We start from the raw sequence: 230,686 nt of genomic DNA, 5'->3' as shown, positions 1-230,686 counted from the left end.
GAGATAGACGGAGTTGTTGCCGATGGCGAAAATGCTGGCCAGCTCGTGGGTGACCACCACGAAGGTGGCCTTGAGACTCTCGCGCAGCTCCAAGATAAGTTCGTCCAAAAGATGGGCGCTCACCGGGTCCAGCCCGGCCGAGGGTTCGTCGAAAAACAGAATGTCCGGGTCCAGGGCCATGGCCCGGGCCAACCCGGCCCGCTTACACATGCCGCCGCTGATTTCCGAGGGATAGAAGTCCTCGAAGCCGGCCAGGCCCACCAGGGCGAGCTTGAGCGAGCAGACCTCGCGGATCTGCTTGCGGGTAAGCGCCGTGTACTGCGACAACGGCAGGGCGATGTTCTCGGCCAGAGTCATGGAGCTGAAAAGCGCCCCGGACTGGTAAAGGATGCCGGTGCGTCGGGAAATGGCCGCCCGGGTGGCCGGGGCCGCGTCCCACAGGCTTCCCTCGCGGTAGTACACCTTGCCCGCGGCCGGTTCCTTAAGGCCCACCAGCACCCGCAGCAGGGTCGATTTGCCGCAGCCGCTGCCGCCCATGATGATGAAGATGTCGCCCTTTTGGACCACGAAATTGAGGTCGCGCATGATGACGAAATCGCCGTAGGCCATGGTCAGGCCCTCGACCCGGATGGCCGGATCGTCCGTTGCGGCGGCGCTCGCCTGGGCGGCGGTGTCGTAAACGGGCTTCACGCGGGCCTCACACGCCGATGATGTTGCAGCACACGGTCAGGATGGCCGTGGCGATGACGATGGCCAAAATGCTCGTGACCACGGCGGCCGTGGTGGCCTGGCCCACGCCCAGGGCGCTGCGGCCGCAGCGCATCCCCCGGTAGCAGCCGGCCATGGCCACCAGCACCCCGAACACCGTGCTGTGCACGAGGCCTATCCAGAAGTTGGCCAGGGGCACCGACTGCCAGGTGTGGGTCAGGTACTGGATGGGGTTGATCTTGAGCATAAAAACGCCCACCACGAAGCCGCCCATGATGCCCATGATGTCGGCGTAGATGCACAAAAGCGGCATCATGAGGACCAGGGCGATCATGCGCGGCAACACGAGAAACTGGGTCGGCGAGAAGCCAAACGTGCGCAGGGCGTCGATTTCCTCGTTGACCTGCATGGTGCCCAGTTCGGCGGCATAGGCCGCGCCAGTGCGGCCGGCCATGATGATGCCGGTCATGATCGCGCCCATGACCCGCACCATGGCGATGCCGACGATGGTGGAGACGTAGATCTGCGCCCCGAACTGCGACAGCTGGATGGCTCCGACAAAGGCCAGGATGAGGCCGACCAGGAAGCTTATAAGCGACACGATGCCCAGGGCGTCGATGCTGGCCTGGTAAATGAGCGTCGTCAGCTGGGAGCGCTGGAACACCGCCCGTCCCGTCACCAGGGCCCAGGCGGCCAGGGTCACGTCGCCGGTGAAATCAAGCAGATTTCTGACCCCTTCCGCCGCGCCGTAGCCCATGTCGGCCATGCGCTCCAGAAAGGGCGTACGCTTGACCGCGCGGGCCGCGCCCTGGCGTTCGGGCACCTTGGCGGCCAGGGCCAGCAGGCTCTCCACGCCCGGGGGCAGGGAACCGGCGTCCACGGCCACCCCGCGTTCCCGGGCCAGGGCGATGATCGCCCGGCACTGGGTGAGAAACAGGCTGTCCCAGCCGGTCACGCCCTCCCCGGTAAGCACGAGCTTTTGGGGCGCGGGAGAAGCGGCCAGGGCCTGACGCACCGCCTCAATGTCGGGCAGGGTCTGGTCCATGCGCCAGGAACCGGAAAAGGTCAGGGTCACGACGCCGGCCGCGGCGGTGATGTCGCGGCGCGGGGCGTCGGCCCGGAGCGGAGCGGCCGGACGTGTCATGACGGGAAAAGAGTATGGCGCATGGGCGGTCCGAAAGTGACGAGTTTATCCCGGCCATGGGCCGGACGGGGCACACCATGCCCCTGGCCGGCCCGAATGCCAAGCGTCATTTTTGCTTCGGGTACAGGCGGTTGCACTGCTGTTCGCACAGGGAGCCGCCGTGGTCGAGCATGTAGAAGCAGTTGCGGCCCAGGTATTTGTTGTTCTGGTCGATGAAAATCTTGTTGCAGGCCGCCCGGCAGGCCTCGACGTTGGGATAATCCGTCTTGAACACGTCCTGGAAGGTCTGGCAGATTTCCATGTCCGAATCGCAGGGGTCCGGCCCAAAGGGCATGATGCAATTACCGTAGAACATGGAATCGGAATAGGGCTTGACCTGCACCGGCGTGCAGGCCGTCATCAGGCCCAAAACCGCAGCGGCGGCAAGGCAGGCGAAACGGCGCGTCATGGCGTCCTCCGTCGGGATGGCGGTACGGCCCGTGGGCCTGTCGGTTCTCTAGCACGAAGCATCGGCCCCAGGCCAGCCCAAGCCCGGCGTTGCCGTCAGCGGCCAGCCAAGAGCGCAAAAATCTCCTGGCCGTAAAGCATCTGGGCCATGCCGCCCAGGCACAAAAACGGGCCGAAAGGAATGGGCATCTGCCGGTCCTTGCCCCGGCCCAGGACATAGTAGGGGCTGGCAACCAGGGCGGCCAGACTGCCCATGAGCACGGCATAGGGCAGCCCCAAGCCCCCTACGGCCCCGCCGATAGAGAGCATGAGCTTGACGTCGCCCCCGCCCAGGCCGTCCACGCCCTTGGCCGTGCGGTAGGCGGCGGCCAAAAGCCAAAAAACGCCAAAGCCCAGGGCCGCGCCGACGCCGGCCAGGACCGGCCCGATGGCCGGGTCCAAGGCTCCCAGGGCGAGGCCGAGCACGGCCGCCGGATAGGTGAGATAATTGGGCAGCAGATAGACCGCGAAATCGATGCCCGAAGCGATGATGAAAAGCCCGCCCAGGGCGAGGTAGCCCAGGAAAAACCAGCTCGGCCCGAAATGCAGGGCGCAAAGCGTCGCCCAGGCCGCCGAGGCCAGTTCAATGAGCGGATACAGCGGCGAAATGGGTTTGCGGCAGGCCGCGCAGCGCCCCCGCAGCAGCAGATAGCTCACCACCGGCACAAGCTCCCAAGGCCGCAGCCGATGCCCGCACTCTGGGCAATGCGACGGCGGCGACACGATGGAGGTCTCGCGGATGCCCCGGGAGACGCACACCGAATAAAAACTCCCCAGCACCAGTCCCAAGAGGGCGGCGGCGGCCGGAAACGCATACGGGAAAAGGGCAATGTCGATGGCGGCGGTCATCGGCCCTTTGTGTCCGCCCGGCCGCCCCACGTCAAGGAAAAGCCCGCCGGCCATGGACAGAACGCCGCCCCATACGTACAAAGTCGCCATGCAACTCTTCGCCAAAACCGCCGTGCCCGAGGTGCGGGCAGCCCGGCTGTCCCTGGCCGTGGCCGTGGTCCTGCTGGCCGTCAAGATGTGGGCCTACGTACTCACCGACTCCGCCGCCATCCTGTCCGACGCCCTGGAGTCCATCATCAACGTGGTGGCCGCCGCCTTCGCGGTTTTAAGCGTCTCCGTGGCCGCCAAACCGGCCGACGCGCGCCATCCCTACGGCCACGGCAACATCGAATACTACGCCGCCTGGTTCGAAGGGATGCTCATTCTCTTCGCTGCTGCGGCTATCTTTTGGGAATGTTTCGACAAGATCGCCAATCCCCAGCCCCTGCCGCGCCTGGGCGCGGGCATCGGGCTTTTGACGGCGGCAAGCGGCGTCAACCTGTGGCTGGGACTCAAGCTCCTGCGCCAGGGCAAACGCTCGGGGTCGCTGACCCTGGAAGCCGACGGCCGCCACGTGCTCACCGACGTCTACACCTCCGTGGGCGTGCTCCTGGGCCTGGGGCTTGTCTGGGCCACCGGCTGGCTGTGGCTCGACGGGCTGGTCGCCTGCCTGGTCGGGGCCAACATCGCCTGGACCGGCATCGCCCTGGTGCGCCAGTCCGTGGCCGGCTTCATGAACGAATCCGACCCGGCCCTTTTGGCCGGCATCTGCGACCTGCTGCGGGAGCGCCGCCACCCGTCCTGGATCGACATCCACCGGCTGCGGGCCATCAAGTCCGGCCGTGCCGTCCACGTGGACCTGCACCTGATCCTGCCCCGCGACATGACCCTGGCCGAAGCCCACGAACAGGTGGACGCCATGGAAAAACTCCTCTTGGCGCACCTCGGCCCCGACGCCGACGTCATGATCCACGCCGACCCCTGCGACCCGCCCTGCTGCCCGGTCTGCGACGCCAACCCCTGCGAACTGCGCCAAAGTGCCTGCACCGAAACACCCCTATGGTCGCCCGACAACACCGGCGACCCCGTACGGGGGGATTAGTTATGTGAAGAGAAAGAGGCCTCCGGCGGCCGGGGGCCTGAGGCCCCCGGACCCCCCAACGGGGAAAAGGGGGTTCGGCGCTGTCGGCTGGGGAGTCAGAGGCTGACGCGGCGCTGGCTGGACAGGGGATGGCGGCGGGGCTAAATACGGGCATGGGCATCCGCGCGCTTATCGTTGACGATGAAAAACCGGCCCGCGACGAGCTGGCCTATCTGCTGGGCGAACACCCCGACGTCGAGGCCAGCCAGGCCGACGGGGCCGAGGCCGCCCTGGCCGCCATGGCCGTCTCTCGTCCCGATCTCGTTTTCCTCGACATCCGCATGCCCGGCCGCGACGGCTTCGACGTCCTGGCCGAGGCGGCCAGCCTGCCCCATGTGCCGCTGTTCGTTTTCGTCACCGCCTTCGACCAGTACGCCGTGGCCGCCTTCGAGCAAAACGCCGTGGATTATCTGCTAAAGCCCGTGGCCGCCGAACGCCTGGCCGTGAGCCTGGACCGGGTGCGCCGCCGGCTGGCCCAGGGCCGGGCCGGCCTCACCGACGCCCTGGGGTCGCTTCTGGCCGGCCTTGGCCGGGCCGGCGGAGGGCTGGCCCGGGTGGCCGTGCTGCGCCATGGCCGCATCGCGCTGTTGCCCGCCGCCGAAGTGGTGCTCATCGAGGCCGACGACCGCGACGTGGGCGCGCTCACCGACCAGGGCCGCTACCCCTGCCACGGCTTCCCCACCCTGACCCGGGCCGAGGAACGGCTGGCCGGCCAGCCCTTTTTCCGGGCCAACCGGGCCGTGCTGGTCAACCTGGAGCGCATAGCCGAGCTCTCGCCCTGGGTCGGCGGCAAATACCTGCTGGTCATGAACGACCCGGCCCGCACCGAAGTGACGGTCAGCCGCAACCGGGTACGCGACTTCAAGGAACGCCTGGGACTGTGACGGAGGCCCCATGAACCTCGACATCCTCACGCCCGAAGTCCCGGGGCTTTTTGTCCACCTCTCCCAGCGCTTCGGCCTGCTGTTGGCCGGCGGCTTCGCCATCATGACCCTGGCCCCCTTCGAGCGCATGGGCCTGGGACAGAAACGCCCGGCCTGGGCCACGGCCGCCGTCACCGTGCTGTTTGGCGTTTTCGGGATTCTTGGCACCTACACCGGCAACGCCGTGTTCCACTCCTACGCCAACCTGCGGGCCATGGGCGTCATCACCGCCGGGCTTTTCGGCGGCCCGGTGGTCGGCATCGGAGCCGGGCTCATCGCCGGCGGCCACCGCTATTTGATCGACGTGGGGGGGTTCAGCGCCCTGCCCTGCGCCCTGGCGACATTCCTGGAGGGTGCTGCGGCTGGCCTTATCGCCCGGCGTTATCCGGGCCAGGCCCTGGACTGGGGCTGGGCCATGGCCCTGGGGCTGGTGGGCGAGAGCGTCCACATGGGGCTGGTGCTGGCCCTGTCGCGGCCCTTTGACGAGGCCCTGGAGCTGGTCAAGGTCATCGGCGCGCCCATGATCGTCATAAACGCCATGGGCGCGGCCATTTTTACCCGAGCACTCAAGCTCCAGCGCAGCCTGCGCGAGCGCCAGGACTCCACCGAGGCCCGGCGCATCCTGTCCATCGCCAGCCAGACCGTGCCCCACCTACGCGGCGGCCTGACCCCGGAATCGGCCCAGGCCACCGCCGCCATCATCCGCCAGGAAACCGGCGTGGCCGCCGTGGCCATCACCGGCGACAGCACCATCCTGGCCCATGTCGGGGCCGGACAGGACCACCATCTGGCCGGTGAACCCTGGCGCACCCGGGCCACGCGGCTCTCCTACGAATCCGGCGCGGCCCTTTTTTTACGCGACCAGGAAAGCATCGGCTGCGCCCTGCCCGACTGTCCGCTGCGCGAGGCCATCATCGTGCCCCTGCGCAAGGGCGCGGCCATACGCGGTTGCCTGAAAATCTACGGGACCAAAGCGCGCCCCCTGGACCAGCCCCTGTTCGAGCTGGCCAAGGGTCTGGCCGATCTGTTTTCCACCCAGCTCGAACTGGAAGACATCGGCATCAAAAACCAGCTCCTGGCCCATGCCGAGATCAGCCGCCTCCAGGCCCAGATCAACCCGCATTTCCTGTTTAATTCCCTCAACACCATTGCCTCGTTTTGCCGCACCGCCCCGGGGCAGGCCCGGGAACTGCTGCTTGACCTGGCCCGCTACATGCGCCGCAACCTCGACAGCTCCCGGGGGCTCATCCGCCTGTCCGAGGAGATGGAGCAGGTGCGCTCCTATCTCGCCATTGAGCAGGCCCGCTTCGGCGACCGCATTGTCTCGGAAATCGACCTCGAACCCGGTTGCGAGGATTGGCTGCTGCCGCCGCTCCTCATCCAGCCCCTGGTGGAAAACAGCGTGCGCCACGGCCTGCAAGGCCGCCCTGAAGGCGGCCGGGTGACGGTGACGGCCCGTCGCCGGGACGGCCATCTGTGGGTGGAAGTGGCCGACGAGGGCCTGGGGATGTCGCCCGAGACCCGCGCGCGCATCCTCTCGCCCGACGCCGCCGGGTCGCTCACCGAAGGCGTTGGCGCGCGCAACACCAACCAACGGCTGGTGCAGCTTTTCGGCCACGATTACGCCCTGCGCATCGAAAGCGCTCCGGGCGAGGGCACGCGCATCGTTTTTCGTGCCCCGCCGGCCGCGCCGCCGGCCTTCCCGGTCCGTCCCGGCCGGGACGCCCTTAACGCCGGAGTCGCCGCCGAGCCTGCCGGGCCTGCCGGGCTGACGCCGTCCCGGCCCGCGAACCCGGCCGACCTGTCAACCGCCCCGTAAAACCGCCCTTTCGCCCCCGACAATCGCCTTTTGGCGCGCGGCGTCTTGTTGTCGCCGACCCGGGATGTCATTTCGGGGCCGAACATCGGCAACGGCCCGCCCGATCCCCGGGCGGCCCAAACACGGGAGGCAGGCATGAACGCCATGACCCTGGTCTTCGCCGCCCTGTGCGTCTTCGCCATCGGCTACCGCTTCTACGGGTTGTTTTTCACCCGCAAGGTGCTGGGAGCCAAGATCGACCGGCTCACCCCGGCGGTCAAAATGGCGGACGGACATGACTACGTAAAGACCAACAAGTACGTCCTTTTCGGCCACCACTTCGCGGCCATCGCCGCGGCCGGCCCCCTGCTCGGGCCGGTGCTCGCGGCCCAGTTCGGCTACCTGCCGGGCGCGCTGTGGATCCTCGTCGGCTGCGTCATGGCCGGCTGCGTCCACGACACCGTGGTGCTTTTCGCCTCGGTGCGCCACAAGGGCCGGTCCCTGGCCTACATCGCTACCCAGGAAATCGGCAAGGGCACCGGCTCCGTGGCCGGTTTTGCCGTGCTGTTCATCCTCGTTTTGACCCTGGCCGGCCTGTCGATTGCCGTGGTCAACGCCATGCACGACAGCGCCTGGGGCACGTTCACCGTCTTCGCCACCATCCCCATTGCGCTCATCATGGGCGTTTATCTCCACAAGTGGCGCGACGGCGACGTGCTTGGGGCCTCCATCATCGGCGTGGGTCTGCTCTTTGTCGCCATCCTCATCGGCCCCTACGTGGCCGCCAGCCCCACCTGGGGACCGCTGTTCAACATGCCCCGGCCGGCCATCGCGCTGACCATCCCCATCTACGGCTTCGTAGCCTCGGTGCTGCCGGTCTGGCTGCTGCTATGCCCGCGCGACTATCTTTCGACCTATTTGAAGATCGGCACCATCGCCATGCTGGCCATCGGCATCTTCTACGTCCGCCCCGACCTGCAGATGCCGGCGCTCACCAAGTTCGTCAGCGGCGGCGGCCCGATCATTCCGGGCGCGGTCTTCCCGTTCCTGTTTATTACCATCGCCTGCGGCGCGCTGTCCGGTTTCCACGCCATCATCGGCACCGGCACCACGCCCAAGATGCTCGATAACGAGAACAACCTGCTCTTCGTCGGCTTCGGGGCCATGCTCATGGAAGGCTTCGTGGCCATCATGGCCCTTATCGCCGCCTGCGTGCTGGTGCCGGCCGACTATTTCGCGATAAACACCAAGCCCGAGGTGTTCGCGACGCTCGGCATGGCCACCGTCGATCTGGCCCAGCTCTCCGCCGCCGTAGGCGAGAACATCACCGGCCGCCCCGGCGGCGCGGTGTCCCTGGCCGTGGGCATGGCCCACATCTTCTCGTCGATTCCCATCATGAACCACCTCATGGACTACTGGTACCACTTCGCCATCATGTTCGAGGCCGTGTTCATCCTCACGGCCGTGGACACGGGCACCCGGGTGGGCCGGTTCTTCCTCCAGGAAATGATCGGCCAGGTGATCCCCAAGTTCCAGGAAAAGCACTGGATGCCGGGCATCCTGTCCACCTCGGCCATCTTCACCTTCATGTGGGGCTACCTCGTCTACACCGGCGACATCTCCACCATCTGGCCGCTGTTCGGCATGTCCAACCAGCTGCTGGCCGCGGTGGGACTACTCATCGGCACCACCATGATCATCCGCATGGGCAAGGCGCGCTATGCCTGGATGACGGCCGTGCCGGGCCTGTCCATGGTGGTCATCACCATGTGGGCCGGCTATCTGCAGGTGTTTAACAACTACATTCCCAAGGGCCTCTACCTGCTGGCCACCCTGGCCATCATCGTGGTCGCCCTCATGGCCGTGGTCATCGTCGGCACGGTGCGGCGCTGGATAGAACTCTTGAATATCAAGAAGACCGTGGTCGATCCCTACGGCGATCCGGTCCTCGAAGTCGTGCCCGAATAACTTCTGGACATCCGCAAACGAAACGGCCGGGGCATGGCAGTGCCCCGGCCGTTTTATTGTGGCGGAAGACCTGGCTGACGTCGATTGCACTTCTCGCGTGGAATCCAATACAAACGTCGTAGCGTGCTTTATGGGCTTGTTGTTCCAACATGACGGACATCATGTGGGAACGCGGGCATCACTCCGCCAGACGCCAGCCGAACAGTTCGCCCAGATACTCCAGCAGCCGGGCCTTGCGGATGGGCTTGGTCAAAAACGCGTCGCAGCCGGCCTCGCGGCCCCTGCTCTCGAACTCGTACAGGGCATGGGCGGTCAAAAGCGCCACCGGCGTGCGACAGCTGCCCCGGTCGGCTTCCAGCCGGCGGATGTGCCGGGTGGCCTCCAGCCCGTCCATGACCGGCATCTCCACATCCATGAGCACCGCGTCAAAGGGTTCCCGCGCCTCGGTGATGGCGGCCACGGCCTCATAGCCGTTTCGCGCCCACACGAGATCCACCGGCTCGTTCTCCAAAAACAACGCAATGAGTTCCCGGTTCGATTCGGAATCCTCGGCCAACAACACTCTCCGCCTTGTTTCTGTTGCACCATGCCCCATTGTCGTCTCCCGACGCGCCGGGTTGGACAGACCTAAAGCGACCGGTCGTTCCGGCACGCCCTGCCTGCCGGCTCGCAACGCCGGCAGGGTGAAGGAAAAGCACGACCCTGCGCCGGGGGCGCTTTCCGCCACGACGTCGCCGCCCATGAGCCGGGCCAATGCCCGACTGATGGAAAGCCCAAGCCCGGCCCCGCCCTGGCGGCGATGGGCCGCGGCGTCGGCCTGGGAGAAGGGATCAAAAATGCGGGCCATGGCCTCAGGCGTGATGCCCGGGCCGCTGTCGCGCACCGAAAAAAGGACAAAGCCCTGGCCGGCAGGGTCGGACAAAGGCGTGGCCGAAACCGTGATACGGCCGGCTTGGGTGTATTTGACGGCGTTCCAGACGAGGTTGAGCAGCACCTGGCGCACCCGCAACGGATCGGCCACCAGCCGGTCGGGCAGGGACGGGGCCGTATGCACCTGCAAGTCAAGTCCCTTGGCGGCGGCCGCCTCGGCGGCCAGACCGCACACGTCCCGGGCCAGGGCCGCCGGATCAAAGACCTCGGGAAATAGCGCCACCCGGTCGGCCTCGATCTGGGAAAAATCCAGGATGTCGCTTAAAAGCTGCGACAGCATCCGGCCGGAACCGGCGATGGCCTCCAGATAGCGCCGCTGGGACGAGGAAATCGGCGTCTCGGCCAGCAGCTCGGCCATGCCGAGAATCACGTTCATGGGCGTGCGGATCTCGTGGCTCATGCTGGCTAGAAAGGCGCTCTTGGCCCGGGACGCGGCCATGGCCGCGTCCCGGGCCTGGGCCAGGGCCAGCTCGGTCTCCTTGCGCCGGGTGATGTCCGTGGTCGCGCCGGTAAGCAGCGTGAGCCGCCCAACCCCGTCGCGCACCGGCGCGCCCCGGCCGTGAAGCCAACGGTAGGAGCCGTCCTTGGCCATCAGCCGGTATTCCAGGGAAAACGAAGCCCGCTCGCCCCGCACGCAGGCGTCAAGCACCTCCAAGACCCGGTCGCGGTCGTCGGGATGCAGCAAGGCGTTGCAGTCCTCGCTGGTGGTCGCGATATCCCCAGGCTCGTAGCCGAGCAGGCGCAACCATTGCCGTGACAGGTAAATTTCGTCAGTGACCGGATTCCAGCTCCAGGCCCCGTCGTCGATATGCGGCAACGCCTGGGCGAAGTAGGCTTCGCTGTCCTGCAGGCCGCTGCCGATGAGTCCCCGCAGGGCCGGGCTTGAATAGATGCAGCAGGCCAACCGACATGCGCCCCGGCCCAGCATGACCACGGCCAAGCGGCAAGAAGCGCGTACGCCGTCCCGACGGACAAGCGTCATGGGCGAACTATGACTTGGCTTTCCGGCATCGCCTGCGGTGACGCAGGCCTTGAACCAATCGCGGCAGGCGTCATGTTCCTCTGCAGGATGCAGCTCAGGGAGCGGATGGCCAACGACAAGCTCATGACTTAAGCCTAAAAATTCGCAGCCTGCACGACTTCCTTTGACGATGCACCCGGATTCAGGATCAACGATAAAAACGATGTCACTGCCATTTTCTAAAAAATAGCACATTCCGTCATCAGGCACAACAAACCCTGTTTCTTCAAAATTCATAGAAGAGCAGCGTGTTGCCAGATCCTCACCCGAATCAGAATTTTTGCCCAAGATGTTACGCCGACTATCACTCGAAATATCAGTTATCTTGTCAACCATTGTTTATTTCATCCTCAAGCAATGCAATCTCTTGCTCGGCACAATTTCTAGCATACATCGACAATACCGCAAGGAAAAGGCTAAGCCATACAAAAACAATTCCACCTGCATCCTTTACCAGACTGCGGTTCTCGCGGACGGACACCTCAGGGCCGCCCCCGGCCGCGACCATGCAAACAATGCTTGCTTCCGGCAATGACTTCAGGCATGTTTAAAACGCTGCCGCGCCGGGGCCGTCTTGGTCCTGACGCGAAGGCAACGACACCATACCGCGATCTGACGGCAAGGGGACGCCTCCCTGCGCCGAAGGGGGACGCCATGAACCAGCCTAATTCCGACGCCTTTGTTTTCCCATGGAAAACAAAGGCGTTTTTTATTGCCCCAAAGGAGACCCCATGAACAGGCGCATCGGCGTGGTCGGCATCGTCATCGAGGACCCCAAACACGTCTCGGACAAGGTCAACGCCGTCATCAGCGACCACGGCCACATCGTGCTCGGCCGCATGGGCATCCCCAAGCCGGATTATCAGGCCGGCGTGGTTTCGCTCATTATCGAAGGAACAACCGATGAGATCGGTTCGCTTACCGGCAGACTCGGGAATATTCCCGGCGTAACCGTGAAATCCGCCCTGACGAGCAAAACGCTTGGCAAGGAGGCCCAAAATGATTGACGAATCCCAGCGCTCTTCGGACGCCTTTATTGACGACGACCGCATCCACGCGGCCCTTGCCAACGCCAAGACCCTGGCCGCCGCCCCCGACGCCGTGGCCGCCATCATCGACAAGGCCCTGGACTACAAGGGACTTAACGCCGAGGAAGTGGCCGTGCTCCTCGAAGTCTCCGACCCGGCCCTGCTCGACCGGATGTTCCGGGCCGCCAAACAGGTCAAGGAAGCCATCTACGGCAAGCGCATCGTGCTTTTTGCGCCGCTCTACATCTCCAGCCACTGCATCAACAACTGCGTCTACTGCGGGTACAAGCGCAGCAACAAGGAACAGCTGCGCAAGCGCCTGACCATGGACGAAATCCGGCGCGAGGTGGAGATTCTCGAATCCCTTGGCCACAAGCGCCTGGCCGTGGAAGCCGGCGAAGACCCGATTCACTGTCCCATCGAGTACGTTACCGACGCGATAAAGGCCATCTACAGCATCAAGGACGGCAACGGCTCCATCCGCCGCGTCAACATCAACATCGCCGCCACCACCGTCGAGGACTACAAAAAGCTCAAGGACGCCGAAATCGGCACCTATATCCTCTTCCAGGAAACCTACAACCGCGAGCGCTACGCGGCCCTGCACCCCACCGGCCCCAAGCACGACTACAACTGGCACACCACGGCCATGGACCGGGCCATGCAAGGCGGCATCGACGACGTGGGCATCGGCGTGCTCTACGGCCTCTATGACTGGAAATACGAGACCGTGGCCATGTTCCTGCACGCCGAGCATCTGGAAAAAACCTTCGGCGTCGGCCCCCATACCATCTCCGTGCCCCGTATGCGCCCGGCCGGAGCCGTCAACCTCGACACCTTCCCTTACCTGGTGCCCGACGAGGCCTTCAAAAAGATCATCGCCGTCATCCGCCTGGCCGTGCCCTACACCGGCATGATCCTGTCCACCCGCGAGGACCCGGATTTCCGCGACGAACTGATCAACTACGGCGTCTCCCAGATCAGCGCCGGCTCCTGCACGGGCGTTGGCGGCTACCAGAAGGTCCACGAGGACCACGAACCCACCAACAACACCAACAACGGCCAGCAGTTCGAGCCTAGCGACCAGCGTTCGCCGGCCGAGGTCATCCGGATGCTGTGCGAGCGCGGATTTATCCCCAGTTACTGCACCGCCTGCTACCGCCAGGGCCGCACCGGCGACCGGTTCATGAGCCTGGCCAAGGACGGGACCATCCAGCACGTCTGCCTGCCCAACGCCCTGCTCACCTTCAAGGAATATCTCATCGACTACGCCGACCCAGAGACCCGGGCCATCGGCGAACAGCGCATCCAGGAAGCGCTGTCCACCATCAGCAAGGACGGCATCCGCGACCTGACCATCGAGCGTCTGCAAGACATCGAACACGGCAAGCGCGACATGTTTTTCTAGCGCCGTCGTAGAGGGATGCCGGCGGCCGGGGGGGATGATCCCCCCCGGACCCCCTCGATGGGAAAAGGGATAAAGGGTGATTCGCCTTTGACCCAAAGCACCGCTGTTCCGGCTTCCAAAGGGCTGTGTGAAAAGCGCCCACACCTGTTTCGAGGAAACGACGCCGGGCCAAGCCTCGCTGGCCAAAAGCAAACGCCGGCCCGGGACATGCTGTCCCGGGCCGGCGTTTTGTCATTGGCCGAGGCAAAAACGGCCGGCTATTTGTCGGTTCCCGGCAGGGGCGTGCACTTGTGCTTGTAGTCCACGGCCCGGCGGATAAAAATCGTGGATTCGGCGATATTGGCGCACTGGTCGCACACGCGCTTTAAGCTGTGGGCCACGAACGCCTGCTGCACCGCCCGCTCCACCGGCCGCGATTCCTTGATCATCTCGGTGGTCACGTCGCGAAAAATGCGGACGTTGAGTTCCAGCGCCGCCGCGTTCTGTTCAATGATGCGCAGGGCGGCCGCGTCGTCAAGGTCCATGTAGCAGGCGATGGAGGCGGCCATGAGTTCCCGGGCCAGATCGGCCAGTTGGCGCAGGTTGCCGTGGACGGGCAGGCGGGTTTCGCTGGTCAGCACCAGCACCCGCTCGGCGATGTTCACGGCCTCGTCACCGAGGCGCTCAATATTGACGAGCATCCGCATGGACCCCACGATAAACCGCAGATCCTTGGCCACGGGATGGTGCAGGGCCAGAATCTTGAGGCTCTCCGAATCCACCCGGCATTCGTAGTCGTTGATTTCGCGGTCGGCGTCGATGACTTCGCGGGCCTGGGCGGCGTTGTGGTCAAGGAGGCTGGCCACGGCTTTTTGCACGGCGTCCTGGGCCAGATGCATCATGTGCAGCACATCGACCTTGAGCTTGTGGATGGCCTGATCGAGCGGGGTTTCCAAGGGGCGGCTCCTGGTTTGGCGACAGGGCGGGTCGGCCCGGCGGCGTCGTTGGCGTTACCCTTTGTCACGAACGGTTTTCGGTTACGACGCCATGCCGGATATGTGACAATTTGAACAAACCCTGTCAATGCACTCCTGACCAGCCGTCCGACGTGGCGAGCCGGTTACGACAGCGTGTCGCGATCGCGAACGCCCACCAGATACAGGATGCTGTCCAGGCCCAGGGTGGAGATGGAATGGCCGGCCCCTTTTTTCACCACCGGCTTGGCGTGGTAGGCGATGCCAAGGCCGGCGATGCCCAGCATGGGCAGGTCGTTGGCCCCGTCGCCCACGGCGATGACCTGCTCCAGGGACAACCCTTCCTTGTCGGCGATAAGGCGCAGCAGCTCGGCCTTCTTGGCCGCGTCCACGATCTCGCCCACCACCCCGCCGGTGAGCTCGCCGTTTTCGATCTCCAGCTCGTTGGCAAAGACGTAATCGATGCCAAGCCGCTCCTTGAGCCGGTTGCCGAAGTAGGTGAAGCCGCCGGAAATGATGGCGATCTTGTAGCCGAAGCGCTTGAGGTTGGTGATGAGCCGCTCGGCCCCGTCGTTGAGCGGAATGCGCCCCGCCACCTCGGCCAGGGTGGCCTCGGGCAGGCCTTTTAACTGGCGCAGCCGGCGGCGCAGGCTCTCCTGGAAATCGATCTCGCCGCGCATGGCCGATTCGGTGATGGCCGACACCTGCTCGCCCACGCCGGCCGCCTTGGCCAGTTCGTCGATGACCTCGGCGGCAATGAGCGTCGAGTCCATGTCAAAGGCCACCAGCCGCCGGTTGCGGCGAAAGGCGTTGTCTTCCTGGATGGCGATGTCCACGCCCATGTCGCCGGAAATGGCCAGAAATTCGCTTTTCATGGCCGTCAGGTCGGTGGGCGTGCCGCGCACGGAAAATTCCACGCAGGCCATGCGCGGGGCGTTCTTGCCGTCCAGGGACGTGCGGCCCGACAAACGGTTGACAATGTCGATATTGAGGCCATTGCGGGCAATGACGCCGGTGACGGCGGCGATATGCTCGGCATTGAGGCTGCGGGCCAACAGGGTGACGATGCGCCGGGGCTTGCCCTGGGCCTCGACCCAGCTTTCGTAATTGGCCGGGTCCACGGGCGTGAAGCTGAGATTCACGCCGAGCTTGTGGGCGCAAAAGAGCAAGTCCTTCAGAAACGGCGTGGACTCGGCCGTGGTGGGCACGCGCACCAGGATGCCCAGCGTCAGGCTGTCGTGGATGACCGACTGGCCGATGTCGAGGATGTCGGCCCCGAATTTGGCCAGTTCGGCGGTGATGGCGGCGGTGAGGCCGGGCTTGTCGTCGCCGGCCACGCGAATGAGGATGATTTCGGGCTGCTGCATGGGGAAGGCTATAGCGCCGGGCGCGGCCGGGGGCAAGACGGACGCTTTTCATGAAACGGAATTGACGCTACCACGGCCCCATGCGACGCCGTTTCCTGTCCCTGGCCGTGGCCTGCTGGCTCCTGCAACTCGCCTGCGCCGTAACCCTCGGCGCGGGCCGCCAGCTCGTCCTGGCCCCGCTTATAGGCGACATGGCCGCCCGGGCCGCGGGGACCCTGACCCTGTGCCTGGCCATCATCCTGCTTGCCCGACGCTTTGTCGACCGCCACCGCCCCTCGCCCGCCGCCCGGCTGGGCGTGGGCGTCCTGTGGTGCGCCCTCACCCTGGCCTTCGAATTTCTAGCCGGCCACTACCTCTTCGGCACGTCCTGGGAAGTCCTCTGGGCCGATTGGAACATGGCCCAGGGGCATTTGTGGCCGCTGGTCCCGGCCGCAACGCTCCTGGCCCCGCTGCCCGCCCCGCCAGCGCCCCGAGCCGCCGCCGGCCGGCCCTGACCTTTCCCCTTCCCCAAGCCGCCACTTTCGGTTATAGTCGGTGCCGAGACGCCATCGTCTCGCTTCGTCCCCGGGGCCCCGCGCCCCCTGTCGGCCGGTCCCCGGCCCCTGCCGAGAACAAACCTTCCCCAGGAGGAACAGTGGCCAAAAACGCCTATACCTTTGCGAAACGTTCCAAGGAATTGGCCAAGAAGAAGAAAAAAGAAGAAAAACTGCAGCGCAAAGGGGATCGCCCCGACGTCGAGGAAGGCCCCTACTTCGACGAGGCCACCGGCGAGATCGTCTATCCCCAGGCGGCCACGGAAGACGGCGAGGCCGAAACGCCCCCCGCCGACCAGCCGGCCACCGACCATCCCTGATGGCGCGCCCACGCAATGCGCCTGGGGCGTCGCCCGGCCAGCCCACGAGACGCCAGGCTCTTGCGTAAAAAATAGTCCCGTATTTTCAAGGACGCGACACGAGGCCGGCCCCGGCCAGCCCAACGCCCACCCCGGCCACGCGCCGCTGCACCACGCCCCAGGCAAACGCCCCCCGCGACCGACGCGGGGAGCGTTCCTGCCCGGTCATGGCAGCAAAAACGACGGCGTTCTCTGCCGGAAACTGCGAAAATCCTGCCGCCCCTGCATCTGGGTCAGGCAGTCGTCATTGTCCCGGTTGTACAGCCGGGCAAACTCCCCGTTGGCCATGGGCGCGCAGGAAGCGGCGCAAAGCGCCAGGATCACAAGCACCAAACGATAAGGCATAGGCATCCTCCCCGGCCACTTTTGCCGGCCTGGCCTCCCTCATTGCAGCATCCATGCCCGGCCCGCCCTTGCCCACCAGGGCCTTTTTCCGTAAATTTCGCCGCTCACCCCAACAGGGAGCACCACCATGGCCCAAGCGCCCTTTCCGGAACTGACCCTTTTCATCACCGGCCCCACCTACATCCGCCCCGAAGTGCGCGACGCCGGCTCCTGGCCCGAATACGGCCACCGCGACGCCGAAAACGCCAAACGCTTCGAGCCGATATTCCGTAACCTCGGCATTATCGCCGGACTGCCGGCCGATTACCGCACCATCCTGTTTCTCGGCTCCGGCTCCACCGCCATGGAAGCCTCCATCCGCTCGCTAGTGGCGCAGGGCGAAACCATCCTCCACGCCACCTGCGGCGCGTTCGGCGACCTGTGGCACAAAATGAGCCTGGCCAACGGCAAAAACGCCGTGCGCCTGGCCGCCGAACCCGGCCAGCCCATCACCCCCGAAGCCCTGGACGCCGCCATGGCCCAGCACAAACCCGCCGTGGTCGCCGTCACCCACAACGAGACCTCCACTGGCGTAACCAACGACGTGCCCGCCCTGTGCCGCGTCATCAAAGCCCACAACGCCCTGGCCCTGGTCGATGGTGTGAGCATCTTCGGCGGCGCGCCCTGCCCCATCGCCGCCTCGGGCTGCGACTTCTACGCCACCGCCACCCAGAAATCGCTCGGGCTCCACGCCGGCTTCGGCATCGGCTTCGTCAGCCCCGCCGCCATCGAAAAAGCCCGCCACGTCACCGCCCGAGGCCACGCCACCGATATCCTGAGCCACCTCGGCCGGGCCGAAAAATTCCAGACCCAGTCCACCCCCAACGGGGCGCTCGGCAACCAGATGTACCTGCAACTGCGCTACATCGTGGAACAAGAAGGCCTCGAAGCCCGCTACGCCCGACACGCGGCCATGCGCGACACGACCATCGCCTTCGTGGAAAACCTGCCCGGCTACGCCCCCTTCGCCGCCCCCGGCTTCCGCTCGCCCACCGTCACCGCCGTGGCCGCCAAACCCGGCATGACCAGCGCCGACCTGCGCGCCATAAAAGAAACCCTGCGCGCCAAAGGCTACCTGTTCGATCCCGGCTACGCCAAACTCAACGAAGACCTGGAAGCCGCCGGCAAACAACCCATCTTCCGCATCGGCCACATGGGCGACATCACCCCGGCCATGCTTGATGCCTATCTGGCGGTTCTTGGCGAGGTGTTGACGCGGTAGGGTGGAGTAAAGACTAGAAAGACAGGAAGATGCCTCCGGCGGCCAAAGGGGCTGAGCCCCTTTGGAAACCCCACTTGGGGAACAATAATGGCGCATGTCGGCGCGCGTTGCGCGCCGACATGCGCCATTATTGTTCCCAGGTCAGGGGTCCGGGGGGCTGACCCCCCCGGCCGCCGGAGGCATCTTTTCTTTCCCTATACCCCCACCCTACGGCTTGCCCTTGCCGTCATCCTTCTTGCCACGGCCGCGCTGGTACTTGTTCACGGCATTGATGTGTTCGTCCAACGTCTTGCTGAACTTGTGTTCGCCTTCGCCGGTGGCGACGAAGTAGTAGAACTCGTGGTTTTCGGGGTTGGCCACGGCCTGCAGGGATTTGAGGCCGGGCGAGCAGATGGGGCCTGGGGGCAGTCCGGGGCGGGTGTAGGTGTTGTAGGGATTGGCGGCGTCTTCGAGGTGGGCGCGGGTGAGGTTGCCGGTGAATTTTTCCCCCAGGCCATAGATGATGGTGGGATCGGTTTGCAGCAACATGCCTTTGGCCAGGCGGTTGGCGAACACCCCGGCCACGCGGGTGCGTTCGGCGTCGACGCCGGTTTCTTTTTCCACGATGGAGGCCATGGTGACAAAGGCCAGGAGTTTTTGGCCGGCCGGTTTTTCGCCGGGCCAGAGGGCTTCGGCCTGTTTCCAGAATTCCTTGAGCATGGCTTCAACGACGTAGGTTCCGTCGTCGCCGCGTTTGCGGGTGAAGAGGTAGGTGTTGGGGAACAGGAACCCTTCGGCGGATTCGGCCGGGATGTTGTATTTCTTGAGAAGTTCGGGATCGCGGGCGGCGCGCAGGAAGGCGGCGGCCGAGCACAGGCCGGCGTCTTCGGCCAGTCTGGCGATCTGGCGCATGGTCAGGCCTTCGGGGGCGGCGAGCTTGTGTTGCACACCCTTGGCCGTGGTCAGGTAGTCGAGGAGTTTTTGCGGCGTCCAGCCGGTGGAGACTTCAAATTCGCCGGCTTTGACGCGCCCGCCCTTGTCCAGGAACTTGGCCAGCAGCTTGAAGCCGTCGGCGTCGCGCAGCACGCCTTCGGCCACGAGCATGTTCGCCACGGCGTCGAGGTTCTGGCCGGGCTCGATGAGCACGATTTTGTTCTGGCCGGGCGTTTGGGGCGGCACGGCCAGGAATTCGTAGGCCTTGTAGCCGATGGTTCCGCCCAGGACGACAAGGACGATCAGGAACCCAAGGAGGATGGCTCGAAACATAGTTCTCCGCCGCGCAGGTAGCGTTCGAGGATGACGGCCGCGGCCATGGCGTCCACCTTGGCCAAAAGCTCCCGGCCGGACAGGCCGGCTTCGCGCAGGCGCTCGGCGGCTTCCTCGGTGGAGTGGGCCTCGTCGGCGTAGGCCAGGGGCACGGCGGTGCGCCGGGCCAGCCGGGCGGCGAAGTTGCGGACTTGCCGGCCGGTGAGGCCTTCGTCGCCGCCGGCCCGGGCCGGGTAGCCGATGACGATGCGGCCTGGGTTTTGTTCTTCGATAACCGCAAGCAGCCTGGCAAACAAGTCGTCTCGCGTCTCCCAGGCGATGGTGGAATGGGGAAAGGCGACGGTTCCCCCTGGAGCGCAAACGGCCAGGCCCACCCGGGCCTGGCCGTAATCGATGGCGAGTATCTTCTCCACCCTACCCTCGCACCCGGGCCGCCTTGGCCGCTTTGGCGAGCAGTTTTTTCCATTTGGGGCCGTCCAGGGCTTCGGCCAGGTATTCCAGGGTGTGCAGGACCGTATGTTTGTCGCGCATCTCGGACAGGATGCGGCTGATGCCCATTTTGCAGGAGGGACAGCCGACCAGGATAGGCATGGATTCCTGCGCTTCGGCTAGGTTTTCGGCCAGGGTCTCGCGCTTGCGGTCGCGCAGGCGGTTGTAGATGGCCGGCGTGGTCATGGCTCCTGTGCCGGATTCGCCGCAGCAATTGGGCGACAGCGCCACGGGCCGGCCGGTGATCTTGCCCAGGGCGGTCTTGTACATGTCGGCCGCCTTGGTCTTGGGCACATCGGCCCATTCGGCGTGGCAGGCGGCGTGGTAGAGGATGGGCGAGGCGTCCTGCGCGGGCGGGAAATCCAACCGGCCCATGAGGAACTGGGTCACGTCCATGTGCTTGAGATTGGGACGCAGGGTTTTGAGCTCATGCTCTTCCAGGGATTCCCGGCAGGTGCCGCAGCTGGTCAGGCAGTAGGTCGGGCGCAGGCCCAGGCTTTCGGCTTCGTCCAGAAGCGCGGCCAGGGCGGCCCGGTTGCGCTCGCGGTTTTGGCGGTAAGCCTCGCCCATGCCGGCGGCCAGGAGCGGATAGCCGCAGCACAGATGGGTGTGCGGCATGAGCACGGCCACTTCGGCCCGCAGCAACAGATGCACCGCCGCCAGGCCGATGGCGCTGGAGAAGACCGACGCGCCGCAGCCCGGGAAATAGAGCACCGTCTCGGGCGCTTCCCGGCCTTCCTGGGGGATAAAAATGGAGCCTTTGTCCAGGTCCAGGCGCTCGGCCAGATTGCGCAGGCCAAGGGAGGGATTGGGGCCGCGAAGGCCCGGGTTTTCGATGCGGTTTCGCCAGAACTTCGGCAAAAGCGGCATGAGCTTGCCGTGGAACTGCTGGCCGTAGGCCATGAGCTTGGCCGCCTTGGGCACACGGCCGGCCGGGTCCTCGGCCAGATAGTTGAGGATCTTGTGTTTGATGGGATGGCCGCCGTGGCCTTGCTGGTCCAGGAAGCCGCGAAGGCCCAGGGCCACCTGGCCGGACTGGATTTTCACCGAACATACGCCGGTGCACTTGCCGCAGGCGGTGCAGTGGTCGGTGATGCCGCGAAGCCGTTCCAGCAGCGCGGCGTCGGGTTCGCCGTGGGTGATCTGGGAATAGTAGATGGCTTCAATGAGCGCGCCGAAGCTGATGTTCTTGTTGCGTGGATGGTAGAGCATCCCGCGTTCCGGGGCGAACATGGGGCAGACCTGCTTGCACTTGCCGCAGCGGTTGCAGAACTGGATGCCGCTTAAAATGGAGATGAGCAGGTCCTTGTCGGGCAGCGCGGTCTTCTTGATGTCCCGGATGAGGCGGTTGAAGGAAAAGGTGTAGGGTTCCACGGCCAGCTCGCGGGTGGTGAGCTTGCCGGGGTTGATGATGTTCTTGGGGTCCACGCGCTTTTTGTAGGCGCGAAGCGCGTCGATCTTGTCCTGGGCCAGGAAGGCGATCTTGGTGATGCCGATGCCGTGCTCGCCGGAAACCGCGCCGCCGAGCTTGGTGACGGTCTCGAAGACGGCTTCGGCCGCTTCCCAGGCTTGGCGCATCATCTCGGGATCATTGGAGTTGACCGGGATGTTGACGTGGCAGTTGCCGTCGCCGGCGTGCATGTGGCTGGCCACCTCGATGCGGGTGGCGGTCATTTCGGCGTGGATGGCCGCCAGCCGGTCCTTGAGGCGCGGGTAGCGCGAGGCCAGATCGGTAAAGAAATAGTGGGTCTGGACCTCGACTTCCGAGTCGGACAGGTCGCGGGCGGAAATGCGGCCGCGCAGCACCCGGTCGCAGAATTCCAGCTCCATGGCGATGAATTCGTCGGAAGCCGGAATGCCGGGCAGCCGGCCGGCGTTTTGCAGGGCGGTGCGGTAGGCCCGGGCGATGCACTTGAGGTTGAGGTCTTCCAGGAATTCGGCGAATTCCGGCACCACGGACAGGGGGATGACCACGTCCTCATTGATCTTGAAGCCCGAGGTGCGCTTGGAGATGGCCGAGAGCTTGTGGCGGTCTTCCCAGTAGAGTTCGGCGGTCTTGGCGTCCTTGGCCTCGAACACGTCCACGTTGTCGTAGGGATCGACGATGTCCACGATGTCGGCGGCGGCGCGCAGCATGGCGTCTTCGTCGTCGGAGTCGAGCTGCAGCAGCAGCACTGATATGGGATCGCCCTCGTAGAGGCCGGATTTCTTGGCGTAGCTGATCGCCCGCACGTATTTGGAGTTGAACTCCTCCAGGGCGGAAATCTTGACCGCGTCGCCTTCCTCGCGGATGCGGTTGCGCAGTCCCACCACGTCGCGGATGACGCACATGGCGTTTTTCATGGAGCGGCCGAAAAACTCCAGACACAAGGTGCGGGAATATTTCGGGATGTCGTACAGGGCGAAGCAGGCTTCGGTGATGACGCCGTCCACGCCCTCTTTCTGGACGCCGGGCAAGCCGCCCAGGTACTTGTTGGAGACGTCCTTGCCGAGGTTTTTGCCGCGTATCTCGTTGCCCGGCAGTTTCACCACGTCGCGCACCACGCCGTCCTCGTCGAGGATCTCGAAGACGGCCGTTTCCTCGGGCTGGATCTTGTGGCGCGGATGATCGACCCGGCGGATCTCGATGATCTCGCCCGTGGCTTCGACCATGCGGTAGCTGATGATGTTGTCCAGCGTGGTGCCGTACTCGAAAGCAAAGGGGCCGCCGGCGTTTTCGGCGATGTTGCCGCCCAGCGACGAGGCCGCCTTGGAGGCCGGGTCCACGGTGAAAAGCAAGCCCTTGGCCTCGGCCGCCTTGATGGCGGTCAGGGTGATGACGCCGGTCTGGGCGCACAGGGTCTTGGCATCGAGGTCGATGCTGAGGATCTTCTTGAATTTGGACAGGCTCAAGATCGCGGCCCGGCTGTGGGTGGGGACCGCGCCGCCGGTCAGGCCCGAGCCGCCGCCGCGCGGGATGATGGCGAATTCGAGTTCATTGGCCAGGCGCAGGATGTCGCGGATCTGCCCTTCGGTCTCGGGCAGGAGCATGCACAGGGGCAGCTCCATGCGCAGGTCGGTGGCGTCGGTGGAACACTCGACCAGGGAATTGGGCGCGGTGACCACGGCCTCGTCGGGCAGAAACTGGCGCAGGCGCTCGACGAGGTTGTCGCGAAAGCGGCTGTCCGCCTCATAGACGTCCCAGAAAGCCTTGTACGCCTTCTTGATGGTGCGGGGATAATCGCCCCAGGCCTTGGGGTTGGCCTCGGCCAGGCGCTTTTCCACCGACGCCTTGACGTCGCCGGGATTGATAAACGGATTGGAGCGCACCAAAAACAGCTCGGCGGCCACGGCCACGGCGAGGTTTTTGGCGTCCTCGGGCCAGGAATCCAGCTCATCGGCGGTGATGTCCAGGACCCGGGGCACGAGACGCTCAAGAGGCAGGGAAATATGGGGTGTTCGCTCCGACATGATAAGGCGCTTCCGGCGAGGGTTGAGGAAAGGAGGGAGTCAGATAATGCCGATGTCCGGGAAAGGCAAGGCCGGTTGCCCCGTCCGGCCCCGACCGCCGGGCACCTCGGGTCATTCCCACGAAAAGCGCCTCAGGCGCCTGGCAGGCAACAGACTAAGACCATATATCTTCCTTAAAAAATACTGGCGTATTGTTTAAGGTACGCGGGGCCGAAGCCTTGGCCGGCGTCATGGGGCCGGCGGCCTCAGCCCTCCTCGTCGGACTTATCGGCCTTGGCCGCCGGCCGTTCGGCGTCCTGGCCCACGGCGGCGGCGGCAGCGGCGGCGGCGGCGGCAGCGGCCAGGGGCGGCAGGCCGGCCGGCTGCTCGGCCGGCTGTTCGCCGCCAGCCAGTCCGCGCATCTCGGGCGGGAAGTACACCGTGACGTTGCGGTGGGCAAACTCGATGCCGTTTTTGCGAAACGCCTCCTGCACCCGGCGGTAAAGCTCCTTTTGCACCACGAACTGGCGGCCGGGCACGGTCTTGAACTTGATGCGCAGGATCATGGCCGAATCTTCCATCTTGCGCACGCCCATGGACTTGATGTCGCTGAGCATGCCTTGGCTGAGTTCCTCGTCGGCCAGGAACTCCTTGTTGATGCGCTTGATGATCTTGCGGATCTTGTCGATGTCGGCGTCGTAGCGCACCCGGAAGTCGAGCTTGGAGATGATGTAGTCGCGGCTGAAGTTTTGCAGGATTTTGAGTCCCCCGTAGGGGATGGTGAAGACCATGCCGCGCGGGTGGCGCAGTTTCATGGAGCGCAGGGAAATCTGCTCCACCGTGCCCTTGGCCGTGCCGGCCTCCACGTAGTCGCCCACGCGAAAGGCGTCGTCGATGAGGAAAAAGACGCCGGAAATGATGTCCTTGACCAGGGTCTGGGCGCCGAAGCCGATGGCCAGGCCGATGACGCCCGCGCCGGCTATAAGCGGCGCGATGTCCACGCCCAGGGCGGACAGGGCAATGAGCGTCCCCATGACCACGATGACGCTCAAGATGAACTTGCGCAGCAGCATAAGCAGCGTGGCGCTGCGCGAACCGCCCGCGCCGCCGCCCTCCTCCATCTCCTCGCCCGGCAGGGACGTTTCTTCGCTGAGCCGTCGGTCGATGCGGATGCGCACCACCTCCCAGGCAAGCAGGCCGCCCACGACAACTAAAAGGACGCTCAACACGTTGCGGGCAAAAAGCCAGCCCAAGGCAATCTCCACCCCCCACATCTTGAGCATGGCAAAGGCGGCAAAGGCGGCCAGCACCAGGCGCAGGGCTTTGCGGATCAGCGGAATGTAATAGCGCAGGGTGCGCTTGTCCGGCTCGGCCTTGGCCTCGGCCTGCTCGGCGGCGACGGCGGCGGCGCTCCCCGCATCCAGGGGAATGATCTCCCGGTCCTCCCCGGAGGCGACGAGCAGGAGCTTTCGCACCCACAGGTCCACGCCGATGCAGGCCGGTATGGCGAAAAGGCCCATGACCAGATGCAGGATGGTGGCGTCGCCGACCAGGGACTGGCTGCTCCAATACAGGCCAATGGCCAGGACATAGGCCATGGCCACGACATGGCCGTAGCGGGCGGCAAAGGCGCGCTTCCCGGCCGGTTCGCCCTCGCCGGCGATGGCGGCGGCCACCCGCTCCCGGTTGGCGTAGAGCATGGCCGCCAGCATGATGCCGACCACCGGGCCGGCCTGGGCGTAGAGGATGTCGCCAAAGGCCTCGGCCTGGCCCACCTTTTCCAGGGCGATGCTGACCACGCCCACCACCAGGCAAACCAGGGCGATGGCCACCATGCCGCGATACAGGGTGGCCGCGTCGGCGTCGGCCAGGGGAATGGGCCGGGCGGCCTCGAAGTCCGGCGCGAGCAGCACCCGGGCGGCGGCCTGGATGCACAGATAATTGGTCAGGCCGACGACGCACAGCAAACCCAGTTCGCGCAGCGCGCCCGAGGCCGGGACCAGGACCAGGTAGAGCAGGGAAGCGACCACGAAAAAGGCCGCCACCTCCAGCAGTTGCAGCCCGAGGTTGGCCAGGATGGCCAGCCACCGGCCAAGGCGCGGCCCGGGGCCGGCCGTGTCCAGACGCCGCTTGAAGCCCTGGCGTAGCCGGCCGGTCCACAGGAAAGCCGCCACCCCTCCGGCCATGATGGCGGCCAGCACGGCCAGATAGCGCAGTAAGACGGACGCGCCGCCGCCGTCGCTCAAGTTGGCCAGAATCTTGTGCCGGCCCAGCTCCTGGCCGGCCTCGTGGAAAAAGGCGGCGTTTCGGGCCTGGATGGTGCGGATGTTGGATTCCAGCCCTTCAAAAACATCCTGGATCAGGCCGCTGGACTGGCCGGAGCCTTCGCCTTCGCTGGCCTTGGCCTTGGCCGCCAGTTTTGCGTGAAGCAGTTGGCGGGCCTGGGCGTCGGTCAGGGTGGCCATGAAGGCATCGACCTGGGCCGGATCGGTGGGTTCTTGGGGCATGGCGGCCGGCGCGGCCTTGGCCGCCTTGGGCATGGCCGGATTAATGCCGGCCTGGGCCGGGCCGACGCCCCAGGCCAGGGTCATGACCAGGGCCAGGGCCAGATAGACCGCACGTTGCCGCACTGTCGCCGTCATGCTCGCTCCTTGGGGAATGGACCGCCCCTGCACGGGCAAGGCGGCGGAAGCTTGCGAATGGTATGCCAGGCGTCGCGCCAAGACAATGGCGGTTTCGGTTTCTGGCTGATGCTGTCGCGCCAAATGCAAACGGGCGGCCCCGAAGGACCGCCCGTTAATAATCACAAGGGTTGCCGGCCGCCTCAGGCCGCCGCGACGGCCTGTCCAGCCAGGACCACCGGGCAGGGCGCGGCACGGACCAGCGCCTTCGTGCCGCCGCGACGCTGGGACAGGCCGCGCGTGAGCGGATCGGCGCACACGATGTGGCCGTAGCCGCCTTCCCGGGCCTCGCGGAGGACCGCGTCGGTCAGATGCTCCAGATCGTCGCAGCAAATGGCCTCGAAGCGGGCGTCCACGCCGGCCGCCTGGGCCTCGGCCAGGAATCGGGCCTTGAGCTCGGCCTCGGCCGCCTTTTCGTGCTCCTCGATGTAGCCCAGGAACGTGGCCCGGGCGTTGGAGCCGAGCAGCCAATCATGGCCGATGTAGACGTTCCAGCCGCGCTCGTAGACGAAAAGGCCGACAGCGGTCTGGCCAAGTTGCCGGGCCAGGGCCAGGCCTTGGCCGATGGCCTGGCCGGACTCGTCGAGGACGACCAGCACCCCGGTCACGGCAAGGTCCCCTTCTCATGCTCCAGGACCACGATGGGCTTGCCCTTCTTGAGTTCGTCGCCGGGCTTGGCCACGACCTTGATCACCTTGCCGCCGGCGGCGGACTTGATCTCGCGCACCACCAGCTTTTCCTCGACCTTGCCCTGGGTCCACTTCTTTTCCTTCACTTCAAAGGAATACAGCGGCTCGCCCTTTTTCACCATGCCCGACTCGACGGCGCTAATGGCCACGATCTTGCCGTCCATGGGCGCGCCGACAGTGACCGTGGGCACGATAAAGGCCATGTAGCACAGCACGAACACCACCAGACAGCCGACCAGCACGATGGCCGCCACATCCTCGTGGCGGTCGGACCGGAACACCGTCATCTTGCCGCTTTTTTTCACTTCTCCGGCCATATCATAAACTCCTTAGAAGGACGATTCCTTGCTGACGAAAAACATGATGACAAGCAGGGCCACGACATACTTGAGACAGCCGGCGGCCAGACCCACCTTGAGCGGCTTGCCGCCGGCGGTCTTGATCTCGCGGATGTCGATGTAGGCGCCCTGGCCGACCAGGCCGATGCCGAAGATCCAGGACATGACGTCGCGCATCATGTGCAGGGTGTTGGAACCCTCGGCCCCAAGCGCCCCAACCGACGACAGGAAGGTCATGCCGAAAAAGCCGATGACGAAAATGGGGAACTTGTCCTTGAGGATGCCGACCAGGGACAGATGCTCGGCCTGAGCCTCGGCGCGCCAGAACCACATGGTGATGAAAAAGACCACGAACGGGATGGAGATGACGCGCACCACGTTCCATATCTCGCCATAAGCCACGGCCGTGCCCGGGGCGATGGTCGGGTTGAAGGCCAGGCAGGTGGCCAGCACCTGGCCGGAGTTGAGAATACCCGTGCCGACCCAGGCCCCGAACTGGTAGTCGGACATTTGCAGGGCCTTGCCGACAAAGGGCGACACGAACATGGTCATGATGCCGAAACCGAGGATGGTGGCGATGACCAGGGCCACGTCGGAGGGCTTGGCCTTGACCGCCGGCGAGGTGGCCACGGCGGCCGAAACGCCGCACACGCCGCAGGCCGCGGCCATGACGCCGATCAGCGAGCGGTCCATGCCCATGAGCCGGCCCAGGAACATCACGAAGAAGATGGTGCCGAAAACAAAGGTCATGATGAGCAGGATGGCGATGCCGCCGACCTTGGCCAGGCTCTGGATGGTGTAGAGCGAACCCAGCATGATGACGCCGGACTTGATGAACAGGCGCGTGGTGCGAAAGCCCTCTTCAGCCCAGGCCGGAATCTTGCCGCCAAAAAGCAGGTTGCGGTAGAGCATGCCGACGATGATGGCCAAAAGGATGTAGTTGAGGCTCAGCACCTTGACCAGCCAGCCTTTCTGGCCAAACAGCACGGTATTGGCCATCCACGGCTCGACCCAGGTGCGCAGCACCCACAGCGTGCCGACCATCAGGGCCAGGCCCGGAAGGATGGCGGCGATTTTCCCGAAAATACCCTTGTCTTCCATGATAAACCCCTCTGCTTATTTCACGATGAACACGCTGCGCGTGGAGTATTCCGCCACCCGGGACGACACGCTGCCCATAAGCATCCGCAGCGCCCCGTGTTTGCCGGTGGAACCGATAACAATAAGATCGGCGTCAACTTCGTCGGCCGCGTCGAGAATGGCATCGGCTGGACGGCCGTCCTTGATGACCAGCTCGGCAGCAATGCCCATGGCGGCCAAGCGGGCCGTGACCTTGCGCATGGCCCCGCCGGCCTCCTCGGAAAGCGACCGGGAGACCAGTTCGCAGCCTTCCGCGCCGATCTCCTCGCTCGACAGGCACAGGTCAGGCACCACATTGACGATGACCACTGTTCCGCCGCTTTTCCCGGCAATGCCGGCCGCGACATCAAGCGCCTTGTCCGCTTTCTCCGAACCGTCATGAGCCACCAAAATTTTCATCCTTCTCCTCCTTTGTCATTGGGAGCACCCGGCCACTGCAAAGCAGAGGCCAAAGGAATTCCTTATTTTAACCTATTAAAACAATTATAAAATTATTTCAACCCCCAATCTTATCGCAAACTCCAGTTAGCACCCTGAAGCCGCCGGGCCGCATTGCCTTTTTCCCAAACCGGCCCCACATTTGGCCAAGGAGCGGACATGAAGACTCTCAAACATCGTTTCCTCGTCGGCCTGTCGGTCAGCATGGCCGCCCTGGGCGTCTTTTTCGCCGTGCTGTTGTCCATGAACCTGCGCGACCAGCTCGTCAGCGACACCGAGCACAAGGCTTCCCTGGTGCTGTCCCAGGTCGAGGCCGTCCAGGCCTACGTGCGAGAAGTCTTGCGCCCCTCCATGTACGACCTGCTGCCGCCCGACGCCTTTATCCTGGAGGCCATGTCCACCTCGTTCGTCACCCGCAAGGTCATGAGCGACCACAACGCCCTGGGCGACCAGTTCCGTTACCGCCGGGTGGCCGTGGGGGCGCGCAACCCCGACTACGAAGCCGACGCCTTTGAGCGCGGCGTCATGGCCCGCTTTGCCGCCGATCCGGAAGTGACGCGCATTGAGGAAATCACCGAGCGAAACGGGGAGGAAGTGTTCGTGGCTGCCCGGCCGGTGCGTTTTGAACCGTCGTGCCTGCGCTGCCATGGCGACCCGACCGACGCGCCAAAAGCCCTGCTGGAGCGCTACGGCGACACGCGCGGGTTCTGGCGGCATTCCGGGGAACTCTTCGGCCTGGACATGGTCACCGTGCCCGTGGCCGGGGCGCTGGGGCAGATCAAGGGCACGACCATCAGCTTCCTGTCGCTTTTCGCCCTGGGGCTGGCCGCCTTCTATCTGACGCTGCAGGTCTTTTTCGACCGGCTGGTGGTGGTCAACCTGCGCCGGGCAACCGACGTGCTGCGCCGGTATTTTCCCAAGGAAGCCGGCGAAGCCCCCAAGGCCGCCGCCCCGGCCGCCGTGGAAGACGAGATCGAGGAAATCTACGCCGGCATCGACGCCATGGCCTCGCGCCTCAAAGAAGCCCGGGAGAACATCGAGGACCACGCCCAGAACCTGGAGCGCAAGGTGGCCGACCGCACCCTGGAGCTGGCCCGGGAAGCCGACGAACGCCGCTCGGACGTGTCGCTTTTCGTGGAGCTTTTAAGCATCCTCAACTTTTCCCAGACCCGCTCCGAACTCTTAAGCGCCGCCCTGGCCCGGGTGGCCGGCCGGTTCGGCGCGTCCGGGGCCGCCTATGAGTGCGAATTTTCCGGCGGCGGCTCGGCCACCTGGCCCCCGGGCGCGGCCATCCCGCCACCGCCCGACAACTGGCGCGCCTTGCTGGCCGTGGGCGAACTGGTCCTGACCGACCAGGCCGCGTTTATTCCCGTGCGCACCACCGACGTCAGCCGGGGCCTGCTCCGCCTCTATTTCCCCGAAGATGGCCCCGGCCCCGATCCCCAGGCCGAGGACCTCTACCGGGCCATCGGCCACCAGCTCGGCATCGCGCTGGAAAATCTCGACGCCATCAATTCCCTGCTCGCCCAAAACACCCTGCTCGCCTCCATCTTCGACGGCATCTCCGATCCGTTGGCCCTTATCGACAGCGCCTCGGGTATCATTCTGGCCAACGAACCGGCCCGGGAGCTGGCCCGGGCCTTGGAAGACCGGCCGGCCCTGCCCGGCGAGACGCCACGTCTGCCGGCCCGGCTGGTGGGCGATCCCATCCACGCCGCCGACGCCGGCCCGGACGCGCCCGTGGCCACTACCGTGGCCCTGGACGGCGGCCGGTCCTTTGCCGTGGCCCGCTATCCCCTGGCCTCGCCCTCGGGCCACTCCCGGCGCTTCGTGGTCTACGCCCGGGAAAACACCGCCGAACGGCGGATGCTTGAGCAGCTGCGCCAGACCGAAAAGCTCGTGGCCGTGGGCAAGCTGGCCGCCGGCCTGGCCCACGAGATCAACAATCCGCTGGGGGTCATCGCCTGCTACGCCGAACTGCTGCGCCAATCCCTGGCCGATCCCCAGGCCCTGGACGATCTGGCCGTCATCGAACGCCACGCCGTCATGGCCAAGAAGGTGCTGCGCGATCTTCTCGACTTCGCCCGGCCCCGGCCGGCCAAGCCCGGCCCTTGCGATCTCGGGGCGCTGCTTTCCGGCTTGGCCCGCATCTTCGAGGTCCAGGCCCAGTCGCGCCATTCCAGCCTCTGCCTGGACGTGCCCGAGGGCATCCCCCTGGCCAAGGCCGATGCCGGCGCTTTGGAGCAGGTGCTCTCCAACCTCCTTTTAAACGCCCTGGACGCCGTGGAGCCGGGCCAGGGACGCATCACCCTGTCCGCCGCCGCATCCCCAGACGGCGAGCAGGTCAGCCTCACCGTGGCCGACAACGGCCCCGGCATCCCGGCCGTCGACCTGCCCCACATCTTCGATCCGTTTTTCACCACCAAGGAAGCCGGACGCGGCACGGGCCTGGGACTGGCCGTGGCGTTTGGACTGATGCGCGACATGGGCGGAACCATCGAAGCCCGAAACGACGGCGGCGCGGTCTTCACCCTGACCCTGCCCGCCTGCCACGGCCCCTGCCAGGAGGACGCTTCGTGAACGACACTCCCCGCGTGCTCATCGTTGACGACCAGCCCGACTTCGCCAAGGGACTGGTGCGGCTGCTTACGCCCAAGCTCCCCAAGACCGCCCTGTCCTGCGTGCTCTCGGCCGAGGCCGCCCTGGACGATCTGGCCGGCGCGCCCTGCGACGTCATGGTCACGGATCTGCGGATGCCGGGCTTGTCCGGCCTGGAGCTTTTGCCCCGCGCCCTGGCCCTGCAACCGTCTCTTGGCGTGGTGCTGCTGACCGCCCACGGCGACATTGATTCGGCCGTGCTGGCGCTCAAGGCCGGGGCTTACGACTTCCTCACCAAGCCGGTGGATTCCGACCATCTGGCCCGGGTCATCGCCAAGGGGTTGGAGCGCGCCGAACTGTTGCGCGAGAACCGGCGGCTGCGGGCCGCCGTGTCCGCCTGTGGCGCCCAGGCCGGAATGCTTGGGGAATCGGCGGCCATGCGCCAGGTGAAGCAGACCATCGCGGCGGTTGCCGCCTCGGACTATACCGTGCTCATCCGGGGCGAATCCGGCACAGGCAAGGAGCTGGCCGCCCGGGCCGTCCACGCCCTGTCGCGACGGGCCGGCGGGGCGTTTTTGTCGGTCAACTGCCCGGCCATCCCGGATCAGATTCTGGAAAGCGAACTGTTCGGCCACGTGCGCGGCGCGTTCACCGGGGCCGAGCGCGACCGGCGCGGCCTTTTCGTGGCCGCAAGCGGCGGCGTGTTGGTGCTGGATGAAATCGGCGACATCCCCATGAGCGTACAGACCAAGCTCTTGCGTGTGCTCCAGGAGCGCGAGGTGCGGCCGGTCGGGTCCAGCAAGTCGGTCCCGGTGGACGTGCGCATCCTGGCCTCCACCAACCAGGACCTGGAAGCCAAGATCGTTGACAAGACCTTTCGCGAGGACCTGTACTACCGCTTAAACGTCCTGACCGTGCGCCTGCCGCCACTGCGCGAGCGGCGCGACGACATCGCGCTTTTGGCCACGGCGTTTCTGGAACGCGCCTGCCGGGAAATGGGGATTGGCGACAAGGAGTTCTCCCCCGAGGCCCTGGCCGCCCTGGCCGGGCGCGACTGGCCGGGCAACGTCCGGGAGCTTTTTAATTTCGTGCGGCGGCTGACGGTGTTCTCGCCCGGCGACGTCATCAGCGCCGGGGCCGTCACAGAGGCCGATCCGGGCGCTCTCGACCAGCCCCAGGCCGAGGGTCTCGCCGAGAGCGCCTCGGCCGGGCCGTATCTGGAAGCCAAGGGGCAAGTGGTGGACGCGTTTACGCGGCGCTACGTCGAGCGGCTGCTCAAGCAGACGCGCGGCAACATCTCGGAAGCGGCCCGGGTGTCGGGGCTGGAGCGGGTGTCGCTGCAGAAGATCCTGAAACGGCTGGGCATCGCTGCGGACGCCTTTCGCTAACTGCCAAAGCCCACGTCCCCCATGTGGGGTTTCCAAAGGGGGTCACCCCCTTTGGCCGCCGGAGGCACTCTTCCTCTTCCCTTCTCTCCCCCTCACCTCCCCACTCTCTCCCTACTGCCGGGCCGCCGCCGTCAGCAGGCCCGCGCCGACCATGACGCCGCCGCCGGCGAGCTTGAGGCGGTGCATGAAGCGCGGGTTCTGGATGCGGCTGCCGGCCGTGCCGGCGAGGTAGCTGAAAAGGCTCACGTTTATGGCCGAGAGCAGGCAGAAGGTCGCGCCCAGGAGCAGCAGTTGCGGGCCGGCCGGGGCGTCGTGGCTGATGAACTGGGGCAGGAAGGCAACGAAAAAGAGGATGGGCTTGGGATTGACCGAGGTGACGGCCAGGGCGTGGAGGAATTTCTTGCGGCTGCTGACGATATTGAGCTTGGGCGTTGCCGTGGCCCCGGAGCGGATCATGCCGACGCCGAGGTAGATGAGATAGAGCGCGCCGCAGTATTTGAGGATGGTAAAGGCTTGGGACGAGGCGGCCAGCACCGCGCCGAGCCCGGCCACGGAGCAGGTCAGCGCCACGGCGTCGCCCAGCACCACGCCGGCGACCAGCGGCCAGTTCTTGCGGCGGCCTTCGGCCAGGCCGTAGCCCACGACCATAAGCACGGTGGGGCCGGGGATGACGAGCAGCACCGAGGCGGCGGCGATGAAGGCAAGGTAGAGCGGCCAGGTCATGGAGGACTCCTTTGGCCGCCTTTTTACGCTTCTCCCAGGGTGTCGTAAACACCGCAACGTTTGCAGCCGCCGCAGCCGGCCGGCGGGCATTTGGCCGTGGGCGCGGCCTGCTGGTAGCGCTGCCATTCGCGCCAGAGGAAGTCGCGGGAAACGCCGTTGTCGATGAAATCCCAGGGGAAGGCCTCGGCTTCGGGGCGCTCCCGGTCGAGGAAGGCGGCCGGATCGCCGTCCCAGCGCTTGAGCGCCCGGCGGAAGCTGCCGGCTTCGACGGCGGCGACGATGAGGGAAAAAAGCGTCTGGTCGCCCCGGGCCAAAAGCCCTTGGAGCCGGGCCTGGGACGGGGTTTCGGTTTCCACCCGAAAACCCTTGAGCCCTTTGACGGCGGCCCGCACCCGGGCATAGCCGGCCTCGATGGCCGCCTCGGAAGCCATGGGGGCCCACTGCATGGGGGTGAAGGGCTTGGGCACCAGCGGATTCACCGACAACGTGGCGTGGGCCACGCCGCGCTTGCCGACGCCAATGGAGGCGGCGGCGGCCACCTTGTCGAGCAGCGGGCGCAAAGCGTCGTAGTCGGCCTCGGTCTCGCCGGGCCAGCCAATGATGCAATAGAATTTGAGGTGGTTGACGCCGTGCTTGCCGGCCAGGGCGACAGCATTAAGCAGCGCTTCCTCGGAGAGCTGCTTGTTGGCGGCGGCGCGAAGGCGCGGGCTTGGGGCTTCCAGGGCCAGCGTCAAGGTGCGCAGCCCGGCGGCGCGCAGGATGGTGAGCAGCTCGGGGGTCAAGCCATCGGCCCGCACCGAGGACAGGGAGAACTTCGTGCCGCGCTCCCGAAGCCAGGTCAGAAACGGGATGAGTTCGGGCCAGTCGGTGAGCGCCGTGCCGACCAGGCCGATCTTTCGCGGCGACACGGTCTCGATGAGCGACTGGAGGTCGGCCAGGCGCGACTGGCGCGGCGGGCGGTAGACATAGCCGGCGGCGCAGAAGCGGCAGCCGTAGGGACAGCCGCGATTGATCTCGACCAGAAACATGTCGCGGAATTCGGCATGGCCCGACACGAAGCAGGAATGGGCCGGAACGGCAAGGAGCGTTGGCGCGCCGCCGGCCAGGGCCGTGGCCCGGGTGACGGGGCCGGTGGTGCGGCCGGGCAGATAGACGCCTGGGAGATGCGCCACGGCGTCCAAACAGGCGGCCTTGTCGCCGCCGGAAAGGGCCACGCGGGCCAGGGCGGCGCAGACCTCGGCCAGCCCGGCCTCGGCCTCCCCAACGAACAGAAGATCAAGAGCCGGCAGAAATGGCGCGGGATTGAGAAAGGCCAACGGGCCGCCGGCCATGACGATGGGAAAATCGGGGCGCTCTTCGCGGCGCAGGGGAATATCCGCGGCCACCAGGGCCTTGGCCGCGTCCAGGTATTCCTCTTCGTAGCACAGGGAAAAGGCGATGACCGGAAAATCGGCCAGGGCGCGGCCGGAATCCTCGGCCTGGGGCGGGGTTGCGGCGCGGGTGAAGACGCGCTCCACGGCCAGGGTGGGAGCATCGGCCAAAAGCCGCCAGGCGGCCTGCCAGCCCAGGGCCGACAGGGCCATGGCGGCGTCGCCGGGCACGGCCAGGGCCACGGGCAGCCGTCCGCCCCATTCGGGCGCGGCAGGCCTGTCCAGGCCGAAATAGACCTTGGTGGAATCGTTCAAGATGTGTCCCGGCCTCCTTTAGAGGGGGCCGGGGGGAGCGAAGACTCCCCCCGGCAGGGAGATCGGGGGAGAAGCGGGGAGGCTAGTCCGCCTGCATCCGGATGAAGGAGGGGATTTCGAACTCCTCCTCGTCGAAGATGAATTCTTCCTCGCCCACGGGCTGGGTCTTGATCGGCGGCTGGGACAGGGCCGCTTCGGGGCCGCCTTTCTTGGTGCCTTTGCGCAGGTAGGCGGGGATGTTGTAGTCGTTGCCCTGGCTGTTGAGCACCCGCATGCTGCGCGGGCTTTGCACGCCGCCGGAGGAGCCGCCGTGGTGGTGATGGGCGGCGGCCGGCGCGGCGGCCGGGGCCATGGCTTTCTGGCGGGCCAGGGAGGTGATGACCTCCATGGGCTTTTGCTCGACCACGGCCTTTTGCTGCACGGGCATGCCGCGCTGGGAGGCGGACTCGATGCCGGTGGCGATGACGGTGATGCGCATCTCGTCGGTGGCGTCGGGGTCGAAGACCGTGCCGAAGAACACCTTGGCGTCTTCGTGGACGGCCTCGGTGATGGTGGAGGCGGCTTCGTCCACTTCCTCGATGGTGAGGTCCGGGCCACAGGTGATGTTCATGAGCACGCCCTTGGCGCCGTCAATGGTGACGTCTTCCAAAAGCGGGCTGGTGATGGCCTTAAGCGCCGCCTCGCGGGCGCGGGATTCGCCGCGGGCGGTGCCAAAGCCCATCATGGCCAGTCCCATCTCGCTCATGACGGCCTTGACGTCGGCAAAGTCGAGGTTGATCAGGCCCGGCACCATGATGAGGTCGGAAATGCCCTTGACGGCATAATACAGGACCTCGTCGGCCTTTTTGAGCATCTCGATGAAGGTGGCCTTTTTGGAGGCCAGGGACAGCAGGCGGTCGTTGGGGATGGTGATGATGGAGTCCACCACGTCCCGCAGGGCCTGGACGCCCTTCTCGGCCGAGAGCAGGCGTTTTTTGCCTTCGAAATAAAACGGCTTGGTGACCACGGCCACGGTGAGCGCGCCGGCTTCCTTGGCCACCTGGGCGACCACGGGAGCGGCTCCGGTGCCGGTGCCGCCGCCCATGCCGGCGGTGACGAAGACCATGTCGCAGTCGCCGATGGCGGCGCGGATGGCGTCGATGCTCTCCAGGGCGGCGTCACGGCCGACGTCGGGATTGGCCCCGGCCCCGAGGCCCTTGGTGAGCTTGTCGCCAAGCTGGATGCGGTATTCGGCCTGGGAGCGCTGCAAGGCCTGAATATCGGTGTTGGCGGTGATAAAGGTCACCCCGGACATGGATGAGGTGATCATATTTTCCACGGCGTTGCCGCCGCCGCCGCCGCATCCGACCACTTTGATGCGGGCGTTCGAGCCTTGATCGAGTTCCAAGTATTCCATCTGTTCCCCCTAGCGAACTCCCTGTTTTCCCCCAACAAACGACAACTTACGCGGACGCTATTTCACGTCCACGAACCATTTCCGCATCCTCCCCAGAATGCGGTTGAACACGTTCTCATCCCGGATGCGGAAGCGCTGTTCCACGCCTTCTTTTTCCGCGCCGTACATGAGAAGCCCCACGGCGGTGGCGTACATGGGGCTGTTGACCACGTCTTTTAAGCCCCCGACTTTGTCGGGATAGCCGATGCGCGTGGGCAGGTTGAAAATCTGCTCGCCCAGTTCCTGGATGCCCTCGATCAGCGCGGTGCCGCCGGTGAGCACCACGCCCGCCCCGATCTGGTTTTTCATGCCGGAGCGGATGAGTTCCTGATCCACCAGGGCCAGCATTTCCTCCACGCGCGGCTCGCAGATCTCGGCCAGCACCTGGCGCGACAGGCGGCGCGGCTCGCGCCCGCCCACGCTCATCACCTCGATGACTTCGTCCTTCGGGACCATTTCCGCCAGGGCGCAGCCGTACTTGACCTTGATCTTTTCGGCCGAGGCCATGGGGGTGCGCAACCCGAAGGCGATGTCGTTGGTGAGGTTGGTGCCGCCAAGGGCGAGCACGGCGGTGTGCTTGATGGAGTCGTTGGCGAAGATGGCAAGGTCGGTGGTCCCTCCCCCGAGGTCCACCAGGGCCACGCCGATTTCGCGTTCTTCCCCGGTCAGCACGGCCTTGGACGAAGCCAAGGATTCCAGAACAATGTCGGAAACGTCGAGCCCGGCCCGGTGACAGGAGCGGATGATGTTCTGGGCGCTGGTGACGGCTCCGGTGACGATGTGCACGCGCACTTCCAGACGCACCCCGGCCATGCCGAGGGGGTCGGCGATGCCGCGCTGGTCATCGACGATAAATTCCTGGGGCAGGATGTGGATAACCTCCCGGTCCAGCGGAATGGCCACGGCCTTGGCCGCGTCAATGACCCGCTCAATGTCCCGGGGGCCGACCTCGCCGCCCTTGACGGCGATGACCCCGTGGCTGTTGAAGCCCTTGATGTGGCTGCCGGCAATGCCGGCGTAGACCGAGCGGATTTCGCACCCGGCCATGAGTTCGGCTTCTTCCAGCGCTTTTTTGATCGATTGCACGGTCTGTTCGATATTGACGACCACGCCCTTGCGCAGGCCCGTGGAGGGGCTGGTGCCAATGCCCACCACGTCCACGCCCTCGGGCGAAAGTTCGCCGACGACCACGCAAATCTTGGTGGTGCCGATATCGAGACCGACGATAAGTTCCGACCTGGCCATACGAATCCGCTCCCTGAACGTTTCGGCGTCGTGGGGTTGGCCGCGCCCACAGGCGGGTTGTACGTCAAACCCGCGCGAATTTCATTGGTAAAATGGCGCGTCCCGGGTTTTTTGTCACGCCTCCCACAGGCGCTTCGCCAACCCCGAAAGCACGCGGCGCGGCCCGGCGCTTCCCATTTTCCTGCAAAGGGCGTCAACCCCTTTGATTCCTTGTTAAATATAACCCATCTATGAGCTTTGCGGCGCGTCCCCCGCGCCCCGCTTCTCGACCCAAACCTTGTCGCCCTCGGCGGTGATGAGCCCCACTTTGTCAAGCTCGCCGCGCCGGCGCAAGTCCATCCAGACCATGTTCATCCGCGACAGGTTGCGCCGCCAGTTCTGGGACCCCAGGCACAAGACGATGCCCGGTTCCATGAGCCGGATTTCCAGCCCACGGCCCCAACTCAGGCGCAGCCAGGCGATCTGTCCGAAATCGAAGGGAACCTGATGTTCGGCCACGGCCCGGCGCAGATCGGCCAGAATGGGCAGATGCTTTTCCATCCCGGCCTCGACCTCGATCTGGGGCAGGGACACGAACTGCCCGGGCTCGACCTTGTCGATGATGCGCCCGACCTCGTCGGCGTAATAGAGGGTTCCCTGATACTGCACAAGATAGGAAGGGGCCTTTTCCCGCACTTCGATCTGAATTGTCCCGGGCAGCACCCGTTTGACCGACACCGAATCGACCCACGGCTCCCGGGAAAGCTCGGCCCGCATCCGGTCCATGGACAACGACAGCACGTTGACCCCGGGGGTCAGGCCGGCCACCTGGCGGATATGCTCTTCGGAAAGGCGCGAAAAACCGCTGACTTCGGCCTGCTGCAGGGCAAAGTAGTTGACCGTGGTCAGCCAGCGGTAGCCGGCCAACAGGGCCACGCTGACGGCCAACACGATGGCCCCCATGAAAGCCATGGACACGGCCCGGGTGAACACCTTGCCAAGGCCGCCGAAGCTCACCGACGGCAGCTTGACGCCGCCAGAGCCGCCGCCGGAGCGGGCATTGCGGTTCTTGTTGCCCCGCGACGAAACGGTGCGGCTTTTGACCGTGATGCGCGGCCCGCTGTACCCGTTGCGCTTTTTTTTGGCCGAGATTCCCCCGAATCCCGACAATGTTCCCGCCCTGACGTTCATGGAACCACCCTCACTTCCAGTTCGAGTTGGCGACCGAATCGCTCCCGCACCGCCTCCCGCGCCAAAGCCAGAAGCTCAAGCGCCTCCCCGCTCGTCCCGCCGCCCAGGTTAACCAGAAAATTGGCGTGCAACGAAGAAAACGCCATCTTTCCAACCGCCCTTCCGGCGAATCCCGATTCCGCCAGCAGCCGCCAGGCCGCTTCCCCGGGCGGATTTTTAAACACGCAGCCGGCCGTGGCCGCCGTGATCGGCTGGCTGGCCCGCTTTTTCTTGAGGTTGGCGATCATCTCCTGGCGAATCTCGATGGGTTCGCGCACCTCGCAGTCGAATTCCGCTTCCAGGACCAGAAAAAACCCGGTCAGGCCCGGCACGACGAAACGGCGGTAACCGATGTCGAGTTTCTCCCGACCAGCCCAAAAAAGTCCCCGCTCGGGCGTCCACAGCTGGACCCGGGCCAAAATCGCGCCCACCTCGTCGCCATAGGAGCCGGCATTGCCGGCCACGGCCCCGCCCACGCTGCCCGGCACGCCAATGAGCCCCCCAAGCCCGGACAACCCCTGGGTGGCCAGCCAGGCCACCAATCGCTGGAGCTTGACCCCGGCCCCGCAGCGTACCCGGACTTTTCCCTCGGGGCGGTCCGGCAACACGCGAGGTTCATCGCGCAGCCTGGGCCGCACCAGCACCAACGGCAGTTCGCCGTCTCGGGCCAGGAGATTGCTCCCGCCGCCCAGGGCCAGGGGCGCGCCGCCAAGCCGCTCCAGGGTTTCGCCAAGGCCCAGGGCGTCGTCAGCCTGATCAAAGACCACCTCGGCCAGGGCGCGACCGCCGAGCTGTAGCGTGGTGCGGGCCGACAACAGCGGCCCGGCTTCGACCTTAAGCGCCACGCTCCGACTCCAGATAATGCGCGCCCACCTGCCAGATGCTGCCGGCCCCAAGGGTCACGAACAGGTCCCCCGGCCGCAGGATGCCCGGCAGGGCCGCTTCCATGGCGGCGAAATCCGGGTAGTAGGCGACTTTCGTCTTGGTCACCTGGCGGATGCCTTGGCCCAGGCTTTCGCCGCTCACGCCGGGAATGGGCGCTTCCGAGGCCGGATAGATTTCGGTCAAGAGCAACTCGTCGGCGGCTTCGAAACAGGTGCAGAAATCGCCAAAAAGGGCCTTGGTGCGGGAGAACCGGTGGGGCTGGAAAGCCACCACCAGCCGGCGTTCGGGATACACGGCCCGGGCCGTGGCCAGGGTGGCCTTGATTTCGGCTGGATGGTGGCCGTAGTCGTCGATGACGACCACGCCGTCCTTCTCGCCCTTGCGCTCGAAGCGCCGGCCCACGCCAGCGAACTTGGCCAAGGCCTCGGCAATGGTTCCCAGGGGAATGCCGACCTCCAGGGAAACGCCGATGGCCCCCAGGGCGTTTAAGACATTGTGGCGGCCGGGGTGATTGAGGCGCATCTCGCCCAGGCGCTTGCCGTCGAGGGAGACCTCGAAGCAGCTCATGGCCCCGGAGTCGATGACGCGGCCGCGAAGACGGGCCTTGTCGGAAAAGCCGTAGGTCAGGATGGGCCGGTTGACGCGGGGCAGGATGCGGGCCACGCCGGGATCGTCCAGACAGACCACGCTGACCCCGTAAAAGGGGATGTTGTTCAAAAAATTCACGAAGGCGTCGTCGATGGCCTCAATGCCGTCGTAGTGATCGAGATGGTCGGCGTCCACGTTGGTGACCACCGAGGCGATGGGCGACAGACACAGAAACGAGCCGTCGGATTCGTCGGCCTCGGCTATAAGGTATTCGCCCTGGCCCAGGCGCGCCCCGGCCCCGTAGGCATTCAACCGCCCGCCGATGATGACGGTGGGGTCGTAGCCGGCCTCGGTGAAGATGGTGGCCAGAAGCGAGGTGGTGGTGGTCTTGCCGTGGGTGCCGGCCACGGCGATGCCGGTGCGCAAGCGCATGAGCTCGGCCAGCATCTCGGCCCGGGGGATGACCGGGATGCCGCGCTCCCGGGCCACCACCACTTCCGGGTTGTCGCTGGTCACGGCCGTGGATTTGACCACCACGTCGGCGTCGCCGAGATTTTCCCGGCCATGGCCGATGGCGATGGACGCGCCAAGGCTGCCCAGGCGACGCACGGTCTGGCTCATGGACAGGTCCGAGCCGGAGACCTCGTAGCCGAGGTTTAAAAGCACTTCGGCGATGCCGCTCATGCCCGAGCCGCCAATGCCGATCATGTGGATCTTGCGAACCTTGTTGCGCATCCCCGAGGGCGCGCCGTGATTTTTCTGAGCCGTCATCTAGCGTTCTCCCTTGTGCGCGGCCATGGCCAGCAGGGCCCGGGCAATGTCGTCGGCGGCGTGGGGCAGGGCCTGGCCCAGGGCGGCCCGGCTCATGGCCTCAAGGCGCGCCGGATCGCCCAGAAGCCCGATGACGGTCCCGGCCAGATCGATGCCGGGCAGTTGGTTTTGGGCCACGCTCTGCGCCGCGCCGGCCTTGGCCAGAAAGGCGGCGTTGACGGTCTGGTGGTCGTGGGTGGCGAACGGAAACGGAATGAGCAGCGACGGTTTGCCGGCGGCCGTGACCTCGGCCAGGGTGGTGGCTCCGGCCCGGGCCAGGACCAGATCGGCCCAGGCATAGGCCGCGGCCATGTCGTCGATGAAATTCTCGATGACCACCTCAGGCTCGTCGCCTTTGGCCTCGCGGCCGGCCAGCACGGCATGGGCCTGGGTGGTGACGCGCTCGAAATCGGCCCGGCCGGCTTGCAGACGCACCTTGACCCCGGCGTCGAGTAAGGTCGGCAGGATGGCCATGACCGCGTCATTGATGGCCTTGGCCCCCTGGCTGCCGCCAAGGACGAGAAGCCGCTTGGTTCCGGGATGGGGCGCGGCCGTGGCCGCGCGGGCAATGTCGGCCCGGATGGGGTTGCCCAGGCGCGTTGTCCGCCCGGCCGGGAAGACGCCGGCCTCGTCGGGATAGGTCGTAAAGACGCGGTCCACGAACCGGCCGAGCACCTTGTTGGTGACGCCGGGGACGCTGTTTTGCTCGTGGATGGCCGTGGGCACGCCCATGAGCCGGGCGGCGGCCACGGGAATGAACCCGGCGTAGCCGCCAAAGCCGCAGACCACGTCCGGGGAGAATTCGCGGATGCGCGCCCCGGCCAGACCAAAGGCCCGCAACATCCAAAACGGCGCGGCCAGGGCTTTTATGCCCCGTCCGAAAACGCCCTTGGCCGGCAGGGCCACAAAGGGCAGCCCGGCCTTGGCCGCCAGCTCCCCTTCCGGGCCGGCGCCGCCGATGAAAAGGACATCGAGGCCCGGCGCAAGGCGCATGGCCGCCTCGGCCACGGCCAGGGCCGGGAAGATGTGGCCTCCCGTGCCGCCGGTGGTGACGATGAGCCGGGTCATGTCCTGGCGCTCCTGGAAAGATTGAGCAGGATGCCGACGCACAGGAAGCAGGCCAGCAGATTGGAACCGCCATAGCTTAAAAACGGCATGGCCACGCCCTTGGGCGGCACGCAGCCAAGGACAACGGCCAGGTTGAGGAGAAACCCCAGTCCCAGCACCAGCCCCATGCCGTAGGCCGTGAAGCGGTCGCGCAGATCGTCCTGGGCCAGAGCGACCTTGAAAGCGCGGTAGAGCAGGATGCCGATGCAGACAAAGACGATGGACACGCCGATAAAGCCCAGTTCCTCGCCGACAACGGCCATGATGAAGTCATTGTGGGCTTCGGGCAGGTAGAAGAGCTTTTGCTTGCCCGCGCCGAACCCGGCCCCGGCCACGCCGCCGGACCCGAAGGCGTAAAACGACTGCACGAGCTGGTAGCCGACATTTTGCGGGTCCTTGAAGGGATCGAGAAAGGCAAACCAGCGTTTGAATCGGTAGGGCGAGGAGGCGATGAGCAGTCCCATGGCCCCGATGCCGAAGAACATGGACACGGCAAGATAGGTCAGCCGGGTGCCGCCGACCAGGCTCATGAGGAAAAAGAGCATTCCCAGAAACACCGCGCCGCCAAAATCCGGCTGAAGCAACAAAATCAGTCCCAAAAACCCGGTGACCACGACCGGCGGGATAAAGCCCACCGAGAAGGAGCGCACGAGTTGCTGCTTCTGGCTGAAAAAATAGGCCAGATACATGACCAGCACCACCTTGGCCAGCTCCATGGGCTGCAAGGACATAAAACCCAGGCGCATCCAGCGCCGCGCTCCGCCGGCCTTGACGGAAAACGGCGGCACAAGGGTGAGCACCAAAAGGCCAATGATGAGAAACAGCCACAGATAGACCGGACCGTGCAGGATCTTTCGGGGCATCCAGGCGCAGATGGTCATCAGCACAAGGCTTATCATGGCGAAAAGCCCTTGCCGCTGGATGAAGAAATAACGGTTGCCGTTAAACCGCTCAGCCATGACGCCGCTGGAGGAAAAGACCATGACGAGTCCCAGGCCGGCCAGCACCAGAGCCGCGCCCAGGAGCCAGTAGTCGATGGAGCCGTTGGCCTTGGCCTCGGCCGACTGCACGGTGATCCTGCTCATGCGCCCTGCCCTGCCCCGCCGGCCGGTTGGGCCGGCAACGCCGCGAACGCCTGCTGGAAATCGCGTCCCCGGGCCTTGTAGTTGGGATACTGGTCAAAGCTCGACGTGCCGGGGGAAAGCAGCACCGCGTCGCCCGGCGCGGCGTCGGCGTAGATACGGGCCACGGCCTCGGCCAGGGTCGGGTCGTAATGGACGGGAACCACCCCGGCAAAAGCCGTCTCGAAGACCTCCCGGCTGCCGCCGAAAAGGCCCACGGCCACGACGTTCTCTTTGAGCAGCGGCAGCAGGGCTTCCAGGTCGCCGCCCTTCCAGACGCCGCCGCACAACAGCCGCACCGGCCGGTCGAAGCTGCGAATGGCCGCTTCCATGGCCGTGACGGTGGTGGCCTTGGAGTCATCGACGAAAAGCACCCCGCCCTTCTCGCCGATGATCTGGATGCGATGGGGCGCGGGCACGAAATCGGCGAACACCTGCCGGGCCAGCTCGATATCCACGCCAAAGGCGCGGCAGGCCAGGTAGGCGGCCTCCATGTTGGCCTGGTTGTGGACGCCGGCCAGACGCGGGCACAAAAAGCCCGAGGCGGCGGCGTACCAGGTGACTCCGGCCCGGGTGAAGGGCCGGCCGGACAGCAGCGGGCGCAGCTCCTCGGCCACGATGGCGTCGTCACCGGGACGCTGGGCCGCGAAAATCTTGAGCTTGGCGTCGAGGTATTCGTCCAGGTCGGCGTGCCAGTCCAGGTGGTTGGCGGCGAAATTGAGCAGAACCGCCACCTTGGGCCGAAACGTCTTGGTGAGCTGCAGCTGGAAGCTCGACACTTCGAGCACCACCACGTCGGCCGGCTCCTCGGAGAGCACATGGTCGGACAGCGGCGTGCCGATGTTGCCGCCGGTGAACACCCGGCGGCCGGCGGCTTCGAGCAGCGCGCTTATGAGCATGACCGTGGTGGTCTTGCCGTTGGAGCCGGTGACGGCCACGATGGGTTCCGGGGTGAACCAGCTGGCCAGTTCGAGTTCGGAGACGACCTGGGCGCCCGGGCAGGCAGCCAGGGCCGGGGCCAGGTTGGCGGCCCGGATGCCGGGCGAGAGCACGACCAGATCGGCCCCGGCGAAATCGGCCGGTCCATGTTCGCCGGTGCGCAGATCGTAGCCGAGCGATACGGCCTCGGCGCGCAATTCGTCGGAAACGGCGGCCGGGTTTTTCTCCAGAAAGCGCACGGACGCGCCCAGGCGCGACAACAGCCGGGCCGCCGAGCGGCCCGACGCGCCAGCCCCGGCCACAACGGCCTGATGGCCGCGCAGTTGATCGGTATGGAGCATTTCACGCATGGCCGGCCTACCGCAGTTTGAGGGTGGACAGTCCCACCAGGGCCAAAAGGATGGAGAGAATCCAGAACCGGATAATGATTTTGGATTCCGGCACGCCCATGAGTTCGAAATGGTGGTGCAGCGGAGCCATGCGGAAGATCCGCTTGCCGCCGGTCATCTTGAAGTAGCCGACCTGCAGGATGACCGAAACGGTCTCGGCCACGTAAAGCCCGCCGACCACCACGAGCAGCAGCTCCTGCTTGCACAATACGGCCAGGAAGCCCAAGGCTCCGCCCAGGGACAGCGAGCCCACGTCGCCCATGAAAATCTGGGCCGGGTAGGCGTTGAACCACAAAAATCCCAGGCCCGCGCCCACCAGCGCGCCGCAGAAAACCGTCACCTCGCCCACGCCGGACACCGGCATGACCTGGAGATAGCGGGCCATCTGGGCATGGCCGGCCACGTAGATGAAAAGCCCGAACATGGCGGCGTTGACGATCATGGGGCCGATGGCCAGGCCGTCCAGGCCGTCGGTGAGGTTGACGGCGTTGGACGCGCCGATCATGACCAGCATGGCAAAGGGCAGGTACCACAGACCAAGATCGGGCGTTAAGTGCTTGAAAAACGGCACGGCCAGCCGGGTGGAATACTCCGGGTCCAGAACCAGCAGCGCGGCGGCCACGCCCGAGACGACGACCTGGCCCAGGAGCTTTTGCTTGGGCGTCAGGCCTTTATTTTGCTTGCGCACTACCTTGGCGTGGTCGTCCACATAGCCCAGCGCCCCGAATCCCAGGAAGACGAACAGGGTCATCCAGACGTATTCGTTGGCCAGATCGCCCCAGAGCAGCACGCTGACCACGATGCAAAAGGCGATGAGCAGGCCGCCCATGGTAGGGGTGCCGGCCTTTTGCTTGTGGGCGGCCACGTCCTCGTGGATGTACTGGCCAAACTTCAGCCGGCGCAGCCAATCGATGAACTTTGGGCCAAAGACAATGGACAGAACAAGCGCCGTCAGCAGTGCCGCGATCGACCGGAAGGTGATGTAGCGGAAGACGTTTAAGGCGCTGAAATGCGCCACAAGCGGCACCAGCAAATAATAGATCATGCCGTGGCGTCCTTTTGGATGCTGTGGGTCAAGGCCGCCAGATACTCTTCCATACGCATGGAGCGGGAGCCTTTAAAGAGGTAGACGCCGCCTCTCAGTCCAGCCGAGGCGACGGTTTGGGTGAACATTCCCGGGGTATCGACCACGGCGAACAGGCCGGCGTAGCCTTTGCGGGCCAGTCCCTCGCCCACGGCCTGGGCATGGCCGCCATGATAAAACACGGCCTTGGCCCCGCTGGCGGCAGCTTCTTCGCCAAGCTTGCGGTGCTCGTCCTCGGCCTGGACGCCCATCTCGCGCATTTCACCAAGAACGAGCACCAGGGGCTTGCCCTGGGCGGCCTCGGCGGCGGCGGCGATGGCCCGGCGCATGGACAGCGGATTGGCGTTGTAGGTGTCGTCAATGAGCGTGTAGCAGCCGTGGCGGCGGCAAAAAAAGCGTTGTTCGGGCATGACGGCGGATTCCAGGCCCGTGGCGATCTGCTCTTCGGTAGCGCCGAGCAGGCGGGCCGAGGCGGCGGCGGCCAGGATGTTCTCGGCGAAGTGCCCGCCGGTCAGCGGGGTGACGACTTCGAGTTCCAGGCCGTCCAGGCGCAGGAAAAACCGGCCCCGGCCCTCGGACAGCGCGCCCTGGTACTTGGCCCGGTACGGGGCCGATCCGCCCTTGACCGACATGCCGCGCACGTCGGGGCGCACGGCCTTGGCCGCCGCCCACAGCTCGGGATAGTCCATGGAGGCCAGGGCCGTGCCGCCCGGACGCAGGGCGGCGAAAAGCCGCGACTTCTCGGCGGCCACGCCGGCCACGTCGATAAGCGCTTCCAGATGGGCCGGGCCGACGTTGTGGATCACGGCCACGTCGGGCTCGGCAATGGCGGCCAGGGGGGCCATCTCGCCCGGGGCCGAGATGCCAAGCTCCATGACCCACAGCCGGTCGGTTTCGCCGGCTTCCAACATGGACAGGGGCAGGCCGATCTTATTGTTGAAATTCTTGTAGTTTTTTGCCGTCGGCCCGACCTTGGCCAGGATGGCGGCGGTCAGTTCCTTGACCGTGGTCTTGCCGGCCGAGCCGGACACGGCCACGAGTCTGGCCTGGGCGCGCTCGCGCCAGGCCTTGGCCAGCTTGCCCAGGGCGGCCACGGTGTCGCGCACGAGCAGCACCGGCGTGCCTTCGGGCAGCCCGGCCAGGGGCCGGTCGGCCAGCACGGCGGCCGCGCCCTTGGACACGGCCTCGACGGCGAAATTGTGGCCGTCCAGGCGTTCGCCCGGGATGCACACGAAAAGGCTCCCCGGGGAAACGGCCCGGCTGTCGATGCGCACGGCCTCGATGTCGGGGTTGCCCCGCTCGCCCACGTCGCCCACGGCCCCGGTAGCGGCCAGGATTTCGGAGAGGGTCAGGCGCATCCGGTCAGCTCCCTCACGACGACGGCATCGGAAAACGGATGTTTGACGTCGCCGATCTGCTGATAGGTTTCGTGTCCCTTGCCGGCAACGACCAGCACGTCCTCGGGCCGCATTTCCGAAAGGGCCAGCTCGATGGCCCGACGACGGTCGGGTTCGAGGATGGCCCGACGAGCTTTTTTGAGGCCCGGCTTGACGTCCTCAATGATGGCCAGGGGATCTTCGTGGCGCGGATTGTCGGAGGTGAGCACAGCCACGTCGGCCAGCCGGGCCACGGCCGCGCCCATGAGCGGACGCTTGGCCCGGTCGCGGTTGCCGCCGCAGCCAAAGACCACGAACAGCCGGCCGGCGGTGAACTCCCGGGCGGCGGACAGCACGTTTTCCAGGGCGTCGGGGGTGTGGGCGTAGTCCACGAAAACCGCGCGGCCGGAAGGATTGGAGATGCGCTCCAGCCGGCCCGGCGCGCCGTGGCAGTCGGCCAGGGCGGCGAAGGTCTCCACCGGCCAGCCCAGGGCCAGGGCCAGGCCGCAGGCGGCCAGGACGTTTTGGGCGTTGTGGCGGCCGGGCAAGGGCGTGGCCACGGCGTAGCTGTCGTCGCCATAAGCGGCCACCAGCTCCTGGCCCTCCCGGCCGTGGTGCTGGATGTGGCCGGAGAGCAGCCGGGCAAAGCCCGTGGGCGGCACGGTGAGGCCGTAGCCGATGGCCTGGGGGAACTCGCGCAGGAGTTTCAGGCCCCAGGCGTCGTCAAAATTGAGGACCGCCGTCTCGGGCCGGGCCAGATAGCGACGGAAGAGCTTGGCCTTGGCCTCGAAATAGACGGCCATGTCCTTGTGGTAGTCCAGATGGTCCTGGGTAAGATTGGTGAAGGCGGCGGCGGCAAAGGACAGGCCGGCCAGCCGGTCCTGGTCCAGGGCGTGGGAGGAAGCCTCCATGACGGCCAGGGTGCAGCCGGAGCGGGCCATGGCGGCGAGATTTTCGTGGATGGCCAGGCAGTCCGGGGTGGTGAGCGTGGCGTCGTGGACCACGCCGGGCCAGCGGTAGGCCACGGTGCCCAGGACCCCGACCGTATGTCCGGCGGCCTGGGCCAGACGCTCGATCAGATAGCTCACGGTGGTCTTGCCGTTGGTGCCGGTGACGGCGACCACGGGCATGGCCATGGTTTCCGTGCCGAAGCGGGCGGCAGCCAAGGCGCCCAGGGCGGCCTGGGGATCGTCCACGGCCACGAGTCGGGCCGTGGCCCCGGCCGGCAGATCCTGGCCCGGTGCGGCCACGACGAAGGCGACGCCTTTTTCCAGAGCATCGACCACGTAGCGCGCACCGTCATCCTTGGAGCCGGCCATGGCCACGAAGACCCCGCCAGGGGTCGCCTTGCGGGAGTCGGCGGCAACGTCGACGCCTCCCTGGCGCACAGCGTCAAGGAGGCCCTGGAATGCAGCATTGTCGTGCAACGTCATCATCATACGTTCCCCGTCACGACGGCCTGGACAGCCAGAGCACGAATTCCGACGGTTTATCCCCGGGCCAGGGCGCCCCCGGAGCCGGACTTTGCTTGTTGACCACCAGTCCCTGGCCTTCAAGCTTGGGCACAATGCCCTTTTGGGCCAGGATTTCGACCACGCGCCGCAGCGGCATTCCCGAAAAATCCGGCACGGCATGGACTTCCACGGCCTTGGCCGTAGCCGGCTTGGACTGGGCGATGGCCAGGATCTCCTGGTCCGCCCTGGACGGCCCGGTCTGGGCGGCCGGCGTCGCGGCCGGCATCCCGGCGGCGGACGCGGCCGGAGCCTTGGCCAGCTGCACGGTTTCGGGCATCCGGCCGAGGTAGGACAGCATCCGCAGGGTCACGTCCTTGACGGCGGGCGCGGCGACCACGCCGCCGTAGTGGCTTGGCTCGGGTTCGTCAACCAGCACCATGACGATATATTCCGGACCCACAGCCGGAACAAAGGAAACAAACGAACCCAGATACTTGTTGCCGTAGCCGCCGTGGGCGGCGGCTTTCTGGGCGGTGCCGGTCTTGCCGCCGATCTCCAGGCCCGGGATCAGCGCGTTGCGCCCCGTGCCGTGTTCCTCGTGGACGACCTCGCGCATCATCCGCTGGACGGCGCGGGCCACGTCGGCGTCGAAGACGCGGTAGGGCTGGCGCTGGGGATTGGCCTCGTCGGGATCGGCCACCAGACGCAGGGGCTTGTACACGCCGTCGTTGGCCAGGATCAGGAAGGCCTGGGCCATCTGGACCGGGGTGACGGCCACGCCCTGGCCGAAAGAGCAGGTGGCCAGATCAAGAACCGACCAGTTCTTGAGCGGCCGCAAAAGCCCCTTGCCCTCGCCGGAAATGGGCAGGCCCGTGGGCCGGCCGAAGCCGAGCTTCTCGAAATAGGCGTGCAGCCGAGGAGATCCCAGCTGCAAGCCGATCTTGGCCGCGCCGATGTTGCTCGACACCCGCAGGATCATGTTGACGGGCAGCACACCGTAGGAATGGGTGTCCTTGATGACCTTGCCGGCCAGGCCGAACTTGCCGTTCTCGCAGTTAAACGTCGAGGTCGGCTTAACCGTGCGTTCCTGGAGGGCAGCGGCCACCAGCAAAGGCTTCATGGTGGAGCCGGGCTCCCAGACGTCCAGGGCGGCGTGGTTGCGGGCCACCCGGGGGCTTATGCCGCGCCCGACGTTGGGATTGAAAAACGGATAGTTGGCCATGGCCAGGATGTCGCCTGTGGGCACATGGACCACCAGGCAGGTGCCGGACTTGGCGTTGTTGTTGACCACGGCCTTTTCCAGCTCTTCCTCGGCGAAAAACTGGATCTGGGAATCGATGGTGAGCCGCACGTCATGGCCGTTGATGTCGGCCAGTTCCCGACCTTGGGAATCGAAGAAAAAACGTCGGCCAGCGGCGTCGCGCTGGACCACGTATTTGGCCTGGCGGCCGGTCAGGCGGGCATCGAAGGATTTCTCCATGCCTTCCAGGCCCACGTCGCCGACGCCGACGAAGCCCATGACCTGGCTGGCGAGATGGCCGTTGGGATAAAACCGGCCGAACTCCTTGTTGAAATAAACGCCCGGGAGATTGGCCTCGCGGATCTTGGCGGCGGTGCGGTCGCCCACGCGCCAGGACAGGTAGGCCATGCTGGACGGGCTTTGGAGCTTTTTCTTGACCCGCTGCTCCTTCATGTGGAGCACCTTGGCCAGGAAGGCCGCCGTCTTATCGACGTCGACGATCTCCTTGGGCCGCACGAAAAGCGCCTCGATCTCCACGCTTTTAGCCAGTAGCCGGCCGGTGCGGTCGTAGATCTCGCCGCGCGCGCCCTTGTCCACTTCCGAGGCGACATGCTGGCGCACGGCCTGCTGGGCCAGCTCCGGCCCGGCCACGATCTGCAGATAGCCGGCCCGGCTCCACAGGGCCAGCCAGGCCAACGCGAAAAAGACGCCCACGCAGGTGAGCTTGACCCGGCTCCAGTCGCGCACGGTGGCGTGCTGGCGTTGATCTTTGGGAGTCCTGCGCATGACGCGGCCCTGCCCTTGGGTAGCCCGGCCCGGGCCGGCTACTGTTCTCCCGCCGGGGCGGGCTTGAAGGGTTTGGGCTTGGGCGCGGCGCTTGCGGCCTCGGCGGCTACGGGCTTGGGCGACGGCTTGGCGGCGTCAACAGCGGCGGGTTTGGCGGCCTTGGCGGCGTCCACGGCAACAGGCTTGGCCTGGGCCTTGGCCGGCTCCACGGCCGTGGCGACCAGGGGCGAGGCCTCGATTTCGCCGTTTACGGCCACGCGACGGATCTGGCCGGGACGAGCCGGCCCGAGGCCGTGCTCCTTGGCCAGCTCACGCAGCCGGGCCGGGGTAACCAGGGTGTTGCGCTCCACTTCGAGCTTGGCCGAGAGGGTCTCCATCTCGTCGATCTGGCGCTGGATCTTGTTGAGCTCGTAAGCCAGGTCCACGCGCTCAATGTTGACCCACACCAGCCCCAGGCCAAAGGCCAGCAGCAAGGCGAGGCTGAAGGCCATGGAAATGGCCCATTCCTTGGAAAGCGTACCCATGAAAGCCCCCCTCTCCTTTACCCGGCGACGTCCGCTCCTGCATTCGGCAGCCGCTCGGCAACCCGCAGTTTGGCGCTGCGCGCCCTGGAGTTGTCCCGCACTTCCTCTTCCCCGGCCATGACGGGCTTTTTGGTCAGGATGCGCAACCTGGCCCGGTGCCCGCACACGCACACCACCTGCTCCCTGGGACAAATGCAGTCCGTGGCCTCGGCGCGAAAGGCGCGCTTGACCAGCCGGTCCTCCAGGGAATGGAACGAAATGACGGCCACCCGGCCCCCAGGGGCCAGGTGGTCCGGAATGGCTTTGAGAAAAGCCTCCAGTTCCGCCAATTCCTCGTTGACGGCCATGCGCAGGGCCTGAAAGGTCCGCGTGGCCGGGTGCTGGCGGGCCGTGGCCCGCCATTTGGCCGGATAGGCCTGCCAGACCACCTCGGCCAGACGGGCCGTGGTGGTGATGGCATCCTTTTCCCGGGCGCTGACGATGGCTCGGGCTATACGCCCGGCCTGCGGATCCTCGCCGTATTCGCGGATGATCTCGCAAAGCCGGGCGTACGAGGCCAGATTGACCAGCCCTTCGGCGGTCTCGCCGCCGTCCTCGACCCCCATACGCATATCCAGGGGGCCGTCGTGCAAAAACCCGAAGCCGCGCTCCGGGTCGTCGAGCTGCAACGAGGACATCCCCGCGTCCAGCAGCGCAGCGTCGACCTTCTCCCACCCCGCCTCGGCCAGGACGGCCGGGAACCGGCTGGACCGGGTGCGCACAAGGCGCACCCGGTCGCCGTAGGGGGCAAGCCGTCGCCCGGCTTCCGACAGGGCCTCCCTGTCCCTGTCGAGGCCAAGCACCTGCCCCTCTCCCCCGGCGGCTTCGAGCATCCCCCTAGAATGCCCACCTAGCCCGACCGTGGCGTCCAGAATTTTCATCCCCGGCCGAATGCCGAGGAGTTCGATGACTTCCCGTAAAAGGACCGGTTTGTGAATCGGCTGCCCTTCCATCGCCGCCTCCTAGAACCGCAACGAAACGCCGGAAGCGGCCATGGCTTCCATATGCGCGTTGAAGTTGGCGGCGGTCTGGCGCAAGCGCTCCTCGAAGCGGCCCTGGTCCCAGATTTCGAACTTCGTTCCCACCCCGGCCAGCACCATTTCCTTGTCCAGCCCCGCGTAAGTCCGCAGGTAGGGCGGGATGAGGATGCGCCCCTGCTTGTCCACGGTCACTTCCGTGGCCCCGGCGATGAAAAACCGTTCGATGTCCCGAAAGCCGGGCATCAGCGTGTTGCCAGCCCGAAAGCTCGCTTCCACGGCCTCCCACTCGGGCATGGGGTAGCCGGAGATGGCCCCGTCGAAGTTGTTGGTGAGCATCACGCGGCCATCGGGGACAAGACGAAAAATCTCCTCCCGAAATTCGGGCGGGAGCATCAGGCGACCCTTGGGGTCGAGGCTGCGATTGGAATGTCCCCGGAACACGGCCCCTCACTGGGGTGGCTCACCACTTCTTACCACCATTTCCCACATTCCATCCACCAATCACCCCCCAGTGTCAAGGACAAACCACCCTTTGACGGACACAAGCCCGGACGCCAGGCCATTTTTCGGCCTTTGGTGGGAAATGTTTTGTGATATCGGCCAGATTGCGAAAACGATGTGGGATATATGGATTTTTCGGCAAACACCGATCCTCGGGCGGGAGACGGCGCCGCAGGACGTCATGCCGTATTGCGAAGCAAGCCTTGCCAGAACGCAGCGGAACCCGTTAAGGGTCGCAAGTCACGGCATATTCTTCCCCCTTGCCGCATCGGGGGCATCAGCGACGGATTTTGACCCATGGAAGGGCATCATGCGCGACAGGGCGACCTTGGAAATTCCGGCGGGGCTTGAGGAAGAGTATTATCAAATCAATCCCGATATCCTGCAAAGCTTCAACAAGCTGCGGCCGCCGCTGAACATTTACCGTTTCCTGGAAAACGTGTCCCGCATTACGCCCTATTACAAGGTCGGCGACCGTCTTTCCAAGGAACAGGCCCAAGAGTTGGCCGATCTGGTGGCCGAAGGCGTCATCTTCGTGTCCCGGGCCGACCACGCGGTCTACGTCAAGCACATCAGCTACCAGCTCGATCTGGTGCTGCTGGATAAGCATCTCACCGAATCGGAGATCGCCGACATCTTCCAGATCGCCCTGACCCGGCGCATGGAAGCCTTTTTCGACCAGCCGGTGCGGCTGGTCTACGACAAGGTGCGCGAGGACGTGCTGGTGCTCACCGAGTACGTCTGGGAGGATTTCCACCGCACCCGCGCCCTGGCCAAGCGGCTGCACACGACCCACTGCCTGGCCAACCACGCCGTCAACTGCGGGCTGCTGGGCCTGCATCTCTTCCTGGCCGGCCAGTCGGACGGCTTTCGGGACCAGAAAAACGCCCGCCACATCCTTGACCGCTCCCTGCTCGGCATCTTTCTCCACGACCTGGGCATGACCCGGGTGCCGGCCATGATCCGGGACAAGACCAAGCCGCTTTTGCCTGACGAGATGCAAAAAATTAAAGGCCACACCATGGCCGGCTACGAGATGCTTACCCGCATCGACATCAAGTTTCCGGAAATGGAGCGGTGCGTGTCGGAACACCACGAGCGGCTGGACTGCTCGGGCTACCCGCAAAAGATCGGGGTGGGAACAATTTCGGAACTGGGGCTGTTGACCGGGGTGGTGGATTCGTTTTGCGCCATGATCGTCAAGCGGCCCTACGCCCCGGCCATGGAGCAGCTGGCCGCCGCCAAAAAGCTGTACGAAGACGCCAAGCGCTATCCGGCCGACGTGGTCAAACGGCTCATCGCCTTCCTGGCCGGCGGCAAATAGGGACGATTTCCCACTCGAGACGCTTTGTGACCGACGGCCCCGGCGCGCCTGGGGCAACGACGGCCCGACGCCAATACGCTTTTTCGCTTGAGGCCCCTCTTCCCGCCGGAAGAGGGGCCTGCGTTTTTTGAGGTCTGAAGGCGGATTGTCGGCTTGCCCGGGCCACCTGTGCCGGGAAGCCGCGACAAAACAGCAGCCCGGCGTCAGTAGGTCAGCACCGCGTCCGGGAAGGCGAGCGCCTCCCAGGGACGGCCGGCATGGCCGGCCGCGCGCTCCAGAAGATAGACGCCGCGCTGGAACAGCTCCCGGGCAAAGGACGCCTTCATCTCGAACCGGGCCGAGGTGGCCAGGGCCCGGGCCACGGCAAAGGTCAGGCGGGCCTCGAAGGTCTCGTCCCCCTGCTCGGCGGCAAATCCCCGGGCGAATTCCAGGAAACGCCGCATGGCCAGCTCCAACTGGCCGCGCGATTTGCGGTCGAAAAAGGGCAGCCGGAAATTGGAGGCCAGAAACACCGCCGTGTCCTGGGCGTAGTCGCCCTCACGGGAGCGGTGCAGATCAATATAGTGGATGCGCTGGGCGGTGTGGTCGTAGACGATGTTGTTGAGGTTGAAATCGCCGTGGAGCAGCACGGCAAACGGCGCGGCCAGGGTCTTCTCGGCCGCCTGGGCCGCCCCGAGCAGGGCGTCCAGGCCGGCGACGGCCTGACCGCCGATGTCCATGGGGCCGAAGGCGAGGTGGGGGTGCAGCCCGAACACGTCGTCCAGGCGGGCGCGCAACTGGGCCATGGCGTCGGCCGCGACGGGCCGGCGGACAAGGGTTTGCTCCCACAGTCCCCCCACCGTCTGGGTGACCAGGAAGCAGGCGTTTTCCACGATCTCCCGGTCGGCTGTCAGCACCACTTCCTGGACGTTGCAGCCGCCCAGGTACTCCAGGAGCATGGAGGCCGAATCGCCGTCGGTCTGAAATGCCTGGATGCTCGGGGCAAGACCAGGCGACAGGCGCTGCCAGCGCTCGATGTTCTCTTTTTCCTTGGCCAGCTTGTCGGCATTGCCTTCCTTAAAAAGCACGCCCTTGGAACGCGCCCCGTGGCCCTCCTGGACCCGGCCGATGCGGCAGCCTGACCGGGTGCCCCAGATGGAATGGAAATCCCCTGGGGTGATCGGCGTTTCCTCGCCCAGCTCCAGGGTATCCTGCAGGGCCTGGTACTGGTGGATCTTGAGTTTCTCGCCCAGGGCCGCGAAAATGACGGCCTCGCCGATGTTGAGCAGGGCGTCGCCCATGCGTTCGAGATAGCGGAAAATATTGAAGCAAGAGATGGCGTTTTCCGGGGACTCGCCCTGGCGCAGATCCCCCAAAATGGCGTCGAAGGCTTTCTTGAAATGGTCATCCAGGGCGAACTCAGCCCGGCAGATGCGCAGGGCCAGCTTCACGTCCTGGCGGGTGAGCGCCTGAAAGACCAGCCCCAGGGCCTTGTCCACGTCCACGAAGGGGGCGCGGTAGTCGTAGCGTTTGATAAACGCTGGTTCGGTCAAATACTGCATCTGCGAGACGATGTTGACGGCGTAGTCCGCGATGCGCTCCAGATTGATGTTGATGATGTTGGCGGCGCGAACGAGATCGAGCGTGCGCTTGTTGCGGTCGGTGGAACCGTGGATGCGACCCCAGCAGGCGTTCTCGATGACGCTCTTGAGATTGTCGATATAGTCGTCACGACTTTCGATACGCTTGATGCACTCCTGGTCCGGCCGCTCCACCACATTGAGCGTGCTGGCCACCTGTTTGGAGACCTCCAGGACCATGAAGCGAAAATTCTCTTCAATGCCTTCCAGAATGCGCATGACCGCTCCCAGGGGATTGTTCCAAGGTCCGCGTCCCGAGTGTTCTCGAAACCGGCCTGAAACAGAGCATACGGATAGATCTTTTCACGACGCCTGACGCTACGCAGTCAACGCCGCGTCAGGACTGACCGCCCGGGGCGATGGTCAGGGCGTCGTCCTCGGCGTCCTCGGCCGAGGTTTCGCGCCAGGAAAACTTGAGGTGCAGCTTCATGCGCCCGCCCGTGGACTTGGCCTCGACCAGAAAGCCGAGCATGCCCGAGGGATGCAGCACCACCTCGCCTTCGCGGCTGCCCAGGCGCAGTTCGCCGGCGGCGAATCCGGCGGTGATGGCTTCGAGATAGCGCCGCAGGGTGTCGGCGTCCTGGGTGGATTCGTATTTGAAATGCGTTTCCTTATCCACGTCGTGATCCTTTGGCGCGGCGCGCCGGGCAAAGGCCGCATCCGGGGCAGGCCGGCAGACGGTCTGGCGCGCCTACTGGCCGTCAGCGTTTATGGCTTTTTCCATCAAGAGAAAGGGCATCGAGGGTGCGCCAAGCTAGCCGGAGAGCCGGTCACGGTATTCGGCGATGACCTTGCGCCGGCTCATGCCGTTGATGATGAGGCTCTTGCGGATGCTGAAGTCGTGCCAAGCCGGCTGGAGGCCGATTTCCCGGGCGGCTTTTTCCGGGTCCTGCTCGGCCAGGGGCCGGGTCTTTTCGCTCATGTGGCAGTCGTCGCCCATAAAGACGAGGATGGGGCGCTTGCCGTGCCAACCCATGTGGTTGCGGCGATTGACCACGTTTATCAGAAACTCGGTGTACTGCTGGGACTGGGGGTTCCAGACCTCGATGCCGTCCACGTCGTAGTCGGCCAGGAGAATGGGCCAGAACTGCTCGGGGTGGGGGATGACGATGCCGGCCCCAAGGGACCGGGCTTCTTCGATGACTTCGGTGGCGCGGTAGAAATAGGACAGGGAGAATTCTTCCTTAACCAGATCCTTGACCGCCTTGGCGTAGACCTGGGCGCGATTTATGAGCCGGTCGCCGTAGCGGGCGCGCTTGGCGTCGAGGAAGTTGCGCACGAGCTTGTTCTTGTAGACGTCGTCGGGCAGCTCGGCCTCGTGGGCCAGGATCAGACTTTTGATCTTGGCGGCCTGGACGCGCACGAAGGCGACGAGTTCTTCTTCGGCGTTGGTGCGGCCGGCGGCGCGCTGGCGGCGATCCTCGAAGGCCGGTTCGACCAGGGCGTCGAGGTATTCGAAGAGCTGGGAGGCCCGGTAGCGGTGGGTGTGGCGCAGCATGGACTTGAGCACGTCGGCCCGCTCCATGTCGAGGCCGTGAAAATGGAGCAGCAGCTGGACCTTGCGATTAAATCCGCTGGAATAGCAGTCCACCTCCACGCCCTGGAAGCCGTCGTAGTCCATGAGCACGTTGTGCTGGGTGGGCACGATGAGTTCGTCCACGCGGTTGGGATAGAGCGTGTCGATACGTTTTTTGAGCAGTTCCATGGGCACGTGTTCGGGGTGCCAGTGGACGGCCAGGACGTATTCCTGGCGCGGATAGGCCCGGACCGGCGAGACGATGCGCTCAATCTGCTCGGGGGAGAGGCTCACGTCGTTTATGCGCAGAAAATCGCTTTCGTCCTCCTCGCCCACGGCCGGGTCCAGGGCGGCGGGGTCGATCTCCAGGCAGCGGGCTTCAGGCTGGATCGGGGAATCAGGCATGGCGGCTGTGACACTCCTTTTTCAGGCGATCAAGGGCGGCGGCCGAGGCGGTCAGGGCGGCGACGTCGCCGGCGGCCTGGGCCTGCTCGAAGCGGTCCACCTCGGCGTCATAGGCGGCGTAGTAGGCGTCGCCCTTGCCGGGATAGCGGGTCATGAGGCGCGAGTCGGCGACGAACGAAGCGGCCACGCCCGCATCCGGGGCCGCGCCGGCCAGCAAGGCGTCGCGGATGGCCCGGAAGGTGGACTTCATGCGTTTTTTGAGGCCCTTGTAGCGCGGCAGGCCGTGCGGGACGGGCTCATCCGGGCGGTCCTTGGCCGGCGAGTCGCCGCCCAGGAGGCCCGGGGCCTCGGGATAGCGCAGGGTCACCTTGAGTTGGGAGGTAGGGCCGCCGTGGCGGACGGAAATCTTGAAGCTGGCGCAGTCGGCCAGTTCGACGGCTTCCCCGTCGATGACGAGCAAGCCTTCTCCGGCCCGGGCCACGACTTCGGCCAGGGCGCGCGGGACCTCGTCTCGGGGCAGGGTCTTTTCGATTCGGCGTTTGCGCGATCCGTGCATCGTGTCCTCCTGCGGCCGGCGACCGTTGAGCGGCCGGCGATTTGCGGCAACTCTACGATAGGACGATGACGGTTTGATGGCAAGGCGGACCGCAACTTTCCCGGCTCCCCCCCTTTCCCTGACCTCTCCACGCCCAATGCCCTCCTGAGGCCGAGGGAATTATCCCTCGTTTCCGCGCCTACCCCGCCCGCTTGTGGCTCCCCCGCCCGCCACGGACGGCCAGGGGGTCCGGGGGGATTATCCCCCCGGCGGGTGCAGGGCAGCGCCCTGCCGGGTCACGGGCAGCGCCCGTGCGGGTGCAGGGCAGCGCCCTGCCGGGTCCAGGGCAGCGCCCTGGCCGGGCTAGCCCTTGGAGCGGCTGCCGGGGGTGGACATCATATAGATCTCGTGGGGATCAAGGATGAGCACCACCGAGCCGTCGCCCATGATGGTGGCTCCGGAGATGCCGCGCATGTCGAACTCCGAGAGATACGTGCCAAGGGGCTTGATGACGATCTCCTGGCGTTCCAGGAGGCGGTCGACGATGAGCCCCAGGCGGCGTTCGTTGTCCTGGAGGATGACGATGGGCACGATCTCCTGGGATTCCTCGGCGCGGGGCAGCTCCAGGATCTCGGCCAGCTCGACGATGCCGAGCACCTCGCCACGCAGGGTCACGGCCTTGCGCTTGTTGACCTCGGTCATGCGCTTGACTTCGATCTTGGTGGTCTCGGAGACGGAATCCAGCGGCAAGGCGTAGGTCTGGCCGGCGACGACGACCATGAGGGCGTCGATAATGGCCAGCGTCAGCGGCAGGGCCAGGGTGAACTTGGTGCCCTTGCCCACTTCGCTGGTGACGTTGACGGTGCCTTTCAAGTTTTTGATGTTGGTGCGCACCACGTCCATGCCCACACCCCGGCCGGAGATGTCGGTGATGGTCTCGGCCGAGGAGAAGCCGGGCATGAAGATGATGTCGATGGCGTCGCGGTCGTCGAGGGCCTTGGCTTCCTCGGGGCTCATGAGATTCTTGCGCACGGCCACTTCGCGCATCTTGGCCGGGTCGATGCCCTTGCCGTCGTCCTCGATCTCGATGGCCACGGAGTTGCCGCGGTGGTAGGCGCGCAGCCAGACCCGCCCGACGGGCGGCTTGCCGGCGGCGATGCGTTCGGCCTCGGTTTCGATGCCGTGGTCCACGGAGTTTCGGATGAGGTGGACCAGCGGATCGCCGATGACCTCGACCACGGACTTGTCGAGCTCGGTTTCCTCGCCTTCGGTGACGAGGTTCACTTCCTTGCCGGACTTGCGCGACAGGTCGCGCACCAGGCGCGGGAAGCGGGAAAATACGGTGGACACCGGCACCATGCGCACCTTCATGATGGTGTCCTGCAAATCGTCGGAAATGCGGGCCATGGCGTAGGTGGTTTCGGTGAGCTGCTGGCCGATGTGGGCCCCTTCGGTCTTGCCCTCTTCCAGGGCGCGGGCGAGCATGGCGAAGCGGTTGCGGTTGATGATGAGTTCGCCGATGAGGTTCATGAGGTGGTCAAGCTTTTCGTGGTCCACGCGGATGGTGGAGGACACCTTGGGCTTGCCGGCCTCGCCCTGGGCGGCCTGGGCTTCGGGCTTGGGCGCGGGCGCGGGTTTGGGGGCCGGGGCCGGCTTGGGCGCGGGCTTGGGCGCGGGCGTCGGCGCGGGCGTTGGCTTCGGCGCGGGAGCCGGTTCGGGCTTGGGCGCAAGCGCAGGTTCGGGCACGGGTTCCGGCTCGGGCTGGGGCGCGGCAACGATATCGGGTTCGGGCTGGGCCGCGGGCTCGGGGGCCTCTGCCGGCTGCGCCTGGGCGGCCGGTTCGGCGACCGGGGCGGCGGGAGCCGGGGCGGCGGGCGCGGCCCGCAGTTTCGGCAGGGCGGCGGCGATCATGTCGGCCAGGATGGAGCATTCCTGGCGCAGCATGTCGAGGAGCAGATCAAAAGGCAGGTCCTGTTTGCGCCCCTGGTCCACCAGCCCGGCAGTGCGCTCGGCCAGGGTCTTGAGGTCGGAAAGGCCCATGTAGCCGGAAGAATTCTGGATGGTGACCAAGGCCCGGTAGAGGCCGTCGATCATCTCCTTGGACTGAGGATCGTCGGCCAGTCCGGCCAGGGCCTGAGTCATGTAGGTGATCTGCTGTTCGATGGTCGACTCGAAGACGGCCACATCCTCGGGATCATAGGCCGTGTTCGAGGCCGGCGCGTCCTTGGCCGGTTGGGGAACCGGCGCGGGCGCGGGTTCCGGTTCCGGCGCGGGTTCCGGCTCCGGCTCGGGTTCCAGCTCCTCGGGCTGGGCCGGGGCGTCGGGATCGGCCACATAGCCGTCTTCGCTGGCCTGCTTGAGACGAGCGACCAGGGGCCGGATGTCCAGTGGCGTGGCCACGGAGGTGCCCACATCAATGGCGGAGATGAGGGCCTCGACCTGATCGACCACGGCGAGCAGGAGATCGACCATGGCCGGGGTGGCGATCATCTCGCCCTTGCGCACACGGTTGAGCAGGGTCTCGGCTTCGTGGGTCAGGCCGTTTAATTCCTTGTGCCCGATGATGCCGCTGTTGCCCTTGAGGTTATGGAAATAGCGGAAAATGTCGTTGATGCTTTCATTGGGTCCGTCGCCAGTGGCTTCGAGTTCAAGCAGGGCGGCGTTTAAGCGCTCAATGATTTCCCGGGCTTCCTCCATGAAATCGGCCATATGGCCTTCGCCTATGGAGGTGAGCTGATAGGCGTCGGGCACGAAGGGGGGCAGATCTTCGATGCGGATGACGGTCTTGGCCGGCATGGCGGCCGGCGGCGCGGGCGCGGCTTCGGACTCGGGCTCAAGCGCCGGCTCAGGCTCGGGTGCGGGGGGCGCGGCGACCCCGCCGGGCGCGGGCGCGTCCTCGGCCGGAAAGTCGCCGGCGGGGACGGACGGCGTCTCGGGCGTCGGCAGGGGACCGCCTTCGAGGAGGGCGGCGATGCGGGCGATGGTGGGCGCGGTTTCCACGTCGCCTTCGGCCCCGGTCTGTTCGAGATTCTCGATCATGGTGCGCAGGATGTCCGTGGCCGAAAGGATGACATCCATGATTTCGGGAGTGACCGGGATGTTGCCCTTGCGCAGTTCGTCGAGAATGTTCTCGGCTTTGTGGGCCAGACCGTTGATGGCGTTTAGGCCCAGAAAGCCCGAGGCCCCCTTGAGGGAGTGCATGGGCCGGAAGATGTCGTTTAAAAGGCTCAAGTTGCCGGGATTTCGTTCCAGCTCAAGGAGATTGGGCTCGATGGTTTCGAGGTGCTCCCGGGCTTCGACGATGAAGTCGGCAAACAATTCCGGATCCATGAAATCCTGGCTCATCAAGGCACCTCGCGGCGTTTTTTCGGTCTGGTCGCCGTCTTAACCCAAAAGCATCTTGACGTTGCGCACCATGATCTCAGGCTGGGCGGGCTTGACCATATAGAGGTTGGCCCCGATGGACAGCCCGACATGGATGTCGCGTTCCTCGCCTTCGGTGGACAACACCACGATGGGGATGTCGCGGTAGAGGTCCTGCTCACGGACGGTCTTGATAAAAGTGATGCCATCCATGCGCGGCATATTGATGTCGGTAATGATGAGATCGACCTGCTGGTCGGTGTAGAGCTTCTCCAGGCCGTCGAGACCGTCCTCGGCCGCCGTGACCTTGAAGCCCTCCTTGCGCATGATAAAGGCCACAAGGTTGCGCACGGTCTTGGAATCGTCCACGATCAGAATATGCTTCGGCATCTCTGCCCTCCTCAACTCTTCAAAACCTTTTGGAACAGGCTGTCAACGGAGAGGATTTTCACCAGGCGCTCGCCGACCTTCAGCAAACCGAGCACCATGTCCGAGGCCACGCCCACACGGGCCTCGATACCCCACTCCACATCATCCCCCGAGGCCTGATGCATGGTGCTGATGGCTTCCACCAACAGTCCCACGAGCATTCCCCGGCAGCGGCAGACGATGACGAACCGCTGCTCGGCGCAATCGCCGCACAGATCCATGATGCGCGCCAGATCGACCATGGGAGCCACCCGGCCCCGCAGGTTGGTCACGCCGGCAATGTGGGCCGGCGCGGCCGGCAGGCGGGTCAGCGGCATGGCCCGCAGCACCTCCTGGACCTGGGCGATGGGCACGGCCAGTTCCTGGCCGGCCACGGTGAAGCCCACGAGCTTGAGTTCCCGGGCCTCGGCCAGGGCGGCTTCCAGGGCGGCGGCGTCCTCGACGTCGGCCGACTCTCTGCCGTCGCCCGGCGCGGGGTCCGGCGCGGGTTCCCCGCTGACCGTCACCACCGCCGCCGGCCGGGACAGCCCGGACCGGGCCAGGGCGGCCTCGAAATCATCTCCCATGTAGCGGGAGAGAAAGGCCCGTTCGGCCTCGGAAAACGTGCCCCCGCCCTGCTCCGGCAACAGCACGGACTGCTCGAAATACTGCTCCAGGCTCGGACTCACAGGGCCGCGACCTCCTCGGCAAGACGGGCATATTCGCCCGCGCCCCGGCAATCCGGGGCCAGTTCCTGAACCACCTTGCCGGCGGCGCTGGCCTCCCGGAACTTGGTGTCGAGGCCGATGACCGTTTGAAACATGCGTTCTCCGAATTTGTCGCGAAGTAGCGCCAGCACCCGCAGGCAGGCCTTGGCCCGCCGGTCGAACATGGTGGCCAGGGCCCGGTAGGCGATGGGCCTGGGCAGCACCCGGTTGAGGGCCCGCATGGTGTCAAACAGGTGGCGCACGCCGTGCAGGGCCAAAAAATCCGTCTGAATCGGGATGATAAGCAAATCGGCCGCCACCAGGGCGTTGACCAGCACCACCCCGGTATGCGGCGGACAGTCCAGCAACACGTGGTCGTAGCCCGGTCCCGATTCCAGCGCCTGTCGCAGCACGATGCCCTTGCCCTTGCGGTCCTTGAGGTCCAGGTCCAGGTCCGCCAGCCGGGGGCAGCTCGGGGCCAGATCGAACAGGCCGCTGCCCGGTTGCCGGATCACCTTGTCCCAGGGGGCCTGCCCGGCCTCCTGGGCCAAAAACAGGTCCGCCGCCGAAGCGGCCAGGCCCTCGGGAAACACGCCCAGATGGGCCGAGGCGCAGCCATGCGGGTCCAGGTCCATGACCAGCACCCGCCGGCCGGCCAAGGCCAGGGCCCCGGCCAGGGACAAGGCCGTGGTGGTCTTGCCGACCCCGCCCTTCTGGTTGGCTACCGCCAGTATCCGGGCCACCGCGACTCCCGCGACCGCGCGGCCGCCCAAAACGTCATGTGCCCACTACTCCTCTTTGCTGTAGATGATGGCCCCGGGGTAATGCTTGGGACGAAAAGCCCGGGAAATGTTGTGCAGCGACTCGGAATGGCCGATGAGCAGCTGGCCGCCGGGCAGCAGATTGTCGTAAAAGGCGGTAATGACGTTTTTTTTCATCTCGTCATCAAAATAAATGATGACGTTGCGGCAAAACACGATGTGGGAACGCTCCACGCGCTTGAGCTGCATCCGGTCGCTCAAGTTGATCTGCCCGAAGCTCACCAGCCGCTTGACCTCGGGCTTGAGCTTGAAGTTCGCGCCGTCCGGGGTGAAATAGCGGGCCACGATCTCTTTTGGCGTGGTGCGCAGGCTGTAGTCGCTGTAGACGGCCTCCCGGGCCTGGGCCAGCACGGCCTCCGAAAGGTCGTTGGCCGTGATGCGTATATCCCAGGCGGGCAGCTCGGCGCGCAGCACCTCGTGGAGGATGATGGCGATGGTGTAGGGCTCCTCGCCGGTGGAGCAGCCGGCCGACCAGATGCGCAGGCGCTTTTGGCGCTGGGCCTTGAGCTTGTCCAGCACGTCCTTGAGCACCATGTCCTGGAAGACCTTGAGCTGGGGCGGGTTGCGGTAGAAGCTCGTCTCGTTGGTGGTGATCACCTCAAAAAGCCGATTGAGCTCCTGACGCCGCCCGGCGTCGTACTGGAGAAAAGCATGGTACTCGGCGAAGCTCTTGAGGTTGAGCTCCTTGATCCGGGTGGCCAGGCGGTTTTCCACCAGGTACTTGCGGTTGTCGGCCACATAAATACCGGACTGGGCGTAGATGAAATCCCGCAATTGCGCGAACTCCGCGTCGGAGATCTTGAGTTCCTTGCGCAGGGAAATCGTCTTGGAAAAAAGCGAGGTCATGGACTAGCGCTCCCCTTGCTCGTCCTGGAGGCGGGCTATGGCCGCTTCCGCCGCCCCGGCCAGTTCCGGGTCGTCGCCGCCGACAAGGCCGAGCAAGGCCTGAAAGGCCTCGGGGCCGCCGATCTCACCGAGGGTTTCCACGGCTTTGATGGCTACAAGCTTGCTTGGCTCTCCGGCCAGTTCCAGCAGGCGCGGCACGGCCTCGCGCTCGCCCCGCGCTCCCAGGGCTTCCACGGCCCGGATGCGCACCCAGTCGTCCTCGTCGTTTAAGGCCTGCTCCAGATACGTGTAAACCTTGTCGCTGTCGCAGCCGCCGAGCACTTCCACCACGGCCAGCCGCACATCCCGGCTTTCGTCAGTCAGACGGCTGACGATAAGCGACAGGCTGCCCTCTTCGTGGCCGCAGGAATCGGCCAGGGCCTCCAGGGCGATCTTGCGGATGTCGGGAATCTCGTCGATCAGGGCCTCGCGGATGATGTCCATGTGTTCGCCCACGCCCATGCGGCCCAGGGCATAGACGGCCATGAGCCGGTCCATGGGCTCGTCGCCGCGGGAAAGCTCCCGGAAGCGGGCGTCGAGTTCGGCCCCGCCGATGGCCACGCAGGCGTCCAGGGCGGCTTCCTTGACGGCGTCGGAAGGATGGCCGAGCAAGGCGAAAAGGGCCGGACCGGCCGAAGCCACCCGCATCCCGCCGCCCAGGAAGGCCACGGCCTCCAGCAGCACGGCCTCGTTGTCGGCATCAAGCTGACCCAGGAAAAATTCCACCGCCGTCTCGCCGCCGATGGCGGCCAGGGCCTTGGCCGCCGCCGGCTGAAACGAGGCCGGCAGCTCGGCGAAGGCGTCCATGAGCAGGGCCGGGCACTGGGGACAGGGCAAGGCGGCCAGCACGTCCAGGGCCACGGCCCGCTGGGCCTCTTCGCCCTGGCGCAGGGCGTCGCCCAGGGCTTGGGTGAGGCCCATGTCCCGAAGGGCTGTGATCGCGTGTTCGTAGCGCTCGGGCAAATGGTCGCGGTCCAGGCGGGCGGCATGGGCCAGCACGGCCCGGGCCGCTTCCTCGCCGCTGACGGACCCCAGACCCGACACGGCCGCGTCCTGGACATCGTCCTCGTCGTCGGACAACGCCCCCAGCAGATAGCCGCGAAAACGGTCACGCTCGGCCGGGGACAAAAGCGACAGGGCCTTGCCGCCCAGGATGCGCACCACCGCCTTGACGATCTTGTTGCGCAGCACCTCGGGCGAGGCGTCCATGCGCTTGAGCAGCATGGTCACGGCCTTGATGTTGCCGATCTCGCCCAGGGCGTCGACGATCATGGAAGCCACCAGATCGGTGCTCCGGTCCAGGGCCTTGACCAGGGCTCCGACCGAGGAGGCGTCGCGGATCTTGGACAGGGCCTCGATGACCGCGAACTGCACCCATTCGTCGTCGCCCAGGGCCTGGCCAAGGCTCGGCGCGGCCTCGGCAAAGGCCAGTTCGCCAAGGCTCACCGCCGCCTGATAGCGCACGTTGACCTCGGGGTCCTTGAGCAGGGCCTCGCACAGCGGCCCCACGGCCAGCCGGCTGTCGGTGGAGCCCAGGATATCCGAAGCGAAAATACGGATGTCGGGGTCGCCGTCATGGAGCAGTTCGAGCAGGGTCGGAAAATCCTGGCCGCCCACGTCGCGCAGGATGTCCATGGCGGCGTTTCTGGCCGGGGCGTCGTCGGAGCGCAAAAGCGGCTTGACCGCGGCCACCACGTCCTTGCCGCCCAGACGCCGCAGCGCCCGGTCGGCCGCTTCCTGCACACCGAGGTTGTGCGAGCACAGCAAATGGGCCAGAAGCGGAACGGCCGCCAGGCACCCGCTCTCGCCGGCATCATAGGCGGCGTCCCGAAGCACGTCGGGATCGTCGCCGCCAAGCCGCTGGCAAAGCTCGTTGCAGTCCACCATGCCGGTTCCTTGCCCGCCCCGCGCCGGGACGGTCATTTGTAAAGGTTTTGCAGAATCGCTTCGCCCATATCGTCGATATCCACGATCTCGTCGGCCAACCCCGCATCGACAATGGCTTTGGGCATCCCATAGACCACGCAGGTGGAGTCGGACTGGGCCAGGGCGCGACCGCCCTTGGCCTTGAGCACCTTCATGCCGTCCAGGCCGTCGGACCCCATGCCGGTCAGAACCACCCCAAGCCCGCGCCGGCCGACCCCGGCCGCTACGGAATCGAAAAGCACCGTGGCCGAGGGTTTGTACAGGGCCTCGCGCGGCTCTTCCACCACCCGCACGTCGATGCGGCTCACCTTCTGGTCCAGGCGCAGGTGCTTGCCGCCCGGGGCCACGTAGGCCACGCCGTGCTGGAGGCGTTCGCCGTCCTCGGCTTCCTTGACCGTAATCTGGCACACGCTGTCCAGCCGTTTGGCAAAGGGACCGGTAAAGGCGGCCGGCATGTGCTGGGCGATCAAAATGCCGGCCGGAAAATCCTTGGGCAACACCGACAGCACCTTCTGCACCGCCGGAGGCCCGCCCGTGGACACGCCGATGGCCACCAGATCGCGGGTCTGGGCGCCGCCGGGCCGGGTCGCCCGGGACGGCCGTTCGGCCGGGGCCGCCGAGGCCGCTCCCGCCTGGGCCGCGCCCGCCGCGCCGGCCGCCCGCACCCGGGCGGTCAGGGACGAACGGGATAAATGGCTCATGCGCCGTTTGGCGATAAGCTTGACCTTGGCCCGCAAATCGTCCTCGATCTTGACGATGTCCAGCGACACCTTGGACAGCTGTTTGGGGATGAAATCCACGGCCCCAAGTTCCATGGCCTTGAGCGTGGCCTCGGCCCCCTCGGTGGTCAGCGAACTCACCATCAGCACGGGCCGGGGCATTTCCATCATAATATGGCGCAGGGCGGTCAGTCCGTCCATGCGGGGCATTTCAATATCCAGGGTGACCACGTCGGGCTGGTGCCGACGGATCATCTCCAGGCCTTCCTCGCCGTCGCGGGCCGCGCCCACGACCTCGATCTCGGGGTCCTTGGACAGCATGGCGGCCAGCGCCTTGCGCATGAAAGCCGAATCGTCAATGACCACTACCTTGATCACGCATCTCTCCTGAGGGCGGCATATCGGGGCTTTCGCCCGGGGCCGGCCGGCCCGAAAACCGGACGGCGCGTCCCCTTGAACATGATTAGATGACTCTTCGCGATATGACAACAAACTTTGTGCTTGCCAAACCCCGCGGGATGCTCTAAAAGCCTTCTTCTCACGACGGGATGTGGCTCAGTCTGGCTAGAGCGCTGCGTTCGGGACGCAGAAGCCGGAGGTTCGAATCCTCTCATCCCGACCAGACAGTCCAAGGGGTTGCGGCAAAGTTGCCGTAACCCCTTTTTCTTGTGACATTCCGCCGCGCCGGCAACGCGCCCGTTTCTTCACGCCTCTTCCCGCCGGCCGCATTGGCCCGAGGCCAGTTCCCGGGCCCGCTGCTCGGCCAGGGCGGCCACGGCCCGAGACAAGATATCCAGCAACGCGCCCATATGATTGGCGCAGCTGCGCTCCGCCGCTTCCCCGGCGTCGGCCTGGCTGTCCCCAAGCCAGTCCGGTTCGGGAAACAGCGCCCCGGCTTCGTCCAGACGTTGCTCCAACTGCTCGATGAGTTCGTCCACCCCGGTCGGGGCCAGGCCCGGCATGTCCAGGACGAGCCGCAGTTTTTCATAAATATCGCGCAACCGGTCCCACCGGTCGGGTTCGCGATGCTGGCCGTCCCAGCCGGGGGTCAGGGGATCTCCCTGCATGTCCTGGACTCCTTTGGCGTGTGATCCCTTCCTATAGCCCGGCCCGGCGGCAATTGCCAGTGTTGGGAACCATCTTTCAAGACGTTCACACTTGCACTTTCCGGCTCGGGCTTTACTATGGGGCATGACGCAATCACCCCGCAAAACAGTGACGCTCCCGGTCGGCGGCATGCACTGCGCCGCCTGTTCCTCGCGCATCGAACGCGTTCTGGGCGGCCAGTCCGGCATTGAAGAAGCCTCGGTCAATCTGGCCGACGCCTCCTTGCGCCTGACCTATGATCCCGGGATCGTCAACCTGGACGCCATCGCCGCCCGGGTGGCCGATCTGGGCTTTTCGCTGGGGTCGCCACCGCCGGAGCACGCCGTCTACGACACGACCATCACCGGCATGCACTGCGCCGCCTGTTCCTCGCGCATCGAACGGGTGGTGGGCAAGCTGCCGGGCATCGTCGAAGCGTCGGTCAACCTGGCCGAGGGCACGGGCCGCTTCGCCTTCGACCCGGCCACGCTCACCCGGCGTCAGATCCGTCAGGCCATCGCCGACCTCGGCTTCGCCGCCGTCCCCCTGGCCGCCGGGCCGGACCGGCTGGCCCAGCGCCAGGCCAAGGCCCAGGAGGAGCTGGCCGCCAAGCGCCGCGAACTCGTCCCGGCCCTGGGCCTGGCCGGGGCGCTGCTGGTCCTCTCCATGGGCCACATGCTCGGGCTGCCCCTGCCGCATTTCCTGCATCCCGACGCCTCGCCCGCCGCCTTTGCCCTGGCCCAGCTGGCCCTTTGCGCCCCCATCGTCTGGATCGGCCGGCGCTTTTACGCCGACGGCCTGCCAGCGCTTATGCGCGGCGGCCCCAACATGGACAGTCTGGTGGCCATCGGCACCGGCGCGGCCCTGGCCTACAGCCTGGCCGGCACGGCCCTGATCCTTCTCGGTTCGGACCCGGCCGCCCGGGCCATGGACCTCTACTACGAATCGGCCGGGGTGCTTTTGGCCATGATCAGCCTGGGCAAATACCTCGAAGCCTCGGCCAAGTTCAAAACCTCCGGAGCCATCGCGGCGCTTTTGCGCCTGGCCCCGGACACGGCCACCCTGATGCGCGACGGCCGGGAAGAAGTCGTGCCCCTGGCCGAGGTCGAACCCGGCGACGTGGTCCTGGTGCGGCCCGGCGAACGCATCCCGGTGGACGGTCTGGTCACCGACGGGGCCACCCGGGTGGACGAGTCCATGCTGACCGGCGAACCCATGCCCGTGGCCAAGACTCTCGGCGACGCCGTCTCGGCCGGCACCCAGAACACCGCCGGCGCGGTGCTCGTCCGGGCCACCCGGGTGGGCCAGGACACCACGCTGTCGCGCATCGTGGAACTCGTGCGCCGCGCCCAGGGTTCCAAGGCCCCCATCGCCAATCTGGCCGACACGGTGAGTTTTTATTTCGTGCCCACGGTCATGGCCGTGGCCCTGGTTTCCGGGCTGGCCTGGTTTTTTATCGGCGGGGCCGATCTGTCCTTTTCGCTGCGGATTTTCGTCGCGGTCATGGTCATCGCCTGCCCCTGCGCCATGGGGCTGGCCGTGCCCACCTCCATCATGGTGGGCACGGGGCGCGGGGCGCGCCTGGGCATCCTGGTCAAATCCGGGGCGGCCTTGCAGGCGGCAGGAACCGTGGACACGGTGGTGTTCGACAAGACCGGGACGCTGACCGTGGGCGCGCCGCGCCTGACCGATCTGGTCCCGTCCGCCGGCCAGGACCCGGCCGCCTTGCTGGCCCTGGCCGGGGCGGCCGAGGCCCGCTCGGAACATCCCCTGGCCAAGGCCGTGGCCGAGGCCGCCCGGGAACAAACGCCCGCCCTGCCCGATCCCGAGGCTTTCGAGGCCGTGCCCGGCCGGGGCGTGGCCGCCCGCATTGGCGGCCGGGAGGTGCTGGTCGGCACGGCCGCTTTTTTGGCCGAACGCGGGATTGCGGCCGATCCGGCCCTGGAAGCGGCCGACGCGGGCCTGGCCGGAGCCGGCAAGACCCCGGTGCGGCTGGCCGTGGACGGGGTGGCGGCGGCCGTCTTGGCCGTGGCCGACGCCCCGCGCCCGGAAGCGGCCGCCGTGGCGGCGGCGCTCAAAAAGCGGGGCCTTGGCGTGGTCATGCTCACCGGCGACCATGAGGCCACGGCTCGGGCCGTGGCCGCGAGCCTGGGCATTGAGCACGTGGTCGCCCGGGTGCTGCCCGAGCGCAAAGAGGCCGAGGTCGCGGCCTTGCAGGCGGCCGGGCACAAGGTGGCCATGGTCGGCGACGGCATCAACGACGCCCCGGCCCTGGCCCGGGCCGATCTCGGCGTGGCCATGGGTTCGGGCATCGACGTGGCCGTGGAATCCTGCGACGTGGTGCTCATGCGAAACGACCTCTCCGGCGTGCCGGCCGCCCTGGAGCTGTCCCGGGCCGTTATCGCCAACATCAAGCAAAACCTCTTCTGGGCCTTTGCCTTCAACGTCATCGGCATCCCGGTGGCGGCCGGCGCGCTGCATGTTTTCGGCGGTCCGACCCTCAATCCCATGATCGCCGGCACGGCCATGGCGCTGAGTTCCTTTACCGTGGTGACCAACGCCCTGCGCCTGCGCTTTTTCGCCCCCTCGCCCATTGGCTCTTGACCGAGGCCGGTTTTCGAGGGAAGGGGACGTGGTCCCCGGGACCGCCGGTCCCGGGGACCAAGCGTTTCGCTCCTTTTGGACAGCCCATGCCGCGCCCCAGCAAAACAACACTTCTCGACCACGGCCGCCGCACGGTCATCGACTACGAGTCCGACACCGTGCGCCGCATCCTCGACGCCGCCGAATCCCTATTTGCCGCCAACTGTTTCGCCGGCACGCGCATGGAGGAGATCGCCGCCGCCGCCGGGGTCAACAAGGCCACCATCTATTACCACATCGGCGACAAGGAAAAGCTCTACGACGTGGTGCTCACCCGCCATTTCGCCTATTTCGCCGATCGCCTGGAGCGCGAACTGGCCGACTGCGACGACCCAATCGAGGGGCTGCGCGGGGTCATCCGCATCCACGCCGAGGGTTTTTCCCACAATTCCAACGCCCCGCGCACCATCGCCCACGAGCTGGCCGGCGGCTCCCGGCGCTCATCCCCAGAGCTGTTGGCCATCTACGCCCGCATCCACAACGTCACCGCCCGCTTCGTCCGCCAGGGCGTGGCCGCCGGACGCTTGCTGCCCGTGGACACGGCCGTGCTGCAGATGCTCATGGCCGGCAGCCTGCTGGTCAGCACCATAAACGCGCCCTTTCGCACCCGCCTGGCCGAGACCCTGGACAAAGACCAGCCGCCCCCCATGCCAAGCGTCCTCGACATCGCGGCGTTTTTGGACAGCGTGGTGATTGCGGCCCTGCAGGCCGCTCCTTCCCGCTAACACGCAACACCTTCCCCGCGCCCCTGGGCGCACCACGCCACCCAGCGCCATGACGCGCCGGTCCGCCGCAACCGTTGGCCCGGCCCCGCCCGCAAGGCCGACTGACGACGCCAGCCCGTCCGCCTTGCGGCTCGCTCTTCCCGCGGCCCACGCCCGTGCCGCAGCATAACCGCCCCCTTGCGGCCAACAGCGCCGCCCTTCACACGCCTCGCGCCCGGCTACGGGCCATCCCGACAGGAACCGAGACCGTTTTCCGCCGCCTCCCCGCAGGCGCGCTTCCACGCCTTTCCCATCGTCACCATCTCTTCTCTTGACGCTAACCAACCGGTTAGTGTTAATACATTCCATACTCCCGCGCCCGTCTTTGGACAGGGACAACCCCAGCCCGCGCCGCAAGCCTTTTGGAGTGCCGCCCATGACGCAACAACCCGCCGGTTACGACGATCTCGATGCCCAACTCGACAAACTGGCCGCCGCCGGCCTGCTCCACACCATCGACCGCCCCATCGACAAGGACCGGGAAATGCACCCGCTGGTGCGCTGGCAGTACCGGGGCGGCATCCCCGAACACCGGCGCAAGGCCTTTCTCTTCACCAACCCCACCGACGCCAAGGGCCGCCACTATCCCGACGCCCGGGTGGCCATCGGCGTTTTCGCCGCCACGCCCGAGGTCTACGCCCTGGGCCTTGGCCGCAAACCCGAGGACATCGGCCAGGCCTGGCTGGACGCCATAGCCGCCCCCATCGCGCCCAAGGAAGTCACTGACGCGCCCTGCCAGGAAGTGGTCATCACCGGCGACGAGCTCCTGGGCGAAGGCAAGGGCCTGGACGCCCTGCCCATCCCCATTTCCACCCCGGGCTACGACACCGCCCCCTACCTCACCGCCGCCCTGTGGGCCACCCGCGACCCGGAATCGGGCATCCAGAACCTGGGCCTGTACCGGGGCAACCTCAAGGCCTCCAACCGGCTGGTCGTCATGATGGAGCGTTCGACCCTGGCCGGCGGCGGCGTCCACTGGCGCAAATACAAGGCCAAGGGCGAAAAGATGCCCGTGGCCGTGGTCATCGGCGCGCCGCCGGTCGTCGCCTACACCGGGCCGCAGAAGCTGCCCCTGGACTGCGACGAGCTCACCGTGGCCGGGGGGCTGGCCGGCTGTCCCATCGAGGTCGTGCGCGGCAAGACCGTCGATCTTCTCGTACCGGCGGCCGCCCAGGTCATCATCGAAGGCCTGATCGACACCGACGCCCTGGAGCCCGAAGGCCCCTTTGGCGAATCCCACGGCTACATGGCCCTGGAGGAATACAACTTCTCCATGACGGTGACGGCCATCACCCGACGCAGGAAATACACCGTGGCCTCCATCATCTCCCAGGTGACCCCCTGCGAATCGAGCGTGATCAAAAAGGTCGCCTACGAGCCGCTCTACCTGAACCACCTGCGCGACACCTTGAATATCAAGGGCGTCGCCCGGGTGACTATGCACGAGCCGCTGACCAACCTGCGGCGGTTTCTGTTTATCACCATCGCCAACGGCACCCCCAACACCGAGGTCTGGCGGGCGCTGAACGGCGCGGCCTCCTTCACCCCGGCCATCGGCAAGTTCTGCGTGGCCATCGACGAGGACATCGACCCGGCCAACACCGATCAGGTGCTGTGGGCCATGGCCTACCGCTCCAATCCCGTGGCCGACGTCGTCATCATCCCCCATCGCGGCAAGGGCCACGGCCCGGAGCTGCCCGGCCATCAGGTCGATTCCACCATGCTCATCGACGCCACGGCCAAGGGCGTGTTCCCGCCGGTGGCCCTGCCCAAGGCCGAATTCATGGAGCGGGCCAGGACCATCTGGGAGGAGCTGCAACTCCCGGAACTGGCCCCGGAGACGCCCTGGAGCGGCTACAGCCTGGGCGACTGGTGCGCCGAGTGGGACGCCTGCGCCAAGCGCGCCGCCAACGGCGACTGGCTGGCCAACGGCCGCCGCTCGGCCGCCAACCGCAGCGCCACGGCCGAACCCCAGGACCCGGCCCGGGGCATCGTCTGGGCCGAAAAGTAACCGTTTCCCGGACGCAGCCCGCTGCGGGCAGCGGCCGTTTGTTATTGAAACCAACCAGTTCGTGCGAAAATTTCAACCCCCGGTTCCGTTTGCCGGGGCGATCACGGAGCGATCCATGCAGAAGGGTTTCCCGCGCCAGTACGACGACTTAAACGCCCATCTCGAAAAGCTCGACAAGGCCGGCCTGCTGTGGACCATAAATGATCCCATCAACAAGGACCGCCACCTGCACCCCTTCGTGCGCTGGGGCTATGTCGGCGACGTGGGCACGGTGGTGGCCAACAACCCCAAGCGCGCCTTCCTGTTTACCAACGTCACCGACAGCAAGGGCCGCTCGTATCAGGGCGACTGCGACGTGATGGTGGGCGGCACGGCCGGTTCCCCGGCCATCTACGCGGCGTCGCTGGGCATCGACGACGCCGGCGACGACCTCACCGCCCTGTCCCAGAAGATCTTCGCCAAATGGGTCCAGGCCTTTGAAAAGCCGGTTGCGGCCGTGGAGATTCCCTCCGAGGAAGCCCCGGTCCATGAAGTGGTGCTCACCGGCGACGCCCTCAAAGGCGGCCAAGGCAAGGGCCTGGCCGGCCTGCCCGTGCCCAACAACACCCCGGGCTGGGACACGGCCCCGTATTTCTCGGCCGGGCTGTGGATCACCAAGGACCTGGACACGGGGGTGGAAAACATCAGCCAGAACCGGTGCAGCCTCAAGGCCTCCGACCGCATGACCGCCATGTGGCTCATCCAGACCAACGGCGGAGCCCACAACAACTGGGTGAAATACAAGGAGCGCGGCGAGAAGATGCCTGTGGCGCTCATTGTCGGCGCGCCGCCCATGCTGCAGGTCATCGGACCCCAGAAGACCCCCGAGCATCTCAACGACCTCGACGTGGCCGGCGGCCTGGCCGGCGTGCCCTACCGCAAGGTGGCCTGCAAGACCGTGCCGCTCATGGCCCCGGCCGACGCCCAGATCATCATTGAAGGCTGGATCGACCCGACCAAGCTCGAAATGGAAGCGCCCTTCGGCGAATCCTACGGCAACATGAGCGTGGAGGAATACAACCACTCCGTCGAGGTCACGGCCATCACCCGGCGCAAGAAAGCCACCATCACCTCCATGATCTCCCAGATGGCCCCATCGGAATCCGGCGTCATCAAGCAGCTCAACTACAGCGCGGTGATGCTCAACCACCTCAAAAACACGCTGTACGTGCGCCAGGTCAAGGACGTGGCCCTGCACGGCCCCATGATCGGCGTCTCACGTCTGACGGTCATCGTGCTCGAAAAAAACACCCCGCGCACCGAAGTCTGGCGGGCGCTTACCGGCGCCAGCGCCTTCATGCGGTCTGTCGGCAAGATCACCGTGGCCGTGGACGAGGACATCAACCCCAACAACGTCGAGGAAGTGCTGTGGGCCATCGCCTACCGCACCGACCTCATGAAGTCGGTGAAAATCGAGGACTACCAGGCCAACGGCCACGCCCCCAAGCTGCGCGACCGGGAATGGGAGGCCAAGATCATGATCGACGCCACCATGCACTATCCCATGCCGCCGGTGGCCCTGCCGACCAAGGACATCATGGAAGAGGCCCGGGAGCTGTGGGAAAAGGCCGGGCTGCCCAAAATCGCCCCGCGCTGGAAGTGGTACGGCTACAGCCTGGGCGACTGGTGCGAGGAATGGACCAAGTGCGCTGACCGGGCCGTGGCCGGCGATTGGCTCTTAAACGGCATCCGCACCGCCGTGCTGGTCGATACCGACGCCGTGGGCGGCCCCACCGCCGGCGTGCCGCGCAAGGGCGTGGTGCGCTACAACGAAGAGACCGGCCAGGTGGAATATCCCGAAGGCTTCCCGCTGCGCGACAAGTTCAACACCGACGAATAACGCTTGGGGGAGCGTCGCGGCAGTCAGCCGGACACTCCCGCCGAAGCCGGTCGCTTCCGGTCAGAAGCTCTCCCGGGCCGGAAGCGACCAGCATGATGACGCGACAGCCCTCGCGTCCGGCCGGACCGCCGGTCGACAACCGAAGCACGCGAAAAAGGGATCAACCATGAAACGCCTCATTGTCGGCATTTCCGGAGCCAGCGGCGTCGTTTACGGCATCCGGCTCCTGGAAGTCCTGCGCCACAGCCCGGACGTCGAAACCCATCTCATCCTCAGCAAGGGCGCGGCCGTGACCCTGGCCCTGGAAACCAAGCACACCCCCGAGTCCGTGGCCGCCCTGGCCGGCGTCAGCCACGCCCACGACAATCTGGCCGCCGCCATTTCCAGCGGCTCCTTTGGGGCCGACGGCATGGTCGTGGCCCCCTGCTCCATGAAAAGCCTGGCCCAGATCGCCCTGTCCTTAAACGACAACCTGCTCACGCGCGCCGCCGACGTGACGCTCAAGGAACGCCGTAAGCTCGTCCTCGTGCCCCGCGAAACGCCGCTGCATCTGGGGCATCTGCGCCACATGGCCGCCCTGGCCGAGATGGGGGCGGTCCTTTTGCCGCCCATGCCGTCCTTCTACCACGGCCCGCAAACCATCATGGACGTGGTGGACCAGACCGTGGGCAAGATTCTCGATCAGTTCGCCATCCCCCACGATCTGTTTCGCCGCTGGTCCGGCGGCAATCACTGAGGCCCCGACGTCGCCACCTTTTCCCGTTCCGCTTCGTCTCGGCGGCGCGGCGCGGCACCCGAGGTTGTCATGCCCCAGCAGGATCTTGCGTCTTTTGTCGCCGAACTGGAGTCCATCGGCCAGCTTGTGCGCATTGCCGAGGAAAAGCGGGTGGACGAGCTGCCCGCCGTCATGGAAGTCCACCCGGACAAGGCCGTGCTGGTGGAAAAGGTCAAGGATTGCGAGTTCCAGTTCCTGGCCGGGGCCTACTGCACCCGCGAGCAGTACGCCCACGCCATGAAATGCGACTGACCGAGGAGGCCCTCACCCAGGCCATGGCCGACTACATCCGGCAAGCGCCGCGCATGTGGCGCGACATCCTCAAACACTTCCACGGCCAGCCCTATCCGCTCATTTACCGGGCCTTCGGCAACCTGCGCCCCAAACTCGGCCGGGTGGCCGACCGCCGGCCGGACTATCCCTACAACCTTTGCCAACGCCTGTTTCGTCTACGAAAAGGGCAAGGACGGGAAATAGCTCCTGCCCGGCCGGGCGCAAACGTGGCCGCAACGTCAAGCCGGGCCGCTCTCCTGGCCGCCTGTCACGGCGGGAGAGCGGCCCGCCGCCATGACAGTAAAGCCTCGCGGTGTATCCCGCGCCAGAGCCCAAGCCTTGTGCATCCGGCCCGCGCCCCGTAAAGAAATAACCATGAAACGCATCATCATCGGCATTTCCGGGGCCAGCGGGGTTATTTACGGCGTCCGCCTGCTCGAAGTCCTGGGCGGCGTCGCGGAGGTGGAGACCCATCTCATCCTCTCATCCGGCGCGGCCGTCACCCTGGGCCTGGAAACGGACAAGACCCCGGCTGACCTGGCCGGCCTGGCCGACGTCAACCACGATCCGGCCGATCTGGCCGCCGCCGTGTCCAGCGGCTCGTTTGCCGCCCACGGCATGGTCGTGGCCCCGTGCTCCATGAAAAGCCTGGCCCAGATCGCCTTGTCCCTCAATGACAACCTGCTGACGCGGGCCGCCGACGTGACGCTGAAGGAACGCCGCAAGCTTGTCATCGTGCCCCGCGAGACGCCGCTGCACCTGGGGCATCTGCGCCACATGGTTGCCCTGGCCGAGATGGGGGCCGTCATTTTGCCGCCCATGCCGTCGTTTTACCACGGCCCGCAAACCATCATGGACGTGGTGGACCAGACCGTGGGCAAGATTCTCGATCAGTTCGCCGTACCCCACGACCTCTTCCGGCGCTGGGGCGGGCAGTGACCCCGGAAGCCTTCGAGGCCGCCGTTCGGACGCTGTTCGCCGAAGTGGCGGCCATGACCCTGGCCACCTGCGCGGAGAGCCGCCCCTGGGCCAGCGACGTCTATTTCGCCCCCGACGGCTGGAAGCTCGTCTTTTTCTCGTCGCCGGCCAGCCGCCATTGCCGCAACCTGGAGGCCAACCCGGCCTGCGCCGCGACCATCCACCCGGTGGTCGCCTCCTGGCGCGACATCCACGGCCTGCAACTGGAAGGCCGGGTCGAACCCGTCAAAGGCCTCATAGCCATGGGCCGGGCCGCGGCCGTCTACTGCGCCAAATTCCCTTTTGCCAAGGCCCTGCTGGAAGCGCCCGGGGAGAGCGCCGCCAAAATGGCCCGGGTGCGGCCCCATGCGTTCATCCCCCAGTCCGTGCGCCTGACCGACAACCGGAAAGGCTTCGGCACGCGTTTTGTCCTGCGCCTGGAAGAAGGCCGACCCCTGGGGCCGCTGGAGCGGGAAGCGGGCAACTGATAAATGCCGGACATATGCCAGGCAAGACCAGTCTAAAAAAAATAGAACTAAGCCCCAAAACGCCCCTGCCGCACCCCGCCCATCAGGAAATCTTGCCAAGGCAACCCTTCCCCCCATTGCTGCCTCGCACGGATTGGCTTATGTTGGAAGCGGAGTTGTCAAAAACGACACCATCAGCAATGCAATACGAATCCGTCCTGACGTTTTCGCCCGGAAGGGCCGCTTTGGACCATTGGTCCGCCACCACAACAGGCAAACAGCTCCTGGCGGTTCGCTCGTGACAACTTCTCTGCCCTCCGGGCGCGACACGGCCAAGCTCCGCTTCGGTCTGCCGACGCTCCTCGTATTGCTGTGCGCCTTGCTGCTGCCGTCTGCCGGCAGGGAGTCCAAGGCCGCCAAGACCGACGCTCAGGCCTCGGCCAAAGCCATCACCGTCGTCCTGGATCAGGATTATCCGCCCTACACCATCACCACGCCCGAGGGAGAAACCACGGGTATCCTCATTGATTACTGGAAGCTTTGGGAAAAGGTGACGGGCGTGCCCGTCAATCTGCGCCCCTTGGGCTGGAACGCCGCCCAGAATGAAATGCTGCAAGGCCGCGCCGATGTCATCGACACCTTGTTCCGCAATCCCGAACGCGAAAAAATCTACAGTTTCTCCAAGCCCTACGCCACCATCGAAGTGCCGATCTTCGTCCACAAGGACTTAAGCGGCATCAAGGACCTCGACACGTTGCGGGGATTTACCGTGGGCGTCAAACGCGGCGACTCCAGCGTGGACTACCTGTCCAGCCGGGGCATCCTGCCCCTGGCCGCCTTCGACGGCTACGAAGGCGTGGTCCAGGCCGCCCGCGACGCCCGGGTCAAGGTCTTTTGCGTCGATAAGCCCCCGGCCCTGTACTACCTCTACAAGTACGGCCTGGAAAACGACTTCCGACTGGCTTTTACCCTCAACCAGGGCGAGTTCCACCGGGCCGTGCGCAAGGGCAACGAAGCCCTGCTCCAGCTCGTGGAAGACGGTTTTGCCCGCATCACGCCGGAGCAATACGAGGAAATTGATCGTAAATGGCGCGGCTCGGCGCTGTTTCCCTCCTCCACCATGCGCTACGCCCTGTGGGCCCTGGCCGTGGTGGCGGCGGCCGTGGCCGTGCTCGTGGCCATTAACGCCGTGCTGCGGCGCACGGTGCGCCGCCAGTCCTCGCGCCTGGATCAGCTGTTGATGGCCGTGGGCCAAAGCGAGGAACGCCACCGCGAACTCGTTCAGAGCGCCGCCAGCGTCATCCTGCGCCTGGATCACCAGGGCCGGGTGGCCTTCTGCAACGCCTTCGGTCTGGAGTTCTTCGGGTTTTCCCTGGAGGAAATGATCGGTCGGGAAATCGGCGCCCTTATCGACGTGGCCGACGCCCCCGGGGCCGACGACGGCGCCGACGCCTGGACGCACACCCTGGCCGCCCTGGCCCAATCCCCGGAAAGCGCCGCCTCCCTGACCCGCCAGCACAGACGCAAAAACGGCGAAATCGCCTGGATCGCCTGGTCGTTGCGCGGCCTGCGCGCCGCCACGGGAGGGGTGAGCGAAATCCTGTGCATCGGCAACGACATCACCGAGCGCAAGCGCATCGAGGAAGCCCTGCGCGCCAGCGAAGCCCGCTACACCCTGGTCGCCAAAGGGGCCAACGACGGCATATGGGACTGGGATCTGCGCACCAACATCGTCTACTATTCTCCACGCTACCTCGAAATTCTCGGCTACAACCCCGATGAAGTGCAAAATCTCCTCGACGAATGGACCAAGCGCATCCATCCCGACGACGCCGAAAACGTCATTCGCGCCAACAAACGCTGCGCCGACGGCGAGGTGGACAATTTCGCCGTGGAATACCGCATGCGCCACAAGGACGGCGCCTACCGCTGGATTCTCGGCCGGGGAGCCAGCCTCAAGGACGAACGCGGCGTGGTCATCCGCATGGCCGGCACCCACACCGACGTCACCCGCCGCAAGCGCGACGAGGAGGCCCTGCGCGAAAGCCAGGACCAGCTCGCCAAGATCTTCCGCTTCACCCCCGTGGGCATCTCCATCACCACCCGGCGCGACGGCCGCATCATTGACGTCAATGAAACTTGGGCCCGCATGTTCGGCCACGTCAAATCCGACGTCATCGGCCGCACCACCTACGAAGTCGGCCTGTGGCGACGCACCGAGGACCGCGAGGCGCTGCTGGCCGAAATGGCCCGGGCCGGCTCCATCTTCGGCAAGGAACTCGAACTGCGCTACAAAAACGGCTCCACCGTCACCGTGCTCTATTCCGCCGTGGCCAACCACGCCTATGGCGAACCCTGCATCCTGTCCGTGCTCGTGGACATCACCGAACGCAAGGCCATGGAACAGGCCCTGCGCCGCTCCAAGGAAGCCGCCGAATCCGCCAACAGGGCCAAAAGCGAATTCCTCTCCACCATGAGCCACGAAATCCGCACGCCCATGAACACCATCCTCGGCATGGTCGACGTGCTCGCGGGCACCTCGCTGACCAGCGACCAGACCCATGCCGTCAAGTCCATCGAACTGGCCGGAGCCAATCTCCTCGGCCTGCTCAACGATATCCTCGACCTGTCCCAGATTGAGGCCGGCGGCTTGGTCATCGAGGAAAAATCCTGCGACATCGTCGAGCTGGCCACCCAGCTCGCCGAGATGATGCGCCCCGACGCCGCCCGCAAAGGCCTGGAGTTGCGCCTGGAAATCCAGGGCGATCTGCCGCCGCGACTGTTCTGCTGCCCGGACCGCATCCGGCAAATCCTCGTCAACCTCCTGGGCAACGCCATCAAGTTCACCCAGCAGGGCCACGTCGTCCTGGAAGTCGCCAGCACCCCTTCCCTCACGGACGGCCCGCGCCTGCGCCTGGCCGTGCGCGACACCGGCATCGGCATCCCCGCCGACAAGCAGGCCGTCATTTTCGACCGCTTCACCCAAATAAACGCCTCGGCCAACCGCCAGTTCGGCGGCGTGGGCCTGGGGCTGGCCATCTGCAAAAAACTCGCGGAACTCATGGGCGGCCGCATCGGCGTGGACAGCGCTCCCGGCCGGGGCTCCACCTTCACCCTCAGCCTGCCCCTGCGTCCCGCGCCCCTGCCGCGACCCGCCAGCCTCCAGCCCGCCATCCCGGTGAACCGCTCCGGCGGCGGCACGGTGCTCCTCGTCGAGGACAGCGCCACCAACGCCGAAGTCATGCGCCTCATGCTCGAAGACACGCCCTTTCGCCTCACCTGGGCCCCCAGCGGCCAAGCCGCCCTGGCCGCCCTGGCCGACGCGCCCTTCGACGTCATCCTCATGGACGTCGAAATGCCCGGCATGGACGGCTACCAGACCACCGAAGCCCTGCGCCGACAGGAAAAGGAACTTGGCCGGCCGCGTACCCCGGTGGTGGCCCTGACCGCCCACGCCTTCGAGGAACACCGTCAGCGCAGCTTCCAGGCCGGCTGCGACGATTTCCAGGTCAAGCCCATCCCCAAGTCGCGCCTGGTGAGCACCCTGGAGACCTGGCTGGCCCTGCGCCCCTAGTGCCGCCCGCCCACTCTCAGGGCAGCGCGCCCGGAGCGCCGCCGACCGGATGCGTGGCCGCATACCACAGCGCCCACAGCCCAAAAGCCGTCACCAGCCCGCCGAACACCTTGCGGATGGCCGCCAGACGATCCAACAGCCGGCGGCGCAGCATCTTGCCGCCAAGGGCTATGACCACCCACCAGGCCATGGAACCGCAAAACACCCCGGCCGTCACCGCCGCCGCATCCCCGGCCCCGGCCTCGGCCCGCCCCAGCCCGAAGCCGGCGAAAATAGCGGCAAAACCGGCCAAGGTCATGGGATTGGCCAGGGTGAGCGCAAACATTGAGACAAACGCCCGGACATGGCCGCCACCGGCCCGGTCCTCGGGCCGCGCCGCCGGTGCCGAGCGCAACAGCCGCCACCCCATGGCGACCAGAAAGAGCCCGCCCAACCCCTGGCACCACACGGCATGGGCGGACAGAAAATCCGACACCGCCGTCAGCCCATAGGCGGCCACGGCCCCATACAAGGCGTCCGCCGCCGCCGCGCCCGACCCCGAGGCCAGCCCGGCCCGCAAGCCCCGCGACATGGCCCGCCCCAGACACAACATGCCCACCGGCCCAAACGGCATGGCGATAATCGCGCCAATGGTCGCGCCCTGGAAAAACAATGCCCACATGGCCGCTCCAATACCCCGCCCGGACGTGACCAAGGCGGCGGCAACGCGTCGATTGCGCGTCAGGGGGAGGTGAGGGAAGAAAGGGATGAGGCGGAAGAGGAGAAAGGGGGAAGAGGCCTCCGGCGGCTGGGGGCCTGAGGCCCCCATACCCCCCGAATGGGGGATAGGTTTAAAGGGGTTCGGCGGGGGGTGGCTCTTTGTCGGCTGGAAAGCCAAAGAGACCGTCTGGATGGCGTTTGCTCCGGCGGCCAAAGGGGCTGCGCCCTTTTGAACACCCCGCCTGGGTAACGGGGAAGGCGCTAGAGCAAATTGGCGTAGGCGCTGGTTTCGCGCTCGAAGCCCAGCAGGTCGATGTCGGCCGCCTTGATGCCGTGGCTGCCGAGCAGGCCGTGGATCTGGCCCCGGTGGTGGGTCTGGTGGTTGAAGAAATGGTCGATGCAAAGCGCCAGCGGCAAGGCCATGGGCGTGCCGTCGGTGGTGCGGTAGGCGAGCACCGATCCCAGACGCTGGGGATCGAGCTTCTGGGCAAAGGCGATGGCCCGGTCCTCTTCCACGTGGCGCGCGGCGGTTGAAGCCGCAAGGGTCGCATAGGGCACGGCGTCGACGGAAGCGACCGGCTCGCCCTGGCCGGTGAAGCGGTTGAGCCACAGCCGGTCGGCCAGGAGCAAATGGTTGGCGATGGCCAGGATGGAGCCGAAATTGACGGCGCTAACGGCCGTCAACTGCTCGGGCGAAAGCCTGGCCATGTCGGCGGCCAAACGGGCGTTGGCCCAGCGGTTGTAGAGGGCTTTGACGAGGAAGAGCTTGGTCATGGGCCTGAACTCCTTCATCGGGTAGGGTCATGTACGGCAAAAAAGCGTAGCCCTCTTTTGTCTCCTGCCTTGGCCGATGTCCAGACCGCGCGCAAAAGCGCCGCCGCCCGGAGTCCTTTTTTCCGAGCGGCGGCGCGGCAGGCATGGAGGAACAAACTTTTACGCCATCCGCTTCTCCCAATCCTCGGGCTTGCCGTCCTCGGCGTCTTCCCAGCCCGTGCACATGGCCTTGATATGGGCAAAAGGCGTATGCCCGGTGGTCGTCATGTACACATGCACCACCAGGAAGGCCAAAATGGCGAACGCTCCCAGCAGATGGGCCACGGCCACGGCCGACAGGCTAAGGCCCCCCAGGCCCAGGGCGGCCCAGTCGTTATACAGCCAATACAGCAGGCCCGTGAGCATCATAAAGGGCAACAAGGCCGCGGCCAGCGCCAGATAGGTCAGGCGCTGAAGCGGGTTATGCTTGGCGTCGGGCGTCTTGGGACAGGGATGGGGCTGGCCCTGGAAGATGCCGTAGCCGTAGTAGCGCATGACCTCGAACATCTTCTTGGTGGTCGGCACGTACTGCTTCCACTCGCCCGTGGTGGCCACCCAGAAGACGAAGAAGGCAAAGGCGACCAGCCAGGTGATGCCCAGGGCCGAATGCACGGTCACGGCCCGCTTGTAGCCGAAAAGCGTGAAACTGCCGTGGACCTCGAAGCCCGTGGCGGCCAGGGCGATGATGAGCGCCGCTTGCAGCCAGTGCCAAAACCGCTCGTAGCGGGTGTAGAGATAGAACTTGCCGTTACCTTGCGCGCTCATTGTCCCTTCCTCCTGGAGCTTGAAACCATGCGGCCCACGCCGTGGGCGATAACGGCCAGAACAGCCGCCGCCACCGCTCCCCAGCCGACCATGGTGACGCCGGCGTGGACGTCGCGGCCCGGCACGTACACGCCCGGCAGGCCCTTGAGGCGTCCTTCGGCGCTATGGCATTCGCCGCAGGCCACCACCCGCTCCTTGGGCGCGACCATGTGGGTGATGGGGAAGAAGTATTCCGTCTCGACAAACCCGACGTCGCCCGAGAACGGCAAATCCACGTACTTCATGCCCGAGGCGATGGCCCGCTTCCAGTCATAGCTGGCCCAGTAGGCGTCGGAGTCCTTGGGGCCAAACAGATGCGGAATGACGAAGGTGGCGTTGACCGGATCAAAGGGCTGCTTTCCGGTGTGGCGCTTAAACGGCATGATGCGCGACTTGCCGTCGGACGGCGAACCGGCCGGATGGTTGACGCTGACGATCTTGGTCGGATCGACCTTGTCCGTGACGAGCATGTTGCTCATGGCCCCGTTGAACCAGTAATAGACCGGCTCCACGTTCTTTTCCCAGGTGAAATTGCCCTTCTTGGAATCGTAGACCGGCTTGCCGTAGGGGCCTTCCTTCTTAAACGGCTTGCCTTCGGCGTTCATCTGGCCGGCCGTGGACCAGTCCCAGGTCATCTTCGTCGGCAGCACCCGGGCGAATTCCGGGATGTGGCAGGACTGGCAGGCCACCTTGTCCACGTGATCATTGGCCTTGGCGTCGTTCTTGTGGGGCTTTTGGCCGTGGCAGGATTCGCAGGCGATCTTGGAGGCCAGATCGGCCTCGGTGAGGCTGATGCGCTCGGGCGCGGCCGGCGAGGTGTAGAGCCGCCCGGCGATCTGGTGGTCCTTGGTGGTGTGGCAACGCTGGCAGCTGAAGTTGAGGCCCTCGGCGTCCATGTGCACGTCCAGGGACTTCTTGGGCATTCCCATGGAGCTGTCGAGGTCGCCGTGCTTCACGCCGTCGCCGCCGCCGCCGTAGAAGTGGCAGGCGCCGCAATTGAGCCGGTCGGGCCGTCCGACCTTGGCCGTGATCTTCTTGTAGTCGGGCGGCAGGTAGGTCTTGCCGTCCTCGGGGAACAGCGTCGGCTCGGTCACGGGATAGCCGGCCTTGGTCGGGAACTTCTCGTAGGTGTGGGTGGTGTCGTGGCACACCAGACAGTCGATGCGGTTCTTGTCGGCGAAATCGAACTTCTTGTCCTTCCAGCCGTAGCCGATGTGGCAGGAGGTGCAACGCGGCTCGTTGGACGGCACGGCGATGCAGAAGTTGTTGATGGTCTTGCCGTACTTGCCCATGGACTTGCCGTCGCCGCAGTCCGGGCAGATCCAGGTCCAGTGGATGGTGTGCTGGATCTGGTCGCCGGCCATCTGGTGGCAGGACAGGCAGGCGGCCGTGACCTCCTCGGGCTTGGTGAAATCCTTTTGCAGCGCCTCGTACTTGGAATGGTCCGAGGTGGTCCAGCGCGCCCCCGGGGCGCTCACCGCGCTGCGGGCCAGCTGCCGGCCCGGCGCGGCGTCGGCGCTTTTGTCATTTTGGGCCGCGCCCAGCAGCCCCGGTCCGGCGGCCAGCAAAAAAACGGCCGCCACGGCCAATCCCCCCCAACACAGCAGTGGTCGCTTGCACAGTCGCATGTTCCTCCTCCTTCCCGGCCCGGCGGCGCTGGGCAGGGCGGACGGGCCGTCCGCGAACGACGGCGCATCCTGGTTTCGTGACGAACAGCAGGGAACGTGCCAAAAATACGGGTTCCAACCGTATTAGCATACCACTGTTTTTTAGGGAATATTTTCTGTCGTCAGCTGGCGGATTGTTTTTCGGAACAGCCAACGGGAAAATAATTGCGCACCTGTTTAGGCATATGCGTAACAACTGCGTAACGGCTGCGCAAAACAAAACCGGCGGCCCTGGGCCGCCGGTCGATAACCACGAATGGCCGCAACGCGGCCTAATAGCCGCGCTGTTCCTGCTGATGGCCGATGAGCCCGCCGGCAATGCCGCCGAGGGCGCCGCCGATGCCCGCGCCGATGCCCGCGTTTCCGCCGGCAATGGCGCTTATGGCCGCGCCCGCGCCAGCTCCGAGGGCCGCGCCGGAAAGCGCTCCCTGCTGGGTTTTCGTCATATTGGTGCAGCCAAGGCTGCCGACAAGGGCCAACACCGCGCACGCGGCATAGACACGCTTCATTTCATGCCCCCTGCGGGTTAGGATTTTCCGGCCTTGCCCTTGGCCAGCTCATACCACATCACTTCCACCACCGGCCGGGTAACCTTGTCCGGATTGGCGGCGTACCACTGATCGATGGCCGTGACCATCTGGTCGAAGGAGTAAGGAGCCAAGCCCTTGCACCAGACATCGATGGTGGTTTTCTTGGGCGGAGTGTCGCCTTGCACTTCCTGCTCAAGCTCGATGATGGTGGCCGCGCCCACCAGAAACGCCTTGCGCTCCTGGGGCGTGGACTTCGTCCAATGCTCGCCGGTCACCACCGGCACCTCGTACTCCACGGCCAAGGCCGGCACGGCCAAAAGCAGCGTCAAGACCAGGCCGCCAAGCAAACGCAACAACGATTTTCGATGCATCGAAAGCCTCCTTTCCACTTCCGGACTGACGACGCCCCATGCGTGCGCCGGCCATGGGCCGATTCCGGAGCCTGAAACAAGTTTCTGTTGGAATTACCAAAAAAAAGCAAGGCCGGCCGGCCCAAAAGTTCGCCTCTCCACACCCCTTGCCCAAACCGCCGGCCGGGGCTATTTCCGTCTCCCGAGGTAGACTATGCCCCAATTTTCCGCCTTTGCCGATGACATCGCCGCCCCCTTGATCGCCGGGGGATTTCTCGCCGACGCCCTGCGGGAGCGCCTGCTCATTGAGCTGCCCACGACAACAGGAGCCGCCCTCGACGCCCTGGCCCGGGCCGCCGACAGCGTGCGCCGCGCCCGGATCGGCAACCGGGCCTCGCTGTGCTCCATAATAAGCGCCAAATCCGGACGCTGCGGCGAAAACTGCGCCTTTTGCGCCCAGTCCGGCCACCACGCTTCCCAAAGCGCCGTCCACCCCTTCCTGCCGCCGGCCGACATCGCCGCCGCCGCCGCCGCCATGCAGGCCGCCGGCGTTACCCGCTTCGGCATCGTCGCCTCGGGCAAGGCCCTGCCCGAAGCCGAAATCGCGGCCGCCGCCCAGGCCATCGCGGCCATCGACGCCGCCGGCATGGCCGCCGACGCCTCTTTCGGCGTGCTGTCTGCCGACGCCCTGGAGCGCCTCAAAACCGCAGGCCTGGCCGCCTACCACCACAACCTCGAAACCTCGCGCCGCCACTACCCGAACATCTGCACCACCCGCACCTTCGACGACAACCTGGCCGTGCTTACCGACTGCCGCCGCCTGGGCATCCCAATCTGTTCCGGCGGGCTTTTCGGCCTGGGCGAAACCTGGGAAGACCGGGCCGATCTGGCGCTGACGCTGCTTGAAGCCGGCGCGTTTTCCATCCCCGTCAATTTCCTCTCGCCCATCCCGGGCACGCCCCTGGAAGCACAGCCGATCCTCTCCCGCGACGAAGCCCGGCGCATCGTCATCCTGCTGCGCTGCCTGCTGCCCGACCGCCACATCCGCATCTGCGGCGGCCGGCCCACGGTCTTCGGGCCGACCCGGGACAACCTCGCGCCCCTTCGCTGCGGCGCGGACGGCCTCATGGTCGGCGACTACCTGACCACCGCCGGCGCGTCCCTGGACAACGACAAACAGGGGCTGGCCGACATCGGGTTTGAGGTAGGTTAGCGGGAGATAAGGCCAAAGAGCGGGCTCTGCCCGCGCCCGCCAGGGGCCGAGGGCCCCTGGACCCCCACATGTTCTGTTCCCACTCCAGACATGCGAAACGGGCGGATTTTGGCGCGAGGCTTTGATCGCGCCAAAATCCGCCCGTTTCGCTGGCGAGTTGGGGGCTGGAATTTTCGGGTATCCCCGGGCGGCTTCCGCCTGGGGATACCCGAAAATTCCAGCCCCCATATTCTCTCGGGCCTGTCGCCCGCCGACGCCGCACCACCCGACCGACCGCCCCCCATACAAGGGGTCCGGGGGGCTTAGCCCCCCGGCCGCCGGAGGCATCCCCCTCCTCACTCTCTCTAGCGCCACCCACCCCCTACGCCTTCTCCCCGGCGGCGAAGCCCGAGGCGTAGGCCCAGTGGAGGTTGTAGCCGCCAAGGCGGCCGGTGACGTCGAGGAGTTCGCCGATGACGTACAGGCCCGGCACGGACGCGGCTTCGAGGGTTTTGGAGGAGATGGCGGCGGTATCGACGCCGCCGATGGTGACTTCGGCCTTGGCGTAGCCTTCGGCCCGGGCCGGGGTGAAGGGGAAGGCGGCGAGCTTGTCGGCCAGGGCGCGGCGCGCCTTGGGCGAGAGCCCGGCCACGGGGCCGGTGAGCGCGAGCATGTCGGCCAGGGCAAAGGCCAGCCGCTTGGGCAGCAGCCGAGCGAGGGCGTTTTTCACGTCCAGGCGCGGGTTTGCGGCCAGGGCGGCTTCGACGTCGCACCCGGGCAGGAAATCAATGGCCAGCGGCCCTTCGCGCCAGAACATGGAGGCGTCAAGGACGGCCGGCCCCGAGACGCCCTTGTGGGTGAAAAGCAGGCTCCCGGCCGCCTCGCCCGCGCCGCGTATGGTCACGGGCAGGGACACGCCGGACAGGTCGCGGCACAGCGCCGCGAGGTCCGGGCCGGCCAGAAGCGGCGTGAGGCCCGGCAAAAGCGGCGTGACGGCCAGGCCGAAGCGCCGGGCCAGGGTGTAGCCGAAGTCCGTGGCCCCGATGCCCGGCCAGGATTTGCCGCCAAGGGCCAGCACCAGCGAGGCGGCACGCACCGGGCCGGCGCTGGTTTCGACCACGAACACGTCGCCGTCCTTGCGGGCTTCGCGGATGGTCGCGCCGGTGACAAACCGCGCACCGACCTGCCTGGCTTCGGCTTCAAGGAACCGCACCAGCCGGATCGCGCCGTCGACGCAAAAATGCTTGCCGTTGTCCTCTTCCTGGGTGGCCACGCCGCCGCCGTGAATCCAGTCGAGGAATTCCCAGGGCGAGAGCCGGGCCAGGGCGGACTTGACGAAATGCGGATTGCCGCAAACATAGTCCGCAGGCCGAATGTCGATGTTGGTGCAATTGGCCCGGCCGCCGCCGGCCGCCAGCACCTTGCGGGCGATCTTGTTGCCGTGATCGATAAGGACCACGGAGCGTCCGCGCCGGCCGCAGCCGATGGCGCAGCACAGCCCCGACGCTCCAGCCCCCAGGATGGCGACATCGACCTGCATGGTTGCTCCTTTTGAGGATAAGATGCCTCCGGCGGCCGGGGGCCTGAGGCCCCCGGACCCCCCAAATGGGCCAAGGGGGTGCGACAACAAGCGCCGGAGTGTTGTGGGCCGGCCCACGTGACGGAGGCACGCCTCTGATGTCAAGAACTCCCGAAGAAAAAGCCGTCCTGGCCGCCGGCGTGGCCGCCTTCAACGACGGCCGCTATTTCGCGTGCCACGAAATCCTCGAAACCCTGTGGCTGCCCGACGTTTCGCCCGAGCGCGATCTTTTTAAAGGCCTCATTCAGGTCGCCGCCGGCCTGCACCACCAAAAAAACGGCAACTTGCGGGGTTGCCGCAAGCTGCTTCTCCGGGCTACGCAACTCCTGACACCCTACTCCCCGGCCGGCGCGGACCTCGACATCGCCGGGCTTCTGGGCGAGGTCGCCGTGGTCTTGGCGTTTTGCCAATCCGCCGCGCCCGGCGACCCGCTGCCGCCAGCCCTGGTCCCGCGCCTGCGACCGGCCGGCCAAGACGCAAGGAGCGATTGATGGCCATTCGTTACGTCCACACCAATTGCATCGCCCGCGACTGGCGCGCCCTGGCCGCCTTCTACGTGCGCCTTTTTGACTGCAAACCCGTGCCGCCGCAGCGCGACCTCTCCGGCGACTGGCTCGATGCCGCGACCGGGGTCAAGGACTCCCACATCACCGGCGTCCACCTGCGCCTGCCCGGCCACGGCGACACCGGCCCCACCCTGGAGATTTTCTCCTACGACGCCGTCACCGACCGCCCCGACGTCGCGGCCAACACCCCCGGCTTCGTCCACCTCGCCTTCCTCGTGGACGACGTGGCGGCCATGGCCGAGGAAGTGCTGGCCGCCGGCGGCTCAGCCGTGGGCGAACTGGCCCGCCGCGACGTGCCCGGCGTGGGACGCCTGGAATTTCAGTACATGCGCGACCCCGAAGGTAACATGGTCGAATTGTTGTGCTGGAAGTAGGAGAGAGAAAGAAGAGAAGAGGCCGGCGGCTGGGGGTCTGAGGCCCCCAGCCCCCCGACGGGAAAGGCGGGGTCAAAGAGCAGCGTAGAATTCGACGGGGGCGAGTTCGGTGGACTCGAACCAGCCGCGCTGTGTCAAATGGCGGCGGATATCCTGGCACAGTTCGCATTTGTTGACGTAGCCGCCGGGGAGAGGCTGGTACTCCTCAAGGGCGGCGGCGTATTCGTAAAAGCCGCTGATGCCGGACTCGACCAGGGTGGTGAGGATGGGATAGCGTTCGGGATCAAGGGGCGCGCCCAGGTCGTCCACCCGGCAGGCCAGGCCCGAACACAGCCCGGGCACGTAGTCGCCGTAAAGGTCCATGTGGAAATGGCTGGCGTCGGCCAGCTCCCGCCGGCAGTCGGCCGAAGCCTCGGCCAGGATGGCCTCCACAGGTTTGCGCCCAAGGGCCGGCGCGAAAAGATCAAAGGCCCGGCCGCCCAGATGAATCCAGGTGCGGCGCAGGATCTCGGCCGGATAGCCCGGCCCGAAGCGGTCGAGATAGGCGGCGAACGGATGGGTCGCCTCGGGGTCGAAGGCCTGCACATCGGCCAGAAAATGCTCCTGCCAGGGGAACACGGCCACCCCAGCCGTCCGGGCCGCCTCAAGGACGCCCAGGGTCTTTCGCAACGGCACAAAGCCGTTGTGCATGGGGCTTAAGGACACCAAAAGCGAAGACAGGCCCATGGCGCGCAGCTCGGTAAGCAGTTCCACGGCTTCGTCGGCGTCGTCGTACCACGAGGCGCTGGTTTCCACATATTCGAGATGCATCCCGGTCTCGGCCGCCGCCGCCAGCACTCCGGCCAGCCCCAGGGGATCGGCCAGAGGTTCGCCGCCGCCCACATGCATGGACGCGCAGCCCAGGGACAGCGCCTTGGCGAAGCAGGCCGCCGCCATCTCCTGGCTCACATAATCCGGCGACCGCCCCGGCCCTCCGCGATACAGGCAGTGCGGGCAGGCGCTTTGGCACTGGTAGGTGGCGATAAGCCCCCCCGAGCGCAGGCGGTCAATGTGAAGCGTCATGGAAAGCGCCTAGCTCCCGGCCAGTTCGGACAAGGCGGCCAGCACCGTTTCGGCATGGCCGGCGGCCTTGGCCACCTGACCCCAGGATTTGCGGACCACGCCCTTGGGGTCAATAAGGAAGGTGGAGCGCACCGTGCCGATGCAGGCCTTGCCGCAGACTTTTTTCTCGCGCCAGGCCCCGTAGGCGGCCAGCGTCGTGGTCTCCGGGTCGGACAGCAAGGTCACGGTCAGCTCGTGCTTGTCGATGAACTTGCGGTGGCTGGCCGGCTTGTCGCGGCTCACGCCGACCACGTCCGCGCCAAGGGCCAGAAACCGCGGCAAAAGCCCGGAAAATTCCACAGCCTCGGTGGTGCAGCCGCTGGTGGAGTCCTTGGGATAAAAATAGAGCACCAGCCACCGGCCGGAATAGTCGGCCAGGGAATGGACGCGGCCGTCGGCGTCGGCCAGGGAAAAGTCCGGGGCCGGGCTGCCCTCGACGGGCCAGGGGGCGTCGCTCATGGCTTCTCCGTCTTGGCCGGCCCGGCGTCGCCGGCGACCAGTTTCTGGTGGATCGCGCCGATTCCCTCGTCAGGATACCGCAGGCGCAGCATGAAATAGCGGTCCACGACCTTCAGGACATAGTCCTTGGTTTCGTCGTACGGCGGCACGCCGCCGTGCTTGGCCACCGCGCCCGGGCCGGCGTTGTAGGCGGCCAGGGCCATGACTTCGGTCTGAAACTTGTCGAGCATGGCACGAAGATATTGCGTTCCGGCGGCGATGTTGCGCTCGGGATTAAATGGTTCGGTAAGCCCGAGCAGCTTCTGGGTGTCGGGCATGATCTGCATGAGGCCCTGCGCCCCCTTGGGCGAGACGGCGCACGCGTTGAACCGCGATTCCTGCTCAATGAGCGCATAGACCAGCCGGGGGTCCAGGCCGTGTTTTTTGCTGTAGCTGTTGACCCAGCCAAGCAATTTCGCGTCGGCGATGACTTCCGGGTATTTGCAGCCAACGGTTTTCTTGTCGGAAAATTTGTGCCCGGCCTGACGCAAGGCGGCGTCGCGCCGGCCGGCGGCCACGGGATCGGGCAGGCCGATGCCGTGGATCTCGGTAGACGCGGCCATGGGCGCGGTGACGATCCGAGGCGCGGCGGCGGCCAAGGCCATGCCGCCCCAAAGGGCTCCAAGCGCCAGGGCCAGAGCGGCCCAAAAGAAAAAAGGTCTCGCTGGACGCATCGTCTGCTCCCTACCCCGGAAGCCGGGGTTTTACAAGGAAGGCGATCAGCGAACCTGCCGCCGCCACCGGTCCAGGGTGTCGGCGATAAACCCCTTATCGTTACACGGCGCGCTCCAGACCTCGGAGAAACGGGCCGTGTCGCTTTGCGGCCGCTCCTCGGCGGCCAGATCGCGCAGCCGGATGCGCATGGGCACGGGCACGCCCTCGCCCACGGCCACGGCTTCCTGGGTGCGCAGGGCCGGCAGGGCCGAAAGCAGGCCGGCGGCGTTTTCCGGCATGGCCCGGCGCACGAAGAGCTGGTCTTGCTCGTTGCTCATGCGCAGGGCGAAAAGCGTGTTGACCTGGGACAGCACGGTTTCGGAAATCTCCGACGGCCGCTGGGTGACCAGCCCCAGGGACACGCCGTACTTGCGGCCCTCCTTGGCGATGCGCGACAGCGCCCGGCGGGTGGGGGCAAAGGCGGCCGCGCCGTCGCGGGGCACGTAGCGATGGGCCTCCTCGCACACGAGCAACACCGGCACGCCCTGGCCGCGCCGGGTCCACAGGGCGAAATCGAAGATGAGCCGGCACAGCACCGAGACGACCACGTCCACGATCTCGGCCGGCACGCCGGCCAGGTTGAAGATGGTCATGGGCCGGCCGTCGCCCGGCAGGCGCAGATAGCGCGACAGCAGTTCGCCCATGACGTCCTCGATGGTCAGCTGGCCGAACATGAAGGCGAACCGCCGGTCGCGGCGCAGGGCATCGATGCGGGTGGTCAGGCGCAGATAAGGAATGGAGCTTTCGGGTTTGTCAAGCTTGCCCATGCCGACCTTGAGCAGTTCGGCCACCCGGGCCAGGCGGTAGGGAACCGGCGTGTCGATGGTCAGCCCGGCCTCGTCCCCGCTGCCCCCGGCGCCGCCGCGCAGATATTCGGCCTTGGCCGTCATCACGCAGTCCTTGAGGATGTTGGCCTCGACCTCGCGGTAAGGCTGGCCGGCGCTGCAAAAGACCTGGGTCAGCTCCTCGAAGTCCAGCAGCCAGTACGGCAGCGATAGGGTGTCCGGGGTGACCAGCTCGGCCATGTCGCCAAAGGCGGCGGCGTATTCGTCGTGGGGGTCCAGCAGCACGATATGGCCGTCGCGGTGGGCGGTCAGCACCGAGCGCAGCAGCACGGCCACGGTGCAGGACTTGCCCGAGCCGGTGGTGCCAAGCACGGCGAAATGCTTGCCGAGAAAATCGTCCACCACCACATAGGCCGGCACGTCCGGGTCCTGATGCAGCGCGCCCACGGCCACGCTCGACTTGGTCGGCTTGGCGTAGATGCGCACCAGATCGGCGCTTTCGGCCAGACGCACCGTGGCCCCCAGGCGCGGGCTGTGGGACACGCCGCGCTGAAAACTGAACGCCTCGGTCTCCGGCCCGGGGCTTTCGCCGAGCAGCGCCAGTTGGGCCAGGTGGCGGTCATGGGGCGAGGCCGCCTCTCCCGGGGACGGGGTGGAGAGGGATTGCACCAACCCGAAGACCATGGAGCGCGGCGAGGGGATGACGGCCATGGCCCCCACGGCCACGTCGCCATAAGCTTCTGGGGCAAGCACCACCGTGGCCTGCGCCCCTTCCACGCCCGCCACGTAGCCGATGGCCCGTCGTTCCATACCTGTTCTCCCTTGCCCCCATTGAGGGAGGGTCCGGGAGGGGGTTACCCCCTCCCGGACGCCGGAGGCATCCTACTTTTTCTTCTCCGCCAAGGCCGCCTCAATGGCGACGGCCAGATCGCGGCGCAGCACGGGCTTGAGGAGCAGTTCACGAATGCCGATGGCCCGGGCCGCTTCCGGGCTCATGGTTTCGCTGAAGCCGGTGAGCATGAGCACCGGCAGGTCGGGACGAGCGGCCAGGGCGGCCTTGGCCAGTTCCGCCCCGGCCAGGCCGGGCATGTTCTGGTCGGTGATGAGCAGGTCAATATCGCCCGGCCGCTCGCGCAAGAGCGTCAGGGCCTGCCGGGAGTCGGTCAAAGCCGTGGCCGTGTAGCCCAGGGATTCCAGGAGTTCGCGGCCGATCTCGGCCAGGGCCTGCTCGTCATCGACCAAAAGCACCCGGGCGCGGCCTCGGGCCGGATCGGCCAGGGCGGCGGCCGGCGTGTCGCCGCCGCCGGCCGCGTCCGGGGCCAGGGGCAGGTAGACGTCGAAAAGCGCCCCGCCGCCGGCCATGTTTTTGACCTTGATCTCGCCCTTGTACTTGCGCACCACGCCATGGGCCACGGACAGGCCCATGCCGGTGCCCTCGCCGGGCTTTTTGGTGGTGAAGAAGGGATCAAACACGCGCTCGATGATGTCGGCCGCAATGCCCGGTCCAGTGTCGCGCACCCACAGGTGCAGGCACTGGCTCGGTCCGGATTCCGCCGGCAGGGGACAGGCGGCGGCGGGCAGTTCCTCCAGCCCGACTTCCAGCAGCCCGCCGGTTTCGCGCATGGCGTGGGCGGCGTTGCCGCACAGGTTCATGATGATCTGCTGGATCTGGGACGGTTCGGCCAGGACGGCGTCGCGGCCGGGTCGGATGACCTCGCGGATCTCCACGGCGATGGGCACGGTGGCCCGGATGAGCTTGAGGGTTTCCTTGACCAGGGGCCCGACGTGCAGCCGGTTGGCCTGTTCGTCGTTTTGACGGCTAAACGACAGGATTTGCAGCACAAGGTCCCGGGCGCGGCGGCTGGCGGACAGGATATGTCCCACCCGGCGCGACAGGGGCGTGTCCGGCTGGGCCTCGCCTTCGATCATCTCGGCAAAGCCCATGATGATGCCGAGGATGTTGTTGAAATCGTGGGCGATGCCGCCGGCCAGGGTGCCGATGGCTTCCATCTTCTGGCTCTGGAGCAGGCGGCGTTCGAGATTTTTGCGCTCGGTGACGTCGTGGGCCACGAAGACCGTGGCCAGGAACGCGTCGTCGGCATGGGTCAGCGGCGAGGCAGTGATGAGGAATTCCCCGCGAAGGCGCGGCACGCTGAGTTCCTTGGAATGGTAGCGGCCGTCGGTCATGGCCAGGACGGCGGCGCTGATTTCCCCGGGCCGGGCTTCGTCGTCGAAGACGAAAGTGCAGGGCCGGCCCACCACCTCCCGGGGGGCCAGGCCCAGGCGGTGGGCCATGGCCAGGTTGAGGCGGCGCACGGAGTGGTCGCGGTCGATGACCACCACCAGATCCTGGACCGAATCAAAGATGCCTTCCCATTCCCGCTTGGCCGATTCGATGAGCTGGGTGACGCGTTCGCGTTCGTCGATTTCCCGGGTGAGCTTGCGATTGGCGGCGGCCAGGGCGGCGGTGCGCTCGTAGACCAGGGTCTCCAGGCGGCCCTTGAGGGCCTTGAAATCCCGCTCAGCCCGCCACTTGGCGCACAGCGAGGTGGCGAATTGCAGGATTTCTTGGGGATGAAAGGGCTTTTGGATGTAGAGGAGCTTGTCGATGGGCGGCACACGCCGGGCGATGGTCAAGGGATCGACGTCGGTAAAGGCCGTGACCACCACGATCTGCACGCCCGGATCAATGGCCCGGATTTCTTCGGCGGCGACCAAGCCGCCGCGTCCGGGCGGCATCCGCACGTCGATGAAGGCCACGGCGTAGGGGCGGTTCTCCCGGGCGGCGACGCGGAAGGCTTCCACCGCCTCCTCGCCCTGGCGGCACAGCGTCAACTCGAAAGTCTGGTCGCTGACCCGGGGGCCGCCGCCAAGATCGTCGAGGCCGCCGAGGATGTCGTCGGTGGGGGCCAGGATTTCGGTGAAAAGATCAAGAATGCGCGGCTCATCGTCGGCGATAAGCACACGCATCGGTTCCTGGCGCGTCTCCCCGGCTCCCATGGCAACTCCTTCCCGTCGAGGTTGCGGGCGGATCAGGGCATTTCCGAACGGTCGCTTTGCTCGGCGGCCGCCGGTGTTGGGGCCGGTTTGGGGGCCGGTTTGGGTTTGGGCGCGGCCGGCGGCGCGGCGGCGGCCGGGGCGGCCGAGGCCGGGCTGAAAGGTTTGGGTTCCTGAACCAGGGGCGCGGCGGCGGGTTTGGCCGGGTTGGCGGCGGCGGGCTGGGCCGTGGCGGCCGGGGCCGGCGCGGGCGAAGCCGGGGTGGGCGTCGCCTGGGCGGCCGGAGCAGGCGCTGCCGGAACCGGCGCAGGCGTGGCCGGGACCGGGGCAACGGCTGGCGCGCCCCCCGGGGCCGCCGCCTCGGAAGCCGTGGGCAACGGCACGGCCGGCGTGGCGGGAGATACGGCCGGGACTGGCGCGGCGGGCTTGGCCGGAGCTTTGGCCGCGCTCTTGGCGGCCGCCGCCGGGGGAGCGGCTGCCGGCACGGCCGGAACCGGCGTCGCGACAGGAGCCGGCGCGGGAGCAGGCGTCGCGGCAGGAGCCGCGGCCGGACCAGCGACCGGCGAGGCCGCCGCGACCGTCGGCAGGGTCACCTCTTCCACGGCCGACAGCCGGCTCAAATTGTCATGGGCCGGAGGATAGAACCGGGGATTGGCGGCAATGGCCTTCTCGAAATATTCTTGGGCCTTGGTCCGATCACCGGCCTCCATGTAGCACACGCCCAGATTATTGAGGGCCGCCGACTCCGTGCCCACCGAGACGAAGGCCACGTAAGCCTCGTCGTAGCGCCCAAGCTTGCACAGGGCCAATCCCAGATTATTGGCGAACTTGGGGGATTTCTTGGCGGCGCTGGCCTTGCGGAAGGCGGCGGCCGCCTCTTCGCCGCGCCCAAGCAGCATAAGCGATATGCCGCGATTGTTCTCCACGTCGGGGTCAAAAGCCGCAGCCAGGGAGGCGTCGGACACGGCCAGGGCGGCTTCGGGCCGGCCTTCGCGGTTTTCGATGGCCCCCAGCAGGGCGGCCGCCCGGGACAGGGCGGGGTCCAGGGCCAGGGCCTTTTGCAGATACGGCCCGGCCTGAGCCTTGTTGCCGCCGAGATAATAGGCAAAACCCAGTCCTTGCAGGGCCGGGGCGTACTTGGGGTTGGCGGCGTAGGCCCGCTTATAAGCTTGGGCCGCCTCGGCGTAGGCCGCGCTTCCCAGGGCCAGATCGCCCAGCCTGACCTGGACCACGGCCGGGTCGGCGCCGGCCTTTTGGGCGGCCTGGTAGAGCCGCCCGGCCTCGCCCGGGTCGCCATGGGCCAGGGCGGCGTCGCCGGCGGCGATGGCCGACGCTGCCGAGCCGGAGGCAACCGGCTCCTTGCTCGAAGTCCGCCCCTTGGCCCCCGAGCCGCCGCATCCGGCCAGCCCGAAAACCAGCAGTCCCGCCGCCAGCACGCCGCCCGCCGCCGCCCTCCAGCCCATTCGCCTGCAATGTCCGTTATCCATGGCGCGGTCATAGCAGAGCGGCCATCCCGGGTAAACACGGCAGCCCGCCTCTCGTTCCACCCAGGCTCGAATCGTCTCGGCGCGCAAACGACGCGGTTAGGCGGTTTTGGTGAAATCAGTCCACGATTGCTGGACCCATTGGTTCCAACAGCGCGCCGACCTGATTTCAACATCCATCGCAACCAGCTGGCAACAAATGACTTTCAAATTACCATTCAATATTTGGCCGCCGTGGCATGATTCTTCCATTTTATCAGAAAAACCGACTGTTCGGAAACGACACCAACCCGGGATCACGGCCATGAAGAGACTGCACAACGACCAACGAGGCGTCGCCGCCGTGGAGACGGCCCTGGCGATGCTCGTCCTTGTCCCCCTGCTCCTCGTGCTGGTGGAAGGAGCGCGGGCGCTGCTCGAATACAAGCAACTGCAAAACGCGGCCATGGAAGGGGCGCGGATGCTCAACCGGCAAAACGGCGACACGACCGGGGTGGAGAGCTACGTCAGCAGCCTGTTTCAAGGCAGCGGTTCGTCCCAGACCATCGACGGCGCGCCGCCGACCGTCTCCATCAGCCCCCGTGACGCCAACAACAACGCAACAGTGCAGGTGGACCATGCATTCACGCCACTTCTCGCCCAATCGGGCAGCCAAGGCGGCTCGGACGCTTTCAGCCTTCCTGGCCTCAATAACCTCACGCTTTCGGCCAAGGTCGTCACAGCGTTGCCGGCCGCGAACTGATCACGGCGACGTCCGGGGCGCCTCCAGCCTGCTCGTGGCGGCGGCGCTGGTCGCGGTCATGGCCGCGGCCGGCGTGGCCGTGGACCTCGGGCGGATTTCCGTGGAGCAAACCCGGCTGCAAAACGCCGTGGACGCCGCCGCCCTGGCCGGCAGCTTGCAACTGCCCGACGACCCGGACGTGTCCACCGGAGCGGTGACGGCCGCGGCCACGCAAAATCTGCTAGCCAATGACGCCGACGCCACCGGCATCCTGGTGGAGTCCGGCGGAGCCACCCGCAGCGTGTGCGTTTCGGCCGAAGCCAAGGTGGAAATGACCCTGTCCCAGGTCATCGGCATCGGCGACCAGACGGTCACGGCCGAAGCCTGCGCCGGCTACAACGACATTGAGCTGGTCATGGTCCTCGACGCCACCGGTTCCATGAAGGGCACGCCCATCGCCAACGTCAAGGAAGCGGCCACCAATCTGGTCAACCTCATCATGCCGTCCTCGTCTTCAGTTTCCACCCGCTCCAAGATCGGGCTGGTGCCGTTCCAGGGCAAGGTGCGCATTGACGGCAACGATCCGGTGGCGGCCGAAGCCAACCCCGACGGCGTGGGCACGGGCTGTCGCAACGCCGACGGCACGCTCAACAACGGCAAGCTGCGCACCGAGTATTCCAAGACCACGACCAAGACCAACATCTTCTACGGCTACACCTTAAGCGGCGTCAGCACGACCTCGGACAAGACCTGCTCCGGCATGTCGCCCATCCGGGCCCTGTCCTCGGACAAAAGCGCCATCCTCTCCAACATCACGGCCTTAAACGCCGGCCAGGTGACTTCGGGCACGATCATCAGCGAAGGCATCAAGTGGGGACGGCATGTGCTCACGCCGACCGCGCCCTACGTCGAGGGCAGCACCGACAAGAAGGTGCGCAAGATCATGATCGTGCTCACCGACGGCGACACCGAGGACGGGCGTTGCGGCGGCTCCTACGCCTCAGGGTCCAAGACCATCAACACCTACTGGACCAACGCCTACTTCGGCCAGGGCCTTAAGCCCGACACGTCGAGCTCACCCTACTCCACCCTGTCCACGGCCGCCCTGACCCTGGCCCAGATCCCGGACTGCAAGGACGGCGGACTGCTCAACACCTACGTCGTCAACGAGGCGACCCTGGCCAAGACCGACGCCAACTATCCTATCGAGATCTTCTCCATCCGGTTCGGCGACTCCGACTCCACGGACAAAAACCTCATGAAGCAGATCGCCTCGTCCAAGCCCGGCACCGAAGACCACTACTTCGACGCGCCCGACGAGGCCGGCATCAAGGAAATGTTCAAAAAGATCGGCCAGCAGCTCGGTCAGCGCCTGATGAGCCGCAAGGAAGCCACCACGGGCACGCCGTAACCGGCGCGAACGCCCAAGACGCGCATGAAAAGGACATCGAAGAGGCCAGTCATGAACACCCTGACGCCCACAACGCCCACCTCACCGGCCAAGCCAGGCCAGGCCGGCAGCCTGACCGTGGAGATGGCCCTGGTGCTGCCGATCCTGCTGACGCTGCTCCTGGGCATCCTCGAACTGGGCAACATCCTGCGCATCCAGGCGACCCTGGAAAGCGCCGTGGGCAAGATCGCCCGCTATGCCGCCACCCAGGAAACGAGTCAGGCCTCGGCCCAGAATTACATGCAAAGCCAGGGACTCGTGCCCCAGGTCCAGCAGCCCGGCTCAAGCGATGGACCGCAGTTGACCTTGTCGCCCTCGACGACCGCGCCGTGCAGCGAAACGCCCTGCCTGCCGTTCGAAGTGAGCCTGGAGTACACCTATTACGCCATGTCGCCCCCGATGAAGCCGTTTTTCGACAATATCAAGCTGTCCGCCTCGGCCAAGAAGATGTCCGAAGACTGGGGCCAGTAAGGAGCCTGCCATGAACGCCGTTCGCGCCGCCGTCATCCTGACCGTCCTGGCCCTGGCCGCCGCCCTGCCGGCGCACGCCGCCTCCAAGGACGACGTGGTCAAGTTCTACCAGGGCTATCTGGAACTGGTCAGCGCCAGCAACTTCGTGACTCTGTCGCGGGATACGCCAGAGGCCTACGACGCCAAGTTCGACGAAGTGGCCAAGTCGGCCGGCTTCGAAAACAGCGCCGACGCCCTGGCCGTCGCCGAGGCCTACGCTGCCGACAGCCAGGTGGCCGCGCTGAAGCAGTCCGTGGCCGACATGATCCTGCAGCAGTACAGGCCCTACCGGGAATAACGCGTTTTGGGGAAGGCGTCTTGAGCGTGGGCGCGGTCCGGGGAAACTCCCCGGCCGCGCCCGTTGTTTTGGGCGGGCGGGTTCAGAAAAGAAAGGCCAGGCGGCCGGTAAACAAGGCCAGCCCCAAGGCCCCCAGGACCAGGGCCGCAAGGGCGCGGAAAAGCAGGCTGCGCCCCAGGGGGCCGGACAGCAACGACCCCAGGCCCGAACCCGAGGACGCCGGGATGATGTGCTCGCTGCGCAGCAGCCGGTAGATGCCGACGAGGGCGACGGCGCAAATGGCCAGGGCCACGAGGTTCTCGGGCCTGGCCAAAAAATCGGACAGCCCCGAGGACAGCCCCTTGGCTCCGGAACCCAGGTCGGACACGGCGTCGAGCACGTCCTGCCGTCCCTGGCGCAGTTCGTTTGCGCCGCGCACGATGTCGCTGGCCATGGCGTGCTCCTTGCCTGTGCGCCTTATTTGTTCATGCCGCCGAACATCTGGAAGATGCGGATGCCGGCCGGGCCAAGGATGACGATGAGCAGTGTCGGGAAGATGAAGAAAATAAGCGGCATGAGCAGCTTGACCGGGAGTTTGGCGGCCAACTCCTCGGCCAGCTGGAAACGCTTGGTGCGCATGGAGTCGGCATAGACCCGCAAGGTCTGGGCGATGGAAGTGCCGAACATGTCGGTCTGGATGAGCATGGCCACGAGACTGCCCACGTCTTCCAGGCCGATACGGGCCGAGAGGTTTTTGAGCGCCTCGCGCCGGGCCTTGCCGGCCCGCAGCTCCAGGGTGAGCAGGCGCAGTTCGGCGCTTAAGATCGGGTCCTTGAGGGACATTTCCTGGCAAACCCGGTAGATGGCCGCGTCCAGGCCCATGCCGGCCTCCACGCAGACCACCAGCAGGTCCAGGGCGTCGGGCAGGCTTTTCTGGATGGCTTTCTGACGGGCCTTGACCCGGGAATCGAGGATCATGCCGGGCAGATAAAACCCGGCGGCCGTCAGCCCCACCACGACGAACAGCTTGTACTGGCCCGGCACCTTGCCGGACATGGCGGCCAACGCGCCCAGCACCAGTCCCACCAGGGCCGCGCCGGCCCTGATGCCCCAATAGATTTCCAGGGCGCTGGGCTGGCGGTAGCCGGCCTGGACCAGGGCGCTTCTGGCCTTGGTGAGCTCCTGGGCTTCGCGGGGCTTGACCAGTTCGCCAAATGCGGTCGCGGCCCGCCGGAAAAGCCCTTCAAGCCAACCAAGGACGCCTGGCCGGCCGCCATCACCGAGCCGGCTGTCGGTGACCAAGGCCACGGCGCGCTCGGCCATGCGCCGACGCCTTTGCCCCTCCTCGCGCAGGGAAGCCACGGCATACGTAAGAAATCCGACGCTAAGGGACACGAGCACGGCGATGACGAGACTGTCCATGGTTCCCCCTAGACCTCGATCCGCACCATCTTGCGGATGACCAGTATGCCCATGACAATGAGCCCGCCAACGCCGTAGCTCATGATCCGGCCCAGGGAATCGGTGAAAAGCAGCCCCAGATAGCCGGGGTTGACGAATTGGATGACGGCGGCCACGCCAAAGGGCAAAAGGCACAGCACCCAGGCGGCCATGCGCCCCTCGGCCGAAAGCACCTGGATGCGTCCCTTGAGCTTGAACCGCTCGCGGATAAGCCCCGAAATGTTGCCGATGATCTCGGCCAGGTTGCCGCCGGATTCGTTTTGGATCTTGACCGAGACCACGAAGAAGTTGAGGTCCGGGCAATCCACCCGGTCCATGAGGTTGTCCAGGGCCGTGGTGACGCCCATGCCGAAATTGATTTCCTCAAGGGTGGTCTGGAATTCGACCCGGATGGGATCGGCGAACTCGCTCACCACCATGCCCATGCCGCTGGTGAAGGTGTGGCCGGCCCGCAGGGCCCGGCCCACGAGTTCCAGGGCCTCGGGCAATTGGCGCTCGAAATCGGCCATGCGCTTGTCCTTGCGCATGACCACCCACTTAAACGGCAGCCAACCGCATACCCCGGCCACGGCCAGGCTCAGTAGCGGATTGCTCAGGTACAGCGAGGCGGCCAGGTAGCCGGTGACGGCGAAAATAAGGGAAAGCATGACGAAGATGCCAAGCGGGGCCTTGATGTCGGCCTGGTCGAGCATCTTGTCCATGCGTCGGCTCCAGGCCTGGCGCGACAGCAGCATGTCGAGCCAGCGAAGGCCGCTTAATTCATGCTTCTTGACGAGGTCGGCCGTATCCAGCCCCAGGCCTTCGCCCCGGGTCACCTGCTCCACACGCCGGGCGATCTCCTTGCCTGCGGTGTCCGTGAGCCGCCCGATGAGCACCACCACGGCCACGGCCAGATAGACCAGGGACAGCAGCAGGGCCAGGGACAGGATGTTTGGCAGCCCGGGAGTCATGGCCGCCCCGGAAGCCGGTCCGGGCCGGCGGGCGTTTGGGTTGGGCCGCGTTCCATGACGCCTAGACCTCCACCACGTTTCGTGGATCGAAAATCCCTTCGGGCATGCGAATCCCCTTGGCCTCGAAACGGCTGGCGAACTTGGGCCGGATGCCCCGGGCCATGAACACGCCCTTGACCTTGCCGTCGGCCGTGACCCCGCGTTGCTCGAAGGCAAAAATCTCCTGCATGGTGATGACGTCGCCTTCCATACCGGTGAGTTCCTGGAAGCTCACGAGCTTGCGGCTGCCGTCGGAGAAGCGCGAAATCTGGACGATGACGTCCACGGCCGAGGCGATGTAGCGCTTGAGCGACAGGGCCGAGATGTTGAGTCCGGCCATGGCGACCAGGGTCTCCAGGCGCATGAGCGCGTCGCGGGGGGTGTTGGCGTGCAGGGTGGCCAGGGAGCCGTCGTGGCCGGTGTTCATGGCTTGCAGCATGTCCAGGGCCTCGGCCCCGCGCACTTCGCCGACGATGATGCGGTCGGGGCGCATGCGCAGGCAGTTGCGCACCAGATCGCGCTGGGTCACTTCGCCGCGCCCTTCGATGTTGGGCGGGCGCGATTCCAGGCGCACCACGTGGTCCTGCTTGAGCTGCAGCTCGGCGGCGTCTTCCACGGTGACGATGCGCTCGTCGTGGGGGATAAAGCCCGACAGGCAGTTGAGCATGGTGGTCTTTCCGGTGCCGGTGCCGCCGGAAATGAGGATGTTGAGCCGGGCCAGGACAATGCCCTTGAGCACGTCGGCAAAGTCCCGGGTCATGGCCTTGAAGCGGATGAGATCCTCGATGGTCAGCTTTTCCTTGGCGAATTTGCGGATGGACAGGGCCGGCCCGTCGATGGCCAGGGGGGGAATGATGGCGTTGACGCGCGAACCGTCGGGAAGCCTGGCGTCCACCATGGGCGAGGATTCGTCCACTCGGCGGCCGACCCGGGAGACGATGCGGTCGATGATCTTTTTTAAGTGGTCGTTGTCCTTGAAGCGCGATTCGGTCAGGACCAGCTTGCCGCCCCGCTCCACGTAGATCTGGCGATAGGAGTTGACCAGGATGTCGTTGACGCTTTGGTCCTTGAGAAAAGGCTCCAGGGGACCAAGGCCGAGCATCTCGTCTTTCACCTCGGTGATGAGGCGGTCGCGCTCGGACTGATTGAGCGGCGTCTGATAGAACTCGTCACGCAACAAGCGTTCGACGATCTTGCTGATCTCGCCGCCCAGGGCCGACTCCTCCAGGGTATCAAGGAGGGTGAGGTCGATCAGATCGATCAAACGGTCGTGGATGCGGGTTTTGATCTCGTAGTATTCCTGCGAGATCGGGCCCAAGGCCTCCCGCCGCTCCGGGGCCGGGGCCTGGGTGCGGGGCATCTGGTGGCGCATCAGGGGCGGGCGGCCGCGTTCCATGCCAAATCTCCTTCACTGCCGCACGGCGGCGGCGGTCATGACCGTCCGCGCAAGAACTTGAGTCCGAACAAGGATTTTTTGGTTTCCTGGGCCGAACTTGCCGGAGACAGGGCGGCGGCCAGGTCGCAAAGGGCCCGGGTGACCGGGGCCTTGGGCGCGGTCTCAAGCAAGGTCTTGCCCTGGTTGATGGCCGACAGGGTGGTCTTGTAATCGTTGGGCACGCGCCAGAAGACCGGCAGCCCCAGGGCCTTTTCCATGTCCTCCACCACCAGGTCGCTTTCCTCCAGATGGCGGTTGACCACGATTTTGAGTTTGTCCTCAAGGCCGGCCTCGGCGTGGCGCACGTTGTCGAGGAAGCGGCGCACGTTGGCCAGGCAGGGCAGGTTTTGCACCGAGACCAGGACGATGGCGTCGGAGATGTCCATGACCTTGAGGGTGATCTCGTCAAGATACATGCCCAGGTCGATGACCACGGTGTCGAAGACCTGGCGCATGAGTTCCAGGAGCTTGGAGATGTTCTCCGGGGTGGCCATCTGGAGGTCGTCCAGGCGGCTCGGCGGAGCCAGCAGGTACAGCCCGGAGGGATGGCGCGACATGACGCTCATGAGATAGGTGGCGTCCAGGCGGCTGATGTTGCCGAGCACCTCGCCCCAGTGGTATTTGGGGGCGAGGTCGAGAAACAGCTGGGCCTCGCCAAAGGGCAGGTTCATGTCCATGAGCGCCACCGAGGCCCCGTCCCTGTGGGTCTGGCAGGCGGCGGCCAGGTTGACGGCCAGCGAGGTGGTGCCCACCCCGCCCTTGGCTCCGAAGATGTTGACGATGCGCCCCTGCTTGCTGCGCCTTGGCCCCCGCACCGACTCCCGGCGCTCCTTGAAGCGCCAAAGGGCCATGCGCACCTCTTCATGATCCACGGGCTGGGGAAAAAATTCGCGCACGCCCTGGCGCATGAGCCGCATGAGCACCTCGGCGTCATAGACCTGGGCGGTGAGAAACACCTCCCGGTCGCCGCGCCGGGCCACCATCTCGGCCACGGCCTCCAGTTCGGCCTCGCCGCCTTCGGCCAGCTCGCGCACGAGCAGGTCGGCATACTCCTCGCCGGCCCCGAGCACCTCGAAATCGCCGTCCTCGGACAGGCATTCCTCGAAGGCCCCCCGGGCGGCCGAAGGGGGCATGTCGAGAATCACGGTGAGCTTGTCGCGCATGGATCGTCCCCCCGAGGCCTCGGCCTCACTTCTGCTGCAAGAAGGCCTCGAACCCGCCGGAGCCTTGTTTTTGCTCTTCCGGGGCCTGCTTTTCCAGACGGTCATAAGCCAGGGCCGCCCGCGTGCCGCCCATGGCGTCCACGGGTTTGTCGTCCACCACGGCCGGGGCGATTTTCTGGGCCTCGAAAACCGTATGGTAGGACTTGCCGTAGTCCCAGCCAATGTTTTCCTTCTCGGCCTGGCAGCCGGTCAGGGAGCCGGCCAGAAGGCCGGCCAGGGCCACCGCCACGATCCATAACATGCTTCGCATGGCTTGCTCCATCCCGCTTTCGGGAGTTGGCCCGGGTGTAGCGGCTCGCATCGCGTCCTCGGGTAAAGGCCGTTGTGGTTGTCCCGCCGCCGTGAGCACGCCGGTGGGGCGGGTGTCGCGCCTGCCGATATTTCCCTGCCGGGCGTCTAATAGCCCTTGGGATCGGTCGGCCGGGCCGCGGCCAGGGGCACGGCATGGCCGAAGTCGCCGTCAATTTCCGCCCCGGTGCGGGTGATGGCCCCGCCCGGCGCGCCGGCGGCGGCCTGGGGCCGCTTGATGCCGAGGAAAAACTCCAGGTCGTCGGGCTCATGGACCCCGTCGGTGGGCAGGATCATGTCTTTCTTGTTGAGGGGCTTGACCAGATGGGCGGTAATCAGAATCACCAGTTCCGACTGGTCCTTCTGGTAGCTTGAACTCTTAAACAGATTGCCGAGCACCGGGATGTCGCCGATCCAGGGGTACTTGTCCACGGATTCGCGGCCTTCTTCCTTGAGCAGGCCGGCGATGGCGAAGGTCTGGCCGTTTCTGAGCTCCACCGAGGTGGAAGCGCGCCGGGTCAGCACGGCCGGAATCTCGAAGCTGTTGAGCTTGATGGCCCGGGTATAGTCGAGGTCGGACACCTCGGGATTGACTTGGAGGCTAATGACCTCGCCGGCCACGGTGGGCGTGAACTTGAGGCCCACGCCGAATTCCTTCCATTCGATGCTGGTGGTGCCAAGCCCCGAGGGCACGGGCACGGGGATCTCGCCGCCGGCCAGGAACTTGGCCGACTGGCCGTTTAAGCACACGAGGTTGGGTTCGGCGAGTATCCGCACCAGCCCGTTTTGCTTGAGCAAGTCCAAAACGGCGGTCATGGTGGTGTTGCCGGTTCCGCCCCAGTTGGTGCTAAAGCGCATGGCGGCGGTGCCTTGGCCCAGGGCCACGGTCTTGCTTTGCTCGGGCTGGTTGAACTCCCGGAACCGCGTCTGGATGGTGGCGCTTTCCGAACTGCTGGAATTGTCGCTGCCGGTGAACTTGATGGTGCTGTACTTGTAGGAATTTTGGACGTTGTCGATATTAAAGACCGTATCGGCCAGGGCGGAAAGCCCGCCAAGGAGCGTATAGCCGAAATTGCCGTCGCCCACGGCGTTTAAGTTGATGCCCATGCGGTTGACCACGGACTTGGACATCTCGGCCACCCGCACTTCGAGCATGACCTGCTGCACGCCGCTGACCGACAGCAGGTTGAGGACCTTTTTGGGGGCGTAGACCTCGGCCAGGGACAGGGCCTTTTTGAGGCTCTCGGCGTCGCGCACCGTGCCGGACAGGGCAATGGAATCCTGGCTGGCCAGGACTTCGATGCCGGTCTCGCCGGGCATCACGTCGTGGAGCATTTTCTTGAGGCGCGAGGCGTCCGGGGCCACGTCGAGGTCGTAGACGGCGCGGATCTTGTCGCCCTTGTCCCACAGCGTCAGGTTGGTGATGCCGGGCGCGCGGCCGGTGACATAGATCTGGCGCGGCGAGAGCAGCACGAAGTCGGCCACGTCGGGCTGGGCCACCGAGACCCGAGTGATGTCGGCGTCGCTTTGCAAGATCACGGACTTGCCGATGGTCAGCGCCAGACGCGGCGCGGCGCGCACGGCCACCGGCGCGACCCCGCCCCAAACAATCTGGGCCGGCGCGGCCAAAACCAGGGAAAGCGCGATGGCCAGGGCGCGCGCCCACAGGCGCGGCAGGCAGTTACGGCTTGGCATGGCCCTTGTCCTCCGTTTGTATCCCGGTGAGGGGGTCGAGGCGCACACGTTCGCGCTCAGTGCCTCGGATGGTTTCCACGCTGTAGCCGGCGTCTTCCTCGGGCAGGGCTCCGGCGTCGGCCAGGGGCGGCCCGGCCGGCGCGGCGGCGAAAGCTTCGAGGCTTTTGGCCACATCGGCCCCGGAAGTGGTCACGATGTCGGCGTCGCCAGGGGTGCGAAGGGCCAGATGCAGGCTGCCCGTATCGCTGGCCAGGGCCAGACGTTCGGCTTCCTCGGGCGCGACCATGAGCGTGTAGAAGTCGGTGTTGGCCAGTTCCTCCCGGCCGTCCTTGCCGATCTTGGTCTCGCGCTCGGTGCCGGTGGTGAGGATGGGGACGTTTTCCAGAATGATCTTGTTGATCTTTTCGTCGTTTTTGCCGTTGGGCACGGGATAGGTCACCAGCACGTCCACCCGGCAGCCCGGGGTGACAAGGCCGCCGGAGCCCATGATCTTGCTGCCCTTGATGGTAAAGGCCCGCTTGCCCGGGGCTACCGAGGCGTCCAGGCCGCCGCTGGTCGCGCCCTTGGGCATGAGCTTGTCCGGGGTGATGGGATCGTCGGGGGAGATGTCGCGGGCGCTGATGCGGCCGTAGGCCTCCTGAACGTCGCGAAGCGCCCCCTGGGGCGCGGCCTCGGCCTCGAAACCCTTGGACTTGACCATGGAGGCGTCGAGGCGCCCGCCCTTGGGGATGGCCCGGGCGGCCACCACCACCTCGACCTTGGGCGCGGCCGGCTTGGCCTGCTCAACTGTGGGCGCGCGCACGGACCCCAGCCAGCGGATGGTCAGAACGCCGGCCGTCAACGCCAGGATGACGGCCAAAATGATGTGGGGTACGGCCTTGGTTTTCATGCGGGCCTCCGCCTGCTTGCCCCGGACTTCCGGCAGCGCGGCCGGTTCGGGTGTGCCTGGGGAACGGCGTATAACTTTTTTAAACGCTGTGTCTGGTCCGCCGGGATTGGTCCGTCTTCTCAAACACCAAGGCGTCTTCGGGGCAGGCCCTTTTCTTGCGGCAAGTCCCGTCCGGCCCCGTCTTTCGGGCCTTTGGCCAGCCTGGCGCCTGTAGCGACGCTTGGTACTGAGCAAGAAGCCTGCCAAGCAAACGAAACGGCCGCCGGAGGGACTTCCGGCGGCCGTTTGCGGCAAGAGCGTCGATGGCGTTTGGAGATACGTCAGGATTGACCGGCAACGGCCGTCAGGACAGCGGGAACATCGTCAACGGCTGGGCGCAACGCCCGGAAAAGTCTTCCTCAAGCCCAAGCGGCCAGGAATCCTCCCAACCGCCCACCTGGCGCAGACCCCTTGAATTTTTCCCCATATGGGGGGTCCGGGGGCCTCAGGCCCCCGGCCGCCGGAGGCATTCTTCCCTCTCGCCGCCCTTCCCTGTCGCCGTGTCGTCGTCAACCGGCGTATTCGGACGGGTCGATGCGGTGTTTTGCAGCTTGTTCCAGAGGTTTTTGGGGCTCACGCCAAGGGTGCGGGCGGCGTCTTTCTGCACGCCGCCGGCCTTGCGCAGGGCGGTGAGGATCATGTTGCGCTCCATGTCCTGGAGGGTGTCGCGCAGATTGCCGGCCATGGGGCACGGGCCTTCGGGCGAGGCCTCGGGGGCGGGGCGGCGCGAGGCCCCGTCCAGGGCCCGGCCGATCTCCAGGGCGGTGAGCACCTCGCCGGAGCTCATGATGGCCGCCCGTTCCAACAGATTGGCCAACTGGCGCACGTTGCCCGGCCAGTCGTAGTCGAAAAGCAGCTGCATCCCTTCCCGGGAAACGCCGCGCAAATTGATGCCGACCCGGGGGCCGATGCGCTCCAGGAAATGCCCCACCAGCAGCGGCAGGTCTTCCTTGCGCTCCCGCAGGGGCGGCAGGGGAATGGCGGCGACGCTTAGGCGGTAGTACAGGTCGGCCCGAAAGAGCTTTTGCTCGACCAGGCTTTGCAGCTCCTGGTTGGTGGCGGCGATGATGCGGATGTCGATGTCGATGGGCTTGCCGCCGCCCACCCGTTCGATCTGTTTCTGCTCCACGGCGCGCAGAAGCTTGGGCTGGAGAAAAAGCGGCATGTCGCCGATCTCGTCAAGCATGATGGTGCCGTGGTCGGCCAGCTCGAATTTGCCCTTTTTCAAGCCCACCGCCCCGGTGAAGGCCCCCTTCTCGTGGCCGAAGAGTTCGGATTCGAGGAGGTTTTCCGGGATGGCGGCGCAGTTGACCTTCACAAAGGGGGCGTCGGCCCGTTTGCTTAAGGCCTGGATGGCGTCGGCCACGACTTCCTTGCCGCAGCCCGATTCGCCGGTGACGAGCACCGTGGAATCCAGCGGGGCCACCCGGCGCACCATGTCCACCACGGCGCGCATGGACGGCGACTGGCCAACGATGGTCGGCCCGCGCCCGGCGGCCACGGCGGACTTCAGCTGTCGCAGCTCCAAGAGCAGGGTTCGCCGTTCCAGGGCCCGGCGAATGACCACTTCCATTTCGGCCAGGGAAAAGGGTTTGGCGAAAAAGTCGTAGGCCCCCAGGCGCACGGCGTCCAAGGCCTTTTCCCGGGCCGAATAGCCGGACATGACGATGACTTCGCTGTCCGGGGCGGCCTCCTTGAGCTTGGAGAGCCCCTCGATGCCGTCCATGCCGGGCAGCATGACGTCGGTGAGGACCAGATCAAAGGTTTCGGCCTTGGCCCGGGCCACGCCCTCCTCGGCCGTGCCCACGCCCACGGGATCGAAATCCTTGGCGGCCAGGGCCTCGCACAGCATTTCCCTGAAGGCTTCGTCGTCGTCGATAACCAGGATTCGGGCGGACATCAGCGCTCCGGCGGGGTTTGGGGCGGCCTCACAGCGGCCCCTGGTGGTCCGGGAAAAAACTCCGCATGGTATCGGCCAGGCGATCTTCCATGCCCGGCACAAGCGCCGCCAGGGCCTCGCCGGTCAGGCCCAGGGCGGCCCAGGCGGCCGGGTCCACGGCCGGAAGACGCCGGTTGCCGCTGCCGCCCCAGCCCATGGCCGTGGCCACCACATCGGCCAGATGGACGACAGCCGGCTCGTCGATGATAAACGGCTCGTCGAGGTCATGGTGGTAACGCACCATTTTCTCAAGGTTGGCCGGAAACTGCCATTTCTGCAGGAGATGGCCGCCCAGGGCGGCGTGGTCGAAGCCCAGCACTTCGCGTTCGGCCAGATAGAGCGGGCAGCCCTCGGCCTCGGCCCGACGCATGGCGGCGGCCATGTGGGCCGGAGCCTGCTTGAAGGCGATGATGCGGCCGATGTCGTGGAGCAGCCCGGCCACGAAGGCGGTCTCGGGATTGACCAGTCCCGTGGCCTCGGCCAGGGCCTGGGCGGCGGCGGCGCAGCCCACGCTGTGCTCCCAGAAAAGCCGCATGTTGACCCAATTTTGGGGGATGTCCTGAAAAAGCGGCAGCACGGACACGCCCAGGGCCAACGTGGCCAGCTGGCGCGCCCCGACCACGGTGACGGCCCGGGACAGGCTGTCGATCTTGGCCGGGAACCGGCCGCGCATGGCCCGCATGGTGCGGGCGTAGTAGGAGCTGTTGACCAGGCGCAAAAGCTTGGCGGCCAGGGACGGGTCGTGCTTGATGCTTTCGGCCGCGTCCTCCACGGTGCTGGCCGGATCGCCCAGCACCGCGCTGATGCGCAGATAGACTTCCGGAGGCGAGACGAGCTGGGGCTCGTCGCGCAGCAGGGCGTCCATGGCGAGGTGTCCGGGCTCGGATTCGATCATGCGCCAGGAACGGTCCTCCCCGCCTTCCCCGGCCGGGACGCCCTCGGCCAGCCGCCGCCGGACCTCGCGGTCCAGGGCCAGACGAAAGAGCACGTCGCAGGGGGAGGCCGCCAGGATACAGCAGGCAAAGCGCTCGCGCACGGCGGCCTCGGCCGCCTCCAGCACGTCGGGCCGGCCCTGCGCCGCATCGGGCGCGGCGGCGGCCGGCGCGTCCGGACACGGCGAGGCCTCCCCGGCCACCCGGACTTCGGCCAGATTCCAGGCCAGCAAGGACTTGAGATGGCCGACATCAAGGACCGTGCCCCGGGGCATGAGAAACCGCCCGCCCGGGGTGAGCACGTCCTCGGCCAGGACCATGCCTGGAGAAAGTTCGGTAACCGCGCGTGTGACCATGGCCTCCTGCCGTCGCCTGTCCGGCGGCCGTGCCCGGCCGGGGTCGGGCATACGCCATCCCCTGCCGTTTCAGGCATTTTCCGCCAGTGATCGTGCAATCATACGGGTTTGCGACAGGCTGTCAAGAAAGGCCGGAGGTCGGATCGGCCGCCTTGGTCGGCTGCCCGGCCATCTCGATGACCAGGCGCGGCGGCTGGTTGGCGCTGGCCGGTTCCTGGCGGACGGACCCGCCGTTTTCGTTGAGGAAGTTTATGCCGGCGGCCACCGGCCCCACATCGCCGCCAGGCAGGGTCGCGCCTTCGACGACCAGCACGGCCCGGTCGCCGGAGCCCGGGTACAGGCGCACGGTCACGGCTCCCACGGCGGCGTCCAGGGCTTGTCTGACCAGGGCGGCCAAGGCGGCCAGAAACGGCTGCTTGCGGGTACGCAGGCGCAGGCCGGGGACGATCTCCCGAGCCACGGGATCGCTGCCGGCGGCCCGGGGCATACGGTCGAGGATGGCGGCCAGTTCCTCGTCCAGGCGCACGTCCTGGAGATAGGGCTCACGCTTGTCGCGCCGCTCGAACTCGCCGCGATGGCGTTCCAGGTCGGCGGCCATGCGCTCCTTGAGCTCGGCCACGGCGGCAATGCCGGCGGCGAGTCTGGGCATGGCGCGCTCAAGCAGGGTCTGGCGCAGGGATTCGAGATCGGTCGCGGCCTGGTCGGCCTTGCCGCTACGCAGGCCTTGGGCCACGGCGGCAAAGGCGGCCTCCAGGCGCGGCGCGGCGGCCAGGGCCCGGGAAAGGCGCAGCAGTTCCAGGTCCATGGCCGAAATGGCGTTGCCCACGCCGTGCAGATAGGCTCCGGCGGCTTCCACCTGGCCGGCGGCGTACGCCGCCTCGGCTTCGGTCTCGGCCAGCCGTTCGCGCAACCGGGCCTCGCGCAGGGCGCGGGTCCTGGTGCGCAGCTGATCGGTGCGCCGGGCCATGCGCCGGGCCAGGGCGGCATGGGCGATGTGCAGCTGCGCCTCGGCCTGACGACGGCGGCGGCCGTCCCTGGCGGCCAAAAAGGCCAGCCCCAGGCCGCCGACGGTCAAAAGGCCCATGACCAGACGCATGAGCCGGATACGCGACTCCATCGCCGGCAGACTGGCCGCCAGCGGTTGGATCACGCTTTCATAGTCCATGACCACGGCCCAGCCGATGGTGATGCAGATGGCCGCGGCCAAGGGCATGACCACGTCGGCCTCGTTGAGGCCGACGCCGGCCGACGGGCGCTGGTCGGGGTCGGAATCGGGCGATGGCGGCATGGTTTCCTCCTGGCAGGAATCGTGCCGGATGCGCAAGCACAGGCAGGACACGGGCGGCGCCGCCGCAATCGGCCGGATGCCCGGCAACGGGCCAGCCGAGGCGTTGTCCGAAAAATCGTGGCGGCCAGGCGCGCCCCACGATTGGTGGAACGCGCCCGCCGTTTATTCAGGCAGGGATATGCCGAAATCCATGCTGCCAAACGAGTCGAGATTGTCTTCCATCCCGCCGCGTTCGACGTTTTCTTCCGTGACCCGGGGAGCGGCGGGCTTGGACTTGCGGCGGCGGCGGGCGATGATCTCCTTGAGGAGTTCGTCGCGGCCCATGTAGCAGTCCAGGCACATGTCCTCGCGGGGGCTGAATTCCGATGAACGCTTACGCAGATTGCAGACCCGGCACAGCCGATGGTCGGCCACGGCCACGGCCGGTTCGTCCTCGTCCTCGTCCTCGGCGAAGGCTTCCTCGGGAGCCTCAACGATCTCCTCGTCGGCCTCCTCGGGGAGTTCCCGTTCCCGCTCGCGTTCGCGCTCACGCTCCTTGCGTACGGGCTTTTCCTTGCGCGCCTTGGCCGCGGCCGGACGCTCGGCGGCCGGCTCGTCGCCGGCGTCGGCTTCGATGCGCAGGTTGTAAGGCCCCTTGCGGGTGCGCAGCGTCAGTTCGACGGCGAGCAACTCCGGGAACAGCTCGGCGAAAATCCGCACCAGTTGGAACTTCTTGTCCACGCCCTTGCGGCGCACCCGGATATAAGCCCGGTTGCCCTGCACCGTGGGCCAGATGGCCTTGTCCAGGTTGGCCTGCCCGTCCTGCAGGAACCGGCCTTCGACCACGAAGCCTTCCTCGCAGATGAAATAGTCCGTTCCGGGCTCGCAGTGGAAATAGTCCGCTTCCGGGGGTATTTTCTTCCAAACCAAAGCCGCTTCCTCATCCGGCCGCGCGGGGCGGCCCTGTTAGAATCCCAGATCCTGATTGATCAGGACCACCGTGACGCGTCCCCGGGGGAAGCACTTCTCGGTAATGGTCCACACGTTGCAAATGCGCTGCGGGCTGCCGCAATCCTGGCAATGAGACGTGGCCACGCAGGGCGTGTTCTTGGACAGGCGCATGGCGTTGACCGGGGCGGCGTAATTTTTGACGCGAGCCATGCCCGTCGCCACGTCGGGCACGATCTTGTTGCGCCCCAGGAGCACCACCACGTGTCGGGGGCCGAAATTTATGGCGCAGGCCCGGTTGCCGATCATGTCGAGATTGACGAGCTTGCCGTCCTGCGTGACGGCGTTGGAGCCGGTGACGAAGAGGTCGGCCAAAAGGGCCTGGCGGCGGCGTTCGTACATTTCCTCGGCCGGGATGGCATGGTCCATGGTATTGATGATGGACAGCTCCGGCCGGGCGGCCAAAAGCGCCGGCAGGCCGGTGGCGGCCAGGGTCATGGAACCGCCGTAGGACACGACCTTGGGCGCCGCGGCCGGCAGCACTTCGCCGATGACGACCTGGGCCGCTTCCTCGGCGTCGGCCACGACATGGACGAGAAAATGATTGTCCGAAAGAGCCTTGGCCGTGTCGGCCAGGCGTTTTTCGAAGTAGGCCTGAACAGGCGCCAACATGCCGCCTCCTTTGCCGCCCACGCGGCGGCGAAGCCCTTTTAATCGCGTCGCCCAAAAAAGCAAGGCATGGAATGGTCAGGGGTAGAGATTGCGCAGCTCTTCCAGAAACTGCGGCAGGGTGGCGTCGCGCCGGTTCTTGCGAACCACGACCCAAACGCCCCAGGATATGGGGATGTTGCGATTTTTGCGTTCCGCGTAAAAGGCGTCGAGTCCGCTGACGATGCGCCCGGCCGGCATGTCCGCGAAATAGGCGTCGGACTGGCGCATGATGCTGTCCATGATTTCTGAACAGATGGTGTACTCGTTTTTGAGCGTGATGCCGAGGATGTTCTCGTTGAGGTTGAAGCCGTCGAAGATGCCCAGCACCAGATCGGTCTTTTGTTCCCGGGACAGCCCCGACCAGTAGGCTCCGGCCCGGCGTTGGGCCTCGGCGGCGCAGGCCGGCGCATCGCCAAAGGCCGCCACGGCCAGCAGCAACAACAGCAGCGCACATGTCGCAGTCCGCCCGCAAAAATGCCCACGCCCCATCAAAGCCCCCCGGTTCCGCTCGCCCACGGTCTCATGCTGTTGCTTATAGAGCAACAGGTGCGCCGTTTCAACGGGTTGGCGAAAAAAACCATGTCCATCAGGTTGAAAGCAGCTCCGGCGGCAAATGGTTGGTGACCACCGGCCCCAGCACCGGGGACCGCCGGGACAGGCCGATGACCACCATGGCCGCGTTGGGTATGGCCACGGCCTGCCGGAAGGCCCGGAAGCGGAACATGGCCTCCTCCACGCCAAGCCGGCCGCACAGGACGCGCAGCATCACCCCGCGCAGGAACTGGCCGTGGGTGAACACCGCCACATGGCCGCTGGCTTCGGCCATGCGGTCAAGAAAGGATTCCACCCGGTCCCAGAAGCCGAGAAACGATTCGGCGCCCTCGCCGTCCCGGTACATGGGATCCAGGCGCTCCCAATAACGCTCCACGGCCTCGTGGCGGTCGGCCCGGCGGGTGCCGGCGTAGCGGAAGGGGGCGAGATAGGTGAATTCCTGCACCGGCCACACGGCCACGGGCACGTCGGGAAAGCGCTCGCAAAGGGGCATGGCCGTCTGCACCGCCCGGTCGAAGGAGGAAAACACGATGCGCCGGGGCGGTTTGTTGAAGCAGGAGGCGACCAGGGCGGCCTGGGCGTGGCCCAGGCCGGTCAGGGGGATGGTGTCGGGATATTCGGTCACTTCGCCGGCGTTGGAGGCGCTTTGGCCGTGCCGGATGCAGCGGATGACGGTCATGGCGTCCCCTTGATGACGACGTAGTCGAGATAAAACAATTTGACGGCCTTGGGGCTGCCGATGGCCGCGTTGATGTGGGCCAGCAGCTGCGCCCGCAACACATCCCGGCCTTTGGGGGCCAGCAAATCAGCTGCGGATTTTCCCCGCAAAAAAAGCAGGATGGATTCGCGCACCTGAAGCGCGGCGGCGGCCTTGGCTCCGAGTTCATCGGTGAAAAGCACCTCAAAGCCCAGGCGCAGCCGGCCCAGCCCGCCGCCATCATCGATATTGACGTCAAAATTCGGGTAAGTCACCGTCCCGCCCCGGACCACGGGTTCGCCCTGGCCCAGGACTTGGCCGACCAGGCCCCAGCCTGTCAGCCAGACAATCGCCAGAAGCGGCAAAACCTTCCGTCTCATCGTCCCCCTCCCCGTCCGCCCAGGCTCCCAGGCAGCGGACCGGACCGCCGCAGTCCCACGGCCAGAGCCGTGGCCGCCGCCGCCGCCGCGACCAGGACCGCAGCCGCCGCCCCGAATCCCAGCCGTCCCAGGACCAGTCCGGGCAGATAGGTTCCAAGCGCGCCACCGGAATAGTAAAAGGAAATATAGAGGCCGTTGACAAGCCCCTTGTGTTCGGCCTCGGCGCTGTTGAGCACGCCCGGAGCCACGGAATGGGCCATGAACATGCCCGTGCACAGGACGAAAACGCTCACGAAAACCGCCCAGGTCGCCGGCACGGCAAAAAGCCCGGCAGCGCCGATGACCACGGCCGCGCCCATGGCCATGGCCCCGGCCGGCCCGCCCAGACGGCCGGAAACCCGGTGGGAGGTCAAGCAGGTGACGATGCCCATGAGATAGCCGCAGTACATGGCCCCAGCCCGCAACGGGGAGTAGCCGCCGTCCAGCTCGCCCAGGCGAAAGGGCAGCAGGTTGAGCATCCCGGAAAACACGAAAAACAGCAGGGCCACGATCAGGTAGGTGGTCAGAAAACCCGGCTTGGCCAGCACATGGGGCGCGTCGCGCAGACGAATGGGCAAAAAGGCCGAACGGCCGTCCGGGGGCAAGGCCAGACAGGCCAGACAGCAGGCCGCGATGGTGGCCCCCAGGCAATAGAAGGGAAACCGCCAGCCGAACAGGTGGGCGGTCAGACCGGAAAAAAAGCGCCCGGAAAAACCGCCGAGCACGGTGACGGCGATGTAGGCGGCCATGACCCGGCGCACCGCGGCCGGCGGCACGGAAGTGGAGAGATAGGTCATCAGCGCCGTGAGCAGACAGGGAACCGCCAGGCCCTGCACCACCCGCAAGGCCAGGAAAACCTTGAAATCGGCGCAAAAAGGCAAGGCTGCCGTGGTTGCGCCAAGAAGTCCCAGGGACAAGGCGATAAGCGGCCGGGCCGGCACGGCGTCGAGAAAAAACCCGTACACCAGCGGCGCGAGCCCCAGGGGCAGCATGGTGGCGGTGACGGCCAGGGAGGCCGTGGCCTGGGACGCGCCGAAAGCCTCGGCCAGCAGGGGCAGCAAGGGCTGGGGCAGGTAAATGGAGGAGATGCCGCAAACGGTTGCGGCAAATAGCACGCCCAACGTCCACTTCCCCATCCCGTTCCCTCCGGTCACGTCGCGTCTGGTTCACATACTCCCGATTGGTTGCGGAGGAAAGCCCGGCTTCAACGATATGCGGCGGTTAGAAATCGTGGACGCCGCAGGCACGGCCATACGGCGTCCACGGTTGGCCCGGGTCGGCCGGCCGCCTGGGGGAACGGACCCCACGGCCAGGCTTGGGGGAGGCCGATGCGGGGGCGCTCGGCAACCGGCGTTCAGGACCGGCCGCAGCGGGCAGCGGATTGGGGATCGGGCCGCCCGGCTCCGGAAATGCTTGTGATGGCGTTTGCTGCCGGCCGGCGTCAGGACAGGCTGTCGATGTCCAGCGCCGCGCCGCAGCAGGGGCAGCGCTGCACCCGCGAACGGAACAGCAGGCGCGGCCGGAAAAACACCGCCCGCCAGGTCGGGCCGCAAGGCCGGTATTCCACCAGGATGGACTTGCCGCAGCGGCAGTAACGACGTTGCATGATCCGCCTCCTTGTTGCGCGGCCTGCGCAACGAAGTAGATAAATATAAACACACTGATAAAAAAAAATTACAGCTCTCGACCCACCCACAACACCCGGCCGATGACCCGCAAGGCGTCGAGCTCGTCCCCGGTCAGCACAATGGGCGCGTAGTCCCGGTTGTCGCTTAAAAGCACCAACTGCCCGGGGCGCTTTTCCACCCGCTTGACCAGCACCGTATCCTCCAGCCCCACGGCATAGACCCCGTGCGCCACCACCGCCGTCTGGCCCTGGTCAATCAGCACCATGTCGCCGTGGCGAATCTCGGGTTCCATGCTGTTGCCCACCACGTCCATGAGCACCATGCGCGAGGGCTGCCCTTTGGCCCGCAGCCAGTCCTGGCGAAACGGATAGACGCGCTCCACCTCGCCGCCGGTCTCGAATGACCCGCCGCCGGCCGACAATCTGGCCCGCACCTTGGGCACGGCGGCGAAAATCTCCACCGCAGCCGCAGCCGCCCCGTCGTCGGCCGCGCTCCCCCGGCCTTCTCCCCGCGCCGCGCCGCCCCGCCGCCGGCCATACTCCAGCCAGTCCGGGTCGGCCCCGGTGCGGCGCGACACGGTGAGCACCCAGGCCTTGGGCACGGCCTCCTTGCGCTTGGCCTGGGTCACGGCCGAACGGTGGACGCCCAAAAGCGCCGCCAGCTCAGCCTGGGAGGCGATCCCCGCCGCCTTGGCCGCCCGCTCGAAAAACCCTTCGAAGCCGCCCAAGGCGTTTGTTTCCTGGTCTCGTTGCGTCATGTTGCGTTTTATAAACAACCTTACTGTGACCCGCAAGCTTTTTTTCCGGTTACAACCTTGGCCCGCTTTTTTTTCTGTCCTGCTAAAGACTGCCGTCAAGGCCGCCGATAAGAGCGGCGACGACGGATGTCTCCCTACGGGACCGGGAGAAACCAGCGACAAGGAAGTCCGCCATGAACGCAGCAACAAAGCACCACCGCGCCCGCGGCGGGGCCATTGGCCATCAGGAAGATCCGGCCGAGCGCGCCCGCCGTATCGCCGACCTCAAGCGGCGTGTGGCCTCCGGAACGTATCTGATCCAGCGCTACGAGATCATCGAAGGGCTCCTCGACGCCCTGGCCACCGAAACCGACTGATCTGGCCCTTCCAAAGCCGGCAAGACCGGTTTTGGCCAAAGCGCTATCGAAAACACGGTTTCACTCCGAAACAGCTCACAGAGAAACAATCTCCACCGCCTCTCCAAGACTCCACGGCGCGTCGCAAACCGCCGCAAAGGCCGGACAGTCGATGCCGGCGCAGTGCAGATACAGCCGCTCCCCCTCGCCAAAGCCGTACAGCGGATCGCCCACCAGCGGATGGCCGGCCCAGGCCAGATGGGTGCGTATCTGGTGGCGCGCGCCTTTCTTGATGGTGCAGCGAAAAAGCGTCACCCCCCCTCGCGTCTCCAACGCCTCGACCTCGGTCATGCGCAGGGAATCGATGGTCGCCCTGTCCAGCACCCTTGTTTTTTTGCGGTCCGCCGCGTCCAGCTCGCCGTCGCACCGGAAATACGTCGCGGCGGGTTCCCCGTGGCCCACGGCCAGGTAGGTCTTGTCCACTTCGCCGGCCTCCTCCATGTCCCGGTAGGCCGCTGCCGCCTCGGCTAAAAACGCCGCCGGCAACAGTCCCGTGGTCAGGCTGTCCAGACGCGAAAGCAAAAACGTGGGCCGGCCCGAAAAAATGTCCGGCAAAAGGGCCTCCACGCTCTCGCCCCCGCCCTGGGCCAGGGCGGCGCTGTGCAGGCCGGAGGGTTTGTTCAAAAGCCCGTAGTCCCCGGCCATCAGCACCACCGGCACATCGGCCGGACCAAACCGGCGCTCCCGGTGTTGCGGGACAATAGCCACGGTCTGGCCGGCCCGGACCCGGTAGCCGGCGGGCAGCAGTCGGCCATTGACCGTCGCCAGGCCGGATTCGACCAGCCGTCGCCGGCCCCGAAGCCCCACCCCGGGCAGCAACAGCTCCAGCGCCTTGTCCAGCCGCCAGCCGTCGGCCTGGGGCGGAATCATCCACGTCGTTGTCGTGTCGTTTGTCATGGCCTCACCATGCCTGGGGCCGGGCCGGCCGGCAAGGATAGCCCCTCGGCGTTGCGCCCCGGCCGGGTTGCGGCTACCCTCCGGGCAGCATCCCAAGGAGCCGCCCATCATGCTCATCCAGGTCAAGGCCTCGGCCGGTTCGGGCAAGACCCACGCCCTGACCGGGCGTTTCATCGATCTCGTCCTCGGCGCCAGCCGCGACCTGCCGCGAGCCTGCGGCGACACCGGCGACGGGGCCTACGCCGTGCCCGACATCCTGGCCGTGACGTTCACCAACAAGGCCGCCGCCGAGATGCGCGACCGGGTCATTGAGGCGCTTAAGCGCCTGGCCCTTGATCCCAACCCGGTCCATCCCGCCAAGCGGGCCACGGCCCGGCGCGAGCTGGAGTCGCTGCTCGTCCATGCCCAGCGCCTGGGTATTCGCACCATCGACAGCCTGCTCTATCTGCTGGCCCGGGTCTTTGCCCTGGAACTGGGGCTACGCCCGGATTTCGAGCCGTCCTTTGACGACCGGGCCATCCTGGACGACCTCTACGAGCGCCTGTGCGCCGGCCTGCCGGCCGATCCGACCCTGGCCCGCCAGTTTTCCGAGGCGGCCGGGGCGCTTATTGACCACACCAAAAATTTCCTACCCACCGGCAGCTTTCGCGACCAGCTCCTGACCGTGGCCGCCCGGCTCCTGGCCGACCCGGACTGCGGCAATGCCGCCCCCGAAGCCCTGCGCCTGGGCCTGGCCCGGCGGCTGGGGGAACTCCAAAACGCCGCCGACGCCCTGCTGCGGGCCATTGAGGCCGAAAAACTGTCCGGCAACGCCCATTTCCTGACGTTTCTGCGCAAATGCCGGGACTGCGACAACGCCGCCGCCCTGCCCTCCTCGGCCTTTGCCGCCAAGGCGTCCCTGGCCGAGTGCCTGAACAAAGCCTCCCGCGACAAGGTTACATCCGCCCTGGACCGGCTCCACGCCGCCATGACCGCCAGCCACGACGTCTGCCGCCGCCAGGGACCGGTGCTGCTGGCCGCCAGCCGGCTGGCCCCGTTTCTGGCCCTGGCCCGGCGGCTGGCCGCCGATTTCCCGGCTTATCTGGCCCGGATGCGGATGCTGCCCCAGTCCCAGTGGGGGCGGCTTGTGGCGGCGCGCCTGGCCGGCGAGGACGGCGTACCCGACGCCTGGTGCCGCATGGGTTCTGGGCTGGCCCATATCCTGGTGGACGAATTCCAAGACACGGCGAGAAGCCAATGGGAGGTACTGCGGCTTTTGGCCCTGGAAAGCCTGTCGCGCGGCGGCAGCCTCTACCTTGTCGGCGACGTCAAGCAGGCCATCTACGGCTGGCGCGGCGGCGACGCCGCCCTTTTTGACGAAGCCCCGGCCGATCCCGAGCTGACCCAGGTGGCCGAACCGATCTTCGACGCCCTTCCCCACAACTGGCGCAGCGCCCCAGCCATCGTCGGGGCCAACAACCGGTTTTTCGGGCAGTTAAGCGACCCGGCCGCAGCCCAACAAACCGCCGAGGCGCTTTTGGGCGAAGGGCTGGCCGCAGCCGCGCCGGAGCTGGCCGAGGCCATCGGCCGGGCCTTTGCCGGCGCGGCCCAGGAAGTGCGGCCGGACTACCACGGCCCCCAGGGCCACGTGCGCATCACGGCCCTTAACGCCGAAGACCCGGACACCTACCACGATGCGGCCCGGGGGGCGCTGCTGACCCTGCTCAAGGCCGAACTCATCCCGCGCCACGGCCCGGGCGGGGTGGCCGTGCTCACCCGCACCAACCCGCAGGCTGCACGTTGCGCCGCCTGGCTGGTGGCGGCCGGCATTGAGGTGGTGACCGAGAACAGCCTGCGGCTGGCCGACCATCCGCTCATTGGCCAGCTGGCCGCCATGCTGGCGTTTCTCGACTATCCGCCGGACAGCCTGGCCTTTTGGGCCTTTATCTCGGGCCAGGAGCTTTTTGGCGACCTGTCGGGCATCGACCGTCGGGAACTGGCCGGCTGGCTGGCCGGGCTGCCCCGCCGGGCCTCGCTGTCCCTGGCCTTCAAGGCCCGCTGGCCGGACGTCTGGCAGCGGCTCATCCGGCCCTACCTGCGCCAGTCCGGCGTGGCCTCGCCCTACGACATCCTGCGCTCGGTGGTGTCGGGCTACCGGCTCATTGAACGCCGGCCGGCCGACGAGGCCTTCATCCGCCGGTTCCTCGAAATCGCCCATCTGGCCGAAAACGACGGCCGGGCGTCGATCTCCGCCTTCCTGGAATTCTGGAACGACAAGGGCGAGGGCGAGACCGTGCCCCAGCCGGAAAACGCCGGGGCCGTGCGGGTCATGACCATCCACAAGGCCAAGGGGCTGCAATTCCCGGCCGTGGTCGTGCCCTACCACCACTTCCACACCGACAACAAAAACCCGGCCCTGGTCACGGCCGATTTCCCCGAAGGCCGGCTGCTGGTGCCGGACCAGCCCGGCCTTGGCCTGGACTACGCCAGACGCCGGGCCAGGGAACTGGCCGAGCAGCTCCATCTGCTCTACGTGGCCTGGACTCGTCCCGAGATCGAGCTGCACGCCTTTGTCCCGGGCCATGGGCCGCTGCGCGACAAGGCCAGCTACCCCCTGCCCCGGGCCATGGCCGGGCTGTTTGCCGGCCTGGGTAGTGACCCGGCCGACGGCGACCCCATCCGCATCGGCGCGCCGCCGCAGACCCCGGCCGCCGCCCCGGCCGCCTGCCCGGCTCCGCCGCCCGAGCCGGCATTGGTGGAACCCGGGCCGCCCATGGACTGGCTGCCCCGGGTCAAGGTGTTTCGCAACGTGGCCCGCGACATCCGTCAGTCCATGCGTTTTTCCGAAAAACAGCGCGGCGAGCTGGCCCACGCCGCCGCTGAAGCCTTTGTGCGGGCCGGTTTCGATCCGGCCGCTCCCGCCCCGGCCGCTGCCCGGGCCGTGGCCACGGCCCTGGGACCGGCCCGGCTGGACCCGGGCCTTCGGGCCGCCCTGGCCCCGGAACTGGCCGCCATGCTGGTCTGGCTGGCCGGCCTAGACGCCCTGCGCCCGGCCTTTGTCGCGGGGCTGCCCGAGCGCGAGCTTTTGGACGCCGACGGTTCGCGCCACCGGCCGGACCTCTTTGCCGCCTCGCCAGAGGCCATCCTGGTGGCCGATTTCAAGACCGGCCGGCCGGCCGCTGACCACGAGGCCCAGGTGCGCCGCTACGTCGGCCTTATCCGCCACCTGCCGGGCCTGGCCGAGGCCCCGACCGCCGGCTACCTGCTCTACCTCGACCGCCGGGAATGCCGCCCCGTGGAGATCCGCTCGTGAAAGCCCCTGTCAGCGTCATCCCCTGGACCGAGGAATTCTTCGCCGCCCTGGCCCGGCGGCTGCTCGCCGCCACCGGGGGCGATTTCACCGATGTGGCGGTGCTTTTCCCCCTGCGCCGGGCCGCCCGCCATCTCTGCGACCGGCTGGCCGAGCTGCCCGGGCTGCCCAAGCCGCTGCTCCTGCCGGAAATCGCTGCCATCGGCGAATGGACGGCCGCCCTGGGGGCCGACTGCGCCCCGGTCCCGCCGGTCATGCTCGACGCCCTGGACCGGGTGGCCATCCTCCACGACATCGTGCGCGACATCGCCGCCACAGCTTCGCAGGACGAAGCCTTCCCGGCCGACATCACGGACTTTTTCCCCTGGGGCCTGGAGCTGGCCGAAATCATGGAGGAGCTGTTCCGCCAGGGCCTCCACGGCCAGGACATGGCCCATCTGGAAGGCCAGGTGCTGGCCCCGGCCGCGGCGCTGCTGGGACGCCTGGGGGCCATCCACCGCCGTTACCGGCAGCGCCTGCTGGACGAAGGCCTGGGCACGCCCGGACTCCTGGCCGCCCTGGCCGCCGAAAACGCCCCGGCCGTAGCCGAGCGCTTCGCCGGCAAGCGCCTTTTCGCCTGCGGCTTTGCCGTGCTGACCGGAGCGGAAAAAACGCTCTTGCAGACGCTGTGGAAAAAAGGGCTGCTGGAGCTGGTCTGGCACGCCGATCCGGCCCTGGCCGACGGCGGCCGGCCGGTCCATTTCGCCTGCCGCGAGCACAAGCGCCTGCTTAACGACTGGAAAGCCAAGGCCGTGGTCCTGGGCGACGGCAAGGCGCGAAAGCTCAAGGCCAAGGCCGATCCAACGCGGGGGACGCTGGTGCTCGACGCCGACGCCGCCAACCTGTCCTCGAAAAAGCTGCGCTTCATCGAGGCCCACGACCTCCACGCCGAACTCAAGGGGCTGGAAGAGGCGCTTCACGACGCCCAGGACCTGGAGTCCACGGCCATCGTCCTGCCCGACACCGGGCTTTTAAGCCCCGTGCTCCACATCCTGCCCCGGCGCGACGTCAACATCTCCATGGGCTATCCCCTGGCCCGCTCGTCCCTGGCCCGGCTGCTGGAAACCATCCTGGCCCTGCAGGAAACCCGGCTGGAGCGCGGCCGCTACCACTGGCGCGAACTGATTGCCCTGTTGCGCCATCCCTATCTCAAGATGCTGCGCCTGGGCGCGGCCGAACCGCTTCGGGCCGTGTTCCACGGCCTGGAGGCGGCCATCCGCCAGGGCGGGGCCTACGTCGATCCCCTGGCCCTGCCCCTGGCCGGGGGCGAGGACGACGAGCCGCCAAGCCCCGAAGCCCTGGCCCTGGCCGGACGCGTGCTGGGCGTCTGCCTGGCCTCCTTCGACGCCGTGGACACGCCCCGCGCCCTGGGCAACGCCCTGGCCGGGCTGTGCGATCTGCTGCTGGACCCCGAACACTGCGGCGACGCCTGGGAGCGGTTTCTCATCGACGCCGAGTGCCTGTTCCGGTTGGCCGCCGGCATCGTGCCGGCCCTGACCTCCGGCCGTCTGGCCGATGCCGCGCTGCCGGCCCCGACGCTGTTTGCCCTGCTGCGCCGGCTGTTGGCCGACGAGCGCGCCCCCTTCGAGGCCGAGCCGCTGACCGGCCTGCAAGTGCTGGGCGTCCTGGAAACGCGCCTGTTATCCTTCAAGCGCCTGTTCCTCCTCGACGCCGTGGAAGCCAAGCTGCCCGGCGCGCCGCGCTACGATCCGCTGCTGCCCGACACCCTGCGCCGCCTCATGGGCCTGCCCGACTCCCGGGAGCGCGATCTGGTCGCCGCCTACAACCTCTACCGGCTCTTTTTCGGGGCCGAGGAGATCACGGTCTTCTACCGCACCGGCTCGCCCGGCTCCGGGCTGTTCGAGGACAAGCCCGGCCGCAGCCGGTTCGTGGAGCAGCTCCTGTGGGAAGAGGAAAAACGCCTGGGCCGGGTGCTGCGCCCCGGCGAGCCGCCGGTTTCCATCCTGCGCCTGCCGCCCTGCCCCATCCCCGCCAGCGACCCGGCCGTGCCGGTCACCGGGGAAGTGGCCGACCGGCTGGCCGCCTATCTCGAAACCCAAAAGCTCTCGGCCAGCTTTTTCGACGCCTACCTGGCCTGCCCCTTGCGCTTTTTCTACCGCTACCTGTCGCCGCTCTCGCCCCTGGCCGAGGTGGCCGAGGAAGGCGACCGGGCAGCCGTGGGCGAGGTGGTCCACGAGGTCTTGCGCGACTTCTTCACGCCCTATCTCAACCGCGACATTGACGCCGCCGACCTCGACGCCACGGCTCTGGCCGACCTGTTCGAGTCCCGGCTGGCCGGCCACGCCGCCTTCGCCGCCCTGCCGCCCGACGGCCAACTGCTGCTCGCCCGCACCGGCCGGGCCAAGCTTGCCGAAGCCGTGGCCGCCACGCCCCGAACCACCATTTTGGCCCTGGAAACCGACCTGACCGCCAGCCTGGAAACCGGCGGCCGGACCTTCCCCCTTTACGGCCGGGCCGACCGCATCGACCAGCGCGAAGACGGCGTCGTCATCCTCGACTACAAGACCGGCCGGCCGCCCAAGGGCCAAGGCCGCTTCTGGACCGACGACCACCTCTGGGACCGGCTGGCCGCCGATCCCCTGGCTGCCGACGACGCGCTTTTTGAGGACATCGCCACCCGGGCCGGCAGCGTCCAGCTGCCGCTCTACTGCTGGCTGCACCACGCCGCGCGCGGCGAAACCCCGGCCGACGCCGCCGTGGTGGAACTGCGCGACAAAGGGCAGGAACGCCCGCTGTTTGGTCCGCGCCAAGACCCCGAAACCCGCGCCCAGGCCATCACCCATCACGTCCCCCAGCTCCTGGTCGCAATCCTGCGCCACCTCGCCAATACCCCAAGCTTCCGCCCCCGCCCAGACAACAACCGCTGCCCCTACTGCGAGTTTCGACAGGCCTGTAGAGCGCTGTGAAAAGTGAAAAATTAGGGAGAAGTGAAGAATGCCTCCGGCGGCCGGGAGGGGGTAACCCCCTCCCGGACCCTCCCTGATTGGGGTCGGTTTTTCGGTTTTCAAGCTCCGCTTGAAAACCGAAAAACCGACCCCAACAAGGATACGAGGAAGACACGGGAGAACGTCGAACAAGGGGGGGCCTGGGGGCCTCAGGCCCCCAGCGGAGAGGTCCAGGAGAGGCAGCGCCTCTCCTGGCCGCCGGAGGCATGTCCCAGTACTAATCGTCCAGGTCTTCGGGGTTGGCTTTGTTCTGGCCGGGGCGCAGGGGTTCGTAGTAGAGCGCCGACTTGGTGGCTTTGGTTTTGTTGTTGTATTTGAGCTTCATCTTGATCTGCTTTTCCGGAAAATTCCAGCGCATGACGGTCCAGTCACCTTCTTCCGTGGTTTTTGGCGTGCCGGCCAGCTTGGTGGTCACCTGCCGGATGATGTCGATATCGTCGTTTTCGGTTTGCATGACCCGGCTGTAGAGCTTATCGTCCACCACGCCGTAGGCGATGACCGGCGTGAGGCGTTCGTAAACGCCGATCTTGCAAGGACCTGTATAGTTGTAATAGGCGATGCCGCCCTCTTCCTTGACCTTTTGGAAAGCGCCGTCTTCGTTTATCGGCGCGAACGGCTTGCCGTATGGCGGCTTGACGCAATCGAATGAGCCGGCCGATGCGGCGGAGACAAACAGCGTCAACACGACAATGCAGGACAAAAGGCCACGCAGCACCATACAAGCCTTCCTTGCGTTGAAAATTTCAGGATGCAGTCCAGGGAGTATTTGGTTTTGCACTAGGGCAAAAACCGGTTCAAGGCAAGGAGAGTCCGGGCAAGCGGCGCTTCTCGCTGTCGCAAAGGCCTGATCCGCCGTGGCGGGGGGTCATTTTTTGTTGTCGTCGCCCTCGTCCTTGTGGCCGCTGCGGGGATGGGCCTTGTCGTAGATGCCGACGATACGGGCCAGGTCGAGGCTGGTGTAGCGGGTGGTGGTGGTCAGGCGGGCGTGGCCCAGGAGTTCCTGGACGCTGCGCAGGTCGGCCCCGGATTCAAGCAAATGGGTGGCGAAGCTGTGGCGCAGCATGTGGGGATGGGCGTGGCGGGCCAGTCCCGCGCCCTTGGCCAGGGCGTCCACGATGCGCGCCGCTTGGCGTCGGTCGAGGCGACCGCCCCGATTCCCGAGAAAAAGGGCCAGCTCCATGGGTCCCGGCCCGAGTTCGCCCCGGCGGCGCAGATAGTCCCGCAGCCGCTCCCGCGAGGCGTCGCTTAGGGGAGCCAGGCGCTCCTTGCTGCCCTTGCCCATGACACGGACAATGCCCTGGGACAGGTCCAGGTCGTCGAGGTCCAGGCCCAGGGCTTCGCTTATACGAAGCCCCGAGCCGTAGAGCAGCTCGGCCAGGGCCAGGTCGCGGCAGGACGCGGCCGAGCCGTCAGCGGCCGGGGCGGCGAGCGGCGGCGTCACCAGGGCCACGGCCTCGTCGGCGTTGAGCGCCCTTGGCCCGCGCCGTTCGGCCTTGGGATTTTTGACGCCGGCCGTGGGGTCGGCGGCGACGCGTTTTTTTTGCAGCTGGTATTTGAAAAAGCCGCGCAGGGTGGAAAGCTTGCGGCCCATGGAGGACTTGGCCGCGCGGCGGCGGTGCAGCTCGGCCAGAAAGCCGCGCACGTGGTCCCGGGTGATGGCCTCGGGCGTGGCCAGACTCAGGCCCCGGCCGGCGAGAGAGGCCTCGAACTGGGCCAGATCGTCCGCGTAGGCCGCCACGGTGGCCGGAGAGTAGCCCTTGACGGCGGCCAGGGCGGTCAGAAACTCGTCCACGCCCTTTGGCGTGGGAGGCGATGCGGCAGGGGCCGGCGAAGCTCCTGTATCAGCCCTGCCGTTTGTCGAGGACATAGCAGCTCTTGGGGTTTTCCTTGGCTTTCTTCTTGAGCGTCATGGCCGTCTGGGAGGCCTCGCCGAAGTGTTTGAGTCGGCCGTCGCGGTTAAAGACCACGGCGATGGAAATGGCCATGAGCGGAAAGCTGCGGCGGTGGCCTTCGCGGTCCACGGACTGAATGAATCCCCGGTCGCGGTCGTCGGCGTCGTAGAAATGCGGCACGATGCCGTCGAAGCTGGCCACAACGGCCTTGCACGCCTCCTCCACCCGGTCGATGCCCAGGATAAAGACGAAGTCGTCGCCGCCCACATGCCCGACAAAGGCCGTGGGGCCGCCCACGGAGCGCACCGTGTTGACGATGATGCGCGCCGTCATCATGAGCACCTCGTCGCCCCGGGAAAAGCCGTACTTGTCGTTGAACGACTTGAAATAGTCGAGATCGGCGTAGGCCAGGGCGAAGTCCTGCTTGCGGTCGATGAGGTCCTGGATGCGGCCGATGATGGACGTGTTGCCCGGCAGCTTGGTCAGGGGGTTGGCGTCCAGGGACCGTGTGGCCCGGGCCAGGGCCAGGGTGACCCGGGCGCGCAGCATGGCCGAGGTCAGGGGGCGCGTGAGCAGTTCGTCCACCTCTACGGCGCACCAGTCGATGTCCGTCCCCAGGGCGGCTTCGTCCATGATCAGGGCCACGGGCAACTGGCGGTAGACGTTTTCGCTTTTGACCATGGTCACCAGGGTCGGCCCCGGGATGTCGGCCAGGGCGGCGTCCACCACGAGCATGTCCGGCGGATCGGTGAAAAGGGTTTCCACCGCGTAGCGCCCCTGGCTCTGGATGGTCACCTCGGCCTCGGCCGGGGTGAAGGCGGCGTCAAACAGCCGGGCCAGGGTTGGGTCGGGGCTTAAGACCAGAATCTTCTGGGTGCGGGTGAAGGCGCACAGCGCGTCGGAAACCATGGGACTCGGGGGGGGGATGGATCAGGTGAAGCGCAGATCGGCCAGTTCCACGAGCTGACCGCTGAGTTCATCGAGAAGGTTTTCAAAATCGGCCGGCCGGATTTTGAGGATTTTGAGCGCCTCGGGCTGGAGATAGGTGACGCCCACGTCGCCGGAAAAGCCGTATTCGAAGGAGCGCACCAGAAAGTCGCCCAGGTGCACCACGCAGGCCATCTCCGGGTAGAGCTGGGCCAGGTGCGGCTTGTGATGGTAGGACAGGCCTTCCTTGATGTTGGCCGGCAGCTTCCAGTGGTCGGCCAGCCAGGCGTTGATGCGGTCGTGGCCAAAACCCAGCACCTCGCGTTCGGCTTCGAGGTAGAAACAGTCGCGCTCGGCCACCACCCGTTCGATCTCGGGCTTGAGGTCGGGCAACTGCACCGTGGCCACCACCTTGCCCAGATCGTGGAGCAGCCCGGCCACGGCGTATTCCTCGGCGTCCTTGAGCTTGAGCATCCGGGCCACGGCGCCGCTGGCCATGGCCGCGCCCAGGCTGTGCTCCCACAGGCCGACCATGTTTTCGGTCATGACCTCGAAGACCGAGGTGGAGACGATGATCGAGCGCAGGACGTTGAAGCCCAGCAGCACCAGGGCGTGGCCGATGGAGCTGATGCGGCCGGGAAAGCCGTAGACCGGCGAGTTGACCATCTTGAGGACCTTGGCCGAAAGCACTTGGTCCATGCTGATGAGCTTGGCCACCTGTTCGGTGGTGGAGTCCGGCCGCTCGACGAGCTTGGAGACCTCTTCGAGGACCTTGGGCAAGGTGGGCAGGTCGCGCACGGCCAGGATGCGGCCCTTGCGTTCGGTACGCAGATCCTCAGCCATGGCGGGCATCCTTGGGCTTGGCTTCGGTCGCGGCCTCGCCCTCGGGCGCAGGCTCGGCCACGGCGGCGGCCCGGGCGGCCTTGGCCGCTTCGGCCATGGCCACGACGGCGGCGGCCTTCATGCGGAAATAGTGGTCGAAAAGCCGCTTGATCTGGCCCATCCACTTGTCGTCGGGAAATTTGCGAAAAAGATAGTCCAGCCGCTCCAGACGCTTGTCATAGGAGGTGCCGCCCGGTGCTCCGTCGAGCTGGACCGGCTCGCCCTCGACCACCAAGTGGCTCACGCCCATGGAATCGAACCGGTCGAGGATGCCCTGGGACAGCTCCGAACCGGCAGCGGCCACGGCGATGCCGTCGGGCCGGGCCACGGGCTTTGCCAGGATCATGCCCGGCTTGGCCAGGGACAGGGGGATTTTCTGCATGGGTCAAACTATCCTTGCGCTTCCCCGCTGTAGTACATGCCAGGCCATTTCCGCACAAGGCCCTTGATCTCCAGAAGCACCAGCGTGCTGCTGAGATCCTTGGCCGCCACGGCCAGTTCGGCGGCCAGGGCGTCGATGTGGCGCTTGTGGCCATCGGCCAGGGCGGCCAGGGCGGCGGCCTCCAGGGGAGCGAGAGCCAGGGCCGCGGCGGCCGGCCTGGGCGACGCGGCGGAGGACGGCTCGGGCGACGACGTGGCGGCGGCGCGCTTGGGCTGGGCGGCAGCCAGCAGCGGCGCGGACGGCTTGGCGACCTTGGCCGGCCGGCCGGCCCGAACCGGCCGAACCGGCCGACCCGGCGGGCCCGGCAGGCCCGGCCGATCTGGCGGGGCCGCCTGGGACGCCGCCACCGGCGGCGTAACCCGACGGGGCGCGCGGGCCGGCGGCACGGGGCGCGGCGCGCCGACAAAGGGGGCCAGCTCCCGGGCCAGGGCAGAAACGATGTCGTCGGCCGTCTGCACCAGCCTGGCCCCCTGGGAGAGCAGCGCATGGCAGCCGGCAAAAGTCGGCAGATTGACCGGCCCGGGCAGGGCGAACACCTCGCGCCCCTGCTCCAGGGCCAGCCGGGCGGTGATGAGGCTGCCCGAGCGCTCGGCCGCCTCCACCACCATGACGCCCAGGGACATGCCGGCGATGATGCGGTTTCGCACCGGAAAATTGGCTGCCCGGGGCGGCGTGCCCGGAGCGAATTCGCTGACCACGGCCCCGCCGGCGGCCAGCTCCCGCCACACGTCGAGGTTGGCGTCGGGATAGACCAGATCAAGCCCGGTGCCCAGGATAGCCACGGACCGGCCCGGACCGGAAAGCCCGCCCAGATGCGCTTGCCGGTCGATGCCGTAGGCCAGCCCGGAAACCACCGTGACCCCGGCCCCGGCCAGGCCGGCGGCGATGTCGAAGGCCGCGCCAAAGCCGTAGCGCGAGCACTGCCTGGCCCCGACCATGGCCACGCACGGGCCGGAGAGCAAGGTGGCGTCGCCCACGACGTAGAGCATGGCCGGCGGATCGGGCAGCTCGCGCAGCCTGGCGGGATAGGCGGGATGGAAGTACGGCAGCGGGGTCAGGCCCTTGGCGGCGGCGGCGGCCAGTTCGGCCTCGGCCGCCCGGCTGGTCAGCCCCCGGGCCAGGGCGGCGGCCGCGTCGTCGGGGCAAAGGCCCTGGGGGCCGAAGGACCGGGCGTCGGCCAGGGCGGCCACGGCCGCGTCGTAGCGGTCGAAAATGCGGCGCACGGTGCGCGGCCCGATGCCGGGCTGCAGGCGCAGACGCAGGCAGGCCAGGCACTCGGCCACAAAGGCGTCGTCGTCGGCCCAGGTCGCGGCCTGGGGCGGCGCAGCGGCGGAGTCGGTCATTTGGGCAGGGCCTGGAGCTTCTGGCGGGCCACGGCGGCCAGTTCCGCGTTGGGGTAGTCCTTGAGATAGCGCTCCAGGGAGGCCCGGGCGGCGGCCATGTTGCCGGCCTTTTCCTGGGCCATGGCCATTTTATAGAGCGAATCCGCCGCCTTGTGGTGTCCGGGCCAGCCCTTGGCCACTTTGTCGAAATCAGCGATGGCGGTCATGTAGTCGCCCTGGGCAAAGGCCCCCTCGCCCACCCAGTACAGGGCGTTTGGCGTCAGCGGACTGCTGGGGTGGTTGGCCAAAAATTGGTCAAAGGCGGCCTTGGCCTCGGCGGTGCGGCCGTTTATCGCCAGTTGCAAGGCCCGGTTGTATTCGGCTTTTTGGGCCGGACTGGCTGTTTCGGCATAACTCGGGGCCGGGCCGCTGCCCTTGGGCGCGGGCTCCCGGGGGCCGGACGGCGGCGGCGCGACCGAGGCCGGCGGCGCGGTGGGATCGGCCGGGGCAGGAGCCGGCGGCTCGGCCTTGGCCGGTTTTTCGGCCTTGGCGGCGGCCTCGGCTTTGGCGGGAGCTTCGGCCTTGGCCGGCTGGGGTTCCGGGGCAGCGGCCGGGGACGGCGACGTCGGGGGCGTTGCTGCGGCTTTGGATGTCGGCCCGGCTTCCAGGCGGTCGGCGGCGATGGCCGCCTCCGGGGTGGCCGGCGCGGCGGCCGGCCCGACCCGGCCCAGGCCGCGCTTGCCGTAGGCCTCGGCGGAAGCGGCGGTGGAAGCGGTCTGGGGCGGCGCGGACGGACGGACGGCGCTTGGCGGCAGACCGGCCGGCGGTCCGGCCGATTCCGGGCCAGGGCCGACGGCCGGGAACGCGGGCAGGGAGGAGGCGGCGGCCTGGGGCGGGGCCGCCGTCTCGGCTCCCCGCTCGGGCGCGCCGGAAGCCGTGCCCTCGGCCGGGCGTTCCTGGCCGGGGCCGCCCAGGGCCGCTTCGGGATGGGCAAAGCCCTGGCCGAGCGCGCTGCCGCGCGAGGCCCCGGCCGGTATTTTGAGGCCCTGGCCTTCGAGGCTGGCCCGCAGGGCGGCGATCTGTTTTTGGATTTCGGCCAAACGGCCGTCGTTTTGCTGCTGGCGGCCGGCGATGGCCTTCAGTTCGTCCTGGGCTTTTTGCAAGGAGGATTCCACGGCGCGCAGGCGAAAGTCGTCGCTGCCCTTGCCCACGGCCAGGGTATTGCCCGGGCCGCAGCCGGCAAGCAGGCCGCCGGCCAGCATCATGGCCGACGCCGCCAGGGACAGGGAGCGTCGTTTCATCGCCGTGGTTATCCTAACGCTGCAAGACCTTTCATATTTGGAAAGAAACTACGTGACAGGCGCGGTTTTCGCAAGCCGATTCTGGAACCCGGCCCCGGAGTCGGCCGGTTTTGTTGCATCTTTAGCGGAATTAGGGCACAAGCCGTCTGCAAAGCCGCTGGCGCGCCGCGCCGCGCGCGCCGCGCCGGCAGGCAACGAACCCCAGGCCGCAAGGAGAAGACGCCCCATGCCCGAGACTGTCCGCATCACCGTGTTCTGGGCGGTCATGGTCCTTTTCGCCGTGCATCTCGGCCTGGCTCTGGCCGCCGCCGCCATCCCTTCCATCACGTCGGTGGTGGGCCTAAGCAAGGTCAAGCGCCTCAAGATCTTCACCGACAAATTCGGCCAGCAGGCCGCCACCTTTGCCCTGCTTGGCGGGTTGTGGCTGTTTTGCGTCCTGGCCGCCGTGCTGGCGGCGGTATGGTTCCTGGCCCCGGCCAAAGCGCCCTACTACCTTGGTCTGCCCCTGCCCCTTGGCGCGGTGGCCGCCACGGTGCTCGGTGGCGCGACCGCCTTTTTGACCTATCGCGGCTCCTGGCAGCGCTTCAAGACCCAAAAGCCCCTGCACGGACTCATCGGCCTCTCCGCCACGCTGCTGTTGTGGGCCGCCTTCTACGTCGGCCTGGCCGCCTCGCGGCCCCTGGCCCTGGGGCTGGCCCCGGCCACCGACGCCGTCTTCCTGCTGCCGCCGGGCAATTCGCTTTTCTGGCGTTTCCTGGCCACGGGGCTGCCCCTGTCGGTGGGCCTGGCCGGGGCCTACACCGCTGCCTGGCTGGTCTGGCGGCGCGACCGGGACGATTTCGGGCGCGACTACTACAATTTCACCATGCGCCTGACCGCGCGCTTCGCCTTTGGCGGCCTGCTGCTCTCCTTGGCCGGCGTGGCCTGGCTGGGGTTGGGGCTTTTACCCCTGGCCGGCGAGCTGACTACCACCCTGGCCATGTCCCTGGGGAGTTACGGCACCGGGCTGTTGCTGGCCCTGGTCTGCTTCGGCTTCGTCATGCCTCAGGAAAACGCCCTGCGCCACAAGCTGCTGCTGGTGGCCGGCTTTTTCGGCGCGGTCCTGGCCCTGATCGGGCTGTGCGCCGTGGCCGCCAGCCTGATTGCCCCGAATCTGACCATGCTGCTCCCGGCCGCGCCGGCCGCCGCCGCCCTGCCGGCCATGTCGTAACCGGGCTGTCGCCACGCCGTCGCCAACACGGCACGGCAGGGTGCAATCCTTGGCAAACTTCCAAGGAGCGCTCCATGACAAGCCGTTTCCTGCCGGCCGCCCTGGCCGTGCTGCTCGGGGCCGGGCCGGCCCTGGCCGCCGAGGCCCCCACCGTCCAAAAATACCTGGTCGAAGCGCCCGCTTCCGCCAACGTGCCTGCCCCGGCCGCCCTGGCCGCCGCCTTTCCGACTGGTTTCCCCCTGGGCCTGGGCTCGGGCGTGGCCTATGCCGGCCGCGACGCCGACGGCTCCATACTGCTGTGGGCCGTGGGCGACCGAGGCCCCAACGCCGACGCCCCGAACTACCGCGCCGCCCCGGACGCCAAGCCCGTGCCGGCCAAGTTCTTCCCAGCCCCGGACTACGCCCCGTCCATCGCCAAGCTGCGCCTGAAAGGCGACGCCGTGGAAGTGCTTGAGGTCAAGCCCTTGCGCACGGCCGAGGGTAAGCTCTTGTCCGGCCGGCCCATTCCGGCCGGAACCACCGGCTCCACCGGCGAGACCGGCCTTGGCCCGGATCTGGGCGTCCTGCCCATGGACGCCGACGGCGTCGATCCCGAGGGCATCGCCGTGGACCCCACCGACGGCAACCTGTGGCTGTGCGACGAGTACGGCCCGTTTCTCATCAAGGTGGAAGCGGCCACGGGCAAGATCCTCAATAAGTTCGCCCCGGGCCAGGGGCTGCCCGAAATTCTGGCCAAGCGCCAGCCCAACCGAGGCTTCGAGGGTCTGGCCGTTATGCCCGACGGCAAGGTCATCGCCGCCGTGCAGTCGATCCTCGACGTCGACGGCAAGGTCAAGGCTTCCAAGGCCCCGTTCATCCGGCTGGTGGAGCTTGATCCGGCAACCGGCGCCGTCCGCATGTTCGCCTATCCCCACGATGTGGCCATCTACAAGAAAAACGCCGACGCCAAGCTCGGCGACCTGACCGCCGCCGGCCCCGGTCGCCTCGTCACCGTGGAGCAGGCCAAGGGCGCGGACAAGGTCATGCGCAACACCGTGTATGTCGTGGACCTTGCCAAGGCCACGGACTTGGCCGGCAAGACCGCGCCGGACGGCTCGGCCCTGGAAACCGTGGCCGATCTTGCCGCCCTGGAGGGGCTTGGCGTCGTACCGGCGGCCAAGAAGCGGCTTTTTGATCTGCGCGAACTGGGCTGAAAGCCGAAAAGGCCGAAGGCCTGGCCCTGCTCCCGGACGGCAAGACCCTGGTCGTGGCCTCGGACAACGATTTCGGCTTGGCCGGCAAGGTCGAGAAGCCGGCCGCCGACAAGGACGGCAAGCCCGTCGCCGACCCCACCGACTACGAGCTTAGCCCGGACGGCAAGGCCAGCTACGAGGGCAAGCCCGTGGACACGACCTTTGCCATTGTACCCACGGGCGAAAAGACCGAATTGTGGCTGGTGACCCTGCCCGAGGCCGTGCAGTAACGTTCCCGCTCTCCACACGCGAAAGGCGCGGCCGGGGATTCCGGTCGCGCCTTGTTTGTTGCGGTGTTTGTTGCGGCCGCCGGAGCGGCCTGGCCTACAACCCCGGGGCCTCGGCGTAGAGCTTGACGGACATGGGTTCGGCCAGCAGCTCCGGGGCGGCGGCCTTGAAGCCGTTTAAGTGCGGCGTATCCAGGTGGGCGGCCAGGAGTTCCCGGCTTTCCCAGGCTTCGACCAGCACGAAGCTGCCGGGGCTTTCCACGGACTCGAAAAGATCGTAGGCGATATAGCCGGGGTCTTTCTGGGTGGGCGCGACCAGGGCGGTCAGACCGGCTTTGAGGGCGGCCTCCTTGCCGGGCTTGGCCTTGAAGCGGGCGACGACGTGAACGACGGGTTCGGCCATGGGGATGCTCCTTCTTAGTTGTCGATGCTTCCGGGCTAGGCGCTTTGGGGAGCGGGGTCAACCGTTTGGCCGGACGTGCCATGTCAAATCCGTAAGCCTCCCCCCGACCGGCGCGAAAGTATTGACCCTTGCCCGGAAGGCCCGTATCCCTAAAGTGAACACATGCTTGACGTAAGGCGGCCAGATGACCAGCAGCGGTCGTGAGGACGAAACCCGGGCGCGGCTTCTGGACGCGGCCGGAGAGATTTTTTCCTGCAAGGGATTTCACGCCGCCACCGTGCGCGAGATCACCAAAACGGCGCGCGCCAACGTCGCCGCCATCCACTACCATTTCGGCAGCAAGGACCGCCTGTATTTGGCCGTGCTGGAACATGCCCACACCGAGGCCATGCGGCTGTATCCGCCGGAACTGGGCCTGCCGCCCGACGCCTCGCCCGAGACGCGTCTTTTCGCCTATGTTCGCGCCCTGCTTATGCGGCTGACCGAAAAAAACCGCCACGCCTGGCTGTCTCGCCTCATGGCCCGGGAGATGGCCGACCCCACGCCCCAGCTCGCCGGAGTGGTGGAACGCTGCCTGGCCCCGGCCAACGCCGTGCTGCGCGCCATCGTGGCCGACATCCTCGGCCCCGGGGCCGACGCCCTGGCCGTGGCCCGCTGCGCCCAGAGCGTGGTCGGCCAATGCCGCCACTTCGTCATCGACCGGCCGGTGATCGCCCGGCTCTACCCCGAAACCGAAACCGGACTGGGGGGCCTCGACGCCCTGGCCGCCCATGTGGCCCGCTTTTCCCTGGCCGCCCTTCGCGGCTACCAAACCAGCGACTTTGCCCCGCCGCAACTGGAACCCCACTCAGGAGACGTGCTTTGAACCTCCCGCTTTTTCGCTGCGCCGCCTACGCGGCGCTTTTGCTTTGCGTCTGGTCGTGCAGCGGCTCGGAACAAAAAGCCAGCCGCGAAGCCCGGCCCGCCCCGGTCGAAGCCGTGGCGGCCAAGGCCGCCGACGTGCCGGTCACGGTCAAGGCCGTGGGCAACGTCGAACCCATGGCCACCGTGGCCGTCAAACCGCAGGTGGCCGGGGCCATCGTGGCCCAGCTCGTCACGGACGGAGCCAGGGTGCGCAAGGGCGACGTGCTCTTTCGCATCGATCCCCGCCCCTTCGAGCTGGCCATCCGGGAATCCCAGGCCAAGCTCGAACGCGACAAGGCGCTGCTTTTTAAGGCCGAGGAAGACCTCAAGCGCTACACCACGCTCAAGACCAAGGACGTGGTGGCCCAGGGCCAGTACGACGAGACCTTTGCCCAGGCCAAGACCCTGGAAGGCACGATAAAACTCAACCAGGCCACCCTGGACCGGGCCAAGCTCGATCTCGAATACGCCGAGGTGCGCGCCCCCATCGCCGGCCGGGTCGGCTCGGTGCTTTTGACCACCGGCAACGTGGTCAAGGCCAACGAGGCCACGGCCTGCGTCATCAATCAGATCAGCCCCATCTACATCGCCTTCTCCGTGCCTGAACGCTACCTGCCCGCCATTATGGCAAAAATGAAGCAGGGCGGTCTGGAAATCGCCGCCGCCCCGCCCGGCGCGCCTGAGGCCGGAGCCGTCACGGCCCCCATCGTGTCCGTGGACAACGCCGTGGACGTCAAAACCGGCACCATACGCCTCAAGGCCGAAGCGCCCAACGCCGACCACAGCCTGTGGCCCGGCCAGTTCCTGCGCGTGGGGCTGACCATCGAAACCCGCCAAAACGCCGTGGTCATCCCCACCCGGGCGGTCATGGACGGCGTGTCCGGGCCGTATGTCTACGTGGTGGCCGACGGCAAGGCCGAGGCCCGAAAGGTCGTGCCCGGCCCCATCGTGGACGACGAAACCGTCATCGACAAGGGGCTGGCCCCGGGCGAAATGGTGGTCACTGACGGCCAGGTGCGCCTGGCCCCCGGAGCCAGGGCGGAAATCAAGACGCCGGGCGCGCCCGAGGGCAAGGGCGAGGCCAAACCGGCCGAGGCCAAGCCGGCCAACGGCCAGCCCGCCGGCCCCAAACCGGCCGGCGACGGAGCCAAGTCGTGAATCCGGCCGCCATTTTCATCACCCGGCCGGTCATGACCACCCTGGTCATGATCGCCATCCTCATTTTCGGCGTCATGGCCTATACGCGCCTGCCCGTGTCCGACCTGCCAAACGTCGATTTCCCCACCATCGAGGTGCGGGTGTCGCTGCCTGGGGCCAGCCCCGAGACCATGGCCGCCGCCGTGGCCAACCCGCTGGAAAAGCAGTTCTCCACCATCGCGGGCCTGGATTCCATGACCTCGGTCAACACCGTGGGCTCCACCCGCGTCACCTTGCAGTTTGCCCTGGGCCGCAGCATCGACGCCGCCGCCCTGGACGTACAGTCGGCCATGACCACCGCCGGCAAGGACCTGCCCGACGACCTGCCCTCGCCGCCGTCGTTTCGCAAGGTCAACCCGGCCGACATGCCCGTCCTGTATCTGGCCATCTCCTCCGACGTCATGCGTTCCTCCGACGTCAACGAGTACGCCGAAAACATGATGGCCCAGCGCATCTCCATGGTGCCCGGCGTGGCCCAGGTGTCGGTGTACGGCTCAAAAAAATACGCCGTGCGCATCCAGCTCGATCCCGAGGCCATGGCCTCCAAGGGCATCGGCGTGGACGAGGCTGCGGAAGCGGTCAAGCGCGGCAACGTCAATCTGCCCGTGGGCACGGTTTCGGGGCCGTCCCGGGAATACACCGTGCGCTCCAGCGGCAAGCTCATGGACGCCGCCGCCTACCGGCCGCTGATCGTGGCCTGGAGAAACGGCTCGCCGGTGCGCCTGTCGGAAATCGCCACGGTCTCCGACTCCGTGGAAGAGACCCGGCGGCTCAACTGGTTTTCCGGCACGCCGGGCATGGTCCTGGCCGTGCAGCGCCAGCCCGGGGCCAACTCCGTGGAAGTGGTGGACGCCGTCAAAAAGCTTTTGCCCCACTTCCAGTCCCAACTGCCGGCTTCGGTGGGCCTCAAGATCCTCTACGACCGCTCCGTCTCCATCCGCGAATCCGTGGCCGACGTGAAGTTCACTCTGGTCCTCACCGTGGCCCTGGTCATCATGGTGATCTTTCTATTTTTGCGAAACATCCCGGCCACCATCATCCCGAGCCTGGCCCTGCCCATGTCCGTGGTCGGGGCCTTTGCCGTCATGTACCAGCTCGGGTTCAGCCTGGACAACATCTCGCTCATGGCGCTCACGCTTTCGGTGGGCTTTGTCGTCGACGACGCCATCGTCATGCTCGAAAACATCGTGCGCCACATGGAAATGGGCAAATCGCCCTTTGCCGCCGCCATGGAAGGGTCCAAGGAGATCAGCTTCACCATCGTCTCCATGACCATTTCCCTGGCCGCCGTGTTCTTGCCGGTCTTTTTCATGGGCGGCGTGGTCGGACGGCTGTTTCACGAATTCGCCGTCACCATCATGACCGCCATCCTCATCTCCGGCTTCGTGTCCATTTCGCTGACCCCCATGCTGTGCAACCTCGTGCTGAAGCCCCATGCGGCCCAGCGCCACGGCCGGGTCTACAACGCCATCGAGCGCGCCTTCGACAGCCTGCGCGACGGCTACGACGCCTCCCTGCGCTTCGTGCTCAAACACCACGCCGCCACCATGATCTTCTCCCTGGCGCTTTTGGGCGTCACGGTCTGGCTGTTCGGGGCCATCCCCAAGGGCTTTTTGCCCAGCGAGGACACCGGCCAGCTGTCGGTGACCACCGAGGCCGAGGAAGGCGTGTCCTTCGCCGTCATGGTGGAACGCCAAAAGCGCTTAAACGACATCCTCAAAAACGACCCGGACGTGGAAAATTTCATGTCCGTGGTGGGCGGCGGCGGCCCCAACAACACCTCCAACAACGGCCGACTCATGCTGTCGCTCAAACCCCTGGAGGAACGCCAGCATAGCGCCGACGAGGTGCTCCAGCGCCTGCGCGCCGAGTTCGCCAAGGTCCCGGGGCTGCGTTCCTACCTGCAAAATCCGCCGGCCATCCGCATCGGCGGCCGGGCTTCCAAGGGCCAGTACCAGTTCACTCTGCAAGCCACGAGCACGGATGAACTTTTTGCCGCGGCCACGGCTTTCGAGGACAAACTGCGCCACCTGTCCGGCATCCAGGACGTCACCAGCGACCTGCAGATCAAAAATCCCGAGCTGCGCATCGACATCGACCGCGACAAGGCTTCGGCCCTGGGCATCTCGGCCTACCAGATCGAAACCGCCCTGGCCACGTCCTACGGCAACAAGCAGATCTCGACCATCTACGCGCCAAACGACACCTATCAGGTCGTCATGGAACTGGCCCCGAACTATCAAGCCAACCCCGAAGCCCTGTCCATGCTCTACGTGCGCTCAAGCGACGGCCAGCTCGTGCCCCTGGACACGCTTATCACCCGGGCCGTGGCCGTTGGCCCCCTGTCCATCAACCACCAGGGCCAGTCCCCGGCCGTGACCATCTCGTTTAACCTGCGCCCGGGCACGTCCCTGGGCTCGGTGGTGGACGCCATCGAGGACCTGGCCCGGCGCGAGCTGCCGGGGTCGATCTTCACGAGCTTCCAGGGCGAGGCCCAGGCCTTCCAGAGTTCGCTGACCGGGCTGTCGGTGCTGCTGGCCATGGCCGTGCTGGTCATCTACATCGTGCTGGGCATCCTTTATGAAAGCTTCATCCATCCCCTGACCATCCTCTCGGGCCTGCCCTCGGCCGGCGTCGGGGCCCTGGCCACGCTCATGCTCTTTGGGCTGGATCTCAACATCTACGGCTTTGTCGGCATCATCATGCTCATCGGCATCGTCAAGAAAAACGCCATCATGATGATCGACTTCGCCCTGGAGGCCCAACGCGGCCAGGGCATGGCCGCCCGGGAGGCCATCTACGAAGGGGCGCTGGTGCGCTTTCGCCCCATCATGATGACCACCATGGCGGCGCTCATGGGCACCTTGCCCATTGCCCTGGGCATCGGAGCCGGGGCCGAGGCCCGCCGTCCCCTGGGCCTGTGCGTGGTCGGCGGGTTGATGGTGTCGCAGCTGCTCACGCTCTATTTCACGCCGGTCTATTACATCTATCTCGACGCCTTCCAGGAGTGGCTCAAACGGCGCATGGGCGGCCGCCGCCCGGCAAAGACAGCCCCGGCCACCGCTTCCTGACCCTTCGCCAGGGCGCGTCGCCGCCGGCTTGCCATCGGCTTGCCACGGCGGCGCGCCTTGGGTCCTGTCCAAGCGCCCTTCGAGTCCTGTCCACGCGACTGAGGATCAACACCCTTTGATCATGCACAAGAGATCAGCAGCACCGGCGTACAAGGGCTTTTGGAAGGCTATGCCGAATTCGTCTCCCTTCACCCAGCGCACGGTGGCTCGGTGAAAAACGCCCAGCGGACCCACCGGCTGCAGTTTGGCATTAAACAGCAGCCGCTCCTTTTGCTCGACCGGGAAGTCCTCTTCGCCGGTCAGGCGCAGCCGGGCTCCCAGGACGCTCAGGTCGAGAATCTGGACTTGGGCGGCGCATGTCGGCTTTTGCACAGAACCCCGGTGCAGGGCATGTTCCTGACTGAGTTGGATGCGTCTGGCGGCCCGGCGTTCGCCGCAGGTCCGGCAACGCCAATAGCACGGCGTCGGCGGACCGTGGTCGACGAGTTCGTGCCAGGCCGTGGTTCCGCATTGTGGACATTTCTTCAGTTCAACTAGGGGCATGTTCAGCTCGGCGGTTTGCAGCACCGGCGCGGGCTGATTGACCAGCCCAACGCTGCAGAGGGACACGAAGCAAAGAAAGCAAGACGCGTGCCACTTCCACGACGCCGGCGCTGCTCTGGCTGCGGGAGGAGCGAGGAGCGGGCATGGCGTTCCTGGTATTGAGGCGGCAGGCAGAGGCCGACCTTCTGCACAATTCCCTGGTAACGCCAAGGCGGGAGAGGGGTCGATGGGATTGATCCCGCAGGGCATGGGGGAAAACCCCGAGGGAACTGTCGGCAGTGCATCAAGCCGGACTCCCTCACCCCTGTGGCCAGGCGTCCGTGGGGTTCGGCCGTCGCCCAGGTCGGGGCGGCACTGCGAGGCCTCCCGCGGCAGCAGACCCCTTGCCCAAGCCCCCCCGGGCTGGTATCCGGTGGGCACGGTCGTCCTTCCCGGGCCAGCCCGAAGGACTGCCGCCGACAGATGGCGCGTCTTTGCAACCACGGTCGGTTTGTTGGAGACGTGACCATCCCGGTCGCCCCGTTCGCCAGCCTGCGGCCACGCCGCGTCCAACTTCTATGCCATGGGAATATGCGCTCCTGGCCGCTGCTTGCGGGGCGGCGGGGGCGGCTGTGCTGCTGCCGCGCTTGCGGCGCGGCGACGCGTCTTGGCTTCGGACCAAGGCCGCGTCCCGCCCGCCCGTTACGCCCTTTTTCGCCGCCAAGGCCGGCCCTACCGACCCGTTGGCTCCGGCCGGCCTGTCCGAGGCCACGACCGCGCACATGCTGGAACGCCTGGCCTTCGGTCTGGAGCGGCTTTTCGCTGAACCCACGCCCCTGCCTCCCGGCTGCGCCGGCATGTTCGCCAGGCCGCGCCCCAGCCCTCCGGCCGTCGCCGCCGCCGCCAAGCGCCTGGGCGGGCTGGCCGCCGGCAGCGGTTTGCTGGCCCGCCTGGGCGACCCGGCCACGCCTCTTGGCGTGGTGGCCTCGCTGGTCTCGGCCGATCCGATCCTGGCCGGCCAGGTGCTCACCATCGCCAACAGCCCGCTATTTGGCCTGCGCGGCCAACTGGCCGACGTGGAAAAAGCCGTGGCCGTCATCGGCCTGGCCAACTTGAAGGCGCTGGTATTTTCCGAGCTTCTGGAACAGGGCGGCAGCCAAGCCGGGCTGTCCCGGGCAGCGAGGCAGGGGCTTGTGACCCACATGGCCCGCACGGCCGTGCTGGCCCGGCGCATCGCCCCGGCCCTGCCCGGCCTTGATCCGGCCATGGCCTACACTGCCGGGCTGCTCCACGACGTGGGCAAGCTGGCTCTGCCGGCCGGGGCGGCCGAGCGACGCAGCCGGCCGCCCCAGGAAGAGGTCGCGTGTTGGGGCGACCACCACGGCGCGGCCGGCTGGGCCGTGTGCCAACGCTTCGAGCTGCCGGCCGCCGTGGGGCAGGCCGTGCGCCTGCACCACGGGCCGGGCTGGGTCGAACTGGAAGACGGGGGGGCCGGGCTGGCCGAAGCCCGATTGGCCGTGGCCGTGGCCCTGGCCGAAGGGTTGGCCCTGGCCCTGGAGGAGGACGACGCGGCGGGCATCGTGCCGCTGCGGCATTCCTACCGGTTTCTCATCCGCGACGCCGTCCTGGCCGACGCCCTGGCCGATCCGGGACTGACCGCCGAAATGGGCCGGGCCATGGCCCTGGTGCGGCTGGCCTGCGGCGAGGCGGCTTAGGGCCGCGTCTCTCCGCGAAACAACGTTCTTGGGGGACTGGCAGCGAGGCGGCGTGCGCCAGCGATGCAGCGCCCGGCCGCACCGACGCCCGGTCCCGGCCGACCTTGGGAACGGTCGGCTCGCCTCGCGGCGCGCCTACTCCAGGCAGGGCAGGCTCACGAAAAAGGTCGTGCCCTCGCCTTCCTGGCTGCGAAAGCCCACCGTGCCGCCAAGGTAGCTTTCGGCAAAGAGCTTGGCCCCGTAGGTGCCCAGGCCCCGGCCGCGCCCCTTGGTGGAAAAGGCCCGGCGAAAAATCTGAGGTCTTGCTTCCTCGGGCACGAGAGCTGAATTGCGCACCCAAAAACGCACCCGGCCGTCCTGCCGGTCGCAGCCCACGGACACGCCCCCGCCGGCCGGCGTGGCCTCCAGGGCGTTTTTTTGGAAATTGACCAGGATGCGGGTGAGCAGTTTGCGGTCGGAGGCAAAAAAGACGTCCTCGCTTTCCGGCGCGACGGCCAACGCCTTGCCCTTGCAGGAGCTGTCCCGGCGCATGAGCGCCGTGATGTCGGATAACAGCGACAGCGACCCCATTTTGTTGACGGCCACTTCGTAGTCGCCGCGCTCGGCAAAGGACAGGTCGCGCTGGGCCTGGATGAGGTCATTTACCCGCTCCACGGCAAAAAGCAGCAGATCGAGTTCGGCGTTTCGCGTGCCCTCTTCCTCTTCGCGCATGAGTTCGCACACGCCCTGCATGCCGGACACGAGGTTGAGGATATCGTGGTAGAAGATGCGCTCCATGAGGTCGAGGCGCTTTTCCGCCCGGATGTCGGCCAGAAGGGCCACATGGAAGGTCTCCTGGCCGTGGCGCATGGACCAGATCCAGATGCGGAAATCCAGGGTTTCCAGATGCTCCACGCCCTGGCGGCTGATGGAGCAGTCGCCGCTGACGGCATTTTTGCCGGCCAGGGAGGCGGCCAGGGACCGGGCCGCGCCGCAGGAACGGCACAGCTCCGTCGTGCCACACACGCCGTTGTCGATTTTGGTCCCAAAGCAGGACAAGGCCTCGCCCAGGCGCAGCCCCACGACCTCGCAAGCGTCGCGACCCTCGGCCGACAAATCGCCAAAGGCCTTGTTGGCGTAGACGATCTGGCGGTGGGCGTTAAAGACCGCCACGCCCTGGGGAAGATGGTCGAGAATGCCCGGGGCCGGGCTTTCGGCGAAAAGCCTGGCCTGCCGGTCTACGGCCTGCTCGGACGACCGCTCGTCGGAAAATAGTGGGAGAAGCCGCGCGCTCATACAACAACCTCCGAACGGCGACAGCCGCCATACCGTGCATAACGCAGGCGGCCGGGGCCGTCCAGAGGCGGCCAAAGGCCGCGTCACCGGCCTTTGGCGCCTCAAGCCGCGACCGGCTCGGTCAGGGACGCCCCCGCCAGGCGCGACAATCGCGCCCCGCTGACCTCGGGCAGGGCGCGCAGTTCGGCCAACAGCCGCTCCAGCCGGCCGTCGTCGGCCACGGCCACCACCAGCCGTCCCTGACCGGCCGGGCCGGGCAGGCAGGAAAGCCCCAGCAGCTCGTGGGAGCGCCGGGCCAGACAGGCGGCCACATGGCGCAGCGCGCCAAGGGCGTCCCGGGTGGCCAGTTCCAGTTCGGCCCGGGGAGACTCGCAAGCGTGTGTTTCACGAATGGGCGTGGTCATGGCGTTTCTCCAGGATCATTTCATGGTTGGCGGCGCCGGGCGGCACCATGGGATAGACGTGGGCGTCGGGATCGACCGGGATGCGGGCCAGGGCCGGTCCCGGTGCGGCCAGGACGGCGGCCAGGGCGGCCCGGACGTCGCGGCAGGGTTCGAGATCAATGGCGGCGATGCCAAAGGCGGCGGCCAGGGCCACGAAATCGGGCCTGGCGGCAAAGGTCGAGGCGGTGTAGCGGCCGCCCACGAACAGCGCCTGCTGCTGGCGCACGAGCCCAAGCACGCCGTTGTCCATGAGCAGAATTTTGACCGGCAGCCCCAACTCGGCCAGGGTGGCCAGCTCCTGGACGTTCATGAGCAAGCCGCCGTCGCCGACCACGCAGGCCACCGGCCGGGTCGGATCGGCCAGGGCCGCGCCAATGGCCGCCGGCAAGCCGAAGCCCATGGTGCCCAGGCCGCCGGAGGTGAGGAATTTTCCCGGGCTGTGGCAGGGCCAGACCTGGGCGGCGCGCATCTGGCTTTGGCCGACGTCGGTGGCCACCACGGCCTCGGGGCCCAGGATCGCAGCGGCGGCGGCCAGCACGCCATAAGGGCTTTTGGAGTCGTCCAGCCCCGGCAGGGCAAAGGGATGGGCCAGCCCCAGGCTTGCCCGAATGGCCGCCCAGGCCGGGCGGGAGCGGGCCGGGACCAGGGGCATGAGCGCGTTCAGGGTACGGACCGCGTCGCCGGCCAGGGGGACGTGGGCCGCGCGGTTCTTGTCGTGCTCGGACGGGTCGATGTCGATGTGGACGACCGAGGCCCCGGGGCAAAAGCGCTTGGGGTCGCCGGTGGCCCGGTCGTCGAAGCGCGCGCCGATGGCCACGAGCATGTCGCAGCGGGTGAGCAGATGGTTGGCCGCCGGCGCGCCGTGCATCCCGATCATGCCGGCCAGGCGGGAATGGCCCGGGGGGAGCAGGCCCAGACCCATGAGCGTGGTGACCACCGGGGCGTCGAGCAGCTCGGCCAGAACGGCGATTTCCGCGCCGGCTCCCCGCGCCCCGCCGCCGCAGTAGAGGACCGGACGCTCGCAACGAGCCAGAAGGGAGGCGGCGAAGGCCAGATCGGCCGGACCGGGCAAACCCGGGACCTCGGTCCAGCCGGAACCGGCACGCGGCGACGGCCAGCCAGTGAAATCGAATTCCTCGGTCTGGACGTCCCGGGGCACGTCCACCACCACCGGCCCGGGCCGGCCGGAAACGGCGATGGCAAAAGCCTCTTCCATGATCCGGGGCAGATCGGCCGCCCGGCGCACCAGCACGTTGTGTTTGGCGATGGGGATGGTCAGGCCGTAGACATCGACTTCCTGAAAGGCGTCGGTGCCCAGAAGCGCCCGGGGCACCTGGCCGGCGAGGCACACCAGGGGCACGGAATCGGCCTTGGCGTCGGCGATGGCGGTAAGCAGGTTCATGACGCCTGGGCCGGAGGTGGCCAGGCAGACTTGCGCCTGCCCCGTGACCCGGGCCATGCCCTGGGCGATGAATCCGGCCCCCTGCTCGTGGCGGGCCAGGACGATGCGGGTCGGGGTTTGGCCGATGGCGTCGAAAAGGGGCAGGTTGGCCCCGCCGGGAATGCCGGCCACGGCTTTGATGCCATGGCGCACAAGGCTGTCGGCGATGAGGCGCGCTCCCGTCATCCGTGTCATGTCTGGCTCCGTTAAGCCCCGAGACGCACGACGGAAAGCTCCCAATAAAAAGCCCCCGCCGGCGCGCCGGCGGGGGCTTGGTTTTCACGAAAAAAAGTGAGTATCCCCGCTTAAGGCGCCGTAACGACGACGCCTACTACGACCGCGCAAGCCGACATATGCGGGAAAGCTAGCGGGAAGCGGTTGGCGGTCATGGCAGGGAATCCTCCGAGTTGTTGAAAACTGTTTAGCGCGGCCCGCGGGTGACGTCAAGCGGGACGGGAGAGGGGCTAGGCCGGACAAAACGGGACGGGGCCTTCGTCCTCATAAGGCCCCGTCCCGAAAACGGCTAGTTGCCGAAAACCAGGAACGTCAGCAGGAAGGTCTCCCAGTAGCCAACCGTCAGGGCCAACTGGGTCTGTTCGGGCAGTTTGGTGGCGCTGGTGCCGAACGCATTGCCGAAGTTGAAGTTTTCCACCGCAGTGGTGGAGGCCTGCCAGCTCGTGGCCACATTGGCGGCGGTGCCGGCCATGGCCGGAGCGGCGGACAGGGCGAACACGCACGCGACGGCAAACAACAGGGCAGCAATTCTCTTTTTCATACGCTCCTCCTCGTAGTTTGACAGACGACTGCGAAAACAAAACAGCTTGGCACACACTAGCACCCAGGCAATGAAAATCAAGAGAAACGTTTATCTTTACCAGCTCTACACCCACGACTATCCACGCATGGCAACAATAACTCGTCGTCATCCCGAACCATTGAGAAATATCATTACAAATGGAATAAATATTATAATAAACCATTTCTGCGCCATCCTTTCCGACGCAAGACCAACGCCTGTCGTAGCCGTCGCCGGACCAATGGCGGCCAGAACTTCGGGACAGCCCGGGAGCCAGGGCCATTTCCCGCCGCGTCGCGGTCTTGTCTGCAGGGGGCTTCTCGCCTACCGTGGCCCGGCCGTCACGAAACGACCGCAACGGCCTTCCGGAGACGCCCATGCAACATCACGGCATCGTCATCGCCCACGCCGCCGCAAGCGACCCTGGCCTGGCCGGCTTTGGCCTGGACTGCCCCCGCCACCGGGCCGTCGTCGACCGCTCGCGCGGCTTGCGCCTCGTCGGCTGGGCCGCGCCTGCTCCCGAGGCCGACGCCCCGCGCCTCGTTCTCCGCGCCGACAACGGCCAAGCGCCTCTGGAACTGCGGCACGCCCGACCCGACGTGGCCCGACGGCTGGCCAAGGAGGGCCGCGCCCTGCCGCCTTGCCGGGGCTTCGACGCCGTGGTCCCGGATTTTGCCGAGGCGAGCCTCGTGGCCTGCTCCCCAAGCCGGGAGACCGTCCTGGCCCGGCTTTCCGTGGTTCCCATGGACGCCGTGTCCGACGCCGCCCATGACCATGTCTACCTCCACCAGGATGTCCCCATGGCCGAGGCCCTGTCCCATGCCAACTTCTGGGACCATGTGGTTTCCCTGGGCAACCGTCCGGGCCTGCGGGTGCTCGAAGTGGGCAGTCGGGCCGTCACGGCCGAGGGCCGGGGGCCGCGCGGCCGGGAGCGGTTCGATACGGCCACCTACGTCGGCTTCGACTATTACCCCGGCAAAAACGTGGATGTGGTGGGCGACGCTCACCGACTCTCCGCCTATTTTGACGAGCCCTTTGACCTCATCGTCTCCTTTGCCGTGCTGGAACACCTGGCCATGCCCTGGGTCGCAGCCGTGGAAATGGCCAAATGCCTCAAACTGGGAGGACATCTGGCCCTGGAGACCCACTTCTCCTTTTCTTCTCACGAGCGGCCCTGGCATTTTTTCCAGTACAGCGACATGGCGCTACGGGCGCTGTTCTCCCCGGCCCTGGGCTTCGAGTGCCTGGAGGCGGGCCTGTCCAATCCTATCGTGGGCCGCTTTTCCTCCCTGGCCGATCCCTATCTGCGCGGCCGCCCCGTCACCGGGCTTTACTGCCACAGCGAAATCCTGTGCCGCAAAACCCGCGACGTGCCGGACTTCGACTGGTCCCGACTCGCCCCGGCCGATCTGGTCGGCTCCCTGCGCTATCCCGAACCCGGCCCCAAGGGCTGAGCCGGCGTCCGACCGCCACCCCGGCGGTCGCACGGCGATGCTCCCGCGCCCTGGGCACGCGTTTCCCCAATCAGTCTTGAATTATCGGAAAGCTCGATAGGAGCGTCTTCTTGGCGCTTTTCTTGCGAGGCATACGCCAGGGCCGGCAGAGCGGGAAAAAATTTCCCCCCGGCCGGCGTTGGCCGGGAAAGCTGTTTCATCCCTCGCAAGGAGTCCCAAGCCGTGAGCGTAGCCCCCATATCCTCCTATTCGGCCGAAGCCATCGCCGCCCTGACGACGACGGCGCTTCGCTCCCTTGCCGCCACGGATTTCGCCGATCTCCTGGAAACCCAGGTCGAGGCGCTCAGCACCGTCCAGATGGCCTCCCTGACCACGGGCCAGGCCAAGGCGCTGACCATCGACCAGCTCGTCTACTTCAGCGCAGCCCAGTTCTCCGCCCTGACCAAGACCCAGATCGCCGTGTTCGCGGAGGACGAAATTGCCGCCCTGTCCCCCACCCAGCTGGCCGGACTCACCGCCTCCGACATTCGCGAGCTGACCACCACCCAGATCGCCTCGTTGACCACCACCCAGCTGGCCGCCCTGTCCACCACCCAGCTGTCTGCCCTGAGCGCCACCCAGATGGCCGCGCTTTCCGCCACCCAGATCAACGCACTGAGCGTCGATCAGCTGGGCGCCCTGACCGCCACCCAGGTCAAGGCCATTTCCGCCACAGCCGTGGGCAGCCTGGATGAAACCCACCTCGACGCTCTGACCGCCACCCAGGTCAAGGGCCTGACCGCCACCCAGATCAGCAGCCTGACCGAGGAACAGGTCGCCGGCCTTGAAACCGTCCAGATCGCCGCCCTGTCCAACCTCTGCGTGGCCGCTTTCACCGCCACCCAGGCGGCTTCGTTCTCCGCGGACCAGCTGGCCGCCTTCAATTCTACCCAGGTCAAGGCCCTCTCGACCGCCACGGTCGCGGCCATGAGCCCCGACCAGCTGGCCAGCCTGAGCGCCACCCAGGTCGCCGCCCTGACCACCGCCCAGATCGCCGCCATTGACGGCGACATGACCGCCGCCCTGACTGCCACCCAGATCGGGGCCATGACCGGAACCCAGATTTCCTCGCTGAGCACCACGGCCATCGCCGCCCTGAACCAGGGCCAGCTGGCCTGCCTCACCACCACCCAGATTACGGCCCTTCGCGCCACCTGGCTCAGCGCCCTGTCCGGCACCCAGGCCGCCAGCCTGTCCGAAACCCAGCTCGCCGCCATGACCGCCACCCAGATCAAGGGACTCTCGGCCACGGACATGGCCGAACTCACCACCACCAGCCTGGCTGCCCTGACCACCACCCAGATGGCCGCCATGACCGCCACCCAGATCAAGGGACTCACCGAAGAACAGCTGGCCAGCCTCACCACCACCCAACTGGCCGCCCTCAACGCCACCGGCGCGGCCGCCCTGTCCGCCGGCCAGGTGGCCGCGCTGTCATCCGAACAATTCGCCGCCCTGTCCGCCACCGCCGTGGCCAAGCTCACTACGACGGTCATCGCCAGCCTGGCCGTCACCCAACTGGCCGCCCTCGACGCCACCCGGATTTCCGCCCTCACCGCCACCCAGGTCAAAAACCTCTCGGCCGACCAGGTCGGTTCGTTGTCCACAAGCCAGGTGAAGGCCCTGACCGCCACCCAGATGGCCGGCCTCACGGCCACGGCCGCGGCCGGGCTGACCACCGAGGAATTGGCTGCCCTGTCCACCACCCAGGTGCGGGCTCTGTCCGCCGCCGCCGTGAGCCAGCTCTCCGGCGAGCAGATGGCCGCCTTGTCAGCCGTCCAGCTGGCCGCCCTGACCGCCACCCAGATCAAGGCGCTCACGGCCACGGACATGGCCGAACTGACCACCACCGAGCTGGCCAGCCTCTCCAGCACCCAGCTGGCCTCGCTGACCGCCACCGCCCTGGCCGGGCTTTCCGAAACGCAGCTGGCCGCCCTGACCACCACCCAGGTCAAGGGACTGACCGCCGCCGCCCTGGCCGGCCTCACCGAGACCCAGTTCGCCTCCCTGGCCGCCACTCAGGTCGCGGCGCTCACCACCACCCAAATCAAAGGGCTTTCCATCACGGCCATCACCGGCCTCACCGAGACCCAGTTCGCCGCCCTGGCCACCACCCAGATCGCGGCCATGACCGCCGCCCAGGCCGGTGCCGTCACCGAGAGCCAGCTCGCGGCCATGACCACCGCCCAACTGGCCAGCCTCACCGCCACGCAAATCGCCGGGCTGTCCATGACCGCCGTCGATGCCCTGACCATCACGCAGATCGCCGCCCTGACCACCACCCAGATCAAGGCGCTCACGGCCACGGCCATAAGCCGCTTGACCTCCACCCAGATGGACGCCCTGACCGCCACCCAGATCGCCGTGCTGACCGCCACGCAGCTCAAGGGTCTGACCAGCGCCGACGCCGCCGAACTGTCCGCCGCCACCCTGGCCGCCCTGTCCGCCACCCAGGTCGGCGCGCTCACCGCCACCGCCGCCAAGGGTCTGGACGCCAGCCAGCTCCAAAGCCTTACCGCCACGCAGATCCGGTCCTTAAGCAGCGCCGCCGTGGCCGCCCTGGACGAAACCCAGCTGGCCGCCCTGGACGCGACCTTCCTCGGCTCCCTGTCCACCACCGCCGTGGCCGGACTGACCACCACCCAGATCGCCAACCTGACCACCACCCAGCTTTCCGGTTTGGGGACCGCCCAGATTTCCGCCCTGACCCTGCTTCAGGTCAACGCCCTGTCCGCCGACCAGCTCGGCAGCCTCACCATCACCCAGCTGGCCCGCTTCTCGGCCCTGCAAATGGTGGTCATCACCACCGACGCCGCCGCCGGCCTGACCAGCCAACAACTGGCCAGCCTCACCACCACCCAGATGCGCGGCTTGTCCGCCACGGCCCTCTCGGCGCTGAGCGCCGAGCAAATGGCCGCGTTTTCCGCCACCCAGCTGGCCGCCCTGTCCTCGGGCCAACTGGCCGGCCTGAGCGAGACCGACGTCGCCGAGCTGACCGCCACCCAGATCGCCGGCCTGACCGCCACCCAGCTCTCCGGCCTGACCACCACCGCCCTTGGCGGCTTGAGCGAAACCCAGCTGGCCGGGTTTTCCGCCAGCCAGGCCAAGGGACTGACCGCCACCCAGGCCGCCGCCCTGTCCACCACGCAGCTTTCCGCCATGACCGCCGCCCAGGTCGCCGCCTTAAGCGCCGCCGCCCTGGCCGCCCTGACCGCCACGAGCCTGGCCGCGCTGTCCGAAACCCAGCTGGCCGCCCTGACCCCGACCCAAATCGCGTCGCTCACCACCACCTCCCTGGCCGGGCTGTCCTCGACCCAGATCGCCGGCCTGACCACCACCCAGCTTTCGGGCCTGACCGCCGCCCAGCTGGCCGGCCTCGACCCCGCCACGGCCGCCGGCCTGACTCCGGCCCAGCTCGCCGCCCTGAGCACCGCCCAGCTGCGCCGGTTGTCCTCCACCGCCCTGTCGGCCCTGTCCGCCGAACAGATGGCCGCCCTGTCCGACACCCAGCTGGCCAGCCTGGCCGCCACGCAAATCGCCGGCCTGACCACCACCGACATGGCCGAACTGACCGCCAGCGACCTGGCCGCCATGACCACCTCGCAACTGGCCGCCCTGAGCCACGATGCCATCGGCAGCCTGACCGCCGAGCAGTTGACCGCCCTGTCCGCCGCCCAGCTCAAGAGCCTGACCAAGACGTCCGGTTCGGGCCTCGACGGCACCCAGACCGCCGTCATGACCCCGGCCCAGATCGCCGGCCTGTCCGTCTCGGCCGTGGCCGGACTCACGGAAACCGCCGTGCGGGCCTTGAGTGTGACCCAGCTGGCCGCCCTGTCCGCCGCTCAGGTCGCGGCCCTGTCCACCACGGCCCTGACCGCCCTGGACGCCACCCAGGTGGCCGCCCTGTCCGCGACCCAGATCAAGGGCCTCACCACCACCCAGCTGGCGTCCATGAGCTCCACCACGGCCGCCGCCCTGACCGCCACCCAGGTGGCCGCCCTGACCACCACCCAGTTGCGCGCCCTGCCGGCCGCCGACGTGAGCGCCCTGTCCGCCGCCCAGATGGCCGCCCTGTCCCGGACCCAGCTGGCCAGCCTGACGGCCGCCCAGATCGCCGGCCTTGGCGCCGACGACATGGCCGAACTGGGCGCGACCCAACTGGCCGCCCTGACCGCCGCCCAGTTCGCGGCCCTGACCGCCACGGCCCTGGCCGGCATGACCGCCGAGCAGATCGGCGTGCTCACCACCACCCAGGTCAAGGGGCTGTCCGCAACCGTGGTCGGCGCCATGAACCAGTCCCAACTGGCCGCCCTCACCACCACGCAACTGGCCGCCATGACCACCACGGCCCTGGCCGGCCTGACCTCCACCGGCCTTGGCCAACTCAGCGCCACCCAGCTTTCCGCCTTGTCCGCCAGCCAGATCACGGCCCTGACCGCCACGGCCGTGGCCGGCCTGACCACCAGCCAGTTCGCGGCCATGAGCGCCGCCCAGCTGGCGGCCATGACCGCCACCCAGGTCGCCGGGCTGACCACCGGGCAGATGGCCGCCCTGACCGCCACCCAGCTGGCCGGACTGACCCCCGCCGCCCTGGCCGGACTTGACGGCGTGCAGATCGGGTCCATGACCACCAGCCAGCTGGCCGGACTGTCCACCAGCCAGATCGCCGCCCTCTCCGCCACGGCCGTGGCCGGACTGACCACCACCCAGGTGGCGGCTCTGGCACCGAGCCAGATCGCGGCCCTGACCGCCACGGAACTTTCGGCTTTAAGCGACAGCCAGATCGCGGCCATGACCACCACCCAGATGGGCAGCCTCACCACCACCCAGTTGCGGGGGCTGTCGGCCACCCAGATCAGCGACTTCAGCGCCGACCAGCTGGCCGCCCTGTCCGCCACCCAGTTGGCCGCCCTGACCGCCACCGGCGTCGGCAACCTGACCTCCACCCAGCTGGCCGCCATGCCGGAAAGCCAGATCGCGGCCTTGACCGCCACCCAGATCGCGGCCCTGTCGGCCACGGCCCTGGCCGGCCTGTCCGCCACCGCCCTGGCCGCCCTGTCCAACACCCAACTCGCGGCCCTGACCGCCACCCAGATCGGCGCGCTCACCACCACCCAGCTCGGCGCGCTCACCACCACCCAGTGGGGACGGCTGACCGCCACCCAACTGCGCGGCATCACCGAAACCCAGGCCGCCGCCCTGACTCCCGGACAGCTGGCCGGCCTGACCCCGACCCAGGTCGCGGCCATGACCGGCACGGCGGTGGCGGCGCTGTCCACCACCAGCCTGGCCAGCCTGACAGCCAATCAGATTGCCGCCCTGGACACCGCCGACATGGCCGCCCTGACCGGCAGCCAGATCGCGGCGCTGAGCCTCACCCAGCTGGCCGCCCTCGGCACGACCCAGATCGCGGCCCTGTCCGTCACGGCCGTGGCCGCCCTGACCACCACGGAGCTGGCTGCCCTGGCCGCCACCCAGTCCGCCGCCCTGACCTCCACCCAGATCGGCGCGCTGACCGAAACCCAGACCGCGGCCCTGTCCACCAGCCAGTTGGCCGCCCTGACCGCCACCCAGCTCAGCGGCATGAGCGACACCCAGGTCGCCTCGCTCAGCTTCACCCAACTGGCCGCCATGTCCGCCAGCCAGTTGGCCGCCCTGACCGTGGCCGGCATTGACGGCTTCACGCCGACCAAGATCGCGGCCCTGTCCGCCAGCCAGCTGGCCGCCCTGACCGCAGACCAGATCGCCGGCCTTGACGCCGAGCAGGTCGCCGCCCTGACCACCGCCCAGCTGGCGGCGCTGACCACCACCCAGCTGCGGGCCATCAGCGCCACGGGCATGGCCGCCCTGACCGCCACCCAGCTCGGCTCGCTTACCGCCACCCAGATTTCCAGCCTGGCCACCAGCCAGATCCAGGCGCTCACCTCCACCGAGATCGCCCAGCTTTCCACCACCCAGCTGGCCGCCCTGGGCACGGCCCAGATGGCCAGCCTGTCCACCAGCGCCGTGGCCGGCCTGACCGAGTCCCAGCTGGCCGCCCTGACCACCCGTCAGATGACCGCGCTCACCGCCACCCAGTTCGCGGCCCTGACCGCCAGCCAGCTTTCCTCCCTGACCACGACCCAGATGGGGCTTTTGACGGTCACGGAAATCGCCGGATTGACCGAAACCCAGGTCGCGGCCCTGTCCACCAGCCAGATTGCCGCCCTGTCGGGCACCCAGACCGCCGCGCTGTCCACCGACGCCGTGTCCGGGCTGACCGCCGGCCAGCTGGCCGCCCTGACCACCACCCAGCTGCGCCAGCTCACCGCCGTCCAGATCGGCGCGCTGTCCGAAACACAGATGAGCGGACTGGTCGTAAGCCAGATCGCCGCCCTGACCCAGACCCAGATCCGGGGCATTTCGGCCAACGCCTTCGAAGCCATGACCGCGACCCAGATCGCCGCCCTGGCCGATACCCAGCTGACGGCCCTGAGCACCACCCAGCTTGGCAAGCTCACCGCCACCTTCATGGCCGCCCTCAACGCCACCCAGCTCGGCAGCCTGACCGTGACCCAGATGGCCGGGCTTGGGACCACCGCCCTGGCAAGCTTAAGCGAGACCCAGCTCGACGCCCTGAGCACCCGGCAACTGGCCGCCCTGACCCCCACCCAGATGGCCGGGCTGACCACCACCCAGATCAGTAGCCTCGACGCCACCCAGCTCGGCGCGCTGACCGCCACGGAAATCGGCGGCCTGACCTCCAGCCAGGTCGCGGCCCTGTCCGCCACCCAGATGGCCGCCCTGACCACCACCCAGGCCAAGGCCCTGTCCGCCACGGCCGTGGCCGGGCTGACGCCAACCCAGTTCGCGGCCCTGTCCACCAGCCAGTTCGCCGCCCTGACCGCCACGCAAATGGCCGGGCTGAGCGCCACCCAACTGGCCGCCCTGCCCACCAGCCGCGTCCAGGCGCTTGCCGCCACCCAGCTGGCCGCCCTGACCGCCAGCCAGATCGGCAGCCTGGCCGCCACCCAGCTGGCCGCCCTGTCCGCCGCCCAGACCGCCGCCCTGACCACGACGCAAGTGGCCGGGCTGACCTCCACCCAGCTGGCCGCCATGGGCGAAACCCAGCTGGCCGCCCTGACCACCACCCAAATCGCCAAGCTTTCGACCACGGCCGTCCCGGGCCTGACCGCCACCGCCCTGGCCGCCCTGTCCACCAAGCAGATGGCCGCCCTGGCCGCCACCCAGATGGCCGCCCTGACCACAACGCAAATGGCCGGACTCACCACCAGCCAGTTGCGCAACCTGACCGCTGCCCAGGTGGCCGGCCTGACCGCCACGGGCGTGGGCGCGCTGTCCACCACCCAGATCGGGGCGCTTCGCACCACCCAGATCGCCGCCCTGGCCGACGCCGGCGTGGCCGGCCTGACCGCCGCCCAGATTGAAAGCCTCTCCGGCGAGCAGCTGGCGGCGCTGTCCGCCGGCCAGATGGACGCCCTGTCCACCACCGCCCTGGCCGGCCTGTCCACCACGACCCTGGCCGCCCTGACAACCGCCCAGATCGCCAGCCTTTCGGCCACGGGCATGGCCGCCCTGACCACGACCCAAATCGCCAGCCTGGGCACAAGCCAGATCGCTGCCCTGTCCAAGACCGAACTCGGCGGCATGACCTCGCGCCAGGCCGCCGCCCTGACCGCCGCCCAGATCGCCGGGCTCACCGCCGCCCAGGTGGCCCAGCTGTCCACCTCGGCCGTGTCCGGCCTGACCGCGAGCCAGGTCGCCGGCCTGACCCTGACCCAGCTGGCGGCCATGACCGCCACCCAGATCGCTGCGCTGACGCCCACGGCCGTGGCCGGGCTGACCACCACCGAACTGGCCGCCCTGACCACCACCCAGTTCAGCAGCCTCTCGGCCACCGGCGTCTCGGGACTGACCGCCGCCCAGATCGGAAGCCTCACCACCGATCAGGTGAAGCTGCTGTCGACCACGACCTTAAGCGGACTGACCGCCGCCCAGACCGCCGCCCTGACCACAACCCAGTTCGCCGCGTTGAGCGCGCACCAGATCAGCGCCCTGTCCACCCTGGGCGTGGCCGGCCTCACCCCGACCCAGCTCGACGGCATGACCGAAACCCAATTCGCCGGCCTGACCTCCAGCCAGATCGGGGCGCTGACTCCCACGGCCATCGCCTCGCTGTCCGCGGACCAGATCGCCGATCTGACCGTGACCCAAATCGACGGACTGGAGCGGATGCAGCTGCGGGCCCTGGGCAGCGAGCAGGTGAAGGCCCTGTCCACCAGCCAGCTGGCGTCGCTTAGCGCCACCCAGATGGGCAACCTGGCCGGCACGCAGCTGACCAGCCTGACCGCCGCCCAGCTGGCGTCGCTCTCCTCGACCCAGGTCGGGGCGCTCACCGCCACCCAGCTCGGAACCATGGACGCCACCCAGATCGGTGCGCTTTCGGCCAACCAGCTGGCGGGTCTGACCACCACCACGGTGTCCAGGCTGTCCGCCACCACCATCGCCCAGTTGACGACCACCGAACTGGAAGCCTTAAACGCCACCCAAATCGATGCGTTTACAACGACCCAGCTGGCCGGTATGACATCGGAACAGCTGGCCGCCATACAAAGCGCCCTGGCCTAAGGCAGCAGGGCAGGCCTTGACGCCGAGGCATTTTTCCAGGCGGCGGCCGTGACAGGCAATGGACGCAATTTCACCCCGGAAAACGGCTGTGCTCCGTAACCCGGGGCGCGAAAGCGCGTCCACGCCGCAAACATGCAAGGATTGACCACCCGCCATGCTCAAAGACGTGCTGTCTCCGGCCCTGATCCAGTCCATGGTGGCGGGACTTTCCGTCCCGGACCTCATCCGCACCACGGAAACCTTCAAGCAAAGCGGCCAGCTCGCCTCGGTGGAGGCGGCCTACGCCGCCTGGGTCGCCAGCCATCCTCAGGACCCGCTGCTCTACGCTGTTTTATTCAACTATTCCGTGGCGCTCACCGACAGCGGCAAGATCGTCGAAGCCCAGCAGGCCCTGGAACAGGCCATTGGCTTAAGCCCCGACTTCATGCCGGCCTACATCAACCTCGGCCGGGTGCTGGAACGCCAGGGCAAGATCGGGCTGGCCATCGTCCAATGGTCGGCGGCGTTAGCCCGCATGGCCGCGGTCAACCCCTCGGCCGTGTCCCACAAAGTCACGACCCTTAACCAGAGCGCCCGGGCCCTGGAAGCCGTCAGCCAGGACGATCCGGCCGAGACCATGCTGCGCGAAAGCCTGGAACTCGACCGTAACCAGTCCGAGGTGGTGCAGCATCTGGTGGCCCTGCGCCAGCGCCAGTGCAAATGGCCTATCCTTGAGCCGGGCGAGCGCTTCGACGCCGGGGTGCTGGTGCGCGGCATGTCGCCGCTGTCGGCCGGGGCCTTCACCGACGACCCGCTGTGGCAACTGGCCCTGGCCGCCCACTACAACCAGATCGACGTGGGTTCGCCGGCCGGAACCATGACGGCCTGGCCCGGAGCGGTCCGGGAGGGCGAGGGCCCGCTGCGGGTGGGCTACCTGTCCTCGGACCTGCGCGAGCACGCCGTGGGCTACCTCATGACCGAGGTGCCGGGGCTTCATGACCGCTCCCGGGTCGAAGTCTTCAGCTACTACTGCGGCGTGGACTCCCCCGACGCCATGCATGCCCATTTCCAGGCCGCAAGCGACCATTTCCGGGTCATCAGCCACCTGGACGACGCGGCGGCGGCCAAGCTCATGGCCGACGACGGCCTCCAGATCCTTGTCGATTTAAATGGCTACACCCGCGACGCGCGTTTAAAGCTCGTGGCCTTGCGCCCGGCCCCGGTCATCGTCAACTGGCTGGGCTATCCCGGCACCATGGGCAGCCCCTACCACCACTACCTCATCGCCGACGACTGGATCGTGCCGCCCGGGCATGAGGGCTATTTCTCGGAAAAGGTGCTGCGCCTGCCCTGCTACCAACCAAGCAACCGCTTTCGGACCGTGGCCGACCACAAGCCCAGCCGGGCCGAGGCCGGGCTGCCCGAGGAGGCCATGGTCTTTTGCTGCTTCAACGGCGCGCACAAGATCCACCGGGCCACCTTCGACCGCTGGCTGGAAATCCTGGCCCGCGTGCCGGAGAGCGTTTTGTGGCTGCTTGGCGGCGAGGAGGGCGTGAGCACGCGTCTTTCCGACTACGCTGCGGCCAAGGGCGTCGCCCGGGAGCGGCTGGTTTTCGCCAAAAAGACCGCCAACGCCGCCCATCTGGCCCGCTATCCCCTGGCCGACCTGTTTCTGGACACCACGCCTTACGGCGCGCACACCACCGCCTCCGACGCCCTGTGGTCGGGGGTGCCGGTCCTGACCGTCAGCGGCCGGTCTTTTGCCTCGCGGGTGTGCGGCAGTCTGGTGCGCGCGGCCGGGTTGCCGGAACTGGTGTGCGAAACCACCCAGGACTATGTCGAACGGGCCGTGGCCTACGGCAACGACCGGGCAAGCCTTGCCCCGTTGCGGGAGCGGCTGGCCGCCGGCAAGGATTCCTGCGTGCTTTTCGACATGCCGGGCTTGGTGCGCGGCCTGGAAGACCTTTACGAAGCCATGTGGCGCGACCATGAAGCCGGTAGTCTGCCCCGCCCGGACCTGGCCAACCTCGACGTCTATCTGGAAGTGGGCAGCGCTTTTGACCACGAAGGGACCGAGGTCCAGAACATCGCCGACTACGAGGGCTGGTGGGCCGCCCGACTGGCCGCCCGAAACGCCCTGCGCCCCATCCCCCGCGACCGGCGGCTGTGCCGGGACGAGACGACATACTGGTAGTTCTCCCACCATGCGAAACAGGCGGATTTTGGCGCGAGCAAGGCCTCGCGCCAAAATCCGCCTGTTTCGCATGGTGAGTTGGGGGCCGACGCCCGCCATCCGGCCGACCGTCTCCCATGTTGGGGGTCCGGGGGGCTAAGCCCCCCGGCCGCCGGAGGCCTCTTCTCCTCCTATATCAGCAACATACTCTCCAAACTACCCCATCGCCTCTTCCACCGTCAGTCCCAAAGCCTCGGCCACGCCCTGGCCGTAGGCCGGGTCGGCCTTGGCGCAGTTGCGGATGTGGCGCAGCTTGATGTCCTTGGGCGCGTCGCCCATGGCCCGGCCGGTGTTGCCAAACAGCGCCTGCTGCTGCTCCGGGCTCATGAGGCGGAAGAGCTTGCCGGGCTGGGTGTAGTAATCGTCGTCGTCCTCGCGGAAGTTCCAGTGGTCGGCCGCGCCGTTAATGGCCAGGGGCGGCTCGCGGAAGTCGGGCTGTTCCTGCCACTGGCCGTAGCTGTTGGGCTCGTAGGCCAGGGTGCTGCCGTGGTTGCCGTCCACGCGCATGGCCCCGTCGCGGTGGTAGCTCGACACCGGGCAGCGGGCGGCGTTGACCGGGATGAGGTGGTGGTTGACGCCCAGGCGGTAACGCTGGGCATCGCCGTAGGAGAAAAGCCGCCCCTGGAGCATCTTGTCGGGCGAGAACCCGATGCCGGGCACGACGTTGGCCGGATTAAAGGCCGCCTGTTCCACGTCGGCGAAGTAGTTTTCCGGGTTGCGGTTGAGTTCCAGCACGCCCACTTCAAGCAGCGGATAGTCGCCGTGATACCAGACCTTGGTCAGATCAAAGGGATGGTAGGGGCAGGTTTCGGCGTCCTTTTCCGGCATGATCTGCACGAACATGGTCCAGCGCGGGAAGTCCCCGGCCTCGATGCTGTCGTAGAGGTCGCGCTGGTGGCTTTCGCGGCACTTGCCGACCAGGGCTTCGGCCTCGGCGTCGGTGAGGTTTTTGATGCCCTGCTGGGTCCTGAAGTGGAACTTCACCCAGAAGCGCTCGTTTTGGGGGCTTATGAAGCTGAAGGTGTGGCTGCCGAAGCCGTGCATGTGGCGGTAGCTGGCCGGGATGCCCCGGTCGCTCATGACCACCGTCACCTGATGCAGGGCTTCGGGCAGGGAGGACCAGAAGTCCCAGTTGTTCTTGGCGCTGCGCAGGTTGGTGCGCGGGTCGCGTTTGACGGCGTGGTTGAGATCCGGGAATTTGAGCGGATCGCGCAGGAAAAAGACCGGCGTGTTGTTGCCGACGAGGTCCCAGTTGCCCTGCTCGGTGTAAAACTTGATGGCGAATCCCCGGATGTCGCGTTCGGCGTCGGCCGCGCCGCGTTCGCCGGCCACCGTGGAGAAGCGCACGAACAGCTCGGTTTTCTTGCCGATTTCCGAAAAGATCCTGGCCTTGGTATAGCGGGTGATGTCGTGGGTGACGGTAAAGTGGCCAAAGGCCCCCGAGCCCTTGGCGTGCATGCGCCGCTCGGGAATCACCTCGCGGTCGAAGTGGGCGAGCTTTTCCAGGAACCAGACGTCTTGCAGCAGTTGCGGCCCGCGCGGCCCGGCGGTCAGGACGTTCTGGTTGTCGACGACCGGGGCTCCGGCGTTGGTGGTCAGTTTCTTGGTCATGGGAATGGCCTCCTTTTGGCTGACAACGGCGGGAGAACGTTTGCGTGTTGGCCCCTCCGCTGGCGACCAACTTTATGGAAAATGATTTTCCATAAAAGACTGCCTGCGTCAAGGGGAGGAATCGATTTCTTCAGACAGCCCGGCGGGTCTTTGGGATCTGCCGCCTGGCGAAACCGCAACCTCTGGCCGCAGCGGGCAAAAATCCGAAAAAAGGCGCAAAACGACACGCAACAAAACGGTCTGAGGACGGACACCCGAAAAAACGGGGAGAGACTTTCTTTATAGAGGATATTGCGCGCTCGCGTCCAGGTGTATTTCTCTTTTTTTGGGGGGACGATATCCAAAACCATGGCGACCCGAGGGGGTTCCAGCCGTCCACCAGACGCGCAAAAGCAAACCTTATCCGTCCCATTGCAGGCATCCGTGCCCTCCTTCCGACAACAAATAATGACGGTTACATACATCGTTGAACATCGTCGCCAAGGAGGCCAGCCCCTTGGTCCGGTGGCGGCCCGGCTGTTTTTGGCGTATCATGGCGGCCAAACCTCTGGAGGCCGCCATGTTCCGCACCATCCGTCCGCTGTGCCTGACCCTCCTCGTCCTGGCAGCCGCCTTGCCGGCCCGGGCCGAGGACATCGACTGCGTCACCACCGAATGGAAGCTCCTTGGGGCCAACCACAAGGTCTGCGTCAGCGCCTTTAACGACCCCGACGTGCCCTGCGTCACCTGCTACATGAGCCAGGCCCGCACCGGCGGCGTGTCCGGGGCGGTGGGGCTGGCCGAGGACCCCTCGGAATTCTCCCTGGACTGCCAGCAGACCTGCCCGGTGACGTTGCCCGAGAAGTTCCCCAAGAAAAAGAAGGTGTTCTCCGAAGGCACCTCGGTGCTGTTCAAGGACACCGAAGTGACGCGCCTTTATGACGACAAGCGCAAGGCCCTGGTCTATCTGGCCGTGAGCCGCCGCATCGTCTCGGGATCGCCGAAAAATTCCATCTCCACCGTCGTTCCCCGCTAGCCGCCCCGGTCCATGCCGCCTTACGATCCTTTGGCCGTGGGCGTGGTCATCGTCGGCGACGACGGGACCGTGGCCGAGGCCGACGCCGAGGCCAGACGGCTGCTCGGTCTCGACCTTTCGGGCGCGGTGGCCCCGCGCTGGACCCAGCTCGGCCTGTCGGAATCGGTCCACGAGCCGCCGGCCGGCCGGGGAACGCTGGTCTCCCGCAATGCCCCGAACGAGGGCCTGCGCTGGTTCGTGCTGTCGCGCCGCCCTCTGCGCCTGGCCGGAGAACCGGTCTACGTCTTCTCCCTGGCCGACGTGACGCCGCTGGTGGCCGACCTCGACAAGTACCGGGGATTTTTCACCAACGCCGTGGAAGGCATCTTCCAGTCCACCCCCGGCGGCCGTTTCCTCGACGTCAACCCGGCCCTGGCCGCCATCCTTGGCTACGACGGCCCGGCCGACATGATCACCACCCTGTCCGATCTGCGGGCCGAACTCTACGTCGATCCGGCCGACCGCGACCGGCTCCTGGAGCATCTCTCCCGGGACGGCCGGGTCACGGGGCTGGAAACGCGTTTTTACCGCAAGGACCGCTCCGTCAAATGGATATCCCAGGCAGCCCGGCTCGTATGCGACGAGGCCGGCGAAGCCCGCTACATCGAAGGCCTCAACATCGACATCACGGCCCGCAAACGGGCCGAGGAAGCCTATAACGACATCCTGGAGCGCTACCGTTCCATCGTCACCGGCAGCATCGACGGCGTCATCCTCTGCGACGCCTCCGGGGCCATCGTCACGGCCAACCCGGAATCCGAACGCATCTTCGGCCGCAAACAGGCCGAACTGGCCGGGGCCGGCATCGCCGGGCTCATTGCCGACGACGGCGGCCGGCGCGAGGCCGCCCTGGCCGCCCTGGCCGAGGCCGGGCGGTTTCGCGGCGAGTTGACAGGTCTTGGGCCCAACGGCCAGACCGTGCCCCTGGAAGTCTCGGCCAGCGGTTTTCCCCACAAGGACGGCCCCCACCACAGCGTCTGGATCGTGCGCGACGTGGCCGACCGCAAGCAGGCCGAGGGCGTGCTGCGCGAAAGCGAGGAGAAATTTCGCCGCACCTTTGACCAGTCGCCCATCGGGGCCTCCATCCTGTCGCTGGACTACCGGTTCCTTCGCGTCAACGACGCCCTGTGCCGCATCACCGGCTACGCCGCCTCGGAACTGCAGGGCAAATCCATGCTGGCCGTCACCCATCCCGACGACGTGGCCGAGACCGTGCGTTTCGCCGAACGGCTCATGGCCGGGGAGTTCGACCGCTACGAGATCGACAAGCGCTACGTGCGCCTGGACGGCGAGATCGTCTGGGTCCATCTGTCGGTGCGGCTGATTCGCGACGTGGCCGGACGGCCGCTCTACCTCATGCCCATGGTCCAGGACGTCACCGAGCGGGTGCGGGCCGAGGGGGAGATGCGCGAACTCTTGGCCGAAAAAGAGAGCCTTCGCCTCAACCTCGAAGCCATCTTCCGGGCCATTCCCGACGCCATCGTGGTGGTGGACACCCGGATGCGGGTCATAAAAACCAACCGGGCGCTCACCGACGTCTGTTTTGTCGGCGACATCAAGACCGGCCCGGGCGGGCAGCAGGTGGTGGCCGGGGCCTGCCGGCGCGGCTGTTTCGCCGCCCTGCGCGAGACGCTCGCCACCCAAAAGCCTGTCGTGGAATACCGGGTGGAGTGCCTGGGCCAAAATCCGGGCCGGGTGGTGGTCATCAATTCCATGCCCCTGACCGGCGAGGCCGGGGCCTTTGTCGGCGCGGTGCTCATCATCCGCGACATCACCCGCCTGGCCGACCTGGAGCGGCGGCTGACCGACCTGCACAGCCACCGGGGCATCATCGGCAAGTCCAAGCCCATGCGCGACATCTACCCCATGCTCGACCAGCTCGGCGAGGTGGACACCACGGTGCTGGTCACCGGCGAATCCGGCACGGGCAAGGAGCTGGTGGCCGAGGCCGTCCACTACGGCGGCCCCAGGGCAAAAAAGCCCTTCATCCGGGTCAACTGCTCGGCCCTGTCCGACGAACTTCTCGGCAGCGAACTGTTCGGGCATGTGCGCGGGGCCTTTACCGGGGCCATCCGGGACAAGGTCGGCCGCTTCGAGGCGGCCCAGGGTGGCACCATCCTGCTCGACGAAATCGGCGACGTGTCGCCGCGTCTGCAGCTGGGGCTTCTGCGGGTGCTGGAGACCAAGGAATTCGAGCGGGTGGGCGAGGCCAAGACGCGCAAGGCCGACGTCCGGGTCATCGCCGCCACCAACGTGGACCTGCCCGAGCGCATCCGGGCCGGGCTGTTTCGGGCCGATCTGTATTACCGCCTCAAGGTGGTGCAGGTGCATCTGCCGCCCTTGCGGGACCGGGCCGAGGACATTCCGCTCCTCTCGGAACACTTCCTGCGCCACTTCGCGGCCAACTTCGGCAAGACCATCACCCGGCTTTCCGAGGAGGTCATGGGCATCCTCATGGACTATGCCTGGCCGGGCAACGTGCGCGAACTCAAGTACGCCATGGAGCACGCCTGCGTGGTTTGCCCGGAGGGCGAGATCATGGCCGTCCATCTGCCGCGCGAGCTGCTTGCGCCCGGGCCGCCGGCAGCCGTAGAGTCCCTCGGCCGGCCCTGGCGGGGAGGGCTCACCCGCCAGGCCATCGACGGGGCCCTGCGCCAGGCGGCGGGCAATCGCGCCCAGGCGGCGCGACTGCTCGGCGTGGACCGACGCACGCTCTACCGGAACATGGCCCGGCTGGGCGTCGGCTGAACCGGGGCCGGCAATGTGTGGCATATGTCACACATTGCGCCACACGTGTGGCGCACATGCCACATGTGCGCGCCACACATCGCTGCATCCCTTTCCACCTTTTCTCATATAAAAAACAAACAAAATAGGTACATAAGGCATGTTCTTCGTTTCCGAACTATTGGCACACTCTTTGCCTATAATGGCGCAAACGTCTTTGGCGCGAAAGCGCCTGACAGGGTCTGTCGGCCAAGGCAGGACGGAAACGCCTTACTCCGTCCTTGGCGCACTTCACGGCCTAACCGGCCAAACGCGGGACGCACTGATCTGCGGACGAGCTTCCCGCAAGGAGCGTGGGCATGAGCGGCCACAAAGCGATTTACAAGTCTCTGTATTTCTGGGTCATCATGGGCATCGTCGTCGGCATCGTCCTGGGCCTCGTTCCGGCCACCAAGGGATTCGCCGAGTCCATGCAACCGTTTGGCACGGCCTTTATCCGAATGGTCAAGATGATCATCGCGCCCATCATCTTCTGCACCGTCGTCACCGGCATTGCCAAGATGGGCGACATGGGGAAAGTCGGCCGCGTGGGCATCAAATGCATGCTCTATTTCTGGAGCATGACCCTTTTCGCCCTGGCCATCGGCCTGGTCGTGGTCAACCTCTACAAGCCCGGGGCCGGCATGGACGACTATGCCGCCAAGATGCAGGCCAACCAGAAGGAAATCGCCAAGGTCGAGGACTTCGCCGGCAAGGCCAAGAAGATGTCCACCGTGGACTTCCTCATGAACATCGTGCCCACCTCCGTGGTGGACGCCTTTGCCAAGGGCGAGATCCTGCAGGTGCTGTTCTTCTCCATTCTCTTCGGCGTCGGCTTGGCCAACATCGGCGACAAGGCCAAGAACATCGTCAAGATCATTGATGAATTCGGGAGGGGCCTGTTCAAGGTCGTTCACTACATCATGTATTTCGCGCCACTTGGCGCGTTCGGAGCCATGGCCTACGTGGTCTCCTCCCAGGGCCACGAGGCGCTTTTAAAGCTCCTCTACCTCATGCTCGGCGTCTACACGACCTGCATCATCTTCATCTTCGTGGTCCTGGCCCTGGTCTGCAAAATGGCCGGCTTCTCGCTGTGGCGCTACCTGTGCTACATCAAGGAAGAAATCCTGCTTGTGCTCGGCACCTCCTCCTCCGAGGCGGCCCTGCCCCGCATGATGGCCAAGCTCGAAAACGCCGGCGCGGACAAGTCCGTGGTCGGCCTGTGCCTGCCCATGGGCTACTCGTTCAACCTCGACGGCACCTGCATCTACCTGACCATGGCCGCCGTGTTCCTGGCCCAGGCCACCAACACGCCCCTGGACCTCAGCCACCAGCTCTACCTGCTCTTCGTCCTGCTTTTGACTTCCAAGGGCGCGGCGGCCGTCACCGGCGGCGGCTTCATCACCTTGGCCGCCACCCTGCAGACCGTGGGCACCATCCCCGTGGCCTCGCTGACCCTGCTTCTGGGCGTTGATCGCTTCATGTCCGAAGCCCGGGCCATCACCAACTTGATCGGCAACGGCATCGCCACCCTGGTCGTGGCCAAGTGGGAAGGCGCGCTCAACGAAGCCAAGCTCCAGGCCGTGCTGTCCGGCAACGACGACGAATACGCCGACGACCCCGAGGACATGCTCATCCTCGAAGAATCGGCCGAGTCCCTCCCCTCTTCCAACTCCAAATAGCCAACACTCGACGGAGGATTGCCCATGTCCGTTCCAACCACCGCCACCCACGAGGGGCTGCCCGTCGGCAAGCTCTCGGCCTATCTCGACTGGGTGCAGATGCTCACCGGCGCGGTCCTGATCCTTTTCATGTGGTCGCACCTGATCCTGGTTTCGAGCATCCTGCTCGGGCCCAAGGTCATGAACGCCCTGGCCTGGTTTTTCGAAGCCACCTACATGGCGCAAGTCGGCGGGCCGCTTATTTTCCTCACCTTTTTAGTCCACTTTGTCCTGGCCGCCCGCAAGATTCCCTTCAACACCAAACAGCAGCGCGTCATGCTCTCCAATGCCCAGCGCCTGCGCCATCCCGACACCTGGCTGTGGGTCGTCCAGGCCGTCACGGCCATGGGCATCCTCATCATGGGGGCCATCCACCTCTGGGTGATCCTGACCAACCTGCCCATTACCGCCGAGAAGTCCGCCGCCCGCATCCAGTCCGGGTTCTGGTTCGTCTTCTACCTGTTCCTGTTGCCCATGGTCGAGCTCCACGTCGGCATCGGCTTCTACCGCATCATGGTCAAATGGGGCTTCGTCGACCGTCCGGGCCGCTGGACGCTTAAGAAAAAGGAAAACCTGCTGACCGCCATTTTCATCGGCATCGGCGTCCTTGCTCTCCTGCGTTACTACTTCCTGCCGCTCCAATAAGGGTGTTGCCATGAAAATCATACAGACCGATCTTTTGTGCGTCGGCGCGGGACTGGCCGGCGAGCGCGTGGCCATCGAGGCCGCTGACAACGGTTTTTCCGTCATCTGCCTGTCCATCGTGCCGGCCAGGCGCTCCCACTCCTCGGCCGCCCAGGGCGGCATGCAGGCGGCGCTGGGCAACTCGGCCATGGGCGAGGGCGACTCCCCCGACGTCCACTTCGCCGACACCGTCAAAGGCTCCGACTGGGGCTGCGACCAGGAAGTGGCCAGGCTCTTTGTCGACGCCGCCCCCATCGCCATGCGCCAGATGGCCTTCTGGGGCGTGCCCTGGAACCGCGTCGTGCCCGGCGAGCAGACCTACTATAAAGGCGGCAAGCCCTTCACGGCCTTTGAAAAGCCCGAAAACGAGGGGCTCATCCACTCGCGCAACTTCGGCGGCACGGCCAAGTGGCGCACCTGCTACACCTCCGACGGCACCGGGCACTGCGTCCTGTATACCCTGGACAACCGGGCCGCCCAGATGGGGGTCAGCGTCATCGACAAGGTCGAGGCCATCGCGCTCATCCACGATGGCGACACCTGCATGGGCGTCATCGCCCGCTGTCTCAAGACCGGCGAGCTGACCGCCTATCTGGCCAAGGCCACGCTCATTGCCACCGGCGGTTTCGGCCGCATCTACCGCGAGTCCACCAACGCCGTCATCTGCGACGGCGGCGGCCTCATTACCGCCCTGGACACCGGCGTGGTGCCCCTGGGCAACATGGAAGCCGTGCAGTTCCACCCCACCGGCATCGTGCCCACTGACATCCTCGTCACCGAAGGCTGCCGCGGCGACGGCGGCACCTTGCTCGACAAAAACGAGTACCGCTTCATGCCGGACTACGAACCGGAAAAGGCCGAACTGGCCTCCCGCGACGTGGTCAGCCGCCGCATGACCGAACACATGCGCAAGGGCCTGGGCGTGCCTTCCCCCTACGGCGACCACCTCTGGCTCGACATCCGCCACCTGGGCGAAGCCCACATCCGCACCAAGCTGCGCGAGGTCGATGAAATCTGCCAGTCGTTCCTTGGCGTCGATCCGGTCTACCAGCTCATCCCCGTGCGCCCCACCCAGCACTATTCCATGGGCGGCGTGCGCACCAACAAGGACGGCGCGGCTTACGGCCTTAAAGGCCTGTTCTCGGCCGGCGAAGCCTCCTGCTGGGACATGCACGGCTTTAACCGCCTGGGCGGCAACTCCCTGGCCGAAACCGTGGTCGCCGGCATGATCATCGGCGGCAAGATCGTGGAATTCCTCAAAGGCGCCGAGACCGTCATCAAGACCGCCTCGGTGCGCGACGCCATGGACAAGCAAAACGCCCGCATCGCCGACCTCGTCGCCTGCAAAAACGGCAGCGAGAACCCCTACACCGTGCGCAACGCCATGTTCGACTCCATCATGAAGGGAGCCGGCATCTTCCGTAACGGCAAGGATCTCGAAACCTGCGTGGCCGAACTCCAGGAGATCCTGGGCCGCGCCCGCCGCGTCGGCCTGCGCAGTAGCGGCAAGGGAGCCAATCCCGAGCTGACCATGGCGCTCAAAATCGAAGGCATGGTCAAGCTCGCCCTGTGCGTGGCCTACGGGGCGCTTAAGCGCACCGAATCGCGCGGCGCGCACACCCGCGAGGACTTCCCCGAACGCAACGACCGCGACTGGCTGACCCGCACCCTGGCCACCTGGGCCGACGGGGCCGATCTGCCGACGCTCAACTACGAACCGGCCACCCACATCTTTGAAATGCCCCCCGGCGACCGCGGCTACGGCGGCGGCAAGATCATTCCCATGAATGGGTAATGCGGGGAGTGGAGAGAAGATGCCTCCGGCGGCCGGGGGGCTCAGCCCCCCGGACCCCCGATATGGGGGATGACGCAGCGGCGAGGCAGTGTCGCAGTTTGTGAGCGAAAAGGAGAAGAAAATGGGCAGAACGCTGACTTTCAATATATTCCGGTACAACCCGTCCGATCCGGCGTCCTCGCCGCATATGGACAAATTCACCCTAGACGAAACCGAGCGCATGACCCTTTTTATTGCGCTCAACCGCATCCGCGAGGAAATCGACCCGACCCTGATGTTCGACTTCTGCTGCCGGGCCGGCATCTGCGGCGCTTGCGCCATGGTCATTAACGGCCGGCCGGGCCTGGCCTGCCACACCAAGACCAAGGAAATGCCCGCCGAGATCACGCTCATGCCCTTGCCGGTCTTCAAGCTGGTGGGCGACCTGTCCGTCGATACCGGCACCTGGTTTCGCGGCATGTACCAGAAGGTCGAATCCTGGGTGCACACCGACAAGAAATTCGACCCCAAGGCTCAGGAAGAGCGCATGGACAACGCCCTGGCCGAGCAGATCTACGAACTGGACCGCTGCATCGAATGCGGCTGCTGCGTGGGCGCCTGCGGCACAGCGCTCATGCGCGAGGACTTCCTCGGCGCGGTGGCCCTAAACAGGCTCGCCCGGTTCATTCTTGATCCCCGCGACCAGCGCACCGAGAAAGATTACTTCGATATCGTCGGCACCGACGAAGGCATCTTCGGCTGCATGGGCTTGCTCGCCTGCGAAGACGTCTGCCCCAAGCAGATTCCGCTCCAGGAACAGCTCGGCAAGCTGCGCCGCAAGATGGCTTTGGCCGCCGTCAAAAACATCCTGCCCAAGTTCCTCAAAAAGGACTTCTAGCATGAAGATCGTACAAGCCAAGGACATCCGCGAAGCCGTGGCCGCCATGTGCATCGCGGCCAACCGCGAGCTGCCCGCCGACGTGCGCGCCGCCTTCGAGGCTGCCCACGCCGCCGAAGAGGCCCCGGCCGCCAAGGAAATCTTCCGCCAGCTCCTGGAAAACGCCGATCTGGCCCGGGACACCGGGCTGCCGCTGTGCCAGGACTGCGGTCTGGCCGTCTTTTTCGTCGAGGTCGGCGAAGACGTGCGCGTGGAAGGCTCCACCCTGCGCGAGGCGATAAACGACGGCATGATCGCCGGCTACAAGGACGGATTTCTGCGCAAATCCTCCTGCGATCCCTTTACCCGCAAGAATACCGGCGACAACTCGCCCTCCATCATCCACTTCGACATCGTGCCCGGCGACACGCTCAAAATCACCATGATGGCCAAGGGCGGCGGCTCGGAAAACATGTCGCGCGTCACCATGCTCTCCCCGGCCCAGGGCTGGAAGGGCATCAAGGACTTCGTGGTCAACCGCGTGGCCGAGGCCGGCCCCAACCCCTGCCCGCCCACCATCGTCGGCGTCGGCATCGGCGGCAACTTCGAACTGGCCGCGGTCAATTCCAAAAAAGCGCTCATGCGCGAACTGGACGACACCCATCCAGACCCCGAGATCGCCAAGCTCGAGGACGAACTGCTGGCCGCCATTAACGCCCTGGGCATCGGCCCCATGGGCCTTGGCGGCAAGACCACGAGCCTGGCCGTCAAGATCCTGGTCGCGCCGTGCCACTTGGCCAGCCTGCCCCTGGCCGTCAACATCCAGTGCCACAGCGCCCGCCACAAGGAGGTCATCTTCTAATGGCCGAACATCATCTGACCACGCCCATCACCGACGCCGACGTCGAAAAGCTCAAGACCGGCGACGTGGTGTTCATCACCGGCCACATCTACACCGCCCGCGACGCCGCCCACAAACGGCTCGTCGAGACCCTGGACGCCGGAAAATCCCTGCCCTTTGACCTGAAGGGCGCGCTCATCTACTATGTCGGGCCTTCTCCCGCGCCTCCGGGACGCCCCATCGGCTCGGCCGGTCCGACCACGAGCTACCGCATGGACACCTATGCCCCGCGTCTGCATTCGCTGGGGCTCAAGGGCACCATCGGCAAGGGCAAGCGCAGCGACGAGGTCAAGGCCGCCCTGGCCGAACACAAGGCGGTCTACCTGGGCGCCACCGGCGGAGCTGGCGCGCTGCTGTCGCAGCGCATCACCGACGCCAAGGTCATCGCCTACGAAGACCTTGGCCCTGAGGCTATACGGGAGTTGACGGTGAAGGACTTCCCGCTTCTGGTCATCAACGATTGTCATGGCGGGGAGCTGTACGTGAAACCGAACCTCGGCTAGACGCGCCGCGCGGCGCGCATCGGAGCCCCAATGCCAAGCCGGATCCTGCGCAAGCGCAAACTGATTCCGGGCATGACCAGCGAGCTGGTCATCGAGGCCCCGCATATCGCGGCCAAGGCCTTGCCCGGCAACTTCGTGATCCTTCGGGTGTGGGAGGACGGGGAACGCATTCCCCTGACCATCGCCGACGCCGACAAAGAGGCAGGCACCATCACCCTGGTCTATCTCGTCATGGGCAAGACCACCGCCCATCTTGAGACCCTGGATGCCGGCGACGACATCCTGGACCTGTGCGGACCGCTGGGACGCGCGACCGAGATCCACAAAGTGGACGGCCCGGTCATCTGCGTCGGCGGCGGCACCGGGATCGCGGCCATGCACCACATCGCCAAGGGCCACCACATGGCCGGCAACCGGGTGGTGACCATCATCGGCGCGCGCTGCGAGGATCTGCTGCTGTTTCGAGACGAGTTGTGCTCCTTTTGCCCCGAGGTGCTCATTGCCACCAACGACGGCAGCTGCGGCAGGCAAGGGCTGGTCACGGACCTGCTCGTCGAAATGCTCGAAAACGACAAGACCGTGGCCGAAGTGGTGGCCGTCGGCCCGGTGCCCATGATGCGGGCCGTGGCCGAGGCCACCCGGCCGTTTGGCGTCAAGACCACGGTCAGCCTCAATTCCATCATGGTTGACGGCATCGGCATGTGCGGCGCCTGCCGGGTGAGCGTTGGCGGCGAGACGCGTTTCGCCTGTGTGGACGGTCCGGAATTCGACGGCCATGCCGTGGATTTCGGCGAGCTTGGAGCCCGGCTGACGGCTTTCAAGGATCAGGAACGTCTTTCCTACGAGGAGTTCAAGAGCCATGGCTGCAACTGCTCCAAGTAAGAAAGCGAAAGCCCCCCGCACGGCCATGCCCGAGCAGGATCCCAAGGTCCGGGCCCGCAACTTCGAGGAAGTGGCCCTGGGCTACACGGCCGAGATGGCCCTGGCCGAGGCCGCGCGCTGTCTGCAATGCAAAAAACCCGCCTGCCGCAAGGGCTGTCCCGTGGAGATCGACATCCCCGGGTTCATCAAACAGATCGCGGCCGGCGACCTTGACGAAGCCTACGCCGTGCTGCGCCAGACCAATTCCCTGCCGGCCGTGTGCGGCCGGGTCTGCCCCCAGGAGACCCAGTGCGAGGGATCGTGCATCGTCGGCAAAAAAGGCGAACCCGTGGCCATCGGCCGGCTGGAACGCTTTGTGGCCGACACCCACCTGGCCAAGACCGCCTGCGAGACCGTCACCGGCGGCCCGGCTTGTTCCATGCCGCGCGACGACCTGAAAGTCGCCTGCATCGGCTCGGGGCCGGCCAGTCTCACCTGCGCCGGCTATCTGGCCGCCCGGGGCATCCCGGTCACGGTCTTCGAGGCCCTGCACGAGGTCGGCGGCGTGCTCGTCTACGGCATTCCCGAATTCCGCCTGCCCAAGGCCGTGGTGCGCCAGGAAGTCGAGGCCATGAAGGCCCTGGGCGTGGAATTTAAAACAAACTGGGTCGGCGGCAAGACCATCACCGTGCCCGAGCTGCTGGAGTCGGGCTACAGCGCCGTCTTCATCGGCGTCGGAGCCGGCCTGCCGCGCTTTCTGGGCGTGCCCGGCGAAAACCTCATCGGCGTGTTCTCGGCCAACGAGTACCTGACCCGGGTGAACCTGGGCCGGGCCTACAAGTTCCCGGCCACCGACACCCCGACCTTCCCGGCCAAGCATGTCGTCGTCTTCGGCGGCGGCAACGTGGCCATGGACGCCGCACGCACGGCCATGCGCCTGGGCGCGGACAAGGTCTCCCTGGCCTACCGCCGCACCGAACACGAAATGCCGTGTCGCCGCGAGGAACTCCACCACGCCAAGGAAGAAGGCCTCGACATCCTGTGCCTGAACGCCCCGGTGGAATTTATCGGCGACGAAGCCGGGCGGCTCAAACAAATCGTGCTCCAGCGCATGGAGCTTGGCGAACCCGACGAGTCGGGCCGCTGCTCGCCGGTGGCCTGCCAGGGCGACACCTGCACCCTGGAAGCGGACATGGCCATCGTGGCCGTGGGCACTGGAGCCAACCCGCTCATCAGCCAGACCACCCCGGGCCTGGACACCTATCGCCGGGGCTACATCGTGGCCGATCCGGCCACGGGCGAGACGTCCATTCCCAATGTCTTCGCCGGCGGCGACATCGTCACCGGCGCGGCCACCGTCATCTCGGCCATGGGCGCGGGACGCCGGGCGGCCAAGGCCATCGCCGACCGCCTGCTCGGCGGCGCGGCGGGCAAGCAACCACCGGACAACGCGGCGGAAGATTCCGCCGACGCGTAACAACGCGGGAAACCAACCAAGCGAGGTATCACAATGGCGCTTTTCACCAAGGAAGAAGCCCTGAACTACCATTCGGTCTGGCGCACGGGCAAACTGGAAGTCGTGCCCATCAAGCCCTGCCGGAACCAGAAAGACCTCTCCCTGGCCTATTCGCCGGGCGTGGCCCAGGCCTGCCTGGCCATCGCCGCCGATCCCGAGCTTGGCTGGAAGTACACCAACCGCGGCAACCTCGTGGCCGTGGTCTCCAACGGCACGGCCGTCCTGGGCCTGGGCAACATCGGCGCGCTGGCCGGCAAGCCGGTCATGGAAGGCAAGGGCGTGCTCTTTAAGACCTTCGCCGACATCGACGTCTACGACATCAACCTCAACACCAAGGACCCCGAGAAGATCATCGAGACGGTCAAACTCCTCGAGCCGACCTTCGGGGCCATCAACCTCGAAGACATCAAGGCCCCGGAGTGCTTCGAGATCGAACAGCGCCTGATCGAGATCATGGACATTCCGGTGTTCCACGACGACCAGCACGGCACGGCCATCATCTCCGGCGCGGGCATCATCAACGCCCTGGAGATCGCCGGCAAAAAGATCGAGGACCTCAAGATCGTGGTCTCCGGCGCGGGCGCGGCGGCCATCGCCTGCTCCAAGTTCTATGTGGCGCTGGGCGTCGATCAGGCCAACATCGCCATGTTCGACTCCAAGGGCCACATCCACGCCGGCCGCACCGACCTGCACCCCACCAAGGCCCAGTTCGCCCAGAAAAAGGCCTTCGCCAACATGGCCGAAGCCTTCAAGGACGCCGACGTGTTCCTGGGCCTGTCCACCAAGGGACTGGTCAGCAAGGACATGGTCAAGAGCATGGCCAAAAACCCCATCATCTTCGCCATGGCCAACCCGGACCCGGAGATCCCCTACAACGACGCCAAGGAAGCCCGCCCCGACGCCATCATGGGCACCGGCCGCTCGGACTTCCCCAACCAGGTCAACAACGTCTCGGGGTTCCCGTTCATCTTCCGCGGGGCGCTTGACGCCGGCTCCAAGAAGATCAACGAGGAAATGAAGATGGCCGCCGCCAAGTCCCTGGCCGCCCTGGCCAAGGAGCCCGTGCCCGTCGAGGTCATGGACATGTACGGCGAAAAGGACGTGAAGTTCGGCATCGACTACGTCATCCCCAAGGCCCTGGACTTCCGTATGCTGGAATGGGAAGCCCCGGCCGTGGCCAAGGCGGCCATGGACACGGGCGTTGCCACCAAGACCCTGGACCTGCAGCAGTATAAAAAGGACCTGCGTACCCGCATCGACGCCGCCCACAAGCGCATCAAGGACTACGTGGCTTCCTACAACTACGACTTCTAGCCGACGCCCTGCCGGGCCGGCACACACGACAAAGCCCGCGACGGTTCGCCGTCGCGGGCTTTTTTGCGGCCGTCAGGCAGGAGACTTTTCCTGGCCGCCGCCATCCCTACTCCGCTGTTTGCCCGTGTCCGGTCACCCGGGCCAACACCCGCTCCAGTTCCTTGGCGTCCACGGGTTTGCTCACGTAGTCGTCCATGCCGGCGGCCAGAAACTTTTCCCGGTCCCCGGCCATGGCGTAGGCGGTCATGGCCACGATGGGCGTGGCGGCCCTGTCCCCCAGGGCGGCGTTTTCGCGGATGGCCCGGGTGGCGGCCACGCCGTCCATCACCGGCATCTGCACGTCCATGAGGATGCAGTCGTAGGTTTTGCGCGCCGCCATAGCCGCGGCCTCGGCCCCGTTCTCGGCCACGTCCACCTCATGGCCGGCCTTCTCGAGCATCCGGGCGAAGCTCATGAGGCTGACGGCGTCGTCCTCGGCCAAAAGCAGGAGCAAAGGCCGCAGGCCGCCCCGGGCCGGCCCGGCCGACGCCTGGACTGCGCTGTGTCCGGCCGGCGACTGGCGGGCCAAAGGCAGCGACACGTGGATGGACGTGCCCTGGCCAAGCTCGCTTTCCACCGCGAGTTCCCCGCCCATGAGCCGCACCAGCCGGCGCACGATGGAAAGCCCCAGCCCAGCCCCGCCAAACCGGCGCACATAAACGCCCTCCACCTGGCCAAACGGCTCGAAAATAACGCCCAGTTCGTCGTCGGGGATGCCGATGCCGGTGTCGCTCACGGTGATAAGCAGATGAAAGCCCGCGTCGAACCGCCGTGAGGCCGGAGCGATATGCACGGACACGCCCCCGGCGTCGGTAAATTTGACGGCGTTGCCCACGAGGTTGAAGAGAATCTGCCGCAGTCTGGCCTCGTCGGCCCACAAACGCCCGGGCAGGGACGGATCGAGTCCCACGGACAGGGACAGGCCCTTTTCCCGGGCCGGCAGGGAAAACAGGTCCATGACCGCGCCGCGCAGATCGGCCGGGTCCACGGCTTCCTGGCGGATGACCAACCGGCCGGACTCCACCAGGGACAGGTCGAGGATGTCCGAGAGCAGGCGCGTGAGCCGCTTGGAGGCCTTGACCGCGTTGTCCACGTATTCGCCCTGTTCCGCGTCGAGGTCCGTGCCGTCGAGCAACTGGAGCATCCCGAGCACGCCGTTTAAGGGCGTTCGGATCTCGTGGCTCATGTTGGCCAGAAATTCCGACTTGGAGCGGCTGGCCGCCTCGGCGGCTTTTTTAGCGGCAATGAGCCGGCGGTCCAGGCGCAGCCGTTCGATGATCCGGGCGCAGGCCTCGGCCAGGGGACGGATCTGCTCGGCCAGGGCGGCGTCGTAACCGCCCTGCCGGTTGGCCAGGCCGATGGCCCCCACGCACTCCTGGCCGTGCTGCAAGGGAAGTCCCAGAAACGCCTCCAGGGACGGATGGCCCTCGGGCAATCGGCCGCTGGACCTGGGATCGCCGGCCGGGTCATTGGCGATGACCGGTCCTCCGGTTTGGCAGGCGGCGGCCAACAGCCCGTCCGTGGCGTCGAAGATCAGGCTGCGGGCTTCATCAGGCGACAGCATCGAAGCCGAAACCGCCTCCCAGCCGAGGTCGGACACGGCCAATAGTCGCTGGACGGGCCGTCCCGGGACGTCTTCCACGAGTTCGGCCACGTAGCCGAAGCGGCTGTCGGTGGCGGCCACCACCTCGGCCAGGGCCGCCGCGAAAATCGCCTCGGCGGACTGGCCCGAGACGTAGGCCCCCTGGATGCGGGACACGGCTTCGGTCAAGGCGTCCTGGCGACGCTTTTCCTCGGCCGCGCGCACGCGTTCGGTGATGTCGCGGCTAAAGACCAGGCTGGACGGCTGGCCCTGGAACTCGAAGGGGACGGCCACGGCCTCGACATCGACAAAGGCGCCATCCAGGCGCTGGTATCGTAATTCCACCAGGGGCTGGGGCCGGCGGCCCTCGTTGACGTCCCGGATGCGCTGGCGCACGATTTCCCGGGAATCCGGATGCATCATGGACACGATGTCCCGGCCCAGCAGCGCTTCGGGACTGGCCGCGCCAAACAGGCGGGCCGCCGCCGGATTGACCAGGGCAAACCGGCCCTGGCACTGCACCATGATGGCGTCCGGGGCGGACTCCACGAGCTGGCGCAGCCGTTCCTCGCTGCGGGCCAGGGCGTTTGTCGCCTCGACCCGGGCCGTGGCGTCCTCGAAAACCACGGCGAACTGGTCCGGCCCGGTGCGCATGGCCGAGATGCCCAGGTGTTTTCGCAGGGGCGGGAAATACGTCTCGAAGGTCTCGGGCCGACCGGTTTCCACGATACGCCCGTAGACGTCGAGATTGGGCGGCGCGTCCATCCCGTAGATCTCCCGTACGCTGCCGCCTATGGCCTGTTCCCGGGCAACGCCAAGAATGGCCGCGTAGCCGGGGTTGACGTCCAGGATGCGGTAATCGACCACCTGCCCGTTCGCGTCGCGCACCATGGCCAGCAGGCACATGCCTTCGGCCATGGCTTCGAACAGGCCGTGGTAGCGGGCCTCACTGGCGGCCAGGGCCGCCTCGGCCCGTTTGCGCTCGGTGATGTCCAGGCCGTAGGCGTTGGCGTAGCCGCGCCCGGCCACGGGCTGGACGAAAAAGGCGAACAGGCGGGAACCCACGCCGATTTCGCCGCTGGCCCGCACGCCCTGGCCAAAGGCCGCTGCGGCCAGGGGGCGCAAGGCCTCAGGCAGGAGCTGGCCCGGCGCGCCGCCCAAGGTCTCAAGCGGCTCCAGGCTGGCCGGATTGGCGTAGGCCACAGTGAAATCGGGCAGGACGCGCAGCACCGGATTGGGGTTTTCCCCCGGGAAACGGGCCATGTCGCGAAGCGCCTCCTCGGCCTGCTTGCGCTCGGAGATGTCCAGGGCGTAGGCCACGCGCGAAATCGTGGCGCCGGCGGCGTCGCGCAGGGTGGTCACTTCCACCAGGACCGGGAACCGGCTGCCGTCCTTGCGGATATGCTCGGTCTCCACCACGCCGTGGCCCGCTGCGTCAAAGCCGGCAATGGCCTGGCCGACCCGGAGGCGGTCCTCCTCGGGGATGAGCTGGAAGAGCGGCTTGCCCAGGAGTTCGTCCGGTTCGTAGCCCCGCTGCCGGGCAAAGGCCGGATTGACCTCGATGAAGGTGTTGTCCTTGGCGTTGACATGGGCCAGGCCGAACTCGGCGCTTTGAAACACCCGGTCCCAGCGCCGGGCCTGCTCTTCCAGGCGGTTGCGCTCGGTGACGTCGCTGGCCACCTCCAGGATGGAGACCGGCCGGCTGGCCGCGTCGCGGTTGAGCACCCAGGTCACGGCCAGATCAATGAACCGACCGTCCTTGGAGCGCTTGTGCAGTTCCCCGGTCCAGCGGCCTTTTTGCAGTAATTCCTCCATGATGACCGGGACCGGCTGGGGAAACTCGGTGGACAGCAGCTCCCAGGAGACCTGGCCCAGGGCTTCTTCCGGGGCGTAGCCGAAAAGCTCCTGGGCGCCAGTGTTCCAATAGGTGATCCGGCCGTCGAGGTCGCGCACCATGACCGGGGCCAGATCCAGGAGCCGGGCCTTTTCGCGCAGTTCCTCGGTGCGCCGGGCCACCAGTTCTTCAAGCTCGGCCTGGCCCCGGCGCAGCACCGCCTCGGCCTCCTTGAGCGCCGTCACCTCGCCAAAGGTCAGCACCACGCCGTCCACCGCGCCCTCGGGCGACCGGAAGGGATAGGCCCGCAGGACAAACCAGCGGCCGTCCTCGCAGCGCACCTCGCGTTCGATGATCCCGGCTCCGGCCAGGACCTGCCGGCAGTCATCGAGCAGGTGCGAACCCTCGAACGTGGTCTTGATGTTGGCGATGGGCCGGCCGATGTCGGTTGGCGCGAAATAAAACAGGCAGGTCGTCGCCGGGGTGAAGCGCACCACGGACAGCGAGGCGTCCAGGACCAGGGTCGGCACGTTGGCGGCGGCCAGGAGGTTTTCCACGAAGCCCCGGGCCTGGGCCAGTTCATCGACTTTGCGCTGGAGCTCGGCGTTGACGAAATTGAGCTCCTCGTTAAGCGACTGGAGTTCCTCGCGCGAGGCGTCCATCTCCTCGTTGGAGGACTGCAGCTCCTCGTTGGCTCCGACAAGCTCCTCGTTGGCGGCGCGCAACTCTTCGGTCAGGGTTTCGTATCGCGACACGGCCCGGCCCAGGTCGTCGCCCAGACGCTCCAAAGCCGTCTCGTAGCGCACGACCAGCTCGACCTGCTCGGGCGGCGGCGGTGTAGCGGCCGCCGCTACGGCCGGCCCTGCGGCCTGGAGTTCGAAGACAAGCAGCGTAAAGGCCTGGTTGCCCCAGGCGTCGGCCACGGGCAGACCGCGCACCAGCACGCCGCCGGCGAATCCGGGCAGCGAGGCCGGCCCGGCCGCCTGCTCGCCGCCGTCCCGGGCCACGGCGGCCAGCACCTCGCGCACGGCCGGACGCAAGGTTTTTTTCACGAGTTTGCCCAGGGACAAGCTCGGCTCGCCCGGAGCCAGCTCCAAAAAAGGATTCAAGTCGCCCACAAGGCGCACGATCTGTTCCTGGGGCGTCACCAGCACGGACGGGGGAGCATAGCGGGCCAGAAGCGAGGCCTCGGCCAGGCCTTCATGGTTCGGGGCGACGGCCCGAAGCGGCGCGAGGCTGGGATGGGCCAAGGCCGGCGGGGGCACGAACCGCGTGGGCGACGGCACGGCGGCCGTGGCGGGCATGCGCCGAAACAGCCGCCAGGACTTGTCCACGGTGTCGAAAAATGCCTGGGCCGAACCGATGGCCTCGGCCGGCCCCAGGAGCAGATAGCCGCCGGGACGTAGGGCATGGGCAAAAAGGGACAGCACCTTGGCCTGGGCCTCGGGATTCAAGTAGATCAGGAAATTGCGGCACACGATGAGGTCCATGCCCAGAAAAGGCGGATCGCGCAGCAGGTTGTGCTGGGCAAAGACCATGGATTCGCGCAGCTGCCGGGCCATCTGGCAGGCGTCGCCGCTGGGGCGGCAAAAGGCCTCGCGCCGGGCCGGGGACAACACGGCGGCATGGCGGGCGTGATAGACGCCGCGCCGGGCCGTCTCCAGGGCCTTTGCGTCGATGTCGGTGGCGAAAAGCTTGATGGCCCGCCGCCCCTGCCGGACCTCGGGACGTTCGGCCAGGAGCATGGCCAGACTGTAGGCCTCTTCGCCGGTGGAACAGGCCGCCGCCCAAACCCGCATGACTTCCCCGGGCTCCAGCCGGCCCAGGATGTCGGGCAAGGCCGTGTTCTCGATCAGGGCAAAGGCTTCGGGATCGCGGAAAAACGCGGTGACGCCGATGAGCATGTCGTCGAAAAGCCGATCCAGCTCGTCAGGATCGCCGGCCAGCCGGTCGGCGTAATCGGCCAGGCTCGGGCTTGCCGCCAACAGCATGCGTTTCTTGCAGCGGCGAAGCAGTGTGCCGGTCTTGTAGGCCTGGGCGTCGTGGCCGGCCAGGGCGGCCAGCAGTTCCCGCACCCGCCCCAGGGCCGCATGCTCCAATTCCGTCTGGCGCGGGTCCGTCTGGACGGCCGGCGGGTCGCCTGGAGCGCCGCAGCCCAGGCCGGACCAATAGGCGGCCAGGGCCGCCCCCATGGCGGCCGGCGGCAGGACCGCGTCAGGCGCCGCGCCGCTCCAGGGGCCGGCAAAGGCGTCCGGGACATCCTGCGCGCCGCCTGCGGCCAACACCAGCCCTCCGGCGGCCCGCACAGCCCGAACCCCGGCCGTAACGTCCCCGTCCAGCAGGATCGCGACCGCGCATGCCCCGCACTCCCGGGCCAGGGAGACGAAAAACAGATCAACGGGGTCATCGGCCGGCCCCGGCGAATGTTGCCGCAGCTGGCCGCCGGCCACGGTCCAGCCGTCTCTGGCCGAGGCCAGATAAACCGTTCCCGCCGCAAGCCGCGCTCCGTTTTCGGCCGCGGCCACGGGCAGCCGGTCCGGTCCGGCCAGGGCGGCCAGCTCCCACGGGTCTTGCCCATCCGCCAACACCACCACGGCGGCGGCGCAGTCGGCGGGCAGGGCAGCCAAAAAATTTCCGAGGCGACCGGCATCCCCGGCCACGACCCCGGCTACGGGGAAACCCGTGCCGCTTGCTTCCTCCCTATCGACCGACAAGGCAACGACCATGGAATTCCCCTCTACCCGCTCACGCACGACCCGAAGGCTCCGAACCGGTGACGGGTCAACCCTCCTCCGTCGTGGTTATTACAACCATTGTTAGCACCCCTGGGACATGTGGGCAACACCCTCCGCTCCGGGCAACACTCCCCAAGCGGGCGAAACAACGCCTCGCAACGCCGTCCTGCCGCCCTCGGCGAAATACCCGGGCAAAGATTCCGCGCCAGCACTGCGGCGGTCCAGACGTTCGCGCCCTCCCGGGCGGGACGGACAATGCAGTAAACGGCCAAATCCCGTGAACCCAATATCCACTTTACGGATTCCCCAAAGCGTGTAGAATGGGACTTGATTCCTACCAGAACACTCTGTATACCGCCGACTCCAATTTGAATTCATTGAGAGGAAATCCATGGAAGAGTATCTGCAAAGCGCCCTGGAGATCGTCAAAGCCCAGGCCGGCTCGCGTCCCATGACCGAGGAAGAAATTTTGAGCATGGTCAAATCCGTGGCCAGCGGCATTGCCGCCCTGACCACGGGCCAGCCCGTCCTTGGCCAGGAAGAAGCGGCCACTCCCGGCATGGACCCCAAAAAGTCCATCAAGGAAGCCTCCATCACCTGCCTGGAGTGCGGCAAGTCCTTCAAGGTCATCACCCGCAAGCACCTGGCCTCCCACGGTCTGACTCCCGAGGAGTACCGGGCCAAGTACGGCTTCAAAAAGACCCAGGCCCTGGCCTGCAAGTCCCTGGCGCGGGAACGTCGGGCCAAGATGAAGGACATGAAGCTCTGGGAACGCCGCCAGAAGCCTGAATAACGCGCCCCTGCCCGGGCGCGGCCCAGCCGCCGGCGCAAGGACCGGACGTCCCGCCAGGGACGGCCGGTCTTTTTTTATTGTCCCGCCCGACCGGCAATCCTCTCGGCCCTTGCCCTGGCGCGGCCCTCTCGCCTATCCTGGGCCAGTCTCGCCCCGCGCCCGCGACACCGAAGCGACAACGACGCGGGACAGCGCCCGACTCGTGGCGCATCCACGAAAAGCGTAGAGGGCATTTCGCAGGCAACAGCGTATAACCAGAAGTTCTTCTTAAAAAATATTCTCGTATTTCTAAGGGGCGCTACACAAGGCAGCCGCCCCCGGGCCAGACGACGGACTTTGCAGCAAACGCCCCAAACCCGGCCTTGCCGCCGCACCAGGAGGACATGCCGTGCCCCACTGGTTTTCCTGCCGCCTGCGCCAGGCGGAAGAACTCCTTGCCCGCGTCCACGAACCCGAGGCCGTGCTGGAACTTCTGGCCATCATCGAAGCGCCGCCCCTGGAATACGACACCGTCAGCCGCATTTCCCTCTACGCCGAAACCCTGCCCAAGGCCGAGGAGCATCCCTTCAGCCCGGCCGAGCGCCACATGCATTTCCTGTGGGACGCCTTCGACAAGCTGCCCCTGTCGCTCGTCGTGCCCTTTGCCATCCCCTTTCGCCGGCTGCTGGCCCGGCGGCTGTTCGGAGCCTGCGGGGCGGCCTTTACCGCCGAGGAAAACGTGCGCTTCAACTTCGCCCAACTGTTGCGGGTGGGCGAGGGGGTGTTTCTCAACCGCAACGTCTATCTCGACACCAAGGGCGGCGTGACCCTGGGCGACGGCGTGGCCCTGGCCGAGGACGTGCGGATTTTCACCCATAGCCACGGCGAAGCCTCGCACATCGAGCGCATTTACCGGCCGGTGGCCGTTGGCGACTACGCCAAGGTCTACGCCGGGGCGATCCTGCTGCCCGGCGTGACCGTGGGCCGGCAGGCCATCGTGGCCGCCGGTTCCCTGGTCGTCCACGACGTGCCCGACGGCATGGTGGCGGCCGGCCGGCCGGCCAAGGTCATCCGGGAGCGGCGCACCGAAGGCCGCGACGGGGCTGACCTCGAACACATCTGGCTCTTCTGACCCGCGCCCCAACCCCTCCATCAACAGGAGTCCGCCGATGCACATGCAGGATCTGCACAAGCTCATGCAAAGCCTCGCCGAGGTCAACGCCAAGGACGTCTGCGAGATCTGGCAGGCCATCCAGGCCAACAAGTCGGGCAAACACGTCAAGCATGACGTCGGCGGCTGGCACTCCGTGGACGGCCAGACCTTTTCCATTGAGATCGGTATTTTAAACAGCGGCGGCCGGATGCTGCGCCTGCACATCGGCCCGGACGGCAAGTTCGACGGCGCGGTGCTTTTGCCCGACATGGACTAAGCGTTCCGGCCCGGTGTCGCGCCCCTTAAAAAATACGATAGTATTTTTTAAGAAAAACAATGGTTTTAGCCTTTTGCCCGCGAATTGTCCTGTCTGTTTTTCGTGGACGCGACACTACTGCAAAAGGATGCGCGACTGTCCCGGAGGCGGGGCCGTACGCCAAAAGGCGTCGTCCAGGGTGAGGCTTGCCTCGGCCTGACGCGCGCCCAGCGGGTCGATGCCCCGGATGATGACCTTTGGCGCGCCGCCGGCCGGCGGCAGCCAGGCGGCCAGCAGGCCCACGGTGCGGGCCTTGGCCGGGGTCGAGCCGGTGCGCAGGATCGACCGGTCCGGCCCGTCGGCCTGATCCAGGGCCAGGGCGGCCGCGGCGGCCAGATCGGCCGGCTTTGAAAGCCCCGCCCACAGTTCCCGGATGCGGTTTAACCGCACAACGCTCCCGGGCGCGTCCGGCTCCTGGCGCATGTCCGGGGTATCGACCAGCAGCGGATGGTTGGCGTGGGCCGTGAACGCGTCGCGCGCCATGACCTCGATCTTCCAGGCCTGGCCCGAGGATTCCAGCACGGCCACCTCATGGGCGTCGGCCACTATGGCGAAAATGGGGCGCACGCCGGCCAGCAGGTCCTTGGCGGCCACCACTTGGCGCACCGTGGCGAACCGCTCCAGCATGGGCCGCACCGGATAGACCAGCCCGCCCGCTTGGGTGCGCCTTTTGCGCTCGGCGCGCGGGATGGAACCCACCGCCGCCGTGATCACGGCCAACCCCTTTTCGTTGACGCCGCCGACCATGGTCGGCTGCCCCTTGCCCGTGGACAGCATGGCCATGATCTTATGGCCGTGCTTGGGGGTCACCAGGGCAAACGAGGTCGGATGGCCCGGCGGGTAGTCGCGGTTTTTGACCAAAAGGGAACCGCCGCCGGCCACATCCGAACCGTTTGCCGCCCACAGGGTGCAGGCCCGGGCGGCTCGGGGCAGGGCCAGGACGGCCAGCAGCAACAGACTGGCGACAACCAGGAAACGGGAGGCTTGAACCATGAAACCCTCGCAACGACGTTGGGGGTTGGCCGGCCGGGACGCGCCGGGTCACGGCGCGGGGCGCGCATCCCTTCAAACGCCGGGATAAGCCGCCAAGGCATGGGAACCAGGGGAGACCGCCGCGTTCCTTCTGGTCGGAGCGGCCGCGCTTGGGCCGAAGTCATCGCCCCTTGGCGAGATCGTTGAGGTAGCGCAGGCGCTCCTGGGTGTTTTGCAGGATGTAGGCGCACATGTGGGCGCGCTCCAAGATATAGGCGTTGGCCGAGGCGTCGTTTAAGCGCTCGGGCGTCAAAAGCGGCAGCGCCATGGACTTGTACCGGGCATCGACGTATTGCGGCGACATGTAGGCCTTGGCCGCCGTCAGGAACTCCCGGCTTCTGCCCACGGCCTTGCGCTGGGTCTCCTGGTCGTTGGAGCCAAGGGCCATGGCCCCGGTGATGCGGGCCGCCACGGCGCATTGGCACAGTTCATCAACCAACTGGCTGCGGGCCGCCGCCGTGTAGCGCGGTTCGGAGGGCCGCAGGACACGGCCGTCGGCTTTCTGGGCCAAGGCCGGACCCACATCGGCCACCCCGGCCATGACCACCAGCAGCAACCACGCCGCCATCGCCCTGCTCTTCATGCTCAGCCCCCTTTGCCGACCGATGACGTCGGCCTAGCAATGCCGCGTCGGCTTGTCAAAAGGGGCGTCCGTCTCCCCTCCGGCCCGTGCAAGCAAAAAGGGCGAAAAAGGAAAAAACGGAAATGATGCATGGAGGGCGCGCTACGGATGTGGTAGTCGGGCTGCACTATGCCAAATGTCCTCATGCTGCACCCGCCGTTGCCGTTGTCTTTCTGGAGTTTTCACGAAACCCTGGCCATGACCGGAAAAAAGGCCCTGTTGCCGCCCTTGGGGCTGCTGACCGCAGCCGCCCTTTTGCCCAGGGAGTGGAACATCCGGCTGGTCGATCTCAATGTCCGGCCGCTTACCGAGGCGGACTGGGACGGCATTGAGCTGCTGTTCGTCTCGGGCATGCTGGTGCAGCGCGAAAGCCTGCTGGGCCTGCTGCGGGAAGCCAAGGCCCGGGGCGTCCTCACGGCGGCCGGCGGGGCCTACCCCACCACCGCGCCCGACGAGGTGCTGGAGGCGGGTTGCGACTTCCTCATCCAGGGCGAAGGAGAGACCACCATCCCGGAATTGGTGGCCGCCATCGCGGCCGGCCAGACAAGCGGCCGTTTCGTCTGCACGGACAAGCCCGCCCTGGCCGGCTCCCCCCCGCCCCGCTACGACCTCATCGCCCCGGGCGATTATGAATCCATGTCCCTGCAAACCTCCCGGGGCTGTCCTTTTGCCTGCGAATTCTGCGACATCGTGAGCCTTTTCGGCCGGATCCAGCGCCACAAGACGCCGGAGCAGGTCATCGGCGAGCTGGAGGCCATCCGCCAGCTTGGCTTTCGGGGCACGGTGTTCGTGGCCGACGACAATTTCATCGGCAACCGTCCCCGGGCCGTGGCCATGCTTTCGCGCATCATCCAATGGCAGGCCCGGCACGGCGAACCCTTTGATTTCATCACCCAGGCCTCCATCAACCTGGGGCAGGACGTCGCGCTGATCGACCTTTTGACCGCCGCCAATTTCTCCTATGTCTTCGTCGGCATCGAATCCCCGGACAACGACGTTCTGACCGCCGCGCGCAAGCACCAAAACGTGCGCAACCCGCTATTGGACTCCCTGCGGGCCATAAACGCCAATGGCCTGAGCGTCATCGGCAGCTTCATCCTGGGCATGGACGGCGAAAAGGCCGGGGCCGGCCAGCGCATGCAGGCCTTTGCCGAGGCGGCGGATTTGCCCTGGGTCATGGTCAACGTCCTGCGCGCCCTGCCGCTGACCGCCCTGTGGGACCGGCTCAAGGCCGAAGGCCGACTCCATGACGGCATTGAGGAAAGCGGCTGGGACGCCCTGACCAATTTCACGCCCCAGCGCCCCATCGAGGCGATCTTCGCCGAACAGCTGGCGGCCCTAAGCGCCCTGTACGCCCCAGGGGCCTACCTGGGACGGGCCTTTCGGGCCACCCTGGCCATGCGGCCGACCCGGTCTTCCAGACCAGGGGCCGCGCCCAAGAAGAAAGCCGACCCCGCCCTGGCCGTGCCCCAGCAAAACCGCAGCCCGGACGTCACGCCCCTTTTGCGCCTGATCTGGCGGCAGGGACTGGCCGGGGAGGCGCGTTGGCAGTTCTGGCGGCAGCTGGCCCTCGTCGCTTGGCGCAACCCCAGCCGGTTGCGGCGCTATATCGTCCTTTGCGGCATGGGTGAAAACCTCTTTTCCTTCGTGCGCCATCTGCGCGCCCAGGCCGAGAGCCGGCGGTGAGCGCCGCCCTGTCCGCCAAGCCCGGGGAAAGCCCCGGCCGGACGCGGCTCCTCACTGGCGGCCTAGAAGCGTTGCCGTCGCCCTTTGCTCCTCACGCCATTGCCGTCACGGGCAAAGCTTGCTTCGCGCCAGGAAAGGGAGAACCAGGCCGTATGGCGCAACCGCACCGATTGGGCCTGTCGCCGTTCAGGCTGTTTCGTCAGACCCAAAAGCCCTTCCCATCCGCCAAAACAGCGCGCTTACAAATTTATCGAGCAACAAGGCAAGGATAAACAGCACCCAGAGCAGCACAACAAGCGGCATCTTGACGCATTGGATAAAGAGGGTATTGAGAACAATATAATGGTCTGGCAAGAGATACTCGTATACACGCACATAAAGACTGGCCAAACTGACATCGGGCAAGCCGCCATGTCGTGCAGCCCAATAGATTGCATAGAGCATGGCAAGCGTCGCCCCGAGACCCAGTCCGCCGAGAAGGCAGAATCTCACAATCAGGGCCGTTGCCCCGAGGATGGCGAAGGCGATACGGAACATGCCCTTGTTTACGCTATGCCGTAGACGCTGAACAGGGGTGGAAGATCACGAGACAGGTCCAGCCGTGGCTGTTCCCAAAGCAGGCAGGTCCCCCGTGGGCCGCTTCCCATCCCCGTGGGCCTGGGCTATTTTCACCTAGCTTCACAGCGCATACTTTGATTTTGGGGGACAGATGGGGGACAAATCGCACCAAAAGAAAAAGGGTTTACAGCTCTTCAACCGTAAACCCTTGAACTTTCTGGTGCCGAGGGAGAGAATTGAACTCCCGACACGGGGATTTTCAGTCCCCTGCTCTACCGACTGAGCTACCTCGGCAGCGGCGAGAAGGGATATCTAGCCAAACCCGCCGGGCTTGGCAACAACTTTTTTTGAGGTTCCCATGAAAACCAAGGATTTTATTTTCTCCCTGATCGGGCTATCTACCTACCTGCTCGTGCTGTTCTACCTCTAGGAGAAACGACATGTCCGAACTTGCCGCCTTCATCGACTCGTGGACCGACGATCCAAACGGCGTCAAAAAGGCTTTTGTGCGCCTCAAGACCGTGCTCGAAAGCCTCCAGGGCGCCACCGTCAACTTCGTCCCCCGCCCGCCCGCGAGCTACAGCCTGCGCGCCGAACCCCATCGCGGCCGCCCCGTCATCACCATGGTCGACGTGGCCACCCTTGACGGCGAACGGTTCCTGTCGGTGTGCTTCTACGCCGACACCATCACCGACCCCGAAGAGCGCGGCGACCTCATCCCCGGGGGCCTGCTCTCCCAGGACGGCTACTGCTTCGACCTCGACTCCGGCGAAGCCGACGACGTGGCCTACATCGAAGCCCGCATCATCGAAGCCGCCAACGCCTTCTCCCTGCCCGAGGACAGCCCCTGCGGCGAGGTCGACGAGGAAGACTAGCGTCGCCGCCCGCCTCTGGCCGACGCCGGCCGCACAATACGGATCACCGGGGACCGCGTCCCGAACATGCGCAAGCGCTTGCGCAAGGGACGTGGCCCCTGTCACCAGGGCTGAAACAAGCCGCCGCCCGGGCCGGCGTCCTCAAGACTGAAGGCGTCGGCCACATGGCTGGCCGTCAGGTGGCCGCTTCGGCTCTCCACGGCCACCACGTCAAACCGGCACGGCCGGTCCCACCAGCCGCGCTCGGACAAAAACTGCGCCGCCGCCCGCACAATGCGCCGCCGCTTGGCCGGGGTGACCGCCTCCTCGGGCCGGCCGCGCATCCCCTCCCCGCGAGCCTTGACCTCCACAAAGACGACCGTGTCGCCGTCGCGGCACACCAGATCCACTTCGCCCCCGCGCGCCCGGTAATTGCGGGCCACGACGGCAAAGCCCTTGGCGACGAGATGCGCCTCGGCGGCGGCTTCGCCTTCGCGGCCGAATTCGAGATGTTTGGCGGTCATGGATGGCGCTCCGGGACGGTCCGTGCCCTGACCGCCCCGCCGTAGTCGGGTGAGAAAGCAGCGCCAAACCCATCCCGTGAGAAAGAACGCGGGCAGCCGGCCATGGCGGCCTAAAGCCCCGGCAGGCCGAGCTGGCGCGGCGTCTTGTCCGGCAGCACGCCCCGGAAGGTCAGGCGGTGGATGGGGCAAGGCCCCAGGCGGCGCAGGGCGTCCAGATGGACGGCCACGCCGTAGCCCTTGTGGGCGGCAAACCCGTAACCGGGATGGCGGCGGTCGTAGAGGTCAAGAAGCCGGTCGCGGGCCGTCTTGGCCAGTATGGAGGCAGCGGATATGGCCGGGACGCTGGCGTCGCCGCCGATGACGCACTCCTGGCGCAACGTTCCGGCCAGAAGGCCCAGCCGCGCCTGGGGAATGGTCTTGTTGCCGTCGATGCAGGCCAGCCCGGGGAGCAGGCGCAAATGGGCCAGGGCCTTGGCCATGGCCGCGTAAGTGGCTTGCAGGATGTTGATGCGGTCGATTTCGCCTGGCCAGACAAAGGCCACCGCCCAGGCCAGGGCTTGGGCCTTGATGGCCGGGGCCAGGGCCTCGCGTTTGGCAGGGGTGAGCTTCTTGGAATCGGTCAGGCCCGGCAGATCGTAAACTTCGGGCAGGATGACCGCGCCGGCGGCCACCGGCCCGGCCAGACAACCGCGCCCGGCCTCGTCCACGCCGGCCACGAGCCGGCCTTGCGCGGTTTCAGTCATGGCCGCAAGCGCCAAAAGCCGCGCCCGCCCGCGTCCACAAGGACGCCGGGCAGGCCGCGGCCGAGAGATGGAACCCCAAGGGGACCACGGCGGATCGCCGCAAGTTTAATCCCAAGCGGTGCGGGTCTTGATGCGGGCAGCCTTGCCGCGCAGGGCGCGCAGGTAGTACAGGCGGCTGCGGCGGACCTTGCCCTGGGCAACCACTTCGATGCGCTCAATAAACGGCGAGTGCATGGGAAACACGCGCTCCACGCCCACGCCGTCGGAAACCTTGCGCACGGTGAAGGTGGAGTCCACCCCGCCCTTGCGCAGGCGCAGCACCGCGCCCTGGAAGACCTGGATGCGCTCTTTTTCGCCCTCGATGATGCGCAGGTGCACCTTGATGGTGTCGCCGGGACGGAAGGCCGGAATGTCCATGCGCATCTGTTCGCGTTCAAGCTGTTCAATCACGTTCATAACGCTTTCTCCTCGGATAAAGCCGCAAGCGCCCCGCGCCGTCCGGCCTTGGAATGTCGTTGTCTCGCCGCCGCGACGCCTGCGGCGTCGCGCCCTCGAAGCCCGAACTTCGGACTTCGACGCTTACTCCCGAAATCTTTCCTTAACAATACTGGCGTATGATTAAGGGAACGCCCCGTTACAGGGCATCGCCGATCAGCCTATCAACCAAGATGCCGGCCGCTGCCCGTACCGACAGGTGGTTGTAATCCGAAAACGGCCGGATCGCCGGCAACACCCCGTCGGCCCGCTCCAGCACGTCCTCGGCCAGGCCATGGCCCGTGCCCAGGACCACCAGCATGGGACGCGTCGCCATCATCTCCCGCGCCGCCTTAAACGACAGCGTGGCCGGTCCCCGGGCGCTGGTGGCGACCAAGGCCGCCGGCCGGCCGTGTTCGGCCGAAACCGCCGCCAGGGCCGCGTCCAGGGTCTCGTGCAGCCGCACCAGGGACAGGGCCTTCGCCCGGTCCGGATTGGAGCGCGCGCCAGGGCCGGCCCGCCAATGCTCCACGATGCGCCCGGCCAGGGCCAGCTGGTCACGAAGCGGGGTCACCACCTCGAACCCGCCCAGACCGTAGGTACGGGAAACGCGCGCTATATCGTGGACGTCGAGATTTGTCAAAGACACTGTGCCCACAGAGCCGTCCTTGAGGAGCACCGGGCCGTGGACAAGGCCGATATGGCAGTTGCGCCCAGACCGGCGGCGCGGGGTTCCCTTTAAAAAATCGGCGTCCTCGGGAGACAGCGGCGTGGCGTCGAAAAGATCGGGCCGGCGGGCCAGGGTGGTTTCCAGCGAGCGCCGCCGCCGCCAGGCCGCTATGGCGGCGTGGTTGCCGGTGAGCAGTTCCGGCGGCACGGGCAGCCCCTCGAAGACCTCGGGCCGGGTGTAATGCGGATATTCCAGCAGGCCGGCGGAAAAGCTCTCCTCGTCGGCCGAGGCGTCCTTGCCCATAAATCCCGGCACCAGCCGCGCCACGGCCTCCATGAGGCAGGCGGCGGCGGATTCGCCGCCCGAGAGCACGAAATCGCCCACGGACACCGGGGTCACATCGAAAAGCTCGAAAATGCGGGCGTCGATGCCTTCGTAGCGGCCGCACAGCAGCGTCAGGCTCGGCTCCTGGGCCAGTTCGGCGGCCATGGCCTGGGTCAGCGGCTTGCCGGCCGGCGAGAGCATGAGGATTTTTCCCGGCGCGGGCAGGGCGCGCAGGGCCGCGACCATGGTGGGCAGGCCCATGACCATGCCCGGGCCGCCGCCGTAGGGCCGGTCGTCCACGGTGTGGTGGCGGTCGGCGGCGTAGTCGCGGGGGTTGACGCGCGCCACGGCCACGACGCCCGCCTCCACCGCCTTGGCCATCAGCCCGCAGGAGAGGAAGGAATCGAAAAATTCCGGGAAGATCGTCAACACGTTAAACTGCATTTTCTCTCATCCGAGCGCGTTGCCCAGACCGCGCCCATTCTACCGCCCCCCAATCGGGGGGTCCGGGGGGATCATCCCCCGGCGGGTCCGGGGCGCCGCCCCGGCTACTCGTCCACGAGGTAGATGTCGAGCAGCCCCGGGGGCGGGTCGATGGTGACGACGCCGGCGTCGAGGTCGACGTCCGGCACGAAGTCGTCGGTGGCGGGAAAGAGGATCTCGCGGCCCTTGGCGTCGCGGATGACCCAGATTTCCGGTCCGCCGTGGTCGCGGACGTCCTCGATGACCCCGAGGTCGGGGTCGGTTGGCGCGGCGTCGGCCAGGCGCACCCGCAGGCCGGGCAGGTCATGGAGAAACACCTCGTCTTCGGCGGCCGCGACGAGCCTGTCGGCCGTCACGCACATGGCCAAGCCCCGCAGGGCCTCGGCGGCGGTGCGGTCCGGGACGTTGTCCAGGGTGATGAGGATGCGGTCCTGGTGGGGCCGGGCGGCGCGCACCACATAGTCCCTGCCGCGCCCGGGGTCCGACGGCGGCGACAGGCGCAGGGTCGAACCTCGGGCGAAGTAGGTTGGGGAATCGGCGTGGCTGTCCACGACGAGTTCTCCCCGGACGCCGTGGGGGCGGGCAACCACCCCCACGATGATGTATTTGCTTGCGGCCATGGACCGTCTGCCTTGGTTGCGGCGCGGGCCGTGCGCGCCGGCCGGGTTATTCGAGGATTTCCAGGACGGAGCGCTTGCGGGCCTTGGTGGAGGCCGCGCCGAGGATGGTGCGCATGGCCCGGGCCGTGCGGCCCTGCTTGCCGATGACCTTGCCGAGATCTTCCTTGGCCACCTTGAGTTCGATGACCGAGGTCTGCTCGCCTTCAATCTCCGACACGTGCACCTGGTCCGGATTATCCACCAACGATTTCGCCACGTATTCGATCAAGTCCTTCAACATACGCACCTCCTGAGGGTAACCGTCAGAGCAAGCGAAGGACTTCCGCTTCCGAGTCCGCAGATCTCCCGGCTATCGGGAGCAAAGCGGCGGCGTCGCGGCTTGCCGGCCGGACCGGCCCGGCGGTCACCCGCCGGCTTGCGCCTAGACGCCCGCCTTCTGGAGCAGGGCGCGCACGGTGTCCGTGGGCTCGGCGCCGCGCGCCAGCCAGGCCCGTACTTTATCACCATCCACTTTTATCTCGGCCGGGTCAACCATGGGGTTGTAATAGCCCAGGTATTCCAGGGCGCGGCCGTCGCGGCGGGTTTCGGAATTCATGGCGACAATGCGGTAGAACGGGCGCTTCTTGCAACCCATGCGGGTCAGGCGCAGTTTCATGGCCATAACGTGTCTCCCCTTTATGTGGTGGACGATTTGCTGTTGTGGAAGCCCGCGAACCTTGCGGCTAGCGTTTTTTCCGTTTTTTCCGTTGTTCTTTCTTCTTCTTGGCGGCGGCCCGGGCGCTTTCGATGGCGGCCTTGCTCGGCGCGGGCGCCCCGCCCATGCCGCCCATGCCCGGCGGCATCCCAGGCATTCCGCCCATGCCGCCCATGCCGGGCATTCCCGGCATCCCGCCCGGGGGCATTCCGGGCATCTTCATCCCAGGCGGCATCTTGGGCATGGAGGGCATCCCCTTGCCGCCCATCATGCGCTGCATCATCTTTTGCATCTGGGTGAAATTTTTCAGCAACTGGCTGACTTCCAGGACCGTCACACCCGAACCCTTGGCGATGCGTTCCCGGCGGCTGGTGTTGATCAGCTTGGGATTGTCGCGCTCGGCCTTGGTCATGGAGTTGATGATGGCCTCGACCCGAGCCATCTCCTTTTCCGGCATCTGCACGTCGCCGAGCTGCTTGCGCACCTGGGACATGCCGGGAATGAGCTTCAATAGCCCTTCCAGGGAGCCGAGCTTTTTGATGCGGCGCATCTGGGTGCGAAAGTCTTCCAGGGTGAACTGGGCCTTGCGCAGCTTGCGCTCCATCTCGGCCGCTTCATCGGCGTCGACGTCGGTCTGGGCTTTCTCGATGAGCGTGAGAATGTCGCCCATGCCCAGGATGCGCGAGGCGGCCCGGTCGGGATAAAAAAGCTCCAGATCGGAGACCTTTTCGCCCGTGCCCACGAGCTTGATGGGCTTGCCCGTGACCTGGCGCACGGACAGGGCAGCGCCGCCCCGGGCGTCGCCGTCCATCTTGGTCAGGACCACGCCGGTGACGTCCAGGCGCTCGTTGAAGGCGGCTGCCACGGTGACGGCGTCCTGGCCGGTCATGGCGTCGGCCACGAAAAGGATTTCCCCGGGGGCGCAGCCGGCCTTGATGGCGGCCAGCTCGTCCATGAGGGTTTCGTCGATGTGCAGGCGGCCGGCGGTGTCCAGCAACACCACGTCGTGGCCGGTGCGCTTGGCCTCGGCCAGGGCGGCGGCGCAGATGGCCACCGGGTTCTGGTCCGGGGTGGACGGATACGCCTCGATGTCGAGCTGGGAGGCGAGCTTGTGGAGCTGGTCGATGGCCGCCGGGCGGTAGACGTCGGCCGGGACCAGATAGGGCTTGCGCTTGAATTCGCGGCGCAGCTTCAGGGCCAGCTTGGCGCAGGTGGTGGTCTTGCCCGAGCCCTGCAGGCCCACGACCATGATGACGGAGGGCGAACCGGACAGGTCGAGGTCGGTGGCCTGCCCGCCGAGGATCTCGATGAGTTCCTCGTGGACGATCTTCACCACCTGCTGGCCGGGATTGAGGCTCTTGAGCACGTCCTGGCCGACGGCCCGTTCCCGGACGCGTTCGACGAAGTCCTTGACGACCTTGAAATTGACGTCGGCCTCAAGCAGGGCCAAACGCACTTCGCGCAACGCGGTCTGGACGTTTTCCTCGGTCAGCCGGGCCTGGCCCCTGATCTTGCGGAAAACGTCTTCGAGTCTGTCTGTAAGGCTGTCGAACATGGTCCTGGCGCACCTCGGTAAAGGGCAAAGTTTGACTTGATAACGGCAAGTGGTCCAGACGTCAAGAGGCCGCCGGGACCGGCCCGGCGGCTGGAAAAAAAAGCCCCGTCCGGCGAGCGGACGGGGCCATGGCGTCTTTCAGTCGATGCCGGGCGTCCGAGGACTACCAGCTGTTGCGACGGGGACGGTCGTTGTAGCCGCCGGCGCGGGGTTGGCGCTCTTCGGCTTCGTTGACCCGCAGGTCGCGGCCGCCGAAGTCCTTGCCGTTAAGGCCCTGCATGGCGGCGTCGGCGCCGTCGGAAGCCATTTCCACAAAACCGAAACCGCGCAGACGGCCGGTTTCACGATCCACGATCAGCTTGACCGAGGTCACGTCGCCGTAGGCGGCGAACAGGTCGCGGATTTCGTCTTCGTTGGTGGAAAAGGGCAGATTGCCGACATAGAGTTTCTTGGACATCGCGTTGCGCTCCAGATTTCGGGCTAACTCTTCAAAGGTCGTCGGGAGCTTGCAAACACGCAGGTCCTCGGAGACTGGGAAAAAGACTTAGCCAACATTGTAAGATGGCGAGAACTACGCATGGGGCGCACCGCTGTCAATGATTATTTCCGCAAAGCGCCGCGCCAAGCCCCTGCCAGTCGAGCTGCTGCAACAACCGGGTGTCGCGCAGCACCAATCGGTTTTGCAGCGCCGCCTCCCTGGCGTCGCTGTCAATGACCCCGTAAAAGGGCAACAACACGGTAAAAGCCTGCAATTGGGCGATGCGCGGCAACGGCAAAACGTCATGAGGCCGGGACACGTCGGGACGCTCCCCCGCCAGACAGGGCGAGCCAAAAACAATGTACTCCCGGCAAGCCAGGGGCCGCAGCGGATAGACCGCGCAGACGCCATCCACAAGAAACGGACAAGGCTCCTGGCGTTGCGCCAAAAGCGCCCGCCCCACCGCCAACGCCGCGTCGCCGCGCAGATGGCTCAGGGCAAACCACCGCAGCCCCTGCGCCTCGATGGTGGAGACCGGTATAAGTTGGCTGCAACAGGCATGGCATTCAGGGCCGCAAGCCGGCGTACGCCTTGAGCCCGCGATTGCCCGAGCCACGCCCTGATCAAGGATGGAGCAGGCCTCGATCAGCGCCGTGAGCCAGGGGAGACGCGGGGCGGCTTCACGTACCCGCCGCAGGGACAGCACAGGCATAGTGACGCCACACTACGTTACACCCGGCCAATGTCAAAGTCGCGGAACTAGCCCCGAATGGCCCGGGCAAACCCCGCTTCCGAACGGTTGATGACCGCTTCGTCCACGCAGAAGGCCAGCCGGAAATAGCCCGGCATCCCAAAACCGCGTCCCGGCACGGCCAGGACGCGTTCCTTGGCCAGACGATCCAGAAAGACCAATTCGTCGGCGTCGGGCGACTTCGGGAAGAAATAGAACGCGCCGCGCGGCATGATGAACTCGTAGCCGGCCCGGGTCAGCACTCCGGCCATGGCCGCCCGGCGGCGCTCGTAGATGCCCCGGTCCACTTCCTGGCCCAGGGCCCGCAGCAGCAAGGCCTGGCCCACGGCCGGCGCGTTGACGAAGCCCAGGATGCGGTTGGCGAAAACCAGCCCGGCCACGAGCTGCTCCCGGCCTTCCATGAGCGGCGACACGACCACATACCCCACCCGCTCGCCGGGCAGGGACAGATTCTTGGAAAACGAGCCGATGACCAACGAATAGGGATACAGCGGCAACACCGAGGGGACGTCCGCCCCGTCGTAGGCCAAAAACCGGTAGGGTTCGTCGGCCAACAGATAAATGGGGCGCTCGCGGCCGGCCGAGGCCCGGGTCAGCATAGCGGCCAGTTCGGTGAGCGTCTCCTTGCTGTAGACCATGCCGGTGGGGTTGTTGGGCGAATTGATGAGCACCACCCGGGTGCGCGGGGTGATGGCCGCTTCCATGGCCGCGATGTCCAGGTCGAAATCGGGCTTGGTGGCTACGGGTTTGAGGACGCCGCCGGAATTGCCAGCGTAGAAGCCGTATTCCACGAAATACGGGTTCGGGCAGATGACTTCGTCGCCCGGAGTGAGGACGGCCCGGAAAAAGCAGTTGATGCCGCCGGCTGCGCCGCAGGTCAAAAGCAAATCCTCGGCGGCTATGGCGATGCCCTGCTCCTTGGAGAGGTGCTCGGCCAGGGCGGCCCGCACGGCCGGATAGCCGGGATTGGGCATGTAGCCGAAGGCAAAGGGCTTGTCCGCCTGTTCGGCCAGCTCGGCCAGGCACTCGCCGACCACGGCCGGCGGCGGCAGGTCGGGGTTGCCCAGCGAAAAGTCGCACACGGCGTCTTCGCCGTATTGTTTTTTGAGCTCCAGCCCGTGTTCGAAAATCTTGCGGATCCAGGCGCCGCCGGACAGGAATTGTTCCATTTGCTCGGTGACCAGTTTCACGGCCGACCCTCCAAAAAAAGTGTCCGGCGAGCATGGCGCAAAAACCGGAGCGACGCAATATGGTAACGAGATCGGCGGCGTTTCGCGACAGACTAGAAAAAAACAATTCCCTCCCGGGAAAGTTTGGTTTATGGTCTTCGCCTCACGGCGCTGCCTGCCACTAATCCCTATCTTCGCGAGACTCCCATGACCGAGGCGAAAAAGCCTGAAATCCTTGCCCCAGCGGGTGATCCCTATTCGTTTCTGGCGGCCGTGGCCGCCGGGGCCGACGCCGTCTACTGCGGCCTCAAACATTTCTCCGCCCGCATGCTGGCCCGCAACTTTTCCACCTCCGAGCTGGCCGCACTGGCCGAAATGGCCCGGGGCCGCAACGTGCGCACCTACGTCGCCATCAACACCCTGCTCAAGCCCGACGAGGCCGACAAGGCCGGACGCCTGATCTCGCGCCTGGCCGCCGACGTCGGACCCGACGCGCTCATCGTCCAGGACCTGGGCGTGGCCGCCGTGGCCCGGCAAGCCGGCTACAAGGGCGAACTGCACCTGTCCACCCTGGCCAACGTCAGCAGCCCGTCGGGTCTGGCCACCCTGCCCGCCTACTCTTTCTCCCGGGTGGTGCTGCCGCGCGAACTGACCGTTGACGAGATGCGCGAGATGGCCGAAGCCGCGCCCAAGGACCTTTCCCTGGAAGCCTTTGTCCACGGCGCGCTGTGCTACAACGTCTCGGGGCGCTGCTACTGGAGCAGCTACCTCGGCGGCAAGTCGGGCCTGCGCGGCCGCTGCGTCCAGCCCTGCCGGCGCATCTACGACCACAGGGGCCAGAAGGGCCGCTATTTCTCCTGCCAGGACTTGAGCCTGGACGTGCTGACCAAGGCCCTGCTCACCATTCCCGAGATCACGGCCTGGAAGATCGAGGGCCGAAAGAAAGGCCCGCACTACGTCTACCATACCGTGGCCGCCTACAAGCTGTTGCGCGACGCCGCCGACGACGCCTCGGCCAAGAAAATGGCCGCGAGCTTCCTGGAGCAGGCCCTGGGCCGGCCCGGCACCAACTACAACTTCCTGCCCCAGCGGCCGAAAAACCCCATCGACACCAAGGAGCGCACCGGCTCGGGCATGCCCGCCGGCAAGCTCACCCGGGGCATCAAAAGCGGCCAGTGGAACCTGTCCACCCGGGTGGGCCTCATGCCCGGCGACCTGCTGCGGGTGGGCTTCGAGGACGAACCCGGCCACCGCGTGGTCAAGGTGACCCGCACCGTGCCCAAGGGCGGCCGGCTGACGCTGACCTTCGACGCCTCCGAAAGCCGACCTGAGTCCGGCATCCCGGTCTTTTTGATCGACCGCCGCGACCCGGCCCTGGCCGCCAAGATCGCGCCCCTGGAAGCCGCCCTGGACAAAATCGCCCCGCGTGAGGCCAAGCCGTCGGAATTCGTCGCCAAGCTGCCCAAGCCGGCCAAGCCGTTTCGCAGCGAGCCGCTGTCCTTAAGCGTGTGGCGGCACCCCGACATGCGCAAGGAAAAAAGCCCCTTTGGCGTGTGGATCTCCACCCACCGGGCCCAGAATCTGCCCCTTGGCCGGGCGGCCATGGTCTGGTGGTGGCTGCCGCCGGTCATCTGGCCCGATGAGGAAAGCGAATTTAGAAGCCTCATCGCCGCCATCGTCAGCCGGGGCGGCAAACGCTTCGTCTTAAACGCCCCCTGGCAGACCGGCCTGTTCCCGGACGGAGCCAAGGGCCTGGACTTCTGGGCCGGCCCGTTTTGCAACGTTGCCAATCCCCTGGCACTGGGCGAACTGGCCCGAAACGGCTTTTACGGCGCGTTTGTTTCGCCGGAGCTGTCGGGCGAGGAACTGCTTGGCCTGCCCAAGACCTCCCCGCTGCACCTGGGCGTCGTGGCCAAGGGCGCCTGGCCCCTGGGGCTGTCGCGGGTGCTCTCGGGCGAGGTCAAGACCTGCCTGCCCGTCATCAGCCCCAAGGAAGAGGCGTTCTGGGCCGTCAAATATGACCGCACCTATTGGCTTTACGCCAACTGGGAAGTGGACCTCTACCGCCACCGCGAGGCCCTGGTGAGGGCCGGCTACTGCGTCTTCGTGGACCTGCGCGAGCCGCTGCCCAAGGAAGTCAACCGGCGCGACCGCACCAGCCACTTCAACTGGGAAATCGGGTTGCTGTAATGGCACGGCCGGCCAAGCTCTGCATCGCCATGGTGGGGCTGCCGGCCATGGGCAAGTCCACTGTCGCGGCCAAGATCAAGGAAAACCTCGAAAAAGACGACATCAAGGTCGGCATCTTCAACAACGGCGACGTGCGCCGGCGCATGGTCGCCGGCAACACTTCCCATGCCGGCTTCTACAACCCGGACAACGCCGACGCGGCGGCGCTTCGCGAACGCATCGCCGCCGTGAGCATCGCCGAGGCCAAGGCCTACCTGACGGCCGAAGGCCAGATCGCCATCCTCGACGCCACCAACGTCTCCCGCAAACGGCGGGAGACGTTGCGGCAAAGCATGGCTCCGCATCCCATCCTTTTTATCGAGTGCATCAACGACGATCCCGAACTGCTGGCCCTGTCCGTGGCCCGCAAGACCCGGCTGCCGGAATTCGCCCATCTGCCCCAGGATGAAGCGGCCAAAAGCTTTTTCTCGCGCATCGGCTACTACCGCCACATCTACGCCCCGGCCGACGAGGCCGGCAACCTCGTGCGCCTGGACACCCTCAATAACCGCATCATCGCCGAACGCGTCCACTCCGACGTGCCCCACTACGGCCGCATCCGCGACCTGCTCATGTCGGACTGGATCAAAAACCTCTTTCTCGTGCGCCACGCCGAGAGCGAATACAACCTGGAAAACCGCGTCGGCGGCGACTCCAGCCTGACTGAAAAAGGCCGGCGCATGGCCTGGGCCCTGTCTCGCCACTTCATCGGCACGCCCTTGCCCTACGTCTTTACCAGCACGCTGACGCGCACCCGGGAAATGGCCGAGCCGCTCCTGGAAACGCGCAAGGGCACGACCATCCACCACGCCTTCAAGGAGTTCGACGAAATTGATGTGGGCGAATGCGACGGCCTGAGCTATGCAGAGATGGAGCGTGCACGGCCGGAACTCTTCGCCGCCCGGGCGCGCAACAAATACAACTTCGTCTATCCCGGCGGCGAAGGCTACGCCACCATGGCCGGCCGGGTCTATCGCGGCATCAAGAAAGCCATTTATTTGAGCGGCAACTCCGAATACATCATGATCATCGGCCATCAGGCCGTCAACCGCATGATCCTCTCGGACTTCCTGTTCCGCCGCGCCGAAGACGTGCCCTATATTTTTATCCCCCAGGACAAGTACTTCCACATCGTCTCGACCCAAAGCAAGAAGCTGTTCGAACTGCGCAAGTTTTAGGGGGAGAGGGACAGGAAGAGGGAGGAGAAGAGGAAGATGCCTCCGGCGGCCGGGGGCCTGAGGCCCCCGGACCCCCCACTTGGAGAAAGGTTTATAGGGCGGCCCTGTCGCCGGACCGTGCACGGCCGGGGACGCCGCCCACCGCAACGTGTGCTTCTTGCCCTGGTGCGCACGCAACGCGGCGCAACGGCGTCGCTTGCCCTCCCGCCTGTTCCCAGCCCGACATCCCAGCGCCCTTCCCGCCGCCCCCTTCCCCTGTCCAGCCGCTGCGCCTCCCCGGAAACCCTCCCGGAGGCCATCAGGATTTTGGAGACACGCGAAAAGAACACCATTTCGCCATGCCGACACAATCCTGAACAGCACGGAACTATCTCCATAAAACGCCGACACTGAAAGTCATTCCTCCGCAACAACCAAATTTCTCGCAGTTTATTACACGAATAAAAATATTACATCAGTCAAGTAACAATAATTATAGCACAGGTATGCACACTTAAATTTGAAATACGAGGCCAATAGCACCACGGACGTCACACCAACCCACTGGTTACACACGGATAAAAAAAATTTCTATATAAACTTCCCTGCTCATGGGCCGATAAGCCAGGCAGACGTCAACCTTGCCTTGCAAGAGGAGAATCACCATGAGCACGGATCTCATCAGCAATTCGTACAGCAGCACGACCACGTCCCTGAGCAGCCTGATCAGCTCGTCGAGCACCAGCTCCACCGAATCCTCGGCCACGGACAGCCTGGCCTCGGGGCTGTCCATCAAAGGCGACGGCGGCGACTTTTCCAAGGGGGCCAAGGCCATGCAGCAGCTCAAGGACTTGGCCAGCTCCGACCCGGACAAGTTCAAGGAAGTGACCCAGCAGATTTCCGACAAGCTCTCCGAAGCCGCCGACGGGGCGTCCGATTCCAACACGGCCAAGATGCTGTCCTCCATGGCGGAACAATTCGCCTCGGCGTCCTCGTCGGGTTCCATGGATTCCCTGACCCCGCCCTCGCCCCCTTCCGGCGGCAACGGCGCCCAGGGCCAGGCTGCCCAGCAGTACGCCAAGCAAAGCGGCGACAATCCCATGGCCACCATGGACAGCATCATCTCCAGCGCCCTGTCCGGCGTCGGGTCCACCGAGGCCTAGCGTCGTCCCCGGCGACGGCGCGGGTGCATCGCCACGCGACCTGCCATGGTTTCAGGGAGCTGCCGCTAACGCGCGACATGACCGTTTCGAGGACGCGACGCCCGGGCCCCACCACAGTTCAAGAGAAAGCGCCCCGCCTCCCGGCTTGACCGGAAGGCGGGGCGCTTTGTTGCACGGCTGTCGCCAAGCGAAAATCAACGTCTGTTCGCGGGGAGGTCCGTGGGTCGGCGCAGCCAATGCCCGTCGAAATCCCCTTAACCCTTTTCTTCAGTCGGGGGGTCTGGGGGCCTCAGGCCCCCAGCCGCCGGAGGCATCCCCCTGCCCTACTCTCCCCGCGTCTTCTCTCCCATCCCCGCTACAACCCGCCCAGCCGGACGTCTCGTCCCAGCAGCGCGTTCTCCAAGGTCAAAGCTTCGGCGGGCGGGTGGCGGTGGGCGAGTTCCTGGAGATCGTCGAGATAACGCCTCGCGTGGCTCAAATAAAACGACAGGGCCGGGGCGAACTTGCGCCCGACCAAGCCTTCGATGAACAGCCGGCTGATTTCGCGTTCGCGCAGCAGCACGTACTGGGACAGCAGAAACATGCGCCGCTCCTCGGCCGACATGGAGCGCATGGCCCGGGCCAGCACCGTGCGGGCACGCGGCTGATACATCCAGAAATAGAGGAAGTCCAAGGCGTTGACGATGACGATCTTGTCCAGATCGCCCTTCTGGGAGCCGATGGAATTGATGAATTCCTTGGGCGTTTCCAGGAGTTTGGCCACGTCGTCGCTGGGATAGAGCAGCTCCAGCAGCGAGTAGGTGTCGTAGAGTTGCTTGAATTTCTCGCGGTAGTCGCGAAGGCGCATGCGCACGTACTTGGAGCGGTCGGCCAAGCCTTCGATGCCGGCGGCCACGCAGTCCGAGGCGAATTTGGAGACGATGGCGGCAAAGGGCTCAAGCGCCGGCTCGGGGTCGGGCAGGCCGCCCTGGATGAGCAGCCAGGCCAGGCCTTGGTTGAGGCCGTAAGCCAGGGGAATGGACAGCACGGACCTAAACAGGTTGCCCACGGCCGCCGACTTGGGCAGCCCCCGCAGCAGATTGTGGCTGGCCAGATACAGGCCGTTGGCCACGGCCATGCAGGCGAAAAGCAAAAGCGGCGCGCTGGAGGTGGTGACGCCAAAGCCCTGCCCCAAAACCAGCGTGCGCACCACGATGTCCAAAAGCGGCACGGAAAAGCCCGTGAACATGAGCGAATCGGCCAGGCGGTCGAAGCTCACGTAGTCTTTCCAGGTTAAAAGCGGCGAGCGGCGCAGGCCGCCGCTGCCGAGCACCGCCTGGATAACGTTGCGCACGCCCGTGATGCCAAACCAGATGAAAGGCCCCAGCCAGGCCAGGACCCACCAGGAGTTGATGCTGGCAAACGAGGCGGCGGCCACGGCAAAGCCCAGGCCGATTTTCAGCACGTTCTTGATGGTGTTGCTCAGATACCGCCAGGACAGCCCCAGAGGCCGGCGCAAGGCCTCGGCCCGGGCCAGATAGCGCTGGCTGGCCTTTTGCTGGATGCCGCCCAGGGTGTGGATGTTGGCGGTTTGCGGCGTGGCCTTGAAATAGCGTTTGCCCACCCACTCCAGCACGTAGCGATAGCCGGCCAGGCGCAGGCCGGGCAGGCCGCGCAGGAACCGGAAGAACCGGGCCGAAAGGTCGCTGGAAAATTCGTCGGGCAGGGTGCTCACCCGGGGCGAGACGGCCACGCCCACGGGGATGGCCCGGCGAAGGCTCATCCCAGGCCGCTTTTCGCGGCGGGCCAGGCGCTTGCGGGTCCGGGCCGGCAGGGTGTCGGCCACCACCAGCCCCATGCCGTGGCAGCGGGTGGATTGGCCGGTGGAGTCGGTGCCGATGCGGGCCGCAAGGGGCCGGGCGCGGTAGGCGGCGGCGATGGCGGCCACGTCGCGGCGCAGATCGCGCAGGTTGGCGGCGGTTTCGGCGTCGCCGCCGGCTTCGGCCGCGTCGGCGGTGCGGTTTATGAGGCGCTTTAAGGCCACCACGTTGCCGGCGTTGACGATGGAAATAAGGGCCAGGGCGTCGCCGCCGTCGCCGCCGCCGGTTTCGAAGACGCGCAGATTAAACGCGTCGCAGCCGGTGATGTCGCCGCGACAGGCGAAAAGGGCCAGCAGCACGTCGGCAAAGGGCATTTCGGCCGTGCACAGGGCCAGACTGTTGCCGACATGCAGGGCGTGTATGCGGCGGGCCAGTTCGGCCACGTCCACGGTCAGGCGCTCGGGCAAGGTCTCGCCGTCTTGGGGGGCCTCGGGCGGCGCGATGTCCGGGTTGGCGGCCGGGGACAGGTAGTCGTCCAAGAGCGACTCCACGTCCAGGCTGTCGCGTTCGGCCAAAAGCGGACAGGCCTTGCCGGCGGCGGCCGAGTCCATGGTTTCGCCGGCCTGGGCGTCCAGCAGCGGGGCCAGGGCGTCGCGGATGAACCGGGCCAGATGCAGCAGGCTGGCCTGGCCCGATCCCACGAAGGCCAGGAACTCTTCGTGATCAAGGGGCGGCAGGTCCAGGCCGTAGCGGTCGCGGATGGCCTGGCGGTGGCGGGCGTTGAAGGCGGCCAGCACGGCCAGGACATGGCGCTGCTCGCGAAGCGACAGCTCGAAGCCCTCGCGCATGAATTCGCGCACCCCGGGCTTTTTGAGAAACGCGGCGAAATCCTCGGGTTGGGTGAAACCGCGCGGGGACCAGACAAGCTTGACGTGGCCGGCGCGATGCCGGGCCAGGCATTCGATGCCGATGTCCACCCGCATGTCCATGATGGCGGCGGCTTCCAGCAGCTCGGCGGCGGTCTCCGGGCGCACGAAATGGTAGTGGATGACCGTGAGCCGTCGGATGCCCTTGATCCAGGCGTCCATGATGAGATGGGTGGGCGATTTGCGGCCCTTGGTGTTGGCGTCGTGGACGTGGTCGTCAAAGGCGATCTGGTTCCACTCCTCGGGCATTTCCAGGAGATGGTACTCGGCCAGGAGCTTTCGCACCACCCGCGGCCGGCCGGACACGGCGCTGCGGAAATCGTGGGCCAGCTCCAACTGGCGGCGCGGCGTGTCCCGGGAGCGCACCAGTTCCTTCATGATCTGCAGCAGCACCCGGGCGGTGTTTTTCTCCAAGCCCGACTCGGCCGCGGCCATGACCTCGTCGCGCAACGACCGCAAGGCGGTCAACCGGTCGCCGGCCATGCCGGCCTCCAGGGACCCCAGCAGATGGATGACGGCGTAGGCGATGCGCAGCCCCTTGGGCGCGGCCATTTCCTTGATGCCGTGGGGATGCAGATACGGCGCGAGCAGGCGTTTTAAGCTCGACGAGCCGCGCCGGGCCAGCACGTCGTTGACGATGCGCAGCAGTTCGTAATCGCCGGCGTCGAAACACAGGCGCGAGAGCGCCGAGCGCGGCACGCCGTCCAGGGCGTGGGCGCTGGCGTTGGCTTCGGGCAGCGGCGGAATCCCCTGATCCGGGGGTATGTTATGCGTCATAACCTTGTCTTATTTTTCACAATATGACTACCGTTTCCCCCTGTCCGCGTCAAGGGGGCGGCCGGAAAAGCGGTGCGTCGTACAAGGGAAGCGATTGCCTTGGCCGGCCGGATTGTTCATACTGTGTTCTCGGACGGGAAGCGGTTTGTCCGTCCAAGGCTTTGGAGGAACGAGGAACAATGACCAAGCGTAAAGCGCCGGCCGCGGCCCTGGGCGTGGTGCGGGAAGCGGCGGGACGCATCCGCGAGATTGAGGCCGAGGCCGGCCGGCTGCTCCACGAGGCCGGGGACAAGGCCGGGTACATACGGTTGATGACGGAAAAGTGCCTGGTGCTCGAAGGCCTGCCCGACGAGGCCGACGAGGCCCTGGAAGGCAGCGCCGTTGACGGCTCGGGCGCGCTTTTGTCCGGGCTTGAAGACTTCGCTCGCCGGGCGGCCCTGGCCCTGCAGCTGGAAAGCCCGTTTTTCATGAGCGCCCTGCTCTATCCCGAAGACTACCGGGACGGCGACCCCAACGATCTGGAGCGGTTTATTGACCGCTTCGAGGCGGCGTAAGCGCCATGCAGGTCTTTTCGCCCATCGCCATCAACGGGATGCGGCTTAAAAACCGCTTCGTGCGCTCGGCCACCGGGGAAGGGATGGCCAACGCCGACGGCTCGGCCTCGGACCGGCTGGAAGCGCTGCTCAAGACCCTGGCCAAGGGCGATGTGGGGCTGGTCGTCTCCAGCCACGCCTATGTGGAAAAGCGCGGCCAGGCCCGGGCTTCCCAGCTTGGCGCGCACAGCCCGGACATGGAGGCCGGCATCGCCCGGCTGGCCCGCATCGTCCATGCCTACGGCGGCCGGTTTGTGGTGCAGCTGGCCCACGCCGGGCTGCGGGCCGACCCGGAGGTGACCGGTCAAGCGCCGCTTGGGCCGTCGGTTCCCGAGGACGCCGCCGCCGGCCAAGCCATGGAAGCCGAGGATCTGGCCCGGCTGGAAGCCGCCTTTGGCGCGGCGGCGGCCCTTTGCCGCGACGCCGGGGCCGACGGCGTGCAGATTCATGCCGCCCACGGCTATGGCCTGAGCCAATTCCTCTCGCCGCGCACCAACCGCCGCACCGGCGCGTATGGCGGCTCGTTGCAAAATCGGGCCAGACTGCTGCTGGAAGTGCTCGGCGCCATCCGGGGCCGCATCGGCCGGGAGTATCCGGTGCTGGCCAAGATCAACAGCGACGATTTCATCGCCGAGGGCTTCACTTCGGCCGAGTGCGTCCAGGTCGTCTCCTGGCTGGAAGCGGCGGGTCTCGACGCGGTGGAACTCTCGGGCGGGGTGTTCGAATCCGGGCGGCTCAATTTCTCGCGCCCGGGACGCATCGCCATTCCCGACGGCGAGGCCTGGTACCGCGACACGGCCCGGGCCGTCAAAGCGGCCGGGGTGACCATGCCGGTGATCCTGGTCGGGGGCTTGCGCAGCCTGCAAACCTGCGAGGACATCGTGGCCTCGGGCGACGCCGAGTTGGTGGCCATGTCCCGACCGTTTATCCGCGAACCCGCGCTCGTTGCCCGCTGGCAGGCCGGGGACACGGCTCCGGCTGCCTGCGTCAATGACAATCTCTGCTTCGCTCCGGCCCGCTCGGGCCAGGGGCTTTACTGCGTCACCGAGGCCAGACAGGGGGAACGGCCGGAATAACGGCCGCCACGCCGCCGGCTATTCGATCTTGTTTTGCATGAAGGCGATGGTTTTTTCGGGCAGGGCCTTGGGCTGGGCGCCGTCGCGGGAAAGGTCGGTCAGATCTTCGGTGACGGCCAGCATGAGGTTCGTGAAGCGCGACTGGTTGCGCAGGCGTTCCCGGGCGTCGGGATTGTGCCAGGCGTCTTTCAAGAGCTCGGCGGCGTGGTGGTGGATCATCAGCGCCATGGGCTTGGGCATGGCGCCGTAGTATTCGAGCATGTTGGCCTTCATGTCGTCGATGCTGGCCAGAAATTCCGTGAAGTTCTCGGTTTGCCGCTGTTCTTCGAGCCTGGCCCTTTTGCACTCCTCCTTGAAGCGGATCTCCATGAGTTCCAGGCGCTGCTTCAGCTCCTGCTCGGCCACGAGCTTTTCCTCGCGCAGCTTGTCCAGATCGGCCTGATGGGCCATCTGCCAGTCGGCGGACTCGGTCTTCATGGTGTTGATCAGCCGGGCGACGAACCGGGCGATGTTTTCCGGCAGGGGCATGGTTACCTCGTATGCTCGAAAAAGGTTTCCACGGCCGGGGAAACCTGTTTGGCGTCGTTGCTGTCAAAAATAACGTGCAGGGCGTAGAGGCGGTCGAAGTCCACGGTGACCACGGCCCGCTCGATAAAGGCCGAGGCGCGCTGGGCCTGATAGGGGGTCAGTTCGCGCTGGCGGGTTTTGAGCTGTCCGTGGACGAGGCGGGCGAGTTCGCGGATGTTGCCGCGCTGGCTGGCCAGCAGCAGGCGCTTGCGCCGGGCCTGGCCGCGCTGGGCGATGTCGCGGCGCAAGCGGGCGTGTTTTTGCTGGCGACGCTCCAGCCGGCTGTGGCGGCGGTAGAGAAAAAAGGCCAGGGCCAAAGCGCCGAGCACGGCCGGGGCATAGAGGGCGAGCACGGAGAACGAGACGTAGATGAGCGAGAGTTCGGAGAAAAGACTTTGCGGCATACTGGCTTGCCGGCGTCGGCGGCCGGCTTGGGACCCGACGGCGCGGGCGCGGTTTACCGGACGCGCGGCGTCCGGACGATGGCTGGCGGCCTGGCGGCCTCCGGCAAGGGAGGCACGGCGAACGCCCAAACCTCACAGCTAGTCCAAAGCCCGTGCCGCGTCAAGGCAGCTTCATTTTTTCAAGCATTAATGAACAATAATTTAAGCACGTTACTTGCCCAAGCCAACCAACGCTAACCGCCCGAATTTCCAGGTTGACCGGCTCTTTCACACGCCTCCCAGCCAAGGCCCGGCCCCCGCGGCCCTCCCCTTTACCCTTTTCTTCAATCGGGTGGTCTGGGGGCCTCAGGCCCCCAGCCGCCGGAGGCCTCTTTCTCTTCTTCTCTCCCCTAAAACATCTGTTTCAGCAGATCCTCGCCCTTGCCGAGCGGCGCGTTGGGGTCGGTGAAGAAGGCTTTTTCCTGTTCCTCGTCCATGATGCTGGCCACGCCCTTTTCGGTGCCTTCCTTGAAGGCCATGGGCACGCCGTCCACGGTGCCCATGATGACCCCGGGCGGACGCGAGAAGTCTTCGGGCGGGTAGTCGTCTTCCACGGCCTTGCGGTAGGAGAGCCAGATGGGCAGGGAGGCCCGGCCGCCGGTTTCGCCCTTGCCCATGGATTTGGGCTGGTCGAAGCCGATGTAGCAGCCGGTGAGCAGGTAAGGCGAGAAGCCCATGAACCAGGCGTCCTGGAAATCGTTGGTGGTTCCGGTCTTGCCGGCCAGGGGGCGGCCCAGGACCTTGGCCGCCGTGGCCGTGCCGGCCCGCACGACTTCCTTGAGCAGGCAGTCCATGACGTAGGCGGTCTGGGGCGACATGACCTGCTTGACCTCGGGCTTGTTGACCCAGACTTCCTCGCCCCAGGGGCTTTTGACGTCGAGGATAAAGCGCGGGTTGATGGTGGAGCCGTCCCGGGCGAAGGCCGAGTAAGCCTTGACCATGTCCAGGAGGTTGACGGCCACGGCCCCCAGGCTCACCGGCAAAAACGGGCCGAAATCGCCGCGAAGCCCCATTTCCTGGGCGCGCTCCACGATCTTTTTCATGCCCACCTGCTGGGCCACCCGCACGGTGACGAGGTTTTTGGATTTGGCCAGGGCCGCGCGGATGGTCATGGGGCCGCCGTAATCGCCTTCGTAGTTGCCCGGGCTCCAGACCTGCTTGCTCCAGGGATCGACGTAGCTAAACGGGCCGTCCATGACCACGGTGGCCGGGGTCATGCCGTTGTCCATGGCCACGGAATAGACAATGGGCTTAAACGACGAGCCGGGCTGGCGGAAGGACTGGGTGGCCCGGTTGAACTGGCTTTTTTCGAAGGAAAAGCCGCCCACGCAAGCCACGACATCGCCGGTGCGCGGCTCCATGGACACGATGGCTCCCTCGATGCGCGGCTCCAGCTGCATGGCCAGCTTCCACATGGGGCGGGCGGCCTTGGCCGGCGCGGCCGGGGGCGGGGTTTCGCCGGGCTTGGGCTTTTTGGCGGCGGCCTCGGTCGGCTTGGCCTCGCCGGGCTTGGCCGGGGCCGGCTTGGCGGCCGGGGCGGGCTTGTCCGGGCCGCCCTTGTCGGGCAGGGCCGTGACCGAGGCCCAGACCAGATCGCCCGGCTCCACCTTGCCCTTGGCCCAGCTCATGTCCTCGGCGGGGATGAGGCCGTACTTGTCCCCAAAGCGCACCACCGCGCCAGCCGGCCCCACGTCCTGCACCAGGGCCTTGAGCCAGCGGCCCGGTTGCAGCAGGGCTTCGGGCACGCCCGAGCGTTCGTAGAATTCCTCGTATTTGTCCTTGTCGAGCTTTTCCAGGCTGGGCTTAAAGCCGCGCCGCTTTTCCGAGGCGACAAGGCCCTCGCGCAGGGCCCGCTCGGCCGCTTCCTGGTGCTTGAGGTCCACGGCGGTATGGACATGCAGGCCGCCGTTGTAGACCTGATCCTCGCCGAAGCGGTCGATGAGTTCCCGCCGCACCTCTTCGAGGTAAAACGGGGCCACCTCCCAGGACGGGTCGGGCATGCTTTTAAACACCAGCGGCTCGGCCACGGCGGCGTCGTGCTGGGCCTGGCTGATCCAGTTCTGGGCGAGCATCCGGCCAAGGACGTATTTCTGGCGGGCCTTGGCCGACTCGAAGTCGCGAAAGGGGGAATAGCGGCTGGGGGCCTGGGGCAGGCCGGCCAGGAGCGCGGCCTGGGCGATGGTCAGGTCGGCCACGTGGACGCCGAAATAGGTCCGGGCCGCCGCTTCCACGCCATACGCCCGGGAGCCCAGGTAGATCTGATTCAAATAGATGGTGAGAATTTCGTCTTTGGTCAGGTATTTTTCCAGGCGGTAGGCCAGGATGGCTTCCTTGACCTTGCGCTGGTAGCTTTTTTCCGAGGACAAAAGCAGGCGCTTGATGATCTGCTGGGTGATGGTGGAGCCGCCCTGCTTGCGGCCGCCCTGCTGGAGGTTTTTGACCATGGCCCGCAGGATGGCCGTGGGATCGACGCCTTCGTGCTGGTAGAAGGTGGCGTCCTCGGCGGCCAGAAAAGCCTTGGGCAGGAAATCCGGCATCTCGGAAAGCGTCACCAGAAAGCGCTTCTCGGAATAGAGGTAGCCAAGCACCTTGTTGTCGCGGGTGTAGATGGTGGTGACCAGCGGCGGGCGGTAGTCGGTGATCTTGCGAAAGCTCGGCAGGTCGTTGGACGCCCAGTAGTAGAGGCCCACGCCGCCGGCAATGCCGAAGACCAGGCCCACGAACACCAGGATCGCCAGAAGAATGAGGAACTTTTTCACGGACGGTATCTCGCAGGGGAGGGAGTGACGAAGGGCATGCCTTCCTTGGGCGGCAGCCCCCAGGCCAGACGCAGGCGGCCGTGCAGTTCGCGCACGCCGGCCTCGCCGTAGGCAAGCAGCGCCAGCATCCGGGACACGGCCCGCCCTTCACGGTGGACCAGACAGCCCGTCGCGGCAAAGGCCGTGACGGTCCCGCCGCTGAGCCAAAACGGAAACAAGCGGCAATAATACGGACGCGCATCCCTTGGCAAGCGGCATCCATCGGCCCGCAAGAACACGCAATTGCCCTTCGGGTCAACGGCCAGGCGCAGATGGTCGCCGCCGGGGGGGAAAAGCCGGGGAAGTATCTTGAGGTCGCGGGGAAAAAGCCGCCCCATCTGGGCCAAAAAGGCCTCGGTATTGGCCTGGTGGACAAAGCCGCCCACGGCCAGGCCGTCAGCCTCGACAATGCGGGCACGCTCCATCTCGGACACCGGGAAACACACTTCCTCCTGGCCCGGGGTCAGCGAACAGCAGGTCGGGCCGGCTGCGGCGCACCGGGCGCAGACAGGCGCGTCCGACGCCGAAGCGTCGGGGAGCAAGGCGGAATCAGCAGACACGGCGACCTCCCGGGCCGCCGCCTGACCGGGACAACGTCCCCGGCCGTCCGGCTCCCGGAAAGACCATAATGCCGCCCGGGGCGACCGTAAAGGGCCAAGCCCGGGGCTGGCTCCCGGTTCGCCGCCCGGCGTCCGGCAGTTGCCGACGCCGGGCGCGCGGACCGGGAGCCGGATCAGCGGCCGAGCTTTTCGCGGCCGTAGTCCGTGACGGCCAGCCGGCCGTTTTGGTCTTCCAGGAGGCCCAGGTTCACGAGATCGCGCACCATGGGCAAAACCTGGGAAAAATGGCGCACCAGGGCCCGGCTGATGTCCTCCATCGTGGCCGGCGGCTCGCACACCCGCAGGATGTCCTTGGCGGACTGGGTGAGCGTTCCGTCGGGCTTGACCTGGGGCGTGTCTTCAGCAGCGTCGTACATGTCGGAAATCATGACAACTCTCTCTTGCAAAAATACCAATCCGGGCAGTTCGGACCGGCGGCCTTGGCCCTCTCCTGAGCCATGGCCTGGGTTCGCGGCGGGGGAGCCAGCACCCCGTCCCCGGGTTTCCAACCGGCGGGCGTGGCCACGCCGTGGGCGTCGGTGGCCTGCAGGGCCGCCACAAGGCGAACGATCTCGGCGACGTTGCGTCCGGTGGTCATGGGATAGGCCATGTACGCCCGGACGCACTGCCGGTCGTCGATGACATAGACCACACGGGCCGGTTCGGTGGGCGACTCGGCCGGCATGGTCATGCCGTAACGCCGGGCCACTTCGCCGGTGGTGTCGGCGACCAAGGGGAAATCGATGGCCGCGCCGAACTTCTCCTCAAGGGATCGCACCCAGGCGATGTGGGAGAAAATGGAATCCACCGACAAACCGAGCAGTTCGCAGCCCATGTCGCGAAGCGTGGCGCGCACGCCGGCAAAAGCCATGAGCTCCGAGGCGCACACGGGCGTGAAATCCGCCGGATGCGAAAAGAACACCAGCCAGCTTCCCCGAAAGTCTTCCAGGCGCAGGATGCCGTGGGTGGTTTCGGCCTCGAAGTCCGGGGCCGTTTCGCCGATGCGCGGAACGCATACGGAAGCGTGATCGGTCATGCAGGCTCCTTTCGACCTGCGGCAACGTGCCGCAGGCAGGCTCTCACAACCCCTCTATCGCCGCTTCAACGCGCCGCGTCAAGGCCGGACGCCGGGCCAACCCCCACGAATGCGGCCCGATATCTGCCCCAAGCAGCCTTTAGCGCAGGGTGCACGGGTCGTCGGCCAGACGGTGCAGCAAGGCCGCCTTGATCTCGGCCAGCTGCTCCGGGTCCTCCACCCGCCGACCGGCCGGACCGCGCACGTAAAAGACGTCGCGCACCCGCCCGGCCGGGGTCATGACCTTGGCCAGATGGGTTTCCAGACCCATCTCGGCCAGGGTGCGGGCGATGTCGTACAAAAGCCCCACCCGGTCGTCGCAGGACACGTCGATGACCGTAAAGAGATCGGAAGCCTTGTTGTCGATGGCCACCTCGGGCGGCGACTTGGGGCCGGCCACGGCCAGGGACAGGGCAAACCCGCCGCGCTTCTGGGCCAGACGGTAGGCCAGGAACAGCTTGCCGCACAGGGCGTAGCGCACGGCCCGGGACACCCGGGCGAACACTTCGTCACTGTAGAGGACGTCGGGCGGATTGCCGGTGCGCAGCGACAGGATGACCACGCCGTCTTCCCAGCGAAACACGTCGGCCTCGTGGATGGACAGATCGTGCAGGGCCAGCACGCCGGTGACGGTGGGAAAAAGCCCGCGCACCCGCCGGGCGGCCACGGTGACCGTGAAGCCGTCGCCGCCGGGCAGGGCCGCGTAGGTCAGAGCGGCCACGTCGCGGCCGGCCCGGTCACCGGGCTTCATGCGCCGGTCCTCGGCCTCGGCGGCGTCGAGCTCGGCCAAAAGGTCCAGATGGCCAAGGATCGTCTCCACGGGCTGGCTGACGAGATAGCGCGGCGGCATGGCCAGAAGCAGGGCCTCCAGGGCCTCGGGGGTGAAGCGGTCCCGGGCCGCCTCGCGCAGGCTGTCCCGGGCGGCCAGCATGATCCGGGCGTCGTCGGCCCCAAACAGCCGCCCCTGTTCGATGGCGGCGCGCAGCTTGGCGTAGAGGTCAAAGACCAGGGACTCCTTCCAGCCGGTCCAGGCCTGGGGGCCGGTGGCCAGACCGTCGCAGCGGGCAATGAGCACGAGCATGTCCAGGGTTTCCACCGTGGCCACCCGGCCGGCCGCCCGGGCCAGCACGTCGCGGTCGGACAGGTCGCGGCCGGTGGCGGTTTCGGGCAAAAGCAGATGTTCGCGCACCAGGGCGGCGATCAGGTGCCGGGCCTCGGGCGGGGCGGACAGTCGCGCAAGCATGTCCTCGGCCAATTGCGCCCCCTTTTCGGCGTGTGCCCCGCCCAGGCCCTTGCCCATGTCGTGCAGGAGCAGGCCCCAGTAGGCCAGCTCCGGCCGGGGCAGGCCGGCCAGCAGTTCCTGGGCCCGGCAGGCCGGCCCGACGCGCAGCTCGGCCAAAAGGCGCACGGCCTCCAGGCTGTGCCGGCCCACGGGGTGGACGTGGTAGACGTCGTAGGAGACGTTGTCCTTGACCCGGGCGAACTGGGGCAAAATGGCCTCCAGCACGCCGCTGGCGCTCAGCGCGTCCAGGGCCGCGCCGGAAACGTCGGCCGGCATGATGTCGCTTAAGCTGTCATAGAGCATCCGGCCGGTGCGGGGCGAAACCTCGGCCAGCCGGCCAAGTTCGGCGGCCAGGCCGCGCAGCCGGCCCATGGTTTCGTGGGACGGGGCCTTGCCCAGGGCAGCGCACACGGCAAAAAGCGGCATGGCCCGCTCCATGGTCTGGAAATCGGTCAATCCCGGGGCGAAACGCAGTCCCTCGGGGGCGTCCTGGAGGCCGTCGCCCACGGGCCTGGCCGGAGCGGCCAGATCCAAGGCCCCCAGATGGCCGGCCAGAAGCGGCCAGACCGACTGGCGCAGAGCCTTGATGTCGGCCATGCGACGCAGCAGCAGCGCCAGGAAGCGCTCCACGGCCTGACGCTCGCCCCGGCGGCCAAAGCCCATGGCCTCGGCCAGGCGCTCCTGGAATTCGAAATAGAGCTTGTCGTTTTTGCGGCCACACAGGCGGTGCAGGTGCATCCGGGCGGTCAGGACGAACCGGGCGTCGTCTTCCAGGGCGGCCAGATCGTCGGCCAGGTGGCGGGCGTCGGCCTCTCGGCCCGGGTCCAGGCGCATGAGCCAGCGGACCTGCTGCCAGTCGCGCAAACCGCCCAGGCCGTTTTTCAGATCGGGTTCGAGCATGCCGCCGGCGTCGCCGTAGGTCCGACCGCGCTCCTTGTTGCCCTTCTCCAGCCACTCGACGAAGCCGGCGGCATGGGCCGGAAAGCCGTCGGCCTCCAGGCGGTCCGCCAAGTCCCCGACAACGGCGGCCTCCCCGGCCAGAAAGCGCAGATCAATAAGCGACGCCAGCACCTTGGGGTCGCAGCCGGCCAGCTCCAGGCAGCCGGGCACGGCGCGCACCCCGTGGCCGAGTTCCACGCCCCGGTCCCACAGCGGGAAAAAGAGGAACCGGGCCAGCTCCGATGCCCAGTCCGGCGGCTCGGACGGAAACAGCAGCAACACGTCGATGTCCGAGGCCGGGCACAACTCGCGCCGGCCGTAGCCGCCCACGGCGGCCAGGGCGAAACCGTCGGCCCGGGAAACGTGGGTTTCGCCCCACTCGGTCAGTCGCTGGCGAAAATAGCGGTCGTAGACGTCGGACAGGGCGGCGACGTAGGCCACGTCCAACTGGCCGGCGGCCAGGGCGTCGGCCAAAAGGCCCTTGCCTTCGTCGAACATGGCGGCGCTGACCGACGCGTCGGGTGCGGGCGGCATGGCAGGCTCCCCATCAATAAAACGACCGGGAAGGAGGCGTTCCCCCTTCCCGGTCGGCTATTTTGTCTTTTTCCCCGAAGGGTTGCCAGCAAACTGCCTAGATGGCGGCGTTGCCGGTCTCGCCGGTGCGGATGCGGATGACCTCGTCGATGGTGGAGACGAAGATCTTGCCGTCGCCGACTTCGCCGGTTTGGGCCGCGGCCTGGATGGCTTTGATGACCTCGGCGGCCAGGCCGTCCTCGACCACCAGCTCCATCTTGACCTTGGGCACGAAATCGACCTGATACTCGGCGCCGCGGTAGACTTCGGTGTGGCCGCGCTGGCGGCCGAAGCCCTTCACTTCCGACACGGTCATGCCCTTGATGCCAAGGCCGGTCAGCTTTTCCTTGATTTCGTCGAGCTTATAGGGACGGGTGATGACTTCGATCTTTTTCATGATGGCGCGCTCCTTATCCTTGGCTAGAGCTGGTAGCCGACTTCGCTGTGCTGGCTGACGTCGAGACCCTTGATCTCGTCGTCCTGGCTTACCCGAATACCAACCATCACGTCCACGATTTTAAAGAGGATCAAGGTCATGACGAAGCAGAACACCCAGGTGGCGACCACGGACACGAACTGGATCCAGAGCTGTTCGGGGTTGCCGTAGAACAGGCCGTCGTTGCCGAGTTCGTTGACGGCCTTGGTGGCGAACAGGCCGGTGGCCAGGGCGCCGAAGGTGCCGCCCAGGCCGTGGATGCCCACCACGTCCAGGGAGTCGTCGTACTTGAACACACTCTTGATGAGCACGCCGCCGTAGCACAGCCCGCCGGCAATAAGCCCCATGAGGATGGCCGGCATGGGTTCGACGTAGCCGGCGGCCGGGGTGATGGCGACCAGACCGGCGACCGCGCCGGAGGCCATGCCCAGGGTGGTGGGCTTGCCGCGATGCCACCACTCCACGATGATCCAGCTAAAGGCGGCGGCGGCGGCGGCCAGGTGGGTGGTGACGAAGGCCGAGGCGGCCAGGCCGTTGGCGGCCAGAGCGCTGCCGGCGTTGAAGCCGAACCAGCCGAACCAGAGGATGCCCGCGCCAAGGATGGTCAGGGGCAGGTTATGCGGAATAAACGACTGCTTGCCGTAGCCGTGGCGGCGTCCCAGGTAGAGGACGGCGGCCAGGGCGGACGCGCCGGAGCTCATGTGGACGACCGCGCCGCCGGCGAAGTCGAGAGCGCCCATCTTGGCCATCCAGCCGCCGCCCCAGACCCAGTGGGCCATGGGACAGTAGACGACCAGCAGCCACAGGGTGGTGAAGAGCAGGAAGCCGGAGAATTTGATGCGCTCGGCAAACGCGCCGGTGATCAGCGCCGGGGTGATGACGGCGAACATGCACTGGAAGATCATGAAGGCCAGGTGCGGGATGTTGTCCACGCCTTCCTTGGCCGCCGTGCCGACGCCGTTAAGGAACATGAAGTCGAGATTGCCGATGACGCCGCCGATGTCGCCGCCAAAGGCCAGGCTGTAGCCCACGATGGCCCACAGCACGGAAACGGTGCCAAGCAGAATGTTGGAATGCATGAGCGTGCCAAGGATGTTCTTGGTACGGACCATGCCGCCGTAAAAAAGCGCCAGACCCGGAGTCATAAGCATGACCAGGGCCGCCGAAATGAGCACGAAAGCGGTATCTGCCGCGTTCATGGTTCCCCCTCTGATGACGTTTTTGTCGAAGATTCCTTTGCCGTCGTCGTCGCGTCCGTTGCCTCAAACGGCCCCGCGCGGCCCTCTCCAAGGCCAAGCAGGCCGCTTTCCGCCGCATCGACAACTCCTGACTAGCTCAGTGTTGACATTTTTGCAACACTAAAATCCACCCCGTTGCAAACCCGTAACAAAAGCCTGCCGACTGGCGGCTTTCCTGAAAAAGCGCTAGGCTTGGGCCAGCCCGAAATTCCGGGGAGGCCTGCCATGTCCGACAAAATCGCCAAAATCCTGGTGGTGGAAGACGACGAGAACGTGCGCCGCCCGGTGTGCGCCTGGCTCGAAATCTCCGGCTACGCCGTCACCGAGGCCGGCGACGGAGACGAAGCCTTGCGCCGCATCGCGGACATCGGGCCCGACGCCGTGCTGCTGGATCTGCGCCTGCCCCGACGCGACGGCTTCGGCGTCCTGGAAGCCCTGTCCCGGGAACACGACGCGCCGCCGGTCATCGTCATCTCCGGCCAGGACGGCATCGACGGCGTCATCCGCGCCTTTCGCCTGGGCGCGGCCGACTATCTGCAAAAACCCATCGTCAGCTTCGATCTGCTGGCCCACGCCCTGGACGCGGCCCTGGAACGCCGGGAGCTGGCCCGGGCCGTCAAACAGGCCGAAAACCGCTATTTCACCCTGGTCCAGAGCCTGCCGCTTTTGGTCTTTGTCCTGGACGAAAACCTGGAACTGACGTTTATCAACAAGTTCTGCCGGCCCCTGCTCGGATTTTCCCGGGCCGAGGCCATGGCCGCGCCGGGCTTTTTCCCGGCCCGGCTTCATCCCGAGGACCGGGACCGGGTCACGGCCTGGCTGGGCGAGAGCCTTGGCCCGGGCAGGCCACCCCACACCGAGGAATGCCGGTTTTTGCACAAAAACGGCGCAACCATCCACGCCCTGCTGCGGGCCATCCCCTCGGCCCGTGAAGAAGCCGGCGGCCAGAACCGCCAGATCGAGGGCATCGTGGTGGACATCACCGACCGGGTGGAGCTGGAGCGGTTCGTGGTCCAGGAAGAAAAACTCAAGACGCTCGGGGCGATATCGGCCGAGGTCGCCCATGAAATCCGCAATCCCCTGTTTTCCATCGCCGGCTTCGCCCACCGCCTGCAAGCCCGGCTGCCGGACTCCCGGGAAGCCGGCATCATCCTGTCCGAGGCAAGGCGGCTGGAAGACATTCTCGACAAGATTCGCAATTACCTGCATCCCGTGGATCTGCGGCCGCGCCTGTGCTCGCTGCGGGCCATCGCCGCGGCCGCCCTGGACTTCCTGGCCCCGGAGTTCGCCGCCCGGGGGGTCGTGGCGGCGGCGGACCTGGCCGGCGGGCTGCCCGATCTGCGCCTGGACCCGGATCTGCTCACCCAGGTGGTGACGAGCCTGACCCGCTTTGCCGTCAGCCGCAGCCCGGCCGGCCAGACCGTCCTGTTGGCCACCTCGCGCCACGCCCGCTACGCCCACCTGGACGTGACCTTCCGGCCTTCGCGCCCGGTGATCGATCCCGAGGTGCTGTTTTTGCCCTTCGAGGAAGGTGACGAACGCCTGGGTCTGCCCCTGGCCTACAGAATCGTCAAAAACATGGGCGGCTCCCTGACCTTTGGCCAGCACGCCCCCGAGGCCGGCTTCACCTTGCAGCTGCCCATTGATCCCCTAGCCGAGGAACCCGACGGGCCGGACCCTGACGATCTCGACGACGCCCTGGCTGCGGCCGACGACGATGACGACGCGCCCGGGCTTGGCGCGCCGGCAAGGCCGGGTCGGGCATGAGCGTGGAAGCCTTTTTCGGCCGACTGGCCGGGCTGACCCTGCCGGACAAGCCGGTGGTGGTGGACGGCGGGGCCAACAAGGGGCGGGTGGCGGCGCGGTTTCTGGCCGCCCTGCCCGGCTGCCGGGTGGAGGCCTTCGAGCCCCAACCGGCGCTTGCCCGCAAGCTGGCCAAGCGGTTCGCCGACGAGCCGCGCCTGACGGTCCATGCCGTGGCCCTGGGCGAGGCGGCGGCGGTCTTGCCCTTGACGGTGATGTCGCGCCCCACGCTCTCCTCGCTGTTCGCGCCCACGGGCATTCACGAAAAGTACGCGGACCAGGAACTGACGCAGACGGCAGTGGTGGAGGCGCCGGTGGCGCGGCTGGACGCGGTGCTTGGCCGGGCCGACGTCATCAAGCTGGATTTGCAGGGCTACGAATTGCCGGCCTTGCGGGGAGCGTCGGGGCTATTGGGCGGCGTCACGACAGTGGTGGCCGAGGCGGCGCTTTATCCGCTCTACGACGGGCAGGCGCTTTTGGACGAGCTTGAAGCCTATTTGCAGGGTTTCGGCCTTGTTCTCGACGGGGTCTACGATTTCCACCGCGACCCGGCCGGCCGCATCGCCTCGGGCGACGCCGTCTTCCTGCGCCCCTGACGCCTCTCCCCTTTCTCCATTCGGGGGGTCCGGGGGCCTCAGGCCCCCGGCCGCCGGAGGCATCCTCCCCCTTCTATCTTCACCAAAAATTTCGCCGCCTTGGCCGCACCGTCGAGGTCGATGCGTCCGGGGGGGGGCGACGAGGCGGTCAGCGCGGCGGCCAGGCGGGGGGCCAGGAGGGAGGCAGAGAGCTGCGACGGTTCGATGAGGCCGAGCAGCCCCAAGCCGGCCAGGCGCTCGGCGCGCAGGCGCTGTTCGCGGTTCTGGTCAAAGGGCATGACCAGGGCTCGGCAGTGGGCGGCGAGCAATCCCATGACGGTGTTGTAGCCGGCCAGGCTCACGGACAGGTCGCACCCGGCCAGCACGGCCGGGAAATCCGGGGTGAAGCGGACGACCCGGGCGTCGGGCAGGTCGGCCGCGGCCCGGACCAGGGCGGCGAAGGCGTCCTCGTCGCAAAAGGGGCCGGAAAACACGCGAAGGGCCGCCTGGGCCAGCTGGCCGTGCTCCCGGCAGGCGGCAAGCACGGCGGCGGGCAGCTCCGAGCCGACCTTGCCGCCGCCGGCCGAGACGACGACGAGGGGCTTGCCCTCGGCCACGCCCAGGGCGGCTCGGGCGGAGGCGGCCTCTTTCGGCGTGGCCCGAGGCGGGGCCACGTAGCCGGCGTGGGCCACGGGCAAGGCGATGTCGCCCGCTCGGGAGAAGGTGGCGGACAGGGGAAAAAGGGCCGGGTCGCCATGGACGCACACGGCGTCGAAGTGGCGATTGAGCCGGTCCAGCACCCGGGTCTCGTAAGCGGCCTGGTCCTTTTTTTCGACCAGGATGTCGCGCACGCCGCACACGACCTTGCCGCCCCGCTCCCGCACGGCGCGGATGGCCGGCAGCAGCTCGAACTCGAAGGCCTTGCGGCCAAAGGGATAGAGTTCGACGAAAAAGACGTCGGGCGCGAAATCGGCCAGGGCGTCCAGCAGCCGGGCCTGGCGAGTCGCCTTGGCCGCCTCCAGGGCCGGGCCTTCCAGGGTCAGGGCGCGAAAATCGGCGTCCATGGCCAGGGGCGGCAAGCGCAGGAGACGCACGCCGCCGGGCACGGCCGCCGGCACGTCCGGGCCGCCCACGACGAGCAGTCGCTCGTGGCCGTCCAGGGCGGCGACGATTTCCAGCGTGCGAAACAGATGCCCCATGCCCAGCACATGCTGGCAGTAGACGGCGATCCTCACGGCTGGGGCAGCTCCAGGTCCAGGCGGCCCAGGGTGAGTTGCCCGCCCTGGCAGACCACCTCCTGGACCCGGTTCGGATCAAAGGCCGGCGGTTCGCTGGGCAGGTAGGCCCGACCCAGGAGATGGTAGAGCACGGCTTTGATCACGCCCTGGTGGGTGACCACCAGCACGTTGCGACCACCGTTGGCCTTGGCCGCGTCAATGAGCGCGTGTTCAGCCCGCTGGCGCACGTCGGCGCGGGACTCGCCGCCGGTGGGGTGAAAATCCCACCCGGCGGCCTCGGCGGCGGCGATGGCTTCGGGCGGGATGTCGCGCCAATGCTTGCCGGTCCAGTCGCCGTAGTGCTGTTCGCGCAGGCGTTTTTCCAGGGTCACGGGCAGGCGCAGGCTGCGATTTAAGATGCCGGCGGTGGATTTGGCCCGGCCGAGGTCGCTGCACAGGATGCGGGCCAGGGTCAGCCCGGCCAGCTGTGGGGCCAGGGCCTCGCACTGGGCCGTGGCGACCGGGGCCAGTTCGCTGTCCCACTGGCCCTGGATGCGCTTGTCCAGATTCCACAGGGTCGGGGCGTGGCGCAGGAGATAAAACACGCAGCGCGACATGGCGTTTGTCCTTTGGTCGGCCCGTTGCGGCGAGCCGTCAGTTTCCGATGCGGCACAGATAGTCGTCCAGGCCGCCCACCGCCTCCCGGCAGGCCTGATCCAGGGTCGGGGCCAGCTCGGCCAGCCGGGCCGTATTGCCGGCCGCCGCCGCCTGTTCGGCCTCGGCGGCCAGGCCGCGCATGGCCGCCGCCCCGAACATGGCCGCGTTGCCCTTGAGCGTATGGGCCACGCGCTCGCATACGGCCAGATCGCCCTGGTCCATGGCTTCGCGCAGGGACTCCAACTGCTCCGGCACCGAGGCCACGAACTCGCGCCCCACCCGGGTGAGCAACCCGGCCTTGCCCCGGTACTGGGCGGCCAGGGCCTTCGTGTCGATGGGCGAGGAGGCCGTTTCCCTGCCCGCCTCCCGCGCTGCCGCCGGGGTACGGCCGCGACGGGCCAACACCCGGGCCACCACGGCGAAAAACGTTTCCACGTCGATGGGCTTGGTGATGTAGTCGTCGAAACCGGCGGCCAGGAAACGCTCGCGCTCCTGATCCATGGCATAGGCCGAAAGCCCGACCACGGGCAGGCCCGGGTCGATGTCCAAATGGCCGGCCCGGATGGCCCGGGTGGCGGCCAGACCGTCCATGACCGGCATCTGGATGTCCATGAGCACCACGTCCACGGCGTGGGTGACGAGGTATTCCAGGGCCACCCGGCCGTTTTCCGCCAAAATGACCTCATGGCCGCGACTTTCCAAAAGATCGGAGGCAAAGACGCGGTTGACCCGGTTGTCCTCCACCAGCAGCACCCGCAGGCTCGGCGGCGGCTCCCGACGCGACGACGCGTCGTCGTCCCGCCGGGTCAGGCCGCCTAGGCCGGCGGCGGCCTCAAAGGGGCATTCGAGCCAGAACACGCTGCCCTTGCCGGCGACGCTGTCCACGAACACCTCGCCGCTCATGAGTCCGGCCAGCCGGCGGCAGATGGCCAGGCCCAGGCCCGTGCCGGCCTGGCGTTTGGTCAGGCCGCCGTCCACCTGAGTGAAGCTGTCGAAGATGGCGGGGAGCTGGTCGGCCGGGATGCCCACACCGGTGTCGATGACGGCAAAGCGCAGGGTGACGAGCTCGCCGCCTCCGGTTGGGCACGGCGAACGATCAAGCAGCGAGGCGCGCAGGGTCACGCTGCCGTGCTCGGTGTATTTGACGGCGTTGTTGACGAGGTTGCGCAGGATCTGGCGCAGGCGCAAGCCGTCGCCGCGCACGCTCCCAGGCAGCCCCGGATCGAGTTTCAGGTCCAGGGCCAGTCCCTTTTCCCGGGCCAAGACTTCCTGCTCCTTGACCACGGCGGCCAGACATTGGGCCAGATCGAAGGATTCGGCCTTGATTTCCAGCCGCCCGGCCTCGATCTTGGAATAGTCGAGGATGTCGTTGATGATGGAGAGTAGCGTGGCGGCGGACTCTTCGACCACGGCCAGACGCTGGCGCTGGGCCGGCTCCAGGCGGTCGCGCAGCATGAGTTGGACGTAGCCCAGGACGGCGTTTAAGGGCGTGCGGATCTCGTGGCTCATATTGGCCAGAAACGCGCCCTTGGCCTGGCTGGCCGCTTCGGCCCGCTCCAGGGCGGCGGCCAATTCGGCTTCAAGTTTCTTGCCGGCCGTAACGTCGCGCACGATCTCCACCACGGCGGTCACGGAACCGGCGGCGTCGAGCATAGGATAGCAAAAAAGCTCCACCCAGCCGGCGGAATCGCCCGGATCGTCCTTGGGCACCACGCTGATGGCCAGCTTGCGGGTGGCCATGGCCCGCAGGGACGGGCAGTCCTGGCAGGGGGCGGACAGGCCGTGGTAGACCTCGTGGCAGCGCTGGCCGACGATCTCGCCGCGCGAGGCGTACATGCCGCGAAGCGACCGGTTGGCGGCCAGGACTTCCATTTCCGGCGACAGCAGGCACACGCCGTCCTGGACGCCGGCAAGCACGGCATCAAGGAAAAAGGTCTTTTCGCGCAGGGCCTCGGCCAGCCGCCGGCCATCGGCCAGGGCCGCGCCGAGCCGGTCGGCCAGCTCGTCGGCCTCGGCGCTTTTTTCCCCGGCCAGGACGTGCAGTTCCTCGGCCCGGCGCTTGAGGGCCTGCTCGGCCAGCGTGCGGGCCGTGACGTCGCGGCCCACGGCCTGGTATTCGACCAGTTCGCCGGCGGCGTCGAAGATGGCCCGCCGGGTCCAGCGCTGATAGCGGGCGCGGCCGTCGGGGCGCAGCACCCGCACCTCGTAGCCGGTGGTGGGCCGGTGGGGACACAGCGAGGCCACGCGCCGGGCCACCATGGCCGCGTCGTCGGGGTGCAGGGCGGGCTGGTAATTCTCGGCCAGACAGGCTTCGGGGGTCTTGCCCCAGTAGCGGGCATAGGCGGCGTTGACGAAAATGAGCCGTCCGGCGGGATCGAAGCGGCAGATGAGTTCGGTCTGATGTTCAATGAGAGACCGGTAGCCGGCGGCGTCGGCTACCCCGCCCAAGGAAACGGTCTGGGAAACATCGGTGCAAGCGCCCTCGAAGCCGGTGGGCTGGCCGAAGGCGTCACGCACGGCCCGCACGGAACAGGCCAGCCGGCGATAGCCGCCCTCCCGGCGCAGTCCTCTCGCCTCGAAAGTTACGGGGTCGGCCTGAGACAGGGCGCGGGGCAGAAGCTCACGCCGGCTTGGTCCGTCCAGGCGCAGGGGATGGGCGGGCTGGCGCGACTGGCGCAGGCAGTCGGCCACGTCGCGGTAGCCGAGCATCCGGGACAGGGCGGCGTTGACGGCCACGGGCCGGCCTTGAGGATCAAGGCGGAAAAGGCCTTGGCCGGCGTTGTCGTACAGGTCGCGGTACCGGTCGGCCTGATCGCGCAGCCGGGCCGTCTCGGCGTCGCCCACAATGCCCGACAGCACGGCGGCCACGTCGGTCCAGGTCAAAAGGCCGATAAGAAACCCGTCCGGATCGGCGACCACCAGCCGCCCGGCCCCGGCCCCGTCCATGCCGGCCAGCCCTTCGGCCAGGGGCAGTTGCGGGGCCACGACGGCCACCGGCGCGCTCATGGCCGTATCCACCGCCATGTCGCGGATGTCCGCGCCGCCGGCCAAAAGCCGCACAGCGTCGCGGGCGGTAAACACGCCGCAAGGCACGTCGTCCCTGGCCACCACGACGCCGCCGACGCCAAGGCGGGACATACGGGCCAGCACCAGGGGCAGGGGCTCGCCAGCCCGGGCCGTGACCACGGTACGGGTCATGGCGCTGGCCACGGTGCGCTCGGCCAACTCGTCCAGGGCCACGGCCAGACGGGCCACATGAAAGGGGGCGAGCATGCCCACGGCCCGGCCGGCGGCGTCCACCACGGCCAGCCGACGCGACGGCGCGGCCAGCAAATGGCGCAAGGCCCCGGGCAGATAGTCGCTTTCCGGCGACACGGCCACCGGGTCCATGACATCGCGCACGGCCAGATGGGCGGCCTGGACAATGTTGTGGGTCAGCACTTTGGACAGCCCGCGCGTGGTGACGACGCCCAGGGGACGGCCGCCGTCGAGAACAAGCGCTTCGCCGGCTCCGGCCCCGAGCAGGGTGCGGGCGGCCTGGGCGGCGGTGGTCCACAGCCCCAGCGTTATGGGCGCGGCGGGCGGCAGATCGCGCAGCGGCGTCTCGTGCAATTTGGCCATCACGGCTCCATCGCCCGCTCGCCGCCACGCCGCGCGAGCGGAAGGCTGACTGACGTTATCCTCCTGCCAAGCCCGCACCAAACGCCACCCACAGCCACAGGGCTTGCCCCTGGGCTATCGGCCGTTCACGACAACCTCGACAGTCTTTGGCGACCAATGCCGCCCAGAGCCCCAAAACCGGGCTCGCGCCTTCGGATCACTGCAAAAAGTGCTATTTTCTACCACAAAACCGCCCTGTTGGGCCAGCGCCTTTTTCAGCCCTGCCCGGCCAGCCGGCGCAACACGCCGGCCAACACGCCGTAATTCCTGGCCCGGTCATGCGAGGCGCGCACGTAGGCCCGGGCCGCCTCGCCCATGGCCAACCGGCGCTGCCGGTCGCCCAGCAGGGCGTCCACGGCCCGGGTATAGGCGGCCGGATCGGCCGGAGGCGTAAGGATGCCCGTCTCGCCGTCGGCCACCACCTCGGCAACGCCGCCATCGGCCAGGGCCACCACCGGCAGCCCGGCCGCCTGGGCTTCCAGGTAGACCATACCCAGCGACTCCCGCAGGCCCGGAAAGGCGAACACGTCCCCGGCGCTGTAGACCGCGCCAAGCCGCTCCCGAGGAACTTGCCCCAGGAAGATGGCCCGTCCGGGCAGTTCTTTCGTCGCCAGCGCGTTCAGGCGCTCCCGGGTCGGGCCGTCGCCGGCCGCCACCAACGCGAAATCGCGCCCGGCCCGGTGCAGTTCGCCCAGGCGCTCAAAAAGAAAAGTCAGGCTCTCGGTCTTGACGTCGTCGCGGAACATGGCCGCTGTGATGATGACCGGCCGGGTCCCCACGCCCCACTGGCGGCGCAGCTCCCGCCGGGCCTCGGGGTCAAAGGCAAAGGCTTCGGGGGCGATGCCGGGCCGCACGTAGCCCAGGCGCTGCCGGGGCAACAGGCGCTGCAAATTCTCCACGTCCAGCCGGCGGTTGGACACGACCAGATCAGCGGCCAAAAGCGACCGACGGTTGAGTTCGTAGCCCAGGCGCGTCTTGAGGTGGCGGCGTTGTTTGGTGGAATACACGCCCTGAAACACCACGTAGGGGATGCCGAGTTCCCGGGCCACGTAGGGGCCGATGACGTCGGGGGACTTGTAATAGGCGTGGTAGGTGAGAAAAAGCCGGGCCTTGGCCCGGGAGGCCGCCTCCAGGGCGGCCCGGCGGGCGAAAAGGGCCTCGATCCAGAGCCTGGGGCGGCACGACAGCCAGCGCGCCCGGAAGCGGCTGGCCACGGTGAGCGTTATGCCCTGGTCCGTGAGAGCGGCGGCCAGCTCCCGGCCGATGGTGCGGTCCCCGGACGGATCGGGATGGTCGAGCGGCTTAAACGGCGCGTAAAAGGCGACGTTCACAAGGCGGCGTCCCGGGCGAAACGCCCCGGCGGATCGCCGGCATGGGCCGCGAACACGGCGGCCAGCCGGCGGATGTTGGCGACGTTGTCGAATTCCCGGCCGACCAGCTCCCGGGCGGCGGCGGCCAGCCTGCCGGCCAGGGCCGGGTCGGCCAGCAGCCGGCGCAGGTTGGCGGCCAGGGCGGCCGGGTCGTTGGGATCGCACGTCAGCGCCGTTTCGCCATGTATCGCCAGCTCCGGCAAGGCCGAGACGTTGGTGGCTGCCACGGGCAGGCCCATGGCCATGGCCTCGACCAGGACGTTGGGCACGCCGTCGCGGTCGCCGTTTGGCAGCACCCGGCAGCCGATGAGAAAGGCATGGGCGACCCGATAAAGATCGACGACGTGTTCGTGGGGCATGGCGCCGTGGAAGCGCACCCGGTCGGCCAGCCCCAGGCGCGCCGCTTGTTCGGCCAACGCCGTGGCCTCCTCGCCCGCGCCCACGAGGTCGTAGGTGAAATCGAGGCCCTCCCGGGCCAACAGGCTCAGGGCGTCCAGCACGGTGTCCAGACCTTTTTTGGCGGTGAGCCGGGCCACGGTCAGAAACCGCCAGGGCGGGCCGGCGGCCGGCCGGGCGGCCGCGCCGTCAAAAAGGGTCAGATCGATGCCGTGGTAGACCGGAAAAATGGGCGTGCCGTTAGGCGAGAGTTTTTTAAGATACGCCGCGTTGGCCTGGGTGCAGGTGACGACAAAGGCGGCCCGGCCGATCTTTTCGGCCAGACGCTCGGGGCGCTGGGTCCAGACGTCCTTGGCGTGGCCGGTGAAGCTCACGGGCGCGTCGGCCATAAGCCCGGCGTACATGGCCACGGACGTCGGCGAATGGGCGAAATGGGCGTGGAGATGGGGCGCTTCGCCCGGGTGCAGGGCCTCGTCGCAGAGCAGTCCGGCCTGGAGCAGATGCTTGACCGTGGCCGACTTGGGAGCTTCGAAAAAGTGGCGCAGCATGAGGCCGGCGGCTTTGAGATAGCCAGCCGGCCGGGAGGCGGCCGTGCGGAGGTTGGCGGCCAAAAGCCGCCCCAGGGCCGGCAGCATGGCCTCGGGCAGATAGACCACCTCGGCCTGGATGCGCGCCACGGAGGCGTGGCTGAAGTTCTCGCGCGGCTGTCGCATGGACACGATGCGCACGCTAAAGCCCTGGCGCTCCAGCAGCTCGATCTCATTGGAAATAAACGTCTCGGAGATCCGCGGATACCCCTTGAGCACCATCACCAGCACCGGCTTTGCCGTCATCGTCGCTCCTTACCCCCGATAGCCGAACACCAACCGCAGCACGCGCCGGGTCAATCCGGAAAAAAGTTTCGCCTCAAGGGGCCGGCCGGCAGCCCGTTTGCCGGTCTCGGCCAGGGTCGGATAGGGCAGCACCGTGCCGGCCAGGGTGGACAGCCCGACCTTGCCGGCCTTGGCCGCCAGCCACAAGGCCAACTGCTCCCCGGCTCCGGCCCCGGCGATGCCCACGCCCAGGAGCCGGCCCCGCTTGCCGAGCACGAGCTTGACCAGCCCTTCCGGGGTCCCGGCCGCCCTGGCCCGGTCGTTGCCGGCGTAGGGCTCGGCCACCACCGTATGGGCGATGCCGGCGGCCTGGGCCTGGGCCTCGGTCAACCCGGCGGCGGCCAGCCCCGGGTCGCTGTGGACGCAGCGCGGCATGAAGCCGTAGGCGACCTGCCTGGGCAGCCGGAACACCGCCCCGGCCAGGACCACGCCGCCCTCGTAGCCGGCGGCATGGGTAAACTGGTGCTCGCCGGTCACGTCCCCGGCCCCGAACACGTGGGGCAGGTTGGTGCGCAGCCGCCCGTCCAGCACAAGGCCTTTTTTTGTATGGGCAATGCCCACGGCGTCAAGGCCCAGGGCGTCGGTGTTGGGCCTTCGACCCTGGGCCACGAGGAGAGCCTGGGCGGCGACGGTCTCCCGCGCGCCCCCCTGCTCCACCGTGACCAGGCGCAGTCCGGCCGGGTCCGGCCCGGCCACGCGGACGACCTTGGCCCCTAAAAGAAGTCGCACGCCGTCGGCGACAAGCCCGGCCTCGACCACCCGGGCCAAGTCCGGGTCTTCCTTGGACAGCAGCCGGCCGCTTCGCTGGATGATGGTCACCCGGCTGCCCAGGCGGGCGAATACCTGCCCCATCTCGGCCGCGATGGCCCCGCCGCCGAGGATAACCAGGGATTCCGGGAGGTTTGGCAGCGAAAAGAGTTCACGGTTGGTGAGGTAGCCCGCCTCGGCCAGCCCCGGGATGTCCGGCACGGCGGCCCGCGATCCGGCGGCGATGACGATGCGGTCGGCCGTGACCGTCTCGCCGTCCACCTCCAGGCTGTTGGCGTCGCGAAACCGGGCCTGGCCGAAGCGGACTTCTACGCCCAGGCCCGTGAACCGGGCCACGGAGTCGTGCTCCTGGATGCCGGCGATCACCGTCTCGACGCGCCGGCGAACGGCGGCGAAATCCACCGGAGGGAGGGCCATGGCCGGCAGGCCGAAAGCCTCGGCCCGGGCGGCCAGATGGCGCGCCCGGGCGGTTTCGATGAGCGTCTTGCTCGGCACGCAGCCAAAGTGCAGGCAGTCGCCGCCAAGGGCCGGCTCGGCCTCGATGAGCAGCGTTTTCACGCCCAGCCGCCCGGCCCCGGCAGCCACGGTCAGCCCGGCCGCGCCGCCGCCGATGACGGCCAGATCGTAATGTCCCTGATGTCGCATGTCTGCCTCCTTGGCATGTGCCCCGCCGGCCGCCCCCCACGACAACGTCACCGCGGCAGGACGTAGAGCACCGTTTCCAAGGCGCAGGCCGTGTGGTGCCCCAGGTAAAAACAGCTGTCAGGCAGGATATCCTTGAGGAACAACGGGATGACAAAAAGATCCTCAGGCCGATGGTAGACGGAAATCGCCAACCGGGGGCGGCTGCGGGCCAGGGTCGCGACAGCCCCTTCCAGGGCCCGCATCTCGGCCCCCTCAACGTCCAACTTGATAAAACCCACCCGCTCCAGGGCGTTTTCCGCCACAAAAGCGTCCATGGTGGTCATCTCGCAGACCGTATTGCCCTGCCCCCCGTCCGCCACCACGCGGGAGTCGTCGCCGCCCGAGGCAAACGGGAGCGCGGTTTTCTCGTTCCACAGGCCAAGGGGCACGAGCTGGAAATTGCGGCAACCGTCCTGGCCCGCGATCTGGCCTGAGGCGGCGGCGAAACCGGCCGGGTCGGGCTCGAAGCCGTAGAGGCGGCCCTTGTCCCCGATGCTTTGACAAAAAGCGCGCTGGGAGTGGATGTCGGCCGAGATGCCGCCGTCGATGACGACGTCTCCAGGGCGGGGTTGCACTTGCGGGTGATAATATTCGTTGTAGCCGCACAGCCGGTAGTAGCCGATGTTGCCCGTCGCCACGGCGCGCACCCGGGCGGCGAACACCTGGCGGCTCTCCTCATCGTCAAGCAGGGCATAAGCCCGCTCCAGCGCCTGCCTGTTGGTTTCATAATAATCCGGCCAGTACGGCGAAACCCATTCGTCGCGGCGCATGGGCATAAGCACGTGGAAGGCGTCAAATCCCAGGGTCTTGAGGGCGCAGGCCCCGGCCGCGAGCTTGTTCCAGCCGTAAGACGGCAGGGCCAGGGCGATGTCGGCGTCAAGGGGCAGCGGGTCCCCGAAGAGCTTGCGCACGGGCAGACGCGCGCCCGACGGGCCGGCCGGTCCGGCGATTTCCCGAGGCGAGCGGCTGCCCTGGTCCACGATGAAGAAGGCGCGACAGCTCGTATAAAACTCGTCTCCAAGCATGGCCGCAACCGCCGCGAGATCCTTGGCGAAGCAGACCACCACAACGCCGCGCGACCAGACCGGATAACCAAGGGGCCGCAGGAGCGGCGCTTGCCTGAGCATTTTTTTGAGCGTCATCCCAATCCTCGCGGCCAAAGCGGACACGGCAGCGTCCGGGCCTTCCCTGGGTTGCCACAACCCCAGGCCCAAGGCAAACCCGCCAAGCGGCCCGGCTTCCCGGCGTTCCCGCAGCCGCCCCTATGGCAAACGTCGAATCCATGGTATGCGTCAACCTCCCCAAGTCCAACCGCCGGCCCGCGACGGCCGGCCCACGAGGTGTCCCCATGACGACCCTTGCCTACGATCTGGCCGTCATCGGCGGCGGCCCGGCCTGCGGCCCGGCGGCCAGGGCCTGCCGCGAGGCCGGCTGGTCCGTGTGCGTCATCGAATCAGGTCTGCTTGGCGGCGTGTGCCCCCACACCGGCTGCAACCCCAAAAAAGTCCTCATGGGGCCGGCCGAGGCCGTGGCCATGGCCCGCCACCTGGCCGGCAAGGGCCTTGCCGGCGAACCCCGGCCCGACTGGCCGGCCATGGCCGCCTTCACCCGTACCTTCACCGAACCCGTGGCCCCCTGGCTGGCGGGCGACTACGCCAAACGCGGCATCGACGTCCTGCACGCCCGGGCCGCCTTCACCGGCCCGCGCACCTTGCGGGCCGGCGAAAAAACCATCGAGGCCAAAAAAATCCTTATTGCCGTGGGAGCCACCCACCAGCGCTTCGACTTCCCGGGCGTGGAGCATCTGGCCACCAGCGACGATTTCCTGGCCTTGGCCAAGCTTCCGGCCCGCATCGTCTTCGTCGGTGGCGGCTTTGTCGCCTTCGAACTGGCCC

The 230,686-nt window shown here is 66.7% G+C and carries 190 protein-coding genes and 2 tRNA genes (2 of these 192 only partly in view); 67 read left to right on the top strand and 125 right to left on the bottom strand.

Annotated elements, in window-relative coordinates; translation table 11 throughout:
- The 4 genes from C3Y92_RS05490 to C3Y92_RS05475 all read right to left on the bottom strand — a co-directional run.
- On the bottom strand, window positions 1-690 hold the 5' portion of the coding sequence (locus tag C3Y92_RS05490; protein WP_129350344.1) for an ABC transporter ATP-binding protein. Its footprint begins 120 nt before the window's first position; the window shows 690 of its 810 coding nt (coding positions 1-690); its start codon is at window positions 688-690; its stop codon lies beyond the left edge, outside the window.
- A gap of 7 nt (window positions 691-697) precedes the next feature.
- The gene (locus C3Y92_RS05485) at window positions 698-1,852 is read right to left on the bottom strand and encodes an MlaE family ABC transporter permease (RefSeq protein WP_129350341.1); all 1,155 of its coding nucleotides are present in this window, start codon (window positions 1,850-1,852) and stop codon (window positions 698-700) included.
- A 106-nt stretch (window positions 1,853-1,958) separates the two neighbouring features.
- A complete protein-coding gene (locus tag C3Y92_RS05480; protein ID WP_129350338.1) occupies window positions 1,959-2,300 on the bottom strand; it encodes a hypothetical protein in 342 nt (113 codons plus the stop codon).
- Window positions 2,301-2,395: 95 nt separating this feature from the next.
- Window positions 2,396-3,187, bottom strand: a complete 792-nt coding sequence (locus C3Y92_RS05475; RefSeq protein ID WP_129355801.1) for a prepilin peptidase — start codon at window positions 3,185-3,187, stop codon at window positions 2,396-2,398.
- Window positions 3,188-3,275: 88 nt separating this feature from the next.
- Here C3Y92_RS05475 and C3Y92_RS05470 point away from each other — a divergent pair, with 88 nt between their 5' ends.
- The 4 genes from C3Y92_RS05470 (at window position 3,276) to C3Y92_RS05455 (ending at window position 8,996) form a co-directional block, all read left to right on the top strand.
- Entirely contained in the window at window positions 3,276-4,268 is a 993-nt protein-coding gene (locus C3Y92_RS05470; protein WP_129350335.1) for a cation diffusion facilitator family transporter, read from the top strand.
- A gap of 152 nt (window positions 4,269-4,420) precedes the next feature.
- Window positions 4,421-5,191 carry a LytR/AlgR family response regulator transcription factor gene (locus tag C3Y92_RS05465; protein WP_129355800.1) on the top strand — a complete coding sequence of 257 codons (771 nt, stop codon included), beginning with the start codon at window positions 4,421-4,423 and terminating at the stop codon, window positions 5,189-5,191.
- Between the two features lie 10 nt (window positions 5,192-5,201).
- Entirely contained in the window at window positions 5,202-7,049 is a 1,848-nt protein-coding gene (locus tag C3Y92_RS05460) for a LytS/YhcK type 5TM receptor domain-containing protein (protein WP_129350332.1), read from the top strand.
- Between the two features lie 135 nt (window positions 7,050-7,184).
- Entirely contained in the window at window positions 7,185-8,996 is a 1,812-nt protein-coding gene (locus C3Y92_RS05455; protein ID WP_129350329.1) for a carbon starvation CstA family protein, read from the top strand.
- Window positions 8,997-9,174: 178 nt separating this feature from the next.
- Here C3Y92_RS05455 and C3Y92_RS05450 read toward each other — a convergent pair whose 3' ends face one another.
- Complete coding sequence (locus C3Y92_RS05450; protein WP_165352066.1) at window positions 9,175-11,142, bottom strand: hybrid sensor histidine kinase/response regulator; 1,968 nt, start codon at window positions 11,140-11,142, stop codon at window positions 9,175-9,177.
- A gap of 536 nt (window positions 11,143-11,678) precedes the next feature.
- Between C3Y92_RS05450 and C3Y92_RS05445 the strand changes: the two genes are divergently transcribed.
- Entirely contained in the window at window positions 11,679-11,954 is a 276-nt protein-coding gene (locus C3Y92_RS05445; protein ID WP_129350322.1) for a TM1266 family iron-only hydrogenase system putative regulator, read from the top strand.
- Window positions 11,947-13,383 carry a [FeFe] hydrogenase H-cluster radical SAM maturase HydG gene (gene hydG, locus C3Y92_RS05440; protein WP_129350319.1) on the top strand — a complete coding sequence of 479 codons (1,437 nt, stop codon included), beginning with the start codon at window positions 11,947-11,949 and terminating at the stop codon, window positions 13,381-13,383. Before C3Y92_RS05445 ends, hydG begins: the two co-directional genes overlap by 8 nt.
- A gap of 257 nt (window positions 13,384-13,640) precedes the next feature.
- Here hydG and phoU read toward each other — a convergent pair whose 3' ends face one another.
- Together phoU and serB are read right to left on the bottom strand one after the other, a co-directional pair.
- Window positions 13,641-14,318: a phosphate signaling complex protein PhoU gene (gene phoU / locus C3Y92_RS05435; protein WP_015861946.1), complete on the bottom strand. Its 678-nt coding sequence runs from the start codon at window positions 14,316-14,318 to the stop codon at window positions 13,641-13,643.
- Between the two features lie 164 nt (window positions 14,319-14,482).
- Window positions 14,483-15,703, bottom strand: coding sequence for a phosphoserine phosphatase SerB (gene serB / locus C3Y92_RS05430; protein WP_129350317.1), 1,221 nt, complete (start codon window positions 15,701-15,703; stop codon window positions 14,483-14,485).
- A gap of 80 nt (window positions 15,704-15,783) precedes the next feature.
- Here serB and C3Y92_RS05425 point away from each other — a divergent pair, with 80 nt between their 5' ends.
- Complete coding sequence (locus C3Y92_RS05425) at window positions 15,784-16,197, top strand: hypothetical protein (RefSeq protein ID WP_129350314.1); 414 nt, start codon at window positions 15,784-15,786, stop codon at window positions 16,195-16,197.
- Between the two features lie 140 nt (window positions 16,198-16,337).
- Window positions 16,338-16,556 (top strand): hypothetical protein, encoded by a 219-nt coding sequence (locus tag C3Y92_RS05420; RefSeq protein ID WP_043600865.1) that lies wholly within the window; start codon window positions 16,338-16,340, stop codon window positions 16,554-16,556.
- Window positions 16,557-16,760: 204 nt separating this feature from the next.
- Here the strand turns inward: C3Y92_RS05420 and C3Y92_RS05415 are convergent, their stop codons facing one another.
- Window positions 16,761-16,940: a hypothetical protein gene (locus C3Y92_RS05415; RefSeq protein ID WP_129350311.1), complete on the bottom strand. Its 180-nt coding sequence runs from the start codon at window positions 16,938-16,940 to the stop codon at window positions 16,761-16,763.
- Between the two features lie 127 nt (window positions 16,941-17,067).
- On the opposite strand from C3Y92_RS05415, the gene C3Y92_RS05410 reads away from it, so the two are divergent.
- Complete coding sequence (locus C3Y92_RS05410; protein WP_129350308.1) at window positions 17,068-18,201, top strand: pyridoxal-phosphate-dependent aminotransferase family protein; 1,134 nt, start codon at window positions 17,068-17,070, stop codon at window positions 18,199-18,201.
- 207 nt (window positions 18,202-18,408) lie between these two features.
- Here C3Y92_RS05410 and mltG read toward each other — a convergent pair whose 3' ends face one another.
- The 8 genes from mltG to C3Y92_RS05370 all read right to left on the bottom strand — a co-directional run bounded on the left by mltG (window position 18,409) and on the right by C3Y92_RS05370 (window position 28,611).
- The gene (mltG, locus tag C3Y92_RS05405; protein WP_129350305.1) at window positions 18,409-19,446 is read right to left on the bottom strand and encodes an endolytic transglycosylase MltG; all 1,038 of its coding nucleotides are present in this window, start codon (window positions 19,444-19,446) and stop codon (window positions 18,409-18,411) included.
- Window positions 19,416-19,859, bottom strand: a complete 444-nt coding sequence (ruvX, locus tag C3Y92_RS05400) for a Holliday junction resolvase RuvX (protein WP_129350302.1) — start codon at window positions 19,857-19,859, stop codon at window positions 19,416-19,418. Before ruvX ends, mltG begins: the two co-directional genes overlap by 31 nt.
- Window position 19,860: 1 nt before the next feature.
- On the bottom strand, window positions 19,861-23,385 hold the full coding sequence (locus C3Y92_RS05395) for an FAD-binding and (Fe-S)-binding domain-containing protein (protein WP_129350299.1): 3,525 nt from the start codon (window positions 23,383-23,385) through the stop codon (window positions 19,861-19,863).
- Window positions 23,386-23,630: 245 nt separating this feature from the next.
- Window positions 23,631-26,006 (bottom strand): mechanosensitive ion channel family protein, encoded by a 2,376-nt coding sequence (locus C3Y92_RS05390; protein ID WP_129350296.1) that lies wholly within the window; start codon window positions 26,004-26,006, stop codon window positions 23,631-23,633.
- A gap of 182 nt (window positions 26,007-26,188) precedes the next feature.
- Window positions 26,189-26,653, bottom strand: coding sequence for a universal stress protein (locus C3Y92_RS05385; RefSeq protein WP_129350293.1), 465 nt, complete (start codon window positions 26,651-26,653; stop codon window positions 26,189-26,191).
- Complete coding sequence (locus C3Y92_RS05380) at window positions 26,650-27,051, bottom strand: biotin/lipoyl-binding protein (RefSeq protein ID WP_129350290.1); 402 nt, start codon at window positions 27,049-27,051, stop codon at window positions 26,650-26,652. Before C3Y92_RS05380 ends, C3Y92_RS05385 begins: the two co-directional genes overlap by 4 nt.
- Before the next feature lie 12 nt (window positions 27,052-27,063).
- Entirely contained in the window at window positions 27,064-28,173 is a 1,110-nt protein-coding gene (locus tag C3Y92_RS05375) for a YeiH family protein (RefSeq protein ID WP_015861957.1), read from the bottom strand.
- A 15-nt stretch (window positions 28,174-28,188) separates the two neighbouring features.
- Entirely contained in the window at window positions 28,189-28,611 is a 423-nt protein-coding gene (locus tag C3Y92_RS05370; RefSeq protein WP_129350287.1) for a universal stress protein, read from the bottom strand.
- A 198-nt stretch (window positions 28,612-28,809) separates the two neighbouring features.
- Here C3Y92_RS05370 and C3Y92_RS05365 point away from each other — a divergent pair, with 198 nt between their 5' ends.
- Complete coding sequence (locus tag C3Y92_RS05365) at window positions 28,810-31,230, top strand: c-type heme family protein (RefSeq protein WP_129350285.1); 2,421 nt, start codon at window positions 28,810-28,812, stop codon at window positions 31,228-31,230.
- Entirely contained in the window at window positions 31,227-32,636 is a 1,410-nt protein-coding gene (locus C3Y92_RS05360; RefSeq protein ID WP_129350282.1) for a sigma-54-dependent transcriptional regulator, read from the top strand. The genes C3Y92_RS05365 and C3Y92_RS05360 overlap by 4 nt, the downstream gene beginning before the upstream one ends.
- Window positions 32,637-32,747: 111 nt before the next feature.
- Here C3Y92_RS05360 and C3Y92_RS05355 read toward each other — a convergent pair whose 3' ends face one another.
- The 17 genes from C3Y92_RS05355 to mraZ all read right to left on the bottom strand — a co-directional run bounded on the left by C3Y92_RS05355 (window position 32,748) and on the right by mraZ (window position 52,696).
- Window positions 32,748-33,359 (bottom strand): LysE family translocator, encoded by a 612-nt coding sequence (locus tag C3Y92_RS05355; protein ID WP_129350279.1) that lies wholly within the window; start codon window positions 33,357-33,359, stop codon window positions 32,748-32,750.
- A gap of 23 nt (window positions 33,360-33,382) precedes the next feature.
- A complete protein-coding gene (locus tag C3Y92_RS05350; protein ID WP_129350276.1) occupies window positions 33,383-35,044 on the bottom strand; it encodes a radical SAM protein in 1,662 nt (553 codons plus the stop codon).
- An 82-nt stretch (window positions 35,045-35,126) separates the two neighbouring features.
- Entirely contained in the window at window positions 35,127-36,440 is a 1,314-nt protein-coding gene (gene ftsZ, locus C3Y92_RS05345; protein WP_129350274.1) for a cell division protein FtsZ, read from the bottom strand.
- A 57-nt stretch (window positions 36,441-36,497) separates the two neighbouring features.
- The gene (ftsA, locus tag C3Y92_RS05340) at window positions 36,498-37,724 is read right to left on the bottom strand and encodes a cell division protein FtsA (protein ID WP_129350272.1); all 1,227 of its coding nucleotides are present in this window, start codon (window positions 37,722-37,724) and stop codon (window positions 36,498-36,500) included.
- A 228-nt stretch (window positions 37,725-37,952) separates the two neighbouring features.
- Window positions 37,953-38,894 carry a cell division protein FtsQ/DivIB gene (locus C3Y92_RS05335; RefSeq protein ID WP_129350270.1) on the bottom strand — a complete coding sequence of 314 codons (942 nt, stop codon included), beginning with the start codon at window positions 38,892-38,894 and terminating at the stop codon, window positions 37,953-37,955.
- The gene (locus tag C3Y92_RS05330; RefSeq protein WP_129350268.1) at window positions 38,891-39,778 is read right to left on the bottom strand and encodes a UDP-N-acetylmuramate dehydrogenase; all 888 of its coding nucleotides are present in this window, start codon (window positions 39,776-39,778) and stop codon (window positions 38,891-38,893) included. The genes C3Y92_RS05335 and C3Y92_RS05330 overlap by 4 nt, the downstream gene beginning before the upstream one ends.
- Complete coding sequence (murC, locus tag C3Y92_RS05325) at window positions 39,768-41,141, bottom strand: UDP-N-acetylmuramate--L-alanine ligase (RefSeq protein WP_129355798.1); 1,374 nt, start codon at window positions 41,139-41,141, stop codon at window positions 39,768-39,770. The genes C3Y92_RS05330 and murC overlap by 11 nt, the downstream gene beginning before the upstream one ends.
- Window positions 41,142-41,177: 36 nt before the next feature.
- The gene (gene murG, locus C3Y92_RS05320) at window positions 41,178-42,284 is read right to left on the bottom strand and encodes an undecaprenyldiphospho-muramoylpentapeptide beta-N-acetylglucosaminyltransferase (protein WP_129350266.1); all 1,107 of its coding nucleotides are present in this window, start codon (window positions 42,282-42,284) and stop codon (window positions 41,178-41,180) included.
- A complete protein-coding gene (gene ftsW, locus C3Y92_RS05315) occupies window positions 42,281-43,408 on the bottom strand; it encodes a putative lipid II flippase FtsW (protein ID WP_129350263.1) in 1,128 nt (375 codons plus the stop codon). The genes murG and ftsW overlap by 4 nt, the downstream gene beginning before the upstream one ends.
- Complete coding sequence (gene murD, locus C3Y92_RS05310) at window positions 43,405-44,733, bottom strand: UDP-N-acetylmuramoyl-L-alanine--D-glutamate ligase (protein ID WP_129350260.1); 1,329 nt, start codon at window positions 44,731-44,733, stop codon at window positions 43,405-43,407. The genes ftsW and murD overlap by 4 nt, the downstream gene beginning before the upstream one ends.
- A 7-nt stretch (window positions 44,734-44,740) precedes the next feature.
- On the bottom strand, window positions 44,741-45,817 hold the full coding sequence (gene mraY / locus C3Y92_RS05305; RefSeq protein WP_129350257.1) for a phospho-N-acetylmuramoyl-pentapeptide-transferase: 1,077 nt from the start codon (window positions 45,815-45,817) through the stop codon (window positions 44,741-44,743).
- Window positions 45,814-47,214: a UDP-N-acetylmuramoyl-tripeptide--D-alanyl-D-alanine ligase gene (locus C3Y92_RS05300; protein WP_129350254.1), complete on the bottom strand. Its 1,401-nt coding sequence runs from the start codon at window positions 47,212-47,214 to the stop codon at window positions 45,814-45,816. Before C3Y92_RS05300 ends, mraY begins: the two co-directional genes overlap by 4 nt.
- Window positions 47,205-48,668, bottom strand: coding sequence for a UDP-N-acetylmuramoyl-L-alanyl-D-glutamate--2,6-diaminopimelate ligase (locus C3Y92_RS05295; RefSeq protein ID WP_129355796.1), 1,464 nt, complete (start codon window positions 48,666-48,668; stop codon window positions 47,205-47,207). Before C3Y92_RS05295 ends, C3Y92_RS05300 begins: the two co-directional genes overlap by 10 nt.
- A 13-nt stretch (window positions 48,669-48,681) precedes the next feature.
- Entirely contained in the window at window positions 48,682-50,712 is a 2,031-nt protein-coding gene (locus tag C3Y92_RS05290) for a penicillin-binding protein (RefSeq protein WP_129350251.1), read from the bottom strand.
- A gap of 38 nt (window positions 50,713-50,750) precedes the next feature.
- Complete coding sequence (locus C3Y92_RS05285) at window positions 50,751-51,236, bottom strand: FtsB/FtsL family cell division protein (protein WP_129350248.1); 486 nt, start codon at window positions 51,234-51,236, stop codon at window positions 50,751-50,753.
- Between the two features lie 17 nt (window positions 51,237-51,253).
- Window positions 51,254-52,228 carry a 16S rRNA (cytosine(1402)-N(4))-methyltransferase RsmH gene (gene rsmH / locus C3Y92_RS05280; protein ID WP_129350245.1) on the bottom strand — a complete coding sequence of 325 codons (975 nt, stop codon included), beginning with the start codon at window positions 52,226-52,228 and terminating at the stop codon, window positions 51,254-51,256.
- A 9-nt stretch (window positions 52,229-52,237) separates the two neighbouring features.
- Window positions 52,238-52,696, bottom strand: a complete 459-nt coding sequence (gene mraZ / locus C3Y92_RS05275) for a division/cell wall cluster transcriptional repressor MraZ (RefSeq protein WP_015861977.1) — start codon at window positions 52,694-52,696, stop codon at window positions 52,238-52,240.
- Between the two features lie 370 nt (window positions 52,697-53,066).
- On the opposite strand from mraZ, the gene C3Y92_RS05270 reads away from it, so the two are divergent.
- Window positions 53,067-54,080 carry an HD-GYP domain-containing protein gene (locus C3Y92_RS05270; protein WP_129350242.1) on the top strand — a complete coding sequence of 338 codons (1,014 nt, stop codon included), beginning with the start codon at window positions 53,067-53,069 and terminating at the stop codon, window positions 54,078-54,080.
- A 203-nt stretch (window positions 54,081-54,283) separates the two neighbouring features.
- On the opposite strand, the gene C3Y92_RS05265 is transcribed toward C3Y92_RS05270, so the two are convergent.
- From C3Y92_RS05265 to C3Y92_RS05215, 11 genes are all read right to left on the bottom strand, one after another.
- Window positions 54,284-55,918 carry a PhoU domain-containing protein gene (locus C3Y92_RS05265; RefSeq protein WP_129350239.1) on the bottom strand — a complete coding sequence of 545 codons (1,635 nt, stop codon included), beginning with the start codon at window positions 55,916-55,918 and terminating at the stop codon, window positions 54,284-54,286.
- Window positions 55,919-56,036: 118 nt separating this feature from the next.
- Window positions 56,037-56,318 carry an amphi-Trp domain-containing protein gene (locus tag C3Y92_RS05260; RefSeq protein ID WP_006921996.1) on the bottom strand — a complete coding sequence of 94 codons (282 nt, stop codon included), beginning with the start codon at window positions 56,316-56,318 and terminating at the stop codon, window positions 56,037-56,039.
- Between the two features lie 135 nt (window positions 56,319-56,453).
- Window positions 56,454-57,620 (bottom strand): hypothetical protein, encoded by a 1,167-nt coding sequence (locus tag C3Y92_RS05255; RefSeq protein WP_129350236.1) that lies wholly within the window; start codon window positions 57,618-57,620, stop codon window positions 56,454-56,456.
- Complete coding sequence (locus C3Y92_RS05250) at window positions 57,613-58,176, bottom strand: GAK system XXXCH domain-containing protein (RefSeq protein ID WP_129350233.1); 564 nt, start codon at window positions 58,174-58,176, stop codon at window positions 57,613-57,615. The genes C3Y92_RS05255 and C3Y92_RS05250 overlap by 8 nt, the downstream gene beginning before the upstream one ends.
- A 342-nt stretch (window positions 58,177-58,518) precedes the next feature.
- Window positions 58,519-61,500, bottom strand: coding sequence for a chemotaxis protein CheA (locus tag C3Y92_RS05245; protein ID WP_129350230.1), 2,982 nt, complete (start codon window positions 61,498-61,500; stop codon window positions 58,519-58,521).
- 39 nt (window positions 61,501-61,539) lie between these two features.
- Window positions 61,540-61,908: a response regulator gene (locus tag C3Y92_RS05240; protein WP_006920412.1), complete on the bottom strand. Its 369-nt coding sequence runs from the start codon at window positions 61,906-61,908 to the stop codon at window positions 61,540-61,542.
- 11 nt (window positions 61,909-61,919) lie between these two features.
- Complete coding sequence (locus tag C3Y92_RS05235) at window positions 61,920-62,615, bottom strand: chemotaxis protein CheW (protein WP_129350227.1); 696 nt, start codon at window positions 62,613-62,615, stop codon at window positions 61,920-61,922.
- Window positions 62,612-63,376 (bottom strand): ParA family protein, encoded by a 765-nt coding sequence (locus tag C3Y92_RS05230; protein WP_129350225.1) that lies wholly within the window; start codon window positions 63,374-63,376, stop codon window positions 62,612-62,614. Before C3Y92_RS05230 ends, C3Y92_RS05235 begins: the two co-directional genes overlap by 4 nt.
- Window positions 63,377-63,421: 45 nt before the next feature.
- Window positions 63,422-64,300 carry a CheR family methyltransferase gene (locus C3Y92_RS05225; RefSeq protein ID WP_129350222.1) on the bottom strand — a complete coding sequence of 293 codons (879 nt, stop codon included), beginning with the start codon at window positions 64,298-64,300 and terminating at the stop codon, window positions 63,422-63,424.
- Between the two features lie 3 nt (window positions 64,301-64,303).
- Window positions 64,304-66,226: a HEAT repeat domain-containing protein gene (locus C3Y92_RS05220; RefSeq protein WP_129350219.1), complete on the bottom strand. Its 1,923-nt coding sequence runs from the start codon at window positions 66,224-66,226 to the stop codon at window positions 64,304-64,306.
- A 32-nt stretch (window positions 66,227-66,258) separates the two neighbouring features.
- Window positions 66,259-67,362 carry a protein-glutamate methylesterase/protein-glutamine glutaminase gene (locus tag C3Y92_RS05215; protein WP_129350217.1) on the bottom strand — a complete coding sequence of 368 codons (1,104 nt, stop codon included), beginning with the start codon at window positions 67,360-67,362 and terminating at the stop codon, window positions 66,259-66,261.
- Between the two features lie 166 nt (window positions 67,363-67,528).
- Between C3Y92_RS05215 and C3Y92_RS05210 the strand changes: the two genes are divergently transcribed.
- A tRNA-Pro gene (locus C3Y92_RS05210) sits at window positions 67,529-67,606 on the top strand.
- A gap of 82 nt (window positions 67,607-67,688) precedes the next feature.
- Here the strand turns inward: C3Y92_RS05210 and C3Y92_RS05205 are convergent.
- A complete protein-coding gene (locus tag C3Y92_RS05205) occupies window positions 67,689-68,051 on the bottom strand; it encodes a hypothetical protein (RefSeq protein WP_129350214.1) in 363 nt (120 codons plus the stop codon).
- 124 nt (window positions 68,052-68,175) lie between these two features.
- On the opposite strand from C3Y92_RS05205, the gene C3Y92_RS05200 reads away from it, so the two are divergent.
- From C3Y92_RS05200 to C3Y92_RS05155, 10 genes are all read left to right on the top strand, one after another.
- Window positions 68,176-70,674 (top strand): heavy metal translocating P-type ATPase, encoded by a 2,499-nt coding sequence (locus C3Y92_RS05200; protein ID WP_129350211.1) that lies wholly within the window; start codon window positions 68,176-68,178, stop codon window positions 70,672-70,674.
- A gap of 86 nt (window positions 70,675-70,760) precedes the next feature.
- Window positions 70,761-71,438, top strand: coding sequence for a TetR/AcrR family transcriptional regulator (locus C3Y92_RS05195; protein WP_129350207.1), 678 nt, complete (start codon window positions 70,761-70,763; stop codon window positions 71,436-71,438).
- 415 nt (window positions 71,439-71,853) lie between these two features.
- Entirely contained in the window at window positions 71,854-73,488 is a 1,635-nt protein-coding gene (locus C3Y92_RS05190; protein WP_129350204.1) for a UbiD family decarboxylase, read from the top strand.
- Window positions 73,489-73,603: 115 nt separating this feature from the next.
- Window positions 73,604-75,367: a UbiD family decarboxylase gene (locus C3Y92_RS05185; protein WP_129350201.1), complete on the top strand. Its 1,764-nt coding sequence runs from the start codon at window positions 73,604-73,606 to the stop codon at window positions 75,365-75,367.
- 166 nt (window positions 75,368-75,533) lie between these two features.
- Window positions 75,534-76,103, top strand: coding sequence for a UbiX family flavin prenyltransferase (locus C3Y92_RS05180; RefSeq protein WP_129350198.1), 570 nt, complete (start codon window positions 75,534-75,536; stop codon window positions 76,101-76,103).
- A gap of 69 nt (window positions 76,104-76,172) precedes the next feature.
- A complete protein-coding gene (locus tag C3Y92_RS05175; RefSeq protein WP_235669625.1) occupies window positions 76,173-76,394 on the top strand; it encodes a UbiD family decarboxylase domain-containing protein in 222 nt (73 codons plus the stop codon).
- Window positions 76,385-76,780 carry a hypothetical protein gene (locus C3Y92_RS05170; protein WP_129350195.1) on the top strand — a complete coding sequence of 132 codons (396 nt, stop codon included), beginning with the start codon at window positions 76,385-76,387 and terminating at the stop codon, window positions 76,778-76,780. The genes C3Y92_RS05175 and C3Y92_RS05170 overlap by 10 nt, the downstream gene beginning before the upstream one ends.
- A 10-nt stretch (window positions 76,781-76,790) precedes the next feature.
- A complete protein-coding gene (locus C3Y92_RS05165; RefSeq protein WP_129350192.1) occupies window positions 76,791-77,354 on the top strand; it encodes a UbiX family flavin prenyltransferase in 564 nt (187 codons plus the stop codon).
- Complete coding sequence (locus C3Y92_RS05160; RefSeq protein WP_129350189.1) at window positions 77,351-77,860, top strand: pyridoxamine 5'-phosphate oxidase family protein; 510 nt, start codon at window positions 77,351-77,353, stop codon at window positions 77,858-77,860. Before C3Y92_RS05165 ends, C3Y92_RS05160 begins: the two co-directional genes overlap by 4 nt.
- Before the next feature lie 277 nt (window positions 77,861-78,137).
- Window positions 78,138-81,413, top strand: coding sequence for a PAS domain S-box protein (locus C3Y92_RS05155; protein WP_129350186.1), 3,276 nt, complete (start codon window positions 78,138-78,140; stop codon window positions 81,411-81,413).
- Between the two features lie 16 nt (window positions 81,414-81,429).
- Here C3Y92_RS05155 and C3Y92_RS05150 read toward each other — a convergent pair whose 3' ends face one another.
- The 6 genes from C3Y92_RS05150 to C3Y92_RS05125 all read right to left on the bottom strand — a co-directional run bounded on the left by C3Y92_RS05150 (window position 81,430) and on the right by C3Y92_RS05125 (window position 86,297).
- On the bottom strand, window positions 81,430-82,074 hold the full coding sequence (locus tag C3Y92_RS05150; protein WP_129350183.1) for a LysE family translocator: 645 nt from the start codon (window positions 82,072-82,074) through the stop codon (window positions 81,430-81,432).
- Window positions 82,075-82,373: 299 nt separating this feature from the next.
- Window positions 82,374-82,886, bottom strand: a complete 513-nt coding sequence (locus tag C3Y92_RS05145; RefSeq protein WP_129350179.1) for a DinB family protein — start codon at window positions 82,884-82,886, stop codon at window positions 82,374-82,376.
- Window positions 82,887-83,045: 159 nt separating this feature from the next.
- Entirely contained in the window at window positions 83,046-83,690 is a 645-nt protein-coding gene (locus C3Y92_RS05140) for a cytochrome b/b6 domain-containing protein (protein WP_129350176.1), read from the bottom strand.
- Window positions 83,687-85,357 (bottom strand): tetrathionate reductase family octaheme c-type cytochrome, encoded by a 1,671-nt coding sequence (locus C3Y92_RS05135; RefSeq protein WP_129350173.1) that lies wholly within the window; start codon window positions 85,355-85,357, stop codon window positions 83,687-83,689. Before C3Y92_RS05135 ends, C3Y92_RS05140 begins: the two co-directional genes overlap by 4 nt.
- Window positions 85,358-85,668: 311 nt before the next feature.
- Entirely contained in the window at window positions 85,669-85,905 is a 237-nt protein-coding gene (locus C3Y92_RS05130; RefSeq protein WP_015862003.1) for a glycine zipper domain-containing protein, read from the bottom strand.
- Between the two features lie 17 nt (window positions 85,906-85,922).
- Window positions 85,923-86,297 carry a hypothetical protein gene (locus tag C3Y92_RS05125; RefSeq protein ID WP_129350171.1) on the bottom strand — a complete coding sequence of 125 codons (375 nt, stop codon included), beginning with the start codon at window positions 86,295-86,297 and terminating at the stop codon, window positions 85,923-85,925.
- A gap of 193 nt (window positions 86,298-86,490) precedes the next feature.
- On the opposite strand from C3Y92_RS05125, the gene bioB reads away from it, so the two are divergent.
- Window positions 86,491-87,489 (top strand): biotin synthase BioB, encoded by a 999-nt coding sequence (gene bioB, locus C3Y92_RS05120; RefSeq protein WP_129350168.1) that lies wholly within the window; start codon window positions 86,491-86,493, stop codon window positions 87,487-87,489.
- A gap of 361 nt (window positions 87,490-87,850) precedes the next feature.
- On the opposite strand, the gene C3Y92_RS05115 is transcribed toward bioB, so the two are convergent.
- Window positions 87,851-89,008: a BaiN/RdsA family NAD(P)/FAD-dependent oxidoreductase gene (locus tag C3Y92_RS05115; protein ID WP_129350165.1), complete on the bottom strand. Its 1,158-nt coding sequence runs from the start codon at window positions 89,006-89,008 to the stop codon at window positions 87,851-87,853.
- Window positions 89,009-89,145: 137 nt separating this feature from the next.
- Here C3Y92_RS05115 and C3Y92_RS05110 point away from each other — a divergent pair, with 137 nt between their 5' ends.
- On the top strand, window positions 89,146-89,538 hold the full coding sequence (locus C3Y92_RS05110; protein WP_129350161.1) for a DUF309 domain-containing protein: 393 nt from the start codon (window positions 89,146-89,148) through the stop codon (window positions 89,536-89,538).
- A complete protein-coding gene (locus C3Y92_RS05105; protein ID WP_129350158.1) occupies window positions 89,538-89,987 on the top strand; it encodes a VOC family protein in 450 nt (149 codons plus the stop codon). The genes C3Y92_RS05110 and C3Y92_RS05105 overlap by 1 nt, the downstream gene beginning before the upstream one ends.
- A 72-nt stretch (window positions 89,988-90,059) precedes the next feature.
- Here C3Y92_RS05105 and C3Y92_RS05100 read toward each other — a convergent pair whose 3' ends face one another.
- From C3Y92_RS05100 to C3Y92_RS05075, 6 genes are all read right to left on the bottom strand, one after another.
- Window positions 90,060-91,049 carry a radical SAM protein gene (locus C3Y92_RS05100; RefSeq protein WP_129350155.1) on the bottom strand — a complete coding sequence of 330 codons (990 nt, stop codon included), beginning with the start codon at window positions 91,047-91,049 and terminating at the stop codon, window positions 90,060-90,062.
- 9 nt (window positions 91,050-91,058) lie between these two features.
- A complete protein-coding gene (locus tag C3Y92_RS05095; protein ID WP_129350152.1) occupies window positions 91,059-91,547 on the bottom strand; it encodes a peroxiredoxin in 489 nt (162 codons plus the stop codon).
- Complete coding sequence (locus tag C3Y92_RS05090) at window positions 91,544-92,260, bottom strand: lytic transglycosylase domain-containing protein (RefSeq protein WP_129350149.1); 717 nt, start codon at window positions 92,258-92,260, stop codon at window positions 91,544-91,546. Before C3Y92_RS05090 ends, C3Y92_RS05095 begins: the two co-directional genes overlap by 4 nt.
- Before the next feature lie 45 nt (window positions 92,261-92,305).
- Window positions 92,306-93,895, bottom strand: coding sequence for an ATP-binding protein (locus C3Y92_RS05085; protein WP_129350146.1), 1,590 nt, complete (start codon window positions 93,893-93,895; stop codon window positions 92,306-92,308).
- Window positions 93,896-93,967: 72 nt separating this feature from the next.
- The gene (locus tag C3Y92_RS05080; protein WP_129350143.1) at window positions 93,968-96,085 is read right to left on the bottom strand and encodes a hybrid sensor histidine kinase/response regulator; all 2,118 of its coding nucleotides are present in this window, start codon (window positions 96,083-96,085) and stop codon (window positions 93,968-93,970) included.
- A gap of 32 nt (window positions 96,086-96,117) precedes the next feature.
- Window positions 96,118-97,545 (bottom strand): tetratricopeptide repeat protein, encoded by a 1,428-nt coding sequence (locus C3Y92_RS05075; RefSeq protein ID WP_235669624.1) that lies wholly within the window; start codon window positions 97,543-97,545, stop codon window positions 96,118-96,120.
- A gap of 325 nt (window positions 97,546-97,870) precedes the next feature.
- On the opposite strand from C3Y92_RS05075, the gene C3Y92_RS05070 reads away from it, so the two are divergent.
- Genes C3Y92_RS05070 through C3Y92_RS05055 form a run of 4 tightly spaced genes read left to right on the top strand, consistent with a single transcriptional unit; the run spans window position 97,871 to window position 100,545 of the window.
- Complete coding sequence (locus C3Y92_RS05070; protein WP_129350135.1) at window positions 97,871-98,308, top strand: TadE/TadG family type IV pilus assembly protein; 438 nt, start codon at window positions 97,871-97,873, stop codon at window positions 98,306-98,308.
- Complete coding sequence (locus tag C3Y92_RS05065; protein WP_408021676.1) at window positions 98,247-99,698, top strand: pilus assembly protein TadG-related protein; 1,452 nt, start codon at window positions 98,247-98,249, stop codon at window positions 99,696-99,698. The genes C3Y92_RS05070 and C3Y92_RS05065 overlap by 62 nt, the downstream gene beginning before the upstream one ends.
- A 51-nt stretch (window positions 99,699-99,749) precedes the next feature.
- Entirely contained in the window at window positions 99,750-100,208 is a 459-nt protein-coding gene (locus C3Y92_RS05060; protein ID WP_129350132.1) for a TadE/TadG family type IV pilus assembly protein, read from the top strand.
- Window positions 100,209-100,218: 10 nt separating this feature from the next.
- Window positions 100,219-100,545, top strand: a complete 327-nt coding sequence (locus C3Y92_RS05055; protein WP_129350129.1) for a hypothetical protein — start codon at window positions 100,219-100,221, stop codon at window positions 100,543-100,545.
- Window positions 100,546-100,627: 82 nt separating this feature from the next.
- On the opposite strand, the gene C3Y92_RS05050 is transcribed toward C3Y92_RS05055, so the two are convergent.
- The 19 genes from C3Y92_RS05050 to C3Y92_RS04965 all read right to left on the bottom strand — a co-directional run bounded on the left by C3Y92_RS05050 (window position 100,628) and on the right by C3Y92_RS04965 (window position 118,749).
- Window positions 100,628-100,978 carry a hypothetical protein gene (locus C3Y92_RS05050; RefSeq protein WP_129350126.1) on the bottom strand — a complete coding sequence of 117 codons (351 nt, stop codon included), beginning with the start codon at window positions 100,976-100,978 and terminating at the stop codon, window positions 100,628-100,630.
- Between the two features lie 23 nt (window positions 100,979-101,001).
- A complete protein-coding gene (locus C3Y92_RS05045; RefSeq protein ID WP_129350123.1) occupies window positions 101,002-101,946 on the bottom strand; it encodes a type II secretion system F family protein in 945 nt (314 codons plus the stop codon).
- Window positions 101,947-101,954: 8 nt separating this feature from the next.
- Window positions 101,955-102,935, bottom strand: coding sequence for a type II secretion system F family protein (locus C3Y92_RS05040; protein ID WP_129350120.1), 981 nt, complete (start codon window positions 102,933-102,935; stop codon window positions 101,955-101,957).
- Window positions 102,936-102,996: 61 nt separating this feature from the next.
- The gene (locus C3Y92_RS05035; RefSeq protein ID WP_129350117.1) at window positions 102,997-104,370 is read right to left on the bottom strand and encodes a CpaF family protein; all 1,374 of its coding nucleotides are present in this window, start codon (window positions 104,368-104,370) and stop codon (window positions 102,997-102,999) included.
- A 35-nt stretch (window positions 104,371-104,405) separates the two neighbouring features.
- Window positions 104,406-105,572, bottom strand: a complete 1,167-nt coding sequence (locus C3Y92_RS05030) for an AAA family ATPase (protein WP_129350114.1) — start codon at window positions 105,570-105,572, stop codon at window positions 104,406-104,408.
- A 25-nt stretch (window positions 105,573-105,597) separates the two neighbouring features.
- Complete coding sequence (locus tag C3Y92_RS05025; protein WP_165352065.1) at window positions 105,598-105,882, bottom strand: hypothetical protein; 285 nt, start codon at window positions 105,880-105,882, stop codon at window positions 105,598-105,600.
- Window positions 105,883-106,028: 146 nt separating this feature from the next.
- A complete protein-coding gene (locus C3Y92_RS05020) occupies window positions 106,029-107,615 on the bottom strand; it encodes a type II and III secretion system protein family protein (RefSeq protein WP_129350108.1) in 1,587 nt (528 codons plus the stop codon).
- The gene (gene cpaB, locus C3Y92_RS05015) at window positions 107,602-108,504 is read right to left on the bottom strand and encodes a Flp pilus assembly protein CpaB (RefSeq protein WP_129350105.1); all 903 of its coding nucleotides are present in this window, start codon (window positions 108,502-108,504) and stop codon (window positions 107,602-107,604) included. The genes C3Y92_RS05020 and cpaB overlap by 14 nt, the downstream gene beginning before the upstream one ends.
- A gap of 484 nt (window positions 108,505-108,988) precedes the next feature.
- On the bottom strand, window positions 108,989-110,443 hold the full coding sequence (locus C3Y92_RS05010) for a sigma-54-dependent transcriptional regulator (protein ID WP_129350102.1): 1,455 nt from the start codon (window positions 110,441-110,443) through the stop codon (window positions 108,989-108,991).
- A gap of 28 nt (window positions 110,444-110,471) precedes the next feature.
- Window positions 110,472-111,770 carry an HDOD domain-containing protein gene (locus C3Y92_RS05005; protein ID WP_129350099.1) on the bottom strand — a complete coding sequence of 433 codons (1,299 nt, stop codon included), beginning with the start codon at window positions 111,768-111,770 and terminating at the stop codon, window positions 110,472-110,474.
- A 121-nt stretch (window positions 111,771-111,891) separates the two neighbouring features.
- Window positions 111,892-113,058 (bottom strand): hypothetical protein, encoded by a 1,167-nt coding sequence (locus C3Y92_RS05000; RefSeq protein ID WP_165352064.1) that lies wholly within the window; start codon window positions 113,056-113,058, stop codon window positions 111,892-111,894.
- A 162-nt stretch (window positions 113,059-113,220) separates the two neighbouring features.
- Complete coding sequence (locus C3Y92_RS04995; protein WP_129350094.1) at window positions 113,221-113,967, bottom strand: hypothetical protein; 747 nt, start codon at window positions 113,965-113,967, stop codon at window positions 113,221-113,223.
- 36 nt (window positions 113,968-114,003) lie between these two features.
- A complete protein-coding gene (locus C3Y92_RS04990) occupies window positions 114,004-114,657 on the bottom strand; it encodes a lactate utilization protein (protein WP_129350091.1) in 654 nt (217 codons plus the stop codon).
- 75 nt (window positions 114,658-114,732) lie between these two features.
- Window positions 114,733-115,137: a hypothetical protein gene (locus C3Y92_RS04985; protein ID WP_235669622.1), complete on the bottom strand. Its 405-nt coding sequence runs from the start codon at window positions 115,135-115,137 to the stop codon at window positions 114,733-114,735.
- Between the two features lie 145 nt (window positions 115,138-115,282).
- Window positions 115,283-115,927, bottom strand: coding sequence for a histidine phosphatase family protein (locus C3Y92_RS04980; protein WP_129350085.1), 645 nt, complete (start codon window positions 115,925-115,927; stop codon window positions 115,283-115,285).
- Complete coding sequence (locus C3Y92_RS04975) at window positions 115,924-116,325, bottom strand: flagellar basal body-associated FliL family protein (protein WP_129350082.1); 402 nt, start codon at window positions 116,323-116,325, stop codon at window positions 115,924-115,926. The genes C3Y92_RS04980 and C3Y92_RS04975 overlap by 4 nt, the downstream gene beginning before the upstream one ends.
- A complete protein-coding gene (locus C3Y92_RS04970) occupies window positions 116,322-117,500 on the bottom strand; it encodes an MFS transporter (protein ID WP_129350079.1) in 1,179 nt (392 codons plus the stop codon). The genes C3Y92_RS04975 and C3Y92_RS04970 overlap by 4 nt, the downstream gene beginning before the upstream one ends.
- A 305-nt stretch (window positions 117,501-117,805) precedes the next feature.
- A complete protein-coding gene (locus tag C3Y92_RS21090) occupies window positions 117,806-117,970 on the bottom strand; it encodes a hypothetical protein (RefSeq protein ID WP_006921313.1) in 165 nt (54 codons plus the stop codon).
- Between the two features lie 68 nt (window positions 117,971-118,038).
- On the bottom strand, window positions 118,039-118,749 hold the full coding sequence (locus tag C3Y92_RS04965) for a LexA family transcriptional regulator (protein WP_129350075.1): 711 nt from the start codon (window positions 118,747-118,749) through the stop codon (window positions 118,039-118,041).
- A gap of 173 nt (window positions 118,750-118,922) precedes the next feature.
- Between C3Y92_RS04965 and C3Y92_RS04960 the strand changes: the two genes are divergently transcribed.
- Window positions 118,923-119,105 carry a flagellar biosynthesis anti-sigma factor FlgM gene (locus tag C3Y92_RS04960; protein WP_129350072.1) on the top strand — a complete coding sequence of 61 codons (183 nt, stop codon included), beginning with the start codon at window positions 118,923-118,925 and terminating at the stop codon, window positions 119,103-119,105.
- A gap of 75 nt (window positions 119,106-119,180) precedes the next feature.
- Here C3Y92_RS04960 and C3Y92_RS04955 read toward each other — a convergent pair whose 3' ends face one another.
- A complete protein-coding gene (locus C3Y92_RS04955) occupies window positions 119,181-120,041 on the bottom strand; it encodes a pseudouridine synthase (protein WP_129350069.1) in 861 nt (286 codons plus the stop codon).
- Between the two features lie 109 nt (window positions 120,042-120,150).
- Between C3Y92_RS04955 and C3Y92_RS04950 the strand changes: the two genes are divergently transcribed.
- Both C3Y92_RS04950 and C3Y92_RS04945 read left to right on the top strand, forming a co-directional pair.
- Window positions 120,151-123,333, top strand: coding sequence for a UvrD-helicase domain-containing protein (locus C3Y92_RS04950; RefSeq protein ID WP_129350066.1), 3,183 nt, complete (start codon window positions 120,151-120,153; stop codon window positions 123,331-123,333).
- The gene (locus tag C3Y92_RS04945; RefSeq protein ID WP_129350063.1) at window positions 123,306-126,296 is read left to right on the top strand and encodes a PD-(D/E)XK nuclease family protein; all 2,991 of its coding nucleotides are present in this window, start codon (window positions 123,306-123,308) and stop codon (window positions 126,294-126,296) included. The genes C3Y92_RS04950 and C3Y92_RS04945 overlap by 28 nt, the downstream gene beginning before the upstream one ends.
- Before the next feature lie 256 nt (window positions 126,297-126,552).
- Here the strand turns inward: C3Y92_RS04945 and C3Y92_RS04940 are convergent, their stop codons facing one another.
- The 7 genes from C3Y92_RS04940 to ybgF all read right to left on the bottom strand — a co-directional run bounded on the left by C3Y92_RS04940 (window position 126,553) and on the right by ybgF (window position 133,101).
- Window positions 126,553-127,053, bottom strand: a complete 501-nt coding sequence (locus C3Y92_RS04940; protein WP_129350060.1) for a hypothetical protein — start codon at window positions 127,051-127,053, stop codon at window positions 126,553-126,555.
- Between the two features lie 147 nt (window positions 127,054-127,200).
- The gene (locus C3Y92_RS04935) at window positions 127,201-128,202 is read right to left on the bottom strand and encodes a tyrosine-type recombinase/integrase (RefSeq protein ID WP_129350057.1); all 1,002 of its coding nucleotides are present in this window, start codon (window positions 128,200-128,202) and stop codon (window positions 127,201-127,203) included.
- On the bottom strand, window positions 128,177-129,136 hold the full coding sequence (locus tag C3Y92_RS04930) for a GGDEF domain-containing protein (protein ID WP_129350054.1): 960 nt from the start codon (window positions 129,134-129,136) through the stop codon (window positions 128,177-128,179). The genes C3Y92_RS04935 and C3Y92_RS04930 overlap by 26 nt, the downstream gene beginning before the upstream one ends.
- 21 nt (window positions 129,137-129,157) lie before the next feature.
- Complete coding sequence (locus tag C3Y92_RS04925; protein WP_129350051.1) at window positions 129,158-129,997, bottom strand: HDOD domain-containing protein; 840 nt, start codon at window positions 129,995-129,997, stop codon at window positions 129,158-129,160.
- Window positions 129,990-130,418, bottom strand: a complete 429-nt coding sequence (locus tag C3Y92_RS04920) for a hypothetical protein (protein ID WP_015862045.1) — start codon at window positions 130,416-130,418, stop codon at window positions 129,990-129,992. The genes C3Y92_RS04925 and C3Y92_RS04920 overlap by 8 nt, the downstream gene beginning before the upstream one ends.
- Before the next feature lie 8 nt (window positions 130,419-130,426).
- On the bottom strand, window positions 130,427-131,821 hold the full coding sequence (gene dprA, locus C3Y92_RS04915; protein ID WP_129350048.1) for a DNA-processing protein DprA: 1,395 nt from the start codon (window positions 131,819-131,821) through the stop codon (window positions 130,427-130,429).
- Window positions 131,818-133,101 (bottom strand): tol-pal system protein YbgF, encoded by a 1,284-nt coding sequence (ybgF, locus tag C3Y92_RS04910; protein ID WP_129350045.1) that lies wholly within the window; start codon window positions 133,099-133,101, stop codon window positions 131,818-131,820. Before ybgF ends, dprA begins: the two co-directional genes overlap by 4 nt.
- Window positions 133,102-133,327: 226 nt before the next feature.
- On the opposite strand from ybgF, the gene C3Y92_RS04905 reads away from it, so the two are divergent.
- From C3Y92_RS04905 to C3Y92_RS21390, 3 genes are all read left to right on the top strand, one after another.
- A complete protein-coding gene (locus C3Y92_RS04905) occupies window positions 133,328-134,311 on the top strand; it encodes a hypothetical protein (RefSeq protein ID WP_129350042.1) in 984 nt (327 codons plus the stop codon).
- Between the two features lie 74 nt (window positions 134,312-134,385).
- On the top strand, window positions 134,386-135,504 hold the full coding sequence (locus tag C3Y92_RS04900) for an esterase-like activity of phytase family protein (protein WP_235669620.1): 1,119 nt from the start codon (window positions 134,386-134,388) through the stop codon (window positions 135,502-135,504).
- A gap of 53 nt (window positions 135,505-135,557) precedes the next feature.
- Complete coding sequence (locus tag C3Y92_RS21390) at window positions 135,558-135,773, top strand: hypothetical protein (RefSeq protein WP_235669619.1); 216 nt, start codon at window positions 135,558-135,560, stop codon at window positions 135,771-135,773.
- 94 nt (window positions 135,774-135,867) lie between these two features.
- On the opposite strand, the gene C3Y92_RS04895 is transcribed toward C3Y92_RS21390, so the two are convergent.
- Window positions 135,868-136,173 carry a putative quinol monooxygenase gene (locus C3Y92_RS04895; protein WP_129350038.1) on the bottom strand — a complete coding sequence of 102 codons (306 nt, stop codon included), beginning with the start codon at window positions 136,171-136,173 and terminating at the stop codon, window positions 135,868-135,870.
- Window positions 136,174-136,357: 184 nt separating this feature from the next.
- On the opposite strand from C3Y92_RS04895, the gene C3Y92_RS04890 reads away from it, so the two are divergent.
- The 3 genes from C3Y92_RS04890 to C3Y92_RS04880 are packed head-to-tail and all read left to right on the top strand — an operon-like array spanning window position 136,358 to window position 141,344.
- Entirely contained in the window at window positions 136,358-137,038 is a 681-nt protein-coding gene (locus C3Y92_RS04890; protein WP_129350035.1) for a CerR family C-terminal domain-containing protein, read from the top strand.
- Window positions 137,035-138,234, top strand: coding sequence for an efflux RND transporter periplasmic adaptor subunit (locus C3Y92_RS04885; protein WP_129350031.1), 1,200 nt, complete (start codon window positions 137,035-137,037; stop codon window positions 138,232-138,234). The genes C3Y92_RS04890 and C3Y92_RS04885 overlap by 4 nt, the downstream gene beginning before the upstream one ends.
- On the top strand, window positions 138,231-141,344 hold the full coding sequence (locus C3Y92_RS04880) for an efflux RND transporter permease subunit (protein WP_129350028.1): 3,114 nt from the start codon (window positions 138,231-138,233) through the stop codon (window positions 141,342-141,344). The genes C3Y92_RS04885 and C3Y92_RS04880 overlap by 4 nt, the downstream gene beginning before the upstream one ends.
- 105 nt (window positions 141,345-141,449) lie before the next feature.
- On the opposite strand, the gene C3Y92_RS21085 is transcribed toward C3Y92_RS04880, so the two are convergent.
- Window positions 141,450-141,887 (bottom strand): PilZ domain-containing protein, encoded by a 438-nt coding sequence (locus C3Y92_RS21085; RefSeq protein WP_165352063.1) that lies wholly within the window; start codon window positions 141,885-141,887, stop codon window positions 141,450-141,452.
- A gap of 611 nt (window positions 141,888-142,498) precedes the next feature.
- Between C3Y92_RS21085 and C3Y92_RS04870 the strand changes: the two genes are divergently transcribed.
- Complete coding sequence (locus C3Y92_RS04870) at window positions 142,499-143,581, top strand: HDOD domain-containing protein (RefSeq protein ID WP_235669618.1); 1,083 nt, start codon at window positions 142,499-142,501, stop codon at window positions 143,579-143,581.
- 135 nt (window positions 143,582-143,716) lie between these two features.
- On the opposite strand, the gene C3Y92_RS04865 is transcribed toward C3Y92_RS04870, so the two are convergent.
- The 4 genes from C3Y92_RS04865 to C3Y92_RS04850 all read right to left on the bottom strand — a co-directional run bounded on the left by C3Y92_RS04865 (window position 143,717) and on the right by C3Y92_RS04850 (window position 147,515).
- Window positions 143,717-144,856 carry a PAS domain-containing sensor histidine kinase gene (locus tag C3Y92_RS04865; protein ID WP_129350020.1) on the bottom strand — a complete coding sequence of 380 codons (1,140 nt, stop codon included), beginning with the start codon at window positions 144,854-144,856 and terminating at the stop codon, window positions 143,717-143,719.
- Window positions 144,857-144,957: 101 nt separating this feature from the next.
- Window positions 144,958-145,260 (bottom strand): ACT domain-containing protein, encoded by a 303-nt coding sequence (locus tag C3Y92_RS04860; RefSeq protein WP_129350018.1) that lies wholly within the window; start codon window positions 145,258-145,260, stop codon window positions 144,958-144,960.
- The gene (ilvB, locus tag C3Y92_RS04855; RefSeq protein WP_129350015.1) at window positions 145,241-146,935 is read right to left on the bottom strand and encodes a biosynthetic-type acetolactate synthase large subunit; all 1,695 of its coding nucleotides are present in this window, start codon (window positions 146,933-146,935) and stop codon (window positions 145,241-145,243) included. Before ilvB ends, C3Y92_RS04860 begins: the two co-directional genes overlap by 20 nt.
- A gap of 328 nt (window positions 146,936-147,263) precedes the next feature.
- Window positions 147,264-147,515 carry a hypothetical protein gene (locus C3Y92_RS04850; RefSeq protein ID WP_129350011.1) on the bottom strand — a complete coding sequence of 84 codons (252 nt, stop codon included), beginning with the start codon at window positions 147,513-147,515 and terminating at the stop codon, window positions 147,264-147,266.
- Window positions 147,516-147,913: 398 nt separating this feature from the next.
- On the opposite strand from C3Y92_RS04850, the gene C3Y92_RS04845 reads away from it, so the two are divergent.
- The 3 genes from C3Y92_RS04845 to C3Y92_RS04835 all read left to right on the top strand — a co-directional run bounded on the left by C3Y92_RS04845 (window position 147,914) and on the right by C3Y92_RS04835 (window position 159,830).
- Complete coding sequence (locus C3Y92_RS04845; RefSeq protein ID WP_207214025.1) at window positions 147,914-148,990, top strand: class I SAM-dependent methyltransferase; 1,077 nt, start codon at window positions 147,914-147,916, stop codon at window positions 148,988-148,990.
- Between the two features lie 222 nt (window positions 148,991-149,212).
- Window positions 149,213-157,657 (top strand): beta strand repeat-containing protein, encoded by an 8,445-nt coding sequence (locus tag C3Y92_RS21660; RefSeq protein ID WP_129350008.1) that lies wholly within the window; start codon window positions 149,213-149,215, stop codon window positions 157,655-157,657.
- Window positions 157,658-157,811: 154 nt separating this feature from the next.
- Window positions 157,812-159,830 carry an O-linked N-acetylglucosamine transferase, SPINDLY family protein gene (locus C3Y92_RS04835; protein WP_129350006.1) on the top strand — a complete coding sequence of 673 codons (2,019 nt, stop codon included), beginning with the start codon at window positions 157,812-157,814 and terminating at the stop codon, window positions 159,828-159,830.
- A gap of 195 nt (window positions 159,831-160,025) precedes the next feature.
- On the opposite strand, the gene C3Y92_RS04830 is transcribed toward C3Y92_RS04835, so the two are convergent.
- Window positions 160,026-161,480: a catalase gene (locus C3Y92_RS04830; RefSeq protein WP_129350003.1), complete on the bottom strand. Its 1,455-nt coding sequence runs from the start codon at window positions 161,478-161,480 to the stop codon at window positions 160,026-160,028.
- Between the two features lie 559 nt (window positions 161,481-162,039).
- Here C3Y92_RS04830 and C3Y92_RS04825 point away from each other — a divergent pair.
- From C3Y92_RS04825 to C3Y92_RS04775, 11 genes are all read left to right on the top strand, one after another.
- The gene (locus tag C3Y92_RS04825; RefSeq protein WP_129349999.1) at window positions 162,040-162,495 is read left to right on the top strand and encodes a CreA family protein; all 456 of its coding nucleotides are present in this window, start codon (window positions 162,040-162,042) and stop codon (window positions 162,493-162,495) included.
- 12 nt (window positions 162,496-162,507) lie between these two features.
- Window positions 162,508-165,282, top strand: a complete 2,775-nt coding sequence (locus C3Y92_RS04820) for a PAS domain S-box protein (RefSeq protein ID WP_129349996.1) — start codon at window positions 162,508-162,510, stop codon at window positions 165,280-165,282.
- A gap of 338 nt (window positions 165,283-165,620) precedes the next feature.
- Entirely contained in the window at window positions 165,621-166,982 is a 1,362-nt protein-coding gene (gene dctA, locus C3Y92_RS04815) for a C4-dicarboxylate transporter DctA (protein ID WP_129349993.1), read from the top strand.
- Window positions 166,983-167,006: 24 nt separating this feature from the next.
- Complete coding sequence (locus tag C3Y92_RS04810) at window positions 167,007-167,666, top strand: succinate dehydrogenase/fumarate reductase cytochrome b subunit (protein WP_129349990.1); 660 nt, start codon at window positions 167,007-167,009, stop codon at window positions 167,664-167,666.
- A 10-nt stretch (window positions 167,667-167,676) separates the two neighbouring features.
- A complete protein-coding gene (locus tag C3Y92_RS04805; RefSeq protein ID WP_129349987.1) occupies window positions 167,677-169,500 on the top strand; it encodes a fumarate reductase flavoprotein subunit in 1,824 nt (607 codons plus the stop codon).
- A gap of 121 nt (window positions 169,501-169,621) precedes the next feature.
- On the top strand, window positions 169,622-170,377 hold the full coding sequence (locus tag C3Y92_RS04800; protein ID WP_015862068.1) for a fumarate reductase iron-sulfur subunit: 756 nt from the start codon (window positions 169,622-169,624) through the stop codon (window positions 170,375-170,377).
- Window position 170,378: 1 nt separating this feature from the next.
- Complete coding sequence (locus C3Y92_RS04795) at window positions 170,379-171,218, top strand: fumarate hydratase (RefSeq protein ID WP_129349985.1); 840 nt, start codon at window positions 170,379-170,381, stop codon at window positions 171,216-171,218.
- Window positions 171,218-171,760, top strand: a complete 543-nt coding sequence (locus C3Y92_RS04790) for a Fe-S-containing hydro-lyase (protein ID WP_129349983.1) — start codon at window positions 171,218-171,220, stop codon at window positions 171,758-171,760. Before C3Y92_RS04795 ends, C3Y92_RS04790 begins: the two co-directional genes overlap by 1 nt.
- Window positions 171,761-171,790: 30 nt before the next feature.
- Window positions 171,791-172,642 (top strand): sulfide/dihydroorotate dehydrogenase-like FAD/NAD-binding protein, encoded by an 852-nt coding sequence (locus tag C3Y92_RS04785; protein ID WP_129349981.1) that lies wholly within the window; start codon window positions 171,791-171,793, stop codon window positions 172,640-172,642.
- Entirely contained in the window at window positions 172,620-174,098 is a 1,479-nt protein-coding gene (gltA, locus tag C3Y92_RS04780; RefSeq protein WP_129349979.1) for an NADPH-dependent glutamate synthase, read from the top strand. The genes C3Y92_RS04785 and gltA overlap by 23 nt, the downstream gene beginning before the upstream one ends.
- Before the next feature lie 33 nt (window positions 174,099-174,131).
- A complete protein-coding gene (locus tag C3Y92_RS04775; protein ID WP_129349977.1) occupies window positions 174,132-175,451 on the top strand; it encodes a malic enzyme-like NAD(P)-binding protein in 1,320 nt (439 codons plus the stop codon).
- Window positions 175,452-175,557: 106 nt separating this feature from the next.
- Here the strand turns inward: C3Y92_RS04775 and C3Y92_RS04770 are convergent, their stop codons facing one another.
- On the bottom strand, window positions 175,558-181,632 hold the full coding sequence (locus C3Y92_RS04770; RefSeq protein WP_129349975.1) for a PAS domain S-box protein: 6,075 nt from the start codon (window positions 181,630-181,632) through the stop codon (window positions 175,558-175,560).
- A 400-nt stretch (window positions 181,633-182,032) separates the two neighbouring features.
- Here C3Y92_RS04770 and C3Y92_RS04765 point away from each other — a divergent pair, with 400 nt between their 5' ends.
- The 3 genes from C3Y92_RS04765 to C3Y92_RS04755 all read left to right on the top strand — a co-directional run bounded on the left by C3Y92_RS04765 (window position 182,033) and on the right by C3Y92_RS04755 (window position 183,843).
- Window positions 182,033-182,434, top strand: a complete 402-nt coding sequence (locus C3Y92_RS04765) for a MucR family transcriptional regulator (protein ID WP_129349973.1) — start codon at window positions 182,033-182,035, stop codon at window positions 182,432-182,434.
- 388 nt (window positions 182,435-182,822) lie between these two features.
- The gene (locus C3Y92_RS04760) at window positions 182,823-183,545 is read left to right on the top strand and encodes an acyltransferase (RefSeq protein ID WP_129349971.1); all 723 of its coding nucleotides are present in this window, start codon (window positions 182,823-182,825) and stop codon (window positions 183,543-183,545) included.
- 37 nt (window positions 183,546-183,582) lie between these two features.
- Complete coding sequence (locus C3Y92_RS04755; RefSeq protein ID WP_129349969.1) at window positions 183,583-183,843, top strand: hypothetical protein; 261 nt, start codon at window positions 183,583-183,585, stop codon at window positions 183,841-183,843.
- Between the two features lie 114 nt (window positions 183,844-183,957).
- Here C3Y92_RS04755 and C3Y92_RS04750 read toward each other — a convergent pair whose 3' ends face one another.
- Both C3Y92_RS04750 and C3Y92_RS04745 read right to left on the bottom strand, forming a co-directional pair.
- Window positions 183,958-184,875 carry a carcinine hydrolase/isopenicillin-N N-acyltransferase family protein gene (locus tag C3Y92_RS04750; RefSeq protein ID WP_129349967.1) on the bottom strand — a complete coding sequence of 306 codons (918 nt, stop codon included), beginning with the start codon at window positions 184,873-184,875 and terminating at the stop codon, window positions 183,958-183,960.
- A 160-nt stretch (window positions 184,876-185,035) separates the two neighbouring features.
- Window positions 185,036-185,497, bottom strand: a complete 462-nt coding sequence (locus C3Y92_RS04745; protein WP_129349965.1) for a hypothetical protein — start codon at window positions 185,495-185,497, stop codon at window positions 185,036-185,038.
- Window positions 185,498-185,734: 237 nt separating this feature from the next.
- On the opposite strand from C3Y92_RS04745, the gene C3Y92_RS04740 reads away from it, so the two are divergent.
- Entirely contained in the window at window positions 185,735-187,222 is a 1,488-nt protein-coding gene (locus tag C3Y92_RS04740) for a B12-binding domain-containing radical SAM protein (RefSeq protein WP_235669616.1), read from the top strand.
- Between the two features lie 186 nt (window positions 187,223-187,408).
- On the opposite strand, the gene C3Y92_RS04735 is transcribed toward C3Y92_RS04740, so the two are convergent.
- Entirely contained in the window at window positions 187,409-187,759 is a 351-nt protein-coding gene (locus C3Y92_RS04735) for a hypothetical protein (RefSeq protein WP_129349961.1), read from the bottom strand.
- Between the two features lie 239 nt (window positions 187,760-187,998).
- Window positions 187,999-188,074, bottom strand: a tRNA-Phe gene (locus C3Y92_RS04730).
- Between the two features lie 146 nt (window positions 188,075-188,220).
- On the opposite strand from C3Y92_RS04730, the gene C3Y92_RS04725 reads away from it, so the two are divergent.
- Window positions 188,221-188,655: a hypothetical protein gene (locus C3Y92_RS04725; protein WP_015862102.1), complete on the top strand. Its 435-nt coding sequence runs from the start codon at window positions 188,221-188,223 to the stop codon at window positions 188,653-188,655.
- A gap of 101 nt (window positions 188,656-188,756) precedes the next feature.
- Here the strand turns inward: C3Y92_RS04725 and C3Y92_RS04720 are convergent, their stop codons facing one another.
- From C3Y92_RS04720 to C3Y92_RS04670, 11 genes are all read right to left on the bottom strand, one after another.
- Entirely contained in the window at window positions 188,757-189,158 is a 402-nt protein-coding gene (locus C3Y92_RS04720) for a YraN family protein (RefSeq protein WP_129349959.1), read from the bottom strand.
- A 110-nt stretch (window positions 189,159-189,268) separates the two neighbouring features.
- Window positions 189,269-189,901 carry a ribonuclease HII gene (locus C3Y92_RS04715; RefSeq protein WP_129349957.1) on the bottom strand — a complete coding sequence of 211 codons (633 nt, stop codon included), beginning with the start codon at window positions 189,899-189,901 and terminating at the stop codon, window positions 189,269-189,271.
- A gap of 105 nt (window positions 189,902-190,006) precedes the next feature.
- A complete protein-coding gene (gene rplS, locus C3Y92_RS04710; protein ID WP_129349955.1) occupies window positions 190,007-190,357 on the bottom strand; it encodes a 50S ribosomal protein L19 in 351 nt (116 codons plus the stop codon).
- A gap of 178 nt (window positions 190,358-190,535) precedes the next feature.
- Window positions 190,536-191,813 (bottom strand): tRNA (guanosine(37)-N1)-methyltransferase TrmD, encoded by a 1,278-nt coding sequence (trmD, locus tag C3Y92_RS04705; RefSeq protein ID WP_129349953.1) that lies wholly within the window; start codon window positions 191,811-191,813, stop codon window positions 190,536-190,538.
- A gap of 104 nt (window positions 191,814-191,917) precedes the next feature.
- Window positions 191,918-192,472, bottom strand: a complete 555-nt coding sequence (gene rimM / locus C3Y92_RS04700) for a ribosome maturation factor RimM (protein WP_129349951.1) — start codon at window positions 192,470-192,472, stop codon at window positions 191,918-191,920.
- A gap of 46 nt (window positions 192,473-192,518) precedes the next feature.
- Complete coding sequence (locus C3Y92_RS04695) at window positions 192,519-192,752, bottom strand: KH domain-containing protein (RefSeq protein WP_006922264.1); 234 nt, start codon at window positions 192,750-192,752, stop codon at window positions 192,519-192,521.
- Between the two features lie 141 nt (window positions 192,753-192,893).
- Window positions 192,894-193,133 carry a 30S ribosomal protein S16 gene (gene rpsP, locus C3Y92_RS04690; protein ID WP_006922265.1) on the bottom strand — a complete coding sequence of 80 codons (240 nt, stop codon included), beginning with the start codon at window positions 193,131-193,133 and terminating at the stop codon, window positions 192,894-192,896.
- 61 nt (window positions 193,134-193,194) lie between these two features.
- Window positions 193,195-194,721 carry a signal recognition particle protein gene (gene ffh, locus C3Y92_RS04685; RefSeq protein ID WP_129349949.1) on the bottom strand — a complete coding sequence of 509 codons (1,527 nt, stop codon included), beginning with the start codon at window positions 194,719-194,721 and terminating at the stop codon, window positions 193,195-193,197.
- A 163-nt stretch (window positions 194,722-194,884) separates the two neighbouring features.
- Window positions 194,885-195,178, bottom strand: a complete 294-nt coding sequence (locus C3Y92_RS04680) for an RNA recognition motif domain-containing protein (protein WP_129349947.1) — start codon at window positions 195,176-195,178, stop codon at window positions 194,885-194,887.
- Window positions 195,179-195,314: 136 nt separating this feature from the next.
- The gene (locus tag C3Y92_RS04675; protein ID WP_129349945.1) at window positions 195,315-195,911 is read right to left on the bottom strand and encodes a YkgJ family cysteine cluster protein; all 597 of its coding nucleotides are present in this window, start codon (window positions 195,909-195,911) and stop codon (window positions 195,315-195,317) included.
- 47 nt (window positions 195,912-195,958) lie between these two features.
- Entirely contained in the window at window positions 195,959-197,140 is a 1,182-nt protein-coding gene (locus C3Y92_RS04670; protein ID WP_129349943.1) for a pyridoxal phosphate-dependent aminotransferase, read from the bottom strand.
- A 186-nt stretch (window positions 197,141-197,326) separates the two neighbouring features.
- Here C3Y92_RS04670 and C3Y92_RS04665 point away from each other — a divergent pair, with 186 nt between their 5' ends.
- The 3 genes from C3Y92_RS04665 (at window position 197,327) to C3Y92_RS04655 (ending at window position 201,668) form a co-directional block, all read left to right on the top strand.
- Window positions 197,327-199,309: a peptidase U32 family protein gene (locus C3Y92_RS04665; RefSeq protein WP_129349941.1), complete on the top strand. Its 1,983-nt coding sequence runs from the start codon at window positions 197,327-197,329 to the stop codon at window positions 199,307-199,309.
- On the top strand, window positions 199,309-200,526 hold the full coding sequence (locus tag C3Y92_RS04660; protein ID WP_129349939.1) for a bifunctional nucleoside/nucleotide kinase/histidine phosphatase family protein: 1,218 nt from the start codon (window positions 199,309-199,311) through the stop codon (window positions 200,524-200,526). Before C3Y92_RS04665 ends, C3Y92_RS04660 begins: the two co-directional genes overlap by 1 nt.
- Before the next feature lie 644 nt (window positions 200,527-201,170).
- On the top strand, window positions 201,171-201,668 hold the full coding sequence (locus tag C3Y92_RS04655) for a hypothetical protein (RefSeq protein WP_129349937.1): 498 nt from the start codon (window positions 201,171-201,173) through the stop codon (window positions 201,666-201,668).
- 355 nt (window positions 201,669-202,023) lie between these two features.
- Here the strand turns inward: C3Y92_RS04655 and C3Y92_RS04650 are convergent, their stop codons facing one another.
- Entirely contained in the window at window positions 202,024-205,170 is a 3,147-nt protein-coding gene (locus C3Y92_RS04650) for a hypothetical protein (protein WP_129349935.1), read from the bottom strand.
- 179 nt (window positions 205,171-205,349) lie between these two features.
- Here C3Y92_RS04650 and C3Y92_RS04645 point away from each other — a divergent pair, with 179 nt between their 5' ends.
- On the top strand, window positions 205,350-205,724 hold the full coding sequence (locus tag C3Y92_RS04645) for a hypothetical protein (RefSeq protein ID WP_129349933.1): 375 nt from the start codon (window positions 205,350-205,352) through the stop codon (window positions 205,722-205,724).
- A gap of 5 nt (window positions 205,725-205,729) precedes the next feature.
- Window positions 205,730-206,839, top strand: a complete 1,110-nt coding sequence (locus C3Y92_RS04640; protein WP_129349931.1) for an NADH:flavin oxidoreductase — start codon at window positions 205,730-205,732, stop codon at window positions 206,837-206,839.
- Window positions 206,840-206,857: 18 nt separating this feature from the next.
- Here the strand turns inward: C3Y92_RS04640 and C3Y92_RS04635 are convergent, their stop codons facing one another.
- The 9 genes from C3Y92_RS04635 to C3Y92_RS04595 form a co-directional block, all read right to left on the bottom strand.
- On the bottom strand, window positions 206,858-207,367 hold the full coding sequence (locus tag C3Y92_RS04635) for a hypothetical protein (RefSeq protein WP_129349929.1): 510 nt from the start codon (window positions 207,365-207,367) through the stop codon (window positions 206,858-206,860).
- A 2-nt stretch (window positions 207,368-207,369) separates the two neighbouring features.
- Complete coding sequence (locus C3Y92_RS04630) at window positions 207,370-207,810, bottom strand: hypothetical protein (protein ID WP_129349927.1); 441 nt, start codon at window positions 207,808-207,810, stop codon at window positions 207,370-207,372.
- 389 nt (window positions 207,811-208,199) lie between these two features.
- Window positions 208,200-210,608, bottom strand: coding sequence for a penicillin-binding protein 1A (locus tag C3Y92_RS04625; protein ID WP_129349926.1), 2,409 nt, complete (start codon window positions 210,606-210,608; stop codon window positions 208,200-208,202).
- Window positions 210,605-211,207, bottom strand: a complete 603-nt coding sequence (locus C3Y92_RS04620) for a YkgJ family cysteine cluster protein (protein ID WP_129349924.1) — start codon at window positions 211,205-211,207, stop codon at window positions 210,605-210,607. The genes C3Y92_RS04625 and C3Y92_RS04620 overlap by 4 nt, the downstream gene beginning before the upstream one ends.
- 173 nt (window positions 211,208-211,380) lie before the next feature.
- The gene (locus C3Y92_RS04615) at window positions 211,381-211,635 is read right to left on the bottom strand and encodes a hypothetical protein (RefSeq protein ID WP_006921326.1); all 255 of its coding nucleotides are present in this window, start codon (window positions 211,633-211,635) and stop codon (window positions 211,381-211,383) included.
- A complete protein-coding gene (locus C3Y92_RS04610; protein WP_015862122.1) occupies window positions 211,632-212,282 on the bottom strand; it encodes a peroxiredoxin in 651 nt (216 codons plus the stop codon). Before C3Y92_RS04610 ends, C3Y92_RS04615 begins: the two co-directional genes overlap by 4 nt.
- Window positions 212,283-212,421: 139 nt before the next feature.
- A complete protein-coding gene (locus C3Y92_RS04605) occupies window positions 212,422-215,076 on the bottom strand; it encodes a [protein-PII] uridylyltransferase family protein (RefSeq protein WP_129349922.1) in 2,655 nt (884 codons plus the stop codon).
- A gap of 97 nt (window positions 215,077-215,173) precedes the next feature.
- A complete protein-coding gene (locus tag C3Y92_RS04600) occupies window positions 215,174-215,512 on the bottom strand; it encodes a P-II family nitrogen regulator (protein ID WP_129349920.1) in 339 nt (112 codons plus the stop codon).
- 23 nt (window positions 215,513-215,535) lie between these two features.
- Entirely contained in the window at window positions 215,536-216,750 is a 1,215-nt protein-coding gene (locus C3Y92_RS04595; protein WP_015862125.1) for an ammonium transporter, read from the bottom strand.
- A 264-nt stretch (window positions 216,751-217,014) separates the two neighbouring features.
- On the opposite strand from C3Y92_RS04595, the gene C3Y92_RS21655 reads away from it, so the two are divergent.
- Both C3Y92_RS21655 and C3Y92_RS04585 read left to right on the top strand, forming a co-directional pair.
- Window positions 217,015-218,556, top strand: coding sequence for an ATP-binding response regulator (locus C3Y92_RS21655; protein WP_129349919.1), 1,542 nt, complete (start codon window positions 217,015-217,017; stop codon window positions 218,554-218,556).
- Entirely contained in the window at window positions 218,553-219,188 is a 636-nt protein-coding gene (locus C3Y92_RS04585) for an FkbM family methyltransferase (RefSeq protein WP_129349917.1), read from the top strand. Before C3Y92_RS21655 ends, C3Y92_RS04585 begins: the two co-directional genes overlap by 4 nt.
- Before the next feature lie 38 nt (window positions 219,189-219,226).
- Here C3Y92_RS04585 and C3Y92_RS04580 read toward each other — a convergent pair whose 3' ends face one another.
- The 7 genes from C3Y92_RS04580 to C3Y92_RS04550 form a co-directional block, all read right to left on the bottom strand.
- Entirely contained in the window at window positions 219,227-220,402 is a 1,176-nt protein-coding gene (locus tag C3Y92_RS04580) for a glycosyltransferase family protein (protein WP_129349915.1), read from the bottom strand.
- Complete coding sequence (locus C3Y92_RS04575) at window positions 220,399-221,001, bottom strand: histidine phosphatase family protein (protein WP_129349913.1); 603 nt, start codon at window positions 220,999-221,001, stop codon at window positions 220,399-220,401. The genes C3Y92_RS04580 and C3Y92_RS04575 overlap by 4 nt, the downstream gene beginning before the upstream one ends.
- A gap of 37 nt (window positions 221,002-221,038) precedes the next feature.
- Entirely contained in the window at window positions 221,039-224,662 is a 3,624-nt protein-coding gene (locus C3Y92_RS04570) for a PAS domain-containing protein (protein WP_129349911.1), read from the bottom strand.
- Between the two features lie 254 nt (window positions 224,663-224,916).
- A complete protein-coding gene (locus C3Y92_RS04565) occupies window positions 224,917-226,032 on the bottom strand; it encodes a glycosyltransferase family 4 protein (protein WP_129349909.1) in 1,116 nt (371 codons plus the stop codon).
- Window positions 226,029-227,300 carry a glycosyltransferase family 4 protein gene (locus C3Y92_RS04560; protein WP_129349907.1) on the bottom strand — a complete coding sequence of 424 codons (1,272 nt, stop codon included), beginning with the start codon at window positions 227,298-227,300 and terminating at the stop codon, window positions 226,029-226,031. Before C3Y92_RS04560 ends, C3Y92_RS04565 begins: the two co-directional genes overlap by 4 nt.
- A 9-nt stretch (window positions 227,301-227,309) precedes the next feature.
- Window positions 227,310-228,752: a dihydrolipoyl dehydrogenase family protein gene (locus C3Y92_RS04555; protein ID WP_129349905.1), complete on the bottom strand. Its 1,443-nt coding sequence runs from the start codon at window positions 228,750-228,752 to the stop codon at window positions 227,310-227,312.
- 47 nt (window positions 228,753-228,799) lie between these two features.
- Window positions 228,800-229,933 carry an FkbM family methyltransferase gene (locus C3Y92_RS04550; RefSeq protein WP_129349903.1) on the bottom strand — a complete coding sequence of 378 codons (1,134 nt, stop codon included), beginning with the start codon at window positions 229,931-229,933 and terminating at the stop codon, window positions 228,800-228,802.
- Between the two features lie 206 nt (window positions 229,934-230,139).
- On the opposite strand from C3Y92_RS04550, the gene C3Y92_RS04545 reads away from it, so the two are divergent.
- On the top strand, window positions 230,140-230,686 hold the beginning of the coding sequence (locus C3Y92_RS04545; RefSeq protein ID WP_129349901.1) for a dihydrolipoyl dehydrogenase family protein. 788 nt of this gene lie beyond the right edge of the window; 547 of the gene's 1,335 nt are visible here — the first part of the coding sequence; its start codon is at window positions 230,140-230,142; the stop codon falls past the right edge of the window.

It is taken from the genome of Solidesulfovibrio carbinolicus, from assembly GCF_004135975.1.
Taxonomy (GTDB): Bacteria; Desulfobacterota; Desulfovibrionia; order Desulfovibrionales; family Desulfovibrionaceae; genus Solidesulfovibrio; species Solidesulfovibrio carbinolicus.
This window is presented reverse-complemented; position numbering and strand designations above follow the sequence as displayed.

Coding starts and splice junctions, on each gene's coding strand:
- C3Y92_RS04930 (WP_129350054.1), bottom strand. CDS start 129,136: ATGGTTTCCGACGCGCTGTGCGCCTTCACCCGCACCCAGAAGATTCTG.
- C3Y92_RS05170 (WP_129350195.1), top strand. CDS start 76,385: ATGCGACTGACCGAGGAGGCCCTCACCCAGGCCATGGCCGACTACATC.
- C3Y92_RS05060 (WP_129350132.1), top strand. CDS start 99,750: ATGAACACCCTGACGCCCACAACGCCCACCTCACCGGCCAAGCCAGGC.
- C3Y92_RS05030 (WP_129350114.1), bottom strand. CDS start 105,572: ATGCGCGACAAGCTCACCGTGATTCTCGACATGCCCCCTTCGGCCGCC.
- C3Y92_RS04980 (WP_129350085.1), bottom strand. CDS start 115,927: ATGACCGTCATCCGCTGCATCCGGCACGGCCAAAGCGCCTCCAACGCC.
- C3Y92_RS05115 (WP_129350165.1), bottom strand. CDS start 89,008: ATGCAGGTCGATGTCGCCATCCTGGGGGCTGGAGCGTCGGGGCTGTGC.
- C3Y92_RS05270 (WP_129350242.1), top strand. CDS start 53,067: ATGCGCGACAGGGCGACCTTGGAAATTCCGGCGGGGCTTGAGGAAGAG.
- dprA (WP_129350048.1), bottom strand. CDS start 131,821: ATGACCGACTCCGCCGCTGCGCCGCCCCAGGCCGCGACCTGGGCCGAC.
- ilvB (WP_129350015.1), bottom strand. CDS start 146,935: ATGACACGGATGACGGGAGCGCGCCTCATCGCCGACAGCCTTGTGCGC.
- C3Y92_RS04790 (WP_129349983.1), top strand. CDS start 171,218: ATGGCCGAACATCATCTGACCACGCCCATCACCGACGCCGACGTCGAA.
- C3Y92_RS04550 (WP_129349903.1), bottom strand. CDS start 229,933: ATGACGCTCAAAAAAATGCTCAGGCAAGCGCCGCTCCTGCGGCCCCTT.
- C3Y92_RS04645 (WP_129349933.1), top strand. CDS start 205,350: ATGACCAAGCGTAAAGCGCCGGCCGCGGCCCTGGGCGTGGTGCGGGAA.
- ftsA (WP_129350272.1), bottom strand. CDS start 37,724: ATGGCCAGGTCGGAACTTATCGTCGGTCTCGATATCGGCACCACCAAG.
- C3Y92_RS05380 (WP_129350290.1), bottom strand. CDS start 27,051: ATGGCCGGAGAAGTGAAAAAAAGCGGCAAGATGACGGTGTTCCGGTCC.
- dctA (WP_129349993.1), top strand. CDS start 165,621: ATGAGCGGCCACAAAGCGATTTACAAGTCTCTGTATTTCTGGGTCATC.
- C3Y92_RS05010 (WP_129350102.1), bottom strand. CDS start 110,443: ATGTCCGCCCGAATCCTGGTTATCGACGACGACGAAGCCTTCAGGGAA.
- C3Y92_RS04920 (WP_015862045.1), bottom strand. CDS start 130,418: ATGCAGAAAATCCCCCTGTCCCTGGCCAAGCCGGGCATGATCCTGGCA.
- C3Y92_RS05465 (WP_129355800.1), top strand. CDS start 4,421: ATGGGCATCCGCGCGCTTATCGTTGACGATGAAAAACCGGCCCGCGAC.
- C3Y92_RS04660 (WP_129349939.1), top strand. CDS start 199,309: ATGGCACGGCCGGCCAAGCTCTGCATCGCCATGGTGGGGCTGCCGGCC.
- C3Y92_RS04795 (WP_129349985.1), top strand. CDS start 170,379: ATGAAGATCGTACAAGCCAAGGACATCCGCGAAGCCGTGGCCGCCATG.
- C3Y92_RS05145 (WP_129350179.1), bottom strand. CDS start 82,886: ATGACCAAGCTCTTCCTCGTCAAAGCCCTCTACAACCGCTGGGCCAAC.
- rplS (WP_129349955.1), bottom strand. CDS start 190,357: ATGAACGTGATTGAACAGCTTGAACGCGAACAGATGCGCATGGACATT.
- C3Y92_RS04680 (WP_129349947.1), bottom strand. CDS start 195,178: ATGTCCAAGAAACTCTATGTCGGCAATCTGCCCTTTTCCACCAACGAA.
- C3Y92_RS04825 (WP_129349999.1), top strand. CDS start 162,040: ATGTTCCGCACCATCCGTCCGCTGTGCCTGACCCTCCTCGTCCTGGCA.
- C3Y92_RS04810 (WP_129349990.1), top strand. CDS start 167,007: ATGTCCGTTCCAACCACCGCCACCCACGAGGGGCTGCCCGTCGGCAAG.
- C3Y92_RS04925 (WP_129350051.1), bottom strand. CDS start 129,997: ATGGCTGAGGATCTGCGTACCGAACGCAAGGGCCGCATCCTGGCCGTG.
- C3Y92_RS04600 (WP_129349920.1), bottom strand. CDS start 215,512: ATGAAAAAGATCGAAGTCATCACCCGTCCCTATAAGCTCGACGAAATC.
- C3Y92_RS05470 (WP_129350335.1), top strand. CDS start 3,276: ATGCAACTCTTCGCCAAAACCGCCGTGCCCGAGGTGCGGGCAGCCCGG.
- C3Y92_RS05090 (WP_129350149.1), bottom strand. CDS start 92,260: ATGCGTCCAGCGAGACCTTTTTTCTTTTGGGCCGCTCTGGCCCTGGCG.
- C3Y92_RS04905 (WP_129350042.1), top strand. CDS start 133,328: ATGCCCGAGACTGTCCGCATCACCGTGTTCTGGGCGGTCATGGTCCTT.
- C3Y92_RS05395 (WP_129350299.1), bottom strand. CDS start 23,385: ATGTCGGAGCGAACACCCCATATTTCCCTGCCTCTTGAGCGTCTCGTG.
- C3Y92_RS05390 (WP_129350296.1), bottom strand. CDS start 26,006: ATGACGGCGACAGTGCGGCAACGTGCGGTCTATCTGGCCCTGGCCCTG.
- C3Y92_RS04975 (WP_129350082.1), bottom strand. CDS start 116,325: ATGAGACGGAAGGTTTTGCCGCTTCTGGCGATTGTCTGGCTGACAGGC.
- C3Y92_RS04945 (WP_129350063.1), top strand. CDS start 123,306: ATGCCGCCCCGTGGAGATCCGCTCGTGAAAGCCCCTGTCAGCGTCATC.
- C3Y92_RS05110 (WP_129350161.1), top strand. CDS start 89,146: ATGTCAAGAACTCCCGAAGAAAAAGCCGTCCTGGCCGCCGGCGTGGCC.
- C3Y92_RS04940 (WP_129350060.1), bottom strand. CDS start 127,053: ATGGTGCTGCGTGGCCTTTTGTCCTGCATTGTCGTGTTGACGCTGTTT.
- C3Y92_RS21090 (WP_006921313.1), bottom strand. CDS start 117,970: ATGCAACGTCGTTACTGCCGCTGCGGCAAGTCCATCCTGGTGGAATAC.
- C3Y92_RS04595 (WP_015862125.1), bottom strand. CDS start 216,750: ATGAACGCGGCAGATACCGCTTTCGTGCTCATTTCGGCGGCCCTGGTC.
- bioB (WP_129350168.1), top strand. CDS start 86,491: ATGCCCCAATTTTCCGCCTTTGCCGATGACATCGCCGCCCCCTTGATC.
- C3Y92_RS05025 (WP_165352065.1), bottom strand. CDS start 105,882: ATGCGAAGCATGTTATGGATCGTGGCGGTGGCCCTGGCCGGCCTTCTG.
- ftsZ (WP_129350274.1), bottom strand. CDS start 36,440: ATGGAATACTTGGAACTCGATCAAGGCTCGAACGCCCGCATCAAAGTG.
- C3Y92_RS05455 (WP_129350329.1), top strand. CDS start 7,185: ATGAACGCCATGACCCTGGTCTTCGCCGCCCTGTGCGTCTTCGCCATC.
- C3Y92_RS04960 (WP_129350072.1), top strand. CDS start 118,923: ATGAACGCAGCAACAAAGCACCACCGCGCCCGCGGCGGGGCCATTGGC.
- C3Y92_RS05020 (WP_129350108.1), bottom strand. CDS start 107,615: ATGCCAAGCCGTAACTGCCTGCCGCGCCTGTGGGCGCGCGCCCTGGCC.
- C3Y92_RS05150 (WP_129350183.1), bottom strand. CDS start 82,074: ATGTGGGCATTGTTTTTCCAGGGCGCGACCATTGGCGCGATTATCGCC.
- C3Y92_RS04740 (WP_235669616.1), top strand. CDS start 185,735: ATGACCGGAAAAAAGGCCCTGTTGCCGCCCTTGGGGCTGCTGACCGCA.
- C3Y92_RS05375 (WP_015861957.1), bottom strand. CDS start 28,173: ATGGAAGACAAGGGTATTTTCGGGAAAATCGCCGCCATCCTTCCGGGC.
- C3Y92_RS05100 (WP_129350155.1), bottom strand. CDS start 91,049: ATGACGCTTCACATTGACCGCCTGCGCTCGGGGGGGCTTATCGCCACC.
- serB (WP_129350317.1), bottom strand. CDS start 15,703: ATGCAGCAGCCCGAAATCATCCTCATTCGCGTGGCCGGCGACGACAAG.
- C3Y92_RS04745 (WP_129349965.1), bottom strand. CDS start 185,497: ATGAAGAGCAGGGCGATGGCGGCGTGGTTGCTGCTGGTGGTCATGGCC.
- C3Y92_RS05240 (WP_006920412.1), bottom strand. CDS start 61,908: ATGCCGAAGCATATTCTGATCGTGGACGATTCCAAGACCGTGCGCAAC.
- C3Y92_RS04630 (WP_129349927.1), bottom strand. CDS start 207,810: ATGCCGCAAAGTCTTTTCTCCGAACTCTCGCTCATCTACGTCTCGTTC.
- C3Y92_RS04610 (WP_015862122.1), bottom strand. CDS start 212,282: ATGACCGATCACGCTTCCGTATGCGTTCCGCGCATCGGCGAAACGGCC.
- C3Y92_RS05415 (WP_129350311.1), bottom strand. CDS start 16,940: ATGCCTTATCGTTTGGTGCTTGTGATCCTGGCGCTTTGCGCCGCTTCC.
- mraY (WP_129350257.1), bottom strand. CDS start 45,817: ATGATCTATTATTTGCTGGTGCCGCTTGTGGCGCATTTCAGCGCCTTA.
- ftsW (WP_129350263.1), bottom strand. CDS start 43,408: ATGAGCAGGATCACCGTGCAGTCGGCCGAGGCCAAGGCCAACGGCTCC.
- C3Y92_RS05450 (WP_165352066.1), bottom strand. CDS start 11,142: ATGTGCTATTTTTTAGAAAATGGCAGTGACATCGTTTTTATCGTTGAT.
- C3Y92_RS04895 (WP_129350038.1), bottom strand. CDS start 136,173: ATGGCCGAACCCGTCGTTCACGTCGTCGCCCGCTTCAAGGCCAAGCCC.
- C3Y92_RS04615 (WP_006921326.1), bottom strand. CDS start 211,635: ATGATTTCCGACATGTACGACGCTGCTGAAGACACGCCCCAGGTCAAG.
- C3Y92_RS05125 (WP_129350171.1), bottom strand. CDS start 86,297: ATGCATCGAAAATCGTTGTTGCGTTTGCTTGGCGGCCTGGTCTTGACG.
- C3Y92_RS05410 (WP_129350308.1), top strand. CDS start 17,068: ATGGCCCAAGCGCCCTTTCCGGAACTGACCCTTTTCATCACCGGCCCC.
- C3Y92_RS04820 (WP_129349996.1), top strand. CDS start 162,508: ATGCCGCCTTACGATCCTTTGGCCGTGGGCGTGGTCATCGTCGGCGAC.
- cpaB (WP_129350105.1), bottom strand. CDS start 108,504: ATGAAAACCAAGGCCGTACCCCACATCATTTTGGCCGTCATCCTGGCG.
- C3Y92_RS05080 (WP_129350143.1), bottom strand. CDS start 96,085: ATGGGAGCCGGGGAGACGCGCCAGGAACCGATGCGTGTGCTTATCGCC.
- C3Y92_RS04935 (WP_129350057.1), bottom strand. CDS start 128,202: ATGTCCTCGACAAACGGCAGGGCTGATACAGGAGCTTCGCCGGCCCCT.
- C3Y92_RS05165 (WP_129350192.1), top strand. CDS start 76,791: ATGAAACGCATCATCATCGGCATTTCCGGGGCCAGCGGGGTTATTTAC.
- C3Y92_RS04750 (WP_129349967.1), bottom strand. CDS start 184,875: ATGGTTCAAGCCTCCCGTTTCCTGGTTGTCGCCAGTCTGTTGCTGCTG.
- C3Y92_RS04640 (WP_129349931.1), top strand. CDS start 205,730: ATGCAGGTCTTTTCGCCCATCGCCATCAACGGGATGCGGCTTAAAAAC.
- C3Y92_RS05195 (WP_129350207.1), top strand. CDS start 70,761: ATGCCGCGCCCCAGCAAAACAACACTTCTCGACCACGGCCGCCGCACG.
- C3Y92_RS05000 (WP_165352064.1), bottom strand. CDS start 113,058: ATGCCGCCATCGCCCGATTCCGACCCCGACCAGCGCCCGTCGGCCGGC.
- C3Y92_RS05035 (WP_129350117.1), bottom strand. CDS start 104,370: ATGGAACGCGGCCGCCCGCCCCTGATGCGCCACCAGATGCCCCGCACC.
- C3Y92_RS04865 (WP_129350020.1), bottom strand. CDS start 144,856: ATGAGCGCGCGGCTTCTCCCACTATTTTCCGACGAGCGGTCGTCCGAG.
- C3Y92_RS04775 (WP_129349977.1), top strand. CDS start 174,132: ATGGCGCTTTTCACCAAGGAAGAAGCCCTGAACTACCATTCGGTCTGG.
- C3Y92_RS05190 (WP_129350204.1), top strand. CDS start 71,854: ATGACGCAACAACCCGCCGGTTACGACGATCTCGATGCCCAACTCGAC.
- C3Y92_RS05180 (WP_129350198.1), top strand. CDS start 75,534: ATGAAACGCCTCATTGTCGGCATTTCCGGAGCCAGCGGCGTCGTTTAC.
- C3Y92_RS05085 (WP_129350146.1), bottom strand. CDS start 93,895: ATGGAACGACGGGCCATCGGCTACGTGGCGGGCGTGGAAGGGGCGCAG.
- C3Y92_RS05245 (WP_129350230.1), bottom strand. CDS start 61,500: ATGAGCCAGGATTTCATGGATCCGGAATTGTTTGCCGACTTCATCGTC.
- C3Y92_RS05290 (WP_129350251.1), bottom strand. CDS start 50,712: ATGCGCAGGACTCCCAAAGATCAACGCCAGCACGCCACCGTGCGCGAC.
- rsmH (WP_129350245.1), bottom strand. CDS start 52,228: ATGGAAGGGCAGCCGATTCACAAACCGGTCCTTTTACGGGAAGTCATC.
- C3Y92_RS04650 (WP_129349935.1), bottom strand. CDS start 205,170: ATGACGCATAACATACCCCCGGATCAGGGGATTCCGCCGCTGCCCGAA.
- C3Y92_RS05250 (WP_129350233.1), bottom strand. CDS start 58,176: ATGCACGGATCGCGCAAACGCCGAATCGAAAAGACCCTGCCCCGAGAC.
- C3Y92_RS05255 (WP_129350236.1), bottom strand. CDS start 57,620: ATGCCTGATTCCCCGATCCAGCCTGAAGCCCGCTGCCTGGAGATCGAC.
- trmD (WP_129349953.1), bottom strand. CDS start 191,813: ATGCAGTTTAACGTGTTGACGATCTTCCCGGAATTTTTCGATTCCTTC.
- C3Y92_RS05040 (WP_129350120.1), bottom strand. CDS start 102,935: ATGACTCCCGGGCTGCCAAACATCCTGTCCCTGGCCCTGCTGCTGTCC.
- C3Y92_RS05175 (WP_235669625.1), top strand. CDS start 76,173: ATGCCCCAGCAGGATCTTGCGTCTTTTGTCGCCGAACTGGAGTCCATC.
- gltA (WP_129349979.1), top strand. CDS start 172,620: ATGGCTGCAACTGCTCCAAGTAAGAAAGCGAAAGCCCCCCGCACGGCC.
- murG (WP_129350266.1), bottom strand. CDS start 42,284: ATGACCCGGCTCATCGTCACCACCGGCGGCACGGGAGGCCACATCTTC.
- C3Y92_RS05265 (WP_129350239.1), bottom strand. CDS start 55,918: ATGCGCATTCTGGAAGGCATTGAAGAGAATTTTCGCTTCATGGTCCTG.
- C3Y92_RS05445 (WP_129350322.1), top strand. CDS start 11,679: ATGAACAGGCGCATCGGCGTGGTCGGCATCGTCATCGAGGACCCCAAA.
- hydG (WP_129350319.1), top strand. CDS start 11,947: ATGATTGACGAATCCCAGCGCTCTTCGGACGCCTTTATTGACGACGAC.
- C3Y92_RS05295 (WP_129355796.1), bottom strand. CDS start 48,668: ATGATGACGTTGCACGACAATGCTGCATTCCAGGGCCTCCTTGACGCT.
- C3Y92_RS05460 (WP_129350332.1), top strand. CDS start 5,202: ATGAACCTCGACATCCTCACGCCCGAAGTCCCGGGGCTTTTTGTCCAC.
- C3Y92_RS05475 (WP_129355801.1), bottom strand. CDS start 3,187: ATGACCGCCGCCATCGACATTGCCCTTTTCCCGTATGCGTTTCCGGCC.
- C3Y92_RS05135 (WP_129350173.1), bottom strand. CDS start 85,357: ATGCGACTGTGCAAGCGACCACTGCTGTGTTGGGGGGGATTGGCCGTG.
- ybgF (WP_129350045.1), bottom strand. CDS start 133,101: ATGAAACGACGCTCCCTGTCCCTGGCGGCGTCGGCCATGATGCTGGCC.
- C3Y92_RS04585 (WP_129349917.1), top strand. CDS start 218,553: ATGAGCGTGGAAGCCTTTTTCGGCCGACTGGCCGGGCTGACCCTGCCG.
- ffh (WP_129349949.1), bottom strand. CDS start 194,721: ATGTTCGACAGCCTTACAGACAGACTCGAAGACGTTTTCCGCAAGATC.
- C3Y92_RS04605 (WP_129349922.1), bottom strand. CDS start 215,076: ATGCCGCCCGCACCCGACGCGTCGGTCAGCGCCGCCATGTTCGACGAA.
- C3Y92_RS21655 (WP_129349919.1), top strand. CDS start 217,015: ATGTCCGACAAAATCGCCAAAATCCTGGTGGTGGAAGACGACGAGAAC.
- C3Y92_RS04835 (WP_129350006.1), top strand. CDS start 157,812: ATGCTCAAAGACGTGCTGTCTCCGGCCCTGATCCAGTCCATGGTGGCG.
- C3Y92_RS05225 (WP_129350222.1), bottom strand. CDS start 64,300: ATGACCTCGCTTTTTTCCAAGACGATTTCCCTGCGCAAGGAACTCAAG.
- C3Y92_RS04570 (WP_129349911.1), bottom strand. CDS start 224,662: ATGGCCAAATTGCACGAGACGCCGCTGCGCGATCTGCCGCCCGCCGCG.
- C3Y92_RS05055 (WP_129350129.1), top strand. CDS start 100,219: ATGAACGCCGTTCGCGCCGCCGTCATCCTGACCGTCCTGGCCCTGGCC.
- C3Y92_RS04735 (WP_129349961.1), bottom strand. CDS start 187,759: ATGTTCCGTATCGCCTTCGCCATCCTCGGGGCAACGGCCCTGATTGTG.
- C3Y92_RS05355 (WP_129350279.1), bottom strand. CDS start 33,359: ATGACCTGGCCGCTCTACCTTGCCTTCATCGCCGCCGCCTCGGTGCTG.
- C3Y92_RS04830 (WP_129350003.1), bottom strand. CDS start 161,480: ATGACCAAGAAACTGACCACCAACGCCGGAGCCCCGGTCGTCGACAAC.
- C3Y92_RS04890 (WP_129350035.1), top strand. CDS start 136,358: ATGACCAGCAGCGGTCGTGAGGACGAAACCCGGGCGCGGCTTCTGGAC.
- C3Y92_RS05370 (WP_129350287.1), bottom strand. CDS start 28,611: ATGAAAATTTTGGTGGCTCATGACGGTTCGGAGAAAGCGGACAAGGCG.
- C3Y92_RS04805 (WP_129349987.1), top strand. CDS start 167,677: ATGAAAATCATACAGACCGATCTTTTGTGCGTCGGCGCGGGACTGGCC.
- C3Y92_RS04765 (WP_129349973.1), top strand. CDS start 182,033: ATGGAAGAGTATCTGCAAAGCGCCCTGGAGATCGTCAAAGCCCAGGCC.
- C3Y92_RS04965 (WP_129350075.1), bottom strand. CDS start 118,749: ATGACGCAACGAGACCAGGAAACAAACGCCTTGGGCGGCTTCGAAGGG.
- C3Y92_RS05070 (WP_129350135.1), top strand. CDS start 97,871: ATGAAGAGACTGCACAACGACCAACGAGGCGTCGCCGCCGTGGAGACG.
- C3Y92_RS05045 (WP_129350123.1), bottom strand. CDS start 101,946: ATGGACAGTCTCGTCATCGCCGTGCTCGTGTCCCTTAGCGTCGGATTT.
- C3Y92_RS04635 (WP_129349929.1), bottom strand. CDS start 207,367: ATGCCCCTGCCGGAAAACATCGCCCGGTTCGTCGCCCGGCTGATCAAC.
- C3Y92_RS05480 (WP_129350338.1), bottom strand. CDS start 2,300: ATGACGCGCCGTTTCGCCTGCCTTGCCGCCGCTGCGGTTTTGGGCCTG.
- C3Y92_RS04665 (WP_129349941.1), top strand. CDS start 197,327: ATGACCGAGGCGAAAAAGCCTGAAATCCTTGCCCCAGCGGGTGATCCC.
- C3Y92_RS21085 (WP_165352063.1), bottom strand. CDS start 141,887: ATGCCCCTAGTTGAACTGAAGAAATGTCCACAATGCGGAACCACGGCC.
- C3Y92_RS05205 (WP_129350214.1), bottom strand. CDS start 68,051: ATGCAGGGAGATCCCCTGACCCCCGGCTGGGACGGCCAGCATCGCGAA.
- C3Y92_RS05485 (WP_129350341.1), bottom strand. CDS start 1,852: ATGACACGTCCGGCCGCTCCGCTCCGGGCCGACGCCCCGCGCCGCGAC.
- C3Y92_RS05185 (WP_129350201.1), top strand. CDS start 73,604: ATGCAGAAGGGTTTCCCGCGCCAGTACGACGACTTAAACGCCCATCTC.
- C3Y92_RS05130 (WP_015862003.1), bottom strand. CDS start 85,905: ATGAAGCGTGTCTATGCCGCGTGCGCGGTGTTGGCCCTTGTCGGCAGC.
- C3Y92_RS05005 (WP_129350099.1), bottom strand. CDS start 111,770: ATGGTCACACGCGCGGTTACCGAACTTTCTCCAGGCATGGTCCTGGCC.
- C3Y92_RS05220 (WP_129350219.1), bottom strand. CDS start 66,226: ATGGTGGACTGCAACGAGCTTTGCCAGCGGCTTGGCGGCGACGATCCC.
- rpsP (WP_006922265.1), bottom strand. CDS start 193,133: ATGGCCATGAAACTGCGCCTGACCCGCATGGGTTGCAAGAAGCGCCCG.
- C3Y92_RS04675 (WP_129349945.1), bottom strand. CDS start 195,911: ATGCCTGTGCTGTCCCTGCGGCGGGTACGTGAAGCCGCCCCGCGTCTC.
- C3Y92_RS04770 (WP_129349975.1), bottom strand. CDS start 181,632: ATGGTCGTTGCCTTGTCGGTCGATAGGGAGGAAGCAAGCGGCACGGGT.
- C3Y92_RS04695 (WP_006922264.1), bottom strand. CDS start 192,752: ATGTTGAAGGACTTGATCGAATACGTGGCGAAATCGTTGGTGGATAAT.
- C3Y92_RS05365 (WP_129350285.1), top strand. CDS start 28,810: ATGAAGACTCTCAAACATCGTTTCCTCGTCGGCCTGTCGGTCAGCATG.
- C3Y92_RS04555 (WP_129349905.1), bottom strand. CDS start 228,752: ATGCGACATCAGGGACATTACGATCTGGCCGTCATCGGCGGCGGCGCG.
- C3Y92_RS04785 (WP_129349981.1), top strand. CDS start 171,791: ATGCCAAGCCGGATCCTGCGCAAGCGCAAACTGATTCCGGGCATGACC.
- C3Y92_RS04560 (WP_129349907.1), bottom strand. CDS start 227,300: ATGACGGCAAAGCCGGTGCTGGTGATGGTGCTCAAGGGGTATCCGCGG.
- rimM (WP_129349951.1), bottom strand. CDS start 192,472: ATGGCCGCAAGCAAATACATCATCGTGGGGGTGGTTGCCCGCCCCCAC.
- C3Y92_RS05095 (WP_129350152.1), bottom strand. CDS start 91,547: ATGAGCGACGCCCCCTGGCCCGTCGAGGGCAGCCCGGCCCCGGACTTT.
- C3Y92_RS04755 (WP_129349969.1), top strand. CDS start 183,583: ATGCACATGCAGGATCTGCACAAGCTCATGCAAAGCCTCGCCGAGGTC.
- C3Y92_RS04725 (WP_015862102.1), top strand. CDS start 188,221: ATGTCCGAACTTGCCGCCTTCATCGACTCGTGGACCGACGATCCAAAC.
- C3Y92_RS04850 (WP_129350011.1), bottom strand. CDS start 147,515: ATGAAAAAGAGAATTGCTGCCCTGTTGTTTGCCGTCGCGTGCGTGTTC.
- C3Y92_RS04715 (WP_129349957.1), bottom strand. CDS start 189,901: ATGACTGAAACCGCGCAAGGCCGGCTCGTGGCCGGCGTGGACGAGGCC.
- C3Y92_RS05200 (WP_129350211.1), top strand. CDS start 68,176: ATGACGCAATCACCCCGCAAAACAGTGACGCTCCCGGTCGGCGGCATG.
- murC (WP_129355798.1), bottom strand. CDS start 41,141: ATGCGCAACAAGGTTCGCAAGATCCACATGATCGGCATTGGCGGCTCG.
- C3Y92_RS05050 (WP_129350126.1), bottom strand. CDS start 100,978: ATGGCCAGCGACATCGTGCGCGGCGCAAACGAACTGCGCCAGGGACGG.
- C3Y92_RS04655 (WP_129349937.1), top strand. CDS start 201,171: ATGAGCACGGATCTCATCAGCAATTCGTACAGCAGCACGACCACGTCC.
- C3Y92_RS04575 (WP_129349913.1), bottom strand. CDS start 221,001: ATGTCGCGCTGCGTGTTTTATCTCCTGCGCCACGCCCCGACCCTGTGG.
- C3Y92_RS05105 (WP_129350158.1), top strand. CDS start 89,538: ATGGCCATTCGTTACGTCCACACCAATTGCATCGCCCGCGACTGGCGC.
- C3Y92_RS04900 (WP_235669620.1), top strand. CDS start 134,386: ATGACAAGCCGTTTCCTGCCGGCCGCCCTGGCCGTGCTGCTCGGGGCC.
- murD (WP_129350260.1), bottom strand. CDS start 44,733: ATGCGTGAAATGCTCCATACCGATCAACTGCGCGGCCATCAGGCCGTT.
- C3Y92_RS04860 (WP_129350018.1), bottom strand. CDS start 145,260: ATGACCACGCCCATTCGTGAAACACACGCTTGCGAGTCTCCCCGGGCC.
- C3Y92_RS05425 (WP_129350314.1), top strand. CDS start 15,784: ATGCGACGCCGTTTCCTGTCCCTGGCCGTGGCCTGCTGGCTCCTGCAA.
- C3Y92_RS05140 (WP_129350176.1), bottom strand. CDS start 83,690: ATGAGCGCGCAAGGTAACGGCAAGTTCTATCTCTACACCCGCTACGAG.
- C3Y92_RS05075 (WP_235669624.1), bottom strand. CDS start 97,545: ATGGGCTGGAGGGCGGCGGCGGGCGGCGTGCTGGCGGCGGGACTGCTG.
- C3Y92_RS05335 (WP_129350270.1), bottom strand. CDS start 38,894: ATGAACGTCAGGGCGGGAACATTGTCGGGATTCGGGGGAATCTCGGCC.
- C3Y92_RS04800 (WP_015862068.1), top strand. CDS start 169,622: ATGGGCAGAACGCTGACTTTCAATATATTCCGGTACAACCCGTCCGAT.
- C3Y92_RS04955 (WP_129350069.1), bottom strand. CDS start 120,041: ATGACAAACGACACGACAACGACGTGGATGATTCCGCCCCAGGCCGAC.
- mltG (WP_129350305.1), bottom strand. CDS start 19,446: ATGTTTCGAGCCATCCTCCTTGGGTTCCTGATCGTCCTTGTCGTCCTG.
- C3Y92_RS04970 (WP_129350079.1), bottom strand. CDS start 117,500: ATGGGGAAGTGGACGTTGGGCGTGCTATTTGCCGCAACCGTTTGCGGC.
- C3Y92_RS04950 (WP_129350066.1), top strand. CDS start 120,151: ATGCTCATCCAGGTCAAGGCCTCGGCCGGTTCGGGCAAGACCCACGCC.
- C3Y92_RS05285 (WP_129350248.1), bottom strand. CDS start 51,236: ATGGGTACGCTTTCCAAGGAATGGGCCATTTCCATGGCCTTCAGCCTC.
- C3Y92_RS04845 (WP_207214025.1), top strand. CDS start 147,914: ATGCAACATCACGGCATCGTCATCGCCCACGCCGCCGCAAGCGACCCT.
- C3Y92_RS04720 (WP_129349959.1), bottom strand. CDS start 189,158: ATGACCGCCAAACATCTCGAATTCGGCCGCGAAGGCGAAGCCGCCGCC.
- C3Y92_RS04990 (WP_129350091.1), bottom strand. CDS start 114,657: ATGTTGGCGCCTGTTCAGGCCTACTTCGAAAAACGCCTGGCCGACACG.
- C3Y92_RS05300 (WP_129350254.1), bottom strand. CDS start 47,214: ATGCGCCTGACCCTCTCCGAAATCCTGGCCGCTACCGGGGCCGTGGGC.